This is a genomic window from Methylotuvimicrobium alcaliphilum 20Z (assembly GCF_000968535.2).
Taxonomy (GTDB): domain Bacteria; phylum Pseudomonadota; class Gammaproteobacteria; order Methylococcales; family Methylomonadaceae; genus Methylotuvimicrobium; species Methylotuvimicrobium alcaliphilum.
In genome coordinates, this window is the sequence record NC_016112.1 from 576,716 (window position 1) to 807,401 (window position 230,686).

The 230,686-nt window shown below is 48.9% G+C and carries 189 protein-coding genes, 3 tRNA genes, 3 rRNA genes, 2 pseudogenes and 1 riboswitch (2 of these 198 cut by a window edge); of the genes and pseudogenes, 108 read left to right on the forward strand and 89 right to left on the reverse strand.

From position 1 onward, the window contains the following. Positions 1–167, forward strand: the 3' end of a protein-coding gene (locus MEALZ_RS02555) for a hypothetical protein (protein ID WP_014147026.1). The gene continues 223 nt to the left of window position 1, outside the view; the window shows 167 of its 390 coding nt (coding positions 224–390); the start codon falls outside the window, past its left edge; it ends in the stop codon at positions 165–167. A gap of 23 nt (positions 168–190) precedes the next feature. Beyond that, the gene (locus MEALZ_RS02560) at positions 191–616 is read left to right on the forward strand and encodes a hypothetical protein (protein WP_014147027.1); all 426 of its coding nucleotides are present in this window, start codon (positions 191–193) and stop codon (positions 614–616) included. 53 nt (positions 617–669) lie between these two features. On the opposite strand, the gene MEALZ_RS02565 is transcribed toward MEALZ_RS02560, so the two are convergent. Beyond that, positions 670–858: a DUF2970 domain-containing protein gene (locus MEALZ_RS02565; RefSeq protein ID WP_014147028.1), complete on the reverse strand. Its 189-nt coding sequence runs from the start codon at positions 856–858 to the stop codon at positions 670–672. Between the two features lie 106 nt (positions 859–964). On the opposite strand from MEALZ_RS02565, the gene metH reads away from it, so the two are divergent. The 3 genes from metH to MEALZ_RS02580 are packed head-to-tail and all read left to right on the forward strand — an operon-like array spanning position 965 to position 5,391. Then, positions 965–4,636: a methionine synthase gene (gene metH, locus MEALZ_RS02570; protein ID WP_014147029.1), complete on the forward strand. Its 3,672-nt coding sequence runs from the start codon at positions 965–967 to the stop codon at positions 4,634–4,636. Positions 4,637–4,646: 10 nt separating this feature from the next. Next, the gene (locus MEALZ_RS02575; RefSeq protein ID WP_014147030.1) at positions 4,647–5,144 is read left to right on the forward strand and encodes a TIGR00645 family protein; all 498 of its coding nucleotides are present in this window, start codon (positions 4,647–4,649) and stop codon (positions 5,142–5,144) included. Further along, positions 5,137–5,391, forward strand: a complete 255-nt coding sequence (locus MEALZ_RS02580) for a glutaredoxin family protein (RefSeq protein ID WP_014147031.1) — start codon at positions 5,137–5,139, stop codon at positions 5,389–5,391. Before MEALZ_RS02575 ends, MEALZ_RS02580 begins: the two co-directional genes overlap by 8 nt. 652 nt (positions 5,392–6,043) lie before the next feature. Here the strand turns inward: MEALZ_RS02580 and MEALZ_RS02585 are convergent. From MEALZ_RS02585 to MEALZ_RS02595, 3 genes are all read right to left on the reverse strand, one after another. Continuing rightward, on the reverse strand, positions 6,044–6,451 hold the full coding sequence (locus MEALZ_RS02585) for a cupin domain-containing protein (RefSeq protein ID WP_014147032.1): 408 nt from the start codon (positions 6,449–6,451) through the stop codon (positions 6,044–6,046). A gap of 90 nt (positions 6,452–6,541) precedes the next feature. Beyond that, complete coding sequence (locus MEALZ_RS02590) at positions 6,542–7,081, reverse strand: DUF2058 domain-containing protein (protein WP_014147033.1); 540 nt, start codon at positions 7,079–7,081, stop codon at positions 6,542–6,544. Between the two features lie 23 nt (positions 7,082–7,104). Next, entirely contained in the window at positions 7,105–8,076 is a 972-nt protein-coding gene (locus MEALZ_RS02595; protein WP_014147034.1) for a calcium/sodium antiporter, read from the reverse strand. Between the two features lie 303 nt (positions 8,077–8,379). Between MEALZ_RS02595 and ald the strand changes: the two genes are divergently transcribed. Beyond that, a complete protein-coding gene (gene ald, locus MEALZ_RS02600) occupies positions 8,380–9,486 on the forward strand; it encodes an alanine dehydrogenase (RefSeq protein WP_014147036.1) in 1,107 nt (368 codons plus the stop codon). A 70-nt stretch (positions 9,487–9,556) separates the two neighbouring features. On the opposite strand, the gene MEALZ_RS02605 is transcribed toward ald, so the two are convergent. The 3 genes from MEALZ_RS02605 to MEALZ_RS02615 all read right to left on the reverse strand — a co-directional run bounded on the left by MEALZ_RS02605 (position 9,557) and on the right by MEALZ_RS02615 (position 12,529). Then, positions 9,557–9,817, reverse strand: a complete 261-nt coding sequence (locus tag MEALZ_RS02605) for a hypothetical protein (RefSeq protein WP_014147037.1) — start codon at positions 9,815–9,817, stop codon at positions 9,557–9,559. Between the two features lie 74 nt (positions 9,818–9,891). Then, positions 9,892–11,259 carry a coiled-coil domain-containing protein gene (locus tag MEALZ_RS02610; RefSeq protein ID WP_014147038.1) on the reverse strand — a complete coding sequence of 456 codons (1,368 nt, stop codon included), beginning with the start codon at positions 11,257–11,259 and terminating at the stop codon, positions 9,892–9,894. Continuing rightward, positions 11,246–12,529 (reverse strand): GumC domain-containing protein, encoded by a 1,284-nt coding sequence (locus MEALZ_RS02615; protein WP_014147039.1) that lies wholly within the window; start codon positions 12,527–12,529, stop codon positions 11,246–11,248. The genes MEALZ_RS02610 and MEALZ_RS02615 overlap by 14 nt, the downstream gene beginning before the upstream one ends. 172 nt (positions 12,530–12,701) lie before the next feature. Here MEALZ_RS02615 and MEALZ_RS02620 point away from each other — a divergent pair, with 172 nt between their 5' ends. Continuing rightward, positions 12,702–13,625, forward strand: a complete 924-nt coding sequence (locus MEALZ_RS02620) for a malate dehydrogenase (RefSeq protein ID WP_014147040.1) — start codon at positions 12,702–12,704, stop codon at positions 13,623–13,625. Positions 13,626–14,616: 991 nt separating this feature from the next. Here the strand turns inward: MEALZ_RS02620 and MEALZ_RS02625 are convergent. The 5 genes from MEALZ_RS02625 to MEALZ_RS02645 all read right to left on the reverse strand — a co-directional run bounded on the left by MEALZ_RS02625 (position 14,617) and on the right by MEALZ_RS02645 (position 19,655). Further along, positions 14,617–16,098 (reverse strand): lipopolysaccharide biosynthesis protein, encoded by a 1,482-nt coding sequence (locus MEALZ_RS02625; RefSeq protein ID WP_014147041.1) that lies wholly within the window; start codon positions 16,096–16,098, stop codon positions 14,617–14,619. Between the two features lie 411 nt (positions 16,099–16,509). Then, positions 16,510–16,776, reverse strand: a complete 267-nt coding sequence (locus tag MEALZ_RS02630; protein ID WP_014147042.1) for a hypothetical protein — start codon at positions 16,774–16,776, stop codon at positions 16,510–16,512. A gap of 294 nt (positions 16,777–17,070) precedes the next feature. Then, complete coding sequence (locus tag MEALZ_RS02635) at positions 17,071–17,811, reverse strand: ABC transporter ATP-binding protein (protein WP_014147043.1); 741 nt, start codon at positions 17,809–17,811, stop codon at positions 17,071–17,073. After that, complete coding sequence (locus MEALZ_RS02640; RefSeq protein WP_014147044.1) at positions 17,808–18,569, reverse strand: ABC transporter permease; 762 nt, start codon at positions 18,567–18,569, stop codon at positions 17,808–17,810. Before MEALZ_RS02640 ends, MEALZ_RS02635 begins: the two co-directional genes overlap by 4 nt. 111 nt (positions 18,570–18,680) lie before the next feature. Then, positions 18,681–19,655 carry an ABC transporter substrate-binding protein gene (locus MEALZ_RS02645; protein ID WP_014147045.1) on the reverse strand — a complete coding sequence of 325 codons (975 nt, stop codon included), beginning with the start codon at positions 19,653–19,655 and terminating at the stop codon, positions 18,681–18,683. A gap of 288 nt (positions 19,656–19,943) precedes the next feature. Here MEALZ_RS02645 and moaA point away from each other — a divergent pair, with 288 nt between their 5' ends. Together moaA and MEALZ_RS02655 are read left to right on the forward strand one after the other, a co-directional pair. Further along, on the forward strand, positions 19,944–20,951 hold the full coding sequence (gene moaA, locus MEALZ_RS02650) for a GTP 3',8-cyclase MoaA (protein WP_014147047.1): 1,008 nt from the start codon (positions 19,944–19,946) through the stop codon (positions 20,949–20,951). 360 nt (positions 20,952–21,311) lie between these two features. After that, the gene (locus MEALZ_RS02655) at positions 21,312–22,589 is read left to right on the forward strand and encodes a DEAD/DEAH box helicase (protein WP_014147048.1); all 1,278 of its coding nucleotides are present in this window, start codon (positions 21,312–21,314) and stop codon (positions 22,587–22,589) included. Between the two features lie 321 nt (positions 22,590–22,910). On the opposite strand, the gene MEALZ_RS02660 is transcribed toward MEALZ_RS02655, so the two are convergent. Then, positions 22,911–24,038 (reverse strand): sodium ion-translocating decarboxylase subunit beta, encoded by a 1,128-nt coding sequence (locus tag MEALZ_RS02660; protein ID WP_014147049.1) that lies wholly within the window; start codon positions 24,036–24,038, stop codon positions 22,911–22,913. Positions 24,039–24,514: 476 nt separating this feature from the next. Next, entirely contained in the window at positions 24,515–26,299 is a 1,785-nt protein-coding gene (oadA, locus tag MEALZ_RS02665; protein WP_014147050.1) for a sodium-extruding oxaloacetate decarboxylase subunit alpha, read from the reverse strand. Positions 26,300–27,247: 948 nt separating this feature from the next. On the opposite strand from oadA, the gene MEALZ_RS02670 reads away from it, so the two are divergent. From MEALZ_RS02670 to erpA, 6 genes are all read left to right on the forward strand, one after another. Continuing rightward, positions 27,248–28,456 carry a porin gene (locus MEALZ_RS02670; RefSeq protein ID WP_014147051.1) on the forward strand — a complete coding sequence of 403 codons (1,209 nt, stop codon included), beginning with the start codon at positions 27,248–27,250 and terminating at the stop codon, positions 28,454–28,456. Positions 28,457–28,713: 257 nt separating this feature from the next. Further along, positions 28,714–31,005: a TonB-dependent receptor family protein gene (locus tag MEALZ_RS02675; RefSeq protein WP_014147052.1), complete on the forward strand. Its 2,292-nt coding sequence runs from the start codon at positions 28,714–28,716 to the stop codon at positions 31,003–31,005. An 825-nt stretch (positions 31,006–31,830) separates the two neighbouring features. Beyond that, on the forward strand, positions 31,831–33,069 hold the full coding sequence (locus MEALZ_RS02680) for an LLM class flavin-dependent oxidoreductase (RefSeq protein WP_046060955.1): 1,239 nt from the start codon (positions 31,831–31,833) through the stop codon (positions 33,067–33,069). A gap of 124 nt (positions 33,070–33,193) precedes the next feature. Next, positions 33,194–35,812 carry a TonB-dependent receptor domain-containing protein gene (locus tag MEALZ_RS02685; RefSeq protein ID WP_014147054.1) on the forward strand — a complete coding sequence of 873 codons (2,619 nt, stop codon included), beginning with the start codon at positions 33,194–33,196 and terminating at the stop codon, positions 35,810–35,812. 546 nt (positions 35,813–36,358) lie between these two features. Next, complete coding sequence (gene argC, locus MEALZ_RS02690) at positions 36,359–37,393, forward strand: N-acetyl-gamma-glutamyl-phosphate reductase (RefSeq protein ID WP_014147056.1); 1,035 nt, start codon at positions 36,359–36,361, stop codon at positions 37,391–37,393. A 66-nt stretch (positions 37,394–37,459) separates the two neighbouring features. Next, positions 37,460–37,792, forward strand: a complete 333-nt coding sequence (gene erpA, locus MEALZ_RS02695; protein ID WP_014147057.1) for an iron-sulfur cluster insertion protein ErpA — start codon at positions 37,460–37,462, stop codon at positions 37,790–37,792. On the opposite strand, the gene MEALZ_RS02700 is transcribed toward erpA, so the two are convergent. Beyond that, the gene (locus MEALZ_RS02700) at positions 37,775–38,908 is read right to left on the reverse strand and encodes an anhydro-N-acetylmuramic acid kinase (RefSeq protein WP_014147058.1); all 1,134 of its coding nucleotides are present in this window, start codon (positions 38,906–38,908) and stop codon (positions 37,775–37,777) included. The two genes, erpA and MEALZ_RS02700, sit on opposite strands and share 18 nt — an antisense overlap. Before the next feature lie 18 nt (positions 38,909–38,926). Further along, complete coding sequence (locus MEALZ_RS02705) at positions 38,927–40,234, reverse strand: OapA family protein (RefSeq protein ID WP_014147059.1); 1,308 nt, start codon at positions 40,232–40,234, stop codon at positions 38,927–38,929. A gap of 147 nt (positions 40,235–40,381) precedes the next feature. On the opposite strand from MEALZ_RS02705, the gene tyrS reads away from it, so the two are divergent. The 7 genes from tyrS (at position 40,382) to MEALZ_RS21390 (ending at position 48,895) form a co-directional block, all read left to right on the forward strand. Next, positions 40,382–41,575: a tyrosine--tRNA ligase gene (gene tyrS, locus MEALZ_RS02710; protein ID WP_014147060.1), complete on the forward strand. Its 1,194-nt coding sequence runs from the start codon at positions 40,382–40,384 to the stop codon at positions 41,573–41,575. Positions 41,576–41,953: 378 nt separating this feature from the next. Then, positions 41,954–43,488, forward strand: a 16S ribosomal RNA gene (locus tag MEALZ_RS02715). Between the two features lie 67 nt (positions 43,489–43,555). Next, a tRNA-Ile gene (locus MEALZ_RS02720) sits at positions 43,556–43,632 on the forward strand. Positions 43,633–43,703: 71 nt separating this feature from the next. Then, positions 43,704–43,779 (forward strand) — tRNA-Ala (locus MEALZ_RS02725). 361 nt (positions 43,780–44,140) lie between these two features. Then, positions 44,141–47,319 (forward strand): 23S ribosomal RNA (locus MEALZ_RS02730). Between the two features lie 291 nt (positions 47,320–47,610). Beyond that, a 5S ribosomal RNA gene (rrf, locus tag MEALZ_RS02735) occupies positions 47,611–47,726 on the forward strand. Together the 16S, 23S and 5S rRNA genes with 2 tRNA genes alongside form the textbook arrangement of a ribosomal RNA operon. Positions 47,727–48,346: 620 nt before the next feature. Next, the gene (locus MEALZ_RS21390; RefSeq protein WP_048481312.1) at positions 48,347–48,895 is read left to right on the forward strand and encodes a WYL domain-containing protein; all 549 of its coding nucleotides are present in this window, start codon (positions 48,347–48,349) and stop codon (positions 48,893–48,895) included. Between the two features lie 263 nt (positions 48,896–49,158). Here the strand turns inward: MEALZ_RS21390 and MEALZ_RS02745 are convergent, their stop codons facing one another. The 5 genes from MEALZ_RS02745 to MEALZ_RS02765 all read right to left on the reverse strand — a co-directional run bounded on the left by MEALZ_RS02745 (position 49,159) and on the right by MEALZ_RS02765 (position 56,012). Further along, complete coding sequence (locus MEALZ_RS02745) at positions 49,159–51,279, reverse strand: AAA family ATPase (RefSeq protein WP_014147061.1); 2,121 nt, start codon at positions 51,277–51,279, stop codon at positions 49,159–49,161. Between the two features lie 514 nt (positions 51,280–51,793). Continuing rightward, positions 51,794–51,881: transfer RNA gene (locus MEALZ_RS02750), tRNA-Ser, on the reverse strand. 75 nt (positions 51,882–51,956) lie between these two features. Beyond that, the gene (locus MEALZ_RS02755; protein ID WP_014147063.1) at positions 51,957–53,849 is read right to left on the reverse strand and encodes an ATP-binding cassette domain-containing protein; all 1,893 of its coding nucleotides are present in this window, start codon (positions 53,847–53,849) and stop codon (positions 51,957–51,959) included. Between the two features lie 4 nt (positions 53,850–53,853). Further along, positions 53,854–55,080, reverse strand: a complete 1,227-nt coding sequence (locus MEALZ_RS02760; RefSeq protein WP_014147064.1) for a competence/damage-inducible protein A — start codon at positions 55,078–55,080, stop codon at positions 53,854–53,856. An 8-nt stretch (positions 55,081–55,088) separates the two neighbouring features. Continuing rightward, positions 55,089–56,012, reverse strand: coding sequence for an AEC family transporter (locus MEALZ_RS02765; RefSeq protein ID WP_014147065.1), 924 nt, complete (start codon positions 56,010–56,012; stop codon positions 55,089–55,091). A 153-nt stretch (positions 56,013–56,165) separates the two neighbouring features. Between MEALZ_RS02765 and pyrF the strand changes: the two genes are divergently transcribed. From pyrF to MEALZ_RS02780, 3 genes are all read left to right on the forward strand, one after another. Beyond that, the gene (pyrF, locus tag MEALZ_RS02770; RefSeq protein ID WP_014147066.1) at positions 56,166–56,891 is read left to right on the forward strand and encodes an orotidine-5'-phosphate decarboxylase; all 726 of its coding nucleotides are present in this window, start codon (positions 56,166–56,168) and stop codon (positions 56,889–56,891) included. 479 nt (positions 56,892–57,370) lie between these two features. Next, the gene (locus MEALZ_RS02775) at positions 57,371–58,087 is read left to right on the forward strand and encodes a sulfite exporter TauE/SafE family protein (protein WP_014147067.1); all 717 of its coding nucleotides are present in this window, start codon (positions 57,371–57,373) and stop codon (positions 58,085–58,087) included. 17 nt (positions 58,088–58,104) lie between these two features. Continuing rightward, the gene (locus tag MEALZ_RS02780; RefSeq protein ID WP_014147068.1) at positions 58,105–59,079 is read left to right on the forward strand and encodes a sigma-54 interaction domain-containing protein; all 975 of its coding nucleotides are present in this window, start codon (positions 58,105–58,107) and stop codon (positions 59,077–59,079) included. Positions 59,080–59,474: 395 nt separating this feature from the next. Here MEALZ_RS02780 and MEALZ_RS02785 read toward each other — a convergent pair whose 3' ends face one another. The 12 genes from MEALZ_RS02785 to rpoE all read right to left on the reverse strand — a co-directional run bounded on the left by MEALZ_RS02785 (position 59,475) and on the right by rpoE (position 70,039). Next, positions 59,475–60,212 (reverse strand): PP2C family protein-serine/threonine phosphatase, encoded by a 738-nt coding sequence (locus tag MEALZ_RS02785; protein ID WP_014147069.1) that lies wholly within the window; start codon positions 60,210–60,212, stop codon positions 59,475–59,477. Positions 60,213–60,215: 3 nt separating this feature from the next. Further along, positions 60,216–60,971, reverse strand: coding sequence for a pyridoxine 5'-phosphate synthase (pdxJ, locus tag MEALZ_RS02790; RefSeq protein WP_014147070.1), 756 nt, complete (start codon positions 60,969–60,971; stop codon positions 60,216–60,218). Then, positions 60,968–61,678, reverse strand: coding sequence for a DNA repair protein RecO (gene recO / locus MEALZ_RS02795; RefSeq protein ID WP_014147071.1), 711 nt, complete (start codon positions 61,676–61,678; stop codon positions 60,968–60,970). Before recO ends, pdxJ begins: the two co-directional genes overlap by 4 nt. Continuing rightward, positions 61,671–62,552 carry a GTPase Era gene (era, locus tag MEALZ_RS02800; protein WP_014147072.1) on the reverse strand — a complete coding sequence of 294 codons (882 nt, stop codon included), beginning with the start codon at positions 62,550–62,552 and terminating at the stop codon, positions 61,671–61,673. Before era ends, recO begins: the two co-directional genes overlap by 8 nt. Next, entirely contained in the window at positions 62,549–63,232 is a 684-nt protein-coding gene (gene rnc, locus MEALZ_RS02805) for a ribonuclease III (protein ID WP_014147073.1), read from the reverse strand. Before rnc ends, era begins: the two co-directional genes overlap by 4 nt. Further along, positions 63,229–63,606, reverse strand: a complete 378-nt coding sequence (locus tag MEALZ_RS02810; protein WP_014147074.1) for a DUF4845 domain-containing protein — start codon at positions 63,604–63,606, stop codon at positions 63,229–63,231. Before MEALZ_RS02810 ends, rnc begins: the two co-directional genes overlap by 4 nt. A gap of 33 nt (positions 63,607–63,639) precedes the next feature. Continuing rightward, positions 63,640–64,416, reverse strand: a complete 777-nt coding sequence (lepB, locus tag MEALZ_RS02815; protein WP_014147075.1) for a signal peptidase I — start codon at positions 64,414–64,416, stop codon at positions 63,640–63,642. Between the two features lie 49 nt (positions 64,417–64,465). Then, entirely contained in the window at positions 64,466–66,265 is a 1,800-nt protein-coding gene (gene lepA, locus MEALZ_RS02820; RefSeq protein ID WP_014147076.1) for a translation elongation factor 4, read from the reverse strand. A 2-nt stretch (positions 66,266–66,267) separates the two neighbouring features. After that, complete coding sequence (locus tag MEALZ_RS02825; RefSeq protein WP_014147077.1) at positions 66,268–67,665, reverse strand: DegQ family serine endoprotease; 1,398 nt, start codon at positions 67,663–67,665, stop codon at positions 66,268–66,270. Between the two features lie 249 nt (positions 67,666–67,914). Beyond that, complete coding sequence (locus MEALZ_RS02830; protein WP_014147078.1) at positions 67,915–68,877, reverse strand: MucB/RseB C-terminal domain-containing protein; 963 nt, start codon at positions 68,875–68,877, stop codon at positions 67,915–67,917. Between the two features lie 4 nt (positions 68,878–68,881). After that, positions 68,882–69,436, reverse strand: coding sequence for a sigma-E factor negative regulatory protein (locus tag MEALZ_RS02835; RefSeq protein ID WP_014147079.1), 555 nt, complete (start codon positions 69,434–69,436; stop codon positions 68,882–68,884). A 12-nt stretch (positions 69,437–69,448) separates the two neighbouring features. Beyond that, a complete protein-coding gene (gene rpoE, locus MEALZ_RS02840) occupies positions 69,449–70,039 on the reverse strand; it encodes an RNA polymerase sigma factor RpoE (protein ID WP_014147080.1) in 591 nt (196 codons plus the stop codon). A 188-nt stretch (positions 70,040–70,227) separates the two neighbouring features. Between rpoE and nadB the strand changes: the two genes are divergently transcribed. Next, positions 70,228–71,835: an L-aspartate oxidase gene (nadB, locus tag MEALZ_RS02845; RefSeq protein WP_014147081.1), complete on the forward strand. Its 1,608-nt coding sequence runs from the start codon at positions 70,228–70,230 to the stop codon at positions 71,833–71,835. Positions 71,836–72,154: 319 nt separating this feature from the next. Here nadB and MEALZ_RS02850 read toward each other — a convergent pair whose 3' ends face one another. Further along, positions 72,155–72,562 (reverse strand): hypothetical protein, encoded by a 408-nt coding sequence (locus tag MEALZ_RS02850; protein WP_014147082.1) that lies wholly within the window; start codon positions 72,560–72,562, stop codon positions 72,155–72,157. Between the two features lie 578 nt (positions 72,563–73,140). Between MEALZ_RS02850 and MEALZ_RS02855 the strand changes: the two genes are divergently transcribed. The 5 genes from MEALZ_RS02855 to dmeF all read left to right on the forward strand — a co-directional run bounded on the left by MEALZ_RS02855 (position 73,141) and on the right by dmeF (position 77,880). Beyond that, the gene (locus MEALZ_RS02855) at positions 73,141–74,529 is read left to right on the forward strand and encodes a P-loop NTPase family protein (protein ID WP_046061330.1); all 1,389 of its coding nucleotides are present in this window, start codon (positions 73,141–73,143) and stop codon (positions 74,527–74,529) included. Positions 74,530–74,564: 35 nt separating this feature from the next. Beyond that, a complete protein-coding gene (locus MEALZ_RS02860) occupies positions 74,565–75,059 on the forward strand; it encodes a hypothetical protein (protein WP_014147085.1) in 495 nt (164 codons plus the stop codon). Between the two features lie 462 nt (positions 75,060–75,521). After that, a complete protein-coding gene (locus tag MEALZ_RS02865; protein ID WP_014147086.1) occupies positions 75,522–75,935 on the forward strand; it encodes an exosortase system-associated protein, TIGR04073 family in 414 nt (137 codons plus the stop codon). A 73-nt stretch (positions 75,936–76,008) separates the two neighbouring features. Next, a complete protein-coding gene (locus MEALZ_RS02870; protein ID WP_014147087.1) occupies positions 76,009–76,704 on the forward strand; it encodes an OmpA family protein in 696 nt (231 codons plus the stop codon). A 258-nt stretch (positions 76,705–76,962) separates the two neighbouring features. Further along, on the forward strand, positions 76,963–77,880 hold the full coding sequence (dmeF, locus tag MEALZ_RS02875; RefSeq protein WP_014147088.1) for a CDF family Co(II)/Ni(II) efflux transporter DmeF: 918 nt from the start codon (positions 76,963–76,965) through the stop codon (positions 77,878–77,880). Between the two features lie 106 nt (positions 77,881–77,986). Here dmeF and MEALZ_RS02880 read toward each other — a convergent pair whose 3' ends face one another. Beyond that, positions 77,987–79,081 carry an NAD(P)/FAD-dependent oxidoreductase gene (locus MEALZ_RS02880; protein WP_014147089.1) on the reverse strand — a complete coding sequence of 365 codons (1,095 nt, stop codon included), beginning with the start codon at positions 79,079–79,081 and terminating at the stop codon, positions 77,987–77,989. 702 nt (positions 79,082–79,783) lie between these two features. On the opposite strand from MEALZ_RS02880, the gene MEALZ_RS02885 reads away from it, so the two are divergent. The 3 genes from MEALZ_RS02885 (at position 79,784) to MEALZ_RS02895 (ending at position 82,682) form a co-directional block, all read left to right on the forward strand. After that, a complete protein-coding gene (locus tag MEALZ_RS02885; protein ID WP_014147090.1) occupies positions 79,784–80,662 on the forward strand; it encodes a porin family protein in 879 nt (292 codons plus the stop codon). Between the two features lie 483 nt (positions 80,663–81,145). Beyond that, entirely contained in the window at positions 81,146–82,102 is a 957-nt protein-coding gene (gene pip, locus MEALZ_RS02890; protein ID WP_014147091.1) for a prolyl aminopeptidase, read from the forward strand. 4 nt (positions 82,103–82,106) lie between these two features. Beyond that, positions 82,107–82,682 carry a UbiX family flavin prenyltransferase gene (locus MEALZ_RS02895; RefSeq protein ID WP_014147092.1) on the forward strand — a complete coding sequence of 192 codons (576 nt, stop codon included), beginning with the start codon at positions 82,107–82,109 and terminating at the stop codon, positions 82,680–82,682. Between the two features lie 121 nt (positions 82,683–82,803). Here MEALZ_RS02895 and MEALZ_RS02900 read toward each other — a convergent pair whose 3' ends face one another. The 8 genes from MEALZ_RS02900 to pqqA all read right to left on the reverse strand — a co-directional run bounded on the left by MEALZ_RS02900 (position 82,804) and on the right by pqqA (position 88,369). Continuing rightward, on the reverse strand, positions 82,804–83,811 hold the full coding sequence (locus tag MEALZ_RS02900; RefSeq protein WP_014147094.1) for a transposase: 1,008 nt from the start codon (positions 83,809–83,811) through the stop codon (positions 82,804–82,806). After that, on the reverse strand, positions 83,812–84,102 hold the full coding sequence (locus tag MEALZ_RS23320) for a hypothetical protein (protein WP_048481313.1): 291 nt from the start codon (positions 84,100–84,102) through the stop codon (positions 83,812–83,814). Between the two features lie 110 nt (positions 84,103–84,212). After that, the gene (gene pqqE, locus MEALZ_RS02905) at positions 84,213–85,340 is read right to left on the reverse strand and encodes a pyrroloquinoline quinone biosynthesis protein PqqE (protein WP_014147096.1); all 1,128 of its coding nucleotides are present in this window, start codon (positions 85,338–85,340) and stop codon (positions 84,213–84,215) included. Beyond that, complete coding sequence (gene pqqD, locus MEALZ_RS02910) at positions 85,318–85,590, reverse strand: pyrroloquinoline quinone biosynthesis peptide chaperone PqqD (protein WP_014147097.1); 273 nt, start codon at positions 85,588–85,590, stop codon at positions 85,318–85,320. Before pqqD ends, pqqE begins: the two co-directional genes overlap by 23 nt. A gap of 85 nt (positions 85,591–85,675) precedes the next feature. Next, positions 85,676–86,236 carry a Uma2 family endonuclease gene (locus MEALZ_RS02915; protein WP_014147098.1) on the reverse strand — a complete coding sequence of 187 codons (561 nt, stop codon included), beginning with the start codon at positions 86,234–86,236 and terminating at the stop codon, positions 85,676–85,678. Between the two features lie 31 nt (positions 86,237–86,267). Then, complete coding sequence (gene pqqC, locus MEALZ_RS02920; protein WP_014147099.1) at positions 86,268–86,999, reverse strand: pyrroloquinoline-quinone synthase PqqC; 732 nt, start codon at positions 86,997–86,999, stop codon at positions 86,268–86,270. A gap of 20 nt (positions 87,000–87,019) precedes the next feature. After that, positions 87,020–87,934, reverse strand: a complete 915-nt coding sequence (pqqB, locus tag MEALZ_RS02925) for a pyrroloquinoline quinone biosynthesis protein PqqB (protein ID WP_014147100.1) — start codon at positions 87,932–87,934, stop codon at positions 87,020–87,022. 360 nt (positions 87,935–88,294) lie between these two features. Then, positions 88,295–88,369 carry a pyrroloquinoline quinone precursor peptide PqqA gene (gene pqqA / locus MEALZ_RS21405; RefSeq protein ID WP_006892363.1) on the reverse strand — a complete coding sequence of 25 codons (75 nt, stop codon included), beginning with the start codon at positions 88,367–88,369 and terminating at the stop codon, positions 88,295–88,297. 403 nt (positions 88,370–88,772) lie between these two features. Here pqqA and MEALZ_RS02930 point away from each other — a divergent pair, with 403 nt between their 5' ends. The 3 genes from MEALZ_RS02930 to MEALZ_RS02940 all read left to right on the forward strand — a co-directional run bounded on the left by MEALZ_RS02930 (position 88,773) and on the right by MEALZ_RS02940 (position 91,000). After that, positions 88,773–88,982, forward strand: coding sequence for a hypothetical protein (locus MEALZ_RS02930; protein WP_014147102.1), 210 nt, complete (start codon positions 88,773–88,775; stop codon positions 88,980–88,982). 336 nt (positions 88,983–89,318) lie between these two features. Next, positions 89,319–89,867, forward strand: coding sequence for a cytochrome b (locus MEALZ_RS02935; protein WP_014147103.1), 549 nt, complete (start codon positions 89,319–89,321; stop codon positions 89,865–89,867). A gap of 119 nt (positions 89,868–89,986) precedes the next feature. Continuing rightward, positions 89,987–91,000, forward strand: a complete 1,014-nt coding sequence (locus MEALZ_RS02940; RefSeq protein WP_014147104.1) for a quinone-dependent dihydroorotate dehydrogenase — start codon at positions 89,987–89,989, stop codon at positions 90,998–91,000. Between the two features lie 57 nt (positions 91,001–91,057). On the opposite strand, the gene MEALZ_RS02945 is transcribed toward MEALZ_RS02940, so the two are convergent. Further along, positions 91,058–91,927 carry an EamA family transporter gene (locus MEALZ_RS02945; protein WP_084685273.1) on the reverse strand — a complete coding sequence of 290 codons (870 nt, stop codon included), beginning with the start codon at positions 91,925–91,927 and terminating at the stop codon, positions 91,058–91,060. A 499-nt stretch (positions 91,928–92,426) separates the two neighbouring features. Here MEALZ_RS02945 and MEALZ_RS02955 point away from each other — a divergent pair, with 499 nt between their 5' ends. The 5 genes from MEALZ_RS02955 to yidD all read left to right on the forward strand — a co-directional run bounded on the left by MEALZ_RS02955 (position 92,427) and on the right by yidD (position 103,008). Beyond that, positions 92,427–97,595, forward strand: a complete 5,169-nt coding sequence (locus MEALZ_RS02955) for a RecQ family ATP-dependent DNA helicase (RefSeq protein WP_014147107.1) — start codon at positions 92,427–92,429, stop codon at positions 97,593–97,595. Between the two features lie 325 nt (positions 97,596–97,920). After that, positions 97,921–98,463: a peptidoglycan-binding domain-containing protein gene (locus MEALZ_RS20880; RefSeq protein WP_014147109.1), complete on the forward strand. Its 543-nt coding sequence runs from the start codon at positions 97,921–97,923 to the stop codon at positions 98,461–98,463. A gap of 543 nt (positions 98,464–99,006) precedes the next feature. Next, positions 99,007–99,936, forward strand: a complete 930-nt coding sequence (locus tag MEALZ_RS02970) for an Rpn family recombination-promoting nuclease/putative transposase (RefSeq protein WP_014147111.1) — start codon at positions 99,007–99,009, stop codon at positions 99,934–99,936. Positions 99,937–100,365: 429 nt separating this feature from the next. Further along, a complete protein-coding gene (locus MEALZ_RS02975; RefSeq protein WP_014147112.1) occupies positions 100,366–102,000 on the forward strand; it encodes an ABC-F family ATPase in 1,635 nt (544 codons plus the stop codon). 753 nt (positions 102,001–102,753) lie between these two features. Beyond that, the gene (gene yidD, locus MEALZ_RS21410; protein ID WP_084685275.1) at positions 102,754–103,008 is read left to right on the forward strand and encodes a membrane protein insertion efficiency factor YidD; all 255 of its coding nucleotides are present in this window, start codon (positions 102,754–102,756) and stop codon (positions 103,006–103,008) included. Positions 103,009–103,213: 205 nt separating this feature from the next. On the opposite strand, the gene MEALZ_RS02980 is transcribed toward yidD, so the two are convergent. Both MEALZ_RS02980 and MEALZ_RS22535 read right to left on the reverse strand, forming a co-directional pair. Then, complete coding sequence (locus tag MEALZ_RS02980) at positions 103,214–103,603, reverse strand: hypothetical protein (protein WP_014147113.1); 390 nt, start codon at positions 103,601–103,603, stop codon at positions 103,214–103,216. A 62-nt stretch (positions 103,604–103,665) separates the two neighbouring features. Then, positions 103,666–103,869: a hypothetical protein gene (locus tag MEALZ_RS22535; RefSeq protein WP_162472907.1), complete on the reverse strand. Its 204-nt coding sequence runs from the start codon at positions 103,867–103,869 to the stop codon at positions 103,666–103,668. Between MEALZ_RS22535 and MEALZ_RS02985 the strand changes: the two genes are divergently transcribed. From MEALZ_RS02985 to MEALZ_RS03045, 13 genes are all read left to right on the forward strand, one after another. Further along, positions 103,868–105,988 (forward strand): HAD-IIB family hydrolase, encoded by a 2,121-nt coding sequence (locus MEALZ_RS02985; RefSeq protein WP_014147115.1) that lies wholly within the window; start codon positions 103,868–103,870, stop codon positions 105,986–105,988. The genes MEALZ_RS22535 and MEALZ_RS02985 overlap by 2 nt on opposite strands. A gap of 18 nt (positions 105,989–106,006) precedes the next feature. Then, positions 106,007–106,855 carry an HAD-IIB family hydrolase gene (locus MEALZ_RS02990; protein ID WP_014147116.1) on the forward strand — a complete coding sequence of 283 codons (849 nt, stop codon included), beginning with the start codon at positions 106,007–106,009 and terminating at the stop codon, positions 106,853–106,855. After that, a complete protein-coding gene (locus MEALZ_RS02995; RefSeq protein ID WP_014147117.1) occupies positions 106,848–107,735 on the forward strand; it encodes a PfkB family carbohydrate kinase in 888 nt (295 codons plus the stop codon). Before MEALZ_RS02990 ends, MEALZ_RS02995 begins: the two co-directional genes overlap by 8 nt. Before the next feature lie 81 nt (positions 107,736–107,816). After that, positions 107,817–109,772, forward strand: coding sequence for an amylosucrase (locus MEALZ_RS03000; RefSeq protein WP_014147118.1), 1,956 nt, complete (start codon positions 107,817–107,819; stop codon positions 109,770–109,772). 102 nt (positions 109,773–109,874) lie between these two features. Next, positions 109,875–110,534 carry an ABC transporter ATP-binding protein gene (locus tag MEALZ_RS03005; RefSeq protein ID WP_014147119.1) on the forward strand — a complete coding sequence of 220 codons (660 nt, stop codon included), beginning with the start codon at positions 109,875–109,877 and terminating at the stop codon, positions 110,532–110,534. Beyond that, entirely contained in the window at positions 110,521–111,315 is a 795-nt protein-coding gene (locus tag MEALZ_RS03010; RefSeq protein ID WP_014147120.1) for an ABC transporter permease, read from the forward strand. Before MEALZ_RS03005 ends, MEALZ_RS03010 begins: the two co-directional genes overlap by 14 nt. A gap of 200 nt (positions 111,316–111,515) precedes the next feature. Continuing rightward, positions 111,516–111,914: a YjfI family protein gene (locus tag MEALZ_RS03015; protein ID WP_014147121.1), complete on the forward strand. Its 399-nt coding sequence runs from the start codon at positions 111,516–111,518 to the stop codon at positions 111,912–111,914. Between the two features lie 3 nt (positions 111,915–111,917). Then, the gene (locus tag MEALZ_RS03020; protein ID WP_014147122.1) at positions 111,918–112,601 is read left to right on the forward strand and encodes a PspA/IM30 family protein; all 684 of its coding nucleotides are present in this window, start codon (positions 111,918–111,920) and stop codon (positions 112,599–112,601) included. 518 nt (positions 112,602–113,119) lie between these two features. Then, positions 113,120–114,166 carry a potassium channel family protein gene (locus MEALZ_RS03025; protein WP_014147123.1) on the forward strand — a complete coding sequence of 349 codons (1,047 nt, stop codon included), beginning with the start codon at positions 113,120–113,122 and terminating at the stop codon, positions 114,164–114,166. Continuing rightward, positions 114,159–114,806, forward strand: a complete 648-nt coding sequence (locus MEALZ_RS03030) for a YjfK family protein (RefSeq protein WP_014147124.1) — start codon at positions 114,159–114,161, stop codon at positions 114,804–114,806. The genes MEALZ_RS03025 and MEALZ_RS03030 overlap by 8 nt, the downstream gene beginning before the upstream one ends. A gap of 352 nt (positions 114,807–115,158) precedes the next feature. Further along, positions 115,159–115,575, forward strand: coding sequence for a DUF350 domain-containing protein (locus MEALZ_RS03035; RefSeq protein WP_014147125.1), 417 nt, complete (start codon positions 115,159–115,161; stop codon positions 115,573–115,575). 11 nt (positions 115,576–115,586) lie between these two features. Then, a complete protein-coding gene (locus MEALZ_RS03040) occupies positions 115,587–116,222 on the forward strand; it encodes a DUF1190 family protein (protein WP_014147126.1) in 636 nt (211 codons plus the stop codon). Between the two features lie 4 nt (positions 116,223–116,226). Next, positions 116,227–117,390: a glutathionylspermidine synthase family protein gene (locus tag MEALZ_RS03045; protein WP_014147127.1), complete on the forward strand. Its 1,164-nt coding sequence runs from the start codon at positions 116,227–116,229 to the stop codon at positions 117,388–117,390. A gap of 192 nt (positions 117,391–117,582) precedes the next feature. Here MEALZ_RS03045 and MEALZ_RS03050 read toward each other — a convergent pair whose 3' ends face one another. Beyond that, entirely contained in the window at positions 117,583–118,026 is a 444-nt protein-coding gene (locus tag MEALZ_RS03050; protein ID WP_014147128.1) for a YtoQ family protein, read from the reverse strand. Positions 118,027–118,371: 345 nt separating this feature from the next. Here MEALZ_RS03050 and MEALZ_RS03055 point away from each other — a divergent pair, with 345 nt between their 5' ends. Further along, positions 118,372–118,701 carry a DUF1820 family protein gene (locus MEALZ_RS03055; protein ID WP_014147129.1) on the forward strand — a complete coding sequence of 110 codons (330 nt, stop codon included), beginning with the start codon at positions 118,372–118,374 and terminating at the stop codon, positions 118,699–118,701. A gap of 876 nt (positions 118,702–119,577) precedes the next feature. On the opposite strand, the gene MEALZ_RS03060 is transcribed toward MEALZ_RS03055, so the two are convergent. The 13 genes and pseudogenes from MEALZ_RS03060 to MEALZ_RS03120 form a co-directional block, all read right to left on the reverse strand. After that, positions 119,578–119,955, reverse strand: coding sequence for a ClpXP protease specificity-enhancing factor (locus tag MEALZ_RS03060; protein WP_014147130.1), 378 nt, complete (start codon positions 119,953–119,955; stop codon positions 119,578–119,580). Next, positions 119,952–120,557: a glutathione S-transferase N-terminal domain-containing protein gene (locus MEALZ_RS03065; RefSeq protein WP_084685279.1), complete on the reverse strand. Its 606-nt coding sequence runs from the start codon at positions 120,555–120,557 to the stop codon at positions 119,952–119,954. The genes MEALZ_RS03060 and MEALZ_RS03065 overlap by 4 nt, the downstream gene beginning before the upstream one ends. A 400-nt stretch (positions 120,558–120,957) precedes the next feature. After that, on the reverse strand, positions 120,958–121,680 hold the full coding sequence (locus tag MEALZ_RS03070) for a cytochrome c1 (RefSeq protein ID WP_014147133.1): 723 nt from the start codon (positions 121,678–121,680) through the stop codon (positions 120,958–120,960). Positions 121,681–121,682: 2 nt separating this feature from the next. Beyond that, positions 121,683–123,071 (reverse strand): cytochrome b, encoded by a 1,389-nt coding sequence (locus MEALZ_RS03075; protein ID WP_014147134.1) that lies wholly within the window; start codon positions 123,069–123,071, stop codon positions 121,683–121,685. Further along, the gene (gene petA, locus MEALZ_RS03080; protein WP_014147135.1) at positions 123,068–123,667 is read right to left on the reverse strand and encodes a ubiquinol-cytochrome c reductase iron-sulfur subunit; all 600 of its coding nucleotides are present in this window, start codon (positions 123,665–123,667) and stop codon (positions 123,068–123,070) included. The genes MEALZ_RS03075 and petA overlap by 4 nt, the downstream gene beginning before the upstream one ends. Positions 123,668–124,231: 564 nt before the next feature. Then, on the reverse strand, positions 124,232–125,326 hold the full coding sequence (hisC, locus tag MEALZ_RS03085; protein ID WP_014147136.1) for a histidinol-phosphate transaminase: 1,095 nt from the start codon (positions 125,324–125,326) through the stop codon (positions 124,232–124,234). A gap of 295 nt (positions 125,327–125,621) precedes the next feature. After that, the gene (gene hisD, locus MEALZ_RS03090) at positions 125,622–126,929 is read right to left on the reverse strand and encodes a histidinol dehydrogenase (RefSeq protein ID WP_014147137.1); all 1,308 of its coding nucleotides are present in this window, start codon (positions 126,927–126,929) and stop codon (positions 125,622–125,624) included. 4 nt (positions 126,930–126,933) lie between these two features. Then, on the reverse strand, positions 126,934–127,560 hold the full coding sequence (gene hisG, locus MEALZ_RS03095) for an ATP phosphoribosyltransferase (protein ID WP_014147138.1): 627 nt from the start codon (positions 127,558–127,560) through the stop codon (positions 126,934–126,936). A gap of 9 nt (positions 127,561–127,569) precedes the next feature. Further along, positions 127,570–128,835, reverse strand: coding sequence for a UDP-N-acetylglucosamine 1-carboxyvinyltransferase (gene murA, locus MEALZ_RS03100; RefSeq protein WP_014147139.1), 1,266 nt, complete (start codon positions 128,833–128,835; stop codon positions 127,570–127,572). 33 nt (positions 128,836–128,868) lie between these two features. Next, positions 128,869–129,183, reverse strand: coding sequence for an STAS domain-containing protein (locus MEALZ_RS03105; RefSeq protein WP_014147140.1), 315 nt, complete (start codon positions 129,181–129,183; stop codon positions 128,869–128,871). A gap of 3 nt (positions 129,184–129,186) precedes the next feature. After that, positions 129,187–129,648 (reverse strand): outer membrane lipid asymmetry maintenance protein MlaD, encoded by a 462-nt coding sequence (gene mlaD / locus MEALZ_RS03110; RefSeq protein WP_014147141.1) that lies wholly within the window; start codon positions 129,646–129,648, stop codon positions 129,187–129,189. 1 nt (position 129,649) lies between these two features. Further along, positions 129,650–130,432, reverse strand: a complete 783-nt coding sequence (gene mlaE / locus MEALZ_RS03115; protein ID WP_014147142.1) for a lipid asymmetry maintenance ABC transporter permease subunit MlaE — start codon at positions 130,430–130,432, stop codon at positions 129,650–129,652. Between the two features lie 142 nt (positions 130,433–130,574). Further along, a pseudogene (locus tag MEALZ_RS03120) lies at positions 130,575–131,393 on the reverse strand (ABC transporter ATP-binding protein); the annotation flags it as partial. Between the two features lie 367 nt (positions 131,394–131,760). On the opposite strand from MEALZ_RS03120, the gene MEALZ_RS03125 reads away from it, so the two are divergent. The 9 genes from MEALZ_RS03125 (at position 131,761) to rapZ (ending at position 138,953) form a co-directional block, all read left to right on the forward strand. Next, positions 131,761–132,726, forward strand: coding sequence for a calcium/sodium antiporter (locus MEALZ_RS03125; protein WP_014147144.1), 966 nt, complete (start codon positions 131,761–131,763; stop codon positions 132,724–132,726). A 26-nt stretch (positions 132,727–132,752) separates the two neighbouring features. Beyond that, positions 132,753–133,730 carry a KpsF/GutQ family sugar-phosphate isomerase gene (locus MEALZ_RS03130; RefSeq protein ID WP_014147145.1) on the forward strand — a complete coding sequence of 326 codons (978 nt, stop codon included), beginning with the start codon at positions 132,753–132,755 and terminating at the stop codon, positions 133,728–133,730. 16 nt (positions 133,731–133,746) lie between these two features. Further along, positions 133,747–134,271: a 3-deoxy-manno-octulosonate-8-phosphatase KdsC gene (gene kdsC / locus MEALZ_RS03135; RefSeq protein WP_014147146.1), complete on the forward strand. Its 525-nt coding sequence runs from the start codon at positions 133,747–133,749 to the stop codon at positions 134,269–134,271. A 3-nt stretch (positions 134,272–134,274) separates the two neighbouring features. Continuing rightward, on the forward strand, positions 134,275–134,841 hold the full coding sequence (gene lptC, locus MEALZ_RS03140; protein ID WP_014147147.1) for an LPS export ABC transporter periplasmic protein LptC: 567 nt from the start codon (positions 134,275–134,277) through the stop codon (positions 134,839–134,841). After that, positions 134,831–135,340: a lipopolysaccharide transport periplasmic protein LptA gene (gene lptA / locus MEALZ_RS03145; RefSeq protein ID WP_014147148.1), complete on the forward strand. Its 510-nt coding sequence runs from the start codon at positions 134,831–134,833 to the stop codon at positions 135,338–135,340. The genes lptC and lptA overlap by 11 nt, the downstream gene beginning before the upstream one ends. 7 nt (positions 135,341–135,347) lie before the next feature. Further along, positions 135,348–136,073 carry an LPS export ABC transporter ATP-binding protein gene (lptB, locus tag MEALZ_RS03150; protein WP_014147149.1) on the forward strand — a complete coding sequence of 242 codons (726 nt, stop codon included), beginning with the start codon at positions 135,348–135,350 and terminating at the stop codon, positions 136,071–136,073. Between the two features lie 153 nt (positions 136,074–136,226). After that, positions 136,227–137,672, forward strand: coding sequence for an RNA polymerase factor sigma-54 (locus MEALZ_RS03155; protein ID WP_014147150.1), 1,446 nt, complete (start codon positions 136,227–136,229; stop codon positions 137,670–137,672). Positions 137,673–137,712: 40 nt separating this feature from the next. After that, complete coding sequence (gene hpf / locus MEALZ_RS03160; RefSeq protein WP_014147151.1) at positions 137,713–138,003, forward strand: ribosome hibernation-promoting factor, HPF/YfiA family; 291 nt, start codon at positions 137,713–137,715, stop codon at positions 138,001–138,003. 92 nt (positions 138,004–138,095) lie between these two features. Then, positions 138,096–138,953 carry an RNase adapter RapZ gene (gene rapZ / locus MEALZ_RS03165; protein ID WP_014147152.1) on the forward strand — a complete coding sequence of 286 codons (858 nt, stop codon included), beginning with the start codon at positions 138,096–138,098 and terminating at the stop codon, positions 138,951–138,953. Positions 138,954–139,015: 62 nt separating this feature from the next. Here rapZ and MEALZ_RS03170 read toward each other — a convergent pair whose 3' ends face one another. From MEALZ_RS03170 to MEALZ_RS03190, 5 genes are all read right to left on the reverse strand, one after another. Then, positions 139,016–139,219: a winged helix-turn-helix domain-containing protein gene (locus MEALZ_RS03170; RefSeq protein WP_014147153.1), complete on the reverse strand. Its 204-nt coding sequence runs from the start codon at positions 139,217–139,219 to the stop codon at positions 139,016–139,018. Between the two features lie 19 nt (positions 139,220–139,238). Beyond that, on the reverse strand, positions 139,239–139,505 hold the full coding sequence (gene minE, locus MEALZ_RS03175) for a cell division topological specificity factor MinE (protein ID WP_014147154.1): 267 nt from the start codon (positions 139,503–139,505) through the stop codon (positions 139,239–139,241). After that, positions 139,505–140,317, reverse strand: coding sequence for a septum site-determining protein MinD (minD, locus tag MEALZ_RS03180; protein ID WP_046061333.1), 813 nt, complete (start codon positions 140,315–140,317; stop codon positions 139,505–139,507). The genes minE and minD overlap by 1 nt, the downstream gene beginning before the upstream one ends. A 27-nt stretch (positions 140,318–140,344) precedes the next feature. Then, entirely contained in the window at positions 140,345–141,088 is a 744-nt protein-coding gene (minC, locus tag MEALZ_RS03185) for a septum site-determining protein MinC (RefSeq protein ID WP_014147156.1), read from the reverse strand. A gap of 250 nt (positions 141,089–141,338) precedes the next feature. Further along, positions 141,339–142,916, reverse strand: a complete 1,578-nt coding sequence (locus MEALZ_RS03190; RefSeq protein ID WP_046060957.1) for an inorganic phosphate transporter — start codon at positions 142,914–142,916, stop codon at positions 141,339–141,341. Positions 142,917–143,208: 292 nt separating this feature from the next. Beyond that, positions 143,209–143,308, forward strand: a riboswitch (TPP riboswitch). Positions 143,309–143,336: 28 nt separating this feature from the next. Here MEALZ_RS03190 and thiC point away from each other — a divergent pair. Together thiC and MEALZ_RS03200 are read left to right on the forward strand one after the other, a co-directional pair. Next, complete coding sequence (thiC, locus tag MEALZ_RS03195; protein ID WP_014147158.1) at positions 143,337–145,205, forward strand: phosphomethylpyrimidine synthase ThiC; 1,869 nt, start codon at positions 143,337–143,339, stop codon at positions 145,203–145,205. A 425-nt stretch (positions 145,206–145,630) separates the two neighbouring features. Continuing rightward, positions 145,631–146,056, forward strand: a complete 426-nt coding sequence (locus MEALZ_RS03200) for a BLUF domain-containing protein (RefSeq protein ID WP_014147159.1) — start codon at positions 145,631–145,633, stop codon at positions 146,054–146,056. 647 nt (positions 146,057–146,703) lie between these two features. Here the strand turns inward: MEALZ_RS03200 and MEALZ_RS03205 are convergent. Continuing rightward, the gene (locus tag MEALZ_RS03205) at positions 146,704–147,834 is read right to left on the reverse strand and encodes a toxic anion resistance protein (protein WP_014147160.1); all 1,131 of its coding nucleotides are present in this window, start codon (positions 147,832–147,834) and stop codon (positions 146,704–146,706) included. Between the two features lie 26 nt (positions 147,835–147,860). After that, on the reverse strand, positions 147,861–148,793 hold the full coding sequence (locus tag MEALZ_RS03210; protein ID WP_223842342.1) for a 5-bromo-4-chloroindolyl phosphate hydrolysis family protein: 933 nt from the start codon (positions 148,791–148,793) through the stop codon (positions 147,861–147,863). A gap of 515 nt (positions 148,794–149,308) precedes the next feature. Between MEALZ_RS03210 and MEALZ_RS03215 the strand changes: the two genes are divergently transcribed. From MEALZ_RS03215 to fliW, 5 genes are all read left to right on the forward strand, one after another. Then, entirely contained in the window at positions 149,309–149,896 is a 588-nt protein-coding gene (locus MEALZ_RS03215; RefSeq protein ID WP_014147162.1) for an MxaK protein, read from the forward strand. Continuing rightward, on the forward strand, positions 149,896–150,762 hold the full coding sequence (locus tag MEALZ_RS03220) for a vWA domain-containing protein (protein ID WP_014147163.1): 867 nt from the start codon (positions 149,896–149,898) through the stop codon (positions 150,760–150,762). Before MEALZ_RS03215 ends, MEALZ_RS03220 begins: the two co-directional genes overlap by 1 nt. Positions 150,763–150,774: 12 nt before the next feature. After that, the gene (locus MEALZ_RS23690) at positions 150,775–150,900 is read left to right on the forward strand and encodes a hypothetical protein (protein WP_269844357.1); all 126 of its coding nucleotides are present in this window, start codon (positions 150,775–150,777) and stop codon (positions 150,898–150,900) included. Between the two features lie 237 nt (positions 150,901–151,137). Continuing rightward, a complete protein-coding gene (locus MEALZ_RS03225; RefSeq protein ID WP_014147164.1) occupies positions 151,138–151,389 on the forward strand; it encodes a hypothetical protein in 252 nt (83 codons plus the stop codon). A gap of 85 nt (positions 151,390–151,474) precedes the next feature. After that, entirely contained in the window at positions 151,475–151,936 is a 462-nt protein-coding gene (gene fliW / locus MEALZ_RS03230) for a flagellar assembly protein FliW (RefSeq protein ID WP_014147165.1), read from the forward strand. A 924-nt stretch (positions 151,937–152,860) separates the two neighbouring features. On the opposite strand, the gene panD is transcribed toward fliW, so the two are convergent. The 5 genes from panD to pcnB all read right to left on the reverse strand — a co-directional run bounded on the left by panD (position 152,861) and on the right by pcnB (position 157,080). Continuing rightward, positions 152,861–153,241: an aspartate 1-decarboxylase gene (gene panD / locus MEALZ_RS03235; protein WP_046060959.1), complete on the reverse strand. Its 381-nt coding sequence runs from the start codon at positions 153,239–153,241 to the stop codon at positions 152,861–152,863. A gap of 256 nt (positions 153,242–153,497) precedes the next feature. Next, positions 153,498–154,349: a pantoate--beta-alanine ligase gene (gene panC / locus MEALZ_RS03240; protein WP_332881501.1), complete on the reverse strand. Its 852-nt coding sequence runs from the start codon at positions 154,347–154,349 to the stop codon at positions 153,498–153,500. Positions 154,350–154,351: 2 nt separating this feature from the next. After that, positions 154,352–155,170, reverse strand: a complete 819-nt coding sequence (gene panB, locus MEALZ_RS03245) for a 3-methyl-2-oxobutanoate hydroxymethyltransferase (RefSeq protein WP_014147168.1) — start codon at positions 155,168–155,170, stop codon at positions 154,352–154,354. Next, positions 155,171–155,671 carry a 2-amino-4-hydroxy-6-hydroxymethyldihydropteridine diphosphokinase gene (gene folK / locus MEALZ_RS03250; RefSeq protein WP_014147169.1) on the reverse strand — a complete coding sequence of 167 codons (501 nt, stop codon included), beginning with the start codon at positions 155,669–155,671 and terminating at the stop codon, positions 155,171–155,173. A gap of 14 nt (positions 155,672–155,685) precedes the next feature. Then, complete coding sequence (gene pcnB / locus MEALZ_RS03255; protein WP_046061335.1) at positions 155,686–157,080, reverse strand: polynucleotide adenylyltransferase PcnB; 1,395 nt, start codon at positions 157,078–157,080, stop codon at positions 155,686–155,688. 324 nt (positions 157,081–157,404) lie between these two features. Here pcnB and MEALZ_RS03260 point away from each other — a divergent pair, with 324 nt between their 5' ends. Beyond that, positions 157,405–157,584: a hypothetical protein gene (locus MEALZ_RS03260; RefSeq protein WP_014147172.1), complete on the forward strand. Its 180-nt coding sequence runs from the start codon at positions 157,405–157,407 to the stop codon at positions 157,582–157,584. Continuing rightward, positions 157,553–158,041, forward strand: a complete 489-nt coding sequence (locus tag MEALZ_RS03265; RefSeq protein ID WP_014147173.1) for an RDD family protein — start codon at positions 157,553–157,555, stop codon at positions 158,039–158,041. The genes MEALZ_RS03260 and MEALZ_RS03265 overlap by 32 nt, the downstream gene beginning before the upstream one ends. Positions 158,042–158,307: 266 nt before the next feature. On the opposite strand, the gene lptG is transcribed toward MEALZ_RS03265, so the two are convergent. Beyond that, complete coding sequence (gene lptG, locus MEALZ_RS03270; RefSeq protein ID WP_014147174.1) at positions 158,308–159,375, reverse strand: LPS export ABC transporter permease LptG; 1,068 nt, start codon at positions 159,373–159,375, stop codon at positions 158,308–158,310. Beyond that, positions 159,372–160,442, reverse strand: a complete 1,071-nt coding sequence (gene lptF / locus MEALZ_RS03275) for an LPS export ABC transporter permease LptF (RefSeq protein WP_046060961.1) — start codon at positions 160,440–160,442, stop codon at positions 159,372–159,374. Before lptF ends, lptG begins: the two co-directional genes overlap by 4 nt. Positions 160,443–160,716: 274 nt before the next feature. Here lptF and MEALZ_RS03280 point away from each other — a divergent pair, with 274 nt between their 5' ends. The 9 genes from MEALZ_RS03280 to yacG all read left to right on the forward strand — a co-directional run bounded on the left by MEALZ_RS03280 (position 160,717) and on the right by yacG (position 171,456). Next, complete coding sequence (locus tag MEALZ_RS03280; RefSeq protein WP_014147176.1) at positions 160,717–162,204, forward strand: leucyl aminopeptidase; 1,488 nt, start codon at positions 160,717–160,719, stop codon at positions 162,202–162,204. Then, positions 162,192–162,644 carry a DNA polymerase III subunit chi gene (locus tag MEALZ_RS03285; RefSeq protein ID WP_332881497.1) on the forward strand — a complete coding sequence of 151 codons (453 nt, stop codon included), beginning with the start codon at positions 162,192–162,194 and terminating at the stop codon, positions 162,642–162,644. Before MEALZ_RS03280 ends, MEALZ_RS03285 begins: the two co-directional genes overlap by 13 nt. Before the next feature lie 66 nt (positions 162,645–162,710). After that, positions 162,711–165,521 carry a valine--tRNA ligase gene (locus MEALZ_RS03290; protein ID WP_014147178.1) on the forward strand — a complete coding sequence of 937 codons (2,811 nt, stop codon included), beginning with the start codon at positions 162,711–162,713 and terminating at the stop codon, positions 165,519–165,521. 115 nt (positions 165,522–165,636) lie between these two features. After that, complete coding sequence (gene pilB / locus MEALZ_RS03295) at positions 165,637–167,355, forward strand: type IV-A pilus assembly ATPase PilB (RefSeq protein ID WP_014147179.1); 1,719 nt, start codon at positions 165,637–165,639, stop codon at positions 167,353–167,355. A 2-nt stretch (positions 167,356–167,357) separates the two neighbouring features. Next, positions 167,358–168,578: a type II secretion system F family protein gene (locus MEALZ_RS03300; protein ID WP_014147180.1), complete on the forward strand. Its 1,221-nt coding sequence runs from the start codon at positions 167,358–167,360 to the stop codon at positions 168,576–168,578. 385 nt (positions 168,579–168,963) lie between these two features. Continuing rightward, the gene (locus MEALZ_RS03305; RefSeq protein ID WP_014147181.1) at positions 168,964–169,866 is read left to right on the forward strand and encodes a prepilin peptidase; all 903 of its coding nucleotides are present in this window, start codon (positions 168,964–168,966) and stop codon (positions 169,864–169,866) included. A gap of 4 nt (positions 169,867–169,870) precedes the next feature. Next, a complete protein-coding gene (gene coaE, locus MEALZ_RS03310; protein WP_014147182.1) occupies positions 169,871–170,476 on the forward strand; it encodes a dephospho-CoA kinase in 606 nt (201 codons plus the stop codon). Positions 170,477–170,479: 3 nt separating this feature from the next. Continuing rightward, complete coding sequence (gene zapD, locus MEALZ_RS03315; protein ID WP_014147183.1) at positions 170,480–171,250, forward strand: cell division protein ZapD; 771 nt, start codon at positions 170,480–170,482, stop codon at positions 171,248–171,250. Next, positions 171,250–171,456, forward strand: a complete 207-nt coding sequence (gene yacG, locus MEALZ_RS03320; protein WP_014147184.1) for a DNA gyrase inhibitor YacG — start codon at positions 171,250–171,252, stop codon at positions 171,454–171,456. The genes zapD and yacG overlap by 1 nt, the downstream gene beginning before the upstream one ends. A gap of 627 nt (positions 171,457–172,083) precedes the next feature. Here the strand turns inward: yacG and MEALZ_RS03325 are convergent. The 5 genes from MEALZ_RS03325 to MEALZ_RS03345 all read right to left on the reverse strand — a co-directional run bounded on the left by MEALZ_RS03325 (position 172,084) and on the right by MEALZ_RS03345 (position 177,998). Then, positions 172,084–172,437, reverse strand: coding sequence for a hypothetical protein (locus MEALZ_RS03325; RefSeq protein ID WP_223842343.1), 354 nt, complete (start codon positions 172,435–172,437; stop codon positions 172,084–172,086). Between the two features lie 68 nt (positions 172,438–172,505). Continuing rightward, a complete protein-coding gene (locus MEALZ_RS03330) occupies positions 172,506–174,260 on the reverse strand; it encodes an Hsp70 family protein (protein ID WP_014147187.1) in 1,755 nt (584 codons plus the stop codon). A 17-nt stretch (positions 174,261–174,277) separates the two neighbouring features. Continuing rightward, positions 174,278–174,928 (reverse strand): nucleotide exchange factor GrpE, encoded by a 651-nt coding sequence (locus MEALZ_RS03335; protein WP_014147188.1) that lies wholly within the window; start codon positions 174,926–174,928, stop codon positions 174,278–174,280. Continuing rightward, complete coding sequence (locus tag MEALZ_RS03340; protein ID WP_014147189.1) at positions 174,925–175,263, reverse strand: J domain-containing protein; 339 nt, start codon at positions 175,261–175,263, stop codon at positions 174,925–174,927. Before MEALZ_RS03340 ends, MEALZ_RS03335 begins: the two co-directional genes overlap by 4 nt. Before the next feature lie 227 nt (positions 175,264–175,490). Beyond that, complete coding sequence (locus MEALZ_RS03345) at positions 175,491–177,998, reverse strand: hypothetical protein (protein ID WP_014147190.1); 2,508 nt, start codon at positions 177,996–177,998, stop codon at positions 175,491–175,493. A gap of 163 nt (positions 177,999–178,161) precedes the next feature. Here MEALZ_RS03345 and MEALZ_RS03350 point away from each other — a divergent pair, with 163 nt between their 5' ends. Next, complete coding sequence (locus MEALZ_RS03350; protein WP_014147191.1) at positions 178,162–179,391, forward strand: ISL3 family transposase; 1,230 nt, start codon at positions 178,162–178,164, stop codon at positions 179,389–179,391. Positions 179,392–179,653: 262 nt separating this feature from the next. Here the strand turns inward: MEALZ_RS03350 and MEALZ_RS03355 are convergent, their stop codons facing one another. Then, positions 179,654–180,349, reverse strand: a complete 696-nt coding sequence (locus MEALZ_RS03355) for a P-loop NTPase family protein (RefSeq protein ID WP_014147192.1) — start codon at positions 180,347–180,349, stop codon at positions 179,654–179,656. A gap of 56 nt (positions 180,350–180,405) precedes the next feature. On the opposite strand from MEALZ_RS03355, the gene MEALZ_RS22540 reads away from it, so the two are divergent. Beyond that, complete coding sequence (locus MEALZ_RS22540) at positions 180,406–180,831, forward strand: hypothetical protein (RefSeq protein WP_162472908.1); 426 nt, start codon at positions 180,406–180,408, stop codon at positions 180,829–180,831. Positions 180,832–180,961: 130 nt separating this feature from the next. On the opposite strand, the gene MEALZ_RS03360 is transcribed toward MEALZ_RS22540, so the two are convergent. The 4 genes from MEALZ_RS03360 to MEALZ_RS03375 form a co-directional block, all read right to left on the reverse strand. After that, complete coding sequence (locus MEALZ_RS03360; protein ID WP_014147193.1) at positions 180,962–181,885, reverse strand: transglutaminase family protein; 924 nt, start codon at positions 181,883–181,885, stop codon at positions 180,962–180,964. Further along, the gene (locus tag MEALZ_RS03365; protein WP_014147194.1) at positions 181,882–184,446 is read right to left on the reverse strand and encodes a circularly permuted type 2 ATP-grasp protein; all 2,565 of its coding nucleotides are present in this window, start codon (positions 184,444–184,446) and stop codon (positions 181,882–181,884) included. Before MEALZ_RS03365 ends, MEALZ_RS03360 begins: the two co-directional genes overlap by 4 nt. 412 nt (positions 184,447–184,858) lie before the next feature. Next, complete coding sequence (locus MEALZ_RS03370) at positions 184,859–188,242, reverse strand: transglutaminase family protein (RefSeq protein WP_014147195.1); 3,384 nt, start codon at positions 188,240–188,242, stop codon at positions 184,859–184,861. Positions 188,243–188,966: 724 nt separating this feature from the next. Next, entirely contained in the window at positions 188,967–189,740 is a 774-nt protein-coding gene (locus MEALZ_RS03375; protein ID WP_014147196.1) for a TPR end-of-group domain-containing protein, read from the reverse strand. A gap of 322 nt (positions 189,741–190,062) precedes the next feature. Here MEALZ_RS03375 and MEALZ_RS03380 point away from each other — a divergent pair, with 322 nt between their 5' ends. Beyond that, the gene (locus tag MEALZ_RS03380) at positions 190,063–190,371 is read left to right on the forward strand and encodes a DUF2288 domain-containing protein (RefSeq protein WP_014147197.1); all 309 of its coding nucleotides are present in this window, start codon (positions 190,063–190,065) and stop codon (positions 190,369–190,371) included. Positions 190,372–190,619: 248 nt separating this feature from the next. On the opposite strand, the gene MEALZ_RS03385 is transcribed toward MEALZ_RS03380, so the two are convergent. The 3 genes from MEALZ_RS03385 to MEALZ_RS20560 all read right to left on the reverse strand — a co-directional run bounded on the left by MEALZ_RS03385 (position 190,620) and on the right by MEALZ_RS20560 (position 198,408). Continuing rightward, positions 190,620–191,498: a bile acid:sodium symporter family protein gene (locus MEALZ_RS03385; protein WP_014147198.1), complete on the reverse strand. Its 879-nt coding sequence runs from the start codon at positions 191,496–191,498 to the stop codon at positions 190,620–190,622. Between the two features lie 49 nt (positions 191,499–191,547). Beyond that, positions 191,548–192,762: an MFS transporter gene (locus MEALZ_RS03390; RefSeq protein WP_014147199.1), complete on the reverse strand. Its 1,215-nt coding sequence runs from the start codon at positions 192,760–192,762 to the stop codon at positions 191,548–191,550. A 579-nt stretch (positions 192,763–193,341) separates the two neighbouring features. Next, entirely contained in the window at positions 193,342–198,408 is a 5,067-nt protein-coding gene (locus MEALZ_RS20560; protein WP_014147200.1) for a diguanylate cyclase domain-containing protein, read from the reverse strand. Positions 198,409–198,750: 342 nt separating this feature from the next. Between MEALZ_RS20560 and MEALZ_RS03400 the strand changes: the two genes are divergently transcribed. After that, entirely contained in the window at positions 198,751–201,987 is a 3,237-nt protein-coding gene (locus tag MEALZ_RS03400) for a glycoside hydrolase family 15 protein (RefSeq protein WP_014147201.1), read from the forward strand. Beyond that, on the forward strand, positions 201,984–202,967 hold the full coding sequence (glk, locus tag MEALZ_RS03405) for a glucokinase (protein ID WP_014147202.1): 984 nt from the start codon (positions 201,984–201,986) through the stop codon (positions 202,965–202,967). The genes MEALZ_RS03400 and glk overlap by 4 nt, the downstream gene beginning before the upstream one ends. A 206-nt stretch (positions 202,968–203,173) precedes the next feature. Here glk and MEALZ_RS03410 read toward each other — a convergent pair whose 3' ends face one another. After that, entirely contained in the window at positions 203,174–203,656 is a 483-nt protein-coding gene (locus MEALZ_RS03410) for a cytochrome P460 family protein (RefSeq protein WP_014147203.1), read from the reverse strand. Between the two features lie 813 nt (positions 203,657–204,469). On the opposite strand from MEALZ_RS03410, the gene MEALZ_RS03415 reads away from it, so the two are divergent. Further along, the gene (locus MEALZ_RS03415) at positions 204,470–204,742 is read left to right on the forward strand and encodes a late competence development ComFB family protein (protein ID WP_014147205.1); all 273 of its coding nucleotides are present in this window, start codon (positions 204,470–204,472) and stop codon (positions 204,740–204,742) included. A 469-nt stretch (positions 204,743–205,211) separates the two neighbouring features. On the opposite strand, the gene MEALZ_RS21445 is transcribed toward MEALZ_RS03415, so the two are convergent. Further along, complete coding sequence (locus tag MEALZ_RS21445; RefSeq protein WP_017840831.1) at positions 205,212–205,421, reverse strand: cold-shock protein; 210 nt, start codon at positions 205,419–205,421, stop codon at positions 205,212–205,214. A 334-nt stretch (positions 205,422–205,755) separates the two neighbouring features. Here MEALZ_RS21445 and MEALZ_RS03425 point away from each other — a divergent pair, with 334 nt between their 5' ends. The 19 genes and pseudogenes from MEALZ_RS03425 to MEALZ_RS03520 form a co-directional block, all read left to right on the forward strand. After that, positions 205,756–206,238 carry a DciA family protein gene (locus tag MEALZ_RS03425; RefSeq protein ID WP_014147207.1) on the forward strand — a complete coding sequence of 161 codons (483 nt, stop codon included), beginning with the start codon at positions 205,756–205,758 and terminating at the stop codon, positions 206,236–206,238. Between the two features lie 797 nt (positions 206,239–207,035). Next, positions 207,036–207,956: a glycine--tRNA ligase subunit alpha gene (gene glyQ, locus MEALZ_RS03430; RefSeq protein WP_014147209.1), complete on the forward strand. Its 921-nt coding sequence runs from the start codon at positions 207,036–207,038 to the stop codon at positions 207,954–207,956. Continuing rightward, complete coding sequence (gene glyS, locus MEALZ_RS03435) at positions 207,953–210,022, forward strand: glycine--tRNA ligase subunit beta (RefSeq protein WP_014147210.1); 2,070 nt, start codon at positions 207,953–207,955, stop codon at positions 210,020–210,022. The genes glyQ and glyS overlap by 4 nt, the downstream gene beginning before the upstream one ends. Positions 210,023–210,112: 90 nt before the next feature. Then, positions 210,113–210,901, forward strand: a complete 789-nt coding sequence (locus MEALZ_RS03440) for a lysophospholipid acyltransferase family protein (protein ID WP_014147211.1) — start codon at positions 210,113–210,115, stop codon at positions 210,899–210,901. Further along, positions 210,898–211,314 (forward strand): hypothetical protein, encoded by a 417-nt coding sequence (locus MEALZ_RS03445; protein WP_046060963.1) that lies wholly within the window; start codon positions 210,898–210,900, stop codon positions 211,312–211,314. The genes MEALZ_RS03440 and MEALZ_RS03445 overlap by 4 nt, the downstream gene beginning before the upstream one ends. A 260-nt stretch (positions 211,315–211,574) precedes the next feature. Next, a complete protein-coding gene (gene lnt, locus MEALZ_RS03450; protein WP_014147213.1) occupies positions 211,575–213,140 on the forward strand; it encodes an apolipoprotein N-acyltransferase in 1,566 nt (521 codons plus the stop codon). A gap of 301 nt (positions 213,141–213,441) precedes the next feature. After that, positions 213,442–214,946, forward strand: a protein-coding gene (locus MEALZ_RS03460; protein ID WP_408607020.1) for an IS3 family transposase whose coding sequence is annotated in 2 segments (ribosomal slippage) — positions 213,442–213,880 and positions 213,880–214,946 — 1,506 coding nt in all. Because the reading frame shifts where the segments join, the coding sequence is not laid out codon by codon here. 397 nt (positions 214,947–215,343) lie between these two features. After that, positions 215,344–216,654 carry a chloride channel protein gene (locus tag MEALZ_RS03465; protein ID WP_014147214.1) on the forward strand — a complete coding sequence of 437 codons (1,311 nt, stop codon included), beginning with the start codon at positions 215,344–215,346 and terminating at the stop codon, positions 216,652–216,654. Between the two features lie 122 nt (positions 216,655–216,776). After that, on the forward strand, positions 216,777–217,067 hold the full coding sequence (locus tag MEALZ_RS21450) for a hypothetical protein (protein ID WP_084685293.1): 291 nt from the start codon (positions 216,777–216,779) through the stop codon (positions 217,065–217,067). An 847-nt stretch (positions 217,068–217,914) separates the two neighbouring features. Next, on the forward strand, positions 217,915–219,261 hold the full coding sequence (ribA, locus tag MEALZ_RS23860; protein ID WP_014147216.1) for a GTP cyclohydrolase II: 1,347 nt from the start codon (positions 217,915–217,917) through the stop codon (positions 219,259–219,261). Then, a complete protein-coding gene (locus tag MEALZ_RS03480; protein WP_014147217.1) occupies positions 219,251–220,288 on the forward strand; it encodes a zinc-dependent alcohol dehydrogenase in 1,038 nt (345 codons plus the stop codon). Before ribA ends, MEALZ_RS03480 begins: the two co-directional genes overlap by 11 nt. A gap of 7 nt (positions 220,289–220,295) precedes the next feature. Continuing rightward, positions 220,296–220,664, forward strand: coding sequence for a 6-pyruvoyl trahydropterin synthase family protein (locus MEALZ_RS03485; RefSeq protein WP_014147218.1), 369 nt, complete (start codon positions 220,296–220,298; stop codon positions 220,662–220,664). A gap of 3 nt (positions 220,665–220,667) precedes the next feature. Then, positions 220,668–221,567, forward strand: coding sequence for a class I SAM-dependent methyltransferase (locus MEALZ_RS03490; RefSeq protein ID WP_014147219.1), 900 nt, complete (start codon positions 220,668–220,670; stop codon positions 221,565–221,567). 640 nt (positions 221,568–222,207) lie between these two features. Next, positions 222,208–222,459: pseudogene (locus MEALZ_RS03495) on the forward strand (Uma2 family endonuclease); the annotation flags it as partial. Between the two features lie 169 nt (positions 222,460–222,628). Next, positions 222,629–225,682 carry a DEAD/DEAH box helicase gene (locus tag MEALZ_RS03500; RefSeq protein ID WP_014147221.1) on the forward strand — a complete coding sequence of 1,018 codons (3,054 nt, stop codon included), beginning with the start codon at positions 222,629–222,631 and terminating at the stop codon, positions 225,680–225,682. Positions 225,683–225,707: 25 nt separating this feature from the next. Further along, positions 225,708–226,304, forward strand: a complete 597-nt coding sequence (locus MEALZ_RS03505) for a Uma2 family endonuclease (protein WP_014147222.1) — start codon at positions 225,708–225,710, stop codon at positions 226,302–226,304. A gap of 20 nt (positions 226,305–226,324) precedes the next feature. Continuing rightward, positions 226,325–227,731 carry an MBL fold metallo-hydrolase gene (locus tag MEALZ_RS03510; protein ID WP_014147223.1) on the forward strand — a complete coding sequence of 469 codons (1,407 nt, stop codon included), beginning with the start codon at positions 226,325–226,327 and terminating at the stop codon, positions 227,729–227,731. A gap of 238 nt (positions 227,732–227,969) precedes the next feature. Beyond that, complete coding sequence (locus tag MEALZ_RS03515) at positions 227,970–229,544, forward strand: ATP-binding protein (protein ID WP_014147224.1); 1,575 nt, start codon at positions 227,970–227,972, stop codon at positions 229,542–229,544. Further along, on the forward strand, positions 229,541–230,686 hold the 5' portion of the coding sequence (locus tag MEALZ_RS03520) for an ATP-binding protein (protein WP_014147225.1). It continues 450 nt past the right edge of the window; 1,146 of the gene's 1,596 nt are visible here — the first part of the coding sequence; its start codon is at positions 229,541–229,543; its stop codon lies beyond the right edge, outside the window. Before MEALZ_RS03515 ends, MEALZ_RS03520 begins: the two co-directional genes overlap by 4 nt.

Below are 230,686 nucleotides of genomic sequence, written 5' to 3' on the forward strand. Positions count from 1 at the left end.
CAAAGACGTTTGAAGTGGCATTAAAATATTCTGTCGAAGACGGCATGATTAGAAAGCAATCGACTCCCGGGCGTGAAAAATACGAATCCTGCAAAGTTATCGAAAAATCGGGTTCGGATATGATTTTGAAGTGTACCTATCTCTTTTTCTTTTTAACTAAAAAATAATAACTAAAACAGGAGGGTGTGCAATGATTGGTGGTATTGTTATGATTCTGGTAGCCGTTTGGATCTACCAGTCGGCTTCGCGAGCTAAAGTTGAAAAAACCCTTTTTTGGGTGGTTTTGTGCTCTGTCGTTTTTTTAGCGGTTCAATTTACGGCGGTTTATTTCAATGTGTATTTACTTGAGACCTTTAAAGGTGGCGGCTTCGAAGGCGGATATGAGCGGGATTTGGCTTCCATTGGCGACCGAAAAACCAAGGACGGGATATTTCAAGGGTTTACCGGAACTCTGTTGTCCATTGTGTTTGAATTAATGCCGCCGCTTCTGGGTGTCTTAGCCGTTGCATTTATTAGAACTAAGTTTATGCTCAAAGAAGCATTGACAGTTGCTAATTTATTCAGCGGAATGAAAGAGTTATTCGTCTCGATCAAGAATAGCTTCAAGCCGGAATAATCTCTCGTTTTACCAGGCAAAAAGCCCAAGTCCTGCTTGGGCTTTTTTGTTAATCAGCCAGTAATTTTTGCAACAAGTAATGCCAAAAGAGCGACAAATAAAACGGTAAAAATAATGCCGACAATGATGTACGTGGATAAGTTGCCGTGTTCGAAATCCCGTTGTCTATTTTTGTCGCTTTGTATGCCGACTGCGGCGGCGAAAACGCTTTTTATTACATTGAGTATGGTCGGTTTCGACATAATCATCTCCCTAAAAATCCGTTAAGCATAATGTGGCGCGACAGCTTGTCAAGCCCAAGCTTTATCCGGGTGTTATGCCCTTATTTAACTTCTAGCATGTAAGTACATGAGTAAATTAGAAAACTTTAAAAAAAGATTGTCCCAAAGTATCTTGTTTTTAGATGGCGCTATGGGCACGATGATTCAAAGCTACAAATTGGAAGAAAAAGATTATCGGGGCAAGCGTTTTTCGGATTGGACTGTCGATCTAAAAGGTAACAATGATCTGTTGTCTTTGACTCAGCCGGATATTATTAAAGCGATTCATTGCGCTTATCTCGATGTCGGTTGCGATATTATCGAGACGAATACCTTTAACGCGACTCAAATTGCGATGGCCGATTATCAAATGGAATCATTGGCCTATGAGATTAATTTGGAATCGGCGCGGATAGCTAGACAAGCTGCTGATGAATATAGTCAAAAAACACCTGAAAAGCCGCGCTTCGTTGCCGGTATTTTAGGGCCGACAAACCGGACGGCGTCGATGTCGCCCGATGTTAACGATCCCGGTTTTCGTAACATCGATTTCGATACTTTGGTCGATGCTTATACCGAAGCGATGCGCGGCTTAATCGACGGCGGTGTCGATATTATTTTGATCGAAACGGTATTCGATACGCTCAATGCCAAGGCGGCTATTTTCGCGGTCGATCAATATTTCGAGGCGATCGGTTATAAATTGCCGGTCATGATTTCCGGCACGATTACCGATGCTTCGGGCAGAACGCTGTCGGGCCAAACCGTTGCGGCGTTTTGGAACTCGCTCAGTCATATCGAGCCGATTTCGTTCGGCTTCAACTGTGCCTTAGGTGCCAAAGAGCTCAGGCAACATATCGAGGAATTATCATCGATCGCCGATACGCATGTGTCGGCTCATCCGAATGCCGGTTTGCCGAACGAGTTCGGCGAATATGACGAATCTCCGGAAGACATGGCCTTGGAATTAGCCGATTGGGCGGCGAACGGTTATTTAAACATCATTGGTGGCTGCTGCGGTACGTCGCCCGAGCATATCAAAGCGATTGTCGAGGCGGTCAAACAATACCCGCCGAGAGTCGTTCCCGTTATTGAAAAGCAATGCCGCTTGGCAGGCCTTGAGCCGATGAATATTGGGTCGGATTCGTTGTTCGTCAATGTCGGCGAACGTACCAACGTGACCGGTTCGGCAAAATTCAAGCGCTTAGTTGTTGAAGGCGATTTTGAAACGGCATTGGAAGTAGCCAAAGATCAGGTCGAAAACGGCGCACAAATTATCGACATCAATATGGATGAAGGTATGTTGGAGTCGAAAGAAGCGATGGTGCGCTTTCTCAGCCTGATCGCGGCCGAACCCGATATCGCCAAGGTGCCGATCATGCTTGACTCGTCGAAATGGGATATTATCGAAGCCGGATTGAAGTGCATTCAAGGCAAGGGCATCGTCAATTCTATCTCGCTGAAAGAAGGCGAGGAAGCCTTTATACAGCATGCCAAGTTGATTCGTCGCTATGGTGCGGCTGCAATCGTGATGGCTTTCGACGAACAAGGTCAAGCCGATACGCGTGATAGAAAAGTCGAAATCTGCAGTCGTGCCTATCGTATTCTGACCGAGCAATTGAATTTTCCGGCCGAGGACATTATTTTCGACCCGAACATCTTTGCGATTGCAACCGGTATCGATGAGCACAATAACTACGGCATGGATTTTATCGAGGCGACCCGCGAAATCAAGCGAACGCTACCTCATGCCTTGATTTCGGGCGGCGTGTCGAACGTGTCTTTTTCGTTCCGAGGGAACAATCCGGTTCGCGAGGCGATACATGCGGTATTTTTGTATCATGCGATTAAGGCCGGCATGGATATGGGCATCGTCAATGCCGGCCAATTGGCTATCTATGAAGACATTCCGTTGGAATTGCGCGATGCGGTTGAGGATGTCGTGCTCAATCGCAACGATCACGCGACCGAACGCTTGCTTGAGTTGGCCGAAAAATATCGCGGCGACGGCAGTACGGCAGCCAAACCTGAAGAGCTCGAATGGCGAAGTTGGCCGGTTACCAAAAGACTCGAGCATGCTCTGGTTAAAGGCATCGCCGATTTCATCGACGAAGATACCGAGCAGGCCCGGCAAGAAGCCGAAAAGCCGTTGCATGTGATCGAAGGCGCGTTGATGGACGGCATGAATGTGGTCGGCGATTTGTTCGGGGCCGGCAAAATGTTTTTGCCGCAAGTCGTCAAGTCGGCGCGGGTCATGAAAAAAGCGGTCGCGTATTTGATGCCGTTCATGGAAGCCGAGCAAGACGGCGAAATGCAGACCAACGGCAAAATACTGATGGCCACCGTCAAAGGCGACGTGCACGATATCGGCAAGAATATTGTCGGCGTAGTGCTGCAATGCAATAATTTTCAGGTCATCGACTTGGGGGTAATGGTGCCGGCCGAAAAAATCTTGCAGACCGCGCGCGATGAAAAAGTCGATATCATCGGTCTTAGCGGCTTGATTACGCCGTCTCTCGATGAAATGGTACATATGGCCAAAGAAATGGAACGACAAGGCTTCGACATTCCGCTGATGATCGGCGGCGCAACGACCTCAAGAGCCCATACTGCGGTCAAGATCGAGCCTAACTATCATGGTCCGGTTGTTTATGTCGCCGATGCCTCCAGAAGCGTCGGTGTGGCCAGTCATTTGGTCAGCGACGACTCCAAGGAGGCATTTACCCAAAAAATCAAGGAAGAATACAAGGAGGTTCGGGAAAGGCATCAGGGGCGTAAAGCCAAAACCAAGCAACATAGCATTGAGCAGGCGAGACGCAATAAATTCAATTGGACCGATTTCGAGCCGGTCAAGCCCACCTTTTTAGGCAACAAAGTCATCGATCGCTTTCCTCTCGATACGTTGGTTTGGTATATCGATTGGACGCCGTTCTTCCATACTTGGGAGTTGGCCGGTAAATATCCCAATATTTTCGAAGACCGAGTCGTCGGCGAAGAAGCTAGAAAGCTGTTCGACGATGCGCAAGTGATGTTGAAAAAAATCATCAACGAAGAATGGCTTCAGGCTCGTGCCGTTATCGGGTTTTACCCGGCCAACAGCGACGGCGACGACATCATTTTATATAAAGACGATTCGCGGCTTGAAAAGCGAGAAATTTTGCATCATTTGCGGCAGCAAAGTGTCAAGGCGCCGGGGCGGCCGAATTATTGTTTGTCCGATTTCATCGCGCCTATCGATAGCGGCAAGATCGATTATTTGGGCGGCTTTGCGGTAACGACCGGCATCGGCATCGAAGCTAAGCTCGAAGAATTCGAAAAAGACCATGACGATTACAGTTCGATCATGCTCAAGGCCTTGGCAGACCGATTGGCAGAAGCCTTCGCCGAGTATATGCATGAAGCGGTTAGGAAGGATTTTTGGGGATATGCAAAAGACGAACAATACCGTAACGATGAGTTGATCTCCGAATCTTATCAAGGCATAAGGCCGGCTCCGGGTTATCCGGCTTGTCCGGATCATACCGAAAAGAGCAAATTGTTCGAGTTGCTTAATGTCACTGCGACGACCGGAATCGAGTTGACCGAGAGTTACGCGATGTATCCGGCCTCGGCGGTCAGCGGCTGGTATTTTTCGCATCCGGAGGCGCAGTATTTCAATGTCGGCAAGATCGATCACGATCAGCTCGAGGACTATGCGCGCCGAAAAGGCATCGCGAAGGAAGTAGCTGAGCGGTGGTTGTCCGCGCATTTGCATCACTGAGGAGCTTTCTATGATTGAACGCGCGATCGAGCGCATCATGTATGCGAGTCGCTGGATTTTGGCGCCGGTGTATCTAGGCATGAGCGTAGCCTTGTTAGCAATATCGGTAAAATTTTTTCAGGAGATTATTCATTTTGTCCCTCATATTCTTGAGATCGATGAGGCGAATTTGACCTTGAAGTTATTGACCTTGATCGATCTGACTCTGGTCGGCAGTTTAGTCATCATCGTGATGTTCAGCGGTTACGAAAATTTCGTTTCGCAAATGGATATCGGTTTGTCTACCGAAAAGCTGGGTTGGCTTGGAACGCATGATTACGGTTCTCTAAAAATCAAGCTGGCTTCGTCGATTGTCGCGATCTCGTCGATTCATTTGTTGAAAGTATTCATGAATATACAAGGGACTGACAACGACAAGATTTTATGGTATGTCGCCGTGCATTTAACTCTCGTAATTTCTGCGTTGTTGATGGGTTTTCTCGATAAAATCAGCAAGCATCATGACTAAGTTGATGCTGTTCGGTACCCAAGGGTGCCATTTGTGCGAGCAAGCGGAGGAAATGCTGAATAGCTATCTGGCAGATAATAACGATATCGAGATTGAGTCGATCGATATAGCCGAGCAAACGCAATGGCAGGAGCGTTACGCGATACGTATCCCGGTGTTGTTGCACGAGGCGTCGGGCTCAGAACTTTGTTGGCCGTTCGATCGACTCGATGTAGAGGGGCTTGTCGCAATGATTAGCGGAAAGTAGATGATGGTAAGCAGTAAGCGGTGAGCCGTGTATTGCTTGATCCCATACGCGGGGCGGGTTATTTAACCCGCCCTTGAATTGAATTTAGGGCGCTTCGAGGGCTTCGAAATAAACCGTGGGTGACGAGCATCAGTGACTTTCCCTCGCCTAGCCTTAGGAGAGGGACGGTGAAAGTGTTGTTCCCGCAGAGGATGGCGGATGCACTGTGGGAGCGATCCCTAGATCGCGATTTCGAGGCCAAGAATGCTAAGTTACATTAAATGGCATCGAGGTCAAAAAGGCTAAAATATGCGGCTACCCAAGCGCCAGATCGGGTAGTCTGTTCAGGAAGCTCTAGTTTCCGGGGTGTCTTTCACAAGCTGGAGTTTGGGAAAGAGCGTGATGCGGGTTGGCCGTTTTAAGCTTGATGCGCATGGGTTACAAACCCCGTCCAGCTAAGGGCGACTGATAATGGCTTGCGTCTTAAACCGAACTCAGGTTGCATAAGTTTTTTGAGTCCATTGGTTGATCAGCTTGAAAGGTTTAACTAATCAAATATTTTCGTGATTTTCGTGGATAAAAAATGCTTTTTACAGCTGATGGCTGTTTCCTAATGACCAAACCGGGTGAGTCGATTGGCTCCCGGTTTGGCAGGTCGAACCGAGGAAGCTGGTTATTTTTTCTCGGGCTGTTTCGGTTGCGCGAGTTCGAAAATAATTAATTCGGCGGTGCCTTTGCCGACATTTTCGACCGACATGACATCGCCGGACTCCCAGAATACGTCTCCGGCCGAATAGACTCCCGTTTTATCGCCTTCAATGACTTTCAACTTGCCTTTGACGACATAGCGAGGGCCAGGGCCGTCGTGGGTATGGTCCGGTGTTTTGAATCCTGCCGGAATGGTGACTTTGATTGTCTTGGCATGGACGCTATTCGAAGGTAATTCGATCTGTTGTTCTAATAATAGCTTTCTGTCGAATTTGCCTTGAGTTTGCGCTGTTGCCGTTGAAATGCCCAGCGTTAGCATGGCTAACGGTAACCCGAACATGCCTGCGTATTTTAAATAACAATTATTGTTCATCTTGCTTTCTCCCGTATTAATTTATTATGAGATTGTTTGAGCGTTAGTTAGTGATTTTGTTGCATCGAATCTTGCTATTTCAATAAGAAATTACCAAATCAAATCGTCCGGTATTTGATAATCGGCATAGGGGTCGTCAGCTTCGGGTTGTTTAGGGGGCTCGTTGATTAAAGTGATAGTGCCGGGTAAGCGTTGTTCGATTTTTTGGGCAATTTCGAGTGGTACGATTTGATATTGTTTTTCGCAAATGACGATTGCCGCACGGCCATTGACGATTTGATTGCGTACGAACTCCGAAACATATACCGATTTAACTTTACCGTTATCGTTAAAATTGTATCTTGCACCGTCATTGCTTTGCGCAAACTTATGCTGTTCAACCAATTGTTTGATCTGTGCAGCTAGTTGTTTACGTTCCGTTTCTTCTTTTTTTAGTTGATTAAGCAGGCGGTCTTTTTCTTGTTGTTCCGTTTTAGCTTTTTGTATCTCAAGTCGAGTTTGTTCCGTAGCGGCATGGGCATTTTTTTTGGGTTGTTTGCGTTTTTCGGCTCGGATTTGTTTAGCCTTGGTGTCGCTGGCAAGGCCCGATTTAAGCAGTTGTTCCTGTAGGCTTAATTTTTTTTGACTCATGGTTTTTTCGTGACGGAATAAGTTTAAATAGTGGTGACCGAAAAGATCAGATAACCGGTGTAACCGAGATAGGCCGATAATAATAACCCGCCTTCGATGCGGTTGATTTTCCCTCCGCCATTGTAGGAGTAACCCAGGACGAAAAGAGAAGCCGTTAGTGCGGCCATGACCGGCCAATCTCTGATCAAAATATCTTCAGGGATCGTCATGGGGTGTATGGCTCCTGCGATCCCGACAACCGCAGTCGTATTAAACAGATTGGACCCGATAATATTTCCCAAGGCAATATCGTGCTCGCCCTTCTTGGCGGCGATGACTGATGATGCCAGTTCCGGCAGGGATGTGCCGATTGCAACGATGGTTAGGCCAATAATCAAGTCGCTGACGCCTAGGCTTTGCGCAATCGTGATTGCGCCTGAGACCAGCATCTGTGAGCTGACGATCAATAACACTAAGCCTACGGCAATCCAAAATAACGCTCGTCCAAGCGTCATTGCGTTGGCTTGTAATTCGGATTCCATTTCTTTTTCGAAACTATCGGAGTCTTTATGCAGGCCTTGGATTATTGTCCAGCCCATAATCATGCCAAATACCGCTAATAAAAGCCAGGCGTCCAATTGAGTAAATTCGTTGTCATAAATTTGCCAAGCGGCGAATAGCGTAACTGCGCTAAGGATGGGGAGTTCTTTTCGAAGCACTTGAGAGTGAACGGCAATCGGGCTGATGATCGCGGTGATGCCGAGGATTAATGCGATATTGGTGATGTTTGAACCGTAGCCGTTGCCTAATGCAATATTCGGATTGCCATGCCATGCCGATATGGCAGACACCGCCATTTCCGGGGCCGAGGTGCCGAAGCCGACGATGACCATGCCGATCAATAGCGGCGACATACCGGCAAAGTTCGCAACAGCGGCCGCGCCCTCGACAAAGCGATCGGCGCTCCAAACTAACAATGCTAAACCGACAATGATTAGAACAACGGATAACGCCATGGAGACTCCAAAAAAGAAATACAGAGTTTTATGATTCTGTATATGGAAGGGAAAAGGAAATCGATTACAATCGAGCTTTGAAAGAGCTATTGTTGTACCGGTTTTATATACCCATCGTAGATCAAAATTCGGCACCTGGGGTCCGTCAAAGGACGCCGTGAACCCAGCCCCTCACCTAGCGTTAGGTGAGGGGCCATACACCCCGGTGCCTCCTTAGGCACTGCCGAAATTTGAAGTGCGAAAGGTATAACCGAATTATATTCCAATTCGGATGATAGCTTGCCACTAAATCAAGGGGGCGCAATGAGAATAGGTATTCCGAAAGAAATTAAGGATCAAGAAGGAAGGGTGGGTCTGACTCCGGCGGCCGCCGGAATATTGGTCGAGCGAGGTCACGAAGTATTAGTTGAAACCGCTGCCGGTTTAGACTCGGGATTTGCCGATGATCAGTACAAACAGCTTGGTGTTAATTTGGTTTCTGCATCGGAGGCCTGGAAGACGGACCTAGTGGTTAAGGTCAAGGAGCCGTTGCCTGCCGAGTATCAGTATTTGAAGCAACAAAAGATCTTTACTTTTTTGCATTTGGCCGGTGTCGATCCGGCTTTGACCGATGCCTTGCTGACTAATGGCACCACCGCGATTGCCTACGAACTGGTTGAAGATGAGCAAGGCCGGTTGCCGATTCTAGTGCCGATGAGTGCGATAGCCGGTAATGTCGCGGTCTTGATGGGTGCGTATTATCTGGCTGAGTTCAATGGCGGCAAAGGCGTTCAATTAGGCCGCATTGGCAAGAACAGGCATGGTCATGTGTTGGTTGTCGGCGATGGGGTGGTTGGCATGCATGCCGCTCGCGTGGCATCGGCACTGGGAGCCGAGGTTTATGTCGCCGGTATCGACAAATCGCACATGGATTGGTTGAGAAGAAACGAGTTGCCGGAAGTCAATTTCGTATTATCGATGCCGGAAAATATAAGCTGCATTGTTACCGAGGCGGACCTTATTATTGGGGCCGTGTTGTGCCGTGGAGACAAAGCGCCTAAAGTCATCACCGAACAAATGATTGCGACGATGATGCCCGGTTCGGTCGTTGTCGACGTCAGTATCGATCAAGGCGGTTGCATCGAAACTTCGCGGCCGACATCGCATACCGAACCCGTTTACACGACGCATGGCGTGATTCACTATTGCGTCAGCAACATGCCCGGCGCCTACCCTCGAACGTCGACACTGGCGCTCAATGAAGCGACTTTGCCTTTTGTTCTAAAGCTGGCCGAAACAGATAAAGAAGGGTTTGAGCATCTTGATAGTGGATTAAAGAAAGCAGTAATGACTTATCACGGACAGTTGACCAATCATGCTGCAGCAGCGGCACTTGACAGATTAGAGTATTATCGGGCTTGGGTTGATTAGTGAGGGTAATGGTTTGGGGTTCGATAGACGGTTTTTTTGATAGCCCTTTAAGGAGAAGTTTTTCCAGGGGTTAACGCTGCTGCCGCCAACGGTAATAAATTTTGCCGTCATCGCATTGCCAACTCAAGCGTTGATTTCCACTGTCGTTGATAAATGGCTGGCAATCGTGATCGACTTTAAATTGTTCCCATTTGCCGTCGTCGATATTGGAACTCAGGTAAGCACCGATTAATTTGATAATGGCTATGCTGAATAATAGCCCGACGAAGGTAGCAACTAAGTTGTGTTTCAGCGCAATTATGATTTTTGCGGTCTTTTCGGATAATGACATGGCAGCCTTCCTCTTCGGTTATCAAAGATGAATTATTTTTGCTCATCTATACCTGTTTGGTTTTTTACGTTGCTTTATTCGGGATCCGAATTCAACGGCAGTTCGCGAGTCGCTTGATCGGTGGACTGCTTGGCTTTTCTCGCGGCCTGTATCATTTCGTTGCGCCGCTTCTCGAGTACCAGTAGTTCGATATCCCTGCGTAAATATTCGGAAGTTTCCTGAGTGGCTTCATAACGTTTTTTCTGCTCCTCGATCTGCATCGCCAGTTCCATCTCCTTCAACCGGCTTTCGTGTTGCAGCCTTTCCGCATGCAGCTTTTCCTGCAATTTCTGCGCTTCTGATTGTTTCTGAGTGGCCAGAGCCCGTTCCGCTTCGGATTCGATTTGCTTTAAGCGCTGTTCCTGTTTGAGCTTTTCTTGTTGCATACGCTCTTTCGCGGCGTTCCATTGAACCTGTTGTTCTTCGAACTGTTTGAGTTCGACTGCGAGCTCCTTTTCTTTAAGTAACTGTTGATGTTTCAATTTTTCTTCTTGGAGTCGTTGCTCGGTTTCAAGTTGCTTGGCCAATTGTTGGCGTTGCAGTTCTCGTTGCGTTTCCTGCTCGAGCTCTTGCAGACGGGCTTGATGCCGAACCCGTTCCATGTACAGACGCTCTTCCAGGCTGAATTGCTCGGTTATTTGTCGCTCTTGCTCCTCTAACAAGCGTAAATTGGATTCGGACTCAAGCGCTTGTTCCTTGATTTTCAATTCCGTTTCCCGGTTTCGTTTTTCGATTAATAGGCGTTCTTGTTCTTCTTGTTGGCGCAGACTTTCCCGGTTTTGACGTTCCTTGAATTCGAAGTTTTTCTTTTGAATTTTTAAATAAATATCTTCTCGAGCAAAGCTATTGTTCAGATTTTGCGATTGAGCGACATCGGCAAAAGAGGGTTGTATCGAGCATAACGCACGGCACTGAATATGTTGAGTAATCAGTGTTTCGTTGATTTGTGTTTGAATGCGCTTTTCAATCGGCGCCAAACCGGATTCTATCCATTCGCCATCGTCGAGTTTTTTAATTTCCTGGTCGATGACATCGCGAACCAGGCTCTCATAAGCTTTTTTGATATATGGGTTGATCTCGGGCAAGGTCTCAAGATGTGTCATTGCATAGTGAATCGAGGCCTGAAAATGTATCGTCAGATTGATCTCGAGTGAGCAAAAACCGCCGTAAAGTTCGGCGCGACAGGTCAGTGACCAGTCTTCGACCGGGAGTTGATAAACACGATGGTAAAAACGCGGGGTAAATGCTTGGGGGCGGGGAAAGGCCTTCCGGTAAGGGCCTAGTTTTGCAACGACTAAGCGTCGACTGCCGTCGAAGCCCGGGTCCCAAGTTTCATCTTGGTCGTTAGCTTCGCTGGCGATATCGGCTAGCCAGAGGTCTAGAGGCGATTTAGTGCTGTTCATGGACGGGTTCGGTATTCATCGTTGCAGGTTCTGCGCGTCCGGATTGATCCTTAATTTGTTGCAGTTTATCGCCTAGCTTTTCGGCAATCAACGGATAGAGCGTCGGCGCGAATTCCACGGTACGGTCGTCGACTTTACGCAAAAAGCCCCGGCTGAGCAATAGGCCGACCGCAAACATTCGCGGCCAGTCGATATAGCGTTTGGCTTTTTCGATTTCAGTTTTTTCGATAATCATTTCCAAGGCATCGTTTTCGTTGATGCGGAATTGCGTGAATTGCCTAAGGCATTCGAAAACCAACTCTTCTTCTTGCTCGGTTAAGGGGCCGGGGGCCGTGAACTCTAGGCGGTAGGAGAGCAGTACGGTAAAAAAATCGACCATGCCGGCACAAACTAAAGCAAAGGTCGAGAAGCCTGTCCACATTGCAAATGACGGTTTGATGCCTTGAATATATTGCGAATAAGGCATCAATACCGGTGCCGCGGGTAAATTGGTGTTGAATTTGGCGACTTGCCGATTGAATTGCAATTGAACGGCCTGCAATCCGCTCGATATCTGTTGATATATTTCTCGAATAGCCTCGGAATCTTGGTCAAGTTGATTTAAATTGGCTTGTAGTGCGCCGATTTGGGCGTCGAGTCGCGCAAGCTGTTCTTCGAGTCCCGCCAATTCGGATTTTTTGTTTTGATAAAGATCGTTATAGTGCCGCCAGACTCGGCCTTCGCCGATTTGGTTTCTTAATGATGGGGGAATTTCAGGATGCGTGCCGAAATAAGCTTGAGTGACTTGTTGGTTCAGTTCCTCTATTTCTAGCCGCTCTTTCGCCAACAACTCTCCTTTAATGGCGATGATTTGGCTTAAATAATCCTCGACTTTATTGCGGACTTTGTTGATGCGTTGGATATGAATCGTGTCTTGTTCGGAGATTTCATAAAATTTGAAATAAGAAAACGACACCGATGCACCCAATGCAATCAATAGCGAGGCAAGCACGCTGAAATAACGCAATCGATTGGCGCGCCAGTGAATCCCGGCGATCTCGAATGAGCAAATCACGATGATCGATTGAATCGCGACCGTGATGATCAGCGCGATCCAGGGTGTGATGAAATGCGACATGCCGTAATATGTCGTAAACCCGGAAGCCAAACTGAGCGCGAGAACGATGGGAATGGTCCATATTCGCATCAGACTCACGAATAGGGTTTGTATGATGTTGATGAGACGTCCTAGGCCGCCGCTTTTCATTTTTATTATTATTCGGTTGTCCATCGTCTGACTTTATGTTGTTGTTCGAGTATGCGTTATTACGGAAATTAGCAGGATCAAAAAAATTCTGCTAATAGTATCACATTGAATTTAAATAGTTTCTATTGAAAATAAATCAATCGGTTGTCTTTATCCCGTCAGTTGCGGGAGCGTTTTATCATAGTGAGTATCAATCATGAAAATAGCCATAATCGGAGCCGGCCATGTCGGTTCTTCGTTAGCCTACGCATTGGTGTTGAAGGGCTTGGGTAATCATTTGTTGTTAGTCAATCGCGATGCGACCAAAGCTTTGGGCAATGCCTTGGATTTACAGCATACCCTGGCTTTTTGCGAACGGCCGATGCAAATCGAGGGCGGCTCGCTTGAAGAGGCGGTGGGCTGCGATATCGTCGCGATCACCGCTTCGGAGCCGATGACAAAAGGTATGACTTCTCGTATGGAATTAGGACAAGCCAATGTCGAGTTGTTCAAGTCGTTGATTCCAATGCTGGCCGAAAATAATCCTGAAGCTGTTTTTATTATCATCACGAACCCGGTCGATGTGATGACTTGTTGGGCTACGCGGGTTTCGGAGTTGCCCCCTTCAAGAATCGTCGGCATCGGCACGCTCGTCGATTCGGCACGTTTCAGAACCCTATTATCCAAGGCCGAACAGATTCATCCCGATGATTTAAGAGCCTATATTCTTGGCGAACACGGACCGAATCAGTTTCCGGTATTTAGCCATGCTTCGGCCGGCGGCGAACCGATAACCGATAGTCCAAGGCATAGAGAGATTTTTGAAGAGGTCAACAAGGCCGGTTTCGAGGTTTATCGATTGAAAGGCTATACCAATTTCGCGATTGCTTCAGCCGCTTGCGAAGTCATTAGAACCATCGTTCACGACGAACACCGAACGATGCCGCTCAGTACTTGCTTCGATGATTGGCAGGGAATCAAAGACAATTGCTTCAGCATTCCGGTCGTACTGGGTCGTTCCGGTATTATCCGATATTTACAGCCCGACCTGAACAGTCTGGAGCGCGAAGCTCTGGTGCATACGGCCAAAATTGTTCGAGCTAATATCGATAGTTTATTGTTTGGAGTAGGTGAAAGGTGAAAGGTGAAAGGTGAAAGGGGAAAGGGGAAAGGGGGGGGGCTTGATAGGGGTAGGGAAGATTTCTCTCCCCTCCCTCCGAACCGTGCATGCGGTTCTCCCGCACACGGCTCTCCAGTCGGTGGTTTCCTCATCGGGACAAGCTGGTGAGCAATGGTGTTATTAATTGGTGAACCCCATTACTCCGCGTTACCACGTCAGCCCGCAAACTCGGTTTGATTCGTTACCTTCGGCTCCCTTCAACGGCTGAGCCTCTTTAAGCCTTTTACCTGAGGTTGGCTTAATGGCCGTGACACCGAACGCTACCTCGTTTCCACCTTCCTACCCTTCTTTCCTATGGCCGGTTTTGCTAGCCGGCTTTTACCATCTTTTCCCCTCTCGGTTTAGGCTCGTGTTTGTTTTCTCTGTTTCCGCCTGGTTTCCCAGCGGTGCCACACTATCCTCGCCTTGCCTTGAGCTTCCTCGACTTACGGTAATATAAGGGTTCTGACTCCTGCCACGGTCACCTCCGTAACAGGTCTCCCCAGTTTCTTCACAATACCTTCTGAACATTCCACTCCCAACCACAAGGTAGGCCCATTTATCGTTTTATCTGCCACAACAACGTAAATGATGGTTTTCAGGCTTCGTCGACTCCCAGGGGACTCGCCGCCTTACCCTGCCGAATCGGATTCGCTTTACTGCGGACTGCTCTTTTGCCTCCAGTTGCTCTCCACCCCACCTCGCGGTGACGCAGTTACTTTCAGCTACGACGTTATGGCTTACGCCGACAGGGACTTACACCCTGCTGATTTTGTGCCCTCCTGGGCGCACTGGGAGCGATCCCCTGATCGCGATTTCGAGGCCGAGAGTGTTAAGTGACAATAACTGGTATCGAGGCCTCATTGGCTAAGGTTGTAAAAGGGTAATTTTTGGCTTATGTATAACGATGAGAGCTCTAGCTTCGCGATGTTAAAGCATTAGGGTGCGCTGTGCGTACCACGGTAAAGGTATCTCAAATATCGTGTTTGTGGCGCAGCAGCGGCCGAATATCGAACCACGTTGCGGTAACTAGATAAGCTGCAAGGCTTGCCGAAGCGCTGAGCCAGGTGTTGATAAGATAGACTTCTGTCGCGAAATGATGGGCAACATATAAAATTAAACCGAAGGTGATATAGCCTATGATCTTGCCTAGCCTATAAGGGACCGGATAATAGCGGCGCCCGAGTAGCCAAGAGATGACGGCCATGAATAGATAACACGCCAGCGTCGCCCAGGCCGAACCGTGATAGCCCCAAATCGGAATCCACCAGACATTCAGCCAAGCGGTCAATCCGGCGCCCGCCAACGAAACCCAAGCGCCCATGCCGGTGCGGTCGGTCAATTTGTACCAGATCGACAGATTGACATAGATGCCGAGCAGAAGATTCGCGATCAATAAGACCGGTACAATGTCGAGTCCTTCGCGGAAATCCGAGCCGATAAAATATTGAAAGAAATCGATGAATAGCGTCACGACTAGAAAAATAAACACGCCGAAGATTACAAAATAATTCATGATCAATGCATAAGACTTTTGTGCATCCTCACGTCCGGCTATGCTAAAGAAAAACGGTTCGCCGGCATAGCGGAAAGCTTGCACGAACAGGCTCATCAGAATCGATAATTTATAACAGGCGCCATAGATACCGAGCATTTGCAAATTGGTATCCAAATCATAGGGCAGCATATATTTCAATATTGCCCGGTCGAGCATTTCGTTGACCATGCCGGCGAATCCGATGATGACCATAGGCAATGAATAGATCAACATCGGTTTGAGTATTGTCGGGCTTAGCTGCAGGCGTATGCCGCGCAGTTGCGGAATCAGTAACAGGAATTTAAAACAACTGGCCAGCAGGTTGGCTAGGAAAATATATCCGACACCGATCGCCGGGTCGTAAATAAAGCGAATCGCCGAATCCGGCCAGGTCGCAGCGATTTTAGGACAAGCAACCAGAAAAAACAGATTGAGACCGATGGTCAAAAAAATCTCGGTCAATTTGATGCCGGCAAAACGCCATGCCCGGTTTTCCGCGCGTAACCGCGCGAACGGCAGCGCCGTTATCGCGTCCAGAACTAGAATCGATGCAAACCAAAGAATATATTCAGGATGTTCGCCGTAATGCAGATGCTCCGCCAAAGTTTCGTTGAAAAATACGATGAACCCGAGAAAAGTCAGATTAACCAAAACTAGAAAGCTTTGCGCGCCGGCATAGACTGTCTCGTTCGAAAAATTCTGTTTATTGCGAAATCGAAAATAGCCGGTTTCAAGGCCGCCGATCAGAAGTACCGCGAAAAAACCGGCGTATGCATAAAATTCCGAGACCACGCCGTATTCGCCGGTATTGAATGTGTAGGTGTAGAGCGGGACCAAAAGATAATTAAGAAAACGGCCGAAGATGCTGCTAAGGCCGTAAATTGCGGTCTGTGAAACGAGTTGACGTAAAGGGTTCAAGACAAAGAGTCCGGTTAACAGAGTAGCTATAGCTATCGTAGATCAAAATTCGGCGTCGGGGTGTCCGTTAAAGGGCATGGTGCAAATGTCCATGTAGGCAAAGCCTTTGCCGAATACCCCGGCGCCTAAGTCTGTTGAAAAAAGCCATTTTAGCTAATTTCTGTATTACCGCTTTTTAATCTCAAAATAACTTGGAAATTGTTGATGGTCATAGGCTATAAAGCGCTAGGTGTAGGGTGAACATCGCGCACCAAGGTCGGGCATCCGTCGTGTTAGGCGGTTTTTCAATCAAAAGGGAGTAGATCGTTTTTCAACCACCGAGAACACAAAGCATGAATATTTATACCTTTGTGAACTCTGCGGTTTTATTAAGCGTTAAATGAAAAATTCAAAGAGTTGAGTGATAAGAGACTAAGGATAAATAACCTTAGGCTGGAAATAGGCGGCCGGATATTTGGGATCGAACCCCGCTATCGAGGCCGCTTCGCCGCTTGATTTTTTGCCGGCTTGTTGGGCTGCCTGTGCTGAGTCCAATTGATCGGCTAATTCTTCATCGATAAAAACGACTTTCGGTTGAAAGTTGCTGGCAGGATATTGCTCGTCACTGCCGGCTGAAGCAGTCGTTGACGCTAAAGTGAAGCCGAATGCGGCAAAGCCTAATAGGATTCTTTTGAACATTATTGTATGGTCCTCCGGGTCGTTGAATATCAGTCCGCTATTATACCTTTCGTACTTCAAAATTCGGCAGGTGACTAAGGAGGCACCGGGGTGCTCGACAAAGGCTTTGCCAGCATGGAGCTGGCATAGAGCCTACATGGACGTATTCACGGCGTCCTTTGACGGGCACCCCGGCGCCGAATTTTGATCTGCGATGAGTATATCTAGGATAGCGGGGGCATAAAGGGCTATAAGTATCGGGTATTTTTCCCGGTCCTGCAACAGTGCAGGGCGTATAAACGACTGCCGGTAAGCTCATAAAAGCGCCCTGATTTCAGGATGATCCTGAAGCAATTTTTGTCTGAACGCCTCAATAGCCGTCTCGTCGTCGCGTATGTTTCTCGGAATGTCCACGCGGATTTCGCTGAGCGCCTGCATCGGCGGCGACGATAGAAATATCAGTCGGTCGGCTAACGCGATCGCTTCGCGCAAATCATGCGTGACGAACAAGACCGTATGCGGGCGCTGTTGCCAGAGTCCTATCAATAATTCCCTGACCTGACGCGCGGTTGGTGCGTCAAGCGACACGAAAGGCTCGTCCATCAATAGCACGTCGGGGTCGACCGCAAAGGCCCTGATGATAGAAACGCGCCGGCTCATGCCCAAAGACAGGCGCTCAGGGTAGACATGCTGGGCCTGCGTCAATTGCATCGTTTCGAGTAATGCGTCGACCGTTTTCGGATCGTAATCGCTGGGCAAGGTCAGCGTGATATTCTCTCTTACCGTTCGCCAGGGCAGCAGGCGAGGGTTTTGGAACACGTAACCGATCTTCGGCGCTTTATGCTGTTGCTCCACGGTAATTTCGCCGCTGTAATCCCGATCGAGTCCGGCGATGATGTTTAGCAGCGTAGTTTTGCCGCAGCCGGACGGCCCGACCAGGCAAATGAATTCGTTACTCGGCAAGGAGAGTTTTAAATCTGCAATCGCGCGGTGTAGGCAGGCTTGTCCGGCTGCGGGATAGCTTTTGTTGATGATGTCGACAGTAATTGCGGTCATCGGCGCCACCTTCCGGCTTTTCGGTCGAGCGGTTTCAGAATGAGTAGCTCGATCACTTGAATCACTGCAACGAACGCTATTGTATAGGCTAGAATCCCGGCGACGTCGAATAATTGAAAAAACAGGTGAAGTTGGTAGCCCATGCCGTTACTGCGGCCGAGCAGCTCGACGACAAGGATGATTTTCCAGATTAGGGCCAAGCCGGAACGCGTCGCACCCATGACAAACGGGTGCAGCTGCGGCCAGATGACATGACGCAACGTCTTGAGCTTGCTGAAACGATAGCAGCGGGCCATTTCCAGTAAGTCCTTGTCAAGCGCTCGAGTGCCCTCGCGAATCGTGACGACGACATTCGGCAATTTGTTGATCACGACCGCGAGGATTGCGGCCGACTCGACCAGTCCGAACCAGACATAGCACAGAATGATGGTTACCAATGCCGGAATATTCAGAAAGATTACCAGCCAGTTGTCGAAGAAAACATCCAGTTTTTGGTTTCTGCCCAGTAAGATGCCTATTGCGCAGCCGAGCAACATCGCGACAACAAAACTCGATATCAGCCTGAGCAGTGTCACGCCCAGATGATAGGGTAGTTGGCCGGATAAGGTTTCTTGCCAGAATACCTCGGCCACCGTTGCCGGCGTCGGTAGGCTATTGTCGCTGAGATAAAGGGCAAGGCCCTGCCATAGCCCTATAAAGAGTAGAATCGACAACAGATTAAGTGTTCTGTAATGGCTTAAGAATTTAGTTAAGGTCATGTTTGGATTGAATACAGCAGCATTTCGTTGATTACGCTGCTATTGACGAAAGAGCTTCCTTTTATTATTTCGAGCTTTTGGGTATTCCTTTAACTCATTGACATCCAAGCATCACTCTTGGTCGGCGACCCAAAAAGTGCCCGGCTGCAGATTGTCGTCTTTTCCGGTCAGTTTGTTGTGGCTCACCGTTTTCAAAATACGGTAGATGCGGTTGGCCGCATTTTTCTCTTGTCCGCCCCACTGTTTTACGGTGCCTTCGCAATAACGCTTGCGCAGTACGCTTTGAGTATGCGTATCATCGGTTTGCGTTAACGGTAAGATTTTTTGCCAGGCTTCATCCGATTCGCATAGCAATGCGCGGGCTTGTCGGGTGGCTTGCAAAAAACCGGTCAGTGCTTGTTTATGTCGCTCGGCCCAGCTTTGTTTGAAGACATAGCCAAGAGTCGGAACCTCCTCGTCTATACCTAGTGTTTTGATCAATGCTTGACCATCGATAATTTGGCGATATCCTTGAGCTTCAAGTTTGGCGGCAAAATGCCAATATGTCATGACGGCATCAAGGCGGTTGCTGAGCATTTGCTGATTGAGTAAAGGTGGAGCGCCGTAGACCTTTTCGATAGATGAAGCGATTTCCCTGTTACCTTGTTGTTGGAAAACTGCTTGCATCAGCAACCCGTTTTTGTCGAGTTCTCCGCCGGCGATACCTAAGCGTTTATCTTTAAGGTCGTTTAGCGTTTTGATCGGGCTGTTTTCAGTAACGACGAGCCCGCCCGAGACATTTGAGTAAGGATAAAACGTATAATCGGCACCCGTCGAGCGCAATTTCGATACCCATATCCAGTCGGAGACGATGATATCGACCGCACCTGATTGCAGTGCGATTTTGCCGGCTTCAGGGTTGGCCAGAGGATGAATGGCCAATTTAAACTTGCCGGATTCGTCGAGTTTAGCGCTTTGTAAGGTTTGTACTTCCCAGGCTGCCGTACCGAACTCCAAAATGCCCAGGCGTATGGTAACGGGTTCTGTGGCGAAGCTGTTAATCGAGAACAACAAACCAAGCCATAAAAAGTGTAATTGTTTTTTCATTGGAGTTATCCTTTCTGTTCGATAGTCAATAACCGAAACATTCTAACTCGTTTTGGTTATTAAATGGGGCGGCTATACTTCGCGCGGGTATTTTTGCGCTCTGCATGGCTCTGTTGTTCGACGCTTACAGGGAAGTAAGCGGTAGACTGCGTCTGGAACCGGCAGTCGACGCTTACAGGGAGGTAAGCGGTAGACTGCGTCTGGAACCGGCAGTCGAGAGCAAAGCACTAAAACAGACTGTGAGCCGTATTGTGATAATATTGCCACATTAGTCAATCGATATTACTTATGAGTTCATTATCCAACACGACGCAATTGATCGACCGCTTCGGCAGAATTGTCGATTATGTAAGAATTTCAATTACCGACCGATGCGATTTTCGGTGCCAATATTGTATGGCCGAAGACATGGTGTTTTTGCCGCGTGCGCAAATTTTAACGCTCGAAGAAATCCATACGATAGCCCGGGCGTTTACTGAATTGGGCGTCAAAAAAATCCGTGTGACCGGCGGCGAACCGTTGGTGCGCAAAGGCGCATTGCAATTGCTCGAAAATCTGGGGCTTTTGTCGGGACTGAATGAACTGGTTCTGACCACCAACGGTTCTCAATTGGCGACGATGGCGCAAGCGATTAAATCGGCCGGCGTAAAGAGGCTCAATGTCAGCTTGGATACGCTCGATGCAAAAAAATTCAAGGATATTACCCGAACCGGTGACTTACATCAGGTGTTGCGAGGTATCGAGGCGGCGAGGCAGGCGCGGTTCAAACGCATCAAAATCAATGCGGTCGTTTTGAAAAATCGTAATCATGAAGAAACGACCGATTTGGTTCAGTTTGCAATCGACCGTGATTTGGATATCAGCTTCATCGAAGAAATGCCGCTCGGTGTCATCGGCAGTCACGATCGCGCCGAAGCGTATTACTCCAGCGATGATATTAAAGCCGATTTGCAACGGCATTTTAATTTGATTGCGAGTACCGAAAAAACCGGTGGACCTTCGAAATATTTCCAGGTTGCAGGAACTTCGACCAAGGTCGGGTTTATCTCGCCGCATAGCCACAATTTTTGTAGCACCTGCAATCGTGTCCGATTGACCGTTGAAGGCCGATTGCTGTTGTGTCTAGGCAACGAACACTCGGTCGATCTAAAAAAAGTCATTCGAGCGAATCCGGGGAACCTCGATGCGCTTAAAAAAGCGATCGTCGAGGCGATGAAAATCAAACCGGAAAAGCATGAATTCAATCTAAACGAACAGCCGGTTATTTTCAGGCATATGAATGTGACGGGGGGGTGAAAGATGAAAGATGGGTTCTTATGTTCTCGCCAAATGTATCCCACAGCGCCAAAAATTGTCGTTCATTGAGGCGAAGGTGACGAGCCAATAGACGCCAACATAAAGAAAAATGCGTCATTCCGCCAGGGATTGGCGGAATCCAGTGCCATGGATGGCAATGCGAAGCTTCACATTTATGTAATCTGGATATCTGCAATCTATTCCGACATGACGAATAATGCCGCAAAAGCACTACAGAATAGGCGCTAATTTGGCGCTTATGGGTGTTCCCCACCAGTGAATTAGTCTGAGCCGTCTGTTTTAATTGGCAAAGGGCCAATTTTTATTAACCCGCAACTTTATTTCCCCCACCTAAAAATTATGACATTCGAATCTCTAGGGCTTATTGCCCAGCTCCAAACAGCCGTTGCGGAACAGGGTTATAAAACGCCTACGCCGATACAGCAAAAAGCGATTCCGCTTATTCTCGACGGACGCGATGTCATGGCCGGCGCGCAAACCGGAACCGGTAAAACGGCCGGTTTTGCGTTACCGATCCTGCAGCGGTTGAGCGAGACGATTAACAAAAAACCTCGGCCGGTTCGTGCATTGATCTTGGTGCCGACTCGCGAACTGGCGGTACAAGTGCATCAAAGCTTTAAGGATTACGGTAAGCATGTCGCGTTGTTTAGCGAGGTGATTTTCGGTGGCGTGAGCATGAACGGTCAGGCTCAACAATTGCGGCGCGGCTGCGATATTGTTGTCGCGACGCCGGGACGATTGCTAGACCATGCTCGCCAAGGCAATGTCGATTTGGGACGAGTCGAAATATTGGTTCTTGATGAAGCCGACCGAATGCTGGATATGGGTTTCAAGCGTGAAGTCGATGCAATACTGGCATTGCTGCCTAGACTGCGTCAAAATTTGTTATTTTCGGCGACTTTTTCTAATGAGATAAAAACCCTGGCAGGGCGCTTACTGCATGATCCGATCGCAATTGAAGCGCCGCGGCAAACGATCGATGCCGATACCGTCGAACAACGTATTTATCCGATTAAGCGCGAATACAAGCGGGAATTATTATCTTACCTGATCGGTAGCGGTAATTGGCGACAAGTCTTGGTGTTCGTTAGAACCCGGCATGGGGCGGACCGTTTGGCCGAGCAATTAATCAAAGATGGTATTCGGACTGGGGTATTGCACGGTGATAAATCTCAAGGCGCGAGGATGCGGGCTTTGGCGGGATTCAAATCCGGGAAAATAGCGGTTTTGGTGGCGACCGATATTGCCGCGCGAGGCCTCGATATCGATCAATTGCCGCACGTAGTTAATTTCGATCTACCATCCGTGGCTGAGGATTATGTGCATCGTATTGGAAGAACTGGTCGCGCAGGATGGGTCGGCGAGGCTATTTCGCTAGTTTGCCCCGAGGAAGCGCCGATGCTCTTGGCGATTGAGAAATTATTAAAACGGTCGATACCGCGCGTTGCCGATACCGGTTACGAAGCCGTTTCATTGGAGGTTCGGCCGGGGGCGGAAAAAAAGGATAATAAACGTACTGCGCGTAGCGCTCCGCCCGTTAAAAAAAGAACGCATCGAGCGGCTTCCGTTAATAAAAAACGAGGGGACCGGCAAGGCAAGCGCTTGAAGAAAACTTGAATATATATCCATCATCGTAGATCAAAATTCGGCGCCGGGGTGCCCGTCAAAGGCCCAGCACCTAAATTCCATAGGTATTTGGCAATGATTCAAAATCATGGCTTATTTAGGTGCTGGGTGAATACATCCATGTAGGCTTGAGCGGCCTCCCAATGAACTCGGTAAAGCTTAAAGTATTTCCTGGCTAAAATTCATTTAAATTAATCATACAAGGCTCTATGCCGGTCCCTCACCTAGCGTTAGGTGAGGGACCGAGCACCCTGGCGCCTCCTGAGGATCCGCCGAAATTTGAAGTGCGAAAGGTATACTTCATGCACATTTCTAATCAACCAAGCTCAACAAAATCCCGGCCGCGACGGCGGAGCCGATTACGCCGGCAACGTTCGGTCCCATTGCATGCATCAGCAGGAAGTTATGAGGGTTGCTTTCAAGGCCTAGCTTATTGGCGACCCTCGCCGCCATCGGGACCGCCGATACGCCGGCCGCGCCTATTAGCGGGTTTACCGGTGTTTTGCTGCATTTATTCATGATTTTTGCCATGATGACGCCGGCGGCGGTGCCGATGCAAAAAGCGATCGCACCCAAGCCTAAAATACCGAGGGTTTCGAATTTCAGAAAGGCTTCTGCGCTCAATTTAGAGCCGACCGAAAGGCCTAAGAAAATCGTGACGATGTTGATTAATTCGTTTTGCGCGGTCTTGCTCAGACGGTCGACCGCCCCGCAAGTATTCATTAGGTTACCTAAACAAAACATGCCAACCAAGGGCGCGGCCGAAGGCAAAAGCAAGGCAGTTAACAACAATAGCAGCAGTGGAAACAAGATTTTTTCGGATTTGCTGACGGCTCTGAGCTGCTTCATTTCGATCATGCGCTCTTTTTCCGTGGTCAGTGCGCGCATGATCGGCGGCTGAATGAGCGGCACCAAAGCCATATAGGAATAAGCGGCAACTGCGATCGCTCCGAGTAAGTCGGGGGCTAGTTTCGACGCAACATAGATGGCTGTAGGTCCGTCGGCGCCGCCGATAATGGCAATTGCAGCGGCATCCTTAAGCGAAAACTCGAGGCCGGGTACCATGTTTAGTGCTAATGCGCCTAATAATGTTGAAAAAATACCGAATTGAGCCGCAGCGCCTAGTAATAAGGTCTTCGGGTTGGCCAGCATCGGTCCGAAGTCTGTCATTGCGCCGACGCCCATAAAGATCAACAATGGAAATATACCGGTTTTAATACCGAAGTATAAATAGTATAAGAGACCGCCTTCTTCGGCCATGTCTGCAATCGGTATGTTGCTCAGCACTGCGCCGAAACCGATCGGTAGTAGTAATAGAGGCTCAAAACCTTTCTTGATAGCCAAGAACAGAAGTAAAAAACCTACCATCATCATAAAAGCCTGGCCGGTTTCGATGTTGTAGATCCCGGTGCTTTGCCAGAGCGAATTTAAATTTTCCATAAATGATCTCGATTAAAGTTGATTTTTATTCTGAATAGTTGTTGAGTGCATCGCGCATTAGCAGAGACAATGCCAGGAATTAGGAAATGCTAATGGACTGAATTCGTTAACCTAGGATTTGGTCGTAAATAACTTCCCTATTTTCGGAGGGTTCGGTAACTCGATTGGCAGGTGTCGGCGCCAGGGAAAGCCGCCGTCAAGCCTACACGGACGTATTTACGGCGTCTTGTCAAGCGAGTTACCGAACCCTCAACAACGCTCATAGTTCCTGGACATTATTTATCACGAAATCCCTAGGGCTTTTTTATTATAAATTGAAGAGCGCTTTTATTTATCCTCATCGGCGCGCCTTAGTCCTTATTTAATAAAGAAGGGGTTGGGTTTCGGGAAGGTGCCGGCGCGATGTTAAGGGGAGGACCGTTCATGCTTTGGCAGTGCTAGGCACGAACGGTGGTTTATCTCTGGCTCTTGTGGCTTTATAAGGTAATCAGGGCGTCGCCGACCGTCACTGCGGAACCTTCCTTGATATGGACGATAGATACCGTGCCGCTGGTTTTTGAGCGAACTTCGGTTTCCATTTTCATCGCCTCCAGGATCACGACTACATCGCCGGCTTTTACCGGGCTGCCTATTCCGACATTGATCTTCAAGATGTTACCGGCCATTGGCGCTTGAACGACCGTGCCGCCGGAGCTAACTGGCTGAGCAGTTTCTGATGGTGGCGTTGCGGGCTTGATGTCGAATGTTGCACCGCCCGGCGCAACCGAGACATTAAAGGTTTTGCCGTCAACGTTGACGCTATAGGTTTCGGCTTGACCGGCGGTTTTTTGCGGCGCGGTCGGAACAGGGCTTGCGGATTCATTCGAAGGCGGTGCTTCAAATGCTTCGGCCTGGCCGCGATGGCTAATGAATTTCCAGCCGATTTGGGCGAATAAGCCATAAATCAGTGCGTCTTCTTCGAGATTGTCGGCTAATTTTACGCCTTCCTCTTTCGCTTTGGCGCGGACTTCCTCGATTAATTTATCCATTTCGGGTTCCAGCAAGTCGGCTGGACGGCAGGTGATCGGTTTGGCGCCGTCCAGCACCTTGGCTTGAAGTTCGGCATTGACCGGAGCCGGCGTAGCACCGTATTCGCCTTTCAGTACACCTGCGGATTCCTTGGTGATAGTTTTATAGCGCTCGCCGGTCAATACATTGATGACCGCTTGCGTGCCGACGATTTGCGATGTTGGTGTCACAAGTGGAATGAAGCCTAGGTCTTCTCGGACTCGCGGTATTTCTTCCAAGACCTCATCGAAGCGGTCGGCGGCATTTTGTTCCTTTAGTTGGCTTTCCATGTTGGTCAGCATTCCGCCGGGTACTTGGCTAGTCAGGATGCGGCTGTCGACTCCTTTTAAATTGCCTTCGAAACGTGCGTATTTTTTGCGAATTTCTCGGAAATAGGCGGCAATGTCTTCTAATTTCTTGATGTTGAGTCCGGTATCTCTCGCTTGACCCTCAAGTGCGGCGACCATGGTTTCGGTGGGGCTGTGTCCGTAAGTCATGCTAAGCGAGGAAATTGCCGTGTCGACATTATCGATTCCGGCTTCCGCGGCTTTAATCAGCGTTCCGACGCTTAGCCCTGTCGTCGCATGGCAATGTAAGTGCACCGGAATCGATAAACTTTGCTTGAGGCGGCCAACTAATTCATAAGCGGCATAGGGCGTCAATAAGCCAGCCATATCCTTGATACATACCGAATGCGCGCCCATGTCTTCGATTTGTTTGCCTTGATCGACCCACATGTCGAGCGTATGTACCGGGCTGACCGTATAAGAAATGGTGCCTTGGGCGTGTTTGTCCGTGGCCAGTACCGCTTTTACCGCGCGCTCGATATTGCGCATATCGTTCATCGCGTCGAAAATTCGAAAGACGTCGATGCCGTTTACCGCGCAGCGTTCGACGAATTTATCGACGACATCGTCGGCATAATGCCGATAACCGAGAATATTTTGGCCGCGAAACAGCATTTGTTGCGGCGTGTTGGGCATCGCGGCCTTCAGTTGGCGAAGGCGTTCCCAGGGGTCTTCTCCCAAATAACGGATGCAGGCGTCGAATGTGGCGCCGCCCCAGGTTTCCAAAGACCAGTAGCCGACTTTGTCAAGTTTTTCACAGATCGGCAGCATGTCTTCGATGCGAAGGCGTGTCGCCAGAATCGACTGGTGCGCGTCGCGTAATACGACTTCCGTGATTCCTAAAGGTTTGGTGTTGGCTGCTGTCATAGCGTGGGTTCTCCGTGGACCTTATGGGAGGTCAAATCATTAAAAGTTGATGCGACTTTAAGTTTTAACCAGGGTGTTTAATTAATTTCCGTTGCGATTAAAAAAGGTGTTTGGCTGCGAGTATGGTTAGTATCCGGAGTCCTACGGCAGATGCAAATGGGCTGAAATTAAAGTCGTTTGGCATGCATTATATTGAAAAAACAAGGCAACATCATCTTGAATTGCTTTGCGGGAAAAACGAGCGGGCCTTGGTTATGAGAATATTCGAGGCTTAGGTGTTGCGGTTTTACCCCCTTTTGATCGAAAAACCGTCTAAGAATAAAAGGTATGGGATGTGTCTAACGAGGACCGCCGTGAACCCATCCATGGGGGCTTGACGGTAGCAATCGAACGCCAAGGATGGCGTTAATGCAGATTTTGCATGGAGCAAAAATCTGCCCTGCTGCCGACATCCTCGCTAGCCACACCCCACACCTTCATAAAGTTAGGCATTTTTTAAGTTTAAAAGGAGTGTGTCGTTTTTGCATCGGTTTCATAGCATAGGCTTATTTCATTATTATAGGGTTGAGAGATGATTGTTATGCTTGAAAGAGGTATCTCTTCGGTGCAAGTCCTTATGGCGCAATGATCGCCGCACCTAAACTGTGCTTTTGTTTGTTAATGCGCCCTATAAAAGGGCGGTTGCTTTTATGTTGGGAGATGTTTTATTTTCTTATGTGTTGTTTGTTAAGTGTATTTTAATATTGGCACATTATCTGCCTTAGACAAGTTGGGTTGTATCTTTAATGCTACAATTTGCGTAAAACGCAACAAAAGCTACGCTTAAATCATGGCGAATCAATAGGGTTAGGCGCTTTAGTTAATAAGCAAGATTAATCTAAGTTAGTCGAATAACTGATTCACAAGAATGTTTTCCGATAGCTACTCTACTTAAAAAAGGCGACACTTATGTATATAAATAAAAAGCAAAATGGTTGGCGATTGACTCTTGTAAGCGCGATACTGATGTCATCGGCGGTGCAGGCTGAAGATAAAGGGCTCATTGAGAGTTTAACGGGTTCCGATATCAACAAAACCGCGCCGATGCGCGATCTCGGAATCGAATTTGGCGGTTGGGTTTCGGGCGGTATTGCTGGCAACCCGGACGATCCGCGCGACAAAACTAATGGTCCGGTAACATTCAACAACCGTGCGAACGAATTCCATATGCATCAATTATATGGCTATATCGAAAAAGCGGTCGATACCGAGAGTAATAAGTGGGATTTGGGCTTTCGCGCGGACGTGGTTTACGGCGTGGATGCATTCTATACGACGCAAGGTAATTTCGACGATAATCTCGTTGTCGATTCTTCATCGCGATTCTATAAGCTGGCGTTTCCGCAAGTCTATGCCGAATTGTTCGCGCCGATCGGCAACGGTTTGACGACTAAGGTCGGTCACTTTTATACGATTATCGGCAATGAGGTGGTTACCGCGCCGGATAACTTCTTCTTTTCGCATGCTTATACGATGCAATATGGCGAACCGTTTACGCATACCGGCGTTTTAATGTCCTATCCTTTGACAAGTAACATCGAGTTGACGGGCGGGGTGGTCTCCGGTTGGGATTCGTTTTTTCAACAGCCGGCTAATTTTCTCGGTGGCGTGAGTTATACGACCGATGACGAAAAAACCTCGTTGGCAGTCTCTTATATTACCGGCGATACGGTCGTTGCCGATAGAAGCGAAAGTGCCGATGGTTCAAAAATCGAACGGCACCGTTCGATGTATAGCATCGTATTGACGCACGATTTTCTTGACGAGCTACACTATACTTTGCAACACGATTTCGGTGTACAAGACAATGTTTACCAAGGGGGCGGCGATTCCAAATGGTATGGCGTCAATCAGTATTTAACTTACGACGTCAACGATCAATTGGCTACCGGCCTTCGTTTTGAATGGTTCCGTGATCAAGACGGGACTCAAGTCTCTGCCGCTGGCAATAAAAACCACTACTTCGCGATTACTGCAGGCGTGAATTATTCTCCGCTATCCTGGTTGATGTTAAGGCCTGAAGTTAGATACGATTGGGTAACCGGTGCCAACGAATTCGATGCTGGCGCGGCAAGCGATCAAGTGCTGATCTCTGCGGACGCGATCATTCGCTTTTAAACTTTAGTATTTCAGCAAAAAGACATAGCGGCGCCGAATGGCGCCGTTTTTGTTTACGGGAGGATAAAATACGGAAGTTATGTTTGACGGAAGCCCAAGGAGGAAAGTCAAAGATAGGAAATTTCTGAATGTTTATGCAAATGATATTGATTACTATTAGCACTTGTTGTATTGTATTCGCTAATTTTTTTGATCTATAAAAATCATTCCGGCTTGCTTCCGGTTATAAAACAATCAATATCATTTGTGGGGGAGTTATGTTTCATTCGAAACGCGTCATTGGGTCGTTATCTTTGGCCTGTTTATCATTTGGGATAGCGCCTCAGGCGCAAGGTGTCGATAAGGATGCTCCGCCGACCGTGCTCGATACGGTTAAGATTATCGGCGACCCTGACAAGGCTCGGGATATGCCTGCGTCGGCACATTACATCGATACTAGCGATATTCGCGATCAAACCTATAGTGATATCAATCGAATTTTACGTAAGGCCCCCGGCGTTAATATCCGCGAAGAGGACGGTTTCGGTCTGTTTCCTAACATCAGTTTCCGCGGGGTCGATACAACGCGCAGTGCAAAAATTACTGTGATGGAAGACGGCGTGTTGACGGCGCCGGCCCCTTATTCAGCGCCTGCCGCTTATTTTAATCCGGCCGGCGGTCGTATGAGCGGCATCGAGGTTATGAAAGGCGGCAGTCAGGTCAAATACGGTCCGCATATTACCGGCGGGGTGTTGAACTATCTGTCAACGCCGATTCCCGAAGACGGCAAGGCTTATCTGAAGACGATTTACGGCAGTTACGATGAAGTCCGCTCGCACGGTTATGTCGGCAACACTCATGATACCGAGTTCGGCCGCTTCGGTTATCTGGTCGAGGGTTTTTATCGGCGGTCCGACGGCTTCAAGACGATCGATTCGACTACAGGTTTTGAAGGGAGTGATAGGACCGGTTTTTCACAAGTTGAACCGATGATTCGCTTATCCTGGGAGCCGAATACCGAAATGTACCAAAGGCTCGAGGTCAAGTTCGGTTATTCGAACATGGATGCCGACGAAACTTATCTCGGCTTGAGTGAAGCCGATTTTAGAAACGATCCGTATCGGCGCTATGCGGCATCACGATTCGATAATATCACGACCGAGCATTTCAGAGGCTTCGCGCGGTATTTCATTTCGCCGACCGACGATTTGGATATCGTCACGACGGCTTACTATAGCGAATTCGCAAGAAATTGGAGTAAATTGCAGGATATTAGAGGAGGAGCGCCGGGAAATATGGGCTTGGCCAGTGCATTGGCAGGCGCAAATGGCGGGTTGGGCTTGGATTGTCTTAAGGGTCGTGTGAACTGTGGGCTTCGGGTCCGGGACAACAATCGCGAATATTACCTTGGAGGTGTCGAATCGGTAGCGAACTATCGATTCGATTTAGGTGCTACGCATCATGAGCTAAGCGGCGGTTTTCGATATCACGAAGATGGAGAGAAAAGGCATCAGCATCAAATTACGTATTCTCAAGATGCCAATGGCGTGATTACCGGGAACAATTTCGGTGACTCGCTGGATACATTACCCGGTGGTCAAAATAATGCTAAAAGCGATACGCGCGCCTATGCCTTTTTCCTAAAGGATCGTATCGAATTCGGTAATTGGGGCTTTACGCCTGGTATTCGTTACGAGCATCTTTATCAAGAATATAAGAAGCACGTTCCTTTGGATAGACAACGAACCGTGGCCGATACAGTCTCCACATCCTTCGATTTGTATGCTGGCGGAGCAAGTCTCGATTATAAATTCAATGATGAATGGATGGTATTCGGTAGCGTTCATCGAGGGTTTTCTCCGCCCGGACCTTCCGACATAGAAGCCAAAAGAGAGGCCGAAACGAATAATGCTTACGAATTGGGAATGCGTTTTGCAAAAGGAGCGTTTTCTGCCGAAGTTATCGGATTCTATACGCAATTCGAAAACTTGATCGTGGTGAACAGTATCGGTGGTGCCGGAGCTGATTTTGGTGAAAACTTCGGGGAAGTCGATACCCGAGGCGTCGAACTGGCGCTTAATTTCGATGCAGGACAGGCTTTCGGCTGGGGTTTCCGCAATCCTTACTTCGTTTCCTTTACCTACACCGACACCGTGCAATTAAACGATGCGGCCTCGACCGACGCCGAATCGATCTTCAGTTTTGGTAAAAAAGGTAATCGCGTGCCTTATATTCCCGAATATGCGGTTAGTTTCGGCAGCGGTATACATTTCGACAAATGGGGTGTCGACGTGACCGGCAACTATGTCGGTGAAACATATACTAGTGCGAACAACACGTCTCTACAAATAGACGGCAACGGCAATCCCGATTCGCGTTTCGGTAAAACAGACGACTATGTCATCGTCGATGTTTCGGCCTATTACCAGGTGACAAAAGGCATCAAATTGCTCGGTGGCGTACAAAATGCCAATAATGAAGAGTATAACGTTTCAAGGCAGCCCTACGGTCCTCGTCCGGGTATGCCGATATTTGCCTACGGCGGCTTCGAGCTGGACTTCGATATTTAAGGTTGTCTTGACCCTCTCCCCGCGTTTTCCTAAGCACTGCCCAAATGCAGCAATTCCCAGTTTGAGCAGTTTCGCCGATTTTAGGGTGTGGGGTATGCCTGTCGAGGAACGCCGTAAACCCATCCATGGGGGCTTGGCGGCAGCTAAGCGCCAAGGATGGCGTGAATGCAGATTTTGCAGGAGCAAAAATCTGTCCCGCTGCCGACATCCTCGCCAAGCATACCCCACACCCTTTTTGATCTCCAAATTGGGAATTGCTGGCCCAAATGCGATATGTGAAAATTATCGTTGGTAATCAAATTAAGGCATTAAGCACAAAATTGGGGCATATAACATGGAGCTATACCCATTGTAGATCAAAATTCGGCGCCGGGGGCGTCAAAGGACGCCGTGAACCCAGCACCTAAATTATCCAATACCATTAATCATGGTAATGGGCTATGGAATTAGGTGCTGGGTGAATACGTCCATATAGGCTCTATGCTAGCTCCATGCTGGCAAACCCTTTGTGAGCGCCATGGATGGCGTGAATGTCGATTTTGCAGGAGCGAAAATCGACCGGACACCCCGGCGGCGCCTCAGGCACTGCCGAAATTTGAAGTGCGAAAGGTATAAAGCGGCGATTTTAGATGGCATAAAACCAAAGTGTTCGGTTAGTGCTAATTTCCCTGGGGTGTCATCAACTGGTAAAAAATACTGGCATTATCTTTGCTTTCTCTACTGAGTAATAACCGGTGTCGTCGATTGCTATCTGTGATTCGCGGAGAGTCGGTTTACCACATAATTAATAGGTTAGAGAGTGATAAAGATGAGGTTTGGGCGTTCATGCGGCAAATGAAACTGGGCGTTTTTTTACCGACGAGCAATAGTCATTTGTCGAATAGGCGACAACAGGGGCGGGGTGTCTCCAGTTGGGATCTTTCAGATTGTCAGCGTGTTGCGATAAAGGCCGAGCAGGCTAAATTCGATGCAGTCTTTATGAGTTCCGATGAGTCATTGTTCTGTCATTCTCAGGATGATGAATCGGTAAAGTTATTGATTGCGTTGACGCGTGTTACCGATCGGATCGGTTTGGTGGCGCCGGCATGCTGCGAGTACTCCGATCCTTATGGTCTGGCAGGTTCTTTTTCTGCCCTCGCTCATATCAGTCGAGGGCGGGCCGGTTGGAATCCCGGGACGGAAAATAATAATGATCGAAATATTCTTACGGAGCGAACTCGCGATTATATCGACTTAGTAACTTCTTTGTGGGCAATGTGGGAAGTTGAAGATGGAAATAATGATCTACCTGAGGTCGTCGATAAAAGCAACAAGTCGGATGCGGAAGTCATGGAGCGAACCGCTTGTGATCACCCGGTACTGGTTCAAAATATCTTATCCGATAGGGATATTGAATTGGCGGCGAGGAGTGCTGAAGTGGTTTTGGTTCGACAGAAGAATGAACAACAGGCAAGGCTGTTTTATTCCGAGCTAAAAGAAAAAGCGTTCAATTTCGGTAAGTGTCCTTCTCAGCTAAAAATTATGTCGTGTGTGGTACCTGTTGTTGCCGAGACAGCCGAGGCGGCTCATGAAAAATATCATTTGCTCAAGGAGTCGCTACACTCGGTGAAAAGATTAGAGTCTTTTAATTCCTATCTCGACAGGGAAAGTGCTACAGAATCTAGTCGGCAACAAGTATTACCGGAAAGATTCAATTATAACGGCTTCCGGAATGCCTCGATAGAACCGATAAAAGGGGCGATGGAAGTCGAGTCGTTGCCATTGCGAAGGCTTAATGATTGCGAGCACCGAGTCGTAATCGGCACAGCAAAGCAAGTTGCCGATCAGCTAGAGGATTGGTTTATAGGCGAGGCCGCTGACGGGTTTGCTATCATACCGCCATATTTCCCCGAAGGATTTGACGATTTTGTCGATCTAGTCGTTCCGGAATTGAAATTTCGAAACTTATTCCGTGCCGAATACGAGGGAGCGACGCTACGCGATCATTTGGGATTATCACGGCCGGTCAATGAGTTAGCAAAACGAATGATTCAATTTTCGTTATCTTACTCCTTTTCATACTGAAAAATCGTTTGGCTTTGTTGATGGTACCGTATATGTCAGCCGAGAGTCGCCGATCGCCCGGTGCCGAAATTTGACTGACAAATGATATGACTTTTGAAAACGGATTTAATAACCAAGGTTTAGAATGAATTCTTTTTCCAACAAACCCGCTTGGACCGTGCGATTGTTTTGTTTGTCGTTGATGTTATTTCCGCTTTGTGCTCAAGCTCATTCCCAGGAGATCGGCAGCAGCGGCTGGCTTAGCGGATTCAGTCATCCGCTCGAAGGTTGGGATCATCTATTGACGATGCTGGCTGTCGGTATTTGGGCCGCACAGCTTAAAGGTAACTCTGTATGGCAATTGCCGTTGGCCTTTGTCGGTGTGATGTGTCTTGGCGGTCTAATCGGCGCCGCTGGGCTGCCGGTTTGGGGCGTCGAGCCGATGATTCTTTTGTCGGGTGCGGTGTTCGGGGTGTTGGTCTTGCGCAGAATTCGGGTACCGGCGTTTGCGAGTATTTCGGTCGTGATGTTTTTTGCATTTTTTCATGGCTACGCTCACGGTCAGGAAATGCCTGCGTCGGCCGGTTTGCTGTCGTTTGCTTTGGGATTCGTTTCCGCTACACTGTTATTGCACGGTGCCGGCATTATAATGGTGCGCTTGGTAATTTTGGCATTCGCCACAGTGTTCGGAACTTCGGTTCATGCACAGGCGGTTGAGGATGATGGCGATAGCGGTTCGGATATCGAATCCGAAACGATGCATTTGGAGTTACTCCCCAAGATGGTTGTGACCGAGCGCGGTGATTCTTTGGTCGGTATTGCAGACAGTGCATCGCAAGGCAACGTCGGGCAAGAGCAGCTGCAGTACCGGCCTATCATTCGGCCCGGTGAGATACTCGAAACGGTGCCCGGCCTGATCGCATCGCAGCATAGCGGCGAAGGAAAATCGAATCAGTTTTTTTTAAGAGGCTTCAATCTCGATCACGGCACCGATTTTTTAACCAAAATCGACGGCGTGCCGGTGAATTTAGTTTCGCACGCACACGGTCAGGGTTGGACCGATATCAACTTTCTGATTCCCGAATTGATCGCCACGATCCATTATCAAAAAGGTAATTACTACGCCGAAAACGGTGACTTTTCCAGTGCCGGTGCCGCCGATATCCGCTACGCCAATACTTTGCCCGGACATATCGCTCGATTTACCGGCGGTAGTTTCGATTATTATCGGGGACTGTCGGCCGGTTCGCAAAGGCTCGGTGACGGCAATTTGCTTTATGGCGGCGAAATCGTTCATAACGGGGGGCCGTGGACGGTCGGCAACGATTATTTGAAATTCAACGGCGTGCTTCGCTACAGTCAAGAGTATGAAAGCTCAGGCTGGAGCGTCACTGCGATGGCCTATAAAGCCGACTGGAACGCGACCGACCAAATCCCCCGGCGCGCGGTCGACTCCGGAACGATCGGGCGTTTCGGCTCGCTCGATCCAACCGACGGCGGCAGCAGCCGGCGTTACAGCATCACCGGAGAGTGGCATCGTCAAGACGAGGCGTCGGCATCCAAACTGACGGTTTACGGGATTTACCATGAACTCGATCTGTATTCGAATTTCACCTATTTTCTCGAAGATCAGGTCCGTGGCGACCAATTTGCTCAGCCCGATAGGCGCTGGACATCCGGTTTGAACGCAAGCCACACGTTTTTTCATAAAATCGGCACCTTCGACTCCGACAGTACAATAGGTTTGCAGGTGAGAAACGACTCGATCCGTAACGGCTTGCTGTTGACCCAGGCGAGACAACGGTGGGGCACCGTTCGCAGCGACGATGTACGCGTGACCAACGTCAGTCCGTATTTCGAAAACAAGACCCGCTGGACATCCTGGCTGAGAACGCAATTGGGCGTTCGTTTCGACGGCTTTCAATTCGACGTATCCGACAGCAACCGTTCCGAAAACAACGGCACGCGTACTGACGGCATCGTTAGCCCGAAAGCCGGGATCGTATTCGGGCCGTGGGCGGATACCGAGCTTTACCTGAACGGCGGTCTCGGTTTTCACAGTAACGATGCGCGCGGCGTCAATCAGCGCGTCGATCCTGCGAGCGGCGATACCGTCGACGAAGACGGTAATCCGGTTAACCGCGCGGTGCCGTTGGTTCGTACTTACGGGGCTGAAGGCGGTTTGCGCACAACCTGGATTAATGGGTTGCAAAGCACGCTATCGGTCTGGTGGCTCGATATCGACTCCGAATTGTTGTTTGAGGGTGATGCTGGGACGACAGCAATCAGTCGCCCGAGCCGCCGCTACGGTGTCGAATGGGCGAATTATTATTCGCCGACCGATTGGCTGACCTTCGATGCCGATTTTAGTTTTTCGAAAGCGCGTTTTCGCGGTAACGATCCGGCCGGTAATCGTATTCCCGGTGCGATTGAAAGCGTGATCGCAACCGGTGCGACGGTTCACGATATTTACGGCGGTTTCTTCGGGGGGCCAAGGTTGCGTTATTTCGGACCGAGACCGTTGGTCGAAGACAACAGCGTCCGGTCGGATTCGACGGTTTTGTTATCGGCGATGCTCGGTTACCGTTTCGACAAGACCTGGACCGTGCAGGCCGAAGTGTTTAATATCCTAGACCGCAAAGACAGCGCAATCGACTACTATTACGAATCGCAATTGAGAGGTGAGGCAGAGCCTGTCGAGGACATTCATTTTCATCCCGTCGAACCGGTCAGTTTCAGAATGAGCGTAACCGCGAATTTTTGACTCGGATTCGAAAGCGCTAAAAAGAGAAAACCGGCTACTTAAAAACGGATTGATTTCGATCCTTCTTGTGGCGTGTCCTCAACTGCGCATATTAGACGAGCGCAGTGGCATAGAATTCGATCGTAAATAACGTCCCCATTTTATGGAGGGTTCGGTTGCTCGATTGGCAATTGCTGAGGAGCAAAATCCGCCCCCGCTGCCGGCATCCTCACGAAGCTCACTGCACACCCTTGTTGGTTTCCAAGTTGGCCATTGACAGCATTGCTGCAATCGTAAATCATGGCGAAATGGCCGGTTCATTGATACCCTTTCTTTATGAAAAATAATTTCGGCTGAACCGAAACAGATATCCTGTAAAATGTCAGTTATTAACAAGGCGATTTCGTTATTAGATGTACTCTTTCCGGTCAATTTTCGGCACCGAGTGAATCCGCCTAATACCCCGGCACTTCCATACGGCACTGCCTAAATTTGAAGCGCGAAAGGTATAGATGATGAAATTGGCACAATGATTTAATTTTCAGACCAATCGGATGAGGTAAGTTGATGGTACGGGTAGGTATTGTAGGAGGCACCGGTTATACGGGTGTGGAGTTGCTGCGGCTCTTGGCTTTACATAAGAAAGTCGAGGTCTCGGTCGTGACTTCGAGAAATGATGCGGGCAAAAGAGTCGATGAAGTGTATCCGAGCTTGCGCGGCTTTATCGATACGGTTTTTACTGCCCCGGAAGTTGATGGCTTATCTGATTGCGATGCGGTATTTTTTGCGACGCCGAACGGCACTGCCATGTTGATGGCTGAACAATTGATGGCGCGAGGTGTCAAAGTCATCGATCTGTCGGCCGATTTTCGCCTGAAAGATCCAGGACTATGGGAGAAATGGTACGGCATGGAACATGCTTGCCCTGATTTGATCGAACAAGCCGTTTACGGTTTGCCGGAGTTTAACCGCGAAGCGATCAAAAATGCTAAATTGATTGCATGCCCCGGTTGTTATCCGACTGCAGTGCAATTAGGTTTTTTGCCGTTGATTGAGAAAGGCTTGGTAGAGGTTGATCGTTTGGTTGCCGATGTGAAGTCGGGGGTTAGTGGCGCCGGGCGAAAAGCGCAATTAACGACCTTGATGGGAGAGACAGGCGAGAGTTTTAAAGCTTATGCGGCAAGCGGTCATCGTCATTTACCCGAAGTGATCCAAGGTTTGGAGATGATTGCTAAAAGGTCTGTAGGTTTGACGTTTGTTCCTCATCTAATCCCGATGATACGAGGTATTCATACCACCTTGTATGCGCCCTTGCTAGAAGCAGGAGGAGAAGCCGTTCAAGCACTTTATGAGCAACGCTATATTAACGAGCCGTTTGTCGATGTGTTGCCTTATGGATCGCACCCGGATACCCGTAATGTTCGGGGCGGCAATGTTTGTCAAATCGCCGTTCATCAGCCCCAGGGGGGGCGAATGTTGGTGGTGTTGTCGGTGATTGATAACCTGGTTAAAGGAGCCTCAGGGCAAGCGTTGCAAAATATGAATTTAATGTTCGGTTTTGATGAAGCTGAAGGTTTAAGGATTCCAGCGCTTTATCCTTAAATCTTGACTAAAACACTAGGGATTGTCATACTTTTATAACTTTTTAATTTCGATAGTAGAAACTTTATGGCTGAACCAATTATATTTACCGATAGCGCCGCTGCGAAAGTTGGCGATTTAATTGCCGATGAAGGCAACGATAACCTCAAGTTGAGAGTTTATGTGTCGGGTGGAGGCTGTTCGGGCTTTCAGTACGGCTTTACGTTCGACGAGGAAGTGAACGAAGATGATACGCAAGTCGAAAACGGCGGAGTGACGGTTTTGATTGATTCGATGAGTATTCAATACTTAACGGGTGCCGAAATCGATTACAAGGAAGATCTTTCCGGTGCTCAGTTTGTGATACGCAATCCTAACGCAACGACGACTTGCGGTTGCGGATCATCGTTTTCCGCTTAATGCGGCGTGCCCAGGATAGATTCCACCTAGAATTACCGGCTCTTTTGCGCCGGTAACCGACATAAGGTTGCCGGGCAGGCTATTCATGGTTTGTCTGGCTAACCAAGCAAAAGCGATTGCCTCCACATGATCGGGATGTAAATGGTATTCTTCGGTCGATAATACGGGACAAGTCAAAGCGCCTTGCAGTTTTTCCAACAAATAGCTATTACGCGCGCCGCCGCCGCAAACTAATACCTTGTCGGTTTTAGGGGCATAATCGTGAATAGCGTCGCAAATGGTTTCCGCTGTTAATAGGCATAAGCATGCCTGGACATCTTCCGGTTTTTGTTCCGATAATTTGCGGAGGTGTTTGGTTAGCCAGGCCAATGAAAAATATTCTTTTCCGGTGCTTTTAGGCGCTATGCTCGTAAAATAAGAGTCGGCTTTTAGTTGCGAGAGCAGATGTTTATTGAGTTGGCCTGTTCTTGCCCAGTCTCCGTTACGGTCGAAATGACTTCCTTGATGTTTTCTTATCCATGTATCCATTAAGGAATTGCCGGGCCCGGTATCGAAACCGATGATTGGTTTCGACGAATCTTTTGGCAAAATCGTTATATTGGCGATACCGCCGATATTGGCGATCACTCGGTTTTCACTTGGGCAGGCGAATAAAGCTTGGTGGAAAGCCGGAACGAGTGGAGCGCCTTGTCCGCCGGCGGCTATGTCGCGACGGCGAAAATCGGCTACGGTAGTAATCCCTGTGAGTTGTGCGATGATGTTGGGATCGCCGATTTGTAAACAAAAAGGGCTGGATAGCTCTGGTGCATGGAAAAGGGTGTGACCGTGACTGCCAATTGCAGTAATATCCGAAGCAGAAAAGCCCGCTTTAGCGATTAGGCTCTGTGCGCTTTGTGCGAATAAACTGCCCAGTTGTGTATCAAGCTTGCCGATATTTTTTAGTAGAACAGGATGATCGGAAGAAGTAATTTCAGTCAGCTCGGTTCTGATCCGGTCAGGAAAAGGATGGTATTCGAAGGCGATGAACTCAGGATGGCCGCTACTAAAATCGACAAGACCAGCATCGATACCGTCGATGCTGGTCCCGGACATTAAGCCAATATAGAGTTCGGTCATTGAAGTTATGATGCCCCGTTATTTCTGGGCAAGTAAGCTGTTTCTTGCTTGGTCCAGTTGGGCTATAAGGGGCTTCGTGTCGGCTTTGAATTTTCCCAGCAAAGAAGGGCTGATCGGCATCGAATTAGGCAAGGTAACCGATAAGGGATCGCGATGTTCACCGTTTACTCTGAATTCGTAGTGCAAATGAGGGCCGCTAGCCAAGCCGGATTGGCCGACATAGCCGATAATATCGCCTTGCTTGACGGCGCCTCCTTGCTTGAAGTGATTATTGAATGCCGAGAGGTGGGCATAGAGAGTGCTGTAGCGGTTGTCATCATGTTGAACAATGATGACGCGTCCGTAGCCGTTTTGTCTGCCTAAAAATTGAATTTTTCCATCGCCGGTCACTTTAACCGGAGTTCCAGTCTTAGCTGCATAATCAACACCTTTGTGGGCGCGGATTCTATTTAAGATGGGATGTTTGCGCTTTAAATTAAAAGGCGAGCTGATACGGATGAAGTCGACCGGCGTTCTTATAAAGGCTTTACGTAAGCCTTCGCCATTAGGTCGGTAATAATGCGCGGATCCGGAATTGTCTTGAAAACGGACGGCGCGATATACCTTGCCATGATTATTGAATTCGGCAGCAAGAATATTGCCGGAACCGACTTCTTCGCCTTCCGCAATATGTTTTTCATAAACGACCGAAAAGGTATCGTTTTCTTTGATATCTAATGCAAAGTCGATATCGAAAGCAAAGATGTCGGCGAGTTGCAGTATCAATTTGTCGCTCAGTCCTGCGCGCTTTCCATCGTAAAACAAAGAGTTGTGAATAGTGCCGACGGTGCTGACGGTTGTCGTTTCGATGGTTTTACTCGAAATCTCGACATTGAATGTATCGTTTTCGCGTACAGCTTTGACGGTTTCAATTGGGCTTTTCTGGTACGAAATTTCGGTCAGTTCACCGCTCTGTGTCGTTTTGACTTGAAGTGTCTTGCCGGACGAAATCATTGCAAACTCACGGCCTGCTTCGTTGGCATGAATAATCTGATGTAGATCGGATTTATTTAGGTGAAGCTTGGAAAAGATCGTGGAAAGATTTTCGCCTCTTTCAATAATGTGTTCGATTGACCTGAAATCGGATGATTCGCCGAGATCGTCGAATTTAAACGCGAGCTGATCGTTAAACGAATTATTCGTCTCGATTAAAAAAGCATGATTGGTAAAGACGTTGATGTCGGCCGATCTGACTTTGCTTTCAGGGGTGATAAGCGCATAACTAGCACTTGCAACGACAGCGGAACTGATTCCTAAAAACAGGGATTTATAAATTCTATTTTTCACGGTTCTTTATGCGATAGTGGAAGTGTTCAGTAAAGTTGGGGTGAGAAGTAGTTTATCTGTAATTATAGCTGATATACTGAAGATATTTTGCCACGTCAATGCAACAGTATTACAGTTAGATTAATGTTTTCTTAAAAGGAGGCTAAATTGCAAGATCAATTGAAGTATCTTTCCAGAGGAGCCGAGGAAATTCTGCTTGAATCTGAATTGAAGAAAAAACTGGAGGAAGGGCGTCCGCTCAGAATCAAGGCGGGTTTTGATCCAACCGCTCCTGATTTGCATCTTGGGCATACCGTGCTGATCAATAAATTAAGACAGTTTCAAGACTGCGGACATGAAGTTTTGTTCTTGATTGGCGATTTTACAGGCATGATCGGGGATCCGACCGGAAAGAACGTAACGCGCAAACCTCTGACGCGTGATGAGGTCATTGAAAATGCCAAGACTTATGAGGAGCAGGTTTTCAAGATACTTGATCCTTCCAAGACTTTGGTCTTATTCAATTCGAGTTGGATGAATGCAATGACCTCGGCTGAATTGATTCAATTGGCCGCAAAGCATACCGTGGCAAGAATGCTCGAAAGAGATGATTTCAGTAAGCGCTATAAAGGAGGGCAGCCGATCGCGATACATGAATTTTTATATCCATTAATACAGGGATATGATTCGGTTGCGATGAAGGCCGATGTCGAATTGGGCGGTACCGATCAAAAATTCAATCTGTTGGTTGGAAGGCAGTTGCAGGAAATATATGGGCAAAAACCTCAAGTCGTCATGACTATGCCGATCTTGGAAGGCTTGGATGGTGTTCAAAAAATGTCCAAATCACTCAATAACTATATAGGTGTCGCGGATGCGCCGGATGAGATGTTTGGGAAAATTATGTCCATTTCCGATGAGCTGATGTGGCGCTATTTCGAGTTATTGAGCTTCAGGCCAATCGAAGAAATCAGTCGTTGGCGGGGGCAATGTCAGGAAGGTGCGAATCCGAAAGACTGTAAAGTTAGCTTGGCCCAAGAAATCATTGAAAGATTCCATAGTTCATCAGCGGCGCAAAAAGCCTTGGAAAATTTCGAAGCTAGATTTCAAAAAGGACAGATGCCGGAAGAAATGGACGAATTGACTCTTGCTTCGATCGAGCAAGGATATCCGATTGCTAATCTATTAAAGGATGCGGGCTTGACTGGGAGTACATCGGAATCTTTGCGCATGATTAAACAGGGCGCAGTTAAGATAGATGGTGAAAAGGTGTCGGATAATAAATTGCATCTTGCAAAAGGGTCTGAACATGTTTATCAGGTGGGTAAAAGGAAGTTTGCGAGAGTAAAAATAGCTATCTAAATAAAAGAGTTAGAGTTTATTGAAGGCAGGAGGGTGTCTTTAATTTGTAAAAGAAGAAAATAAATTCTTGACGAGCTGAGATAGCTCTGTATAATAGCCGTCTTTCCCGCCGCGAAACAGCGGAACGACGGGAAAAGAGATTGAAAATAAAGTTTGACATTGAGTTTCGCTTCTGTATAATAGGCGGGCTCAACGGGAGAGAAAGTCTTCCAGCTCTTTAACAAGCAGATCAAAATAATTTGTGTGGGTGCTTGTGGCGAATAGCTTAGCGGTTAAAACTATTCGGCGCAAGAACAACACGTTAATTCAAAGCGATTACGTTTAATTCTTAGTCGAGCCAAGATTGGTGACTCATCTTATTGAGTCACAAACCATATTAAACTGAAGAGTTTGATCATGGCTCAGATTGAACGCTGGCGGTATGCTTAACACATGCAAGTCGAACGGTAACGGTCCTTCGGGAGCCGACGAGTGGCGGACGGGTGAGTAACGCGTAGGAATCTGCCTGGTAGTGGGGGACAACTCGGAGAAATCCGAGCTAATACCGCATACGCCCTGAGGGGGAAAGCGGGGGATCTTCGGACCTCGCGCTATCAGATGAGCCTGCGTTGGATTAGCTAGTTGGTGGGGTAAATGCCTACCAAGGCGACGATCCATAGCTGGTCTGAGAGGACGATCAGCCACACTGGGACTGAGACACGGCCCAGACTCCTACGGGAGGCAGCAGTGGGGAATATTGGACAATGGGCGCAAGCCTGATCCAGCAATACCGCGTGTGTGAAGAAGGCCTGAGGGTTGTAAAGCACTTTCAATAGGGAGGAAAAAGCGTTGGTTAATAGCCGATGCCTTGACATTACCTATAGAAGAAGCACCGGCTAACTCCGTGCCAGCAGCCGCGGTAATACGGAGGGTGCGAGCGTTAATCGGAATTACTGGGCGTAAAGCGTGCGTAGGCGGTTATTTAAGTCAGATGTGAAAGCCCCGGGCTTAACCTGGGAACGGCATTTGATACTGGGTAACTTGAGTTTAGGAGAGGAGAGTGGAATTTCCGGTGTAGCGGTGAAATGCGTAGAGATCGGAAGGAACACCAGTGGCGAAGGCGGCTCTCTGGCCTAAAACTGACGCTGAGGTACGAAAGCGTGGGTAGCAAACAGGATTAGATACCCTGGTAGTCCACGCCGTAAACGATGTCAACTAGCCGTTGGGTCTTTATTAAGACTTAGTGGTGCAGCTAACGCATTAAGTTGACCGCCTGGGGAGTACGGCCGCAAGGTTAAAACTCAAATGAATTGACGGGGGCCCGCACAAGCGGTGGAGCATGTGGTTTAATTCGATGCAACGCGAAGAACCTTACCTACCCTTGACATCCAGAGAATCTGTGAGAGATCGTAGAGTGCCTTCGGGAACTCTGAGACAGGTGCTGCATGGCTGTCGTCAGCTCGTGTCGTGAGATGTTGGGTTAAGTCCCGTAACGAGCGCAACCCTTATCCTTAGTTGCCAACAGGTCAAGCTGGGAACTCTAGGGAGACTGCCGGTGATAAACCGGAGGAAGGTGGGGACGACGTCAAGTCATCATGGCCCTTATGGGTAGGGCTACACACGTGCTACAATGGCCGGTACAGAGGGCAGCGAACTTGCGAAAGTCAGCAAATCCCAGAAAGCCGGTCCTAGTCCGGATTGCAGTCTGCAACTCGACTGCATGAAGTCGGAATCGCTAGTAATCGCGAATCAAAATGTCGCGGTGAATACGTTCCCGGGCCTTGTACACACCGCCCGTCACACCATGGGAGTGGGTTGCAAAAGAAGTAGGTAGTTTAACCTTCGGGAGGGCGCTTACCACTTTGTGATTCATGACTGGGGTGAAGTCGTAACAAGGTAGCCCTAGGGGAACCTGGGGCTGGATCACCTCCTTACAAAGACAGCAAGCGTTCGTCATAAGTACCCACAACAAATTATTTTGATCGAAGACGTCACGAGCCTGGGCCTGTAGCTCAGTTGGTTAGAGCGCACCCCTGATAAGGGTGAGGTCGGAGGTTCAAATCCTCCCAGGCCCACCAACGCGGCGCAAGCCTGGAAGCGGAAGGACCACCCGTCAAACTAGCAGTGTTTAGTTTGCACGAACCCCAAAGGGGCCATAGCTCAGCTGGGAGAGCGCCTGCCTTGCACGCAGGAGGTCGGGAGTTCGATCCTCCCTGGCTCCACCAATGCTATACCGTTTGAATGGCGAAAGCCCTCACAGACGGTATAGCATTGGTGACGGAAACAACGTCACGAATAGCTCTTTAACAATTTGGAAATCTGTACACTGTAACTTCAACGTTTAAAGCGATTTAAACCAAGAAGATACATAAAACAAGTTCACCGAAGCAGACGGTAAAGCAAAGCTTGTTACTGTCCGCGCCGCAAGGCGAAGACAGCGGCAAAGCCAAGACCAACCGAAAGCGACGTGAATGAGTTCTCAAGCAGAAAGCGAAAATGTCAGCTGACAGATAACGCCACAGACCTGAACCGAAACCACGCTACCGAAAGGGAGTGCGAGAGCGGTCAGACTGATTGGGGTTATATGGTCAAGTGAATAAGCGCATACGGTGGATGCCTAGGCGATAAGAGGCGACGAAGGACGTAGTAGCATGCGATAAGCCGCGGGGAGTTTGCAAACTAACTTTGATCCGCGGATTTCCGAATGGGGCAACCCAGTCAGGACAACCTGATTATCCTTAAGTGAATACATAGCTTAAGGAGGCGAACCCGGGGAACTGAAACATCTAAGTACCCGGAGGAAAAGAAATCAACCGAGATTCCCTTAGTAGCGGCGAGCGAACGGGGACCAGCCCTTAAGTCCAGCCCCAGTTAGTGGAATGCCCTGGAAAGAGCAGCCATAGATGGTGATAGCCCAGTACATGAAAACTGGAGCTGGATGAAAACGAGTAGGACGGGGCACGTGAAACCTTGTCTGAACATGGGGGGACCATCCTCCAAGGCTAAATACTCCTTATCGACCGATAGTGAACCAGTACCGTGAGGGAAAGGCGAAAAGAACCGAGGAGATCGGAGTGAAATAGAACCTGAAACCGTATGCGTACAAGCAGTAGGAGTCCCGCCCCTAAATTACTTTAGGAAAAAAATGCATTACTTTTATGTCTTACAAGCAATTGAAGATAAAGAAAAGTTTTACTTTGGCTGTACGAGTAACCTGAAAGAGCGAATCAGCTCGCATAATGCAGGTAAAAATATAGCAACTAGAAGCAATCAGTGGCGAGTGGTTTATTACGAAGCGTCTTTAACATTAAGTGGAGCGAGACAGCGAGAATATCGTATCAAGCATCACGGCAGTGCAAAGCGTAAATTAATGGACCGAATCAAACCCACCTTAGAGTAATTTAGGGGCGGGATGACTGCGTACCTTTTGTATAATGGGTCAGCGACTTAATCTCAGTGGCAAGCTTAACCGAATAGGGGAGGCGTAGCGAAAGCGAGTCTGAATAGGGCGTCATAGTCGCTGGGATTAGACCCGAAACCGGGCGATCTATCCATGACCAGGTTGAAGGTTGGGTAATACCAACTGGAGGACCGAACCGGGATCCGTTGAAAAGGATTCGGATGAGTTGTGGATCGGAGTGAAAGGCTAATCAAGCCCGGAGATAGCTGGTTCTCCTCGAAAGCTATTTAGGTAGCGCCTCGTGTATCACTGTTGGGGGTAGAGCACTGTTTCGGCTAGGGGGTCATCTCGACTTACCAACCCGATGCAAACTCCGAATACCAACAAGTGCGAGCACGGGAGACACACGGCGGGTGATAAGGTCCGTCGTGAAAAGGGAAACAGCCCAGACCGTCAGCTAAGGTCCCCAAATCTATGCTCAGTGGGAAACGATGTGAGAAGGCCCAGACAGCCAGGAGGTTGGCTTAGAAGCAGCCATCCTTTAAAGAAAGCGTAATAGCTCACTGGTCGAGTCGGCTTGCGCGGAAGATTCACCGGGGCTAAGCATAGTACCGAAGCTACGGATCATACTTTAGAGTATGGTGGTAGAGGAGCGTTCTGTACGCCTGCGAAGGTCGATTGAGAAGTCGGCTGGAGGTATCAGAAGTGCGAATGCTGACATGAGTAACGATAATGGGGGTGAAAAACCCCCACGCCGAAAACCCAAGGTTTCCTGCGCAACGCTAATCGACGCAGGGTTAGTCGGCACCTAAGGCGAGGCCGAAAGGCGTAGTCGATGGAAAACAGGTTAATATTCCTGTACCGGAGGTAACTGCGATGGGGTGACGGAGAAGGCTAGGTCAGCTGTCTGTTGGAATAGGCAGTTTAAGCGAGTAGGGAGTGGAATTAGGCAAATCCGGTTCCATAATTCTGAGACGTGATGACGAGTATCCCCTAGGGGAGACGAAGTGATTGATGCCCTGCTTCCAAGAAAAACCTCTAAGCATCAGGTTATCTGCGGCCGTACCCTAAACCGACACAGGTGGGTGGGATGAGAATTCTAAGGCGCTTGAGAGAACTCGGGTGAAGGAACTAGGCAAAATGGTACCGTAACTTCGGGAGAAGGTACGCCCTTGGTAGGTGAAGTCCCTTGCGGATGGAGCTGAAGAGGGTAGCATTAAACTGGTGGCTGCGACTGTTTAGCAAAAACATAGCACTCTGCAAACTCGAAAGAGGAAGTGTAGGGTGTGACGCCTGCCCGGTGCCGGAAGGTTAATTGATGGGGTTATCTTCGGAGAAGCTCTTGATCGAAGCCCCGGTAAACGGCGGCCGTAACTATAACGGTCCTAAGGTAGCGAAATTCCTTGTCGGGTAAGTTCCGACCTGCACGAATGGCGTAACGATGGCCACACTGTCTCCACCCGAGACTCAGTGAAATTGAAATCGCTGTGAAGATGCAGTGTACCCGCGGCTAGACGGAAAGACCCCGTGAACCTTTACTATAGCTTGACACTGGACTTTGAACCTATTTGTGTAGGATAGGTGGGAGGCTGTGAAGCATCAACGCCAGTTGGTGTGGAGCCGACCTTGAAATACCACCCTGGTATGTTTGAAGTTCTAACCTAGGTCCCTTATCGGGATTGGGGACAGTGTCTGGTGGGTAGTTTGACTGGGGCGGTCTCCTCCCAAAGAGTAACGGAGGAGCACGAAGGTGTGCTCAGCATGGTCGGAAATCATGCGATGAGTGTAAAGGCAAAAGCACGCTTGACTGCGAGACGGACAAGTCGAGCAGGTACGAAAGTAGGTCTTAGTGATCCGGTGGTTCTGAATGGAAGGGCCATCGCTCAACGGATAAAAGGTACTCCGGGGATAACAGGCTGATACCGCCCAAGAGTTCATATCGACGGCGGTGTTTGGCACCTCGATGTCGGCTCATCACATCCTAGGGCTGAAGCAGGTCCTAAGGGTATGGCTGTTCGCCATTTAAAGTGGTACGCGAGCTGGGTTCAGAACGTCGTGAGACAGTTCGGTCCCTATCTGCCGTGGGCGTTTGAGATTTGAGGGAAGCTGCTCCTAGTACGAGAGGACCGGAGTGGACGAACCTCTGGTGTTCCGGTTGTCATGCCAATGGCATTGCCGGGTAGCTATGTTCGGACGGGATAACCGCTGAAAGCATCTAAGCGGGAAGCCTCTCCCAAGATGAGATCTCACTGGGACCGTGAGTCCCCTGAAGGGCCCTGAGAGACGATCAGGTTGATAGGTCAGGTGTGGAAGTGCAGTAATGTATGAAGCTAACTGATACTAATTGCCCGTGAGGCTTGACCATATAACACCCAATCGGTTTGAAAACCAAGGTGTTATCCAACAGCCGACAATCGCTAAAGCGAGAGAACGAAAAACGTGTACAGATTTCCAAAAAAACAGGTGAAAGGCAAAAGGTTAAGGTTAAAGGCGCAAGGCTAAAGGCTAAGCGACTGTGATTAAAGACCGAAATAACAAGCGAAAGCACCTGTTAGTAAAGAGTTTTGAGTAGGCGCAAAGCACACAGCCGAATGAGCATTAACGAATACCATCGTTAACCTTACGGCTTAACTTTGAACCTACTGTAACCGGTTTGCCTGGTGACCATAGCGAGCGTGTCCCACCCGATCCCATCCCGAACTCGGAAGTGAAACCGCTTAGCGCCGATGATAGTGTGGCAGTTTGCCATGTGAAAGTAGGGAATTGCCAGGCTCTTATCCCAAAAGCCCGTGTTGATCACTCAACACGGGCTTTTTTTTGCTTTAAGGTTTGTCATAGAATGGCATCGCCAATAAAGCACAATCGTTGCCGTTTGATGCTACTCGATTGGCTAAGATTTACTTAGAAATTGTTATAAGAAACCTAACCCATGCCGCGAACATATGACACTTTATACCGACAATGGTTGGTGCTTTCTAGAATTCCACGTTTTCCTCGTCGAATTACTACTCCAGAGCTAAAGGTCGTGCTTTCAAGCGAAGGATACGATATCCATGTGCGTACAATTCAACGTGATCTAGAAAAGCTTTCGATTGCCTTTCCTTTGTCCTGTGACATCGACGGTAGGAAAAATTTGTGGTACTGGCAAGAGTCGGCCCGAATCCAGGATCTACCGAATATGGATATTGTGACGGCTCTCGCCTTTGGGATGGCGGAGTCCTATCTGCATAATATATTGCCGCAGACTACACTGGATCTGTTAAAACCTTACTTCGAACGTGCGAATGAAGTTCTGGCGACGTGTAATCAATCCCGTCTTCATAGTTGGCCAGATAAAGTCGCTGTCATAAGCCGCGGGCCGGAGTTAGTTATTAAAGCCGTCAATCGACCCTTTGATTCAACAAACAATTTACGAAGGCTTATTGAAAGACAGGCAAGTTCATGCGACTTATACTCCTCGGAATAAAGACTGCGTCGATTACATTATCAATCCATTGGGGATCGTTAATCGTCAGAACGTGATTTATCTTGTTTGTACGCTATGGAATTATCATGATGTTAAACAATTGGCCTTACACCGCTTCCAAAAAGCTGAGCTACTCGAAAATGAAGCCATGCGACCTGAATCATTCAATTTACAGGAGTACATTGAAAAAGATCAACAATTTGCTTATCCACATAGCGATGCACCGATTCAATTACAAGCTTTATTCGAACCGCGTGCAGTGATTCATTTGTACGAAACGCCATTAACGGAAGATCAAATTCTAACACCCCAAGAAGATGGGCGAGTCTTGCTGCAAGCCACCATTCTGGATACCCAGGAATTACGCTGGTGGCTGAGCAGTTTTGGAAGTCGGGTTGAGGTTGTGGAACCAATTGGGTTAAGGGCGTATTTTATCCAGGAAACAAAATCTTTAATAGGACGATATCAGACTTGAATTCAAAAGTATCGGCTCTTCCGGATTTCCCGTGGTAGAAGCCATGCCAGTGTTTTGACATGACAAAGGCAATGAAAAAATAACTTTTTTATCAGCAACTTAAGTTATTCAAATTTTGAGAATAGTTCTCATTATTTATCACCACGGAAAATCCTAGAGAGCCGAAATAATTTTTGGACACTTATTAAGTAAAGTACATCATTTCATTAGAAGCGCACTATCAAGCGAAACGGTAATACCCATTAAAGGGTTTGTCGATCAAATCACAGCCCCAAACCCGATAGAACGTTTAAGGCTACCGGCTTGAATGATAGTTCATCACGCAAGCTTTGCAGAAATTGCTCTACATTTTTCGTTTCATCCAATACCGTCAGCTTGCGTTTTACTGCGGCGAAATCGCCCGGTGTCAAACATGACATCGCCTCCAATTGTTGTTGATAGCGTTGTTTTTGGCTTAGCGACTTCCGGCTCAGTGCTGTTCCCAGGTAATGTTGCAATAGCGTCCAGCTTTGCTCCGTTTTCAAATAATCGAATTTAATTTTGAAATCGAAACGACGTAAAACTGCGTTATCGAGATTTTCCATCATATTGGTCGAACAAATGAATAGTCCGTCGAAATGCTCCATCTGAACCAGCAGCTCATTGACTTGGGTGGTTTCCCAGTTATGTTGACTATGATTTCGGTTCTGTAAGAAGCTATCCGCTTCGTCCAGTAGCAATAAGGCATTTTCGTCTTTGGCCTGCTCAAACATGCGCGCTATGTTCTTTTCAGTATTGCCGACATAGCAATCGATAATGTCGGAGGCGTGTTTAGCTAACAACGGTATCGCCAGATAATCGGCCAAAAATCCAGCGTAAGCGCTTTTTCCGGTTCCGGGTGGGCCGAATAGACAGAGGCGAGCTTGTTTTGATCGTTTCAGTCCCGCACTAATTGTGTCTATATCTATTACCGTATTCAGCAATCCAGGATCGTAAAATTCAGCTGCCTGGCGACGGCTGGTTTTCACCTCACCAGTCATGGCTTTCAGCGTGCCCTCGATCAAGTCTTGCAAATGAGATTCATTGGTAGAGGCTTTGTTTTCCCCCATTGCTCGTGTGACTTTAGCCGCCCGTTCGATAATTGCGGGTGATAGCTGTTCCAGGCTTGCCATGTTATTCAGCCATTTTTCACTCACTTTTATGCCGCGTAATGCCTTGGATAGTAGTTTTTTTCGTATCGGGGCGGGCGGTATATCCAGTTGCCGGACGATGTCGAAGCGACGGATAAAGGCGGGATCGATACTTGTGATGTCGTTGCTCAGCCAAAAGGTGGGCACTGGGTTGTTTTCTAGTAATTGGTTGACCCACGCTTTTTCTCGTCCGGTTGATTGATTTTCGGGCTCTAAGAACATTGGCCACGGAGTGGAAAAAATATCCTCGATTTCATCGAAAAGCAGACAATGATTGGCTTTTCCTTGCAATAAAAATTGTGCTAATTGGCAGGCGGATATACGCTCTTTTCCCGATAAAGTTTCTCCTTCGGCATCTTCTGCGCTGATTTCGTAAAGATCGATTTTCAATTCAGCCGAAAGGCTGCGTACCATTTGCGTTTTACCAGTGCCCGGTGGTCCATAGAGCAAGACATTACATCCGGTTAGTTGCTGGTCGATCGCATGTCTTAGATACTTCTTCAAGCGTTGATAAGATGGTGCTATATGTTCAAAATCTCGCGCCGATAATTCTACTGCTTTTACCGGTCTGACATAATCAGCGAATAAATCAGCAATCGGTTTATTAGGGTTGTCCAACAATGTCGTGGAAATGCCTTTTAATAGACGGAGTTTATCCGGGATGGTGTCAACCGCAGGATTGATTTTCAAAAGGCCGCTTTTCGCTAGCAATCCTTGTTTATCGAAAGCCTGCATAATATCGTTCTCCGGCGCGTTGAGCATTTTATGTAAAGTTCGATAGAACTGCCGGTTACTGACGCGTTCTAGGATTTCGAAACACTCGGAAAATTCGCCATCGAGATCCAGTATGCTGGCGAATAATAATAATTGAATTTCTACCTCGGAGAAACCGAAAGCCTGTTTCATTCGAACAATATTGACGAATGCTGTTTCCTGATTCTCGCTTATCGGATTGGCGAAATGGCTTGCTTGTTTCTTAATGATTCGTTGAATCTCCGAGGTTTTGTGTTCCTCGAAATCTACTTCGTCCAGTTCTAGCAAGTTTACTATTTCATCATATATTTCAATGGATTTCGCCAGTAGCCTGAGGTTTTGCCCCATCAATAAAGCCCGGCTGAACCAAGTTTGTTTCAAGTGTGTGAGGGAGCAATTCTGATCCAGGCTGTTTTTGGCTTGCCGCTGCCTGGGAATGCGATGTTTTTTGGGAGAGAGCATGATATTTCTCCAGAATGGTTCAACGGTTAATCGACTATTTGAAAAATATTATGCGGGTCTATACGACAGACTGTGTCGCTTATTTTGATTTGTTTAACCTGCCTATTCTATGGTTTTTTTGAACAAAGTTTAACTTAGAAAAAGCATTTCACCATGAAGCATAAGACGTTAATTCAATAACTTGTCATTCGTTTGTGTGCAGCTTTCCTCATCCGAAAAGTTAGCTGCAATGTTATTGTGAAAGTTCGTAGATCGAGACTTTTTATCTAATTTTTCGATATGTAAAAACTCAGCAACAAAAATGCCGTTTCCGAAGAGGGGGCGATTGCAGGCATTCATGAGCGTTAGGTAATCTCTTGAAATGCTTCATTAACTTCATGTCCTTCATGGTTGAGCTGACGAATTTAGGTTTACTCTTAGACGGTTTTTTATCAGAAGGGAAGTAATGGGCATAAAAAAACCCGAAAACTATAGCGTGTAGTTTTCGGGTTTTAAGGAATTTGTATCGATCAGATGGCGGAGAGAGAGGGATTCGAACCCTCGATACGTTGCCGTATACACACTTTCCAGGCGTGCGCCTTCGACCACTCGGCCATCTCTCCGGTATTTAATCCATCAGCGAATGGAAACGGGCAATGATAAGGTACTATTGCTTATGATGCAATGAATTTTAATTTTTAATGAGTCATGGCTTCGAGATCATGCCAGCGTTGAAAGGCATGTTCCATCTCTTTATCGATAGTTTTCAGTTTCTCAAGGGTGTCGGCGATCATTGTAGGGTCGTTTTTATAAAAATCAGGGGAATTGATTTTTTCGTTAATGGCTGAGTGTTCAGACTCAAGGCGGTCGATCAGGTCCGGAAGTTCATCTAATTCTTTTTGTTCTTTATAAGAGAGTTTTTTCTTTTTTGGCGTGTCATTGCTGGTTTTTTTTTCAATGCTTTCGGTTTTTTTGACAGCAATTTCGGCGGCTTTGGTGTTTTGATAGTTTGCTAACCAGTCGCTATAGCCGCCGATATGCTCGCTTATGACGCCGCCGCCTTCGAAAACCAGGACACTGGTGACGACATTATCCAGGAAGCTCCGGTCATGGCTGACTAGTAATAAAGTACCGTCATAATCGACCAGTTTTTCTTCCAATAACTCCAAGGTTTCCAGGTCCAGGTCATTGGTGGGTTCGTCCATGATGATCAGGTTGGCCGGTTTCGTGAACAATCGAGCAAGGAGTAAGCGGTTTTTTTCTCCGCCGGATAGGCTTTTGACCGGCGAGCGTGCACGCGCCGGCGCGAATAAAAAGTCACCAAGGTATGACATGACATGGCGTTTGTTTCCGGCAATTTCGACATAATCATTGCCGTCGGCAATCGAATCGGCGACGGTCATTTCCGGATCGAGTTGTTCTCTCAGTTGGTCGAAGTAGGCGACTTGCAGGCGAGTGCCTTGTTCGACAGTGCCGCTGTCGGGTTCTAATTGCTTGAGCAACAGTTTCAACAGTGTCGATTTTCCTGCGCCATTGGGACCGATCAACCCGATTTTGTCGCCGCGCTGAATGAGTGTTGAAAAATCTTTTACCACCGGTTTCCCGTCGAAAGCTTTGCAAAGATCGGTCGCTTCGATGACTTTTTTACCCGATGTGTCTCCGCGATCCAAAGATAATTTGGTCGTTCCTTGAACATTGCGGCGTTGCGCGCGTTCGTCGCGTAATTTCTTGAGTGCTCGAACACGTCCTTCGTTACGGGTGCGCCGCGCTTTTACGCCCTGGCGAATCCAAACCTCCTCTTGAGCCAGTTTTTTGTCGAATTCGGCGTTTTGATTGGCTTCATCTTCCAGTGCGGATGCCTTACGTCGAAGGTAGTCGTCATAAGTCCCTTGCCAGGATGTTAGATTGCCGCGATCGAGATCGACAATACGGGTTGCCAATTTTTGTAGAAAGAATCTATCATGAGTAACGAATAAAACGGCCCCTTGAAAATTTAATAATTGCTCTTCCAGCCATGTGATGCTGTCTAAGTCCAGATGGTTGGTCGGTTCATCTAAAAGGAGTAATTCAGGTTCGAGGACTAATGCCCTCGCGAGTGCGACTCGACGCTTCCATCCGCCCGATAAGCTTTTTACCGGGAGTTCTCCCGGCAGATTTAGTCGGCTTAAGGTCGATTCGACTTGTTGTTGAAAATGCCAGCCGTTTTTGGATTCCAGTTTATGCTGTAGATCGCCAAGTTCCTGCAGTGTTTTGTCGTCAGCATTATCTAACTGTGTAGACAGAGCATGGTAACGGGTTATCCATTGGCCTAATTCGCCCAGTCCGGCGGCTACGGCATCGTAAATGGTAGATTCGCCAACCAATTCCGGAGCCTGTTCTAACCAGGCGAGTTTCAGTTCGGGTTGGCGCCAGATTTCGCCGTGATCGGGCTGGATGTTTCCTGCGATAATTTTCATTAACGTGGATTTTCCTTCGCCGTTTCTACCAAGAAGCCCGACGCGCTCCCCTGGGTCCAGTTGAAAATTGGCATTATTCAGCAATGCATGGGTTCCGTAGGCGATTGAAACATTGGTTAGTCGAATTAAAGGCATGATGTTAATTTGTGTTTTGTAAATAGCGTCGTAGTAAATCCAATGCCAGCAATGCGGCTTGGTTTTGTTTTCGCTTAACGGAGCCGCCGATCGTATGAGTCGAATGCCGCAAGCCTTCGGGGCTTAACAAAGCGTTGTAAATTGTAATAGTGCAGTCTTGTTTGTCTATTGCGTTGTCTTCTCTGTAGAGTTGTATGAGGGCAAGATCCGCGCCGCTTTGATTTCTTGCCGCATTTGCGATGCTTTTTGCTTGGCTTGGTAGGTCCATAATATCGTCAAAAGCGATCGAAAATCGGTCGGCGAAATGTGCGGGGCTTCGTTGATAATGAGTCTCTAAAAGCCAGTCATTGGCAATCGCGCATTTCGCTGCCATGAGACCTTGACTTATGGTCTCAATGAAGATCGCCGTTCGTTGTTGGTCCCGCATCATTTTATCGATCGTGCCAGGCAAATCGTCGCAATGGTTGCAATCGTCAGCGATTCCGAAAATAAAATCACCTAGTCGGCTTTTTATTGTATCAATATAAGCGTCGAGTTTCTGGCGAGGATATTGAGCGGGGGCGAGTAATTTTGTTTCGATATGATCCGGACCGGCACGAAAGCCGAGTTGAATTTCCGGAGGTATCGTAATATCTGCGATGGCCGTCTGTATGTCGGATTCGCCGATACCGATAGTTTTTAGAGTGATCAATTGCTTAGGGTTGAGAGTGTAATGACGTGCAAAAAAACATTTAACAAATTCATTAAATAGATGTTGCATTTCGAACGGCACGCCCGGTAAAAAGACAAATCGACAACGATTGTATTGTAGGGTAAACCCGGGAGCGGTTCCCCATTGATTATCTATGCGTATGGCTCCGCTAGGAAGATAAGCTTGCTTTCGATTACTTTCCGGCATGGTTCGTCCTCTATTTCTAAAGAAGCTGGAAATCTGCTCGAAAGCTTTCGTGTCGAATTGCAAGGGCATAGAGAAAGCTAAAGAGGCAGCTTGAGCGGTTAAATCATCGGATGTAGGGCCCAATCCCCCTGTGCAGATACAGCAATCGGCGCGAGACGAGATTTCATTTAAAAGCGCTATGAGCTCATCGAGTCGGTCGCCGACGGCGGTATGTCGGGTAACCGTAAAACCCATATTTACGCAGGCTTGAGAGAGCCAGACGGCATTGGTATCGACAGTTTGTCCGGTGATGATCTCTTCGCCTTGCGAGAAAATTTCTAGGGTCGGATTCATAAATGAACTTAAGTTGTAGTAATGATGCGGTACCAAAAAGGTAGAGTAATCATGCTCAAGACGGTGGTCAGCGTTACCGCCATGGCATAGAGAGCGCTGTCTAGCCGGTATCGGTCGCAAAAAACAATGCCCAATACCATGCTGGGCATGGCCATTTCCAAGACCGCTGCGGCCTTATGCGCCTCATCCAGCGTTGAAAATACCGATACTTGCAAGGCAAACCACGGCATTAAAAATAGTTTAATCAAAATAATCGGCAGAGCATAAGGTAGATTACGCAATGTGATGCTTTGCCAGCTCAATGCCAAACCTAATGAAAAAAGCATGATCGGCACGACGCCGGCTGAAAGTTTCTGCAAAACCCCCAGTAACCACTCGGGAGCAGTAATTTGGTTCATATTTAAAATCACCGCCAATAAGGCTGCCCAAAAAGGAGGGGCGTTGAGGTTGAGCCAAGTCGGTTTGTGTTTGTGGCTATGGTCTTCGCCAAAATGCCGGGCAGTCATGATGCCGACAGTAAATAAAAAAGGCGCGGTAGCAAATAAATCGATCTGTATGGCGACCGAGCGGGCCCAAAGGCCGAAAGTTTCTTCTAAAACGGGCAGTCCAAGATAGGTGACATTGGGGAATGCGGTGACCAGAATAATCGCGCCAAGTTTTTTATCTTGAATGTTAAGGACGCGTCCAATTAACCAGATGCAAATCATTGCAAAAGCGATACTTAAAGTGCCAAGGAAAGTATATTGTAGAGATTGCACGCCTATGTTCGAACGCCACAGGACTTCCAGTACCATTGCAGGTAAAAACAAATAATAGACCACCGATGTCAAAACCGGTCGAACTTGTTCGGCGCTAAGCCCGCCTGGGCGAAGCCAACGCCAACCGATACCGCAGGCGATCAATACGGCCATTTGCAGCAGAGTGAAGATCATAAATGCGTTAAATGCTTGGTTGTCATGCAGTTAAGGCGCATTTGATATGCGCCTTTGGTGGGGTGGAATAGTTGAACGCTATTTTAACATTCACTGTTGAATTAAGTTTCGGTAATATAGAGGTCTTTTCTTATTGCATATCGATACTTGCTCATGACCGAAACTTTTATTTCCGAAAAATCCATTCCTGTCCGCGAGCGCTTAATCATGGCGTTGGATGTACCGAGTATTCCTGAAGCCCAAGCCTTGGTTGAAGAATTGGGCGATTCGGTGATTTTCTATAAAGTCGGCATGGAGCTGTTCATGTCCGGGGATTATTTTGGCTTTATCGAGTGGTTGAAAAAACAGAACAAAAAGGTTTTCGTCGATTTAAAATTTTTCGATGTGCCGGCCACTGTGGGGCGTGCTATTCGCGCGCTAAGTAGCAAAGGCGTCGACCTGGCGACTATTCACGGTAACGATGCGATTATGGAGGCGGCCGCGAAGGAAAAAGGACAATTAAAAGTACTGGCGGTGACCGCGTTAACTAGCTTGGATAGAGGAGATCTAGATGATCTGGGGTTTCAATGCGATATACGCGATTTGGTTTTATCGCGTGCCAAGCGTGCCTTGCAAATCGGCTGTGACGGTATCGTTTCATCAGGGTTGGAAGCGTCTATGTTAAGGGAGGAATTAGATCATCGTTTGTTGGTTGTCACTCCGGGTATTAGGCCGGTCGATAATAGAGAAGAGGACGATCAGAAGCGTGTGGTCAGTGTAGAGCAAGCTTTCCGTAACGGAGCCGACTATATTGTTGTCGGTCGTCCGATTCGAGATGCCGAAGACCGTAAATCGATGGCGGAAAAAATCCAGATGCAAATTCAGTCGGTTTTTAAATGAGATTTTAACTATTCGGTCTAAATGATGCTTGGAACTTAAGGTATCAAGCCGATTAGATGGCACAAGATATTGCGGTTGGCAATATTCCGGGGCAAATACGCCGAATAGTCGCATGAGGTTTTATCTATACCCATCGCAGATCAAAATTCGGCGCCGGGGTGTCCGTCAAAGGACGCCATGAACCCAGCACCTAAATTATCCAAGATAGTTAACCATAGCCAATGGGCTATGGAATTTAGGTGCTGGGTGAATACGTCCATGTAGCCTCTATGCCAGCTCCATGCTGGCAAAGCCTTTGCCGCACGCCCCGGCGCCTCCTTAGGCAATGCCGAAATTTCAAGTGCGAAAGGTATATTTATTCAATAATGCGGAATAAGTAATTGATCTGTGTTATTTCACGTAAAAAGATGGAGCAAAATCCTCTGTTTTTCAAAACTAAATATTGTTTAAGTTAATAAATATGCTAATGTTCTCCCCCTATGGAACATACTATCCCCTTTAATGCCTCCTATTTTGTCGCTTTTGCGATGGGGTTGTTTAGTAGCATGCATTGCATTGGCATGTGCGGGTCGATTATCGGGACGCTTACGTTAAGTCTTAAGCCCGAGGTTCGTATATCTAAGGCTAAGCTTTTTCCTTATGTGCTGAACTATAACCTTGGTCGTATCAGCAGTTATGCATTGGCTGGGATGTTGGTAGGTGTTATTGAGGCGTTATTAACGATGCCTTTTGGAGAAGGTCACGGTCATAGAGTATTGCAGGTGCTTTCGGCCGTGGTAATGACCAGTGCCGGACTTTATATCGCGGGGTGGTTTCCGCGTTTTGCTTATATTGAAAAAACCGGCGCCCGTTTTTGGAAATTAATCGAGCCGTATGGTCGCCGCCTCATTCCGGTGAAAACGTGCAAGCAAGCTTTTTTATTCGGCATGATTTGGGGGTGGCTACCTTGTGGTCTAGTCTATGCAGCATTGGCGCTTGCGGCAACGACCGGTGATATAGTTCGTAGCGGGTTGACGATGTTGGCTTTCGGTTTTGGGACTTTACCCGCCGTGATAAGTGTCGGTATAATTACCAGTACACTAACAAGGTTATCCAGAATGCAGTACTTTAAGCAGATTGTCGGCTTATTGATGATTGCACTCGCATTATTGGCCGCTCTGCCATGGCTTAATCCCATGCGATTACAACACTTATAATTTTAGGAGAGGCTCCTGTGGATCATTTTAATTCGATAATTGGGAAATCTCCCGCACTCGATTCTCTACTCCGTAGCGCGAGAATGGTTGCTTGTACCGATGTAACTGTCTTCATCAAAGGAGAAACCGGTACCGGTAAGGAAGTACTAGCTTCCGCTATTCAAAAAGAAAGCGCGCGTGCTAATAAGCCGTTTATCAAGTTGAATTGCGCCGCCTTGCCCGAAAGTTTAGTAGAGTCTGAATTATTCGGGCATAAAAAAGGTGCGTTTACCGGAGCTAACGTTAACAAGCAAGGCATCTTTCAAGCTGCTGATGGCGGTACTTTATTCTTGGATGAAATTAATTCGCTACCGCTGTCGATTCAAGCAAAATTATTGCGTTTTTTGGAATTGGGCGAATGCCTGGCCGTTGGAGAAACTAAGCCTTACCGTGTCGATGTCAGAATCATCGCGGCCAGTAACCAAGACTTGGTCAAGCAAATCGACGCAGGACAGTTTAGGCAGGATTTGTACTTTCGATTAAATGTTGTGCCGCTGGAGTTGCCGCCACTATCGAAAAGAACCGAAGATATCGAGCCGCTGATCACTCATTTTGTTCGGCACTTCGCGCAGGCTCATTCACTTGAGGCCCCGAAATTCAGTAAACAGTCGGTTCGAGTTTTAACTCGCTATCGATGGCCTGGTAATATAAGAGAGCTCCGAAATTTATGTGAAAGACTGTCGATTTTGTTGGCCGGAAAAGTTATCGAGCCCGATAATTTACCGCATGAGTTTGCTGAATATATTGACGAAAAGGCCCCTGCAGCGGATGCAGGCGGTATTCCGAGTTTTAAACTACCCGATTTCGGTATCCAATTGGACACGCTGGAGGCTGACTTGATTAATCAAGCGCTTACTAGAACTAACGGCAATCGCAGCAAGTCAGCCCGGTTATTAGGCATTACCCGAGATACCTTGCTATACCGTATACAAAAACACGGCTTGGCCGCTTAGAAATATGCACAAAATAACTTCTACAAGTAGTAGGCTTTGCGGAGGTTCGGTAACTCGCTTTGACAGGACGCCGTGAATACGTCCGTGTAGGCTTGACGGCGGCTATCCCTGCCGCCGACACCTGTCAATCGAGCCGCCAAACCCTCTTCCAACAGTTGTCTAAGTTATTTCATGCTCGTTCCTTAGTTTTAATTCAGAACAAATCTACTTTAAGTGCCGATATATCCGCTTTCGCGCATCATATTCGGTGCCGCCTTATGTATTCCGAGATTTAAAATGATAGGGGCTATTGTGTTAAATCAATAGACCCCTTTTTGATGTGGTGTGTCGTTTTGATACAGAGCGCAACGCGCAAACTTCAGTCTTGATGTCCGTAGAGTGGCTATTTATGCGCCTTATCCAAGACATCTTACCCATTGCACCGTCACATTGTCGCTGTGCCCTCTTGCTCTGAGCACCGTCAATCGAGCAAATTTCCCCAGTTCGTTTTTACCGCTTTCGGGTTGTGCTAAGTCGAGTAATTCGGCGGATTTCATGAACTCCCAGAAGCCGTCTGTACACAAAAGAAATGTTTCGCCCAGTTTTATTGGAGGGTAAACATGGATTTCGGGAAGGTGGGTTTTCAAGATATTTACACTACGCGTCAGTTGGTTTTGCTCAGGGTGCAAGCCCATTTCTTGTTCGGTTATTGATCCCTCGTCCAACAGTTGCTGCGTGATCGAATGATCTTTCGTACGCCATAGAACTTTATTCGCATTCATCCGGTAAATTCGGGAGTCGCCGCAATGTGCAGTGATGGTTTGATTCGGGTCGATATAGAGCAATGCGCAGGTGGTGTGTGCTTCCGATGCGGATGGATCGTTGCCGAAAAGCTTTTTCATTTCTTCGATAGCCGAGTTAAACCAGGCAATCATGGTTTCGTCGGGAGCTTGGGTAAGATGCCCCCGGTACTGATTGACTAATTTTAATAAGCCTTGGCAAAAATATCGGGAAGCTTTTTCACCCGACTGATGGCCTCCGAGCCCGTCGGCAACAATAAACAAGGCATAGTCGTCTTGAATAATGCGTCCCATCGAATCTTGATTAACCTCTCTGTCACCGGCCGAGGTTAATTGAAAGCATTGTAATTTCATCGGTTATTTGGAGATCAAGCACTGTAATCGGGCTTGCCGCATCAATTGTTTAAGATCGCCGATAGTTTTGGCTAAACCGGAGAAAACCGCTTGGGCGATAATGGCATGGCCGATATTTAATTCGACAATTTCAGGGATTTTGCAAATTGCTTCGACATTGTGGAAATTGAGTCCGTGCCCGGCATTGACCTGTAGTCCGGCGCTGTTTGCATATTGCGCGGCCGATTGAATGCGCTTAAGCTCGTCGGAGCGAATGCTCGATGTTTCCGCATCGGCATAGCGTCCGGTATGCAATTCGACGACTGGCGCGCCTGCTTTTACAGCAGCATCGATTTGACCTTGATCCGGGTCGATGAATAAGGAGACTTCGATTCCGGCCTCCCCGAGCCGAAGACAGACATCGTTCATGCGTGCTTGATTTTCGGCCACGTTAAGACCGCCCTCGGTAGTCAGTTCTTCGCGCTTTTCCGGAACGAGGCAGCAAGCGTAAGGTTTGACTTCGAGTGCAATCGCAACCATTTCGTCGGTGACGGCCATTTCCAAGTTCAGGCGGCTATGGATAATGTTGCGCAGTAGATAAATATCCCGGTCCTGAATATGTCTGCGATCCTCGCGCAAATGAGCGGTAATTCCGTCCGCGCCGGCTTGTTCGGCGATCAATGCAGCTTGGATCGGGTCAGGGTACTGAGTGCCTCTAGCTTGCCTTAACGTGGCAATATGGTCGATGTTGACGCCAAGTAGAATATCGTTGTGGTTCATGAATGCGAGTGTTTAAGGATTTTGGAAATAACCTCTCGGCTTTTGAGCGGCTTCCCATTCAAATGAAAATTAATTGCCGAGCGCATGATTTTTTTAGCCTCGGTCAGAGTGGTCCTATCCGGGAATGAGCGTGCTTCCAGTGCGAGGAAAGTGCTTCCCGCAAAATCTCCTTGCTCAGATTCGACCGGTCCCGACTCGGCATTGAAACAGTATTTCTTACCGGGCGAAACCGGATGCTGAAGATTGTCTACATCGAACTGCAAGCCATAACCGACTTGGGTCAGCAGGTTAAGTTCAAAAACCCGGAGTACGGGTTCCAGTTCTAAGGTATTCGATAGCTCGCTTAAGGCGTTTTGATAAAGTAGAAACACTTCAGGGTGTGGGTCGAAAGGGTGCAGAAAATAAGTGACCAGTTCATTAATATAAAATCCGCTGTACAGTGCGAGATCATGCAGTTTCGGTGCCGATTGCGAGGGTTCGATGTGTGTCAGTGTTTTTAATTCCGACTTGCCGGCAATCGACAATAGTACAGGAACAAACGGACGAATAAAGGGACCTAGTTTCGATTTCGGTGTTCTGACGCCTTTCGCTAGAACCGTGAATCGGCCGAAGTCTCGAGTCAATACCTCGGCAATCAGGCTGCTTTCTCGGAAGTTCCTGTGGTGTAGAATAAAAGCCGGTTGCAATGAAACAACAGTCTCAATCATTAAAGCCCAAGCTTCGTAACGCTCGGTCGTTGTCGGACCAGCCTTGTTTGATTTTTACCCATAACTGTAAATAAACTTTTTGATCGATTAGTTTTTCGATATCGAGCCGGGCATCGGAACCGATTTTCTTGAGCATTTCGCCTTGCTTGCCGATCACGATGCTTTTTTGCGAGCTACGCTCGACCCAAATCACGGCATAGATTTTGGTGATTTCTGGGTTTTCTTCATAGCGTTCGATTTCGACAGTCAACGAATAAGGCAATTCGTCGCCCAGTCGGCGGGTCAATTTTTCTCGAATGATTTCAGCGGTCAAAAAGCGTTCCGGACGGTCGGTAATCTGATCCTCCGGATAAATGGGGTCGCGTTCCGGCAGCAACTCCATGACGAGTTTTTCCAGTTGTTGCAGGTTGGTTTTTTTTAGCGCGGAAATCGGGATGATATGTTCGAAAGCAAAGCGCTGTTGGGCTTCGGCAAAAAATGCCAAGAGGGTCTCTCGGTCTTTGATTTTATCGACTTTATTAACCGCTAGAATGACCGGTAAGCCGGCTTGCTCCAGTTTTTTGAAAATCAAATCGTCATAAGGCTGCCAGGAAAGTCCATCGATTAACCAAACGATGACCTCGACGCCGACCAAAGTGGTTTCCGCGGTTCGGTTGAGATAACGATTGAGTGCGCGTTTTTCGTTATCGTGCATTCCGGGAGTATCGACATAGATCGCTTGGCCGGTTTCGGTTGTATTGATGCCGAGAATGCGGTGCCTGGTCGTTTGCGGCTTTCGCGATGTAATGCTGATTTTTTGCCCTAGCAAATGATTCATCAGCGTGGATTTGCCGACATTGGGCCGGCCGATTAACGCAACATAGCCGCATTTCATGATTGTTCTCGCTTTAATAGTGCCAGCATTTGCTCTGCAGCGTCTTGTTCGGCTTTTTTTCTTGATACGCCGGAACCGATACACGATTTGTCCGATAATGGAATCGTGCATTTCACTTTAAACGTTTGTTCATGCGGTAGGCCGGACATTGTTATTAAGGTGTAGTCGGGGAGGTCCAGTTTTTTTGATTGCATCAATTCCTGCAATTGTGTTTTTGGGTCTTTTTGCCAATTATCGAGCGATAAGCTGTCGAGTTTGTCCTGAAGCATATCCAGAACCCATTGCCGACAAATTTCAATGCCTTGGTCCTTAAACAAGGCGCCGATAATCGCCTCGACAGCGTCGGATAGGATCGAGTCGCGTCGAAAGCCACCGCTTTTCAGTTCTCCCGAGCCAAGGATTAAATAATCGCCTATATTAAGCTTTCTTGCCAAGTCCGCGAGCGCGCCCTGATTGACAAGGCTGGCTCTGAGTCTACTTAAAACGCCTTCACTGGCTTCCGGAAACATTTTATGCAGTTTTTCGGCGACCACGAAGCCGAGTATCGAGTCGCCTAGAAATTCCAGACGCTCGTTATTGTGCGCGCCCATGCTGCGATGGGTCAGCGCCATTTTAAACAATTGCATGTTATTGAAGTGCAAGCCCAGTTTTTTACAAAGTATCTCAGGGTCTCTCGTCACTCTACACCCACCTCAATGACTTCATTAAATTCGACGAGTACACTCAAGTTACCGACAATCTTTTCGACGACTTCATAATCGATTTCAACTTTCAAATAACTGCCTTGTTTGGTTATTTTGACATCATCCTTCGTGACGTGATAAACGTAATTGAGGTTAAAGCGCTTGTCCAAGGCATTCCAGACTTCGTTTTTATTTTTCGTCTGAATGTCGACAGTCTGTTTTAGGCCTGCCAGTGAATTAACCACTTTACTATGATCTATATAAATTGGCGCGATTTTTAAAATCAACAGCGTAAAAAACGCGATTAGGCCCAGAAGCAATATAGTCGAAATGAGCGTTAATCCGGTTTGGCGTTGCCAGGAAGCTTTCATGGTCGTCCCCTGATAAGAGTAAAGAATGGGATTTCATTGAATGATTGTGCCGATACGGTCGAAGCCGACGCCTTTATATTGCCAATCCCAGTTCATCCATATAAAAAATGCTTTCCCTACTAGGTTTTGTTCGGGTACCGTGCCCCAATAGCGGCTGTCGTTGCTATTATCGCGGTTATCGCCCATTACAAAAAAATGGCCTTCGGGTACAACATAAACGCCGTCAATCGAAGGCGCGCCGGGACTGATTAAAATGCTATGTTCGATACCGTTTAAATTCTCTAGAAAATGTTCGGTGCCGGTCATGCTTTCGCCTTGGCCGACGCCTTCATAAATGCCGAGTGAAATGCGTTTAACCGGATGGCCATTGATATAGAGGTTTTTTTTATCGTAAGCGACACGATCGCCCGGTAAGCCAATGATGCGCTTGATGTAATCGACCGATGGTTGTTTAGGATAGCGGAATACGACGATATCGCCGCGTTGGGGTTGGTTCATTTCGACGACTTTTTTGTTAATGACCGGTAGCCGTATGCCATAGGTAAACTTGTTTACCAAAATGAAATCACCGATCAGCAAGGTCGGCATCATCGACCCGGAAGGGATTCTAAACGGCTCAACCAAAAACGATCTGAGCAGCAAAACGATTAACACGATCGGAAAAAACGAACGAGCATACTCGACTATAATCGGCTCGTTTTCCGGTGGCGGGTCGATGCTGGCGAATTTAAGGTAGGCTAAATAGCCGCCCCAAATCGCTCCGGTCAATAAAGTGGCGATCGCTAAAAAAAATGAAAAATCGAAATTCATGGTCAAAGGTGCAAAAAGTGAAAAATCGGTCGGAGTATAAGAATACAGGTTAGTCTTTGTTGACCTGGAGCACTGCAAGAAAAGCGTCTTGCGGAATTTCTATCTTGCCGACTTGTTTCATGCGTTTTTTACCGGCCTTTTGTTTTTCCAGGAGTTTTTTCTTACGAGTGATGTCTCCCCCGTAACATTTAGCAGTCACGTTTTTACGCATCGCTTTAACTGTCGACCGGGCAATGATTTTTGAACCGATCGCGGCTTGAATAGCAACTTCATACATCTGACGAGGAATCAGGTCTTTCATTTTTTCAACCAAATCGCGTCCGCGGTTTTGGCTGATGTCTCGGTGAACGATAATCGACAGTGCGTCGACTTTTTCGCCGTTGATCAGGATATCCAGTTTAATCAACGCGGCTTCTTGGAAACGCAGAAATTCGTAATCGAATGAAGCAAAGCCCCGGCTGGCCGATTTCAAACGATCGAAAAAATCCAGCACGACTTCGCTTAACGGCAATTCATAAGTTAAGGAAACTTGCCGTCCGGCGTATTGCATGTCTTTTTGAATGCCGCGTTTTTCGATACATAGATTAATAACGTTACCCAAATAATCTTGAGGGACTAAAATATTGGCGCGGATAATCGGCTCCTTAATCGATGCAATCGCACCGATATCGGGTAATTTAGCCGGGTTGTCCACCATTAAGACTTCGCCGTTGTGGGTGATTACTTCGTAGATCACGGTCGGTGCCGTGGTGATCAGGTCGATATCGTATTCGCGCTCGAGTCGCTCCTGAATGATTTCCATGTGCAGCATGCCGAGAAAGCCGCAGCGGAAACCGAAGCCTAGTGCTTGCGACGTTTCAGGCTCGAATTGCAGCGAAGCGTCGTTTAATTGTAATTTGTTCAGCGCTTCACGCAGGTCTTCATAGTCGTCCGAAGATACCGGGTATAAGCCGGCGAATACGCGCGGCTGGACTTTTTGGAATCCGGCTAATGGCTTATCGGCCGGGTTGTCGGTCGAAGTGATCGTATCGCCGACCGGAGCGCCGAAAATATCTTTGATCGACGCGACCATGTAGCCGACTTCGCCGGTATTAAGGGTGTCTTTTTCCAGCCGCTTCGGTGTAAACACGCCGACTTTGTCGACAAGAAACGACTTGCCGGTAGACATGATGGTGATTTTTTGTTTGCGGCGGATGCTGCCGTTGACGATCCGAATCAGCGACACTACACCCAGATAGCTATCGAACCAAGAGTCGATGATCAGTGCTTGCAACGGTCCGTTTTCGTCGCCGGAAGGCGGGGGAACCAATTGAACCAATTGCTCCAACACGTCCTCGACGCCGACGCCGGTTTTAGCGCTAATTTTGAGGGCGTTATCGGCGGGAATACCGATAACGTCTTCGATTTCGGCCATCACGCGTTCGGGTTCGGCGGACGGCAGATCGATTTTATTCAATACCGGGACAACTTCCAGGCCTTGTTCGATTGCGGTATAGCAATTCGCGACACTTTGCGCTTCGACGCCTTGGGCGGCGTCAACGACCAATAATGCCCCTTCGCAGGCGGCTAGGGACCTTGAGACCTCGTAAGAAAAGTCGACATGTCCCGGAGTGTCGATGAAGTTCAGTTGATAGGTAATGCCGTCCTTGGCTTGGTAATTCAAGGTGACGCTTTGCGCCTTAATCGTAATGCCGCGTTCCCTCTCGATATCCATCGAATCGAGGACTTGGGCCTCCATTTCCCGGTTACTCAGGCCGCCGCATAGTTGAATGAAGCGGTCGGCCAGTGTCGATTTGCCATGGTCGATATGCGCGATGATGGAAAAGTTTCTTATGTTTTTTAAATCCACGTTTATTTATCTAGTTTAATGGCCAAAAAGACCGGGCTGCCCCGCCGCTGTATTAATACAGCAATCGATTGGCCGGCCGGAAGATTTTTGACTATTCTATCAAAATCAGCCACATCTCGAATGACATTATTAGCGATCCTTAAAATGACGTCGCCGCGTTGGATTCCGACTTGGGCGGCCGGCCCCTTGCCGACATTCTGAACTAACACGCCGTTTTTCAAGACTTGAGTTTGTTCGCGTTGTTCTTCATTAAGGTTACTGACGCTGATGCCGAGGCGATTGTCCGGTTTCGGTGCAGCTTTCGTGACGGATTGCTGAACATCCTCTTCCGGTAGTAGTCCGATTTTAACCTTAACCACTTTTTTATCGCCTTGGCGAATCACGGTGAGTTTGGATTTTTCATTAATCGGGCTCATGCCCACTAGTGGCGGCAGGTCTCCGGATGTTTCTATTTTCTGACCATTGAACTCGACAATGATATCGCCTATTTGAAGATCGGCAGCTTCCGCCGGACTTTGGGCGATAATCTTGGCGATCAAGGCGCCGACAGGACGTTTCATGCCGAACGATTCGGCCAGTTCACGAGTGACGTCCTGAATTTGCACGCCCAGCCAGCCGCGCGATACGCTGCCTTTGGTTTTGAGCTGGTCGACGACGTTCATGACGACATCCATTGGGATCGCGAACGAAAGTCCCATGAAGCCGCCGGTCCGGCTGTAGATTTGGGAGTTGATGCCGACCACTTTGCCTTCCATGTTGAATAATGGGCCGCCCGAATTACCCGGATTAATTGCGACATCGGTTTGAATGAACGGAATATAATTTCCGCCGGGCAGACTGCGGCCTTTTGCGCTGACGATGCCGGCGGTGACCGACTGTTCGAAACCGAATGGCGAGCCGATCGCAAGCACCCATTCGCCGACCTGCAATTTTTCAGGGGAGCCGATGGCAACCGAAGGTAAATCTTCAGCATCGATTTTTAACAGTGCGACATCGGTTCGTGAGTCCGACCCGATCAGTTTAGCGACTAATTCGCGTCTGTCGGTTAGTTTAACGACGATTTCATCGGCGTCCTTGACAACATGATGGTTGGTCAGCACATAACCGTCGCCGGAAATGATAAATCCCGACCCTAACGAATTGGTCTCCCTGGGCGTCATGCCGCCTCCCGGCCCCTGGAAGAAATGTTTGAATAACTCTTCCAGTTCCGGAGGGATGCCTTCCGGTAATTGAGGCTCTCCGGGAAAGCTCGTTACTTCATTCTCCGGCGCTTTTTGGGAGGTGCTGATATTGACTACGGCTTTGCCATTATCCCGGACCATCCCGGTAAAGTCGGGCAGTTGCGCGGCAGCGTTTTGAATGAACAACAAGCTTAATAATAAGAGTCCATAAATTTTCATAGAGCGATAGCCTCCGGGTAAACTCATGATGGATCGTCGGGAATTAAAGGTCATTAGATAGCGGTTTTTGGACAGGGTCTGAGTGATTTTACTGTTCGCTTTCGTAAAAGAAAGTATACCGGACCGATTAATTGGCCGAACGATATCGGCGTCGGGAAACCCGTTAATCGGTGAATGAATTGGGTTGTGTTGTGAAATTATTTCAATGCACGCCGTTTCATTGTATAGATACGTTGATCAATGGCAAATTTATTGGGTATCCGTACGAAGCTCAACGCCTTCCGCGATATACCTAACGGTTTCTTCGGGTACTTCGCCCATTACGGTGACTAAATGGTCGTCGATGATTCGACTAAATGCATTGACAGAATCGGTCGAGCGAGCGCCAAGCTCAATATTAGCGCTTTTATTTTCAAGATAAACCGATACTGACGAAAAGCCATCCGATAATAGCAAGTGTTCCACGGGACGATTACTACCCTGCATCGTCATTTGCACGAAAAACTGTTGACGGAAGCCGCCGGGGACTTGTTTCAAAAAAAATCCGGCGGTCTTAAAAGACATGGGTTGACGGTTATGAATGCGTTCTACCTCTTTATCCAAGAGAGCAGAGTCGACATCGATAAGCGGCAAGCTAGGCTTGACTTCAAGTTCGGTAAATACAACCTGCTCGATGGTGTTGCCCGAGCGGTCATAAACTTCAATCTTTAAGGGTAGATATTGTCCGATGTCTATCCAGATTCGGCGTGCATAACGATACCGGTCCTTTGGAGAAATATCCAGGATTCTTGCTGGCAGCATGGCCACTTGCTCTTCGCCGGAAAACGTAAATTGGTAATACGCTTCCAAACCATCTAATTGCTCGGGTAAATCGATTAAAAAAGACCGAGCGGCCGGTCTGTGGTCGACAATAACCTTAGAGGTTTCCGGGAAGAAGCAACTGACTTTATCGGCATCCCTAATGGTTTCTCGTAGAGGAGAGTTTAGCGAAACTAAGCGTTCTTGTCCTGTGCCATTAGTTGAGGCATGCGAATATTTTAAAACATTAAGCTTGCCGTTTCTTAAAAAAGCCACCGTACCTTGGTAATTAAGGTGTTTCATTGCTTGTTGCATTCTCAAAAGCGAATGCTCAGGCGACTGCTTGGCATCGATTTCGGCGGCAAACGCAGATGCGGCCGTCAGCGACAAAACAAAACTTAAAACTTTCAACACGCGATTATTCCTGCTGATACTGAACGGTCCGCGCATAAGGCTGAAGGTTGACTGCCCCGTCTATATAGCGGCTGCTGTTATGAGCTTGAAGGTATTTAATAAACCGGTTCCTTGTTAATTCCTTTTCGGATGGATAATCAAGGGTCGGATGAGGGTCCTGCTGTTCGGTATTCGCCGCCATGGTTACCGATTGCGATTGAGATAATGGCATCATATGCGGTTGCGAGGGTTGATTAATCCCTTGAGAGACAAGTACTGCGACAGCAGCTAAGGAGGCGGCTAAAGCCGATATCGAGACATAAGATTTTTTAAAGGGTTTGCGTCGCGTTGCCAGATAAACGGGCTCTGTTTGCAAGCTTCGACTGATCCGTTGAGCAAAATCCGCATCGACCGGTACGAATGTATCGGATTTCAGCACATGGCTGATCGCTTCATAGCGGTGCAACTGTTCCTGTAAACCTGGGTGGGCATGCATTTTTTTGAGTAAACTCAAAGATTCTTGATAATTGAGATCGTCATCAAGGAGTTGAGAAATTTTTTGATTTAGTTCATCGACCATCAAAAGTTACCGTCATTTAAGCAAAGGGGTTAATTTATTATCGATCGCTTCTCGCGCTCTAAAAATGCGCGATCGAACAGTGCCAACCGGGCATTCCATCGCCTCGGCAATTTCTTCATAACTCATTCCTTCGAACTCCCGCAAGGTAATGGCTATGCGCATTTCCTCAGGTAATTTTTCGATTGCGGCTTTGATCGTTTCAAGGATTTCTTCGTTCAGCAAATGCTGTTCCGGCGTATCCATACCTTTTAGTTCAGGAGCGTTTTGTATTTGTTCCGCGTCGTCGATATCGATTTCATAATCGCTACTACGCCGTGAGCGGGCAACTAGATAGTTTTTTGCGGTATTGATGGCAATGCGGTAGAGCCAGGTATAAAAAGCGCTGTCGCCTCTAAAATTACCAATCGCCCGGTAAGCCTTGATAAAAGATTCCTGTGCCACATCCTGCGCTTCACTGGGATCCTTGACATAGCGGTTTACCAGTTGAACTATTTTGTACTGATATTTTATGACCAATAGATCAAAGGCAGACTTGTCGCCCTGCTGTACGCGCAACACCAAGTCTTTATCCAGTTGTTCGCTGGTCCCTGTTTTAACTTTCACAAGTTTTCCAATGTGTTTTGATAGACAGAATTAAACCGCACAAGTTCTTAAGCTTCAAAAAAAATTGCTAACGTATAAAAAAACGTTATTATCCACAAACAAGGCTTATGAAGCCATATTATAGTATTGCTCTGTTAATACCCAAGAAATAACAAAAACAAATAAATGCCGATAACTTCAACCACTACATGAATCAATCTGAAACTTACGATGTTCTTATCGTCGGCAGTGGCGCGGCGGGTTTGAGCTTGGCTCTTAAGCTTGCCGATCGAGTCCGTGTTGCCGTCTTGTCAAAATGCGTGATCTTCGAAGGTAGTACTTATTATGCACAAGGCGGAATATCCGCAGTTTTGGATGCACAAGATTCGCTCGAGTCGCATATTGCCGATACGCTGGATGCCGGCGCCGGATTGTGTGACCCCGATATAGTCGAATTGACGGTTAAGCATGGCAAGGAATCAATCGATTGGCTTAGGCATCAAGGGGTTGCATTCACGGAGGAGCAAACCGAAACCGGCGAAACGCAATTGCATCTAAATCGCGAAGGCGGTCATTCGCACCGCCGCATTGTGCATACGGCCGACGCCACCGGTAAGGCCGTTTCGGAAATATTAATCGAAAGGGCCAGGGCACATCCTAACATTAAGATATACGAGCATCATAATGTCATCGATTTAATTTTGAGCAAAGAAAGCAATGACAGGGTCACGGGAGCTTATGTGCTCGATATCCACTCGCACCGTGTTAAGTCTATCGCGGCTAGAGCCGTCGCGCTTGCTACAGGCGGCGCCAGTAAAGTGTACTTGTACAGCACCAACCCCCAAATTGCGACCGGCGATGGTATCGCTTTGGCTTGGCGTGCCGGTTGTCGAGTTGCCAATATGGAATTCATGCAGTTTCATCCCACTTGTCTTTATCATCCGCATGGGCATTCGTTTTTGATCAGCGAGGCGGTCCGGGGAGAGGGGGGGCGTCTCATTTTGCCGGACGGGACGGCGTTCATGCATCGTTATGATCCTCGCCAGGAATTGGCGCCGCGCGATATCGTTGCCAGAGCTATCGATCATGAAATGAAAAAACGCGGGATCGATTGCGTTTATCTGGATATTAGTCATAAACCGGAAGCCTTTGTACGAGAGCATTTTCCGAACATTTATGAGCGTTGTTTAAAACTGGATATTGATATTACAAAACAACCTATCCCGGTTGTGCCGGCCGCTCATTATACTTGCGGCGGTATTTTAACCGATCGCAATGCCCGTACCGATTTGTCGAATCTGTATGCGGTCGGCGAAGTTGCCTGTACCGGTTTGCATGGCGCGAACCGCATGGCCAGCAATTCGCTGCTCGAATGTTTGGTTTTCGCTGAGCGGGCTTGCCGGGATATTCTTCAAATACTGCCCGATATACCGGAGCCTTCCGAGGTTCCCGAATGGGATGAGTCGAAGGTCAGCGGTTCCGACGAAGAGGTGGTCGTTTCTCACAACTGGAGCGAGCTTAGGCACTTTATGTGGGACTATGTCGGTATCGTACGGACCGATAAACGATTGAGTCGCGCAATGCGCCGAATCGAATTACTGAAAAGCGAAATCGCTGAATATTACAGCCACTTTAGAGTGACCAGCGATTTATTGGAGCTTCGTAATTTGGTGATAGTTGCCGAATTGATCGTGCGTTGTGCGCAGCTACGTAAGGAAAGCAGAGGCTTGCATTACACGCTCGATTATCCGGAAAACGATAAGAGCAAACCGGCTGTCAATACGGTTTTAACGCCTTTAAAGAAAGTTCCTGATTAGCAAGTTTCTTCAGCTAAAGCTCAAAAACCAGGATATCCCTGGCGGGACGGGGTTTGCAACCCCGTCCCGCAGAAGTCGCTGCGGTTACGACTGGCCCGTCCGGGCACTTGGCTCCGGCAAGCTGAAGCATCTTGCTAATCAGGAGAAAGTTTGAGCCTATTCCTAATGTGGTACCCCCCTTCATACTCAAAAAATAATTAATTTTATAAAGGTATGGGGAGTGGCTAGCGAAAATGTCGGCATGGATGTATCCACGGTGTCCTTTAATGGGTCCCCCCAGTGCCGAATTTTGATCTGCGATGGGTATACGACCAAAATTCTAATCCAAGTGCTTTAGCAGTAAATCGACATATTGGGCGGCTTGTTCGCAAGGCATGACCGACCTTTCCACGCGTCGCATTAACAGCAGGCCGGCGTTTTGGTTGTCCATGATCTTGGCCACATATTCATTTAAAGGGCTGCAGATTTCATGCATTTTATGTTCGGCCAAGAAGATATCGTTATATTGATTGAGGTCTTCGCTCCTTAGAGACAAGAGCATTACTTCGTTGGTTAGCCGGTTCTGAAATCGGAAGACTTGTTCGACATAGACCTCAAACGCATCCCGACTTAGGCCGGTGTCCCCATAACCGCGCCAAAAAGGTTTTGCGCATCCCGATAAAATGAAAACAAGGGGCACGATCATTAAGGCCCAAGCGCCCGAAAGGGTAGTATTTGGTTTTTCCATCTAGCGACCCGTTTTACAGCCTCATTAAGGTAATAATATTAAGCTAGCTAATATACTGGCAGTTAATGACAAAGGCAAAGGCTTGAATACCGATTGTTTTTTCTTGATCAGCGGTTTGAGTCAGTTGATGCAGCATTACTGCCGGGTAAGCCTAGTCCTACCTTTCGCACTTCAAATTTCGGTAGTTTCCGCGGAGGAGGCGACTCGACGCCGAATTTTGATTTACGATGGGTATCAACAACAATGCCGATAAGATCATTTTTTGATTGCGTTTTAACTGGGTGTATACTTGAAATCCTACTTAATAATCATGGTATTCAGTAAAGTTACGCAGTCTATTGTCGCGCCGGGTCCGTCGGTTGATGTGGTAGGTAGAGGCAGTATCGATAATTCAAGGGAGTGGTCGAGCCCAGGATGTTACGCCTATCCAGTTAAACTGCTATGTCGGCAACTCCGCCATCCTTGACAATTGGATTCGGGCAATCTATGCCGGAGATGCGTTTTCATTAACGCAATGGCAGCGATCCATGACGACCGGCTCAGGCGTACAAAAACAATTAACAATAAGAGTCAAACTGATGACAAAAAAAACACCCGGTAAACAATTGCTCAATATTGAAAAGCATTTTGTCGATAATAATCCAGTCTTGCTCGATGCAGCCAAGGTTTTTCACGAACTTGATCAGCTCGAATTCGATTTAGGTCTGATCGGTGCGGATGAAACCACAGCTAGTCAACATTCCTGGTGGCCTATTATCAGCGTGATCGGTGGATCTTCACAGGCGAGTTCTCGGTTTATCAATCAATACTTGAATGCGAACCAGAGTTTGGCAGGAATACAATCGTCCAATCATAAATTCACGGTTCTGCAGCACAATAGCCAAAACCATGCAGTCACCTTACCCGGTGCTGCGTTGGATTTGGATCACCGTTTGCCTTTTTACCGGATAAGCCGAAAGTTAGAACGAGAAATACGAGGCGAAGGCAATAATGTTAACGCGTATTTAGAGCTGAAAACCGTCAATAACGAGCGATTGAGAGGTAAGTTGATAATCGAGTCGCCCAACTTCGGAATAGAAGCCCCGGTTAACCCGATTACAAAGCTGCTGACCCGGCATATTGTCGAGATTTCCGACTTGGTGTTGGTGTTTTGCGATGTTTTCGATAGCGAACTGCATTCGTTGACGGGGCTAAGTCAGAGCATTGCCGAACAGCAGGACTCTAATAAATTCGTTTATATCATCGATCATGCGGCTGCAAATGCGGAAGTTATCAAATCATGGCAAAAAAGATTGGCGGAACTGGGCATCAAGACTGGACAGTTCGTCGTGCTATCCAGTCAGGCAAACTTAGCCGATCCGAGGAATAAAGAGTCGATGGGGATTATCGATGAGCGTATCGAAAACTTAAATCATTACCGGTCCTACCGAATTTTGCAAGCGCTCGAACAGAATATCCGCGATGTCGGCGCGGTCGTTATACCGGAAGTCAAGCAAGCTATCGAGCTTTGGAAAGAGCGTGCGCATTTTTCCAGCCTTTTGATTTTAGGTTCCATCGTCATGTTGATGTTATTTGCCGAAATTCAAATGGGCTTCTTTGCGATATTATTCGATCCCATCGTGGGGCCATTGACATTAGTAGGACTGATAGCATTTATGGCGCCGCTGCATATCGCGATCAGTAAATTGCAAGCGAAGTTAATTATCGGAAGGCTGGAGGAACGGCAAAAGGAACTCCATTTGCTGGAAAATCTAGCGGAATTGTTCGAAAAAAGCCTGACGAACACTCACATGCTATTGCCGATCAATACCCCGGTGGGCTGGAATAAGAAAACTAAGCTTCGTCTGGCTAAATTAAGCGAAAAAGCTAAAGAACTGGTCATTGAATTGAATGACGGGTTCAATGTTTATGAGGATCGATCAGATAACGTCAGCAAAATTTTGGAATCCGAAAGTCCGGACGCATAATAATTCTGGATAACAACAATTTTTTTGGGGGGGGGATGGAGCTTATAAAAGCCTACGTTCCGTTGTGCTGGTTCAGGCATTGTCCGCTTGAGTTGCCGCGTTCGGTTAGTTTTTTTCAAAAAAATTTATACTATTACGTGCTAATCGAGTTGTTTATTCTAGCTAATATCACCGATCCTTTAGATGCGCTGATCGAGGCTATTCTGGAAACCGGGTTAACCTTGCTGTTTGTTGAAATACTCTTGATTTTTAAAAATGCAAGCGCGGGGTTTATTTCGGCAGCGACCAGTTTTTTGATTTGTGAGAACATCATTGCCACGGTAGGTCTTCCTGTTATCGTGTGGCTAACGACGACCGACGACTTGTTGAGCTATTATATTTTATTCGGTTTGATGGTTTGGGGCGTTGCGGTTATTACCTATTTGATCATGCGTATTTTATTAATTACGCCCGCTTTGGCGTTTGTGCTGTCGGTCGTTTATTTTAGCGCCACGCATGGCGGCGCATTTATGCTGATGCTACTGATATAGTTTATGCACAGGAAAGCGGCTGAGGCTGGGGCTTAATTTGGTTCGCTTTTTGGCATGACGCCAACCTTCATCAATTCAAGTTGGCCGTTGGTGCGTATCGGTGAAGATTGGTTTGCCTCGAGTTACGCTTTTCATCTTTTAACCGTTAGACAATAATGAAAATCACTACGAATACAGGCTGGGCGCCGGTTTGACAACATTCAGCCTTTAGGCTATTGTCTTTCTTGAGGGATAAAGGAGAGCGGCGTCCCTTCGATTTAAATATCTATTTTGCATTAAGCCGATACAGTAGGGGGAATTGTTTGATGCTCAAGCAAGGAGGCTTTGGCCTGTATGGCAGCCGAATAAACCATGAGTTGATATTGTTTCGGTCATGTGAAAACTCTTTGGGTCGGAGTTATAGCAACTTAAATGATTGTTATAGTGGACCTGATACCTTTAACGTTTCGGGAGGAATCTACAATGAATAAAAATAAATTAATCACCGCCGGCCTGTTAGTCGGCACACTCGTAACAGCAAGTCCGGGATATGCCGATGATCACGATCACGGGTATTTGTCCGGCTTTACTAAGAAAGTTAGTCAGGGGTTTTTTAACACGACGACAGGGTGGATCGAAATACCAAAAAATATCGTCAATATCAGCAGCGATTCTAATATATTTGTTGGCATGAGCTGGGGGTTGTTACGTGGCGTGGGTCATGGTGTGAGTCGGACAGTCATTGGTGTGGCTGAGCTGGTTACCTCCCCGATTCCTACAAGCGACTATATTACTCCGCCTTATGTGTGGGACCGTTTCAGTGAAGATACGCGTTATTTCGGCGCCCATTATCCGGGTTTTTGGACGACTTACGGTCCATTGGATGACGGCGAATAATCCATCATTTGGATTAATGACTCTCCACTGATCTCCCGGTAGGGATCGCTTTTGATTTAAGAGGATAAAAATCATGAACAGAAAACTTGTATACCTGTCGCTTGCTATATTGGCTCCGGCATTAACGGCCTGTACCTCCCCCGCGAAGGACATTCCCGCTTTAAGATCGGAAATGGACGCTGCGGTAGCCGGAAACCTTGGGCAAGCGCTGTACCATTGGGAAGCCGCTGAAGAAAGATTCGAAGAGGCCAATCACATACTAGGACATTGGCAAAACGACCATTATTGGAATATCGATCAGCGGCAAAAAGCGATGAATGCGGCTCGCGATGCGGCCAATCATCGTCTGGAATCGGAAAAAGCCATGTGCAATTGGTTGACTGAGGTGCATAGCGATAATCACGATAAAGCGGGTCAAGTCCAAAGAACCGGCGCATTCTTTAGCACCGGTAGCGCAACGCCTTATAATACCAATCATCATGATATCAATTTGATCGGTCAGTATCTGAAAACGCATCCAGAGGCTACCGCAGACGTCGTGGCCTATACCGATACGGTCGGCAGCGCGGCAAGCAACAAAAGCCTAGCCGAGCGTCGTGCGGCATCCGTCGCGAATATGCTGAGGCAAGCAGGTGCTAGACCGAATCAATTGCGGACATCGGCAGTAGGCGAAGCGGATGGGCCAAACAATACGCCCAATCAAAAACACCGTGTCGTCAAAATTAGCACTGTGCATGCCGGATATAAAGACTGCGCTCATTTGCAATAAAGTCCGCAGCGATCAACTTCGTTTTAAGTTGAAGGCTTGATCGGAATAAACCAGGCTACGCATCTAGGTAGCCTGGTTATTTGCTACCATCTCTCTTCAAACCTCGCTCGCCTCGTTGTAATCCGATTGCTTCTGTCTAATTGACTTCCAATTAGCATGGTTTCAAAATATCTCCCTAACTGCCCCGAAAATAGGACCGTATAAAGCGATAACGGTCGTTATTGCCAATTTCATCGTTTTAATACCGGAAAGGATCGTATGCGCGACGCGGATTCAAAACTGAGTTGCAATTTGCACAGGGATATCGAACAGCATAAAAAAGCCGAGAAAAAGACGAGTTTCGTCCTTTTTTTAACCGCCGTGACAATGGTGGCCGAAATAACGGCAGGAATCTTTTATGGTTCGATGGCCTTATTGGCTGACGGTTGGCACATGGGTACCCATGTCGCGGCGTTCATGATCACGGTATTTGCTTATCGTTACGCCAGAAAAAACGCCCGTAATCCTAGGTTTTCATTCGGCACCGGTAAAGTCGGCGTGTTAGGCGGCTTTGCCAGTGCGGTTACGTTGGCTGTCGTTGCCGCGGTCATGGCGATGGAGTCGGTCAAATATCTGTTCGAGCCGCAAAACATTCGTTTCGACGAAGCGATCGTGGTGGCCGGCATCGGCTTGTTAATCAACTTGCTGTGCGCGCTAATACTGATTGATCGGCATGATCACGGGCACGGCGACGAGCACGATCATCACCGCGATCATAATCTCGAGGCGGCGTTTTTTCATGTGTTGGCCGATGCATTGACCTCGGTTTTAGCGATTGCCGCATTGCTGAGCGGAAAATATTACGGATTGAATTGGCTGGATCCTGCGATGGGAATTTTGGGCGCATTGATCATCTTGCGTTGGTCGATGACCTTGTTGAAGAAAACCGGGCCAATATTGCTGGACGGCAGTATCGAAGAAAATTACACGGCCGCGATTAAGATGACGCTGGAAAATGATTCGGATAATCGGGTTTCCGATCTTCATGTCTGGCAAATCGGCCCTAACCAATACGCCGCGATCGTTGCCGTGACGACTCGTTTTCCGAAGCCTCCGGACTATTACAAAGCCTTGCTCGGCGATTTTCGCCGAATCAAACACATCACGGTCGAAGTGCAGGGCTTGGCATCGCAATGAAGCTTCGCATTTAATTCGAATAGCAATCCTTAATTCTTCTGCGGGATGGGTTGTTTAGCCCGTCCTGCCAAGTTGTATAGCTTCAACTATTAACGCGAACATAGCCTTAATGAGTAGCAAATAAGCTATAAGGTTCCAAGTCGATCAGCGGCGTTTCGCCGAGAATCAAGTCTGCCATCAAGCGAGCCGATGCCGGCGCCATGACTAGGCCGTTACGAAAATGGCCGGCGTTAACGCTCAAATTGTCAAGGTCGGGATGCCGAAAAATATAAGGAACGCCATGCTCGGTGCCGGGGCGCAAGCCGGCCCAATGCGTTATGATCGGCATCGTTTTCAATGCCGGGCATAAATGTGCGGCAAAGGACTTCAGTCGGCGGTAAGTCGTTTCGGAGGTCGATTTATCGAAGCCGCAATGTTCGACGCTGCTGCCGACCAGTATTTTACCGTCGAGGCGCGGAATCAAATAGTGATCGTTCTCGAGAATCATGCCCGGCAAGAGGTTGGGTGGCGCGTCGTAAAGCAGCATTTGGCCTTTGATAGGTTGGATTTCAGGTGCCGCGAATTCGGAAAAGAAACGCTCGAATAGCGTTTTCGTCCAGGCACCGGCGCAGACCATTAGATGACCGACCGGACGCTCGCCTCGATCGGTAGTCAACGAAACGATTCTGCCGTTTTTAACCGTGACGTTTTGCACATCGCAATGTTCGATCAACTCGATGTTTCGGTTTTCCGCATCTCGGCGGGCCGATTTCAATAGGCGAGGATTGCGGGCATGGGCGATATCGGGCAGCCAGAGCGGATTGAGCGGATCGCAATTCAGGTTATCCAAACTCGGCGTTTGCTCGGTTCGATAATTAATGCTATAGCGATCGCACCAGTCGATAGCCTGTTCGATATCGGGATTGCGGCTGATAAACAAGCCGCATGGACTCCATTCGGGGTCGATGCCGGTCGCTGTTTTCAGCTCCGACGTGAGTCTAGGATAAAGTTTTAAACTGTGCCGGACCAATTCGGAAATCGCGCTAGGCTGTCGCCACGGATAAATCGGCAATAAAATGCCGCCGCCGGCCCAGGAAGACTCTTGGCCGATAGTGTTTTTTTCCAGAATGCTCACGCGTGCGCCGGCCATGGTGAGTTCGCGGGCGGTCAAGAGGCCGATAATGCCGCCGCCGATAATCGTTATGTCAGGAATGGTAGTCATTTTGGTTTAATTTGGTTTAGATGTTTCCGCGCGAAGTAAAATGTTTTGAGGCCGGGTAAATCATCGGATGTCTATTCGCGAAGGGTTCCAATAGAGCGCTATTTTACGCGGCTTTAACTAGTGCGACCATTAGATGAAGCAAAAAATGAAAGTCAATGATGTTTAAAGAGGCCGCCTAACGTTCATGAAGGCCCGACAAATGAAAGTTCTCTGGTGGTGGAGGGGGGGCGGTCACTCGCCCGGCAGGACGCCATGAACCCTGCACCTAAATTATCCAAGATAGTTAACTATAACCAATGGGCTATGGAATTTAGGTGCTGGGTGAATACGTCCGTGTAGGCTCGACGGCGGCTGTCCTTGCCGCCGACGCCTGCCGGTCGAGAGCAGCCGCACCCTTCTCGGGGCCTGCATCGTACTTTCACAGTAAAAACTGCAAAAGAGCCTTGCTAAATACCGAATAGCCTGAGCTTTGCCTGAGTTTTAATAAATTGTTGTTTTTAGCATACAGGACGAACATGTGTTGATGTTGTTTTCATTAGTGTTTGATAAATAATGATTATCCAATAAATAATAAAAATCCTTAATTACTGTAAGGAACTTGTAAGGATCGACTTTAGCTGCTATTATCCTTTTCGTGAAAAAGTCTTGTTGTTTTAAGGCAAAAAAAAACATAAACAAAAAATCTCTTACGAGGGGGAAACGATGAAACTGAACAAAACTCAAACGGCTCTGGGCGTGGCTGCGGTATTGGCGGCTGGCGCGCTGGCCGCACCGACCGCATCGGCCGATGCCAGAGTCGAAGCGCTGGAAGCGCAAGTTAATCAAATGTCGCAAATGCTGCAAGAAATGCAAGGCGAATTGAACCGCGTACGTGATGCGGCGAGCCGTTCTGCTTCCGAAAACACCGCGAAAGTCATGGAATTGGATGAATGGGCGGCGTCAGTGAAATCAGCACCTGCTGAAGCAAAAAGCAAGGATCATATGGTCTTGTTGAGAGGGGGTTGGGCGAGAAACAATGGTCCGCGAGGCGGGTTTGATCTCGACGGTAATCCTTCTGCGCTTGGATTGGCTTTGGGTGTCAATGGTCCGAATGGTGATCCGTTGGCCAGCGGCCTTGTCGGTCCTAATGAAGGAGGCCGAAATGCGTGGTATTTTGCCGGCGGTTTTGATTTCAGTACCAGCGACGACTTATTTGGCTTGTGGGATGGCGCCGAAGTCTTGGCCGAGTTGATGGTCGAATACAAGGAGTTTGACGATGCTACATTTAGTGCTTTAACTGGTCAAAATGTTACGATCAATCAAGTCAACCTGAGTGCTTCGCCTAAAATCAAATTCCTGAAAGGCAGTGATTTTAGGCCGTGGTTAATTCCGATTGGTTTCGATATTAACATTATTAGTCCGCCGTCAGGTGCTGTCACAGTATTCAGTCCGGGTGCGGTATTCGGTGCCGGTGCCGATTATCGTCTATATGAGAACATCTATGTCGGCGCCGACGTTCGTTATCACTGGGCTGCCGATTCTTTGGACGGCGTCGATACCAACACCCTCACCGCTGGTGGTTACATCGGTCTGGGTTTCTAAGCAACACGCTTAAAACCCGAGCCAAGCAAAAAGGAGGGCGTCAAACCCCTCCTTTTTTTATGTCCGCGTAAGTGCGTAGGCTGCGCATTGCGCACTTTTTTGGGCTCTTCCGTACTTGCCGTGGTAATAGCGGATCGACACCGAATAAGAAAAGAAGATTTTCTTTAAGTAACTGATATTAAATGTAATTTATTCATTAAGAATTTGCTTTGCAGCTAATTTTTCAAATTACCACGGGAAATCCGGAAGAGCCTTTTTTGCAGTCTCATGTGAACACATACGGGTCAAGGTTTATAATCCAGGCCCGAACGTTTCAAGTATGTTTGAGCTTCATGACAAAAGAAAAACGTTTCGGACGGGTTTACAAAAACCCATCCTGCTGTTGTCGAGTTACGGGTGGTAGACGCTCGCTGTACGCGGAGAATGCCATTTTCAAGGTTTTGATATCGCGGGAATTTCCGCTGAGTTTATAAAATTTTTTTAATGAAAATCCTCTATCCCGAAATATCCCCATTCGATACGTTCTTTCTGAACGCCGGCAAGCACTCGGTCTATGTAGAACAATGCGGCAATCCGGACGGTCTGCCCGTGGTGTTTTTGCACGGCGGGCCATGCTCCGGTATCAAGCCCGATCATCGGCGTTTTTTCGAACCCGAAAGATACCGAATTATTCTATTCGACCAGCGTGGCAGCGGGCAGTCGCTGCCGTTCGGCGAATTGATAGATAATAATACCCAAGCCCTGATCGACGACATGGAGTGGATTCGTATTCAATTGAATATCGGGCAATGGCTCGTGTTCGGCGGTTCGTGGGGTGGTGCGCTTGCCCTGTTGTATGCTCAGCAGCATACCGACAAGGTGCTCGGTCTGATCATTCGCGGCGTGTTTTTAGCGCGGCAAAAAGATTTGGATTGGTTTATCAAGAACGGAGCGGGGCGCATCTATCCGGAACAATGGTCGCGCTTGGCCGATTGCATTTCCGCCGAATTTGAGCAGGACCCGGTGCAAGGTTTGTGCGATGCATTATGGGGCGAAGACGAGTTGGCGCGTCTGCGCGCGGCGAAAGAATGGACCGTTTGGGGTGGGCAAGTCGCTTTGGGTTCCGATTTCAAACCGGTGCCGCATGAGAAACACGCGACGCATAAGATGCTCGAACAAGTCCGCATGGAACTGCATTATGCGAGAAATGCTTATTTCATCGAAGAAAATCAGATTCTCGACAATTGCGCCTGCTTAAAGGCTATTCCGACGATAATCATCCACGGCCGCAACGATTTGGTCTGTCCGATAGAGGCCGGTTGGCGATTGCATAAAGCGATGCCGCATGCCGAATTCATCGTATTGCCGAATGCCGGGCATATCGCACAAGGCAAGGATATGATCGACGCCTTGGTGTCGGCGACCGACAAAATGGCCGATAAGCTTCCTTGGAATCAATAAAGTCATGAATACAAAAAAACGACTCGTCATCGGCATTACCGGCGCGACCGGCGCGATTTACGGACTTCGATTTCTGCAAGTGTTGCGAGAAAAGACGGGCTGGGAAACGCATTTAGTCATTTCATCGGCCGGTTTGGTCAATCTGAAGCATGAGATGGCTATGTCGCGCAAACAGATCTATGAATGGGCCGATGTGACGCATGAGATCAACGATGTCGCCGCGACGATCGCGAGCGGCGGTTTCAAGACCGAAGGCATGATCATCGCGCCGTGTTCGATGAAAACGTTGGCGGCGGTTGCGCACGGTTTCGGCGATAATTTGATTTCCCGCGCGGCCGACGTCGTGCTGAAGGAGCGCCGGCGCTTGGTCATCATGCCGCGCGAAACGCCGTTGAATCTCGCGCACATCCGCAACATGGCGGCCGTGACCGAAATGGGCGGCATCATCTATCCGCCGATGCCGGCTTTCTACAATAAGTCGAATTCGATCGAAGCGATGGTCGACGATGGCGTCGGGCGGATTCTGGCGATGTTCGGCGTCGAAACCGAAGGCTTATTCACGCCGTGGGAAGGTTTGTAAGAGATTCGATGTAGGGTGCCGCATCGCGCACCTTTTGTGAGATGTAATCGAAGCCTAGTCCACGGGAAAAGGTACGCAGTGCGTACCCCATAAGCGCCAACTTAAGAATCTAAGTATTTGATTAAGTAAGACTAACGCCACCTCCCCGACCTTCAATAATGAGCTCCAAAACACGCCCCGGCAAACCCTGAAGCTTTCTCTTGCGCGGACGTTCACAAAGGCTTTTTACGTGGTCATCAATAAAGCGCTCATTTTTTGGAAAACAAGCCGTAAGTCCTGCCTTGATCTCATTGGCGATCGTGCGCCATAAACGCCAATGGGTAATCGAACGATCACCGTCCATTGTGGTAGCCGCCCGGCCGAATCGGCGCTGCGCTATTTTTTGAGTCACTGCAGCAAACAGTAACTTGCCGTGCAAATATAAATCCGCCAGCTTGCTGTCTTTTCGGGCGCGTAGCCGGTCGATATCAAGCAAGCTCTTTAGCCGCTTTATGACCAGCTCCACTTGCCAGCGAACCCGGTAGAGCTCAGCGATTGATTTCGTGTCGAGCAGCGCTTCGGGGAGCGAAGTAAAAATCAACACCCAGCCGCTCAGCATCAAGGTCTTTTGGCTCGCCGTGCGACCTTTATCACGCGCGCGTTGTTTCGCTTTGCGGCGTGCTTGCGCCGCCTGTTCCGGCGGTAACGGCATCGCATGCACCACGCCTTCAATACGTTTGTCTTGATGGCACAGATAAACCGGTATCGCACCCGGCTGACCATTCAAATCGCGTATGCGCTGTTCCCAATCGATTTTAACACCTTTCGGTTCGTTGCACCGTTCGTAAAGCGTCATGCTGTGTGGATTGTAGCGCAGTACGACGTGGCCGCCGCGATCAATGAGCGGGACTAAAGACTTCGGTTGGTTGTAGCCTCGATCAACCAACGCGACATCACCTGCAGTCAACTGATAGTGATCCAAGCTCTCGCCGACTTTATCGGTCGTGACGTTGACCTCGCGAAGTGTCAAGCTCATCAAGTCGATCGCCACATGCAAGCGATACGTTGTTTCTTTCGCGCCGGGTTCTTGCACGGTCGAACCGTCAATCACAATGAAATTCAAGGAGCCATTGTTGATCTGTTTATCCAATCAGAACACACGCTTCAGTAACGACTTGATCCACACCACGCAGGCCGCCAGTCGCTTGGTCACCGCCGTGTCGCTCAAATAGCCTTGAAGCTTGGCAACTTCGCCGGCACAGCTGCGCAACGACAAGTCCTGTCCGCAATACAACAGGACTAACTGCAATAATTGCAACGGTGATCGGATTTTCCGTGCCCGTGCAAACGCCTGTAATTCATAGGCCTGCTCCTGGAAATCTGCTGGGAGCTCTTGCAAAAAGTCATCAAAAAGGGTATCTGTTAGCTGTGGCTGCTTCATAGGGATTTTCACTTTCGTCGGTAAAAATACTCTATGTTGTGGCCACATCTTGATTTTTCAACTGTGAATCAATGCCTTGCGTCTTAAGTTGGCGCTTATGAGTGCGTACCCTACGCAAAATCCCGCGAATTTTTGCTGTTTCGGAAAATCAACGGCTTTTCGCCTGGCGCCAATGATGCGGACTTCGCCGAGTCGATGGCTTCTTGTACGACATATCGGTTCGGCGATTTACTGCAGACCGGGTCGGTGTTGTACATATCGCCGGTCAACAAATAGGCTTGGCAGCGGCAGCCGCCGAAGTCTTTTTCCTTTTCGTCGCAACTGCGGCAGGGTTCCTTCATCCAGTCGAAACCGCGGAAAAAATTGAAGGCCTTCGACTCGTTCCAGATTTCCTCGATGCTGTAATCGTTCACGTTCGGGCAATCCAGCCCCGGCAATTCGCGCGCCGAATGGCAAGGCAGCGCGACGCCGTCCGGCGCGATCGTCAGAAAAGTCGTGCCCCAGCCGTTCATGCAGGCTTTCGGGCGGTCTTCGTAATAATCCGGCACGACATAATAAATTTTCATTTTGCCGGCGACTTTTTCTTTATAGGCCTGAGCGATCGCTTCGGCCTGTTCGAATTGTTCCCGGGTCGGTAGCAACAGGTTCCGGTTGGCATGCGCCCAGCCGTAATATTGCGTGTTCGCGAGCTCCAGATAATCGGCGCCGAGTTCTTCGGCCATTTCGAGAATCTGTTGCATTTGATGAATGTTTTCGCGGTGAATCACGACGCACAAGACCATCGGATAACCGTGTTTCTTGACTAGATGAGCGACTTCTCTCTTATGTTCATAAGACGTGGTGCCGGCGATATGGTCGTTCAACTCCTGCGTGCTGGCTTGAATGCTGACCTGAATATGGTCGAGTCCGGCCTGTTTCAGTTCGACGATGCGCTCTTCGGTCAGGCCATAGCCGGATGTGATTAAGTTCGAATAATAACCCAATTCACGCGCGTGCCTTACCAGTTCGGACAAATCGCGGCGGACCAGAGGTTCGCCGCCGGACAAGCCCAGTTGCACCGCGCCCATCTTGCGGGCCTGTGACAAGACGCGCTTCCAGTCTTCGGTCGAAAGTTCCGACGGGTATTTTGCGTAATCGAGCGGATTCGAACAATAAGGACACTGCAGCGGGCAAGCATAAGTCAGCTCTGCCAGCAGCCAGCGCGGAGGGGTAATGTTAATCTTGTCTGATCCAGCCATTTTGTAGTGCTACTTCCAGAAATGCGATGATGTCGTTACGAAGACCTGTGGTTTCGAACTTTCGTTCCAATTCGTCGACGATTTGCTGCGGTTTACGGTTGCCGTCGCAAAGCTTTAGGATTTCGGCGGAGCTTTGATTGAGCTCGACCATGCCTTCGGGGTACAGGATCACGTCTTTTTGTTGCGCTTCTTCCCATTGCAGCCGGTGCGTCGGCGAGAAGCGGATGTTTTTGTCCGGGTCGATGGTCATAGTGCTTAGATTCGAATAATGGCTAATGGTAATGCCGAAAAATTTTCAAGCATGCAGGTTGCGGTGAGGTTCCGGTTTTGCTTTTTCAATCAAGTAGGCTGCCTAAGTTGATTGAAAGGCAATCGAATTGAATCGATTGCACGGATTCGTCGGCATGGTAAATGTGCTGCATTTTATAGCTGTTTTCAAGCGGTTCGGTAAAGCAGGTCACCGTTTTTTTGTCGATATCGATCAGCCAGCACTCGGGAATCGCATATTTGGCATAGAGCGGTATTTTGGTGTTCAAGTCGTAACTGGCGGTAGAGTCGGACACCTCGATCAGCAACAGAATTTCGTTCGCTTCCGGATGTCGTGTTCGATAAAAATCGGTTTTAGGTTCGACGGCCGCCAAGTCGGGCTGCGGCACGGAAAAATCGCCGAGCCGCACCGGGTCTTGAATGCGCACGATTGCTCGGTCGCTCAGTTGTTTTATCAAGGCACTGGCCAAAAAACTGACGATGCTTGCATGCCTGCTGCCAATCGGCGCCATATCGAAAAACTCTCCATCAATCAATTCAATGCGGGAGTCTTCATCGAACAGGCCGCATTCCGCCATGCGATCGTAATCGGAAATGCTGAACAAATGTTTTTGTATCGCCGTTTGCATGACATTCTCCCATCACAGGATTCGTTGTCGGTCAAGGTTTGACATTGAAATACGGTGGCATCTCATTGATATACGCCATGTACATCGCATCGGCCATCGTCCAGAGCACATTTAGCTTAAATTGCAGGATTTCGACCATGCGTTCTTGTTGTTCGCGGGTTTTGAACCAGTCCAGCGTCAATTCCAGTCCGTGTTCGACATCGCGGCGTGCTTCGGAGAGACGCTTGCGAAAATAAATGTAACCTTCTTTTTCGACCCATGGGTAATGCGTCGGCCAGTTGTCAAGGCGTTGCTGATGTATTTTCGGCGCGAACAGTTCGGTCAATGACGAACTGGCGGCCTCGTGCCAATCGGCGCGGCGCGCGAAGTTGACATAGGCGTCGACCGCGAAACGCACGCCGGGTAGTACATATTGCAATGACGTAATTTCGTCGCGCGTCAGGCCGACCGCGATGCCGAGCCGAATCCAAGCTTCGATGCCGCCGGGATCGTTCGGGTGGCCATCATGATCCATTATGCGTTGAATCCAGATCGCCCGGGTCTTGCGGTCCGGACAATTGGCCAGGATGTTCGCATCCTTGATCGGAATCATGACCTGGTAATAATAGCGGTTCGCGACCCAGCCTTGGATTTGTTCCTTGGTCAGTTTGCCTTCGTTCATCAGCGTGTGATACGGGTGATGGATATGGTAGTACCTTTCCATCCCGCGAAGCTGGGCCTCGAATTCTTCACGGGTCCAGGGTTTTGATTCGCTGTTACTCATAGGATTTACCGGGGGTTCTTTTATAAATCGATTTCCATGCCGTCGTAGGATACTTCGATGCCGGCGGCATCGAGTGTTTTACGCTGCTCGGAATCTTCGTCCAAAATCGGATTGGTGTTATTGATATGGATTAATATTCTACGGGTGTTCGGTAGGCTGTTCAGCACTTCGATCATGCCGCCTGGACCCGATTGCGGTAAATGGCCGATTTCGCGGGCGCGTTTGTGACTGATGTTTTGCGTGACCATTTCGTCGTCGGTCCAAAATGTGCCGTCGACCATTACGCAATCGGCCAGTTGCATGGCGTCCATCACATGCGGTTCAATCTCGCCGAGGCCCGGCGCGTAGAAGACTTTTTTTCCGGTCGAAATTTGTTCGATGATGACGCCGATATTGTCGCCGTCATGCGGGTCGTTTCGGTGCGGTGAATAGGGCGGCGCCTTGCTTTTCAGCGATTGCGTATAAAATTTCAAATCTTCGATGCTTGGAATCGTAAAGCTGCTGCCGTCTAGCGGAACCGGATGATGATTGACGGTGCAGTAATCTTCGAGCATTTTGAAGGTCGGGAAGCCGGTGCTGAGATCCTGTTTGACCATGTCACTGCAATAAATATCGAGCGGCTGCCGGCTTTCGCGCAGCATCAATAAACCGGTCGTATGATCGATTTGGCTGTCGATCAGCAGGATCGCCTTGATGCCGGTGTCGCGCACGCCTTCGCGCGGCTGTATCGCAGGGAATGCATGGAGCTGCGTCAGAATGTCCGGAGATGTGTTGAACAACAACCAATTCCGGTCGTCGGTACTGACCGCGATCGATGACTGAGTGCGGGGCTTGCCGTTCATTTCGTTGCGGCGAATACGATGACAATTGTGGCAGTTGCAGTTCCATTGCGGAAATCCCCCGCCGGCTGCCGAGCCGAGTACTCTGATTTTCATGGCATTGTTTCGAATGATTAAAAGAGCTGAATCATACGTCAATTAAAGGTTGTCCGCAAACGGCTGGGACTTTGTTGCGGGGCGCCGAAAGGCGGGCTGCGTTATACCCATCGCACTTCAAATTTCGGCATTGACGCATGGAGGCGCCGGGGTGTTCGGCAAAGGCTGTGACAGCAGGGCTGCTGTCACAGAGCCTACAGGGACGTATTCATGGCGTCCTTTGACGGACACCCGGGCGCAGAATTTTGATATACGATGAGTATATTTTAGGTCAAGCCGGGAAAGCTTCTTATTCGAAACGGGAATTCGACGCAAAAAAAAGGGGCTCTTACAAGCCCCTTTTTTATCCGACCGTAATGATTAACGGTTGTAGATATACATTGTTACTTCAAAACCGAAACGCAGGTCTGTGTAGCTAGGTGTTTCCCATTTCATAATCAATACCTCCAGAAGTATGTTTATAAGTGTTATGCCAGCTTGATCAAGTAAGCTAGGTCGGAAGTATACGACGATAATTTAGGCAAAGCAACCGATTGGTTTAGCGAACAGGCTGGGCTTTATACCTTTCGGATTTCAAATTTCGGCAGCGCCTGAGGAGGCGCCGGGGTTTTCGGCAAAGGCTTTGCCAGCATGGAGCCGGCATAGAGCCTATAGGGATGTATTCACGGCGTCCTTTGACGGACAGCCCGGCGTCGAATTTTGATCTAAGAGGGGTATAAGTCGCGACAAATCAAGATTCGTATCGCAATTTGCATTTTTTGCTTGAGCCATCGGAATGACAGCGTTATATTCCTGATTCCAATAAAAAAAATAATGTTATAAAAACGAGGAGGAAATCATGTCCGGTGATCTTATTCAATTGGTCGTGGCAATGTTAGTTATTGCTTTGGTGGCTTTTGCGCCACTGGGGTATTTTATATTGAAATTTACGCAAGAAAACGGCAAGCCGTTCGGTGAAATTGAACCGCATGGAGACAGTCCGTCTTTGGTCAACGATCTGGCGGAAAAGGCGATCGCGTTCGCGAAAGGTCTGATGTCTAAGCAATAATGCTTTAATTGTAGAGGGTTCCCGCGCTCTGCGTGGGAACCATTAAGTTAAACCGTCACAGAATAAGTAATTTTGGCATTCAGGCTCGAATGTGTTTTAAAAGCCTGCCATCCATGGCACTAGATTCCGCCAGTCCATGGCGGAATGACGGGTTTCCCTGTGTGAACCCGGCTTAATAAGACGTGCCGAATTATAAATTGGCGAAGACGGCATTAAAAAATTTATTCACCATGAAGACAATGAAGAAAAATACTATAAAATCAACAGTCTAATTTTTTCATGGTTATTTCGAAGCAATGAAAACCTTCACAGTCTCCGGAGCGAGGGAACAAAAAAATGAGTTGGAAAAACACGCCTCGACGTTACGGTTCGCTGGCGATCGGTCAGCATTGGCTAATGTTTTTGCTGATGGTCGGGCTGTATGCCTGCATCGAATTGCGCGTACTGTACCCTAAAGGCAGCGATCCGCGCGAAGCGTTGAAAATGTGGCATTTTATGTTGGGGTTGTCGGTCGGCTTATTGGTCTGGCTGCGCCTGGCAGTGCGCCTGAGTAACGTCAAGCCGGCGATCGAACCCGCTATTGCCGCATGGCAAAAATATTTGGCTGCCGCCGTTCATTGGAGTCTTTATCTGTTGATGATCGGTATGCCTTTGGCCGGATGGTTCATGCTAAGCGCAGCCGGCAAACCGATACCCTTTTTCGGATGGGAACTTCCGGCGTTAATCGGCAAAGATCCGGAGCTCGCCAAAACGATCAAGGAAGTCCATGCGACGGTCGGCACGGTCGGTTATTACGTAATTGGCTTGCATGTCTTGGCCGCGCTGTATCATCATTATCTCGCGAAGGATGATGCGCTGGTTCGAATGTTGCCGTTCATAAAATGACACACAGCAGTCTTGACGTTATGAGTCAAGATTCCCACGCTTTTCCCGAAATGCGCCGGTGACGCTTCGATGTCACGATTTTCCGGCGAAAACGATCAATTATTTTCACTCTTTTTCTAATGAACCTCTATCCATTAATTCGCCCGTTATTATTTTCCCTCGACCCCGAAGTCAGCCACAATCTAACCTTGAAGGCGCTGCAAGCCGCGTATCGATCGGGATTGTCATCGATGCTGTATCCTAAATTGCCTGTCAAGCCTGTCAACATCATGGGGCTCGAATTCAAGAATCCGGTCGGCTTGGCCGCCGGGCTCGACAAAAACGGCGATTATATCGATGCGCTGGCTGCCATAGGTTTCGGCTTTATCGAAATCGGCACGGTCACGCCGCGTTCACAACCGGGTAATCCGAAACCGCGCCTGTTCCGTCTGCCCGAGCATCAGGCGATCATCAATCGCATGGGCTTCAATAATAAAGGCATCGATCATCTGTTGAACCGCGTCGAACACTGTCAATACAAAGGTGTGCTCGGCATCAACATCGGCAAGAATTTCGACACGCCGATCGAAAAGGCGGCCGAGGATTATTTGATCGGCTTGCGCAAGGCCTACCGCGCGGCCGGCTATATCACGATCAATATTTCCTCGCCGAATACGAAAAATCTTCGGCAATTACAGCAGGGCAACGAAATCAAGGGCCTGATTGCGGCATTGAAGGAAGAGCAGGTCAAATTGCAACGAGAACACGGCAAATACACGCCGCTGGCGCTCAAGATCGCGCCGGACTTGACGCCGGATGAAATCCGCCATATCGCAGCGCTATTGCTCGAGTTTGAAATCGACGCGGTTATTGCAACCAACACGACGATCGCAAGGAATGCAATCGCGGGCCATAAATTGGCCGAAGAGGCCGGCGGCTTGAGCGGCGGGCCGGTCAAGCAAAAATCGACCGAAGTCGTCGCTGCCTTGGCTGCAGAATTGAACGGCAAATTACCGATCATCGCAGCCGGCGGCATACTGAGCGGGGACGACGCATTAGAGAAAATACAGGCCGGCGCGAGTTTAGTCCAGGTTTACAGCGGCTTGATCTATAACGGGCCGGAATTGGTCGTGGATATCCTGCAACGAATTTAACTCGGGGAGTGAGCGGAAAAACTCCGCGCGGAAACGTTGTGCCTGGTTTTCAATGGTTTAATGCCTCACTTGCAACACGATCAGGCTGCCGAGCACCATGACCAAGCTTGCCATCAAGCGGCGGAGCAAGTGAGGTTCATTGAAAATGCGGTGCCCGAGAAAAACTTGTAAAAGCATGCCCAATTGAAACAGCGCCAGCGCGTAAGCCACGAGCATATGCGACATCAATACCAGGGTCAGATATTGCATCACGAAAACCGATGCGCCGGTGGCGAAAATCAATGATAGATGCGTTCGCGATTGTTTGAGGCTCTTCATCAACGGCTCTTGATTGAGATAGGCATTGGCCGCCAAAATCAGCGGCAAGCCGAACAATGACCAAAAAATCAAGGTTTCCAGCGGCGTCGAATGCTCGAGCGAGCCTTTTAGGAAAACCGTGCCGATCGAAAACAACAAGATAGAAAGAAACCTAGCTTGAACGCCCCGGTCGAGCAGCAATTGTCCGATTCGGCTTCCTGTCGCGTCGCTCGACGGGGGCATCAGCAAAAAACTGCCGCCGATGATGACCAAGACTCCGAAAAAACCCTGAGTCGAGGGTACCTCGCCAAGAAAAAGGAACGCCAACAACATCGAAAAAATAACTTTGTAGGCGTTGAGCGGTCCGAATACCGATAAGTCGGTTTTAGACAGCGACATCACCAAAAACATCCAACCGCCGACATCGAGCAAGGCGGCCAGAAACACATTCAGCCAAAATGACGGACTCAATCCCGAAAAGGCGAAATCAAACAGAAACGGCGAGGATAATATGGACAATACGATATAGGTTGCCGCGACGATGTAAAACGGGTGCAAGCCTTGATGGGCGAGCTGCTTTTGAAAAACATTGGACATCGATGACAACATCAGGCGTCCAAAAACGAACATAATTTCCAAGAATACTTTTCCTACGTATATAAGACTGAGTGTGGCGCAAATGACACGCGTGGTGTCCTGTCATAAACCTAAATTCGGCAGTTTTACCATGAAGCACATGAAGTATTTCAAAAGGATGTTCGTTAATTTTGAGTAACCTTTCAGTAGCGCAAAATTGTTTTGCACGACCATGGCAAGCTATTGAATTAAATTCTTATTCTTCATAATCTTCATGGTGAAATGCTTTTTCTAGGATAAAAGCTTTATCGAGACAGGAACAATTTTCTCAACACACAGGATATCGCGATTATCGGCAAAACCGCCCATTTTATACCCATCGTTAAACAAAAATAAGTTTTTCACTGTTTCCCAAGCTCCGCTTGCCGTCACGGGAAGCAGAGCTTCCGAGACTGCATTCCCAAGCAAAGAGCTTGGGAATGAGCCGAACATAAGAATAGTTTACAATCAACCGTTAAATAACTCCGCGCCTCAGCGCGAGAAATAGATAATTATGACAACGGACTGGCAAGCCTTTCAAAACGACTGTTGTAGCCTCGATCTCGAAACTAACGAAAACGGCGAGATTTTCGCGCTCGGCGGGCGCTTTCGTGGCAGGGAATTCCTGCGCAAAGCGCCTTTCGATATTCGAAGCGTCTTGGCCGAGTTCGACCGCTTTGCCGCCGAGGCCGGATGTCTCCTCGGCCATAACCTGATCGGTCACGACCTGCCGGTTTGCCGCGCGATAGCACCGAATCATGCCTTTTTGAATAAACCGGTCGTCGATACGCTGTATCTGTCGCCGCTGGCCTTTCCCGAAAATCCCTATCATCGCCTCGTCAAGAATTACAAATTGGTGCGCGACGGCCTGAGCGATCCTTTGCTCGACGCCAAGTTGGCCGAGTCGCTGTTTCAGGATCAATGGAGTGCATTGCATGAACAGCAGCAAGCCTTCGGCATCGTGTCGTTTTATCATTACGCCTTTTCCGGCGATCCTGGTTTCAGCGGAATCTGCCGGATGATGGAGGCTGTCGGGGCCGTGTTACCGGGCGCCTCGCAAGCCTTCGATATATTCAAGCAAACGTCGTCTGGAAAAGTCTGCGAGACTGCGTTCAACAAAGTCGTGTTGTCATATCTGCCCGACCCTCGCTTGCGTCAAGCGTTGGCTTATTGCCTAGCCTGGCTGCGGGTCGCGGGCGGAAATTCGGTGCTGCCGCCATGGGTCCGGCAACGTTTTCACGACGTCGGCCCGGCCTTGAGTCAATTGCGCGATATTCCGTGCGGCAATCCGGCTTGCCGCTATTGTGCCGGCGTGCACGATCCGGTGAGCCAATTGACGCGCTATTTCGGCTTTCCTGCATTCCGCGAGGAACCGGCAAGCGATGACGGCGGCAGCTTACAGCAAGCGATCGTGCAGGCCGCGATGAGCGACCGGCCGTTGTTTGCGGTGCTGCCGACCGGCGGCGGCAAGTCGCTGTGTTTTCAATTGCCGGCATTGGTGCGCTATCAGCGGCGCGGCGTGTTGACGGTCGTGATTTCGCCGCTGCAGGCCTTGATGAAGGATCAGGTCGATAATTTGCGCAACAAGACCGGCGCGCCGAATGTTGCAGCGCTCTACGGTCTGTTGACCGCACCCGAGCGCGGCGAAGTGCTCAGGGCAATCCAAATGGGCGACATCGCGATACTCTATGTCTCTCCCGAGCAATTGCGCAATACCGGTTTTCAAAATGCGATCGCACAACGGGAAATCGGCTGCTGGGTGTTCGACGAAGCGCATTGTTTATCTAAGTGGGGGCATGATTTTCGGCCAGATTATCTCTATGCCGCGCGCTTCATCAAGGAATTTGCCGCGAAGCACCGCGCGCCGCTGCCGCCGGTGCAGTGCTTCACCGCGACCGCGAAGCAAGACGTCAAGGATGAAATCATCGACTATTTTCGCGCTCACTTGGGTCAGGAGTTGGAGGTTTTCGAGGGCGGCGTCGAACGCAGCAATTTGCATTTCGAAGTGCAGACCGTCAATGCCGCCGACAAATACCCGCGCATCCACGCCCTATTGACCGAGCGCTTGACTGGCGAGACCGGCAGCGCGATCGTTTATTGCTCGACCCAAAAAAACACCGAAGCGGTGGCCGAGTTTCTGCAACAAGCGGGATGGCAAGCCGAGGCCTTTCACGCCGGCAAGGATGCGGCCGAGAAAAAGCATATCCAGGAAAACTTCGTCGGCGGCATCACCCGCGTGATTAGCGCGACCAATGCGTTCGGCATGGGTATCGACAAGGAAGACGTACGCTTGGTGATTCATGCCGACATTCCAGGCTCGCTCGAAAACTATTTGCAGGAAGCGGGGCGCGCCGGTCGCGACCGTCAGGATGCCGAATGCGTTTTGTTATTCGATGAGAACGATATCGACACGCAATTTAAACTATCGGCGCATTCGCAAATTACGCAACGCGATATCGCGCAGTTGCTTCGCGGAATCAGGCGATGCAAAAAAGACAAGTTCGGCAATGTAATCTTGACGGCCGGCGAGCTATTGCAAAACGATGCGGTCGACACGTCGTTCGGCAGTGACGATTATAACGCCGCGACCAAGGTCGTCACGGCGGTTTCTTGGTTGGAGCGGGCCGGTTTCGTCGAGCGCAACGAAAACCGTACGCAAGTTTTTCAGGGTCGACCGAAGGTCAAAAGTCTCGACGAAGCCGAAGCTAAGATCGATAAATTACCGCTTTCGCAACGTCAGAAAAAACGCTGGCTCGCGATTCTCGAAGAATTGTTCAATGCCGACAGCGACGAAGGCTTCAGCGCCGATCAATTGGCGATGCTCGGTGCGTTTGCCGAAAATGACGAAGACAAACCCGGGGAAACGGCCAGCCAACGCGTGATTCGAACTTTATACGACATGGCCGAGCAGGGGCTGATTCAAAAAAGTCTGCTGCTGACTGCATTCATTCGCTACAAGGTGGCTCAATCATCGCAGGCTCAATTAACTGCCGTCTGCAAACTGGAGCGCGCGATGATCGCCGCAATGGGCGAATTAGCCCCCGATGCCGCAGGCGACGATTGGCAGGTCTTGTCGCTTCGGCATTTAAACCAACATTTGCTGGATCAAGGTTACGAACAAAGCCATTTGGAAGCGCTGCGCCTATTGTTGAATAGTCTAAGCCGGGACGGTTTGGGTTTGGCCGGTAACAAAGGCAGTCTATTTGTGCGTCATCGCGGGCTCGATCAATATGCGGTCAAACTAAACCGCGGCTGGCCCGCGCTGATTGCGACTGCCGAAAAACGGCAAGGCATCGCCAAGATCGTGTTGGATTGCATCGTCGGCCGGGTACCGGAAGGCGCGCCGCCGGCCGCCGATGTGCTGGTCGAATTTGCCGCCGAAGATTTGCTGTCGGCTTTGCGGCAGGATGCGGTCGCATTGGCGGAGGTGAAGGACCCGCTCGCGGCGGTCGAGCGGGCGCTGAATTTTTTGCACGAACAAAAAATCATTACCTTGCAAAAAGGCCTTGCGGTTTTCCGGCAGGCGATGACCATCAATGTCTTGCCGGAAGCAAAGTCGCGCCGCTACCGCAAGGGCGATTACGAGCCGCTGTCCCAGCATTACGGCGAGCGGGTGTTTCAGGTGCATGTGATGAATGAATATGCGCGGCGCGGACTCGAAAAAATCGGTCAGGCGCTGGCCTTCGTCGTCGCTTATTTTTCGCTCGATAAGGCCGAATTCGTGCAGCGCTATTTTGCCGGGCGCAAGGAAATACTCGAACGCGCGGCCAGCCAACAAGCCTTTCAGCGCATCGCCTCCGATCTAAATAATCCCGAACAAATCGCGCTGGTCTCGGCGCCGGAAGACGACAATGCGCTGATTCTGGCGGGCCCCGGTTCCGGCAAGACGCGCGTCGTCGTGCACCGCTGCGCGTATTTGTTGCGCGTCAAGCAAGTCCTGGCTCAGGCAATTTTAGTGCTGTGTTTCAACCGTTCCGCCGCAAACGAAATTCGTCGGCGGCTGATCGAGCTGGCCGGCGACGAAGCGCGCTACGTGACCGTGCAAACCTATCACGGTTTCAGCTTGCGCTTGACCGGACATGCCTTAAGCGGTTTGTACGGCGACGGCGAAGCCTCTGCTGAGTCGTTCGCCGAAATGATCGGCGAGGCGATAGCACTTTTGAAAGGCGAAAAAAATTTGCTCGGCGTCGAGCCGGACGCGGCTCGAGACCGCTTACTGGCAGGCTATCGTTTCATCCTGGTCGACGAATACCAGGATATCGACGCGGAGCAATACCGGCTCATTTCCGCGATTGCCGGGCGCAGTCTCGACGAAGACAGTAAATTGACGATCCTCGCGGTCGGCGACGACGATCAAAATATTTACCAATTTCGCGGCGCGAATGTCGAGTTCATCCGGCAATTTCAGCAAGACTATCAAGCGCATGTTCATTACTTAGTCGAAAATTACCGCTCGAGCGCTCATATCATCGCCGCCGCGAACGCCTTGATCGGACATAACCGGGATCGGATGAAACAACAGCATCCGATACGAATCAACAAACAGCGCGGCAACCTCGAACCCGGCGGGCGCTGGCAAGCGCTCGATACTTTAACGCGCGGCAGAGTCAGGCAAATCGATACCGTAGGCGAGTCGATGCAAGCCTTGCAGGTTGCCGAAGAACTCAAGCAGATGCGGCAATTAGACGTTCGCCTGCAATGGCCGAACTGCGCGGTACTTGCGCGCGAATGGCGCTATTTAAGTCCGGTCCGGTCCGTTTTCGAGGCGCAAGGCATTCCGGTCAGCATCGTGCTGCCGGCCGATCGAAGGCCGCCTCCGTTTCGTATCCGCGAAAACGCGGGCTTACTCGATGCGCTAAAAAATCATGCGGAACCGCTGACGCGCCCGTCTTATTGGCTCGATTGGCTGGGCGAACATTATGGCGAGCAACCGAGAAACCCCTGGCTGATGCAGCTCAAAGAACTTCTGGGCGATTGGCGGAGTGAAACCGGAGACGGCGAAACGGCCAATAGTCAAACTCTCGATTTCATCGTCGAAACGCTCGCCGAACAACGTCTCGACCGAACCTTCGGACAGGGCGTCTTGCTCGGCACTGTACATTCGGTCAAAGGTCTCGAATTCGATCATGTCGTGATAATCGACGGCGGTTGGAATTCGCGAGCCGGAGAAGAAGAGCAGCGCCGTCTGCTCTATGTTGCAATGACCCGCGCGCGAGAAACGCTTTGCCTGATGCATCGTAAGGATCTTCGCAACCCCTATCTGTCCGAGATACGAGGCGATCATTTGCTGATGACCGAAGTGCCGGAGCTCGATGCGCAAGATCGGCCAATAATTCTTCGCGATTACGAAATCCTGGGCTTAAAAGACTTCAACATCGGCTATGCCGGTTCATTTCCCGAACAACACTCGATACACCGGCGTCTCGCGGAATTAAAACCGGGCAGCGAACTGAATTTCGCCCGTATCAACGGTAAATTGGTTTTGCAATCCGGCGGCGAAACCGTAGCCGCGTTGTCGCAAAAAGCCCAACACGAATGGGCGGACAAATACGTCAATGCGGAAAAAACGACTGTGCTTGCGATGATCCGCCGCCATGCCGAAGACGGGGAGGAGCAATACCGCAAGCGCTGTCAATGCTCGGTTTGGGAAGTGCCTTTCGTCGAAGTCGTGTGCCGGGGGTAGAAAAGACACTGACTCTGAAATTAAACCCTACCCCTTTCCTCGACTATTCCGCTTAGGTCGCCAAGAGGTTTAAATTCAAATTACTGAAAAATAAGTATATGATGACCTAAGTGGTTTATTTTATAGGTCTGGTAGCTATTCTCAGGCTTTAGTCCTGTTCTGAGTACAACGGCCAACGCCACTTGAATTAAAGCCGCAGAATCACTACCTGATTTGTGTCTTTTCCAACGCATTAGTCAATCAATTGGTTATCGGCCTTGAGGTCGTGTCCGGTTCAATGAGCCTTTATCAAGGGCTTTGTTTTTTAAAATCAGGAGTATAGACCATGAAGACAAATAACATCGACGCAAGAATCATTGTTCTGCTAGCCGTTACTGCGTTTATGTACGGTTGTGGCGATGAGCAGAAAGAGACCGGCAAACAGCCTGAGCAAACCGTTACCGAGAGCGTGCCGGCTAGTCCCATTTCGGAAATATCGGATAAAACCGTTGAAACGAACGGCAGTATGGCAGAGTCCACAGTTAAAAAATCAGTCGAAGCAGTTGAACGTGCGACGGAGCAGGCTGTTGAAAAAACAGCCGAAATCGCTCAGGATTTAGGGGTTAAAGCCGAAACAAAAATTAGTGAAGCGGCTACAACAGGCCAGGCGGAGATAAGCGAGGCCACATCGGAAGTAGTGAAGACTACGCCAGCACTAGTACGCAAAATCCAACAGGCCTTGGCGGACGCCGGTGTTAACCCGGGGCCTATCGATGGCATAATGGGCCCGAAAACAATGGCGGCTGTGAAAAGCTTTCAAAAACAGAAAGGTTTGGCTGAGGGCGCGATAACTGAGGAAACACTGCAGGCGTTAGAGGTTGCGTACTGACTGCAAGTTTCAAGACGGCGGCCTATGCCGACAAAAAACACCATAAATCCAGTCCTAAATATAATCATCGTAGATCAATATTCGGCGCCGGGACCGTCAAAGGACGCCGTGAACCCAGCACCTAAATTATCTAAGACAGTTAACCATAACCAATGGTCTATGGAATTTAGGTGCTGGGTGAATACGTCAATTTAGGCTCTATGCCTGCCACCGAATTTTGATCTACGACGGGTATAATCAACCAAGAGCGCCTGAGCGTGTTCCAATAAATTTTCCGGCAACTCGAATACCACATATTGACAGGCGATACAGGCAAGAAAAATGATCGAATAATGCGAACGATCACGATGCTGAAAGTTTATGAATTTCAATAATTAGGCCCGAAAAACCAATTTTTCGATCAATTTTTAGCTATAGCAAATTGTTTTTATGCCTATTTTGTGGGGATACATCAGGGTCAGATACAAATTATTTAGGAAATAAAAGGCACAAGCTGAATCATGCTAAACTTGGCCTCATGTTGTATTGTCTTTATCCTAACTCATGAAAGAAAAGTACATTAATCTATTCACCGATTTTGGCTTTAAAAAAGCCTTTGGCGAAGAGGCAAGTAAAGAACATCTGATCAGCTTTCTGAATACCTTACTGCCGGAACACCACCAAATTCACGAATTACAATTCTGTAATAACGAATATCAAGGTGCGACGGCGCTGGACCGCAAAGCCATCTTTGATCTGAATTGCGTCAGTGCGACCGGTGAATATTTTATTGTCGAGCTGCAAAAAGCCAAGCAGAACTTCTTCAAAGACCGCAGTGTCTTTTATGCCACCTTCCCGATTCAACAGCAAGCCCAACGCGGCGACTGGGATTTTAGACTGTCGGCGGTCTACACCATCGGCATTTTGGACTTTGTGTTCGATGATGAGGACAGCGCCCAGCGCGATGAAGTCATCCATCGAGTTCAATTGAAAAACCAGCATCATCAGGTGTTTTATGACAAGCTGACTTTTATCTACCTCACCTTGCCCAACTTCAGAAAAACGGAAGACCAACTTGACACTTTGCAAGACAAATGGTTCTTTTTGTTCCGCCATTTGCATGAACTGGATGAAATCCCGCCGCGTTTGCGTGAAAAAGTCTTTTTGAGCTTGTTTGAAAAAGCCAGCATTGCCCGCTTTCAACCCGAAGAGCGCCAGGCCTATGAATCAAGCCTAAAATATTACCGCGATTTGAAAAATGTGATTGATACAGCGCGAGAAGAGGGACGAGAAGAAGGCAGAGAAGAAGGTAGGGAAGAGGGGCGAGAGGAAGGCCAGCGTGCCTTGCTTCACCGCCTGATAACACTCAAATACGGTGTATTACCTGAAGATATTGTCTTGAAATTGGCACAGGCGGATACCGAGCAGTTAAGGCGTTGGTCTGAACGCATCCTGACCGCAGACACGTTAGCGCAATTATTTGCCGATCAATAATGCCTCACCCCTAAACTCTGCTTGGCCTATCATCATGAGATTGAGGCCAGTTCTTCATTTGATACCATGAATGGAATAGGCATAAGCCCAATTTGTTGTCTATTCTATGGTGCGTTTATGGCCTTATTTGTCATGTCGGTATGGGCTGTCGATATCCAGGTTATATGGATGTGAAGCTACGCATTGCCATCCGTGGCACTGGATTCCGCCACAAATCCGTATGGAACGGATTTGCATTTATCCGAAGGGCTCCGGGCAGGATAGCCCGGAGTGAATCCTTGGCGGAATGATGCGTTCCTTTCTTAAATTGTCGCTTATGGGCAGTCTCGTTATTCCAAGCCGATCGGCTCTTTTTGAAAACTAGATGTTTTTTCGCTCGAATGGGCGTAATTTTAATTAACTCTCTTTTACCCTGCTAAACCGGTTAAAATGGGCGGTTTTTTACAACACTTATCCATCCGGAACAAAATCTTGATTTCAACAGCTAATATCACCATGCAATTCGGGGCAAAACCCCTGTTTGAAAATATTTCCGTCAAATTCGGTGAGGGCAACCGTTACGGCCTGATCGGAGCTAACGGTTGCGGTAAATCGACTCTCATGAAAATTCTAAGCGGCGAATTGGAGCCTTCCGCCGGTAACGTTAGTATCGGTCCTAATGAACGTTTGGGGAATTTGCGGCAGGATCAATTTGCGTTCGAGACGTTTACAGTGCTGGATACCGTCATCATGGGCCGTGAAGAGCTATGGCGCGTTAAACAGGAGCGCGACCGCATTTATTCGCTGCCGGAAATGAGCGAAGAAGAAGGGATGCAAGTTGCCGAACTGGAAGTGGAGTTCGCGGAACTGGATGGGTATACCGCCGAATCCCGCGCTGGCGAATTGCTGCTAGGCTTGGATATTCCGCAGGAACAACATGCCGGATTGATGAGCGCCGTTGCGCCCGGCTGGAAATTGCGCGTATTGTTAGCGCAAGCCTTATTCGCGGATCCCGATATTCTGCTGTTGGATGAGCCGACTAACAACCTTGATATCAACACGATTCGCTGGCTGGAAAACATTTTGAACGAGCGCGACTCGACGATGATTATTATTTCGCATGACCGCCACTTTTTAAATAGCGTCTGTACGCACATGGCGGATTTGGATTATGGCGAACTGCGTATTTATCCGGGGAATTACGACGAATACATGACCGCGGTCACCGAAGTGCGCGAACGTCTGCTGGCCGGCAATGCTAAAAAGAAAGCCCAAATTGCCGAGTTGCAAACCTTCGTCAGCCGGTTTTCGGCCAATGCCTCGAAAGCCAAGCAAGCCACTTCACGCGCCAGACAATTGGAAAAAATCAAGCTGGACGAAGTGAAGCCGTCTAGTCGAGTTAATCCCTTCATTCGTTTCGATCAAGATAAAAAGCTGCATCGCTTGGCGTTGGAAGTGGAAGGTTTGAGCAAAGGTTACGGCGCCGAACCCTTGTTCAAAAATCTCAAGCTCGTGGTTTCGGTCGGCGAACGCGTCGCCGTGATCGGTCCTAACGGCATCGGTAAAACCACCTTGCTCCGCACACTGGTGCGCGATTTGATTGCCGATGAAGGGGTAATAAAATGGTCCGAAAATTCCAGCGTCGGTTATTATGCGCAGGACCACGCCGGCGACTTTGCCGAAGAGATTACGTTGACGGAATGGATGGGCCAATGGCGGCAACCCGGCGATGACGATCAAACTATTCGAGGCACTTTAGGGCGCTTGTTGTTTTCGCAAGACGACATTCACAAATCTGTCAAAGTGCTGTCCGGCGGCGAAAAGGGGCGGATGCTGTTCGGCAAATTGATTTTGCAAAAAAACAATATCATGGTCATGGACGAGCCAACCAACCACTTGGATATGGAATCGATAGAATCGTTGAATACCGCGCTGGAAAACTACCCCGGAACGCTGGTTTTCGTCAGTCATGACCGCGAGTTCGTGTCCTCGTTGGCAACGCGGATCATTGAATTGACTCCGCAGGGTATCGTCGATTTTAACGGCAATTATGAGGATTATTTGGCCAGCCAAAGTTTGAATTAAGGCTGAGGGTACGGTAAACAATAAACTCCCTAAAGCTACTCAAGCGGAGCGTTTTCAAATATCAATAAATCGAGAGTGCTCTTTTACAGTAAGGAATATGCACAAAATAACTCCTGATTAGCAAGATGCTTCAGCTTGCCGAAGCCAAGTGTCCGAGCAGGGGCTAGTCGTAGTCGCAAAAACTAAAATATGCTGTTACCCAAGCTCCAGCTTGGGTAACCTGTTCAGGAAGCTCTAGCTTCCCGATAATCAAGAAAGATTGAACGAGCGAGTCGGGGGTAATTGAGAATGCGCGGAAGTTGTGTCGGTCTCAGGAAGCTGGAGCTTCCGGTGTGTCTTTTCCAAGCTGGAGCGTGATGTGGGTTGGCCGCTTTTAGCTTGACGCGCATGGCTTGCGGACCCCGCCCTGCTAAGGATATGCTGATCTTTGGGCTTTAGCTGAAGAAATTTGCTAATCAGGAAATAACTTCTATAAGTAGTAGGCTTTGCTGCGGTTCGGTGACTCGCTTGAAAGGACGCCGTGAATACGTCCATGTAGGCTTGACGGCGGCGACTGATTGCCAAGGATGGCATGAATGCAGATTTTGCAGGAGCAAAAATCTGCCCTGCCGCCGACACCTGTCAATCGAGCCACCGCCCCCCCTTTCAACAGTTGTCTAAGTTATTTCAGCTCGTTCCTAAGTAAGTAAGAAGTATGTTTGGCGCTGGGTTATGCTTAAGCGCAATTTGTTTTGATTTTTGGAGAATTTGACGATGTTGACTGAAGGGTTGCAATCTTTGTTGCTTGGAATAGTCCGTTTTTACCGGCTTGTCATTTCTCCTCTTTTGCCGCCTTCGTGCCGGTATCAGCCTACCTGTTCCGAATATGCGATAGAAGCGATCACTCGACATGGTCCATTTAAAGGTTTGTGGCTAACATTAAAAAGACTTGGTCGATGTCATCCATGGGGCAGTCACGGCTATGACCCGGTTCCGCCCAAAGAGCCGGGCACGACCAATAAGTCCTGAATATGCGCTATTTTTCGGCAAATAGGTACTCAAAAAGCCGGTCGTGTTATTGACCCGGAAACGGACGTTAATCAGTCGGCGAAGGATTTCGCGATAAATAACGTTTGGGGTTATGCTTTCGCACATCAAATTTCGGCAGTGCCTGAGGAGGCGCCGAATTTTGATCTGCGATGGGTATATACAACGTGAATTGATTGCCTGCGTGTTATTTTTTGGTCATGAAAAAATAATTCGATCGGCATTTAAGAATCATGTTGTCGTTTTCTTTTTCAATTGCGGTGCAAGTTTCCATTCTAGAACGGCCCGGCGCGGCTTGTTTAACCAATTTGCCGTCTTCGACTGAATAGTTCAATACTGCGCGCAGTGTATCGATCCGGGCGTGAACGTCCGATTCTTGAGACTTTCCTTCCATAGTACCGTCTTCCCTGAACGTCCAGGTAGTATTCAAGCTTCTTGATTTGGTGCCTTCGCGGTCGACCGATTCCTTATCGATTTGCCAGGTGCCGAGTAGGTCGGCTTGGGTTAATTGAACATCGGCATTCACGGAAAAAGCAAAAAATAGGAGTGTAAAAGTTGAAAGTTTAGCGAATTTCATAATAAAACCTTTTAAGTTTGATTTTTAAGAGTCGAGGATTGTAGCACAGAAAAGCCTTTCAATTAGTATGGTAATGAATAATAACCCAGTAAATTCATTGGTTTATAATTGGTTCGTTTGTGATCACCGGCAATAATCCCGGCTGCTTTCATGGATGATAACTCGGGGGAAGTGGCTTGATAGACTCTGAGAGTTAGCGTCACTTGAGATAGTTGTTCGTGAATGAGAGAATACAATTCATCTCCAGCTGAAATGAGTTCGATCATGACGAGCAAGAAGGTTTCGCATTATATTCTTTTGATCAGTGTTCACGGCCTGATACGCGGACGAGATTTAGAACTGGGACGCGATGCCGATACCGGAGGTCAGACCAAGTATGTCGTGGATTTAGCGAGGGCTTTAGCTTATCAACCTTCGGTAGGTCGGGTTGATTTAGCAACGCGATTGGTTGACGATCCCGAGGTTGGTGCAGATTATCGCGAAGCGCTTGAGCCGCTGGATAAAAGCGCGCAAATCGTCCGGATTCCGGCCGGCCCCGAAGGCTATATCAAGAAAGAGGAGCTTTGGGATTATCTCGATATTTTCGCCGACAATTTGTTGGAGTGGCTCCGGCAGCAGACGCGTATGCCGGACGTGATTCATAGCCATTATGCCGACGCCGGCTATGTTGGTGTGCGGTTGTCGCTTTTAACCGGTATCCCATTGGTGCATACCGGGCATTCACTGGGCAGAGACAAGCTCGGTCGTTTGCTTGCAATGGGCTTATCGAGTGATTTGATCGAGCAGCGTTATCATATTTCCAAAAGAATCAGCGCCGAAGAGGATGTGCTGGCCAATGCCGAATTGGTCGTGACCAGTACCCGCAACGAGATTGCCGAACAATACGAGCTCTACGACTATTATCAGCCGGAACGCATGGTCGTGATTCCGCCGGGAACCGATCTGGAGCAGTTTCATCCTCCTGAAAACAAGGTAAAAATAGCCTTCGGCAAATCGCTGGAGACTTTTTTGAATAATCCTAAAAAACCGATGATTCTGGCTTTGTCGCGTCCTGACGAACGCAAGAACATTGTTTCGTTAGTTCATGCTTACGGCGAGTCCCCCGAATTACAGAAATTAGCGAATTTAGTGATCGTAGCCGGTAATCGCGACGATATCCGGGAAATGGACGAAGGCGCGCAAGCGGTGTTGACCGAAATTCTATTATTGGTCGATTACTATGATTTATACGGCCATATTGCGATCCCTAAGCACCACAAACAGGAGGATGTTCCGGATATCTATCGCTTGGCCGCGCTATCGAAAGGCGTGTTCGTCAATCCGGCATTGACCGAGCCGTTCGGTTTGACTTTACTCGAGGCGGCCGCATGCGGATTGCCGCTGGTCGCGACCGAAAACGGCGGCCCGGTCGATATTATCGGTGCTTGCCATAACGGTATTCTCGTCGATCCGCTAGATAGCAGTGCGATAGCGAATGCGTTGCTGGAAATTTTAAGTAGCCCGAAAAAATGGGAAAAATTTTCCGAAAAAGGCCTTAAAAATGTTCGGAAACGCTATTCCTGGAATACGCATGCACAAAAGTATCTTGAGACGATACAGCCATTATTGGAGCATCATCCGGAGTTTCCGAAAGTGGCGCGCGTGCGAGGCGATTTGAGCTATCGCGATCGAGCCGTTTTTTCCGATATCGATCAAAGTTTATTGGGCAGCGCCGAAGGTTTAAAAGCATTTGCTGCTTATTTGGCCGAGAATCGAAAAAAAGTTTTTTTCGGTGTCGCGACCGGCCGCAGGCTCGATTCGGCAATGGCAATTTTAAAGAGAAACGGCCTGCCGGTACCGGATGTTTTAATCACCAGCTTGGGAACCGAAATTGTCTATTCGCCGCAAATGACGCCGGACAGCGCTTGGGCAAGACATATCGATTATCACTGGAATAGCAAGGCCATACGCCGCATTATCGGGGAATTGCCCGGTTTGACTTTACAGCCCAAAAGCGAGCAAAGCCGATTTAAGATTTCCTATCATTACGATGCCGAGCAGGCGCCTACGGTAGAAGAAATTCAGACATTGTTGCGTCAGGAGGAGCAGGCGGTCAATGTGTATATATCCTTCGGGCAATTTTTCGACATCGTTCCGGTGCGTGCATCGAAAGGTTTGGCCTTGCGTTATTTCGCCCAGCAGTGGAATCTGCCGTTGGAGCGTATTCTAGTCGCCGGCGGTTCCGGCGCCGATGAAGACATGATGCAGGGTAATACCTTGGCGGTTGTCGTCGCTAATCGGCATCGCGAGGAATTGTCGGGTTTGCGCGAGCCCGAGAGGATTTATTTTGCGGCGCAACCCTTTGCGCTCGGTATCATCGAGGCAATAGAACATTATGATTTTTAAGTGACTGAGAGCAGAATTATGACCGATCGGCTTTTGCTTTGTACCGACCTTGATCGAACCTTATTGCCGAACGGCAATGTGCCGGAATCGGCGATGGCGAGGGTTTATTTCAAGGCCTTGGCGCGGCATCCCGGGGCCACGCTGGCATATGTGACCGGTAGGCATCAGGCCTTAGTCCAGCAAGCGATAGCCGAATACGATTTGCCGTTGCCGGATTACGTGATCGGCGATGTCGGTACTACGATTTATCAAATCGTCGATCATGAATGGCAAGAGTGGTCGCAATGGAGTCATGAAATCGAACCGGATTGGGCCGGACGCGAACATGCCGAGATGCATCGTTTGTTCAGCGAATTATCCGAATTAACGCTACAGGAAGGCGCGAAGCAAAATCGTTTCAAGCTCAGTTATTATGTATCGGCAGCAATCGATCCGAAGCCTTTGTTGACTGAAATGAGAAAACGCTTGGCGTCGCACTCGACTCGAGCAGAGCTCATTTACAGTGTCGACGAAACCACACGTACTGGGTTGCTGGATGTTTTACCGGCTTGCGCGACTAAGTTCCATGCAGTCGAGTTTTTAATGAAGCAGCTCGGCTTTTGTTTGGATAACACGGTTTTTGCCGGCGATAGCGGTAACGATCTACCGGTGTTGACTAGCCCGATTAACTCGGTGTTGGTCGCCAATGCGACCGACGAGGTACGCAAGCAGGCGCTGCAATTGGCTCGGGAGCAATCGACCGAGCAATCCTTGTATTTGGCTGAAGGCGGTTTTCTCGGAATGAACGGCAATTACAGTGCCGGTATTTTAGAAGGCGTTGTGCATTATTTACCCGAAATCAAACACTGGATAATTGGCGATGAATAAAAATCCGATCACTATTTTCGGCGAGGTTTTGTTCGATCATTTTCCCGACGGCAGTCGGGTGCTCGGCGGCGCGCCGTTCAATGTCGCCTGGCATTTGCAGGCCTTCCGGCAAGAACCGCATTTCATCAGTCGTGTCGGTCAGGATGCGACCGGAGACTCGGTCATTGCCGCAATGCATAAGTGGGGCATGGATATGTCGGGTTTGCAAAGGGATAGCCGGCATCCTACCGGTGTCGTCGATATCGTCATCGAGCAGGGCGAGCCCGCCTATACGATCGTGCCGGAACAAGCCTACGATTATATTGATGAAGACGAGCTTCAAGATACGGATCGTCCCGGTTTGCTTTATCACGGCACGCTGTCCTTGCGTCAGCCGGTTTCAAGGGCGGCTTTGGACGTTCTTAAAGACGCACACAAGGGGCGTATATTCATGGATGTCAATTTGCGCGAACCTTGGTGGCAAAAAGACCAGGTGCTTGAATGGCTCGGTCAAGCCGATTGGGTCAAGCTGAATCATCATGAGTTGGCGGCGCTTTATCCGGTTTCGGGCGATCTTAAGGCCGATATGCGGCGCTTTGTCGAGCTTTACCGATTACAAGGATTGATTGTCACGAGCGGGAAGCAAGGTGCGTTTGCGACTGATCATCAGGGTGTGTCGTGCCGGGTTACGCCGGGCGAAATCGCCCAAGTCATCGATACGGTCGGTGCCGGCGATGCGTTCGCTTCGGTGATGCTACTCGGGCTCAATCTCGATTGGCCGCTGCAAATCACGATGGAACGCGCGCAAGCATTTGCCTCGGCCATGGTCGGCCAAAGAGGCGCGACGGTCAGAGATCCTGTCTTTTATGAACCGTTTATAGCGGCTTGGGATCTAGACTAAGCTATCTTTCTTTAGTCGTTACCGGGCCGAGCCTTAGCGCTGCCGGTTTACGAAACTTTACATTTTCTCCGCATCCTAACCATGTACGAACAGATTTCGCATTCCTTATTAAATGAAATTTTAGATGATCTCAAGCCGGAAATCCGCAGGCAGGATTTGCGGCATTTTTACACGCGTCTCGGCGCGAATTTTTATGCGATTCATAATCTGTTTCATCATCTATACGGCCGCCGCGACGATTTCAAAGAGCAAATGCTCAAGCTGGTCGAAACCTTGGCTCGACAATATATTCAGCGACCGGAAGAGTTGGAAAAACTCGATATCGCGCGGGAAAACGATCATAACTGGTTTCTGAATCAAAAATGGGTCGGCATGGCTTTGTATAGCGCCGGGTTTGCCGACGACTTGGCCGGCGTGGCGGATAATACCTCTTATTTTCAAGAGCTCGGCATCAATTTGGTGCACATCATGCCGATACTCGAGTGTCCTACCGGTCGCAGCGACGGCGGTTATGCGGTCAGTAATTTCCGGCAGATCGATAGCCGTGTCGGCAAATTAGAAGATTTGCAGCGGGTTTCAAGCGAGTTCAGAAAGCGCGATATTCTGTTGACTTTGGACGTTGTGTTGAATCATACCTCGGACGAGCATGAATGGGCTCAGCGGGCGAAGGCAGGAGAGCAAAAATATCAAGATTATTATTACATCTTCGATAATCGTGAAATTCCCGATATGTTCGAGCAAAGTATGCCCGAAATTTTTCCGGAAACCGCTCCGGGAAATTTTACCTGGGACGAAACTTTGCAGAAATGGGTAATGACGGTCTTCAATGATTATCAATGGGATCTCAACTACAGCAACCCTTCGGTATTTATTGAAATGCTCGACGTGATTCTCTTTTGGATCAATCAAGGCGCCGATATTATCCGGCTCGATGCGGTTGCATTTTTATGGAAGAAGATGGGCACGACTTGTCAAAACGAACGCGAAGCGCATCTGTTGCTGCAGTTGATGAAAGACTGTTGCCAAGTAACAGCGCCGGGGTCTTTGTTCATTGCCGAAGCGATTGTCGCACCGGTCGAGATTACTAAATATTTCGGCGAGGACGCGATTATCGCGAAAGAGTGTGAAATCGCCTATAACGCGACTTTGATGGCCTTGCTTTGGGATGCGTTGGCGACGCGCAATAGCAAATTACTGTATCAGGGCTTGAAAAGCCTGCCCGATAAATTGGAGCGAGCGACTTGGTTGAATTATGTGCGTTGCCATGACGATATCGGGCTAGGTTTCGATGACAACGATGTGCGGCATGTCGGTTATGATCCGGTCGCGCATCGTCGTTTTTTGGTCGATTTCTATACAGGGGCTTATGAGGATTCGATCGCGAGCGGCGTGCCGTTCATGCGTAATGAGAAAACCGGCGATGCGCGGATTGCCGGATCGCTGGCTTCGTTGGCCGGCCTTGAGACGGCGATTCAGTCCGATGACGAACATGCGATCGATATTGCGTTGAACAAAATCATATTAATGCATAGCGTGATATTTTCATTCGGCGGCCTTCCGCTTCTGTATTACGGCGATGAGATCGCGACCTTTAATGATCACAGTTATCTCGATCAACCCGATAAGGCTAATGACAGTCGCTGGATTCACCGGCCTAAGATCGATTGGGAGCGGGCCGAGCAACGTAAGAAACAAGGTACGGTCGAGTATGCCGTATTTAGCGCATTGAAAAAAATGATCGCGATTCGCAAGGAAACCACGGCTTTTGCCGACTTCAATAATCGACAGTTGATCGAATGCGAAAACCCGCATATTTTTTCGTTTATCCGTTACGATCATAACCGGCCTTCGGAACAAGTGCTGGTGATTTGTAATTTCAGCGAACAACCTCAGCGTATCAAGATGGAAAAATTTAATACGGCGGGGTTTGGCATTTACGGACAAGTCAGCGATTTATACACCGGCAAGCGTCCGACTGAATTCGACCAGCAACTGGTCATTCAGCCGTGCCAGTTTTATTGGTTAACTGAGTATTAAATAGTAGAGAATAGTTAGCAGTTAGCAGTTAGCAGTTAGCAGTGAATAGTGAATAGGGGGATTTTTGTGTTCTAGCGTTTGTTCCTTTAAATCATTAAATCAATGAATCCAATCATTCGATTCGATCAAGTATCGGTAGCGGTTCGTGAAAAAACCATCCTATCCAATATTAGTTTTGCCCTGTTCCCCGGCGAAAAAACTGTTTTATGCGGTAAGTCGGGTTCCGGCAAGAGTAGCGTGTTGAGAGCATTTATCGGGCTTCATGCCGTCGCCGGGGGCGTCTATTTTCAGCAAATGCAGTTGACTCCTGCATCGGTCCATACGATTCGAAGTGCGACGGCCTATATCGGCCAAGAGCCCATACTTGGCGCCGAGACCGTGCGCGAAGCTTTATTATTGCCTTTTCAGTTTAAAATCCATCGGAATCAACGGCCTCCGGATGCTCGGCTGGGTGAAGTACTGAATCGCTTGCATCTGACGGTCGATATTTTAAAGCGGAAATGTAGCCGAATTTCCGGTGGTGAAAAACAACGGATTGCATTGGCCCGAGGGCTGCTATTAGGTAAAAGCTTGTATTTGTTGGATGAGATTACCAGCGCATTGGATGCGGAAAGCAAACAAGCTGTATTCGATGTGTTTTCCGACCCTCAATTAACGGTGCTTTCGGTCGCTCACGATACGGAGTGGTTGGCGCGCTGCGATCGTATTTTAGAACTGGACGCGGGCCGCTTAGTTCGGGAAAGAACATATGGAAACGCTTGATATCGAACTGCCGCGAATGGCGCTGCTCTATGGTCTTTGTCTATTGCCTTGGTTGTTGCTGCGAATGCTTGGCTTGCTGCTGAGCCGGGATATCGGCATTAGCGTCCTAAGGATGAGCGTGCAGTTGGCTTTGGTCGGGTTTTATTTGAAATGGCTATTCGAACTCAACAATCCTTGGTTCAATGGCTTATGGATACTGGTGATGCTTTTGGTCGCCGATTTCAGCATTTTACGCCGAGCGGGGCTTAAGGTGCGTTATTTTGCCTTGGTCACGTTTATAGCCATTGCTTTCAGTATTCTGTTCTCTGCTGCATTTTTGGTGTTTTGGGTAATACGGCCGGCGCTTTTTTACGATGCGAGGTATATCGTTCCGTTGGCCGGCATGATTCTAGGCAACTGTCTACAAGGCAACGTGATCGCATTGGAACGATTCTATTCGGCATTACGCAAGAACGAGAACGAGTACGCGACTTTTTTGATGCTAGGCGCAACGCGTATAGAGGCAGTTCGGCCATATTTTCGAGATGCGATAAAAGCTGCAATCAATCCGACGATCGCCGGCATGGCGACGATGGGATTGGTTTCTTTGCCCGGCATGATGACCGGACAGATTCTCGGCGGCAGCGAACCCTGGGTGGCCGTAAAATATCAAATCGCAATTATGGTCTGTATTTTCACTAGTACCACGCTGGCTACGATCATCAATTTAAAGCTTAGCTTAAAAAGCGCATTCAATGATTTTGATGTGTTGAGAGACGAAGTGATAGATAAACGGTCTTGATGGTTAAGAATCTCGTTCGGTTTTGTCAGGGACGGAGCGCCTGTCGAGGGCTATAGCTCATCAATCGTCGAAATTAGATTCGGCCGTATTTCACAAAAACTGATGATTTTGTTCTACCTTTTATATGTTAAAAACAGGTTTGTGCTATCTTAATCCTTTTTGGCAGGCTCTTTTGCCGATGTCATGCTACAGGAGAAACTATGAGTTGGAATCTTATCGAATTGGAAAGTCTATTGAATGAAAGCGGCGATTATCAAGTTGCTAGGGAAGAATCTTGTTTGCGTATCACTAATGGCGACGGACTAGATGCTTATCTGGCGGTTAGCGGCGAACAAATCCTGGTCGAGTCGGTATTATTCGCAAAAAAAGAGATTAAAGACTGCGCCTTGCTCAATGAAGATATATTGAGAACTCATCAAATTTTTCCCTTAACGGCTATTGCTATTACTCATATCGATGATGAAGATTATTATATGGCTTTCGGGGCATTGTCGAGTCAGTCAAAAGAAGAGAGTATTATCATCGAAGTCGATACACTGTTCCAGAATGTGCGTGCATTTTTGGATGCCTACCAAAATCATTTGATTAATGGAGTTTAAGCTATGAGTGTTTGGAATAAATTAGTCACTGCGATCAAGGGCGGCGCTAACGAAGCGGCAGAGGCTGTTGCAGATAGTCAGGCTTTGCGTATTTTGGATCAAGAAATTCGGGAAGCGAAAGAAGAACTGCGTAAATCCGACCATGCTTTGACTCAAATCATGGCGAAAAGAAAACTGGCGGAACAAAAGGTATCCGGTTTACAAACCTCGGTTGTCGATTATGAGAGTCACGCGCGCAGGGCGGCCGAGAGCGATAGGCAGTTGGCGCTGGAATGTGCGCAAAAAGTCGTGGAATTACGCGAGCAAATGGACGCAGAGCAGCAATACGTTAATCAATTCAAACAGTCGGAGCAAACGCTGCGTCATAAAATTGCCGAGGCGAAAGCGAATTTACGACGAATGGAACAACAAGTCGACATGGTTAAAGCCACCGAGTCGGTACAAAAAGCCCAAGTTTCGGTTTCTTCTCGGCATTTGGGCGCGAACAGCAAAATGAAAACGGCGGCGGAATCCTTAAAGCGTATTCAAGATCGGCAAAACCAGCGCTCCGCCGAGCTGGAAGCCGCCGAAGAATTGCTTGGCGAGGAAAGCGGCGACGCGCTTGAGGCCAAATTGAAAGCGGCAGGCATCACCGGTTCCAACGCAAATGCCGATAGCGAGCTGGAGCGCATTCTCGGCGGTCGTTGAACCTAATGAGCTAGTTCCTTTATACTCAAAAAATGGCGTAACTATTCAGCGCATGCGGTAGGTTGGTGTCAGGCATTGATTTTTAAGGACGCGTGAATACATCCCTGTAAGCTCTGACTGCAACGTCCTGTTGCAGACAGCCTTATAAATCAATGCCTGACACCTTCTCATACATGACTTATGCTGAATAATTACAAAATGGCTAATGATTTCGGGATAAATAACGTCTTGAAGCTATGGACTTTGTTGAGGGTTCGGTAACTCTTTTGGATATACCCCTCGTAGATCAAAATTCGGCACCGGGGTGCCAGTCAAAGGACGCCGTGAACCCAGCACCTAAATTTCATAGGTCTTTGGCAACGATTCAAAATCATGGCTTATTTAGGTGCTGGATTTAGGTAGTGGGTGAATACGTACCTGTAGGTTCTATGCTTCCTCACCTAACGCTAGGTGAGGGATCGCAAACCTGGCGCCTCTTCTGGCACTGCCGAAATTTGAAGTGCGAAAGGTATAGTTAGATGATTGTCCTTTATAAACTTAAGCGATTTTTTATTCAGCATTGCATTATCTTGAGTTGGCAAGGTGCGGCTCTCGCTTTGTTGCTTTATGTGAGCATTAGCTATGCCTTGCTTTTTCTTTGCGGCGAAACGGATTTACTGGCTTTGCCGGACTTTCCGTATTGGTTGATAGTCACCGCATCGACCGTCGGTTACGGCGATTTATCTCCTCAGACACATGGCGGCAAAATGACGGCCGCATTGTTCGTGATTCCGTTCGGCTTGAGCCTGTTTGCGATGTTCTTAGGTCGGGTCGCTGTTTTTGCGGCCTACCATTGGAAAAAAGGAGTAAATGGTTTGAAACAATTAAACTGCACCAATCACATTTTGGTGATCGGCTGGGGCGAAATGCGGACCTTGCACCTCATCAGATTGCTGCTCCGTGAACAATTTGGTGCTTTAGAAACGCATAAGATAGTGCTGTGCGCGAAAGCCGAGATCGAGAACCCGATGCCGGATCAAATCGATTTCGTTAAGGTCGATAGTTATAACGATGACGTGCAAATGGATCGAGCATGTCTTGAAAAAGCCTCGACGATCATTATCGATACGCCCGAAGATGATGTCACGATGACGACCGCACTGTATTGTGCAAGTCGTAATAAAAGCGCGCACATGATAGCTTATTTCAATGATGAAAAACTGAGCCAATTACTGAAAACGCATTGCCCGAACATTGAATGCACGCCTTCGGTAGATGTCGAGATGCTGGCTAAATCCGCCATGCATCCAGGCTCCAGCGCGTTGCATCAGGATTTGTTGAATGTTCAGGACGGCATGACGCAGTATTCGATCAAATATCCGGCTCAATCCAAAAGTGTTTTATTAGGCGATTTGTTTTTTCCGCTTAAACAAAAACACGATGCGATTCTGCTCGCTGTCGGCGACTCCAAAGGCAGTGTCATCCTAAACCCACCGTTGACACACATGATTCATCCGGGCACGATGATCTATTACATTGCCGATGAGCGCATCGACGGTCTTAATTGGGAGAAGCTGTGTGTTTAGCAAATGGTTCAAAAAAAACGATGCTCAAGAAACAATCCGGAGTCCTGAAGTTATCGGTTTGCGGCTAGGCGGCGCATTCGAGTTGGATGCGCTGCGGCTCAAGCTGGTCGAACCCTTGCTTATTTTTGAAGGTGCCGCCAAAACCCAGTTTATTCAGGCGGTTGGTGAAGTTAAGTTGGACAGCAGCAGTACGCTGCTGCGTTTTTACACTGACGACGACAGCTTTGTACAAGTCCTGTTAAGCGGCGGCATGACGGAAAATCATATCGAAGACGTCAAGCTTTGGTATTTTTACGATACCAAGGCTGTTGGCAGCCAAGCCGATTGGGATCGCTTAATCAATACCGATATTAGTCGGCCGGAATATACACTTGAGGGTCACCGATTTCTTAGGGTTTGGGAAGGTGTCGGCAATTCCTCGCCGCCGGTAGCCATGACTGAAACGACTTATACGGAAACCGACGGTACGAGCGAAACCGATCAATTCGTGATGCTCTACGAAAGACCGGTCGATGATACGTTGGATGAATTCGCATTGGTTTCAGGGGAAGAAAAAATAATAAATGGGCATGCCGACCGTTGCTTGGTCATCGCGACCGGCATCAATTTGCAGTCGGCTGATATCACAATTATCGGTTAAGTTATTTTCTGTTGTATTACCGCCGCCTGGTGCCGATTATACTCATCGTAGATGAAAATTCGGCCTCGGGGTGCTCGTTAAAGGACGCCGTAAACCCAGCACCTAAATTATCCAAGACAATTAACCATGGCCAATGAGTTATGGAATTTAGGTGCTGGGTAAATACGTCCATGTAGGCTCTATGCCAGCCCCATGCTGGCAAAGCCTTTATGAACGCTATGGATGGCGTGAATGTCGATTTTGCAGGAGCAAAAATCGACCTAGCACCCCGAGGCCTCCTCCGGCACTGCCGAGATTTGAAGTGCGAAAGGTATAGTTCAACCCTTCTTTAAAACAACACTAGGAGTCAACTGTGGACGCTTTGATAAATTCTCTGATGGGCCTCAGCAATTTCGCAATGTATTTTTTCTCTTCATTGGCTTTGCTACTGATTTTTAAATTTCTGTATGCATTGATCACGCCTCATGATGAATGGAAATTGGTCAAGGAGGATAAAAACGTAGCGGCCGCGATTGGTTTCATCGGTGCTGTCATCGGCTTCGCGATCGCGATTGCAGGAGCGGCCTCCAATTCTGTTTCGTTGCTGGATTTTTGGTTATGGTCCGTTTTCGCATTAATCGCTCAGTTGCTTGCTTTTGCCATTATCCGCTTTATTTTCATGCCTAAAATCGTGCAAAGCATCAATGATAATGAAATATCCGCGGGCGTGGTCCTAGGCGGTTTTTCGATTGCGGTCGGTATTTTGAATGCGGCCTGCATGACCTACTGAGGAGCGATCACATGAAGCGCACAAAAAGCATCAATTTGGACCGAATGAAAAAAAACGGCCCGCGTTTTTGGCTCAAGCCGGTTGCTTTAGCGGTAGCGGGTGTCATGTTAAATGCATGCTCTGACGAAGAACGCGATGCACGGGTTTATACTAGCTTGGACGTTTGTAAGAGCGAAAATCCACAATATGCCGCAGACTGCGAAGCCGCTTATCGCAAGGCGCAGGAAGAGGCCGCTAAAACCGCGCCTAAGTATGCCTCGCGGCAAGACTGCGAGTCAGAATTCGGACTCAATCGCTGCACGACTTATCCGCATGCATCCGGACAAAATTGGTTTATGCCGGCAATGGCGGGATTTATGTTTGCCAGGGCGTTGGATTTTAATCGCGGCTACCAATCCCAACCGGTTTTTACCTCTTATCGCCGCAGCTCTCCTTTTTACAATAATTGGGTGACCGCCGATGGTCGAAGTTACGGCAGCAATCGCAGCACTAACGTAACCGTCGGTAGCGATGCCTTTCAATCCAAGCCCCCGGTCACCAGAACCATTTCTCGCGGCGGTTTCGGTTCGACGGTTGCGGCTAAATCGTCCTGGAGCGGTTCGAGCTCGACCCGGTCAAGTTCAAGAAGCAGCGGTTGGGGCGGCTAGCGACATGTTTCGTATGCCCATTCGGGAAAGATCGGGTTGGCGAAATTTGGCTCACGAGTACGGATTCCACTTTCATACGTTATATGGTGAGCCTTATTGGGACGAAACGGCCTACTATCGTTTTACTTTGCAGCAAATTGAAAAAGATATCGAAGAACCCAGCGAGGAGCTTCATCAGATGTGTCTCGAAGTCGTCGACCGAGTTGTCGATGATGAACGATTAATGGAAAAGTTTGGTATACCGGACATATTCAGAGATTTGCTTCGAGCCTCCTGGAAAAATCGTCAACCGAGCCTATATTCGCGGCTCGATTTTTCCTATGACGGCCGCAATCCCGCGAAACTTTACGAAAATAACGCGGACACGCCCACCAGTCTTTATGAATCGGGTTTCTGGCAATGGTTATGGCTTGAAGACAATGTCCGAAACGGAGAGTTGCCGCGAGACTGTGATCAATTTAATTCCTTGCAGGAAAAACTGGTGCAGCGTTTAGGATCTATTCATGCTTCGACCGACGGCCGCGACTTTTACTTTAGTTGTTGCAAAGACAGCGAGGAAGATCGGGGAACAGTGCAATACCTTCAAGATTGCGCCGCAGAAGCGGGTATTCCTAATCGTTTCGTTTATGTCGAGGATATTGGGCAAGGGGAAAGCGGGGCATTTACCGACTTGGAGGATCGAGTCATTGAGCTCATATTCAAGCTTTATCCTTGGGAGTTCATGCTCAGCGAAGAATATGGACCGTTGTTGCTGAATAGTAGCACGCAATGGCTGGAGCCGCTGTGGAAATCGATTCTGTCCAATAAAGCGCTGTTGCCGATGTTATGGCAAATGTTTCCCGGCCACCCCAATCTTTTGCCGGCTTTTTTCGAAGATGATGTCGAATGGAGTCCAGGACTGGAGTTAGTCAAAAAGCCGTTATTTTCTAGGGAAGGCGCCAATGTGTCGTTATATAAAGGCGGTAAAAAGCTTTTTGGCACAGAAGGGCCTTACGGAAAAGAAGGTTTTATTTTCCAGGCTTATTATCCTTTGCCTAAATTCGGCGATAATCATACTCTGATCGGTTCATGGCTGGTTGACGATCAGCCGGCAGGAATTTCGATTCGTGAAGACAAGGCTATCGTCACTCAGAATTTATCTCGTTACTTACCGCATGTGATTGTCTAATTCGACTCCTTTCATACTGAAAAATCAGAGCCTTTTTCGATCGGATAGAAGAAAATAGGGTGCGGAATTTATGTTGGATTGCGTAATTTAACGCAATCCAACGATTCTTAGGACTCTGTGATAAAAATGTAGGATAGGCCGAACCCGCTACAAAATTCACAGCTCCTGGAAGTTATTTTTCATGAAATCTTGTTACTGCTGTGAGATGTATTTAAGGATCTCGATGACCTGGAGAGAATCTTGTGTGACGGCAAGGGCGGCCGCGTCGATTTCTTTCAGGGCGTGGGTCAGTTCGGGGTCATGCATCACGACGATAGGAATGCCCATGCCTATTGCAAGGCCGGCATCGAATGCCGCTTCCCATTGTTTGTATTTTTCTCCGAAACGGACGACGACCAGGTCGGCTTGACCGAGGTAATGATTATTACGTAGTGCGTTGATCTTGGCGCTTTTGTGATCGCGCCAGAAATTGTTTTCCTCCGGGCCCAAGATTTCAGCGCCAATGTTTTCGCTGATGTTGAGGTCGGTAATCGGCCCGAGCACTTCGATGTCCAGATCGTTGTTTTCGATGCCCTGAATGATTTGGTCGCGCCAATCGGTATGCGTTTCGCCGGATAAATATATTGTATAAGCCATAGGGTTACCTGCTTTGTGTGGTGGGTTTTCGCAAGGGTTTGAGCCTCAAGTGTCGGTTTTTACAATGAAGGACATAAGCGATTTGGTTTTTATACCTTTCGCACTTCAAATTTCGGTAGTACCCCCAGCTCCGAATATTGATCTACGATGGGTATATATGCTTCCGTTATTCGCTGATATTATTGCTTGCCTTCATCTGCGGTATAAAGATTGAGCAAAACGAATCTACGTCGCCATCCAATAATAACCGGCTTTTTTCGGGACGGCAGCAATATCTTAAATCTACGCTTTCGCGTTAGAATGGCAAACCATAAACGTTTATTTTATTGTAGGCAAGTATATTCAATGTCGGAAAAACTTATTTATAAAGTCGTGTTTGTCAATCAGGATCAAGTTTACGAGATTTATGCTAAAAACGTATACCAAGGAGATCTTTTCGGTTTTATTGTCGTCGAGGACTTTGTGTTTGGCGAAAAAAGCGCAATTGTAATTGATCCGTCAGAGGAGAGGCTCAGAATGGAATTCGAGGGTGTCAATCGCTCATTCATTCCGATGCACGAAATTATCAGAATCGATCAAGTCAAAAAAAGGGGGGTGGCTAAGATCATTGCACAGACGGACTCCGGAAAATCTTCGGGAAAAGTTTCGACGCTGTATTCCCCGGATAAAAAATAACAGCACGAATTTAGTGGGCGGTTAAGTTTTCTGTGCGATGTTCAGAAGGAAGAGAGTGAGGATTTGTTTTAGGCTATGTTCGCATTAGCAGTTTAAGAGGCTCTCTTGTCTGCTATATCCATCGCAGATCAAAATTCAGCGCAGGGTTCACGGCGTCCTGTCGGGCGAGCGTACCCTAATCAGTCCCTCATACTTTCACCTGATTAGCAAGATGCTTCAGCTTGCCGAAGCCAAGTGTCCGAGTCGTAGTCGCAAAAACTAAAATATGCTGTTACCCAAGCTCCAGCTTGGGTAACCTGTTCAGGAAGCTCTAGCTTCCCGACAATCAAGAAAGATTGAACGAGCGAGTTGGGGTTGATTGAGAATGTGCGGAGGTTGTGTCGGTCTCAGGAAGCTGGAGCTTGGGAAAGAGCGTGATGTGGGTTGGCCGTTTTTAGCTTGACGCGCATAGCTTGTGAACCCGTCCTGCTAGGGATATGCCGATCTTTGGGCTTTAGCTGAAGAAACTTGCTAATCAGGTGCTTTCATTTGCCGGGGTAATGATAGCTTCTTCATGATCGTTAGGTGCTAGGTAAATACGTTCACGTAAGTTTAATTTATCGACTCGGACTTTTCCATTCACCCTTCGACAAGCTCAGGGCGAACGGAAAAGTCCTTAACTTAAGGCAGTGAGGCTTAGCGGCGGCTATCACTGCCGCCAAACTCCCTTGCTCAAGGCGTTTTTCCTTGACAGACATATCCGCGCCTAAAATAGGTGAACGATTTTTTACTATGAAGGAGGCAATGTCTTATTCTTCACGTCCGTCATAGTTGCCGACCGGCTATTTCGAATACTTTTATCGCTATCCGTTAAATTTCGAGTATTGAGTGGTTGCTCTATTTAACGACACGCAATTGCGGACGAGACGGTTTTTTTTCCGGTGGAGGCTCGTCATCGCCCGAGTCTTCTTCACGGTCGAAAATCATTCCTTTGCCGTTTTCCTTGGCGTAAATGGCCATCACAGCTGGCATAGGTACGAGGATGTGCATGGGTTTGCCGCTGAAGCGTGCGTTGAACTCTATGTCTTCATTCCCCAGGGTAAGCCCTTGTATTGCTGGTGGATTAATGTTGAGTACGATTCTACCGTCCTCGACAAAATTACCAGGCAAAACGGCGCCTTCGTATTCGGCGTCGACTAATAAGTGCGGGGTCAGCTCGTTGTCTAAGATCCATTCATAGATCGAACGGATTAAGTAGGGTTTTAAAGATGTCATTTCGGGATTTCGTTCATTTCTTTTTCGGCGATGCTTAAGCTCACTGCGAAAGCCGGTCTGCGGAATAAACGATTGGCGTAGTTTTTTAATCCTTCGCCGGTCGTTGCGGTTTCTATGCCGAGAATAGGTAGGCGCCATAAGAGCGGAGCCATCACACAATCGATTAATGAAAATTCGTCGCTCATGAAAAAAGGACGCGCTTCGAATACCGGGGCCGCAGAAAGCAGGCTTTCCTTGAGCAGTTTCTTGGCTCGAGCGGATTTTTTTTCACCGGAATGAATAATTTCATTCATCAGTTCGTACCAGTCTTGATCGATACGTTTGATGATCATTCGGGCGTTGGCCCTGGAAACAGGGTCCATTTGATGGAGAGGGGGGTGCGGAAAACGTTCATCCAGATATTCCATGATGATGCGCGCATCATACAGGACTAGTCCGCGTTCCAGCAAGGTTGGCGAAGTGCCTGTTGGATTGAACTCTAATAAGTCCTCAGGCGGTTGGTTGATGTCATAATATTCAATGTCCGCCGCAATGGCTTTCTCATGAAGAACCAATCGGGCGCCGTGGCTCATCGCGCATGTCGGAGATGAAAAAAGAGTCATAGCGGATTTACGGGTAGTTGGTTGTGCCACGAATCATAACCTCATTAGGATACACGGAGTCTAAAATAGCGATTATATCATGAAAGATTCGACATTTTATTTGCTTGTATCCGTATCAGCAATTCCCAATTTGGGGATCAAAAAGGGTTTGGGGTGTGCTTAGCGAGGATATCGGCAGCAGGGGCAGAATTTTGCTCCTCGGCAATTGCTCCTGCACTGCCCTACTACATGCCATCCTTGGTGCTTAGCTGCCGCCAAGCCCCCATGGATGGGTTTACGGCGTTCCTCGACAGGCATACCCCATACCCTAAGATCGGCGAAAATGCTCAAACTGGGAATTGCTGTATCCGTATGAAGGTAGATGATACGGGTAAAACGTCCCTGTTTTACGAATGTGGGATTAATGAATGTCCTTCCAATACTCGCGTTTCAATAGATAGGCAAGTATGAAAATCATGAAAATGAAAAACAAAACATATTTGCCCATGCTTCGCCGCTCGAGTTGTCCAGGCTCTCCGACATAAACAAGGAAATTGACTAGATCGTTAATCATGCGATCAAAATCTTTTTCCGGAAGTTGTCCGGGAATTTCGGTAGCTAGTTTGTCAATGACTTGTTGGCCGCCGACTTTTTTGAATACCGGTTTTTGCTCGCCTTGCAGTTGCCATAAAACGTTCGGCATACCAACATCCGGAAAAACGACATTATTGACGCCGAGAGGCTTGGACGAGTCGGAATAAAAGCCTTTCAAATAACTGTAAAGCCAATCCGGTCCGCGTGACCGTGAAATCAGCGATAAGTCGGGCGGCATGATGCCGAACCATTTTTCGGCGTCATGGGCGTTCATCGCTGAATTCATCTTATCGTAGATGTTGGCGCCTTCCGGCGCGATATCTTTGAGTACTTTGTCTTTTTCAATATCAAAGTCGAGCGCTATCCTGAGATAACGAATATGTTTCACCGAATGGCAGCCTAAACAATAAGTCACAAAATGTTTTGCGCCGCGTTGTAACGAACCTTTGTCGCTGAGGTCGAAATCGGCGCTCTGGAGTTCGACGCCGCCTCCGGCGAACACGCCGAAAGACATCGACAACAGTATCAAGGTATTGAGTAATCTTTTCATAATTAATCCAAGCTGCCTTTAATTTTTTTTAAAAAACGGATGCTAACGGCGGATAACCCTTGGTAATTGAGTTTTCTGCTGAACAGGCCGGATTTTCCCTCTGTTTTCACCGTAACTTCATTGAAAGTTTCAACAAAATCCGGTATTCGATCCTCGAGGCTAGGTTGTTCGGTTAGACGGTCCGGTACAGGCTTGGTTTTTTCCCAGCGGGTATAGATCGGCATCAGTAAGAAAAAACCGAAATAAATGGCCGTTAAAACGCGTGCGACAGCGGTAGCGCCGGGCGTTGCGGGCTGAGTGCCCAGATAGCCTAGGCCGATAAAGCTGATTACGAAAAGCAATAGCGCTTTTTTATAGATGCCGCCGCGATAACGGATTGAGCGTACTTTGCTGCGATCAAGCCACGGTAGCAGGAACAGCACAGCTATGGAGCCACCCATCGCAATGACACCGGCAAACTTATCCGGGACCGCACGCAGAATCGCGTAGAAAGGGGTGAAGTACCAGACAGGAGCGATATGTTCCGGCGTTTTCAATGGATCGGCAGGTATGAAATTGGCGTGTTCGAGGAAGAATCCTCCCAGTTCCGGCATATAAAAAATAACGACTGCAAAAAAGAACATGAAGACCGCGAAGCCGACCAAGTCTTTGACAGTGTAGTAAGGGTGGAAGGGAATGCCGTCCAATGGTATGCCGTTGGCGTCTTTGTGTTTTTTGATGTCAATGCCGTCCGGGTTATTCGAGCCGACTTCGTGTAACGCGATGATATGCAGCAATACCAGCAATACCAGCACCAAAGGGACTGCGATGACGTGAAAGGCAAAGAATCGGTTCAAAGTTGCATCGGATACGACATAATCGCCCCTGATCCACAATGAGAGTTCTTCTCCGACGACCGGGATGGCGCTGAACAGCGAAATGATGACCTGGGCTCCCCAGTAAGACATTTGTCCCCAAGGAAGCAAGTAGCCCATGAACGCTTCGGCCATCAAAGCAACAAACAGCAGCATGCCGAAAATCCAGATTAGTTCACGCGGCTGTTTAAAAGAACCGTAGAGTAAGCCTCTAAACATATGTAGATAGATCACGATGAAAAATGCCGAAGCACCGGTCGAGTGCATGTAGCGGATTAACCAGCCCCAATTGACTTCGCGCATGATGTATTCGACTGAGTCGAAGGCCAATTTAGCGTCCGGTTTATAGTTCATCGTCAGCAATATGCCGGTGACGAATTGATTGACTAACACCAGCAAGGCGAGCGAGCCGAAAAAATACCAAAAGTTAAAATTCTTGGGCGCATAATAATGCGCCATGTGTTCGTTCCAGAACTTTGTCAGCGGAAAACGATCCAGTATCCAGTTGCCACAATCAGTCCAGCGGTTCGTTTTCATGCGCTTGTCTCCACGGTGTCTTCGCCAATGATGATCTGAGTTTCGCTAATATAGCGATAGGGTGGAATTTCAAGGTTGGTCGGAGCCGGAACGCCACGAAAAACCCGGCCGGCCAGATCGAACCAAGAGCCGTGGCAAGGGCAGAAAAAACCGCCTTTCCAGTCGGGGCCCAGGTCGGCCGGTGCGATTTCAGGCCGGAAGGTGGGCGAACAGCCCAGATGCGTGCATAAGCCGACGGCAACAAAAATTTCCGGCTTTAATGCGCGAGTTGGGTTTTTGGTGTACACCGGTTGTATGGATTCTGAAGACTGAGGGTCTCTGAGTTGGTCGTCCAATGTTTTCAGTGTTTCCAGCACTTCCGGTGTGCGGTTAAGAAGCCAAACCGGTTTACCGCGCCAAGCAACACGGATTAGCTGTCCCGGTTCCATTTTACTGATATCGACGGTGACCGGCGCGCCTGCGGCCATAGCTTTTGTGCTGGGTTGCATTTGCGCGAGAAAGGGAACCGCAATATAGCCGGTACCGACAGCTCCTACCACGGTCAGCGCCGAGGTTAGAAACTGGCGCTTGGATTTATCGACGCCTTCAATATTCATTTATTGCACTCCTGGTAAAGGCTGAGCCTCGTATACTTGATTTTTATAGTTTTCGACATCGCAATATACCATTATAGTTAGCGAAATTTGAAGCAGTTATAACGGTTGATTAATTCGTTTTTCGGGTTTTTCAACCGCTTTCTTTGTATGAGCAGTGTTTATGCGTCTTGTTTTTATAAGGATTGGTATTTAAATCCTTGAAATCAAGCAGCAATACGTTTTTATACCCATCTTAGATCAAAATTCGGTGCCGGCGGCATCCTGTCAAGCGAGTTACCGAACCCGCTACAAAGCCCAAAGTTTCAGGAAGCTATACCTTTCGCACTTCAAATTTCGGCAGTGCCAGAGGAGATGCCTGGGTGTCCGGTCGATTTTCGCTCCTCGGTAATTGCTCCTGCATTGCCCTAATACACGCCATCCATGGCGTTCATAAAGGCTTTGCCAGCATGGAGCTGGCATAAAGTCCCTGCGGGACGGGTTATTTAACCCGTCCCCAATGTTTCTGTTTTGCCAAGAAATACGAAAAGTATATGAAAGCACACGTTATGATAGGAATTTTTCTCGCTACCCATTTAGTTGTTCGAAACTTGACGATAACGCTTGCAAAAAGGCGTCATTTTCATCGGGCGTGCCGATCGTAACGCGTAGGCAATCCAGTAAGAGGCCGCCTTGAGGCGACAGGTTTTTGATTAAGATGCCTTTTGTCTTAAGCATTTCGAAGAGCGACGCGGCTTTATCGGGCGGCGTTCTAAATAAAATGAAATTAGCTTCGCTCGGGTAGGTAGTGATGCCTTCGATCGAACGTATTTCGAGCAATACTCGACTTCTTTCGCTTCGAATTTGTGAGGTTTGTTGCTTGAATAAATCGCTGTTGTTCAGCGCGAATTCGGCCGTTATTTGAGTCAGCGTATTGATGTTATAAGGCAGTCTAATTTTGTTCAATTCGCCGATAATAGAGGATTCTCCCACGATGTAGCCAAGACGAAGTCCGGCCAAACCGAGTTTCGAGAGAGTGCGCATCACCAGCAGGTTACTATATTCGCCGAGTACATCGATAAAGCTTTGGTCGGTGAATGGCGCATAGGCTTCGTCAACAACGACCAGTCCGGGAGTGGCTTCGATAATTTTTCTAATAGAAATTTCGCTGAACAGGTTGCCGGTGGGGTTGTTCGGGTAGGCCAGAAAAATAAGCGAAGGCTGGTGTTTGTCGATGGCCTCGAGCATGGCCGGCAAATCCAGGTCGAAATCGCCGGATAGAAGTGGGATGTCGATATAATCGAGCCCAAGGCATCGGCTCAATTGTCGATACATCACGAAGCCCGGCGATGGCGATAGTACCTTTGCGTGTGTGGGCAAGGCCATCAGTAGTAACTGTATGATTTCGTCAGAGCCATTGCCGAGCAGCATCTCCAAGTTCCCGGAAATACCATCGATCTTTTTCAGGGTAGCGCTTAGCCTTCGTGCTTCGGGGTCCGGGTAGCGATTGATTTCGGCCTCTTTGATAACGTCGAGCCATTCTTTTATGACCGGTTCCGGCCAGCGATAAGGATTTTCCATTGCGTCGAGTTTGATCAGTCCGCCGGCATCGGCGACTTTATAGGCCGATAGATCCAGCACTTCTTTACGGAAAATAGAGCTAATAAAATGAGATTGTGGCATGAGTCGGGTCAACGGTATTCAGGGTGATGGCTGGGGCTTGTCGCGGTTAATCGATAAAAGAATCAGGGCAATGTCGATCTAACGGATTGCTCTGGATTATTATATGAATCCGGGGGATCTATACCTTTCATGCTTCAAATTTCGGCAGTGCTTAAGGAGGCGCCGGGGTGATCGGCAAAGGCTTTGCCAGCATGGATGCAGGCATAGAGCCTACATGGACGTATTCACGGCGTCCTTTGACGGTCACCCCGGTGCCGGATTTTGATCTACGGGTCTATGTAACAATTCCGAGCCGTTACGATTTGATTCTATATTCCGCCGATCGAGCATGCGCGGTTAAACTTTCTCCGCGAGCCAAAATCGAGGCGGTTTTGCCTAGCGTATCGGCGCCGGTTTCCGAACAATTGATTAGGCTCGAACGTTTTTGGAAGTCGTAGACACCGAGCGGCGATGAAAACTTTGCCGTGCCGGATGTCGGTAACACATGATTCGGTCCCGCGCAATAATCGCCCAACGCTTCCGCGGTATAGCGGCCCATGAAAATCGCGCCGGCATTGCGGATTTTCGCACACAGCGAGTTCGGATCGGCGACCGATAGTTCGAGATGTTCCGGTGCGATACGATTGGCGATTTCGGCGGCTTCATCGAGGTCGGCAGTCTTGATGAGTGCGCCACGGCCGGATAGTGAGGCTTTAATGACTTCGGCGCGTTCCATTTCAGGCAATAATTTTAAGATACTGCGCTCGACGGCGTCTAAATAATCGGCGCTATCGGATAATAATATCGATTGCGCATTTTCGTCGTGTTCGGCTTGTGAAAACAAGTCCATCGCGATCCAGTCCGGGTCCGTATGGCCGTCGCAAATGATTAATATCTCGGACGGTCCCGCGATCATGTCGATGCCGACTTGACCGAATACCATTTTTTTCGCTGTAGCAACATAGATATTGCCGGGGCCGACGATCTTGCAGACGGCTGGGACGGTTTCGGTGCCGTATGCGAGCGCTGCGACCGCTTGCGCGCCGCCTATTGAAAAAGCCCGGTCGACGCCGGCCAGATAAGCTGCTGCTAACACTAACTGATTGATTTCGCCTTGAGGCGTCGGCACGACCATGATTAATTCAGGAACGCCGGCAACTTTTGCCGGTATCGCATTCATCAGCACCGAGGACGGATAAGCGGCTTTTCCGCCCGGAACATAAAGGCCGACTCGGTCCAGTGGGGTGATCTTTTGACCGAGTAGCGTGCCGTCTTCCTCGCTGAATTGCCAGGATGTCATGGTTTGTTTTTCGGCATAAGTGCGAATTCGCCGTGCGGCGGTATCGAGGGCTTCGGCTTGCGCACTTGGTAGGTTGTCCCAGGCGGCTTTAAGCGATTCTTTGCTGATTTCTAGATCGTTCGCTGTCTGAATGCTGCGTCGGTCGAAGCGGTTCGTGTAATCGATGACGGCCTGATCGCCCGATTTTTTGACGGCGGCAATGATGTCTAAGACCTGCTTTTGAATCTCGAAGTCGTCTTGTTCGTTCCAATCCAGCAGGGATTTTAGGCGACGTTCGAAATCCGAGTCGACGGTATCGAGTCGTTTCATTGAAAAATCGGTCATGGAGTTACCTCTTGGCCAGGGTTTTTTCGAATTGATCGAGCAGGGATTGGATTGCTTGGTGTTTCATTTTCATCGCGGCTTTATTGACGACTAGTCTCGAGCTGATGTTCATTATCAAGTCGCGCGGCTCGAGTCCGTTGGCTTTTAGAGTGTTGCCGGTATCGACCAGATCGACGATGCAGTCGGCGAGACCGACCAATGGCGCAAGTTCCATCGAGCCGTAAAGTTTGATGATGTCGGCCTGTATGCCCAGTTCGGCGAAATATTTCTTGGCGGTTTTGACATACTTAGTCGCAACGCGCACGCGGCGTGAAATATCCGGCGCGTCTTTATGGGCCGCAGTCATCAGTCGGCAGGTTGCAATATTCAAATCCAATGGCTCGTAAAGGCTTTCCGCTCCGTGTTCGAGCAGGACGTCTTTGCCGGCGATACCCATGTCGGCTGCGCCGTATTCGACGAAAGTCGGGACATCGGTGGCGCGGATGATGACCAATTGCACATCGTCACGGGTGGTTTGCAAAATCAATTTGCGGCTGGTTTTCGGGTCGTCAACCGGACGGATACCGGCCTCTTCCAATAAGGGAAGCGCTTCTTCGTAGATTCGGCCTTTCGATACGGCGATAGTTAACATGTTGAAACCTTAGTTTGGGACGCGGCGAATGATCGCGCCGAGTTGTGACAGTTTTTCTTCGATATGGTCGTAGCCACGGTCGATATGATAGATTCGGTCGACCAGCGTTTCGCCTTCGGCGGCCAGTGCGGCCAAGACCAATCCGGCCGATGCGCGCAGGTCGGTGGCCATGACCGGGGCTCCGGTTAGTTTGTCGACGCCGGAGCAAATTGCAGTGTTGGATTCCAGTCTAATATTGGCCCCCATGCGCTGCATTTCCTGGATATGCATGTAACGATTTTCGAAGATCGTTTCGGTCACGATGCCGACGCCTTCGGCAATCGTATTCATCGCGGTGAATTGTGCCTGCATATCGGTTGGAAATGCCGGATAAGGTGCCGTGCGCACCGAGACAGCTTTCGGCCGTTTGCCGTGCATGTCCAATGCAATCCAGTCGGGGCCTGTAGTGATTTCGGCGCCGGCTTCGGTTAGCTTGGCAAGTACGGCGTCAAGAATGTCTGTACGGGTGCTTTTTAATTTAACTTTGCCGCGGGTGATGGCGGCGGCGATCAGGTAAGTGCCGGTTTCGATACGGTCCGGCATGATGGTGTAGTGAAGGCCTTTCTTGCCCAGTCTATCGACGCCTTCGATCTCAAGGATATCGGTGCCGATACCCTTGATGCGTGCGCCCAGCGCATTCAAAAAGTGCGCAAGGTCGGAAACTTCGGGTTCTCTCGCCGCATTTTCGATAATCGTCGTACCCTCGGCTAGCGTTGCCGCCATCAATAAGTTTTCAGTGCCGGTCACGGTGACTTGCTCGAGTACCAGTCGGCAGCCTTTTAGACGATCGACTTTGGCATGAATAAAACCGGCTTCGACTTTTATGTCGGCGCCCATTTTGGCAAGACCGTCCAAGTGAATATCGACCGGACGCGTACCAATCGCGCACCCCCCGGGAAGCGAGACATGTGCTTCGCCGAATCTCGCCAGCAGGGGGCCGAGTACCAAAATCGATGCGCGCATCGTTCTAACCAGTTCGTAGGGGGCCTCGAAATTGGTGATTGAACGACTGTCGATTTCGATATTCATTTTTTCATCGACCATTAATTGAACGCCCATGCGGCCGAGCAATTCCATCGTGGTAGTGATGTCATGCAAATGGGGGATATTGCCAAGGTTAACCGGTTGGTCCGAAAGTAGCGTGGCGGCCATGATCGGTAGGGCTGCGTTTTTAGCTCCGGAAATGCGTAGTTCTCCGGAAAGTTGAACGCCGCCTTTGATCAGTAATTTATCCATGGACTGTGTGTTCTCATATAACAGGTTAATCGCCTATTCGGGCAGGGCGGGGGCAAAGTATTCGGATGTTTCTAGGCCGCTTAATTTTGCCAGTGTCAAAAGTTGTTCGGGGATGTTTCGGAATTTAAGTTCAACCCTGTTGCCGCGGGCGAACTTAACCCACTCGATTAATAATGCCAAGCCGCCGCTGTCGGTGTTCGTTACCTGCGCCAGGTCGATGGTTACCGAATGCGCCGACTTTAAAAATGCTAACGATTCGACGGTTTTTTTATCGATGCTGACGAAGGTTAGATCGCCTGCTACAGAAAATATGCCGGGGCTTTGTTGGGTGATATTAATCGCGTTCACCGTTTATTCTTCCGCTTTTTGGAACAAGAATCGGCCTATTACTTCCTCCAGTACGATTGCGGACTGCGTGATTTCAATTCGGCCGCCGTTTTTTAGATAATCGAAAGAGCCGCCTGGATCGAGGTTGATGTATTGTTCGCCTAAAAGCCCCGCAGTGTAGATCGTGGCCGAGGTATCATCGGGTAAAGTGTCGTATTTCGATTCGATGCTCATTTCCACGACCGATTCGTAAGTCTCTTTGTCGATATAGATGTTGCTGACACGACCGATTCGTACGCCCGCGACCGAGACCGGAGATTTTACTTTAAGGCCGCCTGAATTGCTAAAACGCGCAGTAATGACATAGGTATCCGCGGGCATGAAGGATCGTATATTACTGACTTGCAAGGACAGGAAAAATAGGGCGACGATACCGGCCGCGACGAACAGTCCGACCAATGTATCCTGGGTGCGGGTATGCTGCATGCTAAATGTCTCCAAACATCATGGCGGTTAAAATAAAGTCCAGGCCGAGTATGGCGAATGCGGAGTTGACCACGGTGCGTGTCGTCGCGCGGCTAACGCCTTCCGCGGTCGGTACGGCGTCGTAACCTTCGAATAATGCGATCCAGGTGGCGGCAAAGCCGAAGATTATGCTTTTAATGACGCCGTTGACAATATCGTCATAAAAATCCAGGTTCGCTTGCATTTGCGACCAATAAGAGCCGTCATCGACGCCAAGCAACCCGACGCCGACAATATGCCCGCCAAGAATGCCGACCATGCTGAATAATGCCGCCAACAGGGGCATCGACAGGAAGCCCGCGAAAAAGCGTGGTGAAATGATGCGGTTGACCGGGTCGACTGCCATCATTTCCATGCCGGATAACTGTTCGGTCGCTTTCATCAGGCCGATTTCGGCAGTCAGGGCCGAACCTGCGCGTCCGGCGAACAGCAGTGCGGTAACCACAGGGCCCAGTTCTCTAACCAGTGATGCCGCTACCATGATGCCAAGCGCTTCCTCCGAACCGAAATCCGAGAGTATGTTGTAACCTTGTAGCCCCAAGACCATGCCGACGAACAGGCCGGATATCGTTATAATCAAGAAGGTCAGTACGCCGACTGAATGAAGTTGGTTAAGCAGCAACCTAGGTCTTAGTGCAACATCGACAATACCGGTCAATGTGTGCCCGAGAAAGTAAGTGGCTCGACCGAGTTTGGCGAAACTGGTGCGGGTCGATGAACCCAATTGTTGTAAAAAATGCAGCATGTTAATCCTCGCGGCGATAGCGCGAACGTCCGCGTTTACGGGAAGGCGTTTTTTTCAATCCCTTAGCGTTCTTCAATCCAGTAGTGTTCAAGGATTCGTCTGTTTTTTTTGCTTCTTGTTTGGCGGCGATTCGAGCCGGCGGTTGGGAGGAGGTCAGCAGGTCTTCGATGTAGTTAGGTGCGGGATAATGGAAATGCACGGGGCCGTCCGGGTCTCCTTTCATAAATTGCTGAACCCATGCCGATTCCGAGGCTTCGATTTCTTTAGGTGTGCCTTGCCCCGCGATTTTTCCGTCGGAAATAACGTAGATATAGTCTGCGATTGCTGAGGTTTCCGCAACGTCGTGGGAGACGATGATGCTAGTCAGTTCTAATGTGGTATTGAGTGATTTGATCAAGTGAACGAGTGCGCCCATCGAAATCGGATCTTGTCCGGTAAACGGTTCGTCGTAGAGAATCATCATCGGGTCCAGCGCGATCGCACGGGCGAGCGCCACGCGCCTAGCCATGCCTCCGGAGAGTTCGTTCGGCATCAGGTCTCGGGCGCCGCGCAGACCGACGGCCTGGAGTTTCATTAATACTAAAGTGCGAATCATCGACTCGGTTAAATGCGTGTGTTCGCGTAGCGGAAACGCGACGTTGTCGTAGACATTGATATCGGTTAATAATGCGCCGCTTTGAAACAACATGCCGATGCGTTTGCGTAAATTGAATAATTCTTTGCGTCGCAATTGATGAACGTCGAGTCCGTCGACGACGATAGAGCCTTGTTCCGGGAAAAGTTGCCCGCCAATCAGTTTGAGCAGCGTGGTTTTACCCGTGCCGCTAGGGCCCATGATTGCGGTAATTTTGCCGCGCGCAATGTCGAGAGAAATATCGTCGAATATTTTTCTGTTGCCGCGTGAGAATGAAAGGTTACGGACGGATATTAAACTGTCGGCCGAGATATCGCTGTTATCCATGCCTGATGATAACCCTGTCGGAAAATCTAAACCGAGTATTTTGGCCGAGAAGCGAAGGTTAAGTCAACTAATTGCAGGATTTATTAGTGAGGTGTGAGCAGTAAACAGTAAACAGTAAACAGTGAGCGGACAATAGGGAATGGATCGGAAAGTGCGATTTCGAAAGTCTCGGGAGGTCATGTGATCGAGATACCTTTGTAAACGATTCTCTGCTGCCGGCTTACTGTTTACCGCTTTCTTGATAAACGATGAGCTACCTTTAGGGGGGCCGAATATTTTATGGTTTATGCTCACAGAGGTGAGTACGCTAAGGACAGCGGCGGCTTAATCGTGTCATAATGCGCCAATTTTGCCTTCTCCATAACTTATGTGGTGCGATTCTATTGTTTTAATTGCAAGTTTGGCGTTAATGGTGTATTCGGCGGATACATTTGTCGATGGCGCGGCAGCGATTGCACAAAATTGGGGCGTTTCGACCTTGTTAATCGGTTTGACCGTGGTCGGTTTTGGGACTTCGATTCCCGAGGTTTTGGTTTCAAGTTTAGCATCATGGCAAGGTAATGCCGGTCTTGCCGTCGGCAATGCATTGGGGTCGAATATCGCAAATATCGGGCTAATATTAGGTTGTTGCGCACTAATTATGCCGTTGACTTTTCGGCCAAAACTATTGAGCCGGGAGTTGCCGCTTTTATTAATAACAAGTTTATTGTGCTTTGGTCTTGCTTTTGACGGGTTGTCGCTGAGCGACGGCATTATTTTATTAGTCGGACTGGTATGTTTTATCACTTGGTTGGTTCGAAACGGGCTTGATCAATCAAAAAACGGCGGTTTTGATGATACATCGGCAATGCCGTTGCAGAAGCGTTCTATGATTTTGGTTTGGTTTTTTACGATAATCGGTTTATTGGGGTTGTTAATTAGTGCGAGGCTATTGGTTTGGGCGTCAGTCAATATTGCGAATGAGTTAGGTGTCAGCGACTTGGTTATCGGCTTGACGCTAGTCGCTATGGGAACTAGTTTGCCGGAGTTAGCGGCATCGGCGGCGAGCGTATTAAAGCGGCAGACCGATATGGCGGTCGGCAATGTGATTGGTTCGAATATGTATAATTTGCTGGCAGTCTATTCGTTGCCGGGGTTGATTGCTCCAGGCCCGGTAAATGAGAGTGTTTTGTCTCGGGATTTTCCGGTGATGTTGGCATTGACATTGGCGCTTTTTGTATTCGGATTCGGTTTTTTCAAATCGGGGAGAATCAATCGATGGGAGGGGCTGTTTTTGCTATCAAGCTACGGCGCTTATCAATGGCTGGTATTTAAAAGTACAATCACAGGTTAGAGCGCATAACAGTTAGAGCAAATAATATGATGATTCACGAACCCGAATTGCGAAAACTGGCCTTGGCGGTTATTCAAGTCGAGGGCGATGCTGTTACGGCTTTGGCGGAACGGATCGATGACGATTTTATTTTGGCTTGCCGTTTAATGTTTAATTGTAAAGGACGAGTCGTTGTGACCGGAATGGGTAAATCCGGTCATATTGCCGGTAAAATTGCCGCCACTTTGGCGAGTACCGGGACGCCGGCTTTTTTTGTGCATCCCGGTGAGGCAAGTCATGGCGACCTAGGTATGATAACTTCTCAGGATGTAGTCTTGGCTCTCTCGAACTCGGGCGAAACCGGCGAAGTCATTACCATTTTGCCGATCATCAAACGCATCGGTGTGCCTTTGATAGCGATGACCGGCAATCGCGAATCTACATTGGCGAAATTCGCCACGGCGCATATCGATGTTAGCGTTCGTCAAGAGGCCTGTCCTTTAGGGTTGGCACCGACTTCCAGTACGACCGCGGCGTTGGTGATGGGGGATGCTCTCGCGGTTTCGCTGTTGGAGGCAAGAGGATTTACCCGAGATGATTTTGCATTGTCGCATCCAGGGGGGAGTTTAGGGCGGCGTTTGTTGTTGATGGTCAGCGATATTATGCATACCGGCGATGAAATTCCGATTGTTCCGGAAACGGCTCTGATTACCGAGGCCTTGTTGGAAATGACCGAGAAAAAAATGGGCATGACCGTGATTGTCGATCGCTTCGGCAAGAGTGCCGGCATCTTTACCGACGGCGATTTGAGACGGTTCTTGGAAAAAAGTCACGATGTGCATGGAACACGTATCGGTGACGCGATGACTCGAAACTTTACCGCGATCGACGCCGATATTCTAGCTGCCGAAGCAATGCAGATTATGCAACAAAAAAAAATCAATGCCTTGATCGTTAACGATGAGTCTCACAAGCCGGTCGGTGCATTGAGCATGCATGACTTGATCCATGCCGGAATTGTCTAATACCAGGAGCCGAAAAATGCAAAAAATATTGGCCAAAGCCGCCCGGCTGAAATTACTGATTCTCGATGTCGACGGCGTACTGACCGATGGCCGCTTGTTTTTCGATAACCAAGGCGTTGAATATAAATGTTTTCATGCCCGCGATGGTCATGGGATTAAACTGTTGCGCCAAACCGGTGTCGAAGTGGCCGTGATTTCCGGGCGTAAATCGAACTCGGTAGCTTTGCGCATGCAAAGTCTCGGCGTCCAGCACGTTTATCAAGGGCATGAGAATAAGATTGCCGCCTTTGAGGAGGTTATCCGAACGTTGGCTATTGACCCCGGTCAAGCGGCGCATGTCGGTGATGACTTGTTGGATTTGCCGATCATGTCGCGGGTTGGTTTGGCGATTGCAGTCGAGGACGCGAATTTTGCCGTCAAGCAACGCGCGCACTGGTGTACGACTCTGCCGGGCGGTCAAGGCGCGGTCAGAGAGGTGTGCGATTTGATTATGCAGGCGCAGGGGACTTTTGCTGCCGTTCTTGAAGAGTATTTGTCTTAAGTTATGCCAGAAAGCAATCTTCGACTCTATATTTATGGTGTATTGCTGGCGATTGTAAGTTGGTGGTTGTTACAGTTGACGGCAGTTGATGAAGAAGTCATAGCGCTCGAGAAATCTCCTCATACCGTCGATTATTTTAGTACCGGCTATGCTAAATGGGAGATGGATGTTACAGGCCGGCTCAAGAGCAAATTGGTTGCCGATACCTTGACGCACTATAATGTTGACGGAACCACGCACCTGCAGAAGCCGGTTATGACTATTATGAATCCGGACGTCCCGCCTTGGGTGATCCAGTCGGAAACCGGAATTGTTTCGAGCGATAAGAAACTTATTCTGATGAATGGAAAAGCTGTCGTTGCTAGAGAGGCTGGCCCCAGATCCAGAGCGATGAAAATAAATAGTTCGAACTTACGCGTTCAGCCGGAGATTAATTACGCGGAAACCGATGAATGGGCTGAGTTGCTTAGTCCTCCGAACAGGACGGAAGGTATAGGGATGAAACTCTATTACAGCACGCCTATCCGGATAGAGTTGTTCTCCAAGGTTAGAGGAAAATATGAGAAATAACCATAAAAAAACCTGTTACGGGATTATTTTTTCGATTTTAATCGCTTATAGTTCGCCCGGTTTGGCGTTGAAAAGCGATGCCGATCAGCCGATTTATATCGACTCGAACGCGGCAACTTACGACGATAATGCCGGGGTCAGTATTTACACCGGGAATGTTATTTCGACCCAGGGCAGCCTTAAGGTTTGGTCTGATAAATTGGTTGTGTATTTTAAAGACGGCGATGTCGATAAGTTGGTTGCGACCGGAAAACCGGCACGTTTTCAGCAAACCCCGGATAGCGGCGGCGATATCACCGGTAAGGCGTTGACCGGCGAATATTATCCCAAGCAGAATTTATTGATATTGATCAAGGAGGCGGTGGTTTGGCAAGAAGGCAATACCTATGCAAGCGACATTATTCGTTACGACAGTCGAAACTCGATTGTCAAAGCGGGCGATCAGGAATCCGATGCCAAGCGGGTTCGCGTTATATTAAAACCTAAAACGGAAAAATGATTAAAATATGACGAAACTGTCGGCTCAAGGATTGATTAAACACTACAATAAACGTAATGTCGTCAACGGTGTTTCGTTGAATGTTAATACCGGGGAAATTGTGGGGTTGTTGGGACCTAACGGTGCAGGTAAAACCACGAGCTTTTATATGCTGGTCGGTCTGGTTAATGCCGATGCCGGCGAGATAATGCTTGACGATCTTTCGATCACGCATTATCCGATGCATGTTCGTGCGCAAATGGGGCTTGGTTATTTGCCTCAGGAGCCTTCGGTATTCCGAAAGTTGAGCGTTGCCGATAATTTGCGTGCGGTGCTGCAAATTCGCGCCGATTTGACCAAAGGGCAGGTCGAGTTGATGATCGAGGAGTTGCTGGCGGAGTTTCATGTCGAGCATCTACGTAATCAAATTGCCGTCGGCTTGTCGGGCGGTGAGCGTCGGCGCGTCGAAATTGCCAGGGCTTTGGCCAGCGAGCCGAAATTTATCTTACTGGACGAGCCGTTTGCCGGCGTCGATCCGATATCGGTGGAGGATATCAAGCAGATTATCATTCATCTAAAGGATAGAGGAATTGGTGTTGTCATTACTGAGCATAATGTCAGGGAAACTCTAGGGATTTGCGACCGTGCTTATATTCTTAACGAAGGTAAAGTTATTGCCGAAGGCGATGCGGAAGCTATAGTTCATAATCAAGAAGTAAGGAAGGTTTATTTGGGTGAGAACTTCAGTCTTTAGCGCTATACTTCAAGCAAGTGCAAGACCAATTGCTGCTATATTTTTGGAGTCGGTAACGACGGTGTTTATATTGGTCTGCAGGAATCATATTCCTGACCAAAACATCCAAAATGATCGCTTGATGCATGGATTAATAATGTTCAAACTTATACGATGAAACAGTCACTTCAACTTCGTCTTGGTCAACAGCTTACGATGACCCCGCAGTTGCAGCAAGCGATAAAGCTGCTGCAATTGTCGACGCTCGATTTGCAGCAAGAAATCCAAAACGCACTGGAATCGAATATGATGTTGGAAGTCGCCGATGAGGAGGCTACAGGCGCTGTCGATCGCGAGTCCCTGGACAGAAAGACCGATTATTCCGATCAGGCAACGAGTGAAGGTTCGCAAACCGACATACCCGACGATTTGCCTATCGATACATCGTGGGAAGATGTCTTTGACAGTGCTCAGGCTACTATTAGCGGGGTGGGCGAATCGATGGAGTTCGAAAGCCAACGCAGTAAGTCGGAAACGTTATTGGATCATTTGTTGTGGCAATTGGACGTGGCGCACTTTTCCGAACGAGATCATGAGATTGCTGAGACGATCATAGATTCGATCAATGAAGACGGTTACTTAGTCAGCTCATTGGAAGAGATTTTTCACGGATTGTTGGAGCAAATGGACGATCTCGAGTTTGATGAAGTTGAGGCGGTGTTGCATCAAGTGCAAAATTTCGATCCTCCCGGTGTGGCCGCCAGGGATTTGAGCGATTGCCTCTTGCTACAATTACAGCAATTATCCGATGGTATCCCTTATAAGAAAGAGGCGATAGAGCTGGTAGGTCGCTATTTAGGTTTGTTGGCGTCTCAAGATCAGGCAAAATTGATGCGCAAGTTGGGGTTGACCGAGTCTCAACTGAATAGAGTGATTGCGTTAATCAGGACATTGGATCCAAAACCAGGGACGAGAATTGAAAATAGCGACTCCGAATATGTGATTCCCGATGTTTATGTGGTCAAAGTAAATGGTCAGTGGCAAGTCGAACTCAATCCCGATATTGCGCCGAAGCTCAGAATCAATCCGTTTTATTCAAGTATGATCAAGCGCGCGGATAGTAGCAAGGATAATTCCTGCATGAAAGATCACCTGCAGGAAGCGCGTTGGTTTATCAAGAGTTTGCATAGTCGAAACGAAACCTTGTTGCGGGTGGCGCGCTGTATTGTCGGAAAACAGCAGGATTTTTTGGAGCACGGTTCCATTTCGATGAAACCGATGGTCCTTCGCGATGTCGCAGAAGAGTTGCAGTTGCATGAGTCGACGATATCGCGCGTGACCACGCAAAAATACATGCATACGCCGAACGGCATTGTCGAATTTAAATATTTTTTCTCCAGTCATGTATCGACTGCGGCGGGCGGCGAGTGCTCTTCTACGGCTATTCGGGCGCTCATTAAAGAGTTGGTCGAGAACGAAAATCAAACAAAACCGCTCAGTGATAGTAAAATAGCCGAATTGTTAAAAGAAAAAGGCATTAATGTCGCAAGAAGAACGATTGCCAAATATCGTGAGGCAATGAATATTGCTTCATCCAGTCAACGTAAGCGTCTTTTATAACGCAGAATTTATACCACACCAACAATAAGGAGTTTATTCCATGCAAATCAGTGTATCCGGCCACCACATCGAAGTAACGGAATCGTTAAGAACGTTTGTCGAGTCGAAGTTTGAAAAACTCGAGCGTCATTTTGATCATGTTACCGATGTGCATGTCGTTTTGACGGTCGAAAAACTGAATCAAAAAGCGGAGGCGACAGTTCAAATCAGCGGCGCCAAATTATTCGCCGAGGATACTCAGGAAGATATGTATGTTGCTATCGATAAATTAGTTGATAAATTGGATCGACAAATTATCAAACATAAAGAGAAAACCAGCAGTCATCGCTAGCTAAAAATTGCCTTCAACGATTTAACAGCGAAGGCGCGGGAAGATATCCGGTGCCTTCGCTACCAACAGAACAGTTCGTTAGAACTTTTATCATGAAATTGCTTATCGTCAGCGGGCTTTCCGGGTCCGGTAAAAGTATTGCGTTAACCACGCTGGAGGATTGCGGGTTTTATTGTATCGATAACTTGCCGGTGACCTTGCTCGAGGACTTTATCAATGATGTCATGTTGGCCGATCGGAAAACCTATGAAAAAACGGCGATCGGCATCGATGCTCGTAATCAAAGCGATAGTTTGTTGAATTTTGCCAGCATCATTAAACTAATTCGATCGAAGGGGATCGAATGCGAGGTGATGTTCATGCAGGCCGAAGAGGCGGTGTTGTTAAAGCGTTACAGCGAGACTCGGCGTCGGCATCCTTTGACCGACTATAATCTGCCGCTTAAAGAAGCGCTGGTTATCGAAAAAGAAATTCTCAAGCCGATAGCGCGGCTCGCGGATTTTGTGATCGATACCAGTCGTACGCATTATCATCAGTTGCGCGATCTAATCAGGGATCAGGTTGGTGAACGCAATGCTCGACATATTTCCATTCAATTTCAGTCTTTCGGTTTCAAGCATGGAGTTCCGCTTGATGCCGATTTTATTTTCGATGTTAGATGTCTGCCTAATCCTTATTGGGTGCCGGAATTGAGGGGGCTGACCGGTAAGGATCGAGCAATAATCGAGTTTCTTGATCGAGAACCTAATGTGATTGAATATTTTCAAGACGTTAGCGCTTTTCTCGAGCGTTGGATTCCTCGCTTCGAAGAAGAGGGGCGTAGTTATCTCACTATCGCTATTGGATGTACCGGAGGGCAGCATCGCTCGGTATATTTGGCCGATTTATTGGCCAAACAATACAAATCTCAAGCGCTTAATATCATTATTCGGCATAGGGAATTGCATTAAAAAAACCGACAGATGAGACTGCCGGTTATAGGTACAGTTGCCGATATTGGGCAATTAAATTATTATTCAATCAGTGAAATGCTTTCGGTGCGCCCGTTTTTGAGTTCTATGCTGATTTTATCCTCTCTGGCAAGCCAGCCGAGCGCGCGCTGAACATCATTCTTATTCAGCCCGGTTTCGGTCGAGATTTTGCTGACGCTGGTCGCGCCGTTATCATTCAAGAATTGCCAGATTTTCCCAGCGGATTGTCCGATCGTATCAGTCATTTTTTTCACCTCATTTAGTTTAAGAAACCTTGTCGTGCTCGTCGGGTAGCACTATATTGAGTTCGAGAATTTCCTGATCGTCGTCTTGCTCGAAATTAACCGATATCGCATCTTGCTCGACGTTGACATACTTTCGAATCACTTCAAGAAGTTCCTTTTGTAACTGTGGGAGATAAGAGGGTTGCGTTTTTGAGGAGCGTTCGTGCGCCACCAAAATTTGCAATCTTTCCTTGGCAAGGGATGCCGAGCTTGGCTTAGTAGTTCTAAAGTAATCCAGTAAACTCATTATTTACTCCTGAACAGCTTTCCAAAAAGGCCCTTTTTCTCTTCATCGATAAAGCGGTGCGGCCTGTCTTCGCCTAAATAACGGGCAACTACATCGTCATAGGCTTGGCCGGCATCGCTTTTTTCGTCCAAAATGACAGGAATGCCCGAGTTCGATGCGTTTAGTACCGATTTGGATTCCGGTATGACGCCTAACAGATGCAGGGACAGGATTTCTTGTACGTCTTCGACACTGAGCATTTCGCCTAATTTTACGCGATCGGGAGAATAGCGTGTCAGTAATAAATATTCTTTAATCGGCTCTTCGTTGTTTTCGGCTCGTTTCGATTTGCTGGCCAAAATGCCGAGCATGCGGTCCGAGTCGCGGACCGATGAAACTTCCGGGTTCGTTACGACGAAGGCATCATCGGCGAAATACATCGCAAGAGTGGCGCCTTTTTCGATGCCGGCTGGCGAGTCGCAAACGACATATTTGAATTCCTTAGCGAGTTCTTCGAGAACCTTGCCGACGCCTTCTATAGTTAATGCTTCCTTATCGCGGGTTTGTGAGGCCGGCAAAATATACAGTTGATTGCAGCGCTTGTCGCGAATCAATGCCTGATTAAGTGCGGCTTCGCCATTGATGACATTAACTAAATCATAGACTACGCGGCGCTCGCAGCCCATCACTAAGTCAAGGTTTCTTAAGCCTACGTCGAAATCGATAACCGCAGTTTTATGTCCTTTTTTAGCGAGTCCCATAGCGATGGCTGCACTGGTTGTTGTCTTTCCAACTCCGCCTTTTCCGGATGTTACGACGATGATTCTAGCCAACTGATTGTCCTCCAACGAGACGTGAAATTATAAATCCTGAATGATTAATGCCAAATCATTGAGATAGATTTGGACCGGTTTGTTGCGTACCGACTCATCCAAATCCTCGCTTATTTTATAATTACCGGCAATGGAAATGAGTTCGGCTTGTAAATCAGTGCAAAAAATTCTGGCCTCGGTGTTGCCTTGAATGCCCGCCAATGCTCTTCCTCGTAAAGTTCCATAAACATGAATATTACCTTCGGCCATGATCTCGGAGCCTGCGCTGACTTGGGACAGCACGATCAAGTCGCCGTGCGCGTAGATTCGTTGGCCGGAGCGGACCGGGTGCGTAACAATCCGGGTAGTGGGTTGCTCCGATGTTTCTGGTTCGGGTTCCGGTTCAGGTATTATTTTTTCGAGTTTTTGAGCGGTATCTTGATGGCTAATGTTTTGCTGGGCTGAAATTTTTGGAATATTTAATGTCAACGCGGCTTCATTCTGCTCATGTAGGCCGCCGCGGATACCTATCGGAAGAAGGGCTAGTTCCCTTAATAATTCAATGCATTCGGCTACGTTCAGGCTAAGCGATTGCTTATTCAGTTCCTGTAGGTCGATGAGTATCGGGGAGTGTCTAAAAAACTCAGGCGCTTGATTGATTTTTTGTTGTAGCTGATGCTCGATAACAGTCAGGTCATGTGTATAAGGAATTAGGACAGGCACTGAGAATGTACTGCTCTTAAACTCCAAAGCAGGTTTTTGATAAGGTGTGTGCTGAGGCTCAGTCGACATCCGTACTCTCTGCTGTTAAATCGCGGGTTTCAAAAAGGATTTTAACATTGCTTTCACAAAAAAGCATTTTTCCAAGAATTTTAATGTTAATTTTTTGCAATGTGATCGAGTGCTCGGTATACGCCCATCAAAGATCAAAATTCGGTGTCTCCTCAAGCGAGGCCGAAACTTCAAGTGCAAAGGTTATGTGACGGGAAATTCTGCCTTAGCCGACACGCTTTTCAGTCTAGAGGAAAGATTTTCCCTATAATTAAGGAAGCATGATCCCTCTGATCGTAAAAAACAATAAACCGCCGAGTATTCCCGATAGAGGAACGGTAACTAGCCATGCAGCGGCGATTTTGTAGAGATGAGAGCGTTTGACAAGCTCTTGGCGATAGACTTTTTTCAGCGATTTGCGTTCTTTTTTAGTGAGTAGGCTGGTGTCGCTTTGTAGTTTGGCTTGTCGTTTTAGCTCCTTAAGCATTTTCCCTTTTTTGGCGATGGATGCTTTTTTAAAGGCATTCAAAAATTCGGCGATTTTTTCAGGGTCGTTATGCTCGTGGTGAGCGCGGATTTCTTCCATTCTTTTGGCATTGCTGTGTTTTAAATATTCCCTTAAAAAGCCGACGCCGAATACCGCGCCAACTGCAGTATGGGTGGAACTGATGGGGAGCCCCATTTGACTGGCGAATATTACGGTAATGGCAGCCGACATTGCTATGCAAAATGCGCGCATTTTATCGAGCTCGGTAATTTCGCTTCCTACGGTTCTAATTAATTTAGGGCCGTATAAGGCAAGCCCTATCGCTAAGCCGGTGGCGCCAAGTATCATAATCCAAAGCGGAATAGATGCTTTATCGCTGACGCCGTGCTGAAAAATCGCATCGTTTATGGCGGCGAGAGGGCCGACCGCGTTGGCGACATCATTGGCCCCGTGGGCGAAACTCAACAAGGCGGCGGAAAAGATTAAGGGTAAAGTGAATAAATTATTAACACTGGCCTTGCTAGGCTCAAGATGAATAGATGCCTTAACAATGCGAGGTTTGACGATAAGAAAAATGACAATGGCGAAAATGAGGCTGATCGAGGCGGCGATCGGGAAATCGACTTTAATGATTTGTTTTAGGCCTTTCATGATCAAATAGGTTGAAAACGCCCAAGTCATCAACGCGATCAATACCGGGACGACCTTTTGTGCCGCTATCAGCATATTCGGTTGATAAGTGATTTTTCGCTTGACCACATATAAAAAAACGGCTGAGAACAGACCTCCCAAAACCGGCGAAATGATCCAGCTGGCTGCGATTTTTCCCATGATCGGCCAATTAGCGATTTCAAATCCGCCAGCGGCGATTCCTGCGCCTAAAACGCCTCCGACGATAGAGTGAGTTGTCGAAACCGGTGCATTGAGCGAGGTCGCCACATTCAACCAAATCGCTGCAGCCAGTAGTGCCGCCATCATCAGCCAGATAAAAGTATCGGAGTCGCGAATCAGTTGAGGGTTGATGATGCCGTCCTTGATGGTCGTAACTACGTCTCCGCCGGCTATTAGCGTGCCGGAAGCCTCGAAAATAGCGGCAATGGCAATGGCGCCGGTCATCGTCAGCGCTTTCGATCCGACTGCAGGGCCGACATTATTGGCCACATCGTTAGCGCCGATGTTCAATGCCATGTAACTTCCGAAAACAGCGGCGATAACCAGCATTAAGTGTCCTTCGACGTGTTCTTTACTAATTAAATAAAGAACAACCAAAAGTATAAATGCAAGCCCTAGGCTAAGGCGGATCAAGTCTTTGCGAGCCGACGAACTGGCTTTGTTGATTTGATTGAGGTCGTTAAGATCCATGTAATATATTGGTAACGAAATAAAAGTGCGCATTTTATCCTATTGGTCAAGTCATTGCTGCTTTTCCAAGTGAAATCAGGATAAAGATTTCTACCTTGACCGAAGCAAGTCGAAATGTTTAGGGCAAAGCGAAAAGTCGGGAATGGTTTAAATTACTCGTCCCGCAGAAGGAGTTAATTGTCGGAGTCAAGAGGGGATGTTATTCGAACCTATAAAATACAGGGGGGTCTTTTCTGGCATAGGTGTTTTCAGGCTTGCAATCTTGATAATTATCCTTTAGTTTAGACCTATACCGTAAGGCTAGGGGTGCTCCGATGCGAATTGGGGCTGAGAAAAACCCTTTGAACCTGACTCCGGCTAATACCGGCGTAGGGAAGCCAACTTCCCTGCGCCTCGTTGATAATATTTCAGGAGAAAAGCGTGAGCGCAGTCCGCCAAGAAATTCCTTCGACTACTGTCAGTAGTGTCAAAATCGATCCTTATCCGGCATCGGAAAAAGTCTATGTACAAGGCAGTCGGCCTGATATCAAAGTGCCGATGCGCAAGATTACGTTATCCGATACTCCCGTGCATTTCGGTGCTGAAAAAAATACCCCCCTTTACGTTTACGATACTTCAGGTGTGTATACCGACCCTAATGTCACGGTCGATTTAAGAAAAGGCCTGCCGGTGGTGCGTTCCTCTTGGATTGAGGAGCGTGGCGATACCGAGTTGTTGTCAGGCCCGACATCAAAATTCGGTCATGAAAGATTGCATGACCCCGAAACAGCACATTTGCGTTTCGAGCTTATTCGTCAGCCAAGACGTGCCAAGGCCGGTGCGAATGTTTCGCAAATGCACTATGCGAGAAAAGGCATCATAACGCCGGAGATGGAATACATCGCGATCCGCGAAAACCAAAAAATGGAAGAAATGCGCGATCTATGGAAAGATCAGCATCCCGGGCAATCTTTCGGCGCATCGATTCCCGATGTGATTACGCCTGAATTCGTACGCGACGAAGTGGCGCGCGGACGGGCGATCATTCCAGCCAATATCAACCACCCCGAATTGGAGCCGATGATTATCGGACGCAACTTTTTGGTCAAGATCAACGGCAACCTCGGTAATTCGGCGGTGACTTCCTCCATAGAAGAAGAGGTCGAAAAAATGCTTTGGGGCATTCGCTGGGGCGGCGACACGATCATGGACTTATCGACAGGTAAGAACATCCATGAGACCCGCGAATGGATATTGCGTAACTCGCCTGTGCCGATCGGAACCGTACCGATTTACCAGGCGCTGGAAAAAGTCGACGGCAAGGCAGAGGAACTGACTTGGGAAATTTACCGCGACACGTTGATCGAGCAAGCCGAGCAGGGCGTCGATTATTTCACGATACATGCCGGCGTGCGGTTGCAGCATGTGCCGATGACCGCCAAACGTATGACCGGGATTGTGTCTCGCGGCGGTTCAATCATGGCCAAATGGTGCTTGGCGCATCATACCGAAAGCTTCCTCTATACCAACTTCGAGGAAATCTGCGAAATCATGAAAGCCTACGATGTTTCCTTTTCGTTAGGTGACGGTTTACGTCCCGGGTCGATTTACGATGCCAACGACGAAGCGCAGTTCGCCGAATTGGAAACTTTGGGCGAATTGACCAAGATCGCATGGAAGCATGACGTGCAGACGATGATCGAAGGACCGGGTCATGTGCCGTTGCACATGGTCAAGATCAACATGGAAAAGCAGCTTGAAGACTGTCATGAAGCGCCATTCTATACTTTAGGTCCGCTAACGACCGATATCGCTCCTGGCTACGACCATATAACCTCGGCGATCGGTGCCGCGAACATTGGTTGGTACGGTTGCGCGATGCTATGTTACGTTACGCAAAAAGAACATTTGGGTTTGCCTAACAAACAGGATGTCCGCGAAGGTATCGTGACTTACAAAATTGCCGCGCACGCCGCCGATTTAGCTAAGGGTCATCCGGGCGCTCAAGCACGCGACAATGCAATGTCGAAAGCCCGCTTCGAATTCCGTTGGGAAGACCAATTCAACATCGGCCTCGATCCCGAGCGCGCACGCGAGTTTCATGACGAAACGCTGCCGAAACAATCGGCCAAGATTGCCCATTTCTGTTCGATGTGCGGACCGCATTTTTGTTCGATGAAAATCAGCCAGGATGTGCGCGACTACGCGGCTCAAAAAGGGGTGAAAGAAGAAGAAGCCCTGTTGATGGGAATGGAAGAAAAATCCAAGGAATTTCTTGAAGAAGGCGCGGCCATCTATCACGAAGTTTAAGCGTCGAGAACGCATAAAAATGCCAAGGATGGCGCCCGGTATAAGTTTCCGCGCTCCAGCGTGACAATGCATGCCGAGTTTTCTCGGCAACAAAGGTATGAAGTTCTATCCATGGAGGCTTGACGGCAGCTCGAACGCAAAGGATGGCGTGTAGTAGGGCAATGCAGGAGCAATTGCCGAGGAGCAAAATATCTGCCCTGCTGCCGACATCCTCGCCAAGCATGCCCCCTCCCCACACACTCTTTTTGATACCCAAATTGGGAATTGCTGAAGAAACCCATAGAGAAACGCGGGCGGTAGCGGTATATGTCAATGATTTTAAGACACCAACCCATACTTTAAATAAGGGAATGCCTGGCAATGAGAAGAGTCCTGGGTTAAACTCGCCACTTGTTTGATGCGTTAAGTTGTTGCGAGAATTGTTAATGCCGCTTTATTGTTTGGTTTATACCAGCGTTTCAAGTCAGGAAATGTCCGATGACGACTTGAAAGCCTTGTTAAAAAAATCAAGAGAAAAAAATAAAAAATTAAATATTACCGGCATGCTGCTTCACCTTGATCCTTTCTTTATTCAAATATTGGAAGGCGAGGAAAAAGTCGTGATGGACTCGTTTAACCGCATTAAAGAAGATTCAAGGCACCATAAAGTCTCGGTTATTTACAAGAAGCAAATTAAAGAGCGTGCTTTTTCAGATTGGACGATGGGCTTTAATAAAGTTAGCGATGAAGAGTTAGAGAGCCTTGACGGCTGTTTCGACTTTTGGGAACAATTAACGCCTAATTCCTTGACAGGAGCATCCGGCGATATTGAGCGTTTGTTGGAAATGTTCAAAAATGAAACCTTGTTCTAGTGGATCTATACCTTTCGCACTTCAAATTTTGGCAGTGCCAGAGGAGGCGCCTGGGTGTCCGGTAAAGGCTTTGCCAGCCTGGAGCTGGCTAGAGTCTACAGGGATGTATTCACCCAGCACCTAAATTCCATAATCCATTGTCTATGGTTAACTATCTTGGATAATTTAGGTGCTGGGTTCACGGCGGTCCTGTCAAGCGAGTTACCGAACCCTCAACTAAACGCATAGTTCCAGGGCGTTATTTATTACGAAATCCTTAACACCCTCGGATATCCCAGACCTAACGCAAGGTGATCCGCGTAGGGTACGCTGTGCGTACCATGGTAGCCCTGCGATGTTCATGTGCCAACCGAACCGCCAGGGCACGGCTTTGGTACGCGCAGCGTACCCAATTTATGTATCCCTTTCGCACTTCAAATTTCGGCAGTGCCTGAGGAGGCACCGGGGTGTGCGGCAAAGGCTTTGCCAGCATGGAGCTGGCATAGAGCCTACAGGGATGTATTCACGGCGTCCTTTGACGGACACACCGGCGCCGAATTTTGATCTGCGATGGGTATATAACGATGAGCGCTCCGGCGTGGGAATGCATACCGGTGTTTCCCTGTCGGCATGTGTTTCGTGTTTGTACTTGGGTTCCCACGGAGCACTCAGCTCGCCGTCTTGCTCTGAGCGGAACTGAGCGTTTTGCGTAGTTCATCTTCGCATTCCTGCAGTTGAACGACCGCTTCGCGGCGCATTTTTTTGCCTTGATCGGCAATTTGCAGGCTTTCTTCGATCGTCTCGATCAGGGTGCGATTGGCTTGTTTGATCGTTTCAATATCGAATACGCCGCGTTCGATTTGTTTGCGCGTTTCGGCGTTGGCTTGCTTGAGCGTTTCGGCGTTGGCGGTTAGTAAGTCGTTGGTCAAATCGGTCGCCGCTTTAACGGTCTGCGCGGCTTGAGACGAGCGGAATATGGTGACGGCGGTCGCCAATTGTTGACGCCATAAAGGTACTGTGTTGACCAGCGTCGAGCTGATTTTGCTGACTAGGCCTTTATCGTTCTCTTGTACCAGGCGGATGCTGGGTAGGCTTTGCATCGAAACCTGGCGGGTCAGGCGTAGGTCGTGAACGCGGCGTTCGAGATCGTCGCGGGCCGAGCGCAGGTCGCGCAGTTGTTGCGCGGCGATGATTTCTTGTCCGGTTTCGGCTTGTTGTTGCCGCTGCGGAATGATTTCTTCATCGAGCCTGCGTAATTGTTCTTCGCCGGCGGCGATGTAATCCTCGAGCGTGTGAAAGTATTCCAAATTGGCTTGATAGAGCCGGTCGAGCGATGTGATGTCGGTGAGTAGTTCGGTTTTGTGGCGCTCCAGCTTGTCGCTGATCGTATCGATTTGTTTACGGACTTCTTCGTATTGCTGCAAAAACTTAACGACGGGTTTGGCTTTGCCGAAGAGTTTCGCCATAAAGCTCGGTTTTTTGTTCGGATCGAGATCGTCGACATCGAAGCCGCGTAGTGTCGCGACCATTTCATTGAGGTCGTTGCCGGCCGGGCCGATGTCTTTGTTTTTGACGCCGGCGAGCATGCGGTCGGAAATCGATGTCAGTTGTTCTTGGGCCTTGCTGCCGAAGAACAGTATCGAATGGGTATCGTTTATGTCGATTTCTTGTAGCAATTGTTCGACTTGTTCCCTTTTTTCCGGCGGGGCGGCTTGATAGGAAATGATGTCTGTCGACATTCCGGGGATCGGCTCGTTCGATTCTGTTGCGGTCGCTGTAGATAAAGGTTGATCAGTCATGGGGGTACCTGTGTTGTCAGAAAGCATTACAGTATGCCTTCCCGTTTGAGTTGCGCGGTCAATACCTCGATTTTGACATCGAGATCGAAAATGTCGTCTTCAAGCAGTTTTTGCTGTTGTTCCAGAAACGATGTTTCGATCGTTTCGAGAACATTGCGAAAGCTTTGTTCCAATTGGGCGGGTTCTAGTTGGCCGAGTTGGAGTTGACTATGCGTTTTGGCATAACCTTCGGTAACTTGCATCGCGCCGTCGAGATAGACATTGAGAAATTTTCGGGCCCTTCGAAAATCGCGCGGATCGGCTTCGATTTGGGCGATTATGTTGTCGGCGATTTCGCAGATTCGTTCGATGCGGTTATTGAATTCGTGATTGCGGATTTTGCTGCCGGCTTGCTCGATACGCCGAATCATGGCGTGAGATTCGGCAAGCGCTTTGCCGAGTTCTTCGCCCGAATAGCCCTGAGCGCCTTGTGTGCTTTTGGCTTTGGGGTCGAAACCGTAACTTAAAAACATGCCCAAAAACGCTCCCCCTGCGTATGCTGCCGCGACCGGTAAGGTTTGCCGTGCGCCGAGCCAGGCAAGCATGCCTGTCGCCAATGCGGTAATGATAGCGGCAAGCAATTTTAATGGATACTTCGTCGGAGGGGCCATCGGTCTTTGTTGATGGCGCGCTTCGGCTTGAAGCCCTTTACGCAAACACCAGGCCGAGAATAGATACAAGGTATAAGCCGTGGCGTTGATGAGGATCGCGGTCAAATTGCCTTTGGCCAGCGCAATCACGATTGCCGGCAGCAAAGCGATCGGCAGAAAATAGAGCAGCAAGCCTCTTGGTGAGTATTTTTGCAAGGAGTCCGAGGTAAAGCGCTTGGGCTTTCGAAAGTTGTGGCTTTGCGTCATTGTTTGGATTGCGAAAGCAGCAGTTGATCGAATACCGGTTCGGCTTTCAGCATTGATTGACACGTTGCCAAGCCTATTGTTGTCAGCAGCAACACGAATCCGAGTAATTTTCTGAAGAAACCTGACATGAACAGCGACTCCGCATGGGTAAACGGTATCAGTTTAACTTAGCCGGTAAGTTGCTGACAAACTCCGCGGTATATTAGATTTCCGCGAGTCTTTGCCAGGCTTTTGACGGTTCGCCGATTTAGCGGTTTTTCAAACCCTAAATCTACAGTAGAATGCCGAAAAAAAGGTATACCTTTCGCACTTCAAATTTCGGCAGTGCCTAAGGAGGCGCCGGGGTGTTCGGTCGATTTTTGCTCCTCGGCAATTGCTCCTGCATTGCCCTAATACACGCCATCCGTGGCGTAATGCAAAATCGACATTCACGCCATCCATGGCGCTCGCAAAGGCTTTGCCAGCATGGAGCTGGCATAGAGCCTACATGGACGTATTCACGGCGTCCTTTGACGGGCACCCCGGTGCCGAATTTTGATCTACGATATGCATACCGCCGATATCGAATTGACAAGCAAATGATGCAGATATTTAAACGGCCGAAAAAAATAACGCTTTGGAATTCCTATCACCCGGTAGGTGCTTGGTTGCTGTTGTTTGTGTTAGCGGCATGGTCTGTGCGCGAACTCACTGAATTGCAACAGCTGATGAAGTTCAATGCGATGATTCGACAACCTGGCACGATTGCCCTTGCCGGCGACAATTTGCCGCCCGAAGTGATTTTTGCCAAAGCCGTTGAACTCAATAGGGAAGGGGATTTTCAACAAGCCTTGCGGCTTTATTTACAAATAGAGCCGCTTGTCGATACCGATTTTCGTGTCGACGTTAAATATAACATGGGCACTATTTATTTGCAGCAGGCGGCCAAGTTATGGAATGCCAAGGGCGTTTGGGAATATGGGCAAATCAATACGTTGCTGGATCTGGCCGAGCAGGCCTTTAAGCAGGTATTAGCGGTCGAGCCTGAGTATTGGCAGGCGCGCTACAATCTTGAATTCGCTCTGCGCATTCGTCCGCCTGCCAAGGAGGCGGAAAAAGCCGACTGGCAAGGTCATAAAAGTAGCGTGCATGCGATTATGCCGGGTATACCGGAAGGCGGGCCTTAATGCTGCTTAAGGATAAGCGTCTTTGGTTGTTGATGTTGCCCGCTGTCTTGCTGGTACTTGCTTTGTTTAAACCGACCATTCCGCTTCGCAAGGACAGCTATAATCTGATTTTTGTTATCGATATCACGCAAAGTATGAATGCGCGCGATTACCATGTCGACGACATGCCGTCGGACCGTCTTTCCTTTGTTAAGGAGAGCCTGAAAACGGTGATTTCGGCTTTGCCTTGTCAATCGCATGTGGGTTTGGGTCTGTTTACCACAAAAAATAGCTTTTTGTTGTTCGAGCCGCTCGAAGTGTGCGAACACTACTCGGTCATTGAAGAAAGTCTAATGAAAATCGATTGGCGCATGGCTTGGGCTGCGGATAGTCATATCGCTAGAGGCTTATATACGAGTCTTCGCGAAGCCGCAAAAATCGATTCGAGTCCCAGTCTGGTTTTTTTTACCGATGGGCAGCAAACGCCTGAGTCTGTCAAAGAGCCGAGATTTCTGCTTGAGCGAGGCAAGGTTAGAGGCTTGTTGGTCGGGGTCGGTAATCTATTGCCGGTTCCGATTCCTAAATACGACCAAAACAATATTCAAACCGGCTATTGGCAAGTCGATGAAGCAGATAGGCGTATTCGCAAAGGGCAGGTTTCATCGGGAGAGTATTTGACGTCGGTTCAAGAACAGGTTCTGCAGCGCTTGGCGGGAATTACAGGCCTGCACTATCATCATCTGGAAACGCCGGAGCAGCTTAGCCGGGCATTGCGGGCCGTCGATCTTCGTCAACAGCAAGTGGTTCGCTACGAATTAAGCTGGATTTTGGCTCTCATCGCATTGATGATTTTTAGCGGTCCTTATTTAGGATTTCGTGATAAATAACTTATTGAAATCATGGGCTTTCTGGCTGGTTCGGTGACTCGCTTGACAGGGCGCCGTAAATACATCCTTGTAGGCTTGGCGGCGGCTTTCCCTGCCGCCGACACCTGTCAATCGAGTTACCGAACCCGCCTACCCTAAGTCAAATAATAGGGAAGTTATTTATAACCAAATCCTTACCTGTTCGGCGCCTCATTTGGGGTGGCGTCAGCCGGTATCGGACGGGAGCTAAAAAGAAAAAGCGGGGATAGTCAGATGACGAAAAGTTGGCGTTCTTTCTGTTTGTGATGAGGATTATTGTTTTTATCAATAGGTTATAAGGTTTGTTTTTATTTGGCTTTGTTATTGCTTGGTAATAACAAACTGTCGGAGAATTGTATGAAACCCATAATCGGATTGATAATGACTTTGCTAAGCGCGGTCAATTCCGGCTGTACCGGTAATCATCGGGGCGAGTCTGCAGGCAGTTTGCCTGATCGGGAGCAGACGGTCGGGTTTTTTAGCAATATCCATACATTTATCAGGGATACCGAGCGAGGCGTTTATGATTTAATGTATGGCATCCGCGACGGAACCGACAGCTTTATTTATGATGCTCAAAAAGACTATTACGAAAACTATCAAAAATGAAGGCGGCGTTGTTTTCGTTCGTTACCGATTAATCGATAGTGTGGTCTATACTTAAAGGCTATTTTAAATTCAACAGGCAATAATCATGGAAATCAAATCAAAATTTCTTGGCGAACAACGCGTCGACCCCGATACTATCATCGTTTTTCCGAAAGGCATTCCCGGTTTTGAAGATCAAACCCGGTTTAAGCTTTTCCATCAGGAAGATAATCCGATTATTTTTTGGTTGCAATCCGTCGATGACGAAGATTTGACGTTTTCCGCGGCTAATCCTGTCGACTTCAATATCAATTACAGTTTTATTTTGGCTGACGAAGAGCAAGCCTTGCTTGAGTTGAGTAGTCCGGACGAATTAGCTGTACTGATTTTATTGCACACCGACGAAAATAACGAAGAGCTGGGTAAGCCTACCATCAAAGGTTCGATCAAATCGCCGATTCTGATCAATGTCAATTCGAGAAAAGGTATTCAAAAAGTATTGGTTCAAGTCGAGCAAAGCATCACCTTGACCGAAAAAAATCATGAAATCGACTTTTCGGAAGCATAGATAAGGCTTTATCCTAAATTCTGTAGTTCAACCATGAGTCTATTAAGAACGAGCATGAAATAACTTAGATAACTGTTGGAAGGGGGCTGGTGGCTCGATTGACAGGTGTCGGTCTCAGGACGCCGGATCTTCCGGAGTGTCTTTCCCAAGCTGGGGCTCTCACCGTTATACATGAATTGTAGGGTACGTACGCTGCGCGTACCAAAGGCGTGCTCTGGCGGCTCGGTTGGCACATGAACATTGCGGGGTTGCCATGGTACGCACAGTGTACCCTACGCGGATCGCCTAGCGCTAGGTGAGGGATAGCCGAGTGTGCCAAGAACAATAAATGGTATTGAGGTCTCATTGGCTAAGATTGCAAAAAGGTAATTTTTGACTTATGTATACCCGTCGTAGATCAAAATTCGGCGCCTGGGTGTCCGCTAAAGGCCCAGCACCTAAATTATGCAAGATAGTTACCATAGCCAAAAGGCTATGGAATTTAGGTGCTGGGTGAATACGTCCATGTAGGCTCTATGCCAGCTCTATGCTGGCAAAGCCTTTATGAACGCCATGGATGGCGTGAATGTCGATTTTGCATTACGCCACGGATGGCGTGTATTAGGGCAATGCAGGAGCAATTGCCGAGGAGCGAAAATCGACCGGACACCCAGGCACCTACTCTGGCGCTGCCGAAATTTGAAGTGCGAAAGATATATAGCGATGAGAGCTGGAGCTTGGGAAAGAGCGTGATACGGGTTGGTCGTTTCTAGCTTGATGCGTATGGTAAACGAACCCGCTTGCAAGGCTCATTGTTTGGGGGGGGGTACAGTGTTCGCACATCAAGTTTCGGTTTTTTATTCCCTCTTCCTAGCCTTTTCCCGGAGGAGAGAAGGTACTGAAGTACCGAAATTTGATGTGCAATAAGTATGTTTGGCGCCGAATTTAAGCCGACTGAATAGGAATGATATGACTGGATCGAGTGATTTCGTTTTTGTTATTGAAATAGAGCAAGGTAGGCTTGTAATCGGCTAGCTCTTGCTGGTCGAGGATGGCGTAGGCGCAAACGATGATGATGTCGCCTGGGCAGGCTAAACGAGCCGCCGCGCCATTAACCGAGAAAATGCGCGATCCAGCCTCCGCTTTGATTGCGTAGGTTGTAAAGCGTTCGCCGTTGTTGATATTGTAGATTTGAATCTGCTCATACTCCCTAATGCCGGCTCGATCCAAAATATCACTATCGATCGCGCAAGAACCTTCGTAACCTAATTCGGAATAGGTTACGGTGGCTCTGTGTAGCTTGGCTTTAAGCATTGTAGTTTGCATACTATTTACAAGATAAATTCTTTTAGAAACCGGGCATTATCGCTTAATAGAGAGTGCTCTTCAACTTATACTTCGCGCGGCCACATTTTCGGTTTTTTAACGCGCTCTTTTGTCCGGTAGCTACGTTGCGAAAACAGTTACATAGCTTGCTATGCGCCTGTTTTCGCGCCTTGCTACCGAACAAAATAGCATTGCCATAAAAGCCGAAAACATGACCGCGCGAAGTATAAAAATATCGCTTGAAGATTGCCCGCGGTCATAATGGCGTTTTTGAAAAATTAACATTATCGATCAGGCGAGTTTTCCCCAGTCTTGCAGCCGCAAGTATAACCAACTCCATGTCATCGGCGCCGGCCGGCATTAAACTCGACTGACGGCATACCGAAAAATACTCGGGTTGTAATCCGGCTTCCCGCAATGACAGCATAAACCTTTTTTCCAGCGCCGGGTAGTTTTGTTCGCCCGCTAATATCCGATCGCGCGCCTGGCATAATGAACGATAAAGGGCGGGGGCTGCAAGTCTTTCATCCGCTAACAGGTAGCCGTTGCGCGAACTCATTGCCAAGCCGTCGTCTTCTCTAACCGTTTCGATGCCGCGAATTTCGACCGGAATGTTCAGGTCTCTGACCAATGCTCGGATTATGGCCAGTTGTTGAAAATCCTTTTCGCCGAAGAATGCCAGATCCGGTTGCACGATGTTGAATAACTTGCAAACGATAGTCGCGACGCCGTCGAAGTGGCCGACTCTTGTTTTGCCGCAATGCAAGTCCGATAAGCCGGATACGGAGATCGAAGTTCTGTGATTTATAAGATAAATTTCCGAGACCGAAGGCAAAAAAAGCAGGTCGGTGCCGATGGCATCAAGTTTTTTAGCGTCTTCCGATTCGGTTCTGGGATAGTGGTCAAAATCCTCGCCGACACCGAATTGCGTCGGATTGACAAAAAGGCTGACTACCACCTTATCGGCGCATTCCTTGGCTTTTTTAACCAATTGTAAATGCCCGTCGTGTAAGTTGCCCATCGTCGGTACAAAGGCCATGGAGTAGCCGGCTTTTCGCCACGGTTTTAGCGTGTCGCGCAATGCTTCGATTGTTGTGACTGTCGGCAGGCTCATTGAAAGCAGTGCTCTTCGCCCGGAAAGACGCCTTGCTTGACGGCTTCATGAAAATTTTTTATGGCCATTTCGATACTGGAGGCATCTTGCATGAAGTTTTTAGAAAAACGGGGCCGCTTGGCGATGCCGATATCTAAAATATCGTAAAGTACCAGGACTTGTCCGTCGCAATCGGCTCCGGCGCCGATACCGATTACCGGAATCGTCAATTGCCGGGCGATTTCTTCGGCCAGGATCGCCGGGACGCATTCGAGCACCAATAATGCCGCGCCGGCTTTTTCCAGTCGGCAGGCATCGGCAATCATTTGGTCGGCCGCAGATCGTTCGCGTCCCTGTATTTTGTAGCCGCCTAGGCGATTGATCGATTGCGGAAGTAAGCCCAAGTGCCCGCAGACGGGGATTCCGTTCTCGGATAAAAATTCGACCAGTTCGATTTTAGGGCCTTCTAATTTAACCATTTGCACGCCGCCGGTTTGCATTAATCGAGCGGCGTTGTCGGCTGCTTGTTCCTTATCGGCGTAGCTCATAAAAGGCATGTCGGCCATCACGAACGCCCGCTGTCGACCGCGAACCACGCAAGCGGCATGATAGGTCATGTCTTCGATGCCGACCGGAATCGTCGTCGTTTGACCTTGTATGACCATGCCTAACGAGTCGCCGACCAGGAGGATATCGATGCCGGCTTTATCGAGCAGTGCGCTGAAGCTGGCATCGTAAGCAGTCAAGCAACTGATTTTTTCGCCGCGCTGCTTCATCGACTGAAGGTCGGTGATAGTCAATGGTTTGGTTAGAGAGGCGGAAGAATAGTTATTCACTTAGGATAATCGATATAGGTCGTTTTTAGGGCATTTCGCGACTAAATCGGTCAGTTTACCGAGTCCCGGAATCGATAGATCCGGCGCGATTTCATATAAAGGATATAAAACAAAAGCGCGTTCGGCGATACCGATATGAGGAACGGTTAGGTCGGGAACTTCAATTTGCCGGTCCCCATAAAGCAAAAGGTCAAGATCCAGTGTTCTAGCTCCCCAGCGTTTGCCTGTTCGAGTTCGTCCTTGAGACTGTTCCACGGCTTGTAATTGTCGTAGCAAGTCGATGGCCGGCACTGATGTTGTAATGGCCATCACCGCGTTGACATAATCGGGTTGATCCTGAGGGCCCATCGGTGGGTTGCGGTAAAGGCTCGAAAATCCGGTTTCTTTTATATTCGGTAATGCCGCAAGGGTTTGTCTGGCTCTCAATAGTTGTTCTGCGGGCCGGTCGAGATTGCTGCCCAGACCGATAAAGGCCGTTACGAAGTCGTTGTTATTGGTCATAGTGGCTAAAAATCTTAGTCTTTCGCTGTATCGGCATTGCTCGGTTTATTGGGCCTTGGTCGCCTCCGCTTAAGCGGTTTGCGATTCGATTTTTGTGTCGGCTGAGTCATTTTTTTTTGTTCGGCTTCGCCGGCAGCTTGAAATTGGGTCCACCATTCGCCGAGTTCAGGATCCACGCCTTCCGTTTCAATGCGCAACAATAAAAAATCGTAAGCCGCTCTGAATCTTGGATGGTTTAACAAGCGATAGGGTTTTGAGCCTCGTCTTCGTGCAAATCTGGGTTGCAGGCTCCATACTTCGCGCATGGCTAAACTAATTTGACGAGGTAGCGAAACGCGCTTAACTTGCTCGGCAATCAGTTCGTTGGCGGCAACTTGAAAGGCAATATTTTCCGGAACGCCTTTTTCTATTTGCTCTTCGGCATAGGTTTTTACCGCGTCCCATAAAAACGCCGCAAATAAAAAGTAGGCGGTAACGGTCTTGCCTTCGGCGACTCGGGAGTCTGAGTTTTCCAAAGCCCTGACCAGAAAGAGCCTTGGAAAGCCTTGTTCTTCGACGGACAAACTGCGCTCGACCGCCGGGAATAAAATTTGAAATAAACCGTAATGGCGAAGCATTTCAAAAGTTTGTAAGGCATGGCCTGATAGAAATAGCTTTATTGCCTCGTCGAATAAACGAGCAGGAGGAATGTGATGCAGTAGCTCGGCAAGGTCGGTTATCGGTTTCTCGCAGTCCGGATGCAGGGTAAAGCCGAGTTTAACGGCAAACCGGATCGCTCTCAACATGCGAACCGGATCTTCCCGATAGCGGGTTTCGGGGTCGCCGATTAGGCGCAATGTTCCGGTCTTATGGTCGGCCATGCCGCCTACGTAATCAGTAACCGAAAAATCCCGAATATTGTAATAGAGCGAATTGACGGTGAAGTCACGTCGCCAGACATCCTCCTCAATCGTACCGTAGATATTATCGCGCACCAATCTGCCTTCATCGTTGAGCAGTAGGTCGTCGTCCGGGACTTCTCCGGCATTGCCTCGAAATGTGGCGACTTCGATGATTTCCCGCCCGAAATGCACATGCGCTAAGCGAAAGCGCCGGCCAACCAATCGGCAGTTGCGGAAAATTTTGCGTACCTGGTCGGGATGGGCATCGGTCACGACATCGAAGTCCTTAGGCTCTCGGCCTAATAATAGGTCTCGAACGCAACCGCCAACCAAATAGGCTTCAAAGCCGGACTTTTTGAGTCGGTATAGCACTTTCAAGGCATTCTCGCTGATTTGAGATCTTGAGATATTGTGCTCGGAGCGAGAATAAATCCTAGGTGCTTCCGGCTGTGAAACACCGTCATCTTTCGCCGGTATTAATGGGGCTCCGGTGCTCGAGGAAATGATTTTTTTAAAAAAGTTTAAAATGGCCTTTGTCCTTGGTAACTTATAACGAGTTAACTTTTTACGGAAACCGTCATCCTGTCGATGTTTGGTCTTATGTGTTGTATTATGATGACTGTTCACCATTTCCGGCTGAAAACAGCTCTATAACGCAATCATATCATTTGAAGCAATTCAAGCTCAATCCGCACGATTCTTTTTACTTTCCCCTTTTGAATATAGTAGAATTTCGGCCAACAATAAGTTGCGTTAGTATTTTGTTGTAAAATCGGCGGCGGTACTAGGCTTGGCGCTTTTCCGAGACAAACAGTTCTTGTTCATAAAACTTAAACAGCATTGAGGTATTTCATGTTCAAAAAGATCATCAGCGGCTTAATCGACAGGCCTTTATTAACCAGCCTTTTTGTAACGGACTTGACGATTTTGCTGTTTCACAGACCGCCTTTTATATTTTCATTGTTAATGCTCGGAGCGTTAACCGTAATGAGTATGTATTTTGGTCAAAAGCTGGCGCTGTTCAAGGAATAACGTTATTTTCGGCGACTCAATCAAAAAAACCGGCTGCTCCGAGATAAGGCCAGCCGGTTTTTTTCGCCGCATCGCGGCGCTGCTTTACGATGGTTTGCTTTTACTGGCGGTTCTTTTTGCGGCTACTGCCGTAGGTCTTCTTTTCAATCATGGCGAAGCATTCGCTTCGGATAATCTCTATTTTCACGCCTATCTAGTCCTGATTAGCTATTTTTTTTACGGCTGGTTTTGGACGCATGGCGGGCAAACCTTGGGTCTTAAAGCCTGGAAGCTCAAAATCCTTGCCGAAGACCGTCAACCCATCACCTGGACGCAGGCATCGATCCGATTCATTGGCGCAATACTGTCCTGGAGTGTTTTAGGGTTGGGCTATATTTGGGTGATATTTGATAGAGACAACCGGGCATGGCACGACCGGTTGTCGCGAACGGCGGTTTTTTTCGCCCCGAAGCCTTAACCTAACGTTCATGAAGGCCTGGCCATCGCCCCGGCAAATGAAAGTTCTCTGGTGGGGAGGGTACGGTCACTCGCCCGACAGGACGCCGTGAATACATCCCTGTAGGCTCGACGGCGGCTTTCCCTGCCGCCGACGCCTGTCGGTCGAGCAACCGCACCCTCTCCGGAACCGGCATTCGCTCTGTCGAGCGCCGTATATCGAAAAATTAGATAAAGGGTCTATATCTACGAACTTTCACAGTAAGGATTGCGTTTGACCAAAGCGCATTATCTTACCTTTCTGACCGCATACAGCGCCAATGAAAACACTACGGCACTCGGTAATACCGACATGAATGCCGGGTTTAAATGGTAGATCAAGCTTACATGACCGGTAATTTTATCGATAATGTTGAAGCTCATGCCGATAATGATACCGATCATCATTCGACTACCGGTACTGACGCCGCGTCTGACGCCAATGACAAAAGGCGTTGCTACCAGCAGCATTACGAAAATTACGAATGGATTGACAACTCGTCCCCAAAACGCCAATTCGAAGGTTTCGGATTTTTGTTTATTATCCTTTAAAAAATCGATATACAGGGCAAGGTCATATAAGGATAGGTTCTCTGGTTTAACGACGACGACATTTAATAGCTTGGGATCGATCGAGGATTTCCAGGGGCGGCTTTCGATTTGCTCCGTCTCGACTTGTTCTGTGGAAATGCTGCTTTGCTCGATGTTTTTCAATAGCCATTGCTTGTCTTGTTGAAAAAGTGCTTTACTCGCGCTTGTTGCTGTATGCAAAAAATTCCGGTCGTCTAAGTCGTAAATATAGATTTCGCTAAGATTGCCATCATCCTTGATTTCACGGACATTGATGAATTTCGACCCCTCTCGCAACCATAAGCCATATCGGCTTTGTGCGATGAAATCGCGGTCTAGGGCGCTCATTTTAAGAATGCGTGCATTGCGTTCGGCAGTAGGCGCGATAAATTCGCCGACCGCAACGGCAAAAACCGCCAGGATAGCACCCGCCAGCATGACCGATCTGACGATGCCGAGTACCGAAACACCGGAAGCGCGCATTGCGATCAATTCGCGGTTATTGCCCATCGCGCCTAAGACAAACAAGCTCCCCAATAAGGCCGAAGAGGGGACCAATTCGTAGAGAACTCTTGGACTGGTTAGCGCAAGATACTTAAAAATCTCCTGTAGTCCATAGCTGCCTTTGCCCAAAGATTTTAATTCGTCGGTGAAAGTAAACAGATTAAATAGCGTCAGTAGCAAGACCAGTGCGATGAGCGAACCCTTCAATACTTCTTTGACGATATAGCCGGTCAATACATTCACAATTTTACCTTTTCCTGAATTTTGATAAGCACATAACGCCAACTATAAAGTCTAACCAGTAACGCAACAGCCAGTATTGATAAGACTAAATCGACCCAAATTCCACCGAACCATAACGGTATTTTTTCTTTGACCAGCCAGCTATGATTGATGCGAGTTAGGTTGCCGTAACTGAAATATATTAAAAATGCCACGAACATATTGCCGTAAACGCCGCCCCTCGGGGAGATTTGTGCAAGCGGCACCGCAAGAAGCGCCAAAAAAACAATACCGGTAGGTATGCTGAGTCGCCGGTGCAATTCGGCCAACTCACTAGGGGCTTTGGTTTTCCACAATTCCTTGGTCGGCATGGCTTCTAGGTTTAGCACAAGCGCACGGTTTCTTTCTTCCAACCTGACCGCATATTCGGCGAATTCTTCTATCGTATAATTTGCTTCTCCCGGCTTGCCTAGGACTCTGCGGCCTTGCTCGAGAATCAAGTACAGGCCGCCTTCCAAGTCTTCAAAACGTCCGGTTTCGGCACCGATAATCGCGGTTTGGCCGCCTTTTCGGTGTTGCACGAAAACTTGTTGCATTATGTCATCGTCGTCAATTTGTTCGACATAAAAAACCAGGTCGCCATGCTGGTATTCGCTGAAGCGTCCTGCCGCAATGCCTCGGATATCGGCGGATTTTTCATCCTCGGCCATCATTTCCTTCGTGACGGTTTCGGCCCAAGGCCCCACATAAAACGATAAGCCGGTTGCAATTACGGCAAGCGGAAATGCCATGATAAACACCGAGCGATAAATCGATCCGGCTCCGCCGCCGGCGGAAAATATTGCCGACATTTCTTGATCTCGATACATTCGCCCGACCACCATCAATACCGCCATAAAAAATGCGGCCGGTAAAAAGGCAATTGAAGCCTCGATCATTTTCAAGCCCAGAATATTCATCAGCGTTTTGTTCGAAATGGCCCCTTCGATAGCCTTTTCCAGTATTCTGATAAAGCGCCGGCTGACAATGATTACGACGATAACCGACAGTACCGCCGTTAACGTTCGCGTTAAATCTGCCACGATCATGTTGTCCAGTACCGTGATTAGCGGCCTATGACGTGACTTGTACCCATTATTCCAATCAGTATTCAAAAAAACCGCTCCTAAAAATAGCTAAACACCCGTTGAAGCCGGCTCTTACGCCGATAGACAAAACCCTTATAATTCAGGCCATTTTCCACTTTGTAGAAAAATTGCTTGCTGTATAATCCATTATTAACGAAATTATGCTCGAAAGCGCTCTCAACTGCTTGAGGCTTATTATTTACAATTATTACACCTAATCAAAACATCGCACATTATGGACTATTCTATAGAAAGCCTTCCGTTAGACAAGCTGCAAACCGACTGCATTATTGTAGGTCTTTATGAAAATCTAGCGCTTACCGCGTCTGCGTCTCATATCAACCAGGGTTCGCAAAACTTGATAAGCCGATTTATCGAACGCGGCGATTGCAAGGGGAAAGTGGGTGAGACCGCTTTGATTAATTGGTTGCCGGACACTTCTTTTGCGCGCGTGCTGTTGGTCGGTCTTGGCAAGTCCGAAGAAATGAACGGTAAAAATTATCGTAATGCGCTGGCCGCCGCGATAAAAACCGTCCGTGACTCGGGATTGAAGTCGGCGGCCTGCACGCTGGCCGAAATCGATGTCAAAGACAGAGACTTGGCTTGGAAAACACGTCAGGTTATCGAAGTCTTCGATGATGCCTTGTATCAATTCAAGCATTGCAAGACGATTCTCGAAAATGAATTTAAGACCGATCGTATCAGTATTGTGGTTTCCGAAAATCAACAAGCTGAGGCCCGGACCGGTTTAGTACAAGGACAAGCCATTGCCGGCGGCGTTTCACTGGCTAAACAACTAGCGGATTTGCCGGGAAATATTTGCACGCCGACTTATCTGGCCGAGCAAGCGCAAAGCATTGCCGAACGCTTTACTTCGATGAGCGTGGATATATTGGAAGAAGCGGATATGGAAAAGTTGGGCATGGGGGCGTTGTTGTCCGTGTCTCGAGGTAGTCGTCAGCCGGCCAAGTTGATTGCGCTCAACTATCAGGGCGGTGAAAAAAACGGAAAACCGATCGTGTTGATCGGAAAAGGCTTGACCTTCGATGCCGGCGGTATCTCATTGAAACCGGGGCTCGGCATGGATGAAATGAAATACGATATGTGCGGAGGCGCGAGCGTTCTTGGAACTTTACAGGCCGCCGCGGAAATGCAGTTGCCGTTGAATATCGTAGGCTTGGTTCCTTCCTCGGAAAATTTACCGGACGGCGATGCGAACAAGCCGGGCGACATTGTGACGAGTATGTCGGGCAAAACGATCGAAATACTCAATACCGATGCAGAAGGTCGTCTGCTCCTTTGCGACACGTTAACGTATGCGCAAAAATTCGATCCGGATACGGTCATCGACATGGCAACTCTAACCGGAGCCTGCATTGTTGCGTTAGGGCGTGTGCCGAGCGGTTTGTTCGGCAATGACGATGCGCTCTGTAACGGTCTGGTTAAAGCCGGCGAGACGGCGAGCGACAGTGTTTGGCGCTTGCCGCTTTGGGAGGAGTATCAAGAATTGCTGAAATCCAACTTCGCCGACATGGCCAACATCGGCGGTAAGGATGCCGGCACGATTACCGCCGCCTGCTTTTTATCGAAGTTTGCCGAAAACTTTCGCTGGGCGCATCTCGACATCGCCGGCACGGCTTGGCGCACAGGGCTAACCAAAGGAGCGACCGGACGTCCTGTGCCTTTGCTGGCGCAATATCTGTTGGACCGATGCCGAGCCTAACCTGTGCGTCAATGCCCGATATCGGTTTTTACATCTTAGCGTCCCGGTCCGAACGCGATAGGCAGTTATTCGCTTGTAAACTGACCGAAAAAGCCTATCGTAGCGGGAGGCTTTGCTACTTATTGACCGAAGACCCCCAGCAAAGCGCGATGCTTGACGACCTGCTTTGGACATTCAGACCCGGCAGCTTTGTGCCGCATCAGTTATACGATGGCATGGCGCCCGATAAGGCCAATGCCGTCCTGATCGGGCATCTTGGCGTGCCCGACGATTGGCGCGATGTAGTCATCAATCTGTCGACACGCATTCCGGATAATTGGATGAATAGCGAACGCATCCTCGAAATATTGGACGATAGCGAAGAAAGCAAAGGCCCCGGTCGAATACGCTATCAACAATACCGTCAAGCCGGGCTATCCGTCGTTACGCATAAAATGTAATGCGCCGGGCTTCAGTGTCCAAGCCAACTTCTACCGATTTTTCTAAATACCTAACAACGCATAAACATGGACAAGACTTACGACCCTCATTCAATCGAACAACGCTGGTATCAGGCTTGGGAAGAAAATAATTATTTTGCGCCGCGGCAGGATGGCGAATCTTATTGCATCATGATTCCTCCGCCGAATGTTACCGGTAGCCTGCATATGGGCCATGCATTTCAAGACACGATCATGGATGCGTTGACGCGTTATCATCGCATGAAAGGCTGCAGTACGCTGTGGCAACCCGGAACGGATCACGCCGGCATCGCGACGCAAATGGTCGTCGAACGTCTGGTCGAGGCCGACGGTAAGACGCGCCATGATTTCGGGCGAGATGCCTTCATTGAGAAAATCTGGGAATGGAAAGAAGAGTCCGGTGGGACGATCATGCGTCAATTGCGCCGAATGGGTTCGTCGCTGGATTGGTCGAGGGAGCGCTTTACGATGGACGAGGGCATGTCGGAAGCCGTTCGCGAGGTATTCATCCGGCTTTATGAAGAAGGTCTGATTTATCGGGGCAAGCGCTTGGTCAATTGGGACCCTGTTCTGCATACCGCAGTGTCCGATTTGGAGGTTTTGTCCGAGGAGGAAAACGGTTCGTTATGGCATATGCGTTATCCGCTGACTAACGGTACCGGTCATCTTGTTGTCGCGACAACGCGCCCTGAAACTCTGCTCGGCGATGCCGCAGTCGCGATCCATCCGAATGACGATCGCTATAAGCATTTGCTTGGCGAGTTTGTCGAACTGCCTTTGACCGGGCGGCGCATTCCGATCATCGCCGACGAATACGTCGATCCGGAATTCGGTACCGGATGCGTCAAAATCACGCCGGCCCATGATTTTAACGACTACGAGGTCTGGTTGCGACACCGCGATCAAAGCGTCATGCAGGCATTGCCGCATGGCGGGCTGATCAATATATTCACGGTCGATGCGCAAATCAGGGATAACAAGGACGATCCGGATCAACTGATACCGCATCAATATTTCGGGTTGGACCGTTTCGAAGCGCGCAAACAGGTGGTTGCCGACCTCGAAGCTCAAGGTTTGCTCGAAAAAATCGAAGACCATAAGCTGATGGTGCCGCGCGGCGACCGCTCCGGCAGCGTGATCGAACCGTTCTTGACCGATCAATGGTACGTCAAGGTCGCGCCTTTGGCGGAGCCGGCGATCGAAGCGGTCGAAAACGGTACGATAAAATTCGTGCCGGACAACTGGAAAAATACCTATTTCGAATGGATGCGCAATATCCAGGATTGGTGCATTTCCCGGCAAATATGGTGGGGGCATCGAATTCCTGCCTGGTACGACGACGAAGGTAATGTCTATGTCGGCCGTTCCGAACAAGAAGTCCGCTCGGTGCATAAGCTCAAAGACGACTATCCGCTGCGTCAGGATGAAGACGTGCTCGACACCTGGTTTTCATCGGCGCTGTGGCCTTTCTCGACTTTGGGTTGGCCGGAGAACACGCCCGAATTGGCCAAACATTATCCGACCAGCGTACTGGTGACCGGTTTCGATATTATCTTCTTCTGGGTCGCTCGGATGATTATGATGGGCCTGAAATTTCAGGGTCAAGTACCTTTCAAGGAAGTCTATATCCACGGCTTAATACGTGATGCCGAAGGCCAGAAAATGTCCAAGTCGAAAGGCAATGTACTCGATCCGATCGACTTGATCGACGGTATCGACCTGGAATCGTTGGTGCAAAAACGCATCTCCGGTATGATGCAGCCGCATTTGGCTAAGAAAATCGAAGCCGCGACGCGCAAACATTTTCCCGACGGTATTCCTTCTTTCGGTACCGATGCGTTGCGCTTCACGTTCGCGTCATTGGCGTCGACCGGTCGCGATATCCGTTTCGATTTGGCGCGCACGGAAGGTTATCGAAATTTCTGTAATAAACTGTGGAATGCCGCGCGCTTCGTGCTGATGAATACCGAAGGCCAGGATAACGGACTAGACGATGCCGATTGCGAATATAGTCTGGCGGATCGCTGGATAAGGTCTCGCCTGAATGAAGTGACCGCAACGATTCGCCGCGATATCGAGACGTATCGTTTCGACTTAACGGCTCAAGCGATTTACGAATTCACCTGGAACGAATATTGCGATTGGTATTTGGAATTGGCCAAAATATCGTTGCAATCCGGCAGCGAAGCTCAGCAACGAGGAACGCGTAAAACGTTATTGACCGTTTTGGAGCAAATTTTGCGATTGGCTCATCCGCTAATGCCTTTCATTACCGAGGAAATTTGGCAGCGCGTCGCGCCTTTGACCGGCGTTCATGAGGCGACCATCATGCTTCAGCCATATCCGGAATCCGATGCTGAGCAAATCGATAAGGCCGCCGTGCATGAAATCGATTGGATCATGAGTGTTATTCTGGGGGTGCGCAGAATTCGCGGCGAAATGAATATTGCTCCGGGAAAACCTTTGCCGGTGTTGCTGCAAAACGGCTCAGGTCAGGATCGTAATTTTGTCGAAAATAACCGGATCTATCTGGAGAAGTTGGGGCGTTTGGAAAAAATTGGATGGTTAAGCCAAGGCGATGCCGAGCCCGAATCGGCAATTGCCTTGGTCGGCGATATGAAAATTTTGATACCGATGGCGGGATTGATCGACAAAGAAGCCGAATCGGCCCGATTGAACAAGGAAATTCAACGCATCAGCAAGGAATTGCCGCGGATCGAAGGTAAGCTTAATAATCCGTCCTTTACCGATAAGGCACCGGCCGAGGTAGTCGAAAAAGAAAAACAGAAACTCATCGAGTTACGATCTACACTTAACAATCTGGAAGCACAATTGATAAAGATAAAGGCACTTTAATAAGTGGCAAGGAGAAAGGGGCAAGGAGAAAGGGGCAAGGTGGAACTTATATCTTAAACCTTAAACCTTGAACCTTGAGCCTTGAACCTCAAACCTTGAACCTCAAACCTCATCTATGGCAACAGATTTAATCGACCTGCCGATCGGCGGGTTGCCGAAATGTTTGGTACAAGCCGGCCTGATTACCGAGGCGGATATGCAGTTGCATATGCAGGCAGCGAGGAAAGCTAAATTACCGCTGATTAGTTATTTAGTGACTAACAAGCTAGTGGATAGCAAATCCGTAACCGCCAAAGCTTCCAAAGAGTTCGGTATTCCGCAGCTCGATCTCGATGCGCTCGATATTCGTAGCTTGCCGGTCAATTTAGTCAGCGAAAAGCTGATTAGAAAGCATCATGCTTTACCTTTGCTTAAGCGCGGAAACCGGTTGTTTTTGGCGGTATCCGACCCCGGCAATTTTCAAGCTCAGGACGAGATAAAGTTTCATACGCGCCTGAATATCGATACGATTCTGGTCGAAGAAGATAAGTTGTCCAAGGCGATCGAGACTTCGCTGGAAGCCGCCGATACCACGATGACCGATTTGCTGGATGCCGACCTGGAGAATTTAGAAATTACCGGGGGCGATCAGGAGCAAGCTGGAGACGAGGTAGCGAGTGATGTGGACGATGCGCCAATCGTCCGTTTCGTTAATAAAATTTTGCTCGATTCGATTAAAAAAGGGGTTTCGGATATTCATCTTGAACCTTATGAAAAAAGCTTTCGAATCCGCTTTCGCGCAGACGGCATGCTCTATGAAGTGGCAAGTCCTCCTCCCAATATCTCGACCCGGATTATTTCCCGAATCAAGGTCATGGCTAAAATGGATATCGCAGAACGGCGCGTTCCCCAAGACGGGCGGATTAAGATGGCGTTGTCGAAAAATCGGGCAATCGATTTCCGGGTTAATAGTTGTCCGACGCTATTCGGCGAAAAAGTCGTATTGCGTATTCTCGATCCAACCAGCGCGCAAATCGGCATCGAAAAACTCGGCTTTGAACCCGTCCAACAACAACGGTTTCTTGAGGCGATTAACCGGCCTTACGGCATGGTTTTGGTAACAGGGCCTACCGGTAGCGGTAAAACTGTTACCCTTTACACAGGCTTGAATCTGCTTAATAGCGTCGAACGGAATATATCGACCGCCGAGGACCCGGTTGAAATTACGGTGCCGGGTATCAATCAGGTTAATATGAATCCGAAAGCCGGGTTGACCTTTGCCGGTGCCTTGCGGGCTTTTCTTCGACAAGATCCGGATATCATCATGGTCGGTGAGATACGGGATTTGGAAACCGCCGAAATTGCCGTCAAGGCCGCACAAACGGGCCACTTGGTATTGTCCACGCTGCATACTAACGATGCGCCGCAAACGTTAAATCGGCTCGTGCAAATGGGCGTGCCGCCGTTTAACATCGTTTCGGCGGTGCATTTGATCATGGCTCAACGCCTCGCTAGACGCTTATGCGAATATTGTAAGGTCAAATCCGATTTACCGGATTCGGTATTGATTTCGGCCGGTTTCAAGGAAGAGGATCTAGGAAAAATGACAATTTTCACGGCCAATCCTAACGGTTGCGAACATTGCACTAGCGGCTTCAAAGGCCGGGTCGGCATTTATCAGGTTATGCCGATCAGCGAAAATATGCGGAAACTGATTCTGGAAGGCGGCAATACCATGCAGTTGGCCGAACAAGCCAAAGCCGAAGGCATCAACGACCTACGCGCGTCCGGTCTTGAAAAAGTCTGTCAAGGCATCACTAGCCTGGAAGAAATCGACCGGGTCACTAAGGAGTAATTATGTCTGAACAAATCGAACAAATTGATTTCATCTGGGATGGTAAAGACAAAAGCGGGAAACGCACCAAGGGGGAAATCGCCGCGAAATCCGAAACGATTGCTCGGAGCGAATTGCGCAAAATGGGCGTGCGCGTCATTAGTGTGAAGAAAAAACCCAAACCCTTGTTCGGCGCGCGTGTCAAAGCCATTACGCCAGGCGATATCGCTATTTTTAGCCGTCAACTCGCGACGATGCTCGAAGCCGGCGTGCCGTTGGTGCAATCGTTCGATATCATCGGGAGAGGTCATGAAAACCCGAGCATGCAAAAAATGCTGCTTGATATCAAGACGGATATCGAAGGCGGCGATACCTTGGCCGAAGCGCTGAAAAGAAGACCGGTCTATTTCGATGAGCTTTTTTGTAATTTGGTCGAGTCGGGCGAACAGGCCGGGGTGCTTGAGACATTGCTCGATAAGATAGCGACTTATAAAGAAAAAACCGAATCGCTCAAGAAAAAAATTAAAAAAGCGTTGACCTACCCGATTGCGGTGCTGGTCGTCGCGTTTGTCGTCACCGCCATTTTGCTGATTTTCGTCGTGCCGGTGTTCGAAGAGTTGTTTCAGAGCTTCGGAGCCGATCTTCCCGCTTTCACGAAGATGGTTATCAACCTTTCCGAATGGATGCAAGAGTGGTGGTGGATCATCGTCCTCAGTATTGTGGCAATCGTTTATGTTTTTGGTTATTTCCATAAACGCTCAAGACCGTTCAATCATTTTCTGGACAGAACCTTATTGAAAATACCGGTTGTCGGATTGATCTTGAATAAATCAGCCATCGCACGCTTCGCCAGAACGTTGTCGACGATGTCCGCCGCCGGCGTTCCGTTAGTTGAAGCGCTGGAGTCTGTTGCGGGTGCTTGCGGAAACATTATTTATGCCGATGCTGTGTTAAAGATGCGCGAAGATGTCGCGACCGGCCAACGCTTGCAATTTGCCATGCAGCAAACCGTTTTGTTCCCCCACATGGTCACCCAAATGGTCGCAATCGGTGAGGAATCCGGTTCGATAGACACGATGCTGAGTAAAGTTGCCGATTTTTACGAAGAAGAGGTCGATAATTTGGTAGACAATCTCAGCAGCTTGATGGAGCCGTTGATCATGTCGGTGTTGGGTGTCTTGGTTGGCGGCTTGATCGTTGCGATGTACCTGCCGATCTTTAAAATGGGTGCGGCAGTGGGTTAGGGTTGGTTAGTAGTGAAAGGTGAAAGGTGAAAGGTGAAAGGTGAAAGGTGAAAGGTGAAAGGTGAAAGGTGAAAGGTGAAAGGTGAAAGGTGAAAGGTGAAAGGTGAAAGGTGAAAGGTGAAAGGTGAAAGGTGAAAGGTGAAAGGTGAAAGGTGAAAGGTGAAAGGTGAAAGGTGAAAGGTGAAAGGTGAAAGGTGAAAGGTGAAATCGGCGCTTGACAAGCGATTTAAATGCTACATCATTTTACCGCTTACCGCTTACCGCTTACCGCTTACCGCTTACCGCTTACCGCTTACCGCTTACCGCTTACCGCTTACCGCTTACCGCTTACCGCTTACCGCTTACCGCTTACCGCGTTAATTTCAACAACCAACAAAAAATACTCATGCAAGGACTTGAAATATTCGCCGATTCGCCGGCTGCACTAATGGCTTTAACGGGTGTTATTGGTCTCATGGTCGGTAGTTTTCTGAATGTCGTCATTTACCGTCTGCCGATTATGATGCAAAAAAGTTGGCGCCGCGAGTGCATCGATTATCTGCAGTCGACGGATGATATACGGTGTGCGGAGCTCGATACAGAAAGTGGGGAGGCCGACTCAAAATTTAACTTAGTCTTTCCATTGTCGCGTTGTCCGCACTGCGAAACCCCGATAAAGCCTTATCAAAATATTCCGGTACTCAGTTACTTGTTGTTGAAAGGCCGTTGTGCTCAATGCAATACGCCGATATCGAAACGCTATCCCGTTATCGAGGGATTGACCGGTTTTTTTTCGGTTTTAATCGCCTGGCATTTCGGTTATTCGGTAGAGGCGCTATTCGCGCTCATACTTACCTGGTCCTTGATTGCGCTGAGTGCGATCGATATTGACCATCAACTTTTGCCGGATTCGATTACGTTACCTTTACTTTGGTTGGGGTTGTTTTTAAGCCTGTTTGATATCTTCATCGATACGCATTCCTCGATTATCGGTGCTATCGCCGGTTATTTATCGCTTTGGACGGTTTATCATGGTTTCAAGCTGTTGACCGGCAAAGAGGGCATGGGATACGGCGACTTCAAACTGTTGGCAATGTTTGGGGCATGGTTGGGTTGGCAATATATCCTGCCGATCGTTTTACTGTCATCCTTGGTCGGTGCCGTTACCGGCATCGCGATGGTTATTTTGGTAAAGCGCGACAAGAATATTCCAATTCCATTCGGCCCTTATTTGGCCGCGGCCGGTTGGATCGCTTTACTGTGGGGCGATAAAATCAATCAGGCTTATCTCAATTTTGCCGGATTATAAATCGATGTTGAAAATCGGCCTGACCGGCGGTATCGGTTCCGGTAAAACCACCATCGCGAATTTATTTGCCGAACTGAACGTTCCGGTAATCGATGCCGATGAAATTGCCCGCGAAGTCGTCGCACCAGGTAGTCAGGCTTTGGAGCAGATTCGTCACGCGTTCAGTGAGCGGGTGATTGCTGACGACGGCAGCCTCGATAGAAGCGCTATGCGTGAGTTGATTTTTGCCGATACCGAACAAAAACGTAAACTGGAAGCGATTGTGCATCCAAAGGTACGGCAAAGCATATTGAAGCGTGTGGCATCGCTTGATGCATCTTACTGCATCATTTGCGTTCCCTTATTGGTTGAAAGCAGTATGGCCAATTTAGTCGACAGAGTTTTGGTGGTCGACTGCCCCGTTGAAACCCAAATTGAGCGCGTAGCAAAAAGAGATCGTCTCGACGAAAAAATTGTTCGAGCGATTATTGATTCTCAAGCCACACGCGAACAGCGAAAAGCTCTGGCTAACGATCTTATCGGCAATACCTCGTCCGATTCCATGCTTGCAGAACAAGTTAAAAAACTGCACAATTTGTATCTTTACTTAAGCAAACGGCAGGATTTTTAATCAGTGAATTCCCCTATAGTCTACGAATTTCCACTCAATGAGCGAATCCGAATTTTAATACGGCTCGAGTTGCTTTTTAAGCAACTGGGACATTTTTTAGAAGGGAGTACCATGGCTGATAGGCGGGCGGCAATCAATACCTTGCTCGATATTCTGACGATTTTTAGTCGTAACGATCTCAAGTCGGAAATTCTTAAAGAACTTGAGCGTCATATCAAGGTGTTGAATCAACTGGCCGGTAGCGAGGGAGTCAATGCCGAAAAAGTCAATGAAATCCTCGACGAACTTAACCAAACCAGTCATAACCTTTACGCGGCTAGCGGAAAGATCGGTTTGAAAGTGATGGGAAACGATTTGTTTCAAAGTATCTCGCAGCGCAGCTCGATACCGGGCGGAACTTGCTCGTTCGATTTACCCGCTTTTCATTACTGGCTGGAACAAGATGAGACTGTTCAACAACAAGCCTTGGAGCAATGGACTAAGCCGTTTAAGGATATTCGTAAAGCGATCGATATGATTCTAGGATTTATTAGGCAAAGCAGTACGCCGACTGAAGAAGAAGCGGAAGCTGGGTTTTATCAGTCCTCGCTTGATAAAAGCCTTCCGCTGCAATTGCTCAGAATCAGCGTTGATCGAAGCATCCCTTGTTTTGCCGAGATTAGCGGCGGCAAGCACCGTTTTACGATACGTTTCATGCGTCCTGCGCCCGACGGTTCCAGGCCCACTCAAAGCCAGGACAACGTTCCTTTTATGTTGACTTGCTGCCAATTCTAATGAACGGTAATGAAAAAACGTTGGTAGTTAAATGTCCGCAGTGCGGGTGCTCCGTTCCATGGACTGCGCAGCAGCTATTTAAGCCATTTTGCAGCGAGCGCTGCAAAATGATCGATTTGGGCGAATGGGCGGCCGAGGAGAAAAGAATTCCCGGAGATCCCGCGGTCGACGACGAGTTCTACCCGGACGATACGATTTTTCATTAATCAAGAAAAAGCATTCGCCCCTGCAAATGAAAGTTCGAGGGGAGAGAGACACTGCCATTAAGTAAGGCTATGTTCGCGTTAGCAGTTGAAACGATTCTCTTTCCTACTAAATAAACCACTTAGGAAATAGTCAATGATTGCTTTCCAATACACTGAGCGTGGAAGAGGGTACGATTACTCGCTTGACAGGACGCCGTGAATACGTCCATGTAGGCTTGACGGCAGCTATCCCTGCTGCCGACACCTGTCAATCGAGCAACCGTACCCTTCTTTCAGCCATTGGCGCGATATTGAAAAAAAAAGTTATTCAGAGTTGAATCATTGGGGTTCATGTTGGCTTTAAGTTCAAAAGTATCAACTATTAACGCGAACATAGCCTTAAGTAAAGGGAAACCCGTTATTCCGCCATGGACTGGCAGGCTTTTGAACCACATTCGAGCCTGAATGCCAGTATTACTTAAACCTTTCGTACTTCAAATTTCGGCAGCACGTAAGGGGGGGGGGCGACAAAGGCTTCCCCTGCCGACGACGCCTGTCGAGCAAGCGCACCCTCTTCGGAACCGGAATTTTCGTTGCTTAGCTTTTGCATATCGAAAAATTAGATAAAGAGTCTATATCTACGAGCTTTCACAGTAAATGCCATCGACTATAAGGTTCGGAATGGTTTGTCGATCGGGCCGATAAATGATCGATGAATTCCTGGAAGCGGCTTAGCGCTTCATTATCGCCTTGTAAAACATGCAAGTTCGAGATAGTTCGGCGCGCGCTCGGCCAATCTTGCCGTGCTAGAGAGTCATAGAGTGCGCCGTATTGGTGGCGAATCAGAAATTCCCGAAAAATTCGGGCTTCAAGCGTTTGTCGATAGCTTAACGAACGCTTGACGGCATGTGCTGCGATGGTTGCGTGGCCTGTCTCAAGCGTTTGTAGCGATAAGGCTAGCCATTGCTTGGCGAGTTGCTCGCAGCGCAGGACGTGGCTCAAGTTTGCCCCGCAACGCGGGCAAAGAGGCGCGGAGCTTAGCCGCGCATTACAGCAAGGGCAGCGCTTCATTACGACTCGAGATAATAAATGATGTTGTTCAATTGTTCGACAGGCTCTTGTAGCGCGCCTTCATCGCCGGCTTCGATGCAGTCGGTGATGGTTTCGATCAAGTTCACCATGTCTTCTTTGTCTTCATCGGATACCGTATCGAATAAGGTTTCGGCTTTTTTGATCAGCTGACGGGCCTCGGCGACGGCTTTGCTTTCTGAAACATCATCGCTTTTTTCAATCTCGTCCGAGCGAGAATCCATTTGTCCGAATAGGCTATCGATGCGCCGTTTCGCGCCGGCTAGTTCTTCGGTCTCGAAACGTGAAATTGCATTGTTGATTGTGATCGATTTTTCGAGGCCGGTTGCTTTTTCCTTGGCGGAAACATGCAGCATCCCGTTTAAATCCAGGGCTAATGTCAGCGTAATGATATTTCCGGCCGGTACGTCCTGGAGGTCTTCGACCATGAACTCGCCGATTTCGATGTTGTTCAGCGCGTCCGGGTCTTCGCCTTGAAAAATCCTGACGTTGACCGATTTTTGTCCGTCCTGAAAGGTCATGAAGGCCTCGGACTTTCGCGTCGGCAACACGCTATTCTTATGGAGGATCGGTACAAATTGGTAGGGATAGGGTGCGCCGTCCAAAAAACCGAGTGCGCTGGTGCCGTAGGTATAAGGCGTGACGTCGACCAGGACCGTGTCGATGGGTTGGCCGGCAATCATCGCGGCTTGCGTGGCCGCGCCCATCGCCACGCATAAATCCGGGTCGACTTCACTGTGCGGCTCGAAGCCGAATTCTTCGAACAACCGCTCGCGAATGCACGGTGTTCGTGTCGAGCCGCCGACCAAAATAATTTCGTCGATGTCGGAAACCGTCAATTTCGCGCCTTTGAGTGCGATATGCAGGGCATCCATCGTCGCGTTGATATAATCCTCGATCATGTCTTCATAATCGCCGCGCGACAATTCCAAGGTCAGATGGATAGGCGAGCCTTCGTGTTCGAGCAGATATTCCTCTTCGATCAGAGCAAAGGGTTCGTCGGACAATACCAGCTTGGCGTTTTCGGCCGCGCGCGTGATGCGCGCCAACGCCTTGCTATGCTCGGAAATATTAATACCGTGTTGTTCCTTGATATGGTCTTGAATATGATTGACGATTTGTTGGTCGAAGTCGTCGCCGCCGAGATGGTTGTCGCCATGGCTCGATAAGACTTCGACGACGCCGGCTTGGACATTGACGACAGAAACGTCGAAGGTGCCGCCGCCCAAATCGTATACCAACATGCGTTTGGCTTCGTCTCGGCCGGCACCGTAAACCAGCGCGGCAGCGGTCGGTTCATTGATCATCCGCACCACTTCGAGGCCTGCGATTTCGCCGGCTTCGTGCGTCGCTTGGCGCTGCGCATCGGAAAAATAAGCCGGTACGGTAATGACGGCTTTGCTTATCGATTGGCCGACATGCTTCTCGGCTATCGCTTTCAGACGTTTCAAGATGATTGCCGAAATTTCTTGCGGCGTATAATCAAGGCCGGCCATTATGACGTGGGTATCTTGCCCCATCAAACGCTTGATCGATTTGACGGTGCGTTCCGGGTAAATCAAGTATTGGTTGCGGGCGGTTTCGCCGACCAGTATTTCGCCGTTGTCGTCGATGCCGACCACGGACGGTAATATTTTTTTGCCGTCGTCGGTAATAATATGCACCTTGCCGTTTTCGACGATGGCGACTTCGGAGTTAGTCGTTCCGAGATCGATTCCGATAATGATTTCATTCATAGTGTTTTTGGCTAATGTTAGAGTTTATTGACTTTGACTTCGGCCAGTCTCAGTATTTGATCTTCAAATAGAAAACCCTTGCGGAGTTCCTCGAGCACGATACCGTTTTCCAGTTTCGTGTCATGGCCGACTTCGAGCGTCTTCATCGTATGAGCATCGAAAGGCTTACCGACGCAGTCGATCGAAAAAACATTTCGTCGCTGCAACAATTGTTCGAAGCGTTTTAGCGTGATTTCCTGGCCCTTGGCGAAACCGTTGATAAAGCGTACGTCTTGTTTTTTCGAATGATTGAACAAGGCATCGACCGGGCGGTAATTTTGCAGTACTCGAAAGCCTTCGCTGAGTCGGTCGTAAATATCGATAATGTCGAGCAGCAGCGTGCGCTGAGACTCTCTCACCTGTTGCTTAAGACGCTCGGCGGATGCGGCCAGTTCGTCCGCCAATACTTGGTTATCGGTTTTGAGAGCGGACACGGCTTCGTTGAGTGTGTCGAGCGTTGCCTTGAATTGCCGGGACTCGGCCTTGACTTCGCTTTTCAAGCCGGCTAGATCGGTGAATAAGACCGTTAAATCCGGTTGATCGACCGCCGCCAAATGCGCAAAGTCGGTTTGTTCCAAATAATGCTGTAAGGTATCGAGCAATTCGGCTGGAGGTGTTTCGGTGTTCATGATAACTTGTTTTTAATGGCGCCCGTAACGGCTTTGTCGATTGAGACGGCATTCAGTAACCTGAAAAAGTCGTCAGGATTCAGGGAACGTAGCTCGGTTTTTTGCTGGAAAGCGTGATCCAGCAAGGCATTGAAGTCGGTTTCCGGGAAATGAAATAATTCGTAATTAATGCGGCTGTCGCTGTCTTTGATCGTTTCATAGGCGTGTTGAATTTGCTGAAAGCGTTCTTGATCGCGATCGGGCGGGTTTTCCTTGACCAAGTTTAAATAAGCCTGCTTGATCTCGGCATCGTTGGCATGTTCGGAAACGCCGAGAATTTGATAGGGTGTCGTCATGTTATTCCCTTTATACTCAAAAAATGGTTAACTTTACAGAGGTATGGGGTGTGGCTAGCGAGGATGTCGGCAGCAGGGCAGATTTTTGCTCCATGCAAAATCGGCATTCACGCCATCCCTGGCGATCGAGCTGCCGCCAAGCCCCCATGGATGGGTTCACGGCGGTCCTCGATAGACATATCCCATACCTTTTATTCTTAGACGGTTTTTCAATTAAAAGGGAGTAGTTAGTAAGGGTCAAACGGGAAAGAAAACGGTTCGTCGTCAGTGAAAAATTCGATGATTTCATCGAAACTCAAGTCGATATCGATACGCAAGGATTGAGCGGCTTCGAACATCATGATCGCCACCAGAAAGCTGGGGTCCATCAGTAATCCGACGAGCTGGTTCGGGTCGACTCTTTCTGCGTATTTCGTCATCACATCCATCATGAGCTGTTCCGGCGATGATTTATTCATCATTTCTTCAAACTTTTTGCCGATTTTGATCATATTCCGCTTCGGCACATGATCGAACAAACCCTCGATAATGTCGGGGTCGAATCCGCTTTCGTCTTCGTCAAAACCGTCTTCGTAAAAGTCGTCTTCATCGTCGAAACCGAACGGATTTTGAAAGCCGATGGAGCGTTCAATAAAGCGTCTAATCTTGAATTCGGTCTTACTGTCTTTTTGTTCATGAGCGATTTCGATCGCGTTTTGCAGTCTTAGCGTCCAGGTAATATCGAGGCGGCTCGGATCGCCCTGGCATTCCGCAACGACTCGGTAATACGACCAGATCGGTTTTTCCCAGACGCCATCGGCCGATTTCGCGCATTGTTTCAATAAATCGAAATGTTCGATCTGTTCGAGCGTTTGGCACCAAGCTAAGAGCACCTGTTCGCCGTAATTGAGCAATTTCATCGATTTTTTGAGCGGCGCCTTGATTTTATCGAGCGCTTTGAACACTAAGTCGAGCTGTTCGCCGTAGCGTTCGATCGATTCTGTTAAGTGCAATAGTTCCGGTTCGGATAGCTCGTAAGCTTTGACGGCCGGCAATTGTTTTGCGATGGGTGCGTAGGGGACATCCATCAAGGCCGACTCGATAAAACCTTGGAAGTGGGCGGTTGCAGGCCCCGGGTTCATTGATTGTAGAGTATCGGCTATGGCTTTGAGGTCACGGTCTTTATCTTCGGCGGCGCAAATATAAAATCCGCGAATTAAGTCCGCTTGTCTCAGTAAAGTCTTATCGATCGATAATTGCTCGGCCGCTTGGAGTTCTTTTTCGACCAGATGGAATTTTTGGGTTTTAATCAACTTGCGGGCATGCGCTAAGTGACTTGAGAACAACAACTCTTTGGCCAGCGTATTGACCGGGTCGATTTTCAACAAGTCTTGTGCGTATTTGGCTGCCTTCTTGAAGGCTTTTTTGCGCATGGCGGACTTCGCGGCGCAAACCAGCATCTCGATGTCTTTCGGAAGGTGTTTCAGGCCTTTTGCCAGCCATATCGCATGCTCTTCCGGGTCCGGATATTCCTGTTCGAAATAATCTAATATTTTCAGATAGCTGTCTCGGTCTTCCGGGTCATATTGCAAGCTCTCTATAAGGAAATCGATAGCCATGGTAGGCGAAAGATTTTGAGCCAAATGCCTGTATATCAATGCGATTTTTTTATGGCTTTCCGGCCCTTGGGTTTTTAACGCCTCAATGTAACGCAGCCAGTGATCTTCGGCTTCAAAATTATCATGGTTTTCTTCGTGGATTAAGGCCTGAATACGCTCGCTTTCGATCGAGTTTTTCGCAGCGAAGTTTTTTAGATAGTCTTTACGTCCGGCGGGGTAGCGTGCCAGCATGGCTTGGCAAAAGCGGCTCGCCGCTTCGTTTCCGATCAGTTCGCGGTAGCGGATGGCTAAATTGAATTGCGCTTTGTCGGTCAGATTGTTGTGTTGCTTGTCTATAGCGTCGAGCAATTCAAGCTGCTTATTCGATAAATCTTTGGCCTTGGCAATCAGTCGGCGTTGGCTATCTTCGAGTTGCAGTGCGGCCTCAACGAAAGCCGATCCTTGAAACATATAGGCCATTAAAGCATTTGCCGTCGGACGATAGGACGAGTTATCCGGAATTTTCGACAATAAGGTGTGCGCTTGTTCGATCGATGCAGGTAGGGACAGTTGCGCTTTAAGTAGGGATCGTAGATCACGGAAGGCAGAGCGGAAGGGTAGCTTTTTCAGTAATTCGTCGATATGATCGAGCCGGTTGCTTCGGTAAGCTTCGAGAGCTTCGCGAACCGTTTGCCAATGTAGCATTACAGCCGAGTCATGCGGTATATGCGCTTCAATACCGGGATATTCGCAAACCAATAAAAAACCCAGCCATACTGCAAGCTCGGGATGATTTTTATCCAGTTGTTCGGCATCGATTCGATCGAGTCTTGCGAAAGCTTTCTCTGTGTTTTTAACCGACAATAGCCATAAAATATAAGCCTCTAAAGCTGCTAGGGGCGGTTCTGCCCATTCCGAATAGTTTTCCCACAATACGGCGGCTTCCTTCGGCATGCCTTTTTCTGCCATATTCAATGCCCTTTGCAAATAACACTCGGCTAGTTTTTTGCGCCAATCCGGATTATCGGAGTGTTTTAGCAAGTTTTTATAGATTTCGGCGGCGTTTTTATATCGTCCTGCCGAAAAGTGTGAGGAGGCGTTTTTTTCTAGACTAGCGTCGGGTGCCGCGGAAGGTGCTTTTTGCGAGGCTTTTTTCATTGAGTGGTCTGGCCGAAATGAGAATGATTTGGGTTATGAAAATGCGGATGGAAAGTTTTTGGATTCTACAATATCGCTTGTCCATGAGTCGATTAGTTTAATCGATCTCTAAACGTATTTTTGGCTCTATGTGATTCGTAGTGGGTAATGCAATAATATAGCCATGAACAGTGAAACTTTATTCAGCATGGCTTTAGGCCTGCAACCTCCTTGGCAGGTCAAAGCTGTGACCTTTTCTACAGATGAATTGGCCCGTAGCGAACTTCATCTGCATATCGATTTCGTGACTGGCTCGCGCTTCTTAGACGACGCGAATAACCTCTGTCCAGTGCATGATACCGTAGAGCGGCAATGGCAACATTTGAGCTTTTTTGAACACACCTGTTACCTCCATTGTGCGGTGCCGCGCATTACCACGACCGATGGCAAAGTCCGTACTGTTGACGTTCCTTGGGCACGGCCAGGCAGTGGTTTTACCCTGTTATTCGAAGCCTTAGCGCTAGCCTTGATTGAGCGGGAAATGCCGGTCAACCGAGTCGCCGAGATACTGAAGGTCAATCCACAGCGCATCTGGACTATCTTTAATCACTGGATTAGCAAGGCAAAAGCAGCCGATGATCCGAGCACGATAACCAAGCTGGGCGTCGATGAAACCTCGACCAAAAAAGGCCATCATTACGTTACGCTGGGCGTTGATTTGGATGAAGCCCGCGTAATTCATGTCACCGAAGGTAAGGGTAAGGCAACGCTGCAAAGTATTCAGCAACACCTTGAAGATAAAGGTGTTGATAAAGAACAGGTGGAGCAAATCAGCATGGATTTGTCACCGTCATTTATTGCCGGTGCTGCCGAATCATTCCCGTCTGCACAAATTACCTTTGACCGATTCCATGTTGTGAAATTATTGAACGAGGCCATGAATCAGGTGCGCATTGCCGAACGCAAAGAGCATGATGCTCTGAAAGGCCACAAATACACTTTTCTAAAGAACCGGGAAAACCTATCCGACAAAAAAGAAAAAGAGCTGGATGAACTGATACAACTGTACCCCACGCTGGGCGAAGCTTACCGCTTAAAAGTGCTATTCAATGATCTCTGGGAAATGCCCGACAAACCGACAGCGGAGGCTTTTTTGAGGCAATGGTGCGATGCGGTGGACGCAGCCAAAATTCCAGCGTTTATCAAGTTCGCCAACACAGTTCGAGGACATTGGTCGGGAATTGTGCATTTCGTGGAATCACTCATTAGTAACGGCATTCTTGAAGGCATCAATAGTAAGATTCAGCTGGCTAAACGGCGAGCCAGAGGCTATCGCAACATCAACAATTTCATTAATATGATTTACTTCCTATGTGGAAAGTTGAAATTTGATTACCCACTGTATTTCACATAGAGCCGTATTTTTATAGTTAACGGCTCATTATCATCCGGTTCATGGTCAATATTCAATTTGTATACCCTTTGCTGGTCAAAATTCGGCGTCGTGGCGCCCGTCAAAGGACGCCGCGAATACGTCCATTTATGCTCTATGACAGCATCCATGTTGCCAAAGCCTTTGCCGAACACCCCGACGTCTCTATACGCTAATGCCGAAATTTGAAGTGCGATAGGTATATTAAGGCGAATAAATCATGGGTGTCTGTTTTTTGGCGCATTCAAATACCAATTGATTTCAATTCGGTATAAGCCTGTTTTAGCCAAGTTTTGACACGTTGCCTTTCCAATAAGCCCAAGGCATTAGGATTGTCGACGCTCTTGTTTTGAGCCGCCCAAAAACTCGAGCTGTTTGCATCGACTTTGGTCATGACCGGTGTATGCAGGCGTTTTAAGGTCATCAATTTGGCATTTAATCCCAATGCTCGTTCTTTGATGCCCGATTGTTCCAAAATAGTAAAATCTCCATCCCGAAGTTGATTCAGAACCAAGACGTAATTTAATTTCGCATCGTATTGATCCAGAAGTTTCCCTAGCAGGTCGACGCAATCCTTGCCCGAGTCCATGACATTCCAATATTGAATGGTAACACCCAGTTCTTCGGTCAATTCGAGTACTCCGGATTCCTCTAGCCATTTAGACAAGGGATAGTGCGTTTGCGCGGCAAGATCGACGAGTATTTGCTGCTCCGGGTTTTCGGCCGCGGTTTCGATGATTTTATCGAGGCTTTCATAGTTGTCGACGATTGTAGGCGACGCATAGTCGGCATAAAAACGAAGCAAAGAACCGTGAGAGCGATCGGTATCGAAACCGATGAACGGGATTTCATGGTCGATCATATATTGCGCCAGTAATCGGGCAACGACGGATTTACCGACTCCGCCTTTTTCTCCGCCAATTAAATGTATGGTACTCATTGGTTCTCCTTTAAGTAATATGAAGTGAAATCATCCGCACGTTTTTAGGAACGAGCATGAAACAACTTCGACAAATGTGGAAAGGGGGTTCGGTGGCTCGATTGACAGGTATCGGCGGCAGGGCAGATTTTTGCTCCTCGGCAATTGCTGAGTTACATGGATGTAATGAATGCAGAAAATGCAGGAGCATTTTTCTGCCCTGCATTGCCCTAATACACGCCATCCATGGCGTAATGCAAAATCTGCATTCACGCCATCCATGGCGTTTGCAGATTTTTGCTCCTCGGCAATTGCTGAGTTACATGGATGTAATGAATGCAGAAAATGCAGGAGCATTTTTCTGCCCTGCATCGCCTAAAGCGCCTACTGTTGGTGCCCTAATACACGCCATCCATGGCGTAATGCAAAATCTGCATTCATGCCATCCATGGCAATCAGATTCCGCCGTCAAGCCTACATGGACGTATTCACCCAGCACCTAAATTCCATAATCCATTGGCTATGGTTAGTTCTCTTGGATAATTTAGGTGCTGGGTTCACGGCGTCCTGTCAAGCGAGTCACCGAACCGCCACAATGCTTAATGCTTGTAGAAGTTATTTTGTGCATATTCCTTAACTTTCTAGCCTTAGCACATCGACCGAAACCGACAGGCTGTGCCTGCCGCCGCCGAATGCAATGCCCTTTAGCGGAGTGACATCGGCATAGTCGCGTCCCCACGCCAACGTGATATGTTGATCTGCGGGGAGTTTGTTATTGGTGGGGTCCAATTCCAGCCAGCCGCTGCCCGGCACGAATACGGCAAACCAGGCATGCGATGCATCGGCGCCGACCAATCTTTCGGTACCCGGTGCCGGCAAAGTTTCGATGTAGCCGCTGATATAGCGGGCCGCCAAGCCGAGCGATCTTAAACAGCCTATCGCCAGATGCGCAAAATCTTGGCAGACGCCGCGTCGATGCCGCATGACATCGGCCAGCGGCGTTGCAATCGTCGTGAAGGACGGATCGTAAGTAAAGTCTTGATAAATGCGCTCCATTAAGTCGGTCACCGCATCGATCAGCGGAGCTCCGGGCGCGAACGATTGACGGGCGTAATCGCCTAACTCGGTTCCGGATGTCACCATGGGCGAGTCGAGCGTGTATTGCCTGGCTTCGAGTAGCGCTTCATAAGAACCGTGCCCCGTTGTTAATTGACTCTGTGCTTGCTGAGCCGGATTGGCGGACAATTTGTCCCTGGCGTCTTCCCAACTTATAGTGTTGTCTTGAAAGACTTGATTGGATTCCGTCAGCACTTCAACCTCGCTCACGGCAGTGACAGTTAATTTAGAGTGAGGTTTTTGAATCGCGAAATAAGCGATTCGATTACCGAAAAAGTCGAGCCGTTCCTGAAAGTCCGAGGGTTCCGGGTTGATATCGAAACGGCTGTCCGAACATTGCTGCCTCGGAAAATCGCGCGGCTGCAATCGGGCTTCATTCTGACAAAGCCCGACCTCATGAGCGTAATGGTAAGTCGTGATATGGGTAATGCGATATTTCACAACTCGTCCTCCAGTTGCGTCGGGTTCAATTGATGCGGCCCTTCGGCATGACTGAAATAGGCTTTTGCGATCATTTCCGAGGTACGCCACATTAACTTCGAGGTATCCGCTAGTACTTCTTCGAGAGCCGAATAGACAACGCTGTCTCCCTGACTTTTGGTTAACGCGGCGATATCGATTAGGCGTATCTTGGTAAACGCCTCGAGCACCAGCTTTTCCTCGGCACTAATGCGCACCTTGCCGCGCTCCCGAGGCAAGGCTTTGACATAGTCGTAAAGTTGATTAAGCTGATAGACCAGCGAACGAGGATGCGTTTGATCGAGCACCAGCAGCTCTAGTACCATCGGTAATTGCACGAACGACCGGTATCGTCGTTGATAAATGCTTAGGCTGTCGGTCGTCATCAATACAGCTTCCAATAATTGATATTGGGTGCTTTCCTCTTGTTTGATCACGACCGTCGCGCGCAGCAATGCAATCAATGACAAACAGCGTTCCAGGCGACGTCCGCCGTCGAGCATCAACCAACCGGCTTCGCGGGTCATACTTTCGCTGGTCAAACCGGTAAATGCGACGATCGCTGAAATCAAATCGTCTAATTTACTTTGTAGAGCCCCGATTTCCAGCGGCTCATTAAAAGATCCTGTGCGCCAACAACGCCTGATATCGTCGATGCTGCGCCAAGTATCCTGTGACCATAGATCGCGGATGCTAAAAGCAGACTGAGTAAAGGCATGAATGCTTGAAGGAATCGTACCGTGGCGCTCGGCATCTTTGATCAATGCCGTTAGTTCGGGTAAAGGATTCGTCAATAATGACGGATCGTCTTTTACAAAACCCGGGTAGGTTACCGTGACATGAGTCAATGCGCGCAATAAAGTTTTGAGGCAATCGGCATCGCTGTATTCGGTGTAATCCTGAGCTTCTCGCCATCTTTGCAGCACGGTTCGAAGCAACCGCGCCGCGGCTTCGATGCGTTCCAGATTGCGCCCGACCCAGTACAGATTATCTGCGGCTCGGCTCGGCAAGGGCTCGTTGATCGCCTCGACGATATGATCTCGGCGCGGTTGTAGCCAAATGCTGACTTGTTGATCCGGCTGGTCGGCCAGCACCCAGGTATCTTTACTGATGCCGCCGGCCTGGTTCGAGACGACCAAATTATCTTTGAGGGGCGAAACCCGCGTCAAGCCGCCGGGCATGGCCTGATAGCCGTCTTCGCCGGCGACGACGAAATTACGCAGAATCGCATTGCGTGGCGCGATTTGCCCGTCCACGAAAGCCGGCACCGTTGAAAAACCGACCTGTTCCTGCCCGACATACAAATAAGGTTTCGCGAGAATCGCGGCGCGTAATCGACTTTTTTCCTGGGAGCTTAAGTTGGCGCCGAATACTGCGTGAATACCGGAGGCTCGGTCGATTTGTTTAATCACCAAGCGCCCGAGATTTTCCAGTACGAAATTACATTCCCGGCGTTGTCCGCACCACCAAGTGGCTACCGACGGCAATAGTAATTCTTGTCCTAACAAATGGCGCGACAGTCTGGGTAAAAAAGCCAATAGGGCATTGTTTTCCAAAACGCTGCTGCCCAAGGGATTGGCGACCGCGACGTTACCGCGCCTGACTGCTTCCAATAGTCCGGCGACGCCCAGTCTCGAGATGGACTTTAATTCCAAGGGATCGCAAAACGAATCGTCGACGCGCCGTAAGATGACGTCGACTTGTTGCAGTCCTTGCACCGATTTTAGCCAAACCCGTCCGTCTCTGACGGTTAGGTCGTCGCCTTGCGCCAAGGTATAACCGAGTTGCGACGATAAATAAGCGTGCTCGAAATAGGTTTCGTTGAAAGGCCCCGGCGTCAACACGACGATTCTGGAATCGGCTCTGGACGTCGGCGAGCGGTTGGCCAATCCGGTTCGGAGCGCGCGGAAAAAGCCGGCAAGACGATGAACCTGCGACTCGCCGAACAAATCCGGCAGTACGCGCGTCATCACCGACCGGTTTTCTAACGCGTAGCCAGCTCCCGAAGGCGCCTGAGTACGGTCGTCCAGTACCCACATGCGCCCGTCCGGTCCTCGAGCCAAGTTGGCGGAATATAGAAATAATTGTCGCTCGGTATCGGGCAAAGTTCCGACGCAGGGTCTTAGGAAACCTTCATGACCGTAAACCAGTTCGACCGGTAATAAACCTTTTTTCAGTAGGCTTTGCTCGCCGTAAATGTCTTTCAATATTAGGTTGAATAATTCGGCGCGTTGTATCAAACCTGCCTCGATCACGGCCCATTCTTCACTGCTGATCAGCAGTGGAATCGGGTCGAGCTTCCATGGCCGGCTCAGGCTTTGCGCGTCGGTATAAATGTTATAGGTTACGCCGTTTTCACGCAGTAAACGCTGGGCTTCGCGGCGGCGGAGCTCCAATTCGTCACGGCCGATTTGCTCGATCGATTTCATGAAATGTTCCCAATAAGGCAGTACCTTGCCTTTATTGGCATACATTTCATCGTAGCCGGTCAGTTGTGTGGCGTAGTGCTGAGCACCGATTTCTTTTGCGAGAACGCTATTCATAGGCTAATTCGATCGAGTCGGGTCACAAAGGCTCCGTTACAGTATCCTGGAAAAAATTATTTCACCATATCGTTCATGAAGGTCTAGCCATCGTCTCGGCAAATGAAAGTTCTCTGGTGGGGAGGGTGCGGTCACTCGCCCGACAGGACGCCGTGAATACGTCCATGTAGGCTCGACGGCGGCTCCCTGCCGCCGACGCCTGTCGATCGAGCAACCGCTCCCTCTTCGGAACCGGCATTGTGTTGAATATCGAAAAACTAGATTAAGATTTCAAATCCGCGAACTTTCACAGTAAGATCATGAAGCGACATGAAAAATTACACTGTTGATCTTATAGTCTTTTTCTTCATTGTCTTCATGAGCTTCATGGTGAATATTGCTTTGTTCTTGAACGCATCCAACACTCGCTATCCTAATATCGCCGTCTTAAATCGAGTGTGTACGGATATTCTTTATTAGGCTCCTCGGGCGGCGGCGCCATCGGTCTTGGCGGGTCCTTATGAGGTATGAAACTGACCCCGCTATCGGACGGCAAAATGACCGGCGGCCTTTCGATCTCGCCCGGCGTATGACCGTAATTCCAGAAACGGGTAATCCTTCTTGCCTCGGCCTCATAGGCATTCACCGGGAAGGTCTCGTAACTGCGGCCGCCCGGGTGGGCGACATAATAAGTGCAACCGCCGACCGCGCGCCCGTTCCAAGTGTCGATGATATCGAATACCAGTGGCGTATGCGGGCTTATGGTCGGATGCAACGCCGATGGCGGCTGCCAGGCCCGGTAGCGGATTCCGGCGACGAACTCGTCTTTACGTCCGGTATTTCTGAGCGGAACATGCCTTCCGTTACAAGCCAACACATAACGCGAATCGGTCAATCCGGTTACCTTTACTTGCAATCGTTCGACCGACGAATCGACGAAACGCGCCGTGCCGGTATTGCTGACTTCCTCGCCCAGAACATGCCAAGGTTCGATCGCAAAACGCAGTTCCAAATCGATGCCTTCGACGACCGTATTGCCGTAATGCGGAAAGCGGAATTCTAAGAAGGGGTCGAACCAGTCCAATTGAAACGGGTAGCCGGCGCGTTGTAAATCGTCGACGACTTGGCGCATGTCTTCTCTGACATAATGCGGCAATAAAAAACGGTCGTGCAGTTCGGTGCCCCAGCGAACTAATTTATGCCGGTAAGGTTCGCGCCAAAACCAAGCAACGAGCGAGCGCAGCAATAAGGCTTGAACCAGCGCCATGCGCTCATGCGGAGGCATTTCGAAGGCGCGCAGTTCCAATATACCGAGACGTCCGGAAGCGCTGTCCGGCGAATACAGTTTATCGATACAAAACTCGCTTCGGTGTGTGTTGCCGGTAATATCGGTCAGCAAATGCCGCAGCAAGCGATCGATCAACCATGGCGAAGGCGCTTCGCCTTCGGGGATTTGTTGAAACGCGATCTCCAGTTCATAAAGCTTTTCATCGCGGCCTTCGTCGACACGCGGCGCTTGGCTGGTCGGACCGATGAACATACCGGAGAATAAATACGATAGCCCCGGATGATGTTGCCAATAAGTGATCAAGCTCCGCAATACATCGGGCCGGCGTAGCAAAGGACTATCGGCCGGCGTTTCGCCGCCGATCGTGATGTGATTCCCGCCGCCGGTGCCGGTATGGCGCCCGTCCAGCATGAATTTTTCGGTACCCAAGCGGACTTGGCGCGCCTGATCGTACAGAATATGCGTATTGTCGGCCAATTGCTTCCAGCTTCGGGATGGATGGATATTGACCTCGATCACGCCAGGGTCGGGGGTGACCATCAAACGTTCGATTCGGTAATCGCGCGGGGGCTCATAGCCCTCGAGTACGACAGGAATCGACAATTGGTCGGCGGTCGCTTCGATTGCCGCGATCAATTCCAGGTAATGCTCGAGCATCGTCAAAGGCGGCAGAAATACATGGACCCGTCCTTCGCGAGCCTCGACGCATATTGCGGTATGAGGCACTTCTATGAGATCGATGTCCTTGTCGTCGGCAGGCGGGCTTTGTTCTTGGATTTCCGGATGGATAGCGCCGATTTGTTCAAAATGGCTATATCGCTGTGCGACTTCGCCGTAATAATCGCCCAATTCCGGCAGCGTCTCGAACAAACTGCGTTCATGGGTTATTTCGCGTTTTTCCGGAGCGATCCACGGCAAGCTATCGAGAGGCATGCGTAGACCCATTGGCGAATTACCCGGAATCAAAAACAACTGACCGCGTTTGAATTGCCATGGACCGCTTTGCCAGGATTGTTTGCTCCAATTCCATTTAACCGGTAGCGCGAAACCGGCCGGCTGATTTAAGCCGGTATCCAACAATTTAGCCAGCGTTTTGCGTTCGACCGGATCTTTTAAGCGATACTGCAGCGGATCGATATTGACCGGCAGCATCTCTTCTTGCCAAAGGTGATAAAAAACGTCTTCGTAGGCCGGGGAAATGTGTTTGCCCGTCAAACCCAAACGGCCGGTCAGGTGTTCGATGAATTGCCTGGCGTGCTCTGGCCCATGTCCGTAATCGATTTTGATATCGGCTAATAATTCAGGGTTGCGCCAAATCGGCGTGCCGTCCTTGCGCCAAAAGATACCGTATTGCCAACGCGGCAAAGGTTCGCCTGGGTACCATTTGCCTTGGCCGTAATGCAACATCGCGCCCGGCGCGAACACGTCGCGCAAACGCTTGGTCAAGGCTTGGGCGCGCTCGCGTTTATGCGGGCCGTCCGCACGCGTATTCCATTCAGCGCCTTCCATGTCGTCGATCGACACGAAGGTCGGCTCGCCGCCCATCGTCAAGCGCACGTCGTCTTGCAGCAATTGCGCGTCGACTTGTTGGCCGAGCGCATCGATAAAATACCATTGCTCGTCGGTATAAGGCTTCGTGACACGCGGGTCTTCGTGTAGGCGCGTGACCGTATTGCTGAATTCGAATTCGACTTCGCACTTGTCGGTCGCGCCGGTGACCGGGGCTGCACTGATCGGGTCAGGCGTGCAGGCCAACGGAATATGCCCTTCGCCGGCCAATAAGCCGGAGGTCGGATCCAGGCCGATCCAACCCGCGCCGGGAATATATACCTCGGCCCAGGCATGCAGATCGGTAAAATCGTGCTCGGGACCTGACGGACCGTCGAGCGATTTCATGTCGGCAGTCAATTGCACAAGATAGCCGGAGACGAAGCGCGCGGCGAGTCCTAGATGCCTTAGAATCTGAACCAATAGCCAACCTGAATCGCGGCACGAACCGTTGCGTTTTTCGAGCGTTTGTTCGGGCGTTTGAATGCCGGGTTCCATGCGAATGTTATAACTGACATCCTTGAAAACCTTGCGATTTAAATCGACCAAAAAATCGTTGATGTTACGTGGCGTCAAATCAAAATCGGCCACCCATTGTTTTAATAAAGGGCCGTCTTCGGTCACTTCCAAAAAAGGCGTCAGTTCCCGGGCCAATTGTTTATCGTATTGAAAAGGAAATTTTTGCGCATATTCCTCGACAAAAAAATCGAATGGGTTAATAACCGTCATGTCGGCGATTACTTCCACTTCAACTTTGAGCGACCGTGTTTTTTTCGGAAACACGACCCTAGCCAGAATATTTCCGAACGGGTCCTGCTGCCAATTGATGAAATGATCTTCGGGCTCGATACGCAGCGAATAACCCTTGATGGGCGTTCTCGAATGCACTGCCGGTCTCAGGCGAAACACATGGGGCGACAACGAGACGGCGCGGTCGAAGAGATAAGCGGTTTTGTGACTGATGGCCACGCGAATTGTCATGATATTATCCTATAAAGCCTATTCGATTGAGCCGATTTCCGGGTATAGCGAAAAACGAAACGAGCAGCGGCGAATACTTTTCGGGCGTATGATGCTAAATCAAAACGGGTAATGCGCTGAAACGGTTCGCTCTATTTTGGTGCCTGCGCACAAAGATGGAGCGAGTTAATGACTTTCGGATTAGCGCGATATCATAGTGCTTTTGATATCTCCGTTTATTTTCGATCATTTTGGCATGCGATAAATCATCATACGACTGCTGTAACAACAGTGATGCAATTTCCACGCCTGAATCGGCATAAATTGATTCGGTGTGTAATTTCGGACTTGTGCCGGGCTAAAACCAGCTTTAACAAATGTAGTGCCTACCCACTCCTTTTGTCAGGACTGGTATTAATCTCGCGGTTACAAAAGAAAGCGCGTTGAATGGTTGTATGTCTCAGAGGTTGATGAGCGCATTTTCAGAGGTGATTTTAGGTCCGCTGTGCGTAACTGATGACGGAAAAGACAAAACATGAGAGCACGTTAAGCTACGGGTGGGTTTTCTGCGGTGCACACAGTGTAACCTACAGTCTTCAAGTTTAGAGATTGGTGGTGTAGTGTTTACTTCAAATATAAACGCGAACGTAGCCAATTTAAGGGTCACATTCACCCTTAGATGTGAACGGTTCAGACCAATTCGCGGCTGTTGTTCCGAACTGTTCACAAGATGTGTTGATAGAGATTATTTTTTGTCTTCTTCCTCAGTCGGTGTTTCGACGGTAGCGGGTTCTTCCTGGACTGGGACAGCTTTTTCCGGTTCGGCGATCGGTTCTTTTGTTTCGGCTGCGGGCTGCTGCGAAGATGCTTCGACTTCCGGTTCGGATGTTTTTTCTTCGGGAGTCGGTTCCGGTTCCTCTGGCACTTTCAAGGACTCGACAAAATCGATAAACCAATGGTGCGATTTCATGTTATCGAGATCGGAATCGGCGAGAATGTCGTCGACTAACGGCAAACTGCCGTGGTCGCGTGAATCCTCCAGTGCGCTCAAACACGCTTCTTGGTCGTTGCGTAGCGCATGAATACAAGCCAGATTATAGGATGCCGAGCCCGATTGTATCCGGTTCGCTTCCTGAAACAACGCTAATGCTTTGTCGTACAGGGAGTCTTTCGGCGCTGCGCCTTTTAGCCGCGCCAAGTCCATATAGACGACGCCGCCGTCGATTGCCGCGCCCAATGAATCGGCATTGATCATGCGGCAAAATGAAAATTTTTCGATAGCATCCTGGTAAAGTTTGACTGCTTCGTCGCCGGATTTCGTTTTGGCTTGATGCAACAATGCAAAGCCCCAGTTGTATAAGGTTTCGGTAAACAGTAGATCCTTATCGATTACCTCGCTAAAACCTTTATAAGCACTGTCGAAATGATGGTCCGCCTCAGCGCCTTCTCTTTTTCGGGCTTTATTGACATGACTGATAGCCGCTTTTAATTTGGATTTACGAAAAAAAGATCCGATCATAAAAATATCCTCGCTATGTTTGTGCGTTCGCAATCTAAAAACCGGTAGGTTAAGCGGGCGACGCTTCGTTATAAATGGTATAGAATAACAGCTTGATTTTTCGACTACATCATTAATTTATACTCATCGTAGATGAAAATTCGGCCTCGGGGTGCCCGTCAAAGGACGCCGTGAATACGTCCATGTAGGCTCTATGCCAGCTCCATGCTGGCAAAGCCTTTACCGAGCACCCCGAGGTCTCCTCCGGCACTGCCGAAATTTGAAGTGCGAAAGGTATATCGCGATTGCGATTAATTCAATTCTATCTTGAATATTCGATCTTATGACAGCTACGCTAACAACTGCCGAACACGAACTTGCCAAAGCTAAACTTAATCTCGAGACCTCGCAAATCCCCTGGAGAGAGTTGCAGCGTTTTTTCGCATCGGGTTTGGCGATTCACGTCTCAGAAGGCTTGGATTTGGTCGAGGCAGCCTATCAAATAGCCTCAGACAATAAAGACCAGGTAGAGCAGTGGTTAAATTCGCGGCAAGTCGGACAGGTCTCCGATCAACAAGCCTTAACGTGGTACCAAGCAAATACGGAAGTTTGGGCTGTCGTCGTCAAGCCCTGGATATTGGTTCAAGAGTAATTCGTAATGCGCCTCGCCTTGATCGGGTCTCAGGTACAGTTATATCCTAAAAAAGCATTTCACCATCAAGATCATGAAGAATAATAGGTTTAATTCAATAACTTGTCATTCGTTTGTGTACTACTTTCGCTCACCCGAAAAGTTAGCAGGAATGTTTCGGTAATCTTTTGAAATACTTCGTTAACTTCATGTGCTTCATGGTTGAACTGCCGAATTTAGGTTTATATCTTTGCCGTCTGTATCCTTCATTAACCAACGGGTTTTGGGTGCTTATTCCTGCTTAACAAGACCGAGTTATAAAGATTCTGAAAAACCAAATAGCAAACCGGGCCTAAGACTGCAAGCGGGGAAACGTATTCCAGAGCGATCCAGGACATAAACATCGTATTCTTTTGGCCTAACGACTGGCTGCCTTCCACGGCGTAATTTACGCCGCCTACATAATGGCCTATCAAAAAATTGAATCCGCATGTAAGCAGGGAAATAAGAGCAATCTTTCCGAGCATCAGAGATGGAACGTGATGGCTGTACAAATATTCGGAAGCCTTTGCCGTGGCAAGGTAGATAACCAATAGCCAAATCAAAAACGGTAGCTTGTTAATCTTTGTGAGTTTATTCGCCAACTGAATGCGATACGCTCTAATGAGTTGGGCTAAAACCAACGGTATGCCGACGACCGTCATTGTCGCCAGCAACATGTTGCCGGGGTTAATGTTACGTTCTCCGGGATGAATAAAATCCAGGATAAACGGTAACGACAGTGCGGCTAATAAATTTGTCGTGACCACGGCGGTAATTACATAAGTCACATTTTTGTTCAGCAATCGAATTACCATGGGCGCTGCCGTCGCGGTCGGCGTGGCGATCAGCAAAAAAGCGATCGTTGCCAGATCCCTGTCCAAGCTCTTTATTAGCCAATACGCGGCAATACTCGTCCCGGCCATGACTAAGCATAGTTTCATCGCATGGCTATAGACGGCCGCGTCCCTTGGTACGGTAGCTTTCAGCAATGGAAAGAACAACATGATCATCAAAAGATACTTGATTAAAAATGAGAATTCATGCCCTCGGTTAAAGATAAAACCGGTAGCAATCGCGCCAACTAGATAAAGTGAATTTTTATTCATCGATTATGACATTTCAGACTGAGCCATTGCCGAACTTGTTTGTTTCCGCTTATTTTCGGGCTATAGGAGGATAAGCCGGCAAGACCAATAGTCCTGCCAGCAGCACGGCGATTGCCGAGCCAATAAAAAGACCGAAGCTGTCGACTCCGGCATCGATCAACAAGCCGAACAGCCAAGGCGATACGGAAGAGGCGAGAACCATCAGCGACATCATCATCGAGCGAATCGTACCTTGCTTGGCGGTGCCGTACACTTCGGACCAAAGCGCACTGATGACGGTATTCATCATGCCGATCGAAATGCCCAGAAAGCTCATGAATAATGGCGCTACCCATAGTCCGTTAAGACACGCCAAGCTAAATAACGATAGAAACAGCGGTAGCATAATATAGGGCAGCAAACGTTTTGCACTGAAACTATCGACCAAGACGCCCGACAGCATCGAACTTAGCCAATGCAATATACCGTAAGCCACGAAGCTGCCGGCCAGCCAGGAAGGGCTCCAGTCTTTTTGTGCCAAAATGAAGCCCTGTTGGATAAAAATACCGGTGAGCATGAAAGGGCCCGACAATACCGCCGGCAAGGTCGACCAAAATCGCCAGTCCTTGAGTACCTCAAGCCGGCCGGCAGATTTGCCGGGACTTGAATGATCGGCGGATATTTGCTCTTCCTTGGAACTTGTCTTCGAACGGCGCAAAAACCAATAGGTCAACGGCAAATATAGCAGTGGAATGCTCAGCGCCCATATCAGCCAGCTTTGCCGCCAGCCGAAAAGTGCAATCAATGACACCGCAAGCGCAGGCATGATGACTTCTCCTGCCGGAACGCCGCTCAGCGCGATACTGATGGCCTTGCCTCTATTTTCATTGAACGAACGAGCCATTGCCGTTTGCGCAGTCAAGGGCATCAAGCCCTGTCCGGACAGGCGTATTAGAAAAAAACCGACCGCCAACGCCGGTACCGAATCGGCGAAGGACAGTGACACGCAGGCCGCCATCAGCGTAACGGCAATTAGCGCCGCGACGAAACCGATACGCCATTTGTCCAACAAGCCGCCCAATAGCATGATGCATGCACCGCTCGCGACCGTGGCCAAGGCATAAATTCCGCCGTAGCGGGATGCCGAAAGGCTCAGTGTTTGCTGGATATCGGCGCCGTACCAACTCAAAAAAAACGACTGTCCGAGATTCCCCCAAAAGACCGTGAAAAACCCGAACCCCAAAAGAGGCCATTGCCGCCCGATAAACGGTAAGTATCCTGCCACTGTAATCCTCGTCGCCGACTGAATCGAAGCGCGCATTTTACCAGAAGGAGAACAATGAGACGTCCGAGCGGAAGGGCGCGATAGTTCGATAATTGTAGGGTACGCTGCGCGTACCAAAGCCGTGCCCTGGCGGTTCGGTTGGCACATGAATATCGCGGGGTTACCATGGTACGCACAGCGTACCCTACGTGGTTCGTCTAGCGTTAGGAGATCCGCTAATGTTAAGTGACAATAAATGGTATCGAGGTCTCATTGGTTAAGATTGCAAAAGGGTAATTTTTGACTTATGTATAACGATGAGAGCTCCAGCTTGGGTAACCTGTTCAGGAAGCTCTAGCTTCCGGGGTGTCTTTCCTATGCTGGAGAGGCTGTGGAAGTATTTAAGATTACGAAATAACCATGAAGAGTATGAAGTAACATGAAGAGTTATATTATTGATTTATATGCTTTTATCTTCATTGTCTTCATGGTGAATAAATTTTTTTATGATGTATTCACCAACTCTGGTGCTTGGGAAAGAGCGTGAAATTCGGCACCGGGGTGGCCGTCAAAGGACGCCGTGAATGCATCCCTGTAGGCTCATGCCGCCGATTGCAGATCGATGTCGTTGCGGCCGTTTTCTTTGACACGATAAAGGGCAGCGTCGGCGGCCTTGATCAAGGACTCGGGCGGACATTTGTGAAACGGAGTCGCGGTTGCGATACCGATGCTGACCGTGACGAACCCGGTAGCCTCGGAGCCTAGATGCGGAATTTGCAAGTCGGCTACCGCCTGCTGTATCAGCTTGCCGACTTGCAGCGCGCCCGGCGCGCCGGTACGAGGCATGACCACGGCAAATTCTTCGCCGCCGTAGCGCGCCGCCAGATCGGTCGGCCTGCGCAATGCGCCGGCAATCGCCTGAGCGACTTTAATTAAACATTCGTCTCCGGCCTGATGACCGTAACGGTCGTTGAAAAGCTTGAAATGATCGATGTCGCATAAAATCAGCGCCAGCGGTGCATTGTCACGTTCCAGACGCCGGCATTCTTGGGCGAGATAGTCGTCGAAACAGCGTCGGTTGGCGATTTGGGTCAAGCTGTCCATGGTCGCCAGGCGCTGTAATTCCTCGTTGGCTTTCTGTAAATCGGCTTCGGCAAGTCGGCGCACGCGGTTTTCATTCAACAAGCGTTCGTTGAGCGCTTCGATCGTGGCGTTACGTGCTTCCAATTCGCTGTTTTTTTCTTTCAGCGCCGCTTTCTGCTTTTCGATATGCTTGGTGCGTTCGGAGACCTTGTCTTCGAGCAAGCGATAGCCCTGAGCGTTATCGATCGAAATCGCGATCTGGCCGCTCAAATGCCTTAACAAAAAAACATGCTCCTCGGTAAAAACGGCGTCCGCCGCATTGTTTTCCAGATAGAGTACGCCTTGCAGTTCGCCGCTCAGCAACAATGGAGTGCATAGCAGGGAACGTACGCGGCGCTCGATGATCACCTTGTCCCGCCCGTAGACTGGACTTTTCCCGGCATTATCCAAGATGACCGTTTCCCGGCTGCGCGAGACATAATTGATCGCCGTTTGCGGCAAGTCGCTTGCGAATGCCAGCGGCAAGCGTTGCATCAACTCGATGTCCTTCGAATCGATCCGTGCTTCGGCCTGAACGAAGAGCCCGCCGCTTTCCTGCAACAACAAAACGCCGCGTTGCGCGCCGGCGTTTTCGATCACAATGTTCATCAAGGTTTGCAATAAATCCGGCAAGCGCCGTTCAGCCGCGATCGTCTCGGCGGCCTTGAGCAATGTTTCGAGATCCCAGCGATGTCCGATGTCATGCGGCGGCGATCCGGCTCGGTTTGCCAGGGTCAAGCCATAGCGCTCGTTGAAGTGCGGCAAATAGCCGGTCGCGCCCCAGCGCCGGTAACAATAAGCCGCCTCTTCGAAATGAAACCGGGCCAGCCGCTCCTGCCCCTGTTCTCGATAAAGGCGCCCGGCCAATTCATTCGCAAGGCCCTCCAAATGCAATTGTCCGTTGAGTTCGGCGTCGGAGGCGGCCTGTTGACAGGCCAATGCCGCCGGTGCCGGTTTCCGTTGCAGGCGGTAAATTTCAGCCTGTAGCAAAAAAAGACGGCTCTGGAAATTTTGCGGGCAGCGCCGCGCCCAGCGCCTAAAGTTTTTCTCGGTGCGCAGGATGATCCACAAGGTACGGAAACGTTCGATGCGAGGCATCGCGGGATAACGTTTGGCGAGAATCAATGCCGTATAGAAATGGTGTTCCGCTGCATGCAGCATGCCGGCCGAATCTTTCAGATAGGCCGATGAGTCGCGGCTCGTGCCCATGGCTCGCTCGTCATCGCCCCACAGATACAAACTCTGCATTTTGTTGACGTAATAATAATGCGCAAAATGCCGCGAACCGTAATCGGCCAAAGCTTCGACGAAGGTTGTCTCGTCGAAATCGGCAGAACCGAACGATGTCGGCGCATCGGTATCGCCGCGCAAGTTTCGTATCGCTTGGCGTATGCCTTCAATGACGCCCGAATGCTCGCGGCCGTCGATGCGTTTCAGTATCGCCAGAAGCCGTTCGCTTTCCTGCCAAATTACATCGAGCGGCACGCCTCGCATCAGTTGGCTTTGTATCAATCCGCAACAGGCGCAGCCGCTGTGAAACCAATCGCCGCTTTCCAGACCGGCGTCGAGTGCGGTGTGCCAATAGGTTTCGGTGTCGACGGCGGGGTGAGTCCATGAATTCGCGAAATAACCGTATACGAAATTGACTTCGGCCTTCTGCCGCTGATTGGCATATTTATCCAGCAAGCTCAACGACAGACGTCCATAATCGTAACCTGCTTGATGATTGCCTAACACGCCGCCCAGAAAAATCACGCCGAATACCATGTAGCCGATCACGGCCTCGGCATTGTTGCCGTGCTTCAGGCATCGACGGACCTGTTTCACCGAAATCGCGGCGCATAATTCCGGCCTTATTTGATAGGCGACCTTCAATGTAGCCGACAGCAGGCGTATCGCGATGTCCATTCTCGCATCGGCGACTGCCGGCAAATCGAGCAAATCGTCGGTCGTGAACTTTCGTAAACGGAATTTCAAAGCCAAAAACTCGGTCAGAAAACTCAATCGATTGAAGCGCTTCGGTAGATCGATTCCGAACAATGCGGCCGCTTGTCGGCCGACTCGATACGCGCGGTCGAATCGGCCTAGATCGGCATAGAATTGAATCATCAATTCGAAAATGCGCGCTTTTTCGAGTTCGGAGCGAGACAGTGTGACGGCCTGTTCGAAAAGCCGTTCGGCCTGCTTGTGATGACCGCATAGATGTTCGCATTCGGCGAGTTGCCAAAGCACCGACGCTAAACCGCCGAAACTCGGTAGTCGATCGGCAAGCAATTCCGAGGCATGGCGCAGATAGGGTAAGGCTTGTTCGAATGCGCCGCGATGCTTGGTCCACAGTCCCAATTTAAAATTATCGGCACCGAGCCGGCTTCTTTCGCCGGCGTCGTCGATCAACGGTAGAGTCGCATTGAGATGGTCGACCGCCTGAGACAGTAAAGACCTGTCATGCCCCATTCTGGCTTGATCGACCCAAAAACGGCCGATTTTCAATCGATTGCCGAGCAGTTCGTGTTCCGAGCATAACGAATGGACGGCTTGCTGCACTCGATCATGCGAAAAAAAATAGCGCGCCTTGTTTTTTTCTGCCATGTCGGACTGCTTGAGCAGCAAGCCCAACGTTTCGGCGGCGGCCAAATTTTTATACGGCAAGGTGTTTTCGCCGAACACGGTTACAATCGTGTCGGGATCTACCGCACAGCCGATGCAGGCGACGATTTTCAACAATTCACGCACCGGCTCGTCGAGTTTGCCGACCCGCTTCGTCATGAAGTCGACGACATTGTCGCTGATGGCGGCCGCGCAAAGCCTTTCGCGGTCGAAGCGCCATTGGCCGGTTCCGGCATCATAGTGCAAGACGTTGTTTCGCTGAAGCTCGCGCAGATATTGTAGGAAAAAGAAGGGATTGCCCTGCGTCTTGACATGGATCGAAGCGCATAACTCGTCCGCCGTCTTCTTTTCGAGCCTGATTGAATCTATCATCATCGCGGTCAGGGCCGGCATCGGCAAGGCATTCAACTCGATCGTTTCGACCCGGCCGCCTTCGTCGCGAAATTTGTTTTCAAGCGCAATCACTCCATCGCCCGGATTGACTTCATCGCCGCGGTACGCCGCTATCAACAACAGGTGCTCTAGGCCCGACAACATCGCCGCCAACCACTCGAACAACGCCGGATCGGCCCACTGCAGGTCATCGAGAAATACGCACAGAGGCCGGTTCGGCCGGCAAAAGATCTGTACGAAGCGTAACCACAGCCGCAATGAACGAACCTTGTTTTCGGCTGCCGGCAACTCGGCAAGCGCCGGTTGCGCCCCCAACAACAGCTCGAGTTCGGGAATCAATTCGATGACGGCTGCCGCTTCGTCTCCCAGTTGCTCGAATAGGCGATGCCGCCAGATCGCCAACGCTTCGTCTTCTTCGCCCAATATTTGCTTAAGTAAAAGACTAAATGCGTCATGAAATAAGCGCGCCGGCGGATTATTTTGAAATTGGTCGCATTTGGCGGAGATGAAATAGCAATCGGCCGGTAGGCTTTGTTGGTTGAATGACTCGATCAAGCGCGATTTACCGACGCCCGAGGGGCCCGTCACCAGGCAGAGAACGGCCTTGTCATGCCGTGCCTGAGTCAAGGCGGCTTCCAATTGCCCCAACTCGGCTTCGCGTCCATAGAGTTGCCGCGGGTTCCGAAAAACGGAAGGCATGGTTCTTTCCATGCTCTGGCCTTTGCACAACGCTTGTCGGCAGAGCGAAAGATCCGACAACAACTCGTCCGCTCTTTGATAACGCTCTTCAGGGTCTTTAGCGAGCATTCCGATGACGATACGCGCCAGGTCATCAGGCAAGTCAGGACAAAATTCCCTAGGATCGGGGACCTCATGGGCGATATGGCGGTGAATCGCGCCGATCGAGTCCGGCGACATAAACGGTTTGCGGCCGGTAAACAATTCAAATACGATCGTTCCGAGCCCATAGATGTCGGCTCTACCGTCGATGCCGCGATTCATCCGACCGCTTTGTTCGGGGGCCAAATAATCGATCTCACGCTCGCTCGGATAGAGCGCCTCCGGTTCAGCACGGGTTTGTAAGGCGCATGCGGCTCGACCGAAGCCGAGCAATTTCAACTGCATTTGTTTCGGGTCGACCAAAATATTGGTGGGGTTTAAATTGCCGTGAACGACTCCGTGCCGATGTATTGCGGCGATCGACTCAATGAGTTCGAAAATCAAGCCAAATGCTTCCTGAACCGGTAATGCCAGGCCGGCCGCATATTCCCGTAATGTGCGCCCATTAAAGTATTCGCGCACCAAAATCAAGCGCCGGCCGTGATTCAACAAGTCCAGACCCTCGGTAACGGCCGGCATCGCCACGCGCTTCAGCATGTCGAATTCACTGCGAAAGCATGCCAGCATCGTGTCGCTCGGATGACTCTCCTCCAGATGTTTAAGCGTCACTTCCTTGCGATCTTGCACGCGCACGGCGCGATACAGCCGATACCAGCCTCTATCGGATAGACATTCTTTTATTAGATACTCGTCTATTTGCAACAAAGTTTTACACCGAAACTTGAAATAGAAGAACAGATTAGCAGAATCCGGTTGGTGATAAGAAGACTTTCGAGTCGTAAGGAATATAATTTGCTTGATTCATCCCAAAAATAAAATCGTCTGATTGCATGGCTTTAAGTTAAAGTAAAAGCAGGTCCCAAGTAATTATTCACACCCCCCTATCGTTCCCACGCTCCGGCGTGGGAATGAAGACCGAGACGCTCTAGCGTCTTGTGTCACTGCAGAGGTACTCAGGCGTTCCAACGCAGAGCGTGAGAACGTTAATTGCCGGGGGGCTAAATAGTTACGATCCAAAAGATTGTGTTCGTTACACGGAAAAAATTCATGAAGAACAAATTGCAAATTGAAAAATTGGATGCCTATTTCGACGAAGTGCGAGATATCATTTTAAATAGACAAGACTGGATCAGCGGCTTACTGCCGGCTAGTACCGCAAACAACGTTCACGGTAATTACAACGACGCCTGGGTTCGCGATAACGTTTATAGCATCCTTGCTCCTTGGGGTTTGGCTTTAGCTTATCGAAAATCCGGCGAACCGAACGGTAAGGCATATTTGCTTGAACAAAGCGTGGTTAAGTTAATGCGCGGGCTGTTAGTAGCAATGATGCGCCAAGCGCATAAAGTCGAAATGTTTAAACAAACGCAAGATCCGCTCGATGCGCTGCATGCCAAGTACGATCTAAAAACCGGCGAAGTGGTGGTCGGCGACAGCGAATGGGGGCATTTGCAGTTGGATGCCACGTCGTTATTTTTGTTGATGCTGGCGCAAATGACTGCATCGGGACTGCGCATCGTATTTACGATCGACGAAGTCAATTTCGTGCAGAATTTGGTGCACTACATCAGCCGGGCTTACCGGACTCCCGATTATGGTATTTGGGAACGCGGCAACAAAATTAATCGGGGCATCGCCGAGTTGAACGCTAGCTCGATCGGCATGGCCAAGGCCGCGCTTGAGGCGATGTCCGGCTTCAATTTGTTTGGCCCCATGGGAGGGCAAAACTCGGTCATTCATGTGATCAGCGATGATATCGCCCGCACCCGTAACGCGCTGGAGTCTTTGCTGCCCAGGGAGTCGTTATCCAAGGAAGTGGATGCGGCGGTATTGAGCATTACCGGTTTTCCGGCTTTCGCGGTCGACAATCAGGAATTGAAAAACCGTACCGAGGCCTTGATCCGTGAAAAACTTGAGGGCCGTTACGGCTGTAAGCGTTTTTTGCTGGACGGCCACCAAACCGAATTGGAAGACCCGAGCCGCCTGCATTACGAGCCGCATGAATTAAAGCAATTTATGGACATCGAATGCGAGTGGCCGTTGTTCTTCTGTTACCTGCTGCTGAATAATTTGTATGCGGGCAATAATAACGAGGCGGCGCAATACAGGGCTAAGCTGGATGCGCTCCTAGTCGAACAAAACGGGCGGCAATTATTGCCCGAACTGTATATCGTACCGAAAGAGGCGATCGACGCCGAAAAAGCGAATCCTAATAGTCAAGACAGGATTCCGAACGAAAACATTCCATTGGTTTGGGCGCAAGGTTTGTTTATTCTCGGAAACCTGATAGAAGACGGGTTATTAGCGATCGACGACATCGACCCGCTCGGTCGGCATAATATTCGCGAGAAAACCTGCGATTGCACCTTGCAGGTTGCGGTGATTGCCGAGGATGAAACGATTCAAGCCGATTTGAAGGCATGGGGAATCGACACCCAAACGCTGGCGGAAATTTCGCCTATCCAAATTCGCGACGCGAGCGAATTGGCTGCAGCCTATACGAATATCGGACGCAATGATAATCATGGTTTAACCGGAAGACCGCTACGGCAATTAAGAACCCTGGCGACATCCAGAATTTATTTGATGGCCAACGAACGGTTGGTGTTTTTACCTCAATTGTTGAATCAAAAGGGTTTTTACTTAGCCATGGACAACCGTTTACTGATTCAGCGCTTACGCTCGGAGTTGTCTTACATTCATAAAAATTGGGACGGCACAACAGGTGATCCGTTATTTGTGTTGGTTGTTAAATATAATATGCTCAGCGATGACGATCGTGATGTGTTGATCGAGTTTATTCAAGAGTTGCAAAGCGGGCAAATCAACAGCACGCCCATTAAATTCGGCGAGCTATCGAAATTGGCCGAAAGCTCAAGTTATGAAAAGATCGATTATTTACACGATTTCAAGTTTTCCGAGGCCTCTTGGGACAAGCCGCAACGGCCTTGTTTTCTGATTTTGCCGATCGATACCGAACCGCCGGAGCCTTTGAATATTTTTGTTACGATCACTTGGGAAATCAGTGACGATGAAGCGTTGATCGAACAATTGACCGCGAGCGCCAATCTCTATGCACAATTGGAAGCGCTTGCGTTACTGGCTGGGCGTCATGGTTTGGATTACGACACCGGGCTTAAGGATGCCGACGGCAATCCATGCCGGATTCGCGGGTTGCTCGAAGAGGTCTATATCCGCGCGGGCGATCTTGCGGTTTGGGATATCATTCGTCGTAGTGCGGGCTTACTAGGTAAATACGATATCGATCTCGAGCAGGCGGCTACCGAAATTTTGGTGCATCAGCATCAATTAACGGTAGGTCGGGCCTACAGCGGTAAGGCGACTTTGAAGCGCCCGGCCGACTCGTCGGAGATTCTGGAGATTATCCGTACTTATAATGATACTCACGACGCTAGTGAGCACATCATCATTCAGGAGTTAATACTGTATCTCGGTATGCTGATCAAGTACCAGCCGGAGCTATTTGCCGATATGCATACGATTCGTGTCGGGCATATTTTGCAGTTGATTTTGGTGCGCCAAAAAAAGGACTCGAACTGTACCTTGGATCAGGCTTATAACGAAGTCTTGACCTTGCCGCCTTATCAGTTGATGCAAAAAGTCCGCGAGACCCTAGAGGATTTCACCAATACGCAATATCAATTCGAGCGAGTCGAAACGCTAAATTATGTCGGTCAATGTCAGGAATTGACTTGCGCACGCTTTTCGCCAAAAATGGACCCTGAAAATTTCGGCGAAGCCGAAGACTGGTATAACTGGCGCGAACGTCGGGGTAGTCTAGGTCGGGAAAGCGAAAGTTTTTTTACGGGTGTTTGGGATATTTTGCATCACTGTCAAGGCTTGATGATCGGTGATAAACTCAGCAGCAAGAGACGGTTGGATAGCGAAACGACGTTAGCGCAAATGACGTCGGGCGAACAAAGCTTCAAATTACATGTCAATCATTTGCTAAATAAGATTCAGGCACCGGTCTACCGGCAGTTGACCGTCGAAGCCCTAAACGCAATGGCTTTCGTGTTTCGCGACAATCCGTCGATTAGAATCGAAGATACCCTGGTGACCGATATTATCATCGGTCACGCGGTCAGACTTTGTTGGCTCAAGCTTCATCCGGAAGCTAAGGATAATTACAAAGAGGTCGTTTCGCTCGCTTGGCAGGCGTTTTATCAGCTGCCTCCGCATCAAGTCGCTAACGGCATGCTCGATGCGTTGATTTATCTACTTGAAAATAATAATCAAACAAAACAAGGAGATTCACAATGATTCTGGCAGGCGATATCGGAGGGACCAAAACGACCTTGGCATTATTGAGCAAGAATGAACACGGCTTGATTACGTTGCAACAAGAACAAACCTTCAGCAGCGTTGAATTTCCAGAGTTCGATGAGGTATTAGATAAATTCTTACCGGCGGGCGTGAAGGTCGATTCGGCCTGTTTCGGCGTCGCAGGGCCGGTTATTGAGCAGCGCTGCGAGCCGACCAATCTGCCCTGGCAACTCGATGCTAAGGCACTGAAAAAAACCTTACGCACCGATCGAGTACGCTTATTAAACGATTTGGAAGCGATGGCGCTCGGCATGCTGTGTCTGGACGAAAAAGATTGGGTGGAATTGAACCCTAACGCCAAATCGCAAGCCGGAAATATGGCCGTGATTGCAGCGGGAACAGGTCTCGGTGAAGCAATATTGTATTGGGACGGAGCGCGCCATCATCCGATAGCGACCGAGGGCGGTCATTGCGACTTTGCCGCGCAAACCGTTCAGCAAGATCAGCTCTCGAACTTTCTGAGAAAAAAATATAACGGGCATGTGAGTTTCGAACGGCTCGTTTCAGGCATGGGGTTCGGCAATATTTATGACTTTTTGGTCGAAAACCGTTTCGCTCCTGCTTGTCCAGCGGTTCCTGACTGTGCTTATCCGAGTGTCTACGGCTGCGATCGTAATGCGATTATTTCAAGATTAGGCATCAACGGCGAAGATCCCTTATGTACCGAAACCATCCGGATTTTTATAGAGCTTTACGGTGCCGAAGCCGGTAATCTGGCCTTGAAGTCATTCGCGACCGGCGGGGTTTTTATCGGGGGAGGCATTGGTCCAAAAATTCGATCGGTATTGGAGTCGGGCAAGTTTATCGAAGCATTTAAAGCCAAGGGCCGTTTCAGCGGTTTTCTAGATACCGTGTCGGTAAAATTATCGCTGAATCCGCGTACCCCGCTGATGGGGGCGATCAGTTATTTCGGCTGAACGATATCCGGAAATATGGGAAAGACAACGGGTTGGTAAATGGACGACGCGAATTGATGGGTATTACACTCGGGGGGTTCATGATAATACGCCTTCCGCGCCGTCCGAACTTTATACCTTTCGCGCTTTAACTTTCGGCGCCGTCTAAGGATGCGTTCGGCGCCGAGTTTTGATCTACGATGGGTATGTATTCTCAAAACGTTGGTTTATTTACGAAACTCCGAATACACGTAATCGGTTTTTTTCTGAGGGACGTGGCAACCGAAACAGGACTTACCGCCATCGGTAACCAGTCTTTCTGTTTTGCTGTCGCCGGCAAAGCCTTCGAAGCCCCAACCGCCGGTGTCGGCAAATTTCTTGGCATCCTTTAGCATCACGCCGATCAGTTTTCTATCGCCTTCCTGTATCGTTTTATCTTTTTCGACATAGTTGAGCAGGTCGAAAACCAATACCGCTCCATCCTTATATTTACCGGTTTTCAAGCCGTCTTCGGCTAATTTGTTGGCATAGATATGATGAATCCCCTGAAAAGGGTCTTCTAATGCGTGTCCCGGCTGAATCAACATGCTCTTGGTATGAAGCCAATTACGGTAGCCTTCGGGGAACGGAACCGCTTGTTCCGCTGCGAAACTGGCGGTGGCTAAAGAGCAAAGTAACCCGGATAATACAATCGATAGATGTTTTTTCATGTGTGTGACCTCCTATAAATTAGACAGGATCTTAGGACATGGCTGTAAATAACCTTCCGATTCTCCATTATTTTTTACGCAGAACGTCACGGTCATTAAATTAAGTCGTCATGTTGGCTAAAGATTAGCCGACATTCAGGTTTTCCCCAGCCTGGTCTTGCTTTGGTAGCCAAGGCAGCGGGCCCTCGAAGGGGCCTACGAACCGTAAGAGCCGGTCATCCATGCCGGAATGACAGTTTTTCGTTAACTTAAGGGCGGTGACGCAGAGGCATAAGAGCCATTGGGGAAGATGTTTTTGCCATGTCCTCAATGATTTCAGTTCGAAACCATTAGGTTCTTTTTAAGCTCATTTGAGGGTTTTGTCAAATGGTATTGAATCGCTATCATCTCGGGCTGGTTTTTGGAATGAACGCTTTAGTTTTAGATCTGTACTATTATTTAATAAGTAAAACAGCTAATGCAGATATGCCTTTCGCACTTCACATTTCAGCAGTGCCTGAGGAGGCGCCAGGGTGTGCGGCCCCTCACCTAACGCTAGGTGAGGGGCCGGCATGGAGCTGGCATAGAGCCTACAGGGATGTATTCACCCAGCACCTAAATTCCATAGTCCATTGGCTATGGTTAACTATCTTGGATAATTCATCCAGCACCTAAATAAGCCATGATTTTGAATCATCGCCAAAGACCTATGGAATTTAGGTGCTGGATTTAGGTGCTGGGTTCACGGCGTCCTTTGACGGACACCCCGGTGCCGAATTTTGATCTGTGATGAGTATAATTAGTCGTTAATAAATTGAGTAGGTAGAGAAGGGTATGTCAAACATTAATAACTATTATGAAAGGTTGGTCGTTGACCAGCTTTGGAGTATGGCTCAAAAGAGCAAGGAGCCGTTGCCTCAGGATTTTATTGATGATGTTGCCTGTCTTGCATTGAATCGCTTACCTGCCTGCTATGTGCGGAGTATGGTCGATAAAAGCTCTTATATTACCGATCAAGCATATCAAGAGATGGAAAATGCGGTCGCCGAAGCAATCAACCAGGCCATTGAACAGGTCCGATTGAATCCCCGTGGTCAGCGCGATTAGCCTCATATCGTTGAAATCTTAATGGGGAATCGTCAATCCTTTCGCTGTCTTTTAATCTACGGCGCGGGGTCTGCTATGCCGGGTAAGTCGGAACTAAGGATTTCGTTATAAATAACGTCCTAGAATTATGCGCTTTGTTGAGGGTTCGGTAACTCGCTTGGCAGGACGCCGTAGGGTACGCTGTGCGTACCATGGCGCCCGCCAAATATTAACTCAAGTCCTTATTGTTTGATCTGGGAAGGGTTTCGGTCCTTAGGTACGCGCAGCGTACCCTACAATTTATGTATACCTATCGCACTTCAAATTTCGGCAATAAGGTATGGAGGCGTCGGGGTGTTTGGCAAAGGGTATATAACGATGAGTGCAAAGTGTGGCAACGAGAATTGCCGGGGATTGAAAGTTACAAACTGGAAAGGGATGTCTTCGTCGACACATCCGTGTGTCGGATAATAAGCCGTTGGCTATATTATTAGATAACGGTAACTTCTTCGGCTTGTGGGCCTTTTTGACCTTGAGTCACGATAAACTGAACTTTTTGGCCTTCAGTCAAGGACTTGAAACCGGAACCCGCAATGTTGCGGAAATGAACGAAAACGTCAGGACCTTGGCCTTGCTCGATGAAGCCGAAGCCTTTGTCTGCGTTGAACCATTTAACTGTGCCTGTTGTAGTAGTAGACATACTCAAAACCTTAAAAATAAAAAATTAAATCAATTTAGTCCAAAAGCGGACCGTCTAGCTAAGAAATAGTGAAATCTCTTAATGGCAGAACGTAACGAGCATCTACAGAAACAGAGCACTACAGAAAAAACGCCGTAACTAAATCATCAAAGATATATCGAATTTCAAGCTAAGATTATTCTATGCCTTATTTCCTCAAAGTCAACTGACAAAACAGCTACCGTCTAGAATCAATCGACTTATTGTGCGCTTACTATTTAATAGCCACTGAATTAACAAGAGAATTTCTTTATAATCGTCTGAAACTTACTGTCGATTAAAAATTTTCAAGCATATGCCGAACTCCAACGCTTTTAGACAATTGCTTGCGCATCCCAACCGTTCGCTTGCCTCTTTATATAGTCAAGTTGAACAACAAAAAAAACTATTAAAAATCGTTAGGGAGGCCTTGCCCGATCATTTGAAAGAGCGTGCTGTGCATTGTGTAATCGATCGAAATAAACTGATGGTGTATGCCGATTCGGCTAATTGGGCGTCGCAACTACGTTTTTATCGCACGGCCATCCTAGGTGCTATCGATAAAATACCGAGTCAACAGGTAGACATTTTACAATTTAAAATCACCGAAGCGCTTCACCTCCAAGTTGAGCAACCGGAGGAGCGCCACGTAAATGTCCCTTGCGCAGCCAGTATTGCCGAAATTCGGCATAACGCCGAAGCTCGCGAAGACGACTCTTTAGCTTGTGCATTGTTAAAGCTGAGTTTGACATTAGAGCGTTTGTCAAAAGCGAGTTCAAAAAACGAGTCATCGAAATAACATTTATATTTTGCGCGGTCATGTTTGCGGCTTTAATAGCAATGTTATTTTGTTCGGTAGCAAGGCGCGAAAACAGTTACATAGCCTACTATGGAATACGCACAAAGTAACTTATACAATTAGTAGGCTTTGTGGCGGTTTGGTGACTCGCTTGATAGGACGCCGTGAACCCAGCACCTAAATTCCATAGGTCTTTGGCAATGATTCAAAATCATGGCTTATTTAGGTGCTGGATGAATTATCCAAGACAATTAACCATGACCAATGGGCTATGGAATTTAGGTGCTGGATAAATATGTCCATGTAAGCTCTATGCCAGCTCCATGCTGGCAAAGCCTTTATGAACGCCATGGATGGCGTGAATGTCGATTTTGCATTACGCCACGGATGGCGTGTATTAGGGCAATGCAGGGCAGAAAAATGCTCCTGCATTTTCTGCATTCGTTACATCCTTGTAACTCAGCAATTGCCGAGGAGCGAAACTCGACCGGACACCCAGGCGCCTCCTCTGGCACTGCCGAAATTTGAAGTGCTAAAGGTATATTTCATGCTCGTTCCTATGTGTCTTGAATACGGACAAAAATCGTGGCGTCGATTGCGTAACTTTTTTCACGCCCGTTCTTTATTGATTTCAGTTATAATCGCACGCTTTTTATATTGCCACTCTTGATAGGAAGCGGCTTAGAAAGCGGCGCTTTTATTTAGACAAAGTGTAAGTGGCTTTAGAGTTAAAGTCTTAAATACGGACGAAACGATTTAGGAGACCAATCGTTTTTTAATTATTCCCAGGAGCAACCGTGTCAAGCACAAATAACGACTTATTAACTTTTCAAGGGCTAATTTTAGCCTTGCAGGAATATTGGGCCCGGCAGGGCTGCGTATTATTGCAGCCGCTTGACCAAGAAGTCGGAGCGGGTACTTTTCATCCGGCCACCTTTCTGCGTTCGATCGGCCCGGAACCTTGGAATACCGCCTACGTGCAACCTTCGCGCCGACCCACTGACGGCCGCTTCGGCGAAAACCCGAACCGCTTACAGCATTATTATCAGTTTCAAGTCATATTGAAACCGTCGCCGGATAATTTTCAGGAGCTGTATCTAGGCTCATTGCGTTATTTGGGCTTGGATTTACTTGAGCATGACATCCGCTTCGTCGAGGACAATTGGGAATCGCCGACGCTCGGCGCTTGGGGCTTGGGCTGGGAAGTTTGGTTGAACGGCATGGAAGTCACGCAATTTACCTATTTCCAACAAGTCGGCGGCCTCGAATGCAAACCGGTTACCGGCGAAATTACTTACGGCTTGGAGCGCATCGCCATGTATTTGCAAGGCGTCGAAAGCGTTTACGATTTGGTTTGGACCAAAGGGCCTTTCGGCACGGTCAGCTATGGCGACGTCTTTCATCAAAACGAAGTTGAAATGTCCGCCTATAACTTCGAACATGCCAATGTCGAATTCTTATTCAATTGTTTCGACACTTACGAGCAGGAATGCGAAAAAATGTTGGCGCAAGATTTGCCGTTACCGGCTTACGAAATGGTACTCAAAGCTTCTCATACTTTTAATTTATTGGATGCCCGCCGCGCAATCTCGGTTACCGAACGGCAGCGCTATATCCTGCGGGTCAGGAATCTGGCCAAATCGGTCGCCGAATGTTATTACCAACGCCGCGAGTCGCTGGGCTTTCCGATGTTGGCCGCAAAGGAGGTGCAAGCATGAGCGGCGCCAAGCATTTATTGTTTGAACTGGGTTCCGAAGAATTACCGCCGAAAACACTAATAACGCTCAGCCGAGCCTTGCTCAACAATGTCCGGCAAGGACTGGATAATGCCGATTTAAGTTACTCCGGCATTAAAGGCTATGCCACGCCCAGGCGTCTGGCGGTTTGGGTCGAAAATCTCGCGACTGCACAGCCGAATAAAATCGTCGAAAAACGCGGGCCGGCAGTGCAGGCTGCATTCTCCGCCGACGGTACGCCAAGCAAAGCCGCTCAGGGCTTTGCCGCCAATTGCGGCACCACGGTTGACGGCCTGGAACGTTTGACTACGGACAAAGGCGAATGGTTGGTTTATCGTCAACAGGTCGAAGGACAGGTCACCGAAAAGTTGATTCCCGAAATATTGCGTGCCAGCATTCATGCCTTGCCGATAGCCAAGCGCATGCGCTGGGGCGATTATACGACCGAATTCGTTCGGCCGGTGCACTGGGCTGTGCTGTTGTTCGGTGATCAGGTCATTGAGACCGATATTCTCGGCTTGACTACAGGTAAGCAAACTTTCGGCCATCGTTTTCATGCGCCTGTCGCTTTGTCTGTCGAGAGCGCGGACCGCTACCGGGATATTTTGTTTGATCCCGGTAAAGTCATTGCCGACTTTGACGAGCGTAAGCAAAAAATCCGGCTTGCGGCGCAGCAGGCCGCGCAATCGGTAGGCGGTACCGCACATATCGAGGAGGACCTGCTCGAGGAAATCGCCGCACTGAACGAATGGCCGGTCCCGGTCATCGGGCATTTCGATCCGCGCTATTTGGAGTTGCCGGCCGAAGTGTTGATCACGACGATGCAGACCAATCAAAAATATTTTCCGGTCAAGCAGGCCGACGGTAGTTTGTCGGCGCATTTCATTACGTTCAGTAACATCGAAAGCACTCGACCGGAATCGATACGCGAAGGCAACGAGCGCGTGATCACTCCGCGTTTGTCCGATGCCGAATTCTTCTGGAAACAGGACCGCAAGCTGCGTCTTGAAGACCGGGTCGACGCGCTGAAAAACATCGTCTTCCAAAAAACCTTGGGCACCTTGGCCGATAAAACGCACCGGGTCAAACAACTGGCCGATTACATCGCTACGCAACTCGATGCCGATGCGAATCTGGCCAAACGCGCCGCCGTGCTTGCCAAGACCGACTTATTGACTGAAATGGTTGGAGAATTTCCAAACTTGCAAGGTGTCATGGGCCGCTATTACGCACTGGCCGACAATGAGCCGGCCGAAGTCGCCGAAGCGCTCGAAGAGCAATATTTTCCTAAACAATCCGGAAGCGTCACGGCCGCTAGCAAGACCGGGCAAATTTTGTCGTTGGCCGAAAAGATCGACACGCTCACCGGTATCTTCAGCGCCGGCTTGATTCCGACCGGCGATAAAGACCCCTATGCACTGCGCCGCGCCGCGCTTGGCGTACTTCGCACTGCGATCGAACGCGAACTTCCGTTAAATTTGACAGCGTGCGTGGATTTTGCAATTGAACAAATCGAGCACGACTTCGACAGAGCTAAAACTCATCGAATGGTGCTGGAATTCATCTACGACCGGCTCAAAGGGTATTGTTCGGACAAAGGGTTTAGCCCCGACGAATTCGATGCGGTGCTGGCCGTATTGCCGGAAGAGCCGTTGGATTTCATGCGCCGCTTGGAAGCCGTCAAAACCTTCCGTCAACGTCCCGAAGCCGAGCCCTTGGCCGGCGCCAACAAAAGAATTCGCAATATTTTGAAAAAAACCGAGGCGCCTCAAGACTTCGATCGCAATGTGCTGACAGAACTGGCGGAAATCGAATTGTTGCAAGCCGCACAGGCATCCGCCAAGGCGATCGGACCGCTATTGCAACAACAGGATTATACAGCCGCGATGAATCGCCTGGCGCAACTGAAGGATACCGTGGATGCATTTTTCGACAACGTCATGGTCATGACCGACGATGTCGAGCTGCGTAACAGCCGCCTCGGCTTGCTGAACATGCTGTCTGAGCAGTTTTTACAAATCGCCGATATTTCAAGGCTGCAATCGTAAATCGGAGCGATTGCCTCTCGAGCCGGTTTGCTCAATGTACCGGTTCGAGCGGTTTTTTAATCCTGCGTGATTTTTAGAACATTTTCATTCATGACTCAGTCGACTTCAATCAATTATCAGCCATCCTTTCGCGTCTATCTCGGATCCTCCTTATTATTATTGGGAATCATCATGTCGACGCTGTTGTTCGGCCCGATCATCTTGGCCTGCGTGGTCCTGCCGTTTTCGATCCGCTATAAAGTCGCAGGCATTTGGATAAATTTGCTGCTATGGATGGTCGAAAAATCCTGCGGAATCCGTTATGAAGTCGAGGGTTTGGACCATATTCAAGGCATCGATGCTGCTGTCGTGCTCAGCAAGCATCAATCGGCATGGGAAACCGTGGCGCTGAGAAAAATCCTGCCTCCGCAAACGGCGGTGCTCAAGGAATCCCTGCTATGGCTGCCGATTTGGGGTTGGGCTCTGGCCACTCTCAAACCGATTGCGATCGATCGCAACAATCAACGCGAAGCATTGAAGATCTTGATCGATAAAGGCACAAAATGCCTAAAGGAAGGATTATGGGTCGTGGTTTTTCCGGAAGGAACGCGCGCCGCTCCCGGAGAAAAAAAGAAATTCAATGCCGGCGGTGCGATACTCGCGCAAAAATCAGGCTACCCGGTAATTCCTGTCGCGCATAATGCCGGAGAATACTGGCCGCGTTACAGTTTTTTAAAATATCCGGGCGTCGTTCAGGTCAGAATAGGACCGCCTATCGAGATCCAAAACCGTAAAGCCGGCGATATCAATGCCGAAGCCGAAGCTTGGATCGAACAAGCCATGACCGAAATCACTCACTTGCCCCAGACTCCGGCAACTCATTATCAGGTAATCGAATGAAAAAAATAGTAGTTATTGTAATGGCCGCGTCAATGCTTGTTGCGTGCAGCGAAAAAACGGAATATGAACAAGCCGTTCTCGAAGACATGCAGGAAGAAAAAGATGTGAAAGATTATAACTTGTCGCCGGAAACGATGGCGCGCTGTGTCGTCGACCTAAGCTCGCATAACATGGCTGGCGTCTTAGCGTTCGATCCGAAGCGGCGCGCCGCATACCGTAGTTACACGAAAATGCTGACATTGAGCAAAGCGGAAAACCCGGAGGAGGTGCTCAATGAGCTTAGAGGTGAATTCGGTTCTCCCAAGGAGCTTGCCGAAGCGCATGCCAACTACACGGAAAGCATGATGAATTGTTTTGCATCGTTGATCATGACGACCGAGGAAGAAGCTAAAGAAGCTAAAGAAGCCGAATAATCGAATCGGTCTAATTCGAAATAGATTTTATGTCTCGTTCCCAAGCTCCAGCTTGGGAACGCCTATCCTCAAGCTCTGCTTGACGAAGCATCACAGGATGCGGCGAGGCACGTTTTTTGCCGCATTCTACACGCTTTCACAGGCTCTCCGGTTTGGGAAACCCTTTGGTTAAGCTCCTGGCTTAGGTTTCAAGAAGCTGGAGCTTCTTGTAATGCATTCCCAAGCAAGAGCTTGGGAACGAGTGAACTCATCAATACTCAATGAAAACAGCCGCATCTTCTTTCAAACATCAATGGCTGTTGCCGATTGCCTCGGGCGTCTTTATCGGAACGAGTTATATTCCTTTTCCTCCCTGGGCTTCGTTGTTTTGTTTCGTGCCGCTTTGGCTGTTCTGGGAACGGCAGAGCAGTTTGAAAAACGTCTTGCTCGGCGGTTTTCTGACGACCTTCATTTACACCCTGATCGGCTTCAATTGGGTGACCTATACGCTGCATGAATTTGCTCAGGTCAACTGGTTTGTAGCCGGTATCGGTATGCTCTTGTTCGCATTATTCGGTCATTTGTTCGTACCGGCCGCCGGCTTATTGTGGTATGCCGGCGTAAAGTTATTCCGTTGGCCGCAATGGCTGTCATTCGCGCACATGGCCGTGTTGACCGCATTATGCGAATTCGGCTTGCCGATGCTATTCAAATGGAATTTCGGGTATACCTGGTACGGATTCGGCTTTCCGTTTTATCAATGGGCCGAGTTTGTCGGGTTCACCGGTTTGAGCATGATCACGATATTACTGAACTGGCCATTGTTGGTAGCGTGGCAAAAACGCCGAGAGCGCAGCGGGTTGACGATTTTAGCCGGCGTTATCATCGTTTTTGCCGGTTTGAATATGGCCGGTTTGGGATTGAAAAATCGTTTGCCGGAACCTGAAGCCTCTTTCAATACGCTGTTGGTGCAAGCGAATATCGGTAATACGGAAAAACATGCGGCCGCGCATGGCAAGGGCTTTCAGACTGAAATTCTAAAAAAATATCTGACCGTGACCGAAAACGGTTTGGAGTCGAATCCCGATGTCGGTGTCGACTTCGTGTTGTGGTCGGAAACCTCGTTTCCGTCTTTGCTTGGCGGACAATACAACGAGTCGTATTATGCCCGAGTGCTTAGCGAATACTTGCGCGAGCGCCAAATCGGAATGATAACCGGCGCCTATGCTAAGGACGAGCGCTCCGGTTTGATTACCAATTCGCTATTTGCATTAGATAGGCAAGGAACGGTTACAGTGCCGCATTACAGCAAAACAATTTTATTGGCTTTGGGCGAATATATTCCCGGTGAAAAAAAATTCCCATGGTTGCGCGATTGGTTTCCGATGGTTGGTAACTTCGCCGAAGGGCCGGGACCGACCGTGTTATTGCAATTAAACGATTACAAAATCGGGCCGCAGGTGTGTTATGAAAGTTTATTTCCGGATTTTTCGAAAGGCCTATCCGACATCGGTGCGCAATTTATCGTCAATGCGACCAATGATTCATGGTACGGGACCTGGCAAGAGCCTTACCAACATCTGTATATGACCTTGGCCCGCGCAGTCGAATTCCGTAGGCCGGTTGTCAGAGTGACCAACACCGGTATATCGACCGTAGCGCTGGCTTCCGGCAAAGTGCTGCATCGATCGCCGCTGAATCAAGAATGGTCCGGTTTGTATACCGTCCCTTACCAAAAAGAGCCGGTTTCTACTTTTTATCAGCGTCATTTCGAATTGATGCCGAGTTTATTGACGGCAATCTTTGTCGGGCTGTTAATTGTGGGGCTTTTCTCAAGAAAGGAGTAAATTGAATAACGTCGGTTTTGCCAAAAACTAAAATATGCTGTTACCCAAGCTCCAGCTTGGGTAACCTTTTCAGGAAGCTCTAGCTTCCTTTCCCGACAATCAAGGAAGATTGAACTAACGAATCGGGGCTAATTGAGGATGTGCGGAGGTTGTGTCGGTCTCAGGAAGCTGGAGCTTCCGGGGTGTCCTTCCCAAGCAGGAGCTTGGGAAGGAGCGAAGACTTTATGCGGTTCCCTCTGTGTCAATATACCTGAGACACCGCCCCATGCATTAATTAGGGAACATTTTCGGAGAAAATCTCATGACTGACACAACCGTACAAGCTATTCCTCATGCCGCGGCGAACGCGGAGGACACGCAAGACGCCCGTAGGGCGGCTGAAGTGTCCTCCGCGTTCGCCGCGGAACCTTCCCGCATCACCAGCGAAGTGCTTGAAAAGGCCGCCCGCCGGACGTTTACCGCCGAATACAAAGAGCGCATCTTGACCCAGGCTGATGCGTGTAGCGAACCGGGCTGCATCGGCAAGTTGCTGCGCACAGAGGGATTATATTCCTCACATCTCAGCAAATGGCGCAGCGAACGTGAGCAGGCCATCCGCGCCGGTCTATCCAAGCCGCGTGGCCGCAAACCTTCGGACAAGAATCCGTTAGCCGCTGAAAATGCTCGTCTGCAAGCCGAAATTCAGCGTTTGCAGGCATGCCTAACACAGGCGGAGGCTATCATCGATGTCCAAAAAAAACTTTCGCAACTGCTGGGCTTGTGCGAGATTCCAGCCCACACCGGGAGAGCATCATGAAGGCCACGCTTGAACTCAGCCGTGAGGTTGGCGTTAAGGCCGCCTGCGAGGCGCTCAACTTCAACCGTGCCTCGTTTTATCGCGCACAACAAGATCGCTCTTCGTGGCCGGTCGAACGTCCGCGCCCGCCGCTGGCACTGAGTACGGACGAAGAGCTACACGTCCTGGCGCATCTGCACAGCGAGCGTTTCATGGATTGCTCGCCTTATCAGGTCTATGCGGCGCTGCTCGACGAGGGCGTTTACCTGTGCTCCATCAGCACCCTCTATCGCATCCTGGTGCGCCACCAGGAAGTGCGCGAGCGCCGCAACCAGCTTCGTCGTCCCAACTACACCAAGCCCGAGTTACTCGCCACTGCGCCCAACCAAGTATGGTCATGGGATATCACCAAACTCAAAGGCCCGGCCAAATGGACGTATTTCTACCTCTACGTCATTATCGACATTTTCAGCCGCTGCGTGGTCGGCTGGATGGTAGCGCACCGCGAATCCACCGAGCTGGCTAAGCGACTGATTGGCGAAAGCTGTACTCGGCAAACTATCCGTGAAGGCCAATTGACTATTCACGCCGACCGCGGCAGCAGTATGACCTCCAAAGGCGTCGAGCAACTGCTGGCTGACCTGGGCGTGACCAAAACCCATTCACGGCCCCATGTCTCCAACGACAACCCGTATTCCGAGGCGCAGTTCAAGACCTTGAAATACCGACCGGGCTTTCCGGCTCAATTCGGCGCTATCGAAGATGCCAGAAGCTTTTGCGGAACGTTCTTCGACTGGTACAACCATGACCACTATCACTCCGGCATTGCACTGTTAACCCCGGCCAGCGTTCACAGCGGCCAAGCCGTCGAGATAGTTACGCAGCGCACGCAAGTCCTGCATGCCGCATTCGAGCGCAATCCGGAACGCTTCAAAAACCGCCAACCCCATGCCCAAGCCGTACCTGAAGCCGCTTGGATTAACCCGCCCCCTTCACGGACGGCAAATGAGGCTCTCGACCAGGAAAACTAAACTCACAATCTACACTAATTTTTTATTATGGGTGTCTCAAAATCATTGACATATACCGGTTACCCAAGCTCCAACTTGGCAAAGAGCGTGACGAAGAGGGAAACGGGCTGGCCGTTTTTAGCTTGTGCGTATGGGTTGCAAACCTCGTCCTACCAATGATTTTCGTGTGTTTCGTGGACAAAATGCTTTTTATAGATTCTATCGGTATCTATGAAACGCAGGGCAAAAAAAATGCGGCTGAAAAAGCCGCATACAAGAGGAAGGATATTTGAGCACAAACGCATCAGCGGTTGAGTTGCACATATCTTATCTGTCTTCTCTTAATTCCGGAATGTGACCGATTGCCGCGCGACAGATTGTCGCAGTTTCATAATCGAAAAAGGTGGAAAATCTCGTCATGCTCGAATTTAACAAAGTCTTTTTATCCGCTAATCCATGGAAGCATCGTCTGGTTTTTTGGTTAGGGGCTATCATAATCGGCGTATCGATCGCATTGATGACATTGTTGAGCGAATGGGTCGTAACGATTTTTCGCTCGATTTCAGATGATTATCGCTGGTTTAAATTCATCGCCCCTCCATTCGGCATTGCCTTCACAGCCTGGTTGACCTTTCGGTTTTTTCCCGGCAGTCAAGGGAGCGGTATTCCTCAGGTAAAAACGGCATTAGAAATTCCTTACACCTTAAGCGAACGCACCAAGTTGGTTTCTTTACGTATCGCAATCGGTAAAGCCTTTTTACCGATTCTTGGTTTGTTATCGGGGGCTTCAGTCGGTTTTGGCGGTCCGGCTACGCATGTTGGCGCATCGATCATGGCATCTTTAGGCAAAGTAGCTAATTTCCCTACGCTTTATATGAGTAAAGGGTTGCTTTTGGCAGGGAGTGCGGCCGGATTTGCCGCGATGTTCAGTGCCCCTTTAGCCGGAATTATGTTTGCTATTGAGGAAATGGGAAGAGCTCTGGAAGAACGGATTAGCACCTTGGTATTAACCGCGATTATTTTTTCCGGTATGACTGCTTATTCGATACTGCACTACAGCATTTATTTCCCCGATAATCCCTTATATTTACCTTGGGGCGATGAGTGGCTCGCTATTCCATTCTGCGGCATTGTCGGCGGTTTATTAGGCAGTCTATTTAGCTGGATCATTGTCTCCGGTCATCATTTTATGCTTCGATTACAACTACCTTACATTCCGGTTGCCTTTATATGCGGTTGTATCATCGCATTGATCGGTTTTGTCTCGGAAGGCCAGACTTTCGGAACAGGGTATCAAATGGCTAAAAATATTATGTACGGTAGCGCGCCAATGGACCCGTTATTACCCGTTTATAAAATGTTGGCTACTTGTGCAACATTTTTTAGTGGCATTCCGGGGGGGCTTTTTGTCCCCTCTATCGCTATCGGCGCCGGGTTCGGGGCTAATTTGGCCAATTGGTTTCCGATCGCGCCGGCTTCGGTGATGATCATGTTGACTATCACGGCCTATTTCTCCGGAATGTTACAATCGCCACTGACTTCATTTACGCTTATCTTGGAAATAACCCAAAATCATGACATTTCCATTCCGATTATGGCCGCCGCATTTATCGCTTCAGGGGTATCTAAGTTAATAAATCCTCAGCCTCTCAATAGAGCGCTGTGCGATGCCTTTCAGCAATATCTGCCAGAAAAGACCGATGAGGATGATGATGGCGGGGCACAGTAAATAAATCACACAATCTTTGTTACTCGGTCACCGCAATTCTTCCTTGAAATCGAGATACTGTACTCAAGTTCAACGGCGGATTGAACTCAACAAACGAATTACAGTAACCAGAGGAAACTATCATGAAAAACATAATATTTGCAGCAGTCGCTTTACTGGCCGTATTCAGCAGCAACGCAATGGCCGAAGGCTCTAAAATCGAAAAATCTACCTTGATCAACGCATCGAAAAACACATTGACCAATACACAAGCCATAGGCCGCAATAGCGCAGCCAGCACCGGTTCGATCAATGTGGTCGGTTCGAAAGTCGAAAAATCCACTGTGATCAATGCATCCAAAAATACGCTGACTAATACGCAAGCCATCGGCCGCAATTCGGTGGCTAACACCGGGTCGATCGACATCCGATAACCATTTTGTTGGAATGCCATGGAGAACAATGTAAGGATTTACTCCCGTTATACTCAAAAAATGGCTAACTTTATGAAGGTATGGGGTGTGGCTAGCGAGGATGTCGGCAGCAGGGCAGATTTTTGCTCCATGCAAAATCAGCATTCACGCCATCCCTGGCGTTCGATTGCTGCCGTCAAGCCCCCATGGATGGGTTTACCCAGCACCTAAATTCCATAGTCCAGTGGCGATGTTAACTATCTGGGATAATTTAGGTGCTGGGTGAACGGCGGTCCTCGATAGACATATCCCATACCTTTTTTCTTAGACGGTTTTTCGATCAAAAGGGAGTAGCACAGGGACATGTCGCTCAAGGAATGAAAAAGGACTACGGCCTGACCGATTGAAAAAACAATCGACCCGGCCGTACGTTTTTACGGCGTAAAAAAATGCGGTTGGTAAGCCGCATTGAGAGAAGGATATATGCCTTAATCGGAGAACAATTAAGTGATTATAATCTTATCTCCTGTTTTGCAACGCGCAAGTGTGACCAATTGTCGCATTTTGAATATCGAAACACCGCCCCAAACTTTTTTAAGAAAATAAAATCCAAATGAGTACAATGAAGCCCATTGCATGAAGTTTCAAAACAAGCCGGTCTGATCAAGGCCTGTTAATGATTATAAGAATAATATACCTGTCGCATTTCAAATTTCGGCATTAGCGCATGGAGGTGTCGGGGTGTTCGACAAAGGCTTTGATAGCATGGATGCTATCATAGAGCCTACATGGATGTATTCACGGCGTACTTTGACGGGTGCCCCGGCACCGAAATTTGACTAGCAAAGGGTATACAACCGGCAAAATTATGAATGGTAAGGCGGTCCCAACGATTGAAACGCTTGTTAGAACCCGTTTACCGACGGCTCACGGCGAGTTTCAATTGCATTATTTCAGCAATCCTGTCGACGACAAGGAGCATGTTGCCTTAGTAAAGGCCGATGTGGCCGGAAAGACAAACGTGCCGGTGCGTGTGCATTCGGAATGTTTGACCGGCGACGTATTCGGCTCGCGGCGCTGTGATTGCGGAAAGCAATTAGACTTATCACTACAATTGATCGAGCAAGCCGGTTTTGGCATATTGATTTACTTACGCCAGGAAGGTCGCGGCATCGGCTTGTTGAAAAAACTGCAGGCCTACAATCTTCAGGATCAGGGGCTCGATACCGTCGAAGCCAATATTCGGCTCGGTCATTTGCCCGACGAACGCGACTATACGCAGGCGGCGCTGATCTTGCGCGAACTGGGCGTGTCGTCGATCGAATTGATTACCAACAATCCCGATAAAATCAGCGGTTTGGAGGCAATGGGCATCACGGTCGAAAAACGTGTGCCGATCGAGTCGGTCTATCATCACGAAAACGTGGGTTATTTGAAGTCCAAAGCCGAGAAATTACGGCATTTGTTGAGCTTTGACCAACAGAATACAGCCGTGCCTGTTCCCGAAGACCTGCAATTCATGCAGCCTTTCATCGACCGGCTCGACAAACTTCACCGAAGCAAAGACCGGCCTCCTTTTTTTACGCTGAGTTATGCGCAAAGCATCGACGGCAGCATTTCGTTGAATGCCGAATCTTCGCTGCCGTTGAGCGGCAGCGCCTCGTTGAAGTTGACTCATCTGCTCCGTGCCCATCACGATGCCTTGCTGATCGGCATCAATACGACGCTGGTCGACAATCCGCGCCTGAACGTGCGCCATGTCGAAGGCGACGACCCGCAACCAGTCATCTTGGATTGCCTGCTTCGCTTTCCCGAAGATGCGAAGATGCTCGGCGCATCGACCAAATTGCCGATTATCGTCGCGACCAAACAAGCGCCCGCCGACAAGCAGCGCCGCCTCGAGGCCAAGGGTATCCGGGTGTATCGGGTCGAACAAAGCTCGGACGGTCATATCGATCTGGCGGCGCTGCGCAAATTATTGACAGAACTGGGCATCAAGACCGTGATGGTCGAGGGCGGTGCCGAGGTTATCAATGCCTTTTTGCTTGAAGATATGGTCGATTATTGCGTGATCACGATCGCTCCGAAAATCATCGGAGGGCTCAGGGCCGTCGAGAAGCCGTGTCGCCCGATGCTCGAACTAAAAGATTGCCGCTATCACCCGCTCGGCGGCGATCTGATTTTATATGGCGCCTTGCACGATCATGACGATTGAAGCGAAGGCCGTCTTTCATACCGCCGCGCGCGAAGTGGCGCTGAAAACCGTTAAATTGCCGACGCTCGGCGATGACCAGGTGCTGATTAAGGCGCATCATTCGGCGATCAGTCCCGGCACCGAAGGGATGATTTTCGATGGGCGCTTTCCGCAGGAACTGGCGCAAGACGCGACGATACCGAGTCTTGCCGGTAGTTTCGCTTATCCGTTTCGATACGGTTACGCCTTGGTCGGGGAGGTCGTCGAGGTCGGTGCGCGTGTCGATAAAAGCTGGCTCGCGCGCAAGGTGTTTACGTTTCATCCGCATCAATCCCATGCGGCCGTTGCCTTGAGCGAATGCTTGCCGATTCCGGACGGCTTGTCGCCGCTCGATGCGCTGTTTCTGCCGAACATGGAATCGGCGGTGAATTTCGTGATGGATGCCGCGCCGCTGCTCGGCGAAAGAGTATTGATCTTCGGCCAGGGCGTCGTCGGATTGCTAACCTGCGAACTGTTGGCGCGTTTTCCGCTGGCCAGCCTGATCACGGCCGACCCGGTCGCATCGAGGCGCGAGCTGTCGAAACGCGTCGGCGCGGCGCAATGCATCGACCCGAACGACGAAAACGCTTGGCGCGACCTGGAAGACTGTTTGCGCGAGGGAGGGGCGGACGGTTTCGACCTGGTGATCGAATTGTCCGGCAATAGCGAGGCATTGAACCGGGCCATCGACATGACCGGTTTTTCGGGCCGCATTCTGGTCGGTTCCTGGTACGGCAACAAGCGGGTTGACGTTGATCTAGGCGGGCATTTCCACCGGCGGCGCATTCAATTGCTGTCGAGCCAGGTCAGCACGATGAACCCCATGCTGTCCGGGCGATGGGACAAGCATCGGCGCATAGCTACGGCTTGGCATTGGCTCGATGCCATCGAGCCGGCGCGTTGGATCACGCATCGGTTCAGGCTCGAGCAATGCAAGCAAGCATTCGACACGAATGCCGGGCAAAAAGACGCGGCATTACAGATTATTTTCGATTATCAAGACGACTGAGGTGTTCATGTATCAACTCGCTATTTGTAGAGATTTCATCGCGCAGCATTATCTGGTGGGCGGCGACTGGGGTGCTGAGAATCAGCGGCACAGTCATCATTACCGAGTCGAAATCCAAATCGAGCACGACCGCTTGGACAGTCACGGCTACCTGATTGATATCGTCGATCTGGAAAACGCGCTATCTGCCGTGATCGAACGGTTTAAGGACGTCACGTTGAACGATCTTTCCGAGTTCGATGGGCTCAATCCGTCGCTCGAACATTTCGCGCGCATCATTCACGAAGGGTTGCAGTCGCGGCTCGATTTCGGCGAACAAAAATTGATCGTCAAATTGTGGGAAAACGAGCGCGATTGGGCGGGCTATCGGGAATAAGCCTTGGACGCCTTCGCCCAATTCCTTCAAGCCAAATACGCGCTGGATCAACGCAGTCTGAATCCTGACGTTTGGCGGCACTTTCTGAACGAGCTGTCCGGCAGAAATCCGCTCGAGTTACTCGATGTCGGTATCGGCACCGGAGCTATGCTTCGGCGCATCCTTCAACATTACGAACATGGCGCGATGCGCCTGACCGGGCTCGATATCGAATCCGGCTTGCTCGGTATCGCCGAAACAGAAATCGCCGCTGTTTTGCGGGATAAAGGTTTTGCGGTCGAAAAAGCAGCCGGCCGTCTCAGTGCCGAACGCGACGCGGATCGAATAGAATTTCAATGCATTTGTACACCGCTGAGCGAATTTCGACCCGCGCCGAACCGCTACGACGTCATTACTGCGCATGCCTTCATGGACCTGGTTCCGCTGCGACAAACCCTGGCCGGTTTTCATGATGGATTGAAGCCGGGCGGCTTGTTCTACACCACGATCAATTACGACGGTGAAACGGTCGTGTTTCCGCCGTATCCGGACAGCGAGTTCGAGGATGCTTTATTGCAGTCCTATGATGCGTCGATGGAAGAGCGTCGCCTGAACGGTTCGGAGACGGGCGGGGCGAAATGCGGGCGGCGTCTGTACGGCGAATTACTGAGTGCCGGTTTCGAAATCCTCCGTTACGGTAGTTCCGACTGGAACATCACGCCCAGTGATGGCGCTTATCTCGATGACGATCCTGTAGTGCTGGAGCATTTGTTGGGCTGGATATCTTCGGAAGGCCGAAACGACCCGGCGCTGGATCAGGACAAACTCGATCGATGGATAGCATGCCGGAGGCGGCAATTACAAATGCAAATGCTGGGCATCATCGTCCATCAAATCGATGTTTTGGCGCGGAAGCGTGATTGAATAGTTGAGTCCAAGATTCAACCCAGCCTTAACAAATATATACCCATCTTAGATCAAAATTCGGCACCGGGGTGTCTTGTCAAGCGAGTTACCGAACCTGCTACAAAACTCATAGCTCCAGGAAGTTATTTTTCACGAAATCCTAAGCTAATACTGATCGCGTTGTCAGGCCGTTTTATGCACATGGCTTGACCAGAGCTTTCATTGGCCGTTAAGGCGGCTTTTAAACCCTGTTATGTCTTCAATTGCCTATGTAAGTTATTGATATTAAAATTTGAACGCATTTTGTATAAAAATTGGTCGATTTAAAAAAGTTGTAATAAACATGCGGCTTTATCGCAGCAGTCTTCAAGATATGCACAAACTTATCCACAGCTTTTGTGGTTAACATTCGTCGTTATAAGAAATAGCGCCTCAAATTTTTTAAAAGCAATCTTGAAAATCAAAAAACCACCCTTAGATTTGCCTCGAAGCTTTTACGGCATTCGTTTTTCATTGCCGATTCATTGAATTTTTCACTGACAAAGCTGTGCCGTAATAGTCAACCGTGATATGAAGCGTGTTCAACATTTCTTTATTGATTCATGAGGTACACATTCATCGTCGATGGCAGCGGTAAACACGAAGACATAACGGCGCGCCTGACTGGATTATCGAGATGTTATCGAAAAGTAATGCCAAACGAGAAATGAAATTAAAATACGAAATCTATCAAGAAAGCGGCGTAACAGAATATTGGCTCGTTTATCCGGAAGAGCAAGCTATTTATCAATTTATCCTAAACGATGAAAGGCAATACCGCCTTAAGCACATGTATGCCAATGACGATATTGCCGTCCCGCATCTGTTCCCTGAGCTGCAACTTGATGTGAATGAAATATTTGAGATGTAAGCCGAAAATAATGCGTAGGATGGGTTCGGCTCTATTCTCCATTTTATCTTTCAACGCATTCATTCACTGGTGCATTCATTAAATTTAGTTATGCCGAAAATACCCGAAGCGACAAGCCGTTAAATTACGTTAGAATAACCTAACTTACGATTTCTTAACGGCAAACGCTATGGACAACGATTTTTTCCTTTTCGATACCGAACGACTGCATGCCGTCGCGGCCGATGACCGTGTAAAGCAAGGCCTGGCTTATTTTTCCGAGAACCGTGTGTTCGATCTCGATCTTCAAGACGGCATCTTGTCGGCACAGGTCGAAGATGAGGATGCCGATTTGCCGTATTATTTGGAATTGTCCGGAGGCGGGGATATGCAACTTCATGTCGATTGCCGCTGCGGCGATCATCAGCTGGTTTGCAAGCATGCTGTCGCGGTCTTGTACGCTTACGCCGATCAGTTCGGAGGCGATGAAGAGACTCTGCTCGGTAGCGCGGTCGAGGAAGCGATCGCCGAACGCGTCAAAAAAGGCCGCAACGAAGTCCGTGTTAAATTGATCAGCGGCAATCTCGGTTTCGGCATTTGGCAGGCGTCGTCGATCCAATCAGCGACGCATTGGCAGCAAACCTATCAGGTGCAGATTCGCTCGCTCGATCAACGCATGAATTATTGCACCTGTCCGGATTTGGCCAGCAACCGCCTCGGCACTTGTAAGCATATCGAAGCGGTCTTGCATTATGCGAGCAAACAGCCCGGCTATAAGAAACTGAAACAGGCCGGTTGCCCGGTGTCTTTCGTCTACCTATCTTGGGAATCGGCCACGCATCCGGTGCTGCGCTTACATCGCAGCCCGCATATCGAAACGGATCTCGCCGAGTTGCTTGCGAATTATTTCAATGCCGACGGAAGTTTCAACGGGCGCGTGCCGGAAGATTTTTTCAGATTGTCGGAACAAGTATTCGGGCGAGAAGATTTACAATTGGGCGACGATGCCGTGCGCTATGCCCGGCAATGTGCCGAGGATGCCGTGCAAGCCGAACGGGGCCGGCAGATTGCTCAGGAAATTCTGCGCGCGAACGGCGTACTTCCCGGTATCAAGGCGCGTTTATTTCCGTATCAAAGCGAAGGCGTGGCATTTTTAGCCTCGCGCGGCCGGGCGCTGCTTGCCGACGACATGGGGCTGGGCAAGACCTTACAGGCTATAACGGCAGCATCCTGGATGGCCGATAACCTCGGCATTCGGCGCGTCCTGATCGTGTGCCCTGCGTCGTTGAAATCGCAATGGGCTCGCGAAATCGAAAAATTCACGTCGCATGGCGCGCGCATCGTGCAAGGTCCCGCCGAAAACCGTTCGGTGCATTACCGCGCCGATGCCTTGTTTTTCATCGTCAATTACGAATTGATCTTGCGCGATCTTAGCGTCATCACCGAAACGCTGAAGCCTGATCTGGTGATTCTCGACGAAGCGCAGCGCATCAAAAACTGGCGCACTAAAATCGCTTCTTCGGTGAAATTGATTCCGTCGCGTTATGTGTTCGTGCTAAGCGGCACGCCGCTGGAGAACCGGTTGGAAGACCTTTACAGCCTGTTGCAGGTGATCGACGCGCGCGTACTCGGACCGCTGTGGCGCTGTTTGCTCGATTTCCATGTCACCGACGAACGCGGCAAAGTGATCGGTTACCGAAACTTATCCGAGTTACGGCGGCGTATCGCGCCGGTCATGTTGCGGCGCAATCGCAGCTTGGTCAGCGATCAATTACCGGATCGGACCGAGGTGCGCATGGATATTCCGATGACGCTACAGCAAATCGAACTGCACGGGTCGGCGTTGTCCGCGGCAGGTTATATCGCACAAATCGCAAAACGCCGACCATTGACGCCGAGTGAGCAAAACCGCTTCATGGCCGCGTTGCAACAAGCACGCATGGCCTGCAATGCCGCCGGCCTTGTCGATAAGGAAACAGAAGGTTCGCCGAAACTCGACGAAATGGTGGGCATCCTCGAAGAGATCTGCCTCGAAAGCAGCCGTAAGGCGGTTATCTTCTCGCAATGGGCACTGATGACCGAAATGGTCGAAGCAAAGGTCCGCGCAATGGGACTCGGCTGCGTGCGATTGCATGGCGGCGTGCCGAGCGAAAAGCGCGGCGAATTGATGGAGCGTTTCGAAAAAGACGATTCGGTGCAAGTGTTCATTTCGACCGATGCCGGCGGAACAGGCTTGAATCTGCAATCGGCGACCGTGTTGATTAATTTGGACATGCCTTGGAATCCGGCCATACTGGATCAACGCATCGCGCGGATTCATCGTCTAGGTCAGAAACAGAACGTGCTGATTTTCCTATTGCTGGCTGAGGATTCCTACGAGCAGCAAGTCGCGAAGCTGGTACAAAACAAACGAGACCTGTTCGACAATGTCATCGATCCCGAGGCTTCCGAGGATGTTGTCGGCGTGTCGAAAAAAATGCTGCAGACATTGATCGATGAGCTGGCAGCAACAGAGCCCTCGGCAGACACGGAAAATAAGCCGCCGTTGCTGGAGCTGGAGGAAAGTCTCGAAACGGAATCCGCCGATCAGCCCGAAAAACCGCTTAAACATACGGAGCCTGCCGCCAGCGAGGACGAATCCGATAGCGCGATTCGGCAATTGATCGTGAATATACAGAACTGTTTCGGCACCCGTATCGAGCGCATACTAGGCGCAGGCGGCGGGTTGCTGGTCGTTTTGAATGCGGTCGACGATGCCGACGAAGGTAACGCGCGCAACCTGTCCGAGCCCGATGTTCCGGTGGCGCTGATCGACCGGCGAACCTTGGCCGGGTTACAGCGTCTTGGAGCCGCTTCGCCGGTCGTGCAAACCGAAGTATTGTTTGAGCCGGGCGAAAGCGAAGCTGGAGTCGAACCGGTCAATCCATTGCATCAGACGGCCGAAGACAAATTGAAGTCGGCCGAATTACTGTGGGCTCAGCACGCGAATGCCGGCGTGATGGACTTGTTGACTGCGGCTTTGTTGGCCAAGGCTTCGGCAATCGGCGGCAAAAGCCAAACGCCGCCGGCCGATCAGGCGACCGTTTGGTTGTACGGCGAATTATTACCTCAACAGCGCGTTACGCAAGAACAAGCCACCGTATTTGCTCGAGTGTTTTCGTTGAGCCAAGCGCCGTCAGTTCCGGATGCATTGATCGAACAATGCTTGACCGACGTACGCTGGCTGTTGTCGGTGTTGGCTTGATAGAGAGCATCGGAGAGTGAGTATCATGCGCGTCAGCTATGCCGAAAACCGCTTGAGCGAAGCGGACTATCTGGAAGGCGAACAAGACGGTCAAATCCGGCATGAATTGATTGACGGGATTGCCTATGCGATGACCGGCGCAAGCGACAAGCACAATAAGATTAGCGGCAATATTTTTGCCGAGCTTAGAAATGTGTTGAAGCAAAGACAGTCGCCATGCACAGCCTATATCAACGACATGAAAGTCAAAGTCCAAAACGACTTTTATTATCCCGATGTGATGGTGGTCTGCGACCGGCAGGATCACGAAAACGATTACTATAAAACCCGCCCCGTCATCATCATTGAAGTGCTGTCTCCGGCGACACGAAGAATCGATAAAACCTTGAAACGCGAAGCCTACTCGTCTTTGGAATCGTTACAAGAATATGTACTGGTCGAACAAGACAAGGCCGAAATCGAAGTCTTCACGCGGCAAAGCGGTTGGCAGGCGGCTTATTATTATCTCGGCGATACGATTTATCTCGAGTCGATCGATGCGAGTATTTCGGTCGAGGATATCTATTATCAGGTCGATAACGAGGATGTCTCGGCATTCATTCAGGAACAGCGGCAATCTTGAAATAGTTAACTATAAAATCAATGTATCCAACAATCGAACATCACGGCGCGGTCACCGGCGTCACCGGCTCCTGTCATGAGTTGAAAATCGATGCCGACGATTCGGTGTTGATCGATTGCGGTTTATTTCAAGGCGCAGAAGTCTCGAACGACGGCGCGGCCTTCGATAAGCTGCAGATCGAATTTTCGGTCGAGCCGGTTCGTGCGTTGATCGTCACGCATTGTCATATCGACCATGTCGGCCGCATACCTTATTTGCTGGCGGCCGGTTTCGACGGGCCGATTTATTGTTCCGAGCCGTCGGCGGAATTGTTGCCGCTGGTGCTTGAAGATGCAGTGCAAGTCGGGTTCACGCGCGACAAGGCGCTGGTCGAGCGTTTTATCGGCCTGATCAAATCGAAAATCATTGCCGTGCCTTACGCTCAATGGCAAACGGTGCCGTTGAGCGGGAAAACCGGTAGCAAATTAAAAATCAAGTTCAAACCGGCCGGCCACATACTCGGTTCCGCCTACATCGAATGCGATGTCGGGAGCGGCGAACAACATAAGCGCATCGTGTTTTCCGGCGACTTGGGCGGCCCCTACACGCCGCTGCTGCCGTCGCCGAAATCGCCTTATCGGGCCGACGTGCTGGTTCTCGAGAGTACCTACGGCGATCGTTTGCATGAAAACCGGAGGCAACGTAAAGGTATGCTGAAGCAATTGATCAGCCATTGCTTGAAGAATCGCGGCGCGATTCTGATCCCGGCTTTCAGCATTGGACGCACGCAGGAACTCCTGTACGAACTCGAAGAACTGATTCATCGTTACCGGGAAGAATCCGTAGCGAAAGGCCTGGCCTGGGAAGACCTCGAAATCATCGTCGACTCGCCGCTCGCGAATCGCTTCACAGAAGTTTTCCGTAAGCTCAAACCGCATTGGGACGCCGAAGCCAAGCGGAAGCTGCGCGCCGGGCGGCATCCGTTAGCGTTTGAGCAGATCACGACGATAGACTCGCATCAAGATCATCTGAACACGGTCGACTATCTGAAAAAGACCGCGCGGCCTTGTATCGTCATTGCGGCCAGCGGTATGTGCGCGGGCGGTCGCATCGTCAATTATTTAAAAGCTTTAATCGAAGACGAGCGCACCGATATTCTTCTGGCCGGTTATCAAGCAGAAGGCACGCCGGGGCGGACCATTCAAACTTACGGTCCGAGAAAAGGCTATGTCGAACTGGACGGGCGGCGTTATACGATCAATGCGGGCGTGTATCAATTGAACGGCTACTCCGCTCACGCCGACAGGGATTCTCTGGTTCGTTTCGTCAAGGGCATGCGGGTCAAACCATCGGAAATTCGGTTGATTCACGGCGACGTAAAGGCCAAGTCGGCATTGCAACAAGCGCTGCTGAAAGTTGTGCCCGATGCGAACGTGCTGATTCCCTAAGGATTTGGTCGTAAATAACTTCCCTATTTTATGGAGGGTTCAGTAACTCGCTTGGCAGGTGTCGGCGGCAGGGAAAGCCGCCGTCAAGCCTACAAGGACGTATTCACGGCGTCCTGTCAAGCGAGTTACTGTACCCTCAACAAAGCTCATAGTTCCAGGACGTTAGTTATCACGAACCCCTAAATCAACAAATCGCAAATTTCAGAAACCCCAAGATTAACGCGGAAAAGGTCGAATCATGTCATTGCAAGCACTTCCAATCGGTATCAATACACTGTCGGTGATACGCGAACAAGACATGGTCTATATCGACAAAACCCCGTTGGTCTGGCAAATGACGAAGCAACCGGCGCGATTCTTTTTATCCCGCCCGCGCCGCTTCGGCAAAAGTTTGTTGGTCGATACCTTAAAAGAACTATTCGAAGGCAATCGAGCCTTATTCGAAGGTTTATATATTCATGATAAATGGGATTGGAGCAAGTCCTATCCCGTTATTAAAATCGATTTTGCTTCCGGCATCTTACAGAGCCGAAAGCAGCTCGACGAGCGAATTGAAATCATCTTGACCGAAAATCAACAAAGGCTAGGCGTCGAATCCGGCAATCAGCGTGCCGATATTCCGGGTAAATTTACGGATTTAATCTTGAAAGCCCGCGAAAAATACGGCCAAAAAGTCGTCGTCTTAGTCGATGAATACGACAAGCCGATCTTGGACAACATCGACTATTCGGAACGCGCTGCCGAAGTCCGCGAGGGATTGAAAAACATCTACTCGGTACTGAAAGGCCAGGACGCGCATCTGCAATTCATATTTATGACCGGCGTGAGCAAATTTTCCAAAGTCAGCTTGTTTAGCGGTTTGAACCAACTTAAAGATATTACCCTGGACGAGAATTACGCCACTATTTGCGGTTATACCCAACAGGATTTAGAGACCGCCTTTGCCGGGCATTTAGCCGATGTTGATTGGGCGCAACTAAAAGATTGGTACAACGGCTACCAATTTTTAGGCGAGCCGGTTTACAATCCTTACGATATTTTATTATTCATCAGCGGCAACCAACGCTACCGTAACTACGGGTTCGAAACCGGCAACCCCAGCTTTTTAATCAAATTGTTCCAACAAAAAGCCTATTTTCTGCCCGACCTGGAACAGCTCGAAGTCTCGGAAGAAATCCTGGATTCGTTCGACGTCGAAGCGATAGACCCGGTTACTTTACTGTTTCAAGCCGGCTATCTGACGATCGAAAAAGCGTATACGGGTTTTGACGGTCAATTTCTGTTTCAACTCAAAGTGCCCAACCGGGAAGTGCGGCAGGCGCTCAACTCGCACTTCATCAACGGCTACACCCAAACGCTGGCGAGCGAAAAACTCAAAATACAGCATCAGGTTTTTGACAGTCTGAATCAAGGTGATTTGGTACAGTTGCAGACCGTGCTGCAACGCCTATTCGCCGGCATTCCCTGGCGCAATTTTACTCACAACGCATTGCCCGAGTCGGAAGGCTACTACGCCAGCGTTCTCTATGCGTTTTTCGCGAGCCTGAACGCGACGATTATTCCGGAAGACACCACCAACCGAGGGCAGGTTGATATGACAGTCATATTGGGCGACTTTATTTATGTCATGGAAATCAAACTTGATAAAAGCGCCGATTACCAAAAACAAACGCCCAATCCAGCCTTGCAACAAATTCAAGATAAAGCCTATGCACAAAAATATATAGTCGGCGAACAAACGGTGTTTGAAGTCGGTTTAATCTTTAATCAAGTTCAACGGAACCTGGCGCAACTCGACTGGCGAAAATTATGAAGACGTTAAAAAAACTGCCATTAGCCATACAAACCTTCGCCGAAATACGGGAAAATCCGTATTGCTATGTTGATAAAACGCCCTTGATAGCGCGACTAATTGACGCAGGCAAAGCCTATTTCTTATCCCGTCCGCGCCGCTTCGGCAAAAGCTTATTGGTCGACACCTTAAAAGAATTGTTCGAAGGCAATCGAGCCTTATTCGAAGGTTTATATATTCATGATAAATGGGATTGGAGCAAGTCCTATCCCGTTATTAAAATCGATTTTGCTTCCGGCATCTTACAGAGCCGAAAGCAGCTCGACGAGCGAATTGAAATCATCTTGACCGAAAATCAACAAAGGCTAGGCGTCGAATCCGGCAATCAGCGTGCCGATATTCCGGGTAAATTTACGGATTTAATCTTGAAAGCCCGCGAAAAATACGGCCAAAAAGTCGTCGTCTTAGTCGATGAATACGACAAGCCGATCTTGGACAACATCGACTATCCGGAACGCGCTGCCGAAGTCCGCGAGGGATTGAAAAACATCTACTCGGTACTGAAAGGCCAGGACGCGCATCTGCAATTCATATTTATGACCGGCGTGAGCAAATTTTCCAAAGTCAGCTTGTTTAGCGGTTTGAACCAACTTAAAGATATTACCCTGGACGAGAATTACGCCACTATTTGCGGTTATACCCAACAGGATTTAGAGACCGTCTTTGCCGGGCATTTAGCCGATGTTGATTGGGCGCAACTAAAAGATTGGTACAACGGCTACCAATTTTTAGGCGAGCCGGTTTACAATCCTTACGATATTCTATTATTCATCAGCGGCAACCAACGCTACCGTAACTACTGGTTCGAAACCGGCAACCCCAGCTTTTTAATCAAATTGTTCCAACAAAAAGCCTATTTTCTGCCGGACTTGGAACAGCTGGAAGCTTCCGAAGAAATACTGGACTCGTTCGACGTCGAAGCGATAGACCCGGTTACCTTGCTGTTTCAGGCCGGGTATCTGACGATCGAAAAAGCGTATACGGGTTTTGACGGCCAATTTCTGTTTCAACTCAAAGTGCCCAACCGGGAAGTGCGGCAGGCGCTCAACTCGCACTTCATCAACGGCTACACCCAAACGCTGGCGAGCGAAAAACTCAAAATA

Coding starts and splice junctions, on each gene's coding strand:
- MEALZ_RS02560 (WP_014147027.1), top strand. CDS start 191: ATGATTGGTGGTATTGTTATGATTCTGGTAGCCGTTTGGATCTACCAG.
- MEALZ_RS02565 (WP_014147028.1), bottom strand. CDS start 858: ATGTCGAAACCGACCATACTCAATGTAATAAAAAGCGTTTTCGCCGCC.
- metH (WP_014147029.1), top strand. CDS start 965: ATGAGTAAATTAGAAAACTTTAAAAAAAGATTGTCCCAAAGTATCTTG.
- MEALZ_RS02575 (WP_014147030.1), top strand. CDS start 4,647: ATGATTGAACGCGCGATCGAGCGCATCATGTATGCGAGTCGCTGGATT.
- MEALZ_RS02580 (WP_014147031.1), top strand. CDS start 5,137: ATGACTAAGTTGATGCTGTTCGGTACCCAAGGGTGCCATTTGTGCGAG.
- MEALZ_RS02585 (WP_014147032.1), bottom strand. CDS start 6,451: ATGAACAATAATTGTTATTTAAAATACGCAGGCATGTTCGGGTTACCG.
- MEALZ_RS02590 (WP_014147033.1), bottom strand. CDS start 7,081: ATGAGTCAAAAAAAATTAAGCCTACAGGAACAACTGCTTAAATCGGGC.
- MEALZ_RS02595 (WP_014147034.1), bottom strand. CDS start 8,076: ATGGCGTTATCCGTTGTTCTAATCATTGTCGGTTTAGCATTGTTAGTT.
- ald (WP_014147036.1), top strand. CDS start 8,380: ATGAGAATAGGTATTCCGAAAGAAATTAAGGATCAAGAAGGAAGGGTG.
- MEALZ_RS02605 (WP_014147037.1), bottom strand. CDS start 9,817: ATGTCATTATCCGAAAAGACCGCAAAAATCATAATTGCGCTGAAACAC.
- MEALZ_RS02610 (WP_014147038.1), bottom strand. CDS start 11,259: ATGAACAGCACTAAATCGCCTCTAGACCTCTGGCTAGCCGATATCGCC.
- MEALZ_RS02615 (WP_014147039.1), bottom strand. CDS start 12,529: ATGGACAACCGAATAATAATAAAAATGAAAAGCGGCGGCCTAGGACGT.
- MEALZ_RS02620 (WP_014147040.1), top strand. CDS start 12,702: ATGAAAATAGCCATAATCGGAGCCGGCCATGTCGGTTCTTCGTTAGCC.
- MEALZ_RS02630 (WP_014147042.1), bottom strand. CDS start 16,776: ATGTTCAAAAGAATCCTATTAGGCTTTGCCGCATTCGGCTTCACTTTA.
- MEALZ_RS02635 (WP_014147043.1), bottom strand. CDS start 17,811: ATGACCGCAATTACTGTCGACATCATCAACAAAAGCTATCCCGCAGCC.
- MEALZ_RS02640 (WP_014147044.1), bottom strand. CDS start 18,569: ATGACCTTAACTAAATTCTTAAGCCATTACAGAACACTTAATCTGTTG.
- MEALZ_RS02645 (WP_014147045.1), bottom strand. CDS start 19,655: ATGAAAAAACAATTACACTTTTTATGGCTTGGTTTGTTGTTCTCGATT.
- moaA (WP_014147047.1), top strand. CDS start 19,944: ATGAGTTCATTATCCAACACGACGCAATTGATCGACCGCTTCGGCAGA.
- MEALZ_RS02655 (WP_014147048.1), top strand. CDS start 21,312: ATGACATTCGAATCTCTAGGGCTTATTGCCCAGCTCCAAACAGCCGTT.
- MEALZ_RS02660 (WP_014147049.1), bottom strand. CDS start 24,038: ATGGAAAATTTAAATTCGCTCTGGCAAAGCACCGGGATCTACAACATC.
- oadA (WP_014147050.1), bottom strand. CDS start 26,299: ATGACAGCAGCCAACACCAAACCTTTAGGAATCACGGAAGTCGTATTA.
- MEALZ_RS02670 (WP_014147051.1), top strand. CDS start 27,248: ATGTATATAAATAAAAAGCAAAATGGTTGGCGATTGACTCTTGTAAGC.
- MEALZ_RS02675 (WP_014147052.1), top strand. CDS start 28,714: ATGTTTCATTCGAAACGCGTCATTGGGTCGTTATCTTTGGCCTGTTTA.
- MEALZ_RS02680 (WP_046060955.1), top strand. CDS start 31,831: ATGCGGCAAATGAAACTGGGCGTTTTTTTACCGACGAGCAATAGTCAT.
- MEALZ_RS02685 (WP_014147054.1), top strand. CDS start 33,194: ATGAATTCTTTTTCCAACAAACCCGCTTGGACCGTGCGATTGTTTTGT.
- argC (WP_014147056.1), top strand. CDS start 36,359: ATGGTACGGGTAGGTATTGTAGGAGGCACCGGTTATACGGGTGTGGAG.
- erpA (WP_014147057.1), top strand. CDS start 37,460: ATGGCTGAACCAATTATATTTACCGATAGCGCCGCTGCGAAAGTTGGC.
- MEALZ_RS02700 (WP_014147058.1), bottom strand. CDS start 38,908: ATGACCGAACTCTATATTGGCTTAATGTCCGGGACCAGCATCGACGGT.
- MEALZ_RS02745 (WP_014147061.1), bottom strand. CDS start 51,279: ATGCTCTCTCCCAAAAAACATCGCATTCCCAGGCAGCGGCAAGCCAAA.
- MEALZ_RS02755 (WP_014147063.1), bottom strand. CDS start 53,849: ATGCCTTTAATTCGACTAACCAATGTTTCAATCGCCTACGGAACCCAT.
- MEALZ_RS02760 (WP_014147064.1), bottom strand. CDS start 55,080: ATGAATCCGACCCTAGAAATTTTCTCGCAAGGCGAAGAGATCATCACC.
- MEALZ_RS02765 (WP_014147065.1), bottom strand. CDS start 56,012: ATGATCTTCACTCTGCTGCAAATGGCCGTATTGATCGCCTGCGGTATC.
- pyrF (WP_014147066.1), top strand. CDS start 56,166: ATGACCGAAACTTTTATTTCCGAAAAATCCATTCCTGTCCGCGAGCGC.
- MEALZ_RS02775 (WP_014147067.1), top strand. CDS start 57,371: ATGGAACATACTATCCCCTTTAATGCCTCCTATTTTGTCGCTTTTGCG.
- MEALZ_RS02785 (WP_014147069.1), bottom strand. CDS start 60,212: ATGAAATTACAATGCTTTCAATTAACCTCGGCCGGTGACAGAGAGGTT.
- pdxJ (WP_014147070.1), bottom strand. CDS start 60,971: ATGAACCACAACGATATTCTACTTGGCGTCAACATCGACCATATTGCC.
- recO (WP_014147071.1), bottom strand. CDS start 61,678: ATGATTGAGACTGTTGTTTCATTGCAACCGGCTTTTATTCTACACCAC.
- era (WP_014147072.1), bottom strand. CDS start 62,552: ATGAAATGCGGCTATGTTGCGTTAATCGGCCGGCCCAATGTCGGCAAA.
- MEALZ_RS02810 (WP_014147074.1), bottom strand. CDS start 63,606: ATGAAAGCTTCCTGGCAACGCCAAACCGGATTAACGCTCATTTCGACT.
- lepB (WP_014147075.1), bottom strand. CDS start 64,416: ATGAATTTCGATTTTTCATTTTTTTTAGCGATCGCCACTTTATTGACC.
- MEALZ_RS02825 (WP_014147077.1), bottom strand. CDS start 67,665: ATGAAAATTTATGGACTCTTATTATTAAGCTTGTTGTTCATTCAAAAC.
- MEALZ_RS02835 (WP_014147079.1), bottom strand. CDS start 69,436: ATGGTCGATGAACTAAATCAAAAAATTTCTCAACTCCTTGATGACGAT.
- nadB (WP_014147081.1), top strand. CDS start 70,228: ATGAATCAATCTGAAACTTACGATGTTCTTATCGTCGGCAGTGGCGCG.
- MEALZ_RS02850 (WP_014147082.1), bottom strand. CDS start 72,562: ATGGAAAAACCAAATACTACCCTTTCGGGCGCTTGGGCCTTAATGATC.
- MEALZ_RS02855 (WP_046061330.1), top strand. CDS start 73,141: ATGACAAAAAAAACACCCGGTAAACAATTGCTCAATATTGAAAAGCAT.
- MEALZ_RS02860 (WP_014147085.1), top strand. CDS start 74,565: ATGGAGCTTATAAAAGCCTACGTTCCGTTGTGCTGGTTCAGGCATTGT.
- MEALZ_RS02865 (WP_014147086.1), top strand. CDS start 75,522: ATGAATAAAAATAAATTAATCACCGCCGGCCTGTTAGTCGGCACACTC.
- MEALZ_RS02870 (WP_014147087.1), top strand. CDS start 76,009: ATGAACAGAAAACTTGTATACCTGTCGCTTGCTATATTGGCTCCGGCA.
- dmeF (WP_014147088.1), top strand. CDS start 76,963: ATGCGCGACGCGGATTCAAAACTGAGTTGCAATTTGCACAGGGATATC.
- MEALZ_RS02880 (WP_014147089.1), bottom strand. CDS start 79,081: ATGACTACCATTCCTGACATAACGATTATCGGCGGCGGCATTATCGGC.
- MEALZ_RS02885 (WP_014147090.1), top strand. CDS start 79,784: ATGAAACTGAACAAAACTCAAACGGCTCTGGGCGTGGCTGCGGTATTG.
- pip (WP_014147091.1), top strand. CDS start 81,146: ATGAAAATCCTCTATCCCGAAATATCCCCATTCGATACGTTCTTTCTG.
- MEALZ_RS02895 (WP_014147092.1), top strand. CDS start 82,107: ATGAATACAAAAAAACGACTCGTCATCGGCATTACCGGCGCGACCGGC.
- MEALZ_RS23320 (WP_048481313.1), bottom strand. CDS start 84,102: ATGAAGCAGCCACAGCTAACAGATACCCTTTTTGATGACTTTTTGCAA.
- pqqE (WP_014147096.1), bottom strand. CDS start 85,340: ATGGCTGGATCAGACAAGATTAACATTACCCCTCCGCGCTGGCTGCTG.
- pqqD (WP_014147097.1), bottom strand. CDS start 85,590: ATGACCATCGACCCGGACAAAAACATCCGCTTCTCGCCGACGCACCGG.
- MEALZ_RS02915 (WP_014147098.1), bottom strand. CDS start 86,236: ATGCAAACGGCGATACAAAAACATTTGTTCAGCATTTCCGATTACGAT.
- pqqC (WP_014147099.1), bottom strand. CDS start 86,999: ATGAGTAACAGCGAATCAAAACCCTGGACCCGTGAAGAATTCGAGGCC.
- pqqB (WP_014147100.1), bottom strand. CDS start 87,934: ATGAAAATCAGAGTACTCGGCTCGGCAGCCGGCGGGGGATTTCCGCAA.
- MEALZ_RS02930 (WP_014147102.1), top strand. CDS start 88,773: ATGTCCGGTGATCTTATTCAATTGGTCGTGGCAATGTTAGTTATTGCT.
- MEALZ_RS02935 (WP_014147103.1), top strand. CDS start 89,319: ATGAGTTGGAAAAACACGCCTCGACGTTACGGTTCGCTGGCGATCGGT.
- MEALZ_RS02940 (WP_014147104.1), top strand. CDS start 89,987: ATGAACCTCTATCCATTAATTCGCCCGTTATTATTTTCCCTCGACCCC.
- MEALZ_RS02945 (WP_084685273.1), bottom strand. CDS start 91,927: ATGTTCGTTTTTGGACGCCTGATGTTGTCATCGATGTCCAATGTTTTT.
- MEALZ_RS02955 (WP_014147107.1), top strand. CDS start 92,427: ATGACAACGGACTGGCAAGCCTTTCAAAACGACTGTTGTAGCCTCGAT.
- MEALZ_RS20880 (WP_014147109.1), top strand. CDS start 97,921: ATGAAGACAAATAACATCGACGCAAGAATCATTGTTCTGCTAGCCGTT.
- MEALZ_RS02970 (WP_014147111.1), top strand. CDS start 99,007: ATGAAAGAAAAGTACATTAATCTATTCACCGATTTTGGCTTTAAAAAA.
- MEALZ_RS02975 (WP_014147112.1), top strand. CDS start 100,366: ATGGGCGGTTTTTTACAACACTTATCCATCCGGAACAAAATCTTGATT.
- yidD (WP_084685275.1), top strand. CDS start 102,754: ATGTTGACTGAAGGGTTGCAATCTTTGTTGCTTGGAATAGTCCGTTTT.
- MEALZ_RS02980 (WP_014147113.1), bottom strand. CDS start 103,603: ATGAAATTCGCTAAACTTTCAACTTTTACACTCCTATTTTTTGCTTTT.
- MEALZ_RS02985 (WP_014147115.1), top strand. CDS start 103,868: ATGACGAGCAAGAAGGTTTCGCATTATATTCTTTTGATCAGTGTTCAC.
- MEALZ_RS22535 (WP_162472907.1), bottom strand. CDS start 103,869: ATGATCGAACTCATTTCAGCTGGAGATGAATTGTATTCTCTCATTCAC.
- MEALZ_RS02990 (WP_014147116.1), top strand. CDS start 106,007: ATGACCGATCGGCTTTTGCTTTGTACCGACCTTGATCGAACCTTATTG.
- MEALZ_RS02995 (WP_014147117.1), top strand. CDS start 106,848: ATGAATAAAAATCCGATCACTATTTTCGGCGAGGTTTTGTTCGATCAT.
- MEALZ_RS03000 (WP_014147118.1), top strand. CDS start 107,817: ATGTACGAACAGATTTCGCATTCCTTATTAAATGAAATTTTAGATGAT.
- MEALZ_RS03005 (WP_014147119.1), top strand. CDS start 109,875: ATGAATCCAATCATTCGATTCGATCAAGTATCGGTAGCGGTTCGTGAA.
- MEALZ_RS03010 (WP_014147120.1), top strand. CDS start 110,521: ATGGAAACGCTTGATATCGAACTGCCGCGAATGGCGCTGCTCTATGGT.
- MEALZ_RS03015 (WP_014147121.1), top strand. CDS start 111,516: ATGAGTTGGAATCTTATCGAATTGGAAAGTCTATTGAATGAAAGCGGC.
- MEALZ_RS03020 (WP_014147122.1), top strand. CDS start 111,918: ATGAGTGTTTGGAATAAATTAGTCACTGCGATCAAGGGCGGCGCTAAC.
- MEALZ_RS03025 (WP_014147123.1), top strand. CDS start 113,120: ATGATTGTCCTTTATAAACTTAAGCGATTTTTTATTCAGCATTGCATT.
- MEALZ_RS03040 (WP_014147126.1), top strand. CDS start 115,587: ATGAAGCGCACAAAAAGCATCAATTTGGACCGAATGAAAAAAAACGGC.
- MEALZ_RS03045 (WP_014147127.1), top strand. CDS start 116,227: ATGTTTCGTATGCCCATTCGGGAAAGATCGGGTTGGCGAAATTTGGCT.
- MEALZ_RS03050 (WP_014147128.1), bottom strand. CDS start 118,026: ATGGCTTATACAATATATTTATCCGGCGAAACGCATACCGATTGGCGC.
- MEALZ_RS03055 (WP_014147129.1), top strand. CDS start 118,372: ATGTCGGAAAAACTTATTTATAAAGTCGTGTTTGTCAATCAGGATCAA.
- MEALZ_RS03060 (WP_014147130.1), bottom strand. CDS start 119,955: ATGACATCTTTAAAACCCTACTTAATCCGTTCGATCTATGAATGGATC.
- MEALZ_RS03065 (WP_084685279.1), bottom strand. CDS start 120,557: ATGACTCTTTTTTCATCTCCGACATGCGCGATGAGCCACGGCGCCCGA.
- MEALZ_RS03070 (WP_014147133.1), bottom strand. CDS start 121,680: ATGAAAAGATTACTCAATACCTTGATACTGTTGTCGATGTCTTTCGGC.
- MEALZ_RS03075 (WP_014147134.1), bottom strand. CDS start 123,071: ATGAAAACGAACCGCTGGACTGATTGTGGCAACTGGATACTGGATCGT.
- petA (WP_014147135.1), bottom strand. CDS start 123,667: ATGAATATTGAAGGCGTCGATAAATCCAAGCGCCAGTTTCTAACCTCG.
- hisC (WP_014147136.1), bottom strand. CDS start 125,326: ATGCCACAATCTCATTTTATTAGCTCTATTTTCCGTAAAGAAGTGCTG.
- hisD (WP_014147137.1), bottom strand. CDS start 126,929: ATGACCGATTTTTCAATGAAACGACTCGATACCGTCGACTCGGATTTC.
- hisG (WP_014147138.1), bottom strand. CDS start 127,560: ATGTTAACTATCGCCGTATCGAAAGGCCGAATCTACGAAGAAGCGCTT.
- murA (WP_014147139.1), bottom strand. CDS start 128,835: ATGGATAAATTACTGATCAAAGGCGGCGTTCAACTTTCCGGAGAACTA.
- mlaD (WP_014147141.1), bottom strand. CDS start 129,648: ATGCAGCATACCCGCACCCAGGATACATTGGTCGGACTGTTCGTCGCG.
- mlaE (WP_014147142.1), bottom strand. CDS start 130,432: ATGCTGCATTTTTTACAACAATTGGGTTCATCGACCCGCACCAGTTTC.
- MEALZ_RS03125 (WP_014147144.1), top strand. CDS start 131,761: ATGTGGTGCGATTCTATTGTTTTAATTGCAAGTTTGGCGTTAATGGTG.
- MEALZ_RS03130 (WP_014147145.1), top strand. CDS start 132,753: ATGATGATTCACGAACCCGAATTGCGAAAACTGGCCTTGGCGGTTATT.
- kdsC (WP_014147146.1), top strand. CDS start 133,747: ATGCAAAAAATATTGGCCAAAGCCGCCCGGCTGAAATTACTGATTCTC.
- lptC (WP_014147147.1), top strand. CDS start 134,275: ATGCCAGAAAGCAATCTTCGACTCTATATTTATGGTGTATTGCTGGCG.
- lptA (WP_014147148.1), top strand. CDS start 134,831: ATGAGAAATAACCATAAAAAAACCTGTTACGGGATTATTTTTTCGATT.
- lptB (WP_014147149.1), top strand. CDS start 135,348: ATGACGAAACTGTCGGCTCAAGGATTGATTAAACACTACAATAAACGT.
- MEALZ_RS03155 (WP_014147150.1), top strand. CDS start 136,227: ATGAAACAGTCACTTCAACTTCGTCTTGGTCAACAGCTTACGATGACC.
- hpf (WP_014147151.1), top strand. CDS start 137,713: ATGCAAATCAGTGTATCCGGCCACCACATCGAAGTAACGGAATCGTTA.
- rapZ (WP_014147152.1), top strand. CDS start 138,096: ATGAAATTGCTTATCGTCAGCGGGCTTTCCGGGTCCGGTAAAAGTATT.
- MEALZ_RS03170 (WP_014147153.1), bottom strand. CDS start 139,219: ATGACTGATACGATCGGACAATCCGCTGGGAAAATCTGGCAATTCTTG.
- minE (WP_014147154.1), bottom strand. CDS start 139,505: ATGAGTTTACTGGATTACTTTAGAACTACTAAGCCAAGCTCGGCATCC.
- minC (WP_014147156.1), bottom strand. CDS start 141,088: ATGTCGACTGAGCCTCAGCACACACCTTATCAAAAACCTGCTTTGGAG.
- MEALZ_RS03190 (WP_046060957.1), bottom strand. CDS start 142,916: ATGGATCTTAACGACCTCAATCAAATCAACAAAGCCAGTTCGTCGGCT.
- MEALZ_RS03200 (WP_014147159.1), top strand. CDS start 145,631: ATGCCGCTTTATTGTTTGGTTTATACCAGCGTTTCAAGTCAGGAAATG.
- MEALZ_RS03205 (WP_014147160.1), bottom strand. CDS start 147,834: ATGACTGATCAACCTTTATCTACAGCGACCGCAACAGAATCGAACGAG.
- MEALZ_RS03215 (WP_014147162.1), top strand. CDS start 149,309: ATGATGCAGATATTTAAACGGCCGAAAAAAATAACGCTTTGGAATTCC.
- MEALZ_RS03220 (WP_014147163.1), top strand. CDS start 149,896: ATGCTGCTTAAGGATAAGCGTCTTTGGTTGTTGATGTTGCCCGCTGTC.
- MEALZ_RS23690 (WP_269844357.1), top strand. CDS start 150,775: ATGGGCTTTCTGGCTGGTTCGGTGACTCGCTTGACAGGGCGCCGTAAA.
- MEALZ_RS03225 (WP_014147164.1), top strand. CDS start 151,138: ATGAAACCCATAATCGGATTGATAATGACTTTGCTAAGCGCGGTCAAT.
- fliW (WP_014147165.1), top strand. CDS start 151,475: ATGGAAATCAAATCAAAATTTCTTGGCGAACAACGCGTCGACCCCGAT.
- panD (WP_046060959.1), bottom strand. CDS start 153,241: ATGCAAACTACAATGCTTAAAGCCAAGCTACACAGAGCCACCGTAACC.
- folK (WP_014147169.1), bottom strand. CDS start 155,671: ATGACCAATAACAACGACTTCGTAACGGCCTTTATCGGTCTGGGCAGC.
- MEALZ_RS03260 (WP_014147172.1), top strand. CDS start 157,405: ATGTTCAAAAAGATCATCAGCGGCTTAATCGACAGGCCTTTATTAACC.
- lptF (WP_046060961.1), bottom strand. CDS start 160,442: ATGATCGTGGCAGATTTAACGCGAACGTTAACGGCGGTACTGTCGGTT.
- MEALZ_RS03280 (WP_014147176.1), top strand. CDS start 160,717: ATGGACTATTCTATAGAAAGCCTTCCGTTAGACAAGCTGCAAACCGAC.
- MEALZ_RS03285 (WP_332881497.1), top strand. CDS start 162,192: ATGCCGAGCCTAACCTGTGCGTCAATGCCCGATATCGGTTTTTACATC.
- MEALZ_RS03290 (WP_014147178.1), top strand. CDS start 162,711: ATGGACAAGACTTACGACCCTCATTCAATCGAACAACGCTGGTATCAG.
- pilB (WP_014147179.1), top strand. CDS start 165,637: ATGGCAACAGATTTAATCGACCTGCCGATCGGCGGGTTGCCGAAATGT.
- MEALZ_RS03300 (WP_014147180.1), top strand. CDS start 167,358: ATGTCTGAACAAATCGAACAAATTGATTTCATCTGGGATGGTAAAGAC.
- MEALZ_RS03305 (WP_014147181.1), top strand. CDS start 168,964: ATGCAAGGACTTGAAATATTCGCCGATTCGCCGGCTGCACTAATGGCT.
- coaE (WP_014147182.1), top strand. CDS start 169,871: ATGTTGAAAATCGGCCTGACCGGCGGTATCGGTTCCGGTAAAACCACC.
- yacG (WP_014147184.1), top strand. CDS start 171,250: ATGAACGGTAATGAAAAAACGTTGGTAGTTAAATGTCCGCAGTGCGGG.
- MEALZ_RS03330 (WP_014147187.1), bottom strand. CDS start 174,260: ATGAATGAAATCATTATCGGAATCGATCTCGGAACGACTAACTCCGAA.
- MEALZ_RS03335 (WP_014147188.1), bottom strand. CDS start 174,928: ATGAACACCGAAACACCTCCAGCCGAATTGCTCGATACCTTACAGCAT.
- MEALZ_RS03340 (WP_014147189.1), bottom strand. CDS start 175,263: ATGACGACACCCTATCAAATTCTCGGCGTTTCCGAACATGCCAACGAT.
- MEALZ_RS03345 (WP_014147190.1), bottom strand. CDS start 177,998: ATGAAAAAAGCCTCGCAAAAAGCACCTTCCGCGGCACCCGACGCTAGT.
- MEALZ_RS03350 (WP_014147191.1), top strand. CDS start 178,162: ATGAACAGTGAAACTTTATTCAGCATGGCTTTAGGCCTGCAACCTCCT.
- MEALZ_RS03355 (WP_014147192.1), bottom strand. CDS start 180,349: ATGAGTACCATACATTTAATTGGCGGAGAAAAAGGCGGAGTCGGTAAA.
- MEALZ_RS22540 (WP_162472908.1), top strand. CDS start 180,406: ATGAAACAACTTCGACAAATGTGGAAAGGGGGTTCGGTGGCTCGATTG.
- MEALZ_RS03365 (WP_014147194.1), bottom strand. CDS start 184,446: ATGAATAGCGTTCTCGCAAAAGAAATCGGTGCTCAGCACTACGCCACA.
- MEALZ_RS03370 (WP_014147195.1), bottom strand. CDS start 188,242: ATGACAATTCGCGTGGCCATCAGTCACAAAACCGCTTATCTCTTCGAC.
- MEALZ_RS03375 (WP_014147196.1), bottom strand. CDS start 189,740: ATGATCGGATCTTTTTTTCGTAAATCCAAATTAAAAGCGGCTATCAGT.
- MEALZ_RS03380 (WP_014147197.1), top strand. CDS start 190,063: ATGACAGCTACGCTAACAACTGCCGAACACGAACTTGCCAAAGCTAAA.
- MEALZ_RS03385 (WP_014147198.1), bottom strand. CDS start 191,498: ATGAATAAAAATTCACTTTATCTAGTTGGCGCGATTGCTACCGGTTTT.
- MEALZ_RS03400 (WP_014147201.1), top strand. CDS start 198,751: ATGAAGAACAAATTGCAAATTGAAAAATTGGATGCCTATTTCGACGAA.
- glk (WP_014147202.1), top strand. CDS start 201,984: ATGATTCTGGCAGGCGATATCGGAGGGACCAAAACGACCTTGGCATTA.
- MEALZ_RS03410 (WP_014147203.1), bottom strand. CDS start 203,656: ATGAAAAAACATCTATCGATTGTATTATCCGGGTTACTTTGCTCTTTA.
- MEALZ_RS03415 (WP_014147205.1), top strand. CDS start 204,470: ATGTCAAACATTAATAACTATTATGAAAGGTTGGTCGTTGACCAGCTT.
- MEALZ_RS21445 (WP_017840831.1), bottom strand. CDS start 205,421: ATGTCTACTACTACAACAGGCACAGTTAAATGGTTCAACGCAGACAAA.
- MEALZ_RS03425 (WP_014147207.1), top strand. CDS start 205,756: ATGCCGAACTCCAACGCTTTTAGACAATTGCTTGCGCATCCCAACCGT.
- glyS (WP_014147210.1), top strand. CDS start 207,953: ATGAGCGGCGCCAAGCATTTATTGTTTGAACTGGGTTCCGAAGAATTA.
- MEALZ_RS03440 (WP_014147211.1), top strand. CDS start 210,113: ATGACTCAGTCGACTTCAATCAATTATCAGCCATCCTTTCGCGTCTAT.
- MEALZ_RS03445 (WP_046060963.1), top strand. CDS start 210,898: ATGAAAAAAATAGTAGTTATTGTAATGGCCGCGTCAATGCTTGTTGCG.
- lnt (WP_014147213.1), top strand. CDS start 211,575: ATGAAAACAGCCGCATCTTCTTTCAAACATCAATGGCTGTTGCCGATT.
- MEALZ_RS03465 (WP_014147214.1), top strand. CDS start 215,344: ATGCTCGAATTTAACAAAGTCTTTTTATCCGCTAATCCATGGAAGCAT.
- MEALZ_RS21450 (WP_084685293.1), top strand. CDS start 216,777: ATGAAAAACATAATATTTGCAGCAGTCGCTTTACTGGCCGTATTCAGC.
- ribA (WP_014147216.1), top strand. CDS start 217,915: ATGAATGGTAAGGCGGTCCCAACGATTGAAACGCTTGTTAGAACCCGT.
- MEALZ_RS03480 (WP_014147217.1), top strand. CDS start 219,251: ATGACGATTGAAGCGAAGGCCGTCTTTCATACCGCCGCGCGCGAAGTG.
- MEALZ_RS03485 (WP_014147218.1), top strand. CDS start 220,296: ATGTATCAACTCGCTATTTGTAGAGATTTCATCGCGCAGCATTATCTG.
- MEALZ_RS03500 (WP_014147221.1), top strand. CDS start 222,629: ATGGACAACGATTTTTTCCTTTTCGATACCGAACGACTGCATGCCGTC.
- MEALZ_RS03505 (WP_014147222.1), top strand. CDS start 225,708: ATGCGCGTCAGCTATGCCGAAAACCGCTTGAGCGAAGCGGACTATCTG.
- MEALZ_RS03510 (WP_014147223.1), top strand. CDS start 226,325: ATGTATCCAACAATCGAACATCACGGCGCGGTCACCGGCGTCACCGGC.
- MEALZ_RS03515 (WP_014147224.1), top strand. CDS start 227,970: ATGTCATTGCAAGCACTTCCAATCGGTATCAATACACTGTCGGTGATA.